General features: G+C 68.0%; 200 protein-coding genes, 3 tRNA genes, 2 rRNA genes and 5 pseudogenes (1 of these 210 cut by a window edge). 93 read left to right on the forward strand and 117 right to left on the reverse strand.

Going from position 1 to position 230,686, the window contains the following annotated elements:
* From RHCRD62_RS20955 to rocD, 4 genes are all read left to right on the forward strand, one after another.
* A 23S ribosomal RNA gene (locus RHCRD62_RS20955) occupies positions 1–1,242 on the forward strand; the annotation flags it as partial.
* Positions 1,243–1,362: 120 nt separating this feature from the next.
* Positions 1,363–1,479 (forward strand): 5S ribosomal RNA (gene rrf, locus RHCRD62_RS20960).
* Positions 1,480–2,190: 711 nt separating this feature from the next.
* Positions 2,191–2,988: a dimethylargininase gene (gene ddaH, locus RHCRD62_RS20965; RefSeq protein ID WP_172671110.1), complete on the forward strand. Its 798-nt coding sequence runs from the start codon at positions 2,191–2,193 to the stop codon at positions 2,986–2,988.
* The gene (rocD, locus tag RHCRD62_RS20970; protein ID WP_172671111.1) at positions 2,985–4,202 is read left to right on the forward strand and encodes an ornithine--oxo-acid transaminase; all 1,218 of its coding nucleotides are present in this window, start codon (positions 2,985–2,987) and stop codon (positions 4,200–4,202) included. Before ddaH ends, rocD begins: the two co-directional genes overlap by 4 nt.
* Positions 4,203–4,262: 60 nt before the next feature.
* On the opposite strand, the gene acs is transcribed toward rocD, so the two are convergent.
* The 5 genes from acs to RHCRD62_RS20995 form a co-directional block, all read right to left on the reverse strand.
* Positions 4,263–6,197 (reverse strand): acetate--CoA ligase, encoded by a 1,935-nt coding sequence (gene acs, locus RHCRD62_RS20975; RefSeq protein WP_050066708.1) that lies wholly within the window; start codon positions 6,195–6,197, stop codon positions 4,263–4,265.
* Between the two features lie 96 nt (positions 6,198–6,293).
* Entirely contained in the window at positions 6,294–7,829 is a 1,536-nt protein-coding gene (locus RHCRD62_RS20980) for a glutamine synthetase family protein (RefSeq protein WP_050066709.1), read from the reverse strand.
* A 10-nt stretch (positions 7,830–7,839) separates the two neighbouring features.
* Positions 7,840–9,177, reverse strand: coding sequence for an amidase (locus tag RHCRD62_RS20985; RefSeq protein ID WP_172671112.1), 1,338 nt, complete (start codon positions 9,175–9,177; stop codon positions 7,840–7,842).
* Positions 9,178–9,311: 134 nt separating this feature from the next.
* Complete coding sequence (locus RHCRD62_RS20990) at positions 9,312–9,965, reverse strand: AmiS/UreI family transporter (RefSeq protein WP_050066711.1); 654 nt, start codon at positions 9,963–9,965, stop codon at positions 9,312–9,314.
* Positions 9,966–10,001: 36 nt separating this feature from the next.
* Positions 10,002–10,757 (reverse strand): type 1 glutamine amidotransferase, encoded by a 756-nt coding sequence (locus RHCRD62_RS20995; protein WP_050066712.1) that lies wholly within the window; start codon positions 10,755–10,757, stop codon positions 10,002–10,004.
* A gap of 125 nt (positions 10,758–10,882) precedes the next feature.
* Between RHCRD62_RS20995 and RHCRD62_RS26755 the strand changes: the two are divergent.
* A pseudogene (locus tag RHCRD62_RS26755) lies at positions 10,883–12,229 on the forward strand (PLP-dependent aminotransferase family protein); the annotation flags it as partial.
* A 38-nt stretch (positions 12,230–12,267) separates the two neighbouring features.
* Here the strand turns inward: RHCRD62_RS26755 and RHCRD62_RS26515 are convergent.
* The 4 genes from RHCRD62_RS26515 to RHCRD62_RS21015 form a co-directional block, all read right to left on the reverse strand.
* The gene (locus tag RHCRD62_RS26515; protein ID WP_050066713.1) at positions 12,268–13,323 is read right to left on the reverse strand and encodes a hypothetical protein; all 1,056 of its coding nucleotides are present in this window, start codon (positions 13,321–13,323) and stop codon (positions 12,268–12,270) included.
* A gap of 263 nt (positions 13,324–13,586) precedes the next feature.
* Entirely contained in the window at positions 13,587–15,065 is a 1,479-nt protein-coding gene (locus RHCRD62_RS21005; RefSeq protein WP_050066714.1) for an amidase, read from the reverse strand.
* Between the two features lie 220 nt (positions 15,066–15,285).
* The gene (locus RHCRD62_RS21010; RefSeq protein ID WP_172671114.1) at positions 15,286–16,281 is read right to left on the reverse strand and encodes a helix-turn-helix transcriptional regulator; all 996 of its coding nucleotides are present in this window, start codon (positions 16,279–16,281) and stop codon (positions 15,286–15,288) included.
* A 106-nt stretch (positions 16,282–16,387) separates the two neighbouring features.
* Positions 16,388–17,770, reverse strand: coding sequence for an aminotransferase-like domain-containing protein (locus RHCRD62_RS21015; RefSeq protein ID WP_050066716.1), 1,383 nt, complete (start codon positions 17,768–17,770; stop codon positions 16,388–16,390).
* 81 nt (positions 17,771–17,851) lie between these two features.
* On the opposite strand from RHCRD62_RS21015, the gene RHCRD62_RS21020 reads away from it, so the two are divergent.
* On the forward strand, positions 17,852–19,111 hold the full coding sequence (locus RHCRD62_RS21020; protein WP_253277424.1) for a benzoate/H(+) symporter BenE family transporter: 1,260 nt from the start codon (positions 17,852–17,854) through the stop codon (positions 19,109–19,111).
* A 218-nt stretch (positions 19,112–19,329) separates the two neighbouring features.
* On the opposite strand, the gene RHCRD62_RS21025 is transcribed toward RHCRD62_RS21020, so the two are convergent.
* The 6 genes from RHCRD62_RS21025 to rpsF form a co-directional block, all read right to left on the reverse strand.
* Positions 19,330–19,770 (reverse strand): DUF7832 domain-containing protein, encoded by a 441-nt coding sequence (locus RHCRD62_RS21025; RefSeq protein ID WP_050066717.1) that lies wholly within the window; start codon positions 19,768–19,770, stop codon positions 19,330–19,332.
* A 486-nt stretch (positions 19,771–20,256) separates the two neighbouring features.
* Positions 20,257–22,503: a replicative DNA helicase gene (gene dnaB, locus RHCRD62_RS21030; RefSeq protein ID WP_050066718.1), complete on the reverse strand. Its 2,247-nt coding sequence runs from the start codon at positions 22,501–22,503 to the stop codon at positions 20,257–20,259.
* A gap of 544 nt (positions 22,504–23,047) precedes the next feature.
* Positions 23,048–23,503, reverse strand: a complete 456-nt coding sequence (gene rplI, locus RHCRD62_RS21035; protein WP_050066719.1) for a 50S ribosomal protein L9 — start codon at positions 23,501–23,503, stop codon at positions 23,048–23,050.
* 17 nt (positions 23,504–23,520) lie between these two features.
* Positions 23,521–23,763: a 30S ribosomal protein S18 gene (gene rpsR / locus RHCRD62_RS21040; RefSeq protein ID WP_050066720.1), complete on the reverse strand. Its 243-nt coding sequence runs from the start codon at positions 23,761–23,763 to the stop codon at positions 23,521–23,523.
* A gap of 71 nt (positions 23,764–23,834) precedes the next feature.
* Complete coding sequence (locus tag RHCRD62_RS21045; protein WP_050066721.1) at positions 23,835–24,353, reverse strand: single-stranded DNA-binding protein; 519 nt, start codon at positions 24,351–24,353, stop codon at positions 23,835–23,837.
* A gap of 83 nt (positions 24,354–24,436) precedes the next feature.
* Positions 24,437–24,724, reverse strand: a complete 288-nt coding sequence (gene rpsF / locus RHCRD62_RS21050; protein ID WP_050066722.1) for a 30S ribosomal protein S6 — start codon at positions 24,722–24,724, stop codon at positions 24,437–24,439.
* A gap of 171 nt (positions 24,725–24,895) precedes the next feature.
* On the opposite strand from rpsF, the gene RHCRD62_RS21055 reads away from it, so the two are divergent.
* Positions 24,896–26,266, forward strand: coding sequence for a glycosyltransferase 87 family protein (locus RHCRD62_RS21055; protein WP_050066723.1), 1,371 nt, complete (start codon positions 24,896–24,898; stop codon positions 26,264–26,266).
* Positions 26,267–26,273: 7 nt separating this feature from the next.
* On the opposite strand, the gene RHCRD62_RS21060 is transcribed toward RHCRD62_RS21055, so the two are convergent.
* The 4 genes from RHCRD62_RS21060 to RHCRD62_RS21075 form a co-directional block, all read right to left on the reverse strand.
* The gene (locus RHCRD62_RS21060) at positions 26,274–26,858 is read right to left on the reverse strand and encodes an AMIN-like domain-containing (lipo)protein (protein ID WP_157051020.1); all 585 of its coding nucleotides are present in this window, start codon (positions 26,856–26,858) and stop codon (positions 26,274–26,276) included.
* A 52-nt stretch (positions 26,859–26,910) separates the two neighbouring features.
* Complete coding sequence (locus RHCRD62_RS21065; protein WP_050066725.1) at positions 26,911–28,524, reverse strand: glycosyltransferase family 87 protein; 1,614 nt, start codon at positions 28,522–28,524, stop codon at positions 26,911–26,913.
* Between the two features lie 21 nt (positions 28,525–28,545).
* Complete coding sequence (locus RHCRD62_RS21070; protein WP_050066726.1) at positions 28,546–30,720, reverse strand: transglycosylase domain-containing protein; 2,175 nt, start codon at positions 30,718–30,720, stop codon at positions 28,546–28,548.
* Positions 30,721–31,330: 610 nt separating this feature from the next.
* Positions 31,331–31,756, reverse strand: coding sequence for a DUF5318 domain-containing protein (locus tag RHCRD62_RS21075; RefSeq protein ID WP_172671115.1), 426 nt, complete (start codon positions 31,754–31,756; stop codon positions 31,331–31,333).
* A 151-nt stretch (positions 31,757–31,907) separates the two neighbouring features.
* Here RHCRD62_RS21075 and RHCRD62_RS21080 point away from each other — a divergent pair, with 151 nt between their 5' ends.
* The 5 genes from RHCRD62_RS21080 (at position 31,908) to RHCRD62_RS21100 (ending at position 36,279) form a co-directional block, all read left to right on the forward strand.
* Entirely contained in the window at positions 31,908–32,747 is an 840-nt protein-coding gene (locus tag RHCRD62_RS21080) for a DUF1707 SHOCT-like domain-containing protein (protein ID WP_050066727.1), read from the forward strand.
* Positions 32,748–32,757: 10 nt separating this feature from the next.
* Positions 32,758–33,609: a DUF1707 SHOCT-like domain-containing protein gene (locus tag RHCRD62_RS21085; RefSeq protein WP_050066728.1), complete on the forward strand. Its 852-nt coding sequence runs from the start codon at positions 32,758–32,760 to the stop codon at positions 33,607–33,609.
* 10 nt (positions 33,610–33,619) lie between these two features.
* Positions 33,620–34,432, forward strand: a complete 813-nt coding sequence (locus RHCRD62_RS21090) for a DUF1707 SHOCT-like domain-containing protein (protein WP_050066729.1) — start codon at positions 33,620–33,622, stop codon at positions 34,430–34,432.
* 199 nt (positions 34,433–34,631) lie between these two features.
* Entirely contained in the window at positions 34,632–35,192 is a 561-nt protein-coding gene (locus RHCRD62_RS21095) for a PadR family transcriptional regulator (protein WP_050066730.1), read from the forward strand.
* Positions 35,185–36,279: an inositol-3-phosphate synthase gene (locus RHCRD62_RS21100; protein ID WP_050066731.1), complete on the forward strand. Its 1,095-nt coding sequence runs from the start codon at positions 35,185–35,187 to the stop codon at positions 36,277–36,279. The genes RHCRD62_RS21095 and RHCRD62_RS21100 overlap by 8 nt, the downstream gene beginning before the upstream one ends.
* Before the next feature lie 105 nt (positions 36,280–36,384).
* Here RHCRD62_RS21100 and RHCRD62_RS21105 read toward each other — a convergent pair whose 3' ends face one another.
* Positions 36,385–37,140 carry an SDR family oxidoreductase gene (locus RHCRD62_RS21105; RefSeq protein ID WP_050066732.1) on the reverse strand — a complete coding sequence of 252 codons (756 nt, stop codon included), beginning with the start codon at positions 37,138–37,140 and terminating at the stop codon, positions 36,385–36,387.
* A 119-nt stretch (positions 37,141–37,259) separates the two neighbouring features.
* Between RHCRD62_RS21105 and RHCRD62_RS21110 the strand changes: the two genes are divergently transcribed.
* Entirely contained in the window at positions 37,260–38,207 is a 948-nt protein-coding gene (locus tag RHCRD62_RS21110; RefSeq protein ID WP_157051021.1) for a DUF1254 domain-containing protein, read from the forward strand.
* Between the two features lie 16 nt (positions 38,208–38,223).
* On the opposite strand, the gene RHCRD62_RS21115 is transcribed toward RHCRD62_RS21110, so the two are convergent.
* Complete coding sequence (locus RHCRD62_RS21115; protein WP_253277437.1) at positions 38,224–40,305, reverse strand: transglycosylase domain-containing protein; 2,082 nt, start codon at positions 40,303–40,305, stop codon at positions 38,224–38,226.
* Between the two features lie 310 nt (positions 40,306–40,615).
* Between RHCRD62_RS21115 and RHCRD62_RS21120 the strand changes: the two genes are divergently transcribed.
* Positions 40,616–42,514 (forward strand): alkyl/aryl-sulfatase, encoded by a 1,899-nt coding sequence (locus RHCRD62_RS21120; RefSeq protein ID WP_050066734.1) that lies wholly within the window; start codon positions 40,616–40,618, stop codon positions 42,512–42,514.
* Positions 42,515–42,517: 3 nt separating this feature from the next.
* Here the strand turns inward: RHCRD62_RS21120 and RHCRD62_RS21125 are convergent, their stop codons facing one another.
* The 5 genes from RHCRD62_RS21125 to RHCRD62_RS21145 all read right to left on the reverse strand — a co-directional run bounded on the left by RHCRD62_RS21125 (position 42,518) and on the right by RHCRD62_RS21145 (position 47,430).
* Positions 42,518–42,721, reverse strand: a complete 204-nt coding sequence (locus tag RHCRD62_RS21125) for a hypothetical protein (RefSeq protein WP_050066735.1) — start codon at positions 42,719–42,721, stop codon at positions 42,518–42,520.
* 13 nt (positions 42,722–42,734) lie between these two features.
* Positions 42,735–43,745, reverse strand: a complete 1,011-nt coding sequence (locus tag RHCRD62_RS21130) for a carbohydrate ABC transporter permease (protein WP_253277425.1) — start codon at positions 43,743–43,745, stop codon at positions 42,735–42,737.
* The gene (locus RHCRD62_RS21135) at positions 43,742–44,806 is read right to left on the reverse strand and encodes a carbohydrate ABC transporter permease (RefSeq protein ID WP_084734423.1); all 1,065 of its coding nucleotides are present in this window, start codon (positions 44,804–44,806) and stop codon (positions 43,742–43,744) included. Before RHCRD62_RS21135 ends, RHCRD62_RS21130 begins: the two co-directional genes overlap by 4 nt.
* A gap of 109 nt (positions 44,807–44,915) precedes the next feature.
* Positions 44,916–46,199 (reverse strand): ABC transporter substrate-binding protein, encoded by a 1,284-nt coding sequence (locus RHCRD62_RS21140; RefSeq protein ID WP_050066736.1) that lies wholly within the window; start codon positions 46,197–46,199, stop codon positions 44,916–44,918.
* A 142-nt stretch (positions 46,200–46,341) separates the two neighbouring features.
* Complete coding sequence (locus RHCRD62_RS21145) at positions 46,342–47,430, reverse strand: ABC transporter ATP-binding protein (RefSeq protein ID WP_050066737.1); 1,089 nt, start codon at positions 47,428–47,430, stop codon at positions 46,342–46,344.
* A gap of 220 nt (positions 47,431–47,650) precedes the next feature.
* Between RHCRD62_RS21145 and RHCRD62_RS21150 the strand changes: the two genes are divergently transcribed.
* On the forward strand, positions 47,651–48,352 hold the full coding sequence (locus tag RHCRD62_RS21150) for a hemerythrin domain-containing protein (RefSeq protein WP_084734424.1): 702 nt from the start codon (positions 47,651–47,653) through the stop codon (positions 48,350–48,352).
* Here the strand turns inward: RHCRD62_RS21150 and RHCRD62_RS21155 are convergent, their stop codons facing one another.
* A complete protein-coding gene (locus tag RHCRD62_RS21155) occupies positions 48,353–49,195 on the reverse strand; it encodes an NADPH-dependent oxidoreductase (RefSeq protein ID WP_050066960.1) in 843 nt (280 codons plus the stop codon).
* Between the two features lie 166 nt (positions 49,196–49,361).
* Here RHCRD62_RS21155 and RHCRD62_RS21160 point away from each other — a divergent pair, with 166 nt between their 5' ends.
* From RHCRD62_RS21160 to RHCRD62_RS21175, 4 genes are all read left to right on the forward strand, one after another.
* Positions 49,362–50,156, forward strand: coding sequence for an LLM class F420-dependent oxidoreductase (locus RHCRD62_RS21160; RefSeq protein WP_050066738.1), 795 nt, complete (start codon positions 49,362–49,364; stop codon positions 50,154–50,156).
* Between the two features lie 191 nt (positions 50,157–50,347).
* The gene (locus RHCRD62_RS21165) at positions 50,348–50,614 is read left to right on the forward strand and encodes a YgaP family membrane protein (RefSeq protein WP_050066961.1); all 267 of its coding nucleotides are present in this window, start codon (positions 50,348–50,350) and stop codon (positions 50,612–50,614) included.
* 75 nt (positions 50,615–50,689) lie between these two features.
* Complete coding sequence (locus tag RHCRD62_RS21170) at positions 50,690–52,492, forward strand: ABC transporter substrate-binding protein/permease (protein ID WP_050066739.1); 1,803 nt, start codon at positions 50,690–50,692, stop codon at positions 52,490–52,492.
* Between the two features lie 107 nt (positions 52,493–52,599).
* The gene (locus RHCRD62_RS21175) at positions 52,600–53,298 is read left to right on the forward strand and encodes an amino acid ABC transporter ATP-binding protein (protein WP_050066962.1); all 699 of its coding nucleotides are present in this window, start codon (positions 52,600–52,602) and stop codon (positions 53,296–53,298) included.
* On the opposite strand, the gene RHCRD62_RS21180 is transcribed toward RHCRD62_RS21175, so the two are convergent.
* A complete protein-coding gene (locus tag RHCRD62_RS21180) occupies positions 53,299–54,069 on the reverse strand; it encodes a crotonase/enoyl-CoA hydratase family protein (protein WP_050066963.1) in 771 nt (256 codons plus the stop codon).
* Between the two features lie 193 nt (positions 54,070–54,262).
* On the opposite strand from RHCRD62_RS21180, the gene RHCRD62_RS21185 reads away from it, so the two are divergent.
* From RHCRD62_RS21185 to RHCRD62_RS21195, 3 genes are all read left to right on the forward strand, one after another.
* Positions 54,263–56,344 (forward strand): PhoX family protein, encoded by a 2,082-nt coding sequence (locus tag RHCRD62_RS21185; RefSeq protein ID WP_050066740.1) that lies wholly within the window; start codon positions 54,263–54,265, stop codon positions 56,342–56,344.
* Between the two features lie 144 nt (positions 56,345–56,488).
* Positions 56,489–57,631, forward strand: coding sequence for a TIGR03364 family FAD-dependent oxidoreductase (locus RHCRD62_RS21190; protein WP_050066741.1), 1,143 nt, complete (start codon positions 56,489–56,491; stop codon positions 57,629–57,631).
* A gap of 61 nt (positions 57,632–57,692) precedes the next feature.
* A complete protein-coding gene (locus tag RHCRD62_RS21195; RefSeq protein WP_050066742.1) occupies positions 57,693–58,406 on the forward strand; it encodes a GntR family transcriptional regulator in 714 nt (237 codons plus the stop codon).
* A 14-nt stretch (positions 58,407–58,420) separates the two neighbouring features.
* Here RHCRD62_RS21195 and RHCRD62_RS21200 read toward each other — a convergent pair whose 3' ends face one another.
* From RHCRD62_RS21200 to RHCRD62_RS21235, 8 genes are all read right to left on the reverse strand, one after another.
* Positions 58,421–59,158, reverse strand: coding sequence for a glycoside hydrolase family 25 protein (locus tag RHCRD62_RS21200; protein ID WP_050066743.1), 738 nt, complete (start codon positions 59,156–59,158; stop codon positions 58,421–58,423).
* Positions 59,159–59,264: 106 nt separating this feature from the next.
* Positions 59,265–60,602 (reverse strand): glucosylglycerate hydrolase, encoded by a 1,338-nt coding sequence (locus RHCRD62_RS21205; RefSeq protein ID WP_050066744.1) that lies wholly within the window; start codon positions 60,600–60,602, stop codon positions 59,265–59,267.
* A 61-nt stretch (positions 60,603–60,663) separates the two neighbouring features.
* Positions 60,664–60,954, reverse strand: coding sequence for a hypothetical protein (locus tag RHCRD62_RS21210; RefSeq protein ID WP_084734433.1), 291 nt, complete (start codon positions 60,952–60,954; stop codon positions 60,664–60,666).
* Between the two features lie 233 nt (positions 60,955–61,187).
* Positions 61,188–62,222, reverse strand: a complete 1,035-nt coding sequence (locus tag RHCRD62_RS21215) for a zinc-binding dehydrogenase (RefSeq protein ID WP_050066746.1) — start codon at positions 62,220–62,222, stop codon at positions 61,188–61,190.
* Entirely contained in the window at positions 62,198–63,721 is a 1,524-nt protein-coding gene (gene phnE, locus RHCRD62_RS21220) for a phosphonate ABC transporter, permease protein PhnE (RefSeq protein ID WP_157051031.1), read from the reverse strand. Before phnE ends, RHCRD62_RS21215 begins: the two co-directional genes overlap by 25 nt.
* Before the next feature lie 71 nt (positions 63,722–63,792).
* Complete coding sequence (phnC, locus tag RHCRD62_RS21225; protein WP_050066748.1) at positions 63,793–64,608, reverse strand: phosphonate ABC transporter ATP-binding protein; 816 nt, start codon at positions 64,606–64,608, stop codon at positions 63,793–63,795.
* A 3-nt stretch (positions 64,609–64,611) separates the two neighbouring features.
* Positions 64,612–65,580: a phosphate/phosphite/phosphonate ABC transporter substrate-binding protein gene (locus RHCRD62_RS21230; RefSeq protein ID WP_157051032.1), complete on the reverse strand. Its 969-nt coding sequence runs from the start codon at positions 65,578–65,580 to the stop codon at positions 64,612–64,614.
* Positions 65,581–65,617: 37 nt separating this feature from the next.
* Positions 65,618–66,301, reverse strand: a complete 684-nt coding sequence (locus RHCRD62_RS21235) for a phosphonatase-like hydrolase (protein ID WP_172671116.1) — start codon at positions 66,299–66,301, stop codon at positions 65,618–65,620.
* 151 nt (positions 66,302–66,452) lie between these two features.
* On the opposite strand from RHCRD62_RS21235, the gene RHCRD62_RS21240 reads away from it, so the two are divergent.
* Together RHCRD62_RS21240 and RHCRD62_RS21245 are read left to right on the forward strand one after the other, a co-directional pair.
* Positions 66,453–67,163, forward strand: a complete 711-nt coding sequence (locus tag RHCRD62_RS21240) for a GntR family transcriptional regulator (RefSeq protein WP_050066751.1) — start codon at positions 66,453–66,455, stop codon at positions 67,161–67,163.
* Positions 67,164–67,182: 19 nt separating this feature from the next.
* Positions 67,183–67,860 (forward strand): SDR family oxidoreductase, encoded by a 678-nt coding sequence (locus RHCRD62_RS21245; RefSeq protein ID WP_050066752.1) that lies wholly within the window; start codon positions 67,183–67,185, stop codon positions 67,858–67,860.
* A 9-nt stretch (positions 67,861–67,869) separates the two neighbouring features.
* Here the strand turns inward: RHCRD62_RS21245 and RHCRD62_RS21250 are convergent, their stop codons facing one another.
* The 9 genes from RHCRD62_RS21250 to RHCRD62_RS21290 all read right to left on the reverse strand — a co-directional run bounded on the left by RHCRD62_RS21250 (position 67,870) and on the right by RHCRD62_RS21290 (position 75,634).
* On the reverse strand, positions 67,870–69,048 hold the full coding sequence (locus tag RHCRD62_RS21250; protein WP_050066753.1) for an NADH:flavin oxidoreductase: 1,179 nt from the start codon (positions 69,046–69,048) through the stop codon (positions 67,870–67,872).
* Between the two features lie 192 nt (positions 69,049–69,240).
* The gene (locus RHCRD62_RS21255; RefSeq protein WP_050066754.1) at positions 69,241–70,077 is read right to left on the reverse strand and encodes a hypothetical protein; all 837 of its coding nucleotides are present in this window, start codon (positions 70,075–70,077) and stop codon (positions 69,241–69,243) included.
* A 35-nt stretch (positions 70,078–70,112) separates the two neighbouring features.
* Positions 70,113–70,418 carry a cupredoxin domain-containing protein gene (locus RHCRD62_RS21260; protein ID WP_253277438.1) on the reverse strand — a complete coding sequence of 102 codons (306 nt, stop codon included), beginning with the start codon at positions 70,416–70,418 and terminating at the stop codon, positions 70,113–70,115.
* Positions 70,419–70,459: 41 nt separating this feature from the next.
* Positions 70,460–70,801 (reverse strand): cupredoxin domain-containing protein, encoded by a 342-nt coding sequence (locus tag RHCRD62_RS21265; protein ID WP_050066755.1) that lies wholly within the window; start codon positions 70,799–70,801, stop codon positions 70,460–70,462.
* A 12-nt stretch (positions 70,802–70,813) separates the two neighbouring features.
* Positions 70,814–72,388, reverse strand: coding sequence for a multicopper oxidase family protein (locus RHCRD62_RS21270; protein WP_050066756.1), 1,575 nt, complete (start codon positions 72,386–72,388; stop codon positions 70,814–70,816).
* A complete protein-coding gene (locus tag RHCRD62_RS21275) occupies positions 72,385–73,683 on the reverse strand; it encodes a hypothetical protein (protein WP_050066757.1) in 1,299 nt (432 codons plus the stop codon). The genes RHCRD62_RS21270 and RHCRD62_RS21275 overlap by 4 nt, the downstream gene beginning before the upstream one ends.
* A gap of 11 nt (positions 73,684–73,694) precedes the next feature.
* Complete coding sequence (locus RHCRD62_RS21280; protein WP_050066758.1) at positions 73,695–74,360, reverse strand: methylamine dehydrogenase light chain; 666 nt, start codon at positions 74,358–74,360, stop codon at positions 73,695–73,697.
* Positions 74,361–74,399: 39 nt separating this feature from the next.
* A complete protein-coding gene (locus RHCRD62_RS21285) occupies positions 74,400–74,999 on the reverse strand; it encodes a redoxin domain-containing protein (protein WP_050066759.1) in 600 nt (199 codons plus the stop codon).
* Entirely contained in the window at positions 74,996–75,634 is a 639-nt protein-coding gene (locus tag RHCRD62_RS21290) for a MauE/DoxX family redox-associated membrane protein (RefSeq protein ID WP_050066760.1), read from the reverse strand. The genes RHCRD62_RS21285 and RHCRD62_RS21290 overlap by 4 nt, the downstream gene beginning before the upstream one ends.
* 397 nt (positions 75,635–76,031) lie before the next feature.
* Here RHCRD62_RS21290 and RHCRD62_RS21295 point away from each other — a divergent pair, with 397 nt between their 5' ends.
* Positions 76,032–77,579, forward strand: coding sequence for an APC family permease (locus RHCRD62_RS21295; protein ID WP_172671118.1), 1,548 nt, complete (start codon positions 76,032–76,034; stop codon positions 77,577–77,579).
* Positions 77,576–78,334, forward strand: coding sequence for an IclR family transcriptional regulator (locus RHCRD62_RS21300; protein ID WP_050066761.1), 759 nt, complete (start codon positions 77,576–77,578; stop codon positions 78,332–78,334). Before RHCRD62_RS21295 ends, RHCRD62_RS21300 begins: the two co-directional genes overlap by 4 nt.
* Before the next feature lie 63 nt (positions 78,335–78,397).
* On the opposite strand, the gene RHCRD62_RS21305 is transcribed toward RHCRD62_RS21300, so the two are convergent.
* From RHCRD62_RS21305 to RHCRD62_RS21315, 3 genes are all read right to left on the reverse strand, one after another.
* The gene (locus RHCRD62_RS21305) at positions 78,398–78,916 is read right to left on the reverse strand and encodes a flavin reductase family protein (protein ID WP_050066762.1); all 519 of its coding nucleotides are present in this window, start codon (positions 78,914–78,916) and stop codon (positions 78,398–78,400) included.
* Positions 78,917–79,024: 108 nt separating this feature from the next.
* On the reverse strand, positions 79,025–79,294 hold the full coding sequence (locus RHCRD62_RS21310) for a DUF4235 domain-containing protein (protein ID WP_050066763.1): 270 nt from the start codon (positions 79,292–79,294) through the stop codon (positions 79,025–79,027).
* 68 nt (positions 79,295–79,362) lie between these two features.
* Complete coding sequence (locus tag RHCRD62_RS21315) at positions 79,363–80,841, reverse strand: FAD-dependent oxidoreductase (RefSeq protein ID WP_050066764.1); 1,479 nt, start codon at positions 80,839–80,841, stop codon at positions 79,363–79,365.
* A gap of 178 nt (positions 80,842–81,019) precedes the next feature.
* On the opposite strand from RHCRD62_RS21315, the gene RHCRD62_RS21320 reads away from it, so the two are divergent.
* Positions 81,020–81,604 carry a hotdog family protein gene (locus RHCRD62_RS21320; RefSeq protein ID WP_050066765.1) on the forward strand — a complete coding sequence of 195 codons (585 nt, stop codon included), beginning with the start codon at positions 81,020–81,022 and terminating at the stop codon, positions 81,602–81,604.
* 81 nt (positions 81,605–81,685) lie between these two features.
* Here RHCRD62_RS21320 and RHCRD62_RS21325 read toward each other — a convergent pair whose 3' ends face one another.
* Complete coding sequence (locus RHCRD62_RS21325; protein WP_050066766.1) at positions 81,686–82,060, reverse strand: nuclear transport factor 2 family protein; 375 nt, start codon at positions 82,058–82,060, stop codon at positions 81,686–81,688.
* Positions 82,061–82,231: 171 nt separating this feature from the next.
* On the opposite strand from RHCRD62_RS21325, the gene RHCRD62_RS21330 reads away from it, so the two are divergent.
* Positions 82,232–82,564 carry a lipase family protein gene (locus tag RHCRD62_RS21330; RefSeq protein ID WP_050066767.1) on the forward strand — a complete coding sequence of 111 codons (333 nt, stop codon included), beginning with the start codon at positions 82,232–82,234 and terminating at the stop codon, positions 82,562–82,564.
* A 63-nt stretch (positions 82,565–82,627) separates the two neighbouring features.
* Here RHCRD62_RS21330 and leuS read toward each other — a convergent pair whose 3' ends face one another.
* Positions 82,628–85,480, reverse strand: a complete 2,853-nt coding sequence (gene leuS, locus RHCRD62_RS21335) for a leucine--tRNA ligase (protein ID WP_050066768.1) — start codon at positions 85,478–85,480, stop codon at positions 82,628–82,630.
* Between the two features lie 140 nt (positions 85,481–85,620).
* On the opposite strand from leuS, the gene RHCRD62_RS21340 reads away from it, so the two are divergent.
* The gene (locus RHCRD62_RS21340) at positions 85,621–86,127 is read left to right on the forward strand and encodes an SdpI family protein (protein WP_050066769.1); all 507 of its coding nucleotides are present in this window, start codon (positions 85,621–85,623) and stop codon (positions 86,125–86,127) included.
* A 10-nt stretch (positions 86,128–86,137) separates the two neighbouring features.
* On the opposite strand, the gene RHCRD62_RS21345 is transcribed toward RHCRD62_RS21340, so the two are convergent.
* Entirely contained in the window at positions 86,138–87,367 is a 1,230-nt protein-coding gene (locus tag RHCRD62_RS21345) for a wax ester/triacylglycerol synthase domain-containing protein (RefSeq protein ID WP_050066770.1), read from the reverse strand.
* Between the two features lie 129 nt (positions 87,368–87,496).
* On the opposite strand from RHCRD62_RS21345, the gene RHCRD62_RS21350 reads away from it, so the two are divergent.
* From RHCRD62_RS21350 to RHCRD62_RS21360, 3 genes are all read left to right on the forward strand, one after another.
* Positions 87,497–88,456, forward strand: a complete 960-nt coding sequence (locus tag RHCRD62_RS21350; RefSeq protein ID WP_050066771.1) for a DUF1648 domain-containing protein — start codon at positions 87,497–87,499, stop codon at positions 88,454–88,456.
* Between the two features lie 407 nt (positions 88,457–88,863).
* Entirely contained in the window at positions 88,864–90,294 is a 1,431-nt protein-coding gene (locus RHCRD62_RS21355; protein WP_050066772.1) for an aldehyde dehydrogenase family protein, read from the forward strand.
* Between the two features lie 39 nt (positions 90,295–90,333).
* Positions 90,334–91,449: an NDMA-dependent alcohol dehydrogenase gene (locus tag RHCRD62_RS21360; protein ID WP_050066773.1), complete on the forward strand. Its 1,116-nt coding sequence runs from the start codon at positions 90,334–90,336 to the stop codon at positions 91,447–91,449.
* A 1,863-nt stretch (positions 91,450–93,312) separates the two neighbouring features.
* Here the strand turns inward: RHCRD62_RS21360 and RHCRD62_RS21375 are convergent.
* Positions 93,313–94,182, reverse strand: coding sequence for a LysR family transcriptional regulator (locus RHCRD62_RS21375; RefSeq protein ID WP_172671119.1), 870 nt, complete (start codon positions 94,180–94,182; stop codon positions 93,313–93,315).
* A gap of 75 nt (positions 94,183–94,257) precedes the next feature.
* On the opposite strand from RHCRD62_RS21375, the gene RHCRD62_RS21380 reads away from it, so the two are divergent.
* Positions 94,258–95,253, forward strand: a complete 996-nt coding sequence (locus tag RHCRD62_RS21380) for a bile acid:sodium symporter family protein (RefSeq protein ID WP_050066776.1) — start codon at positions 94,258–94,260, stop codon at positions 95,251–95,253.
* Between the two features lie 16 nt (positions 95,254–95,269).
* On the opposite strand, the gene RHCRD62_RS21385 is transcribed toward RHCRD62_RS21380, so the two are convergent.
* The 8 genes and pseudogenes from RHCRD62_RS21385 to RHCRD62_RS21420 form a co-directional block, all read right to left on the reverse strand.
* Positions 95,270–96,289, reverse strand: coding sequence for a 3-oxoacyl-ACP synthase III family protein (locus tag RHCRD62_RS21385; RefSeq protein ID WP_050066777.1), 1,020 nt, complete (start codon positions 96,287–96,289; stop codon positions 95,270–95,272).
* Positions 96,290–96,302: 13 nt separating this feature from the next.
* Positions 96,303–96,959 carry a hypothetical protein gene (locus RHCRD62_RS21390; protein WP_050066778.1) on the reverse strand — a complete coding sequence of 219 codons (657 nt, stop codon included), beginning with the start codon at positions 96,957–96,959 and terminating at the stop codon, positions 96,303–96,305.
* Positions 96,956–98,656 (reverse strand): thiamine pyrophosphate-binding protein, encoded by a 1,701-nt coding sequence (locus tag RHCRD62_RS21395; protein ID WP_050066779.1) that lies wholly within the window; start codon positions 98,654–98,656, stop codon positions 96,956–96,958. The genes RHCRD62_RS21390 and RHCRD62_RS21395 overlap by 4 nt, the downstream gene beginning before the upstream one ends.
* Before the next feature lie 76 nt (positions 98,657–98,732).
* Entirely contained in the window at positions 98,733–99,470 is a 738-nt protein-coding gene (locus RHCRD62_RS25960) for an anti-sigma factor family protein (RefSeq protein ID WP_050066780.1), read from the reverse strand.
* Positions 99,467–99,973 carry a sigma-70 family RNA polymerase sigma factor gene (locus RHCRD62_RS21405; protein ID WP_050066781.1) on the reverse strand — a complete coding sequence of 169 codons (507 nt, stop codon included), beginning with the start codon at positions 99,971–99,973 and terminating at the stop codon, positions 99,467–99,469. The genes RHCRD62_RS25960 and RHCRD62_RS21405 overlap by 4 nt, the downstream gene beginning before the upstream one ends.
* Positions 99,974–100,716: 743 nt before the next feature.
* Positions 100,717–100,851 (reverse strand): annotated as a pseudogene (locus tag RHCRD62_RS25965) (RNA polymerase subunit sigma); the annotation flags it as partial.
* 57 nt (positions 100,852–100,908) lie between these two features.
* Positions 100,909–101,514 carry a YqgE/AlgH family protein gene (locus RHCRD62_RS21415; RefSeq protein ID WP_050066783.1) on the reverse strand — a complete coding sequence of 202 codons (606 nt, stop codon included), beginning with the start codon at positions 101,512–101,514 and terminating at the stop codon, positions 100,909–100,911.
* 40 nt (positions 101,515–101,554) lie between these two features.
* The gene (locus tag RHCRD62_RS21420) at positions 101,555–102,247 is read right to left on the reverse strand and encodes a TetR/AcrR family transcriptional regulator (protein WP_050066784.1); all 693 of its coding nucleotides are present in this window, start codon (positions 102,245–102,247) and stop codon (positions 101,555–101,557) included.
* 128 nt (positions 102,248–102,375) lie between these two features.
* Between RHCRD62_RS21420 and RHCRD62_RS21425 the strand changes: the two genes are divergently transcribed.
* On the forward strand, positions 102,376–103,344 hold the full coding sequence (locus RHCRD62_RS21425; protein ID WP_050066785.1) for an NAD-dependent epimerase/dehydratase family protein: 969 nt from the start codon (positions 102,376–102,378) through the stop codon (positions 103,342–103,344).
* Positions 103,331–104,641 carry an MFS transporter gene (locus tag RHCRD62_RS21430; RefSeq protein ID WP_084734425.1) on the forward strand — a complete coding sequence of 437 codons (1,311 nt, stop codon included), beginning with the start codon at positions 103,331–103,333 and terminating at the stop codon, positions 104,639–104,641. The genes RHCRD62_RS21425 and RHCRD62_RS21430 overlap by 14 nt, the downstream gene beginning before the upstream one ends.
* Before the next feature lie 27 nt (positions 104,642–104,668).
* On the opposite strand, the gene RHCRD62_RS21435 is transcribed toward RHCRD62_RS21430, so the two are convergent.
* The gene (locus tag RHCRD62_RS21435) at positions 104,669–105,208 is read right to left on the reverse strand and encodes a hypothetical protein (RefSeq protein ID WP_050066786.1); all 540 of its coding nucleotides are present in this window, start codon (positions 105,206–105,208) and stop codon (positions 104,669–104,671) included.
* 150 nt (positions 105,209–105,358) lie between these two features.
* Here RHCRD62_RS21435 and RHCRD62_RS21440 point away from each other — a divergent pair, with 150 nt between their 5' ends.
* Positions 105,359–106,882, forward strand: a complete 1,524-nt coding sequence (locus RHCRD62_RS21440; RefSeq protein ID WP_050066787.1) for a glycoside hydrolase family 183 protein — start codon at positions 105,359–105,361, stop codon at positions 106,880–106,882.
* A 38-nt stretch (positions 106,883–106,920) separates the two neighbouring features.
* Here the strand turns inward: RHCRD62_RS21440 and RHCRD62_RS21445 are convergent, their stop codons facing one another.
* Complete coding sequence (locus tag RHCRD62_RS21445; protein WP_050066788.1) at positions 106,921–108,384, reverse strand: CCA tRNA nucleotidyltransferase; 1,464 nt, start codon at positions 108,382–108,384, stop codon at positions 106,921–106,923.
* 103 nt (positions 108,385–108,487) lie between these two features.
* Here RHCRD62_RS21445 and RHCRD62_RS21450 point away from each other — a divergent pair, with 103 nt between their 5' ends.
* From RHCRD62_RS21450 to RHCRD62_RS21470, 5 genes are all read left to right on the forward strand, one after another.
* Complete coding sequence (locus RHCRD62_RS21450; protein WP_249353538.1) at positions 108,488–109,081, forward strand: NUDIX hydrolase; 594 nt, start codon at positions 108,488–108,490, stop codon at positions 109,079–109,081.
* Positions 109,078–111,432 (forward strand): hypothetical protein, encoded by a 2,355-nt coding sequence (locus RHCRD62_RS21455; protein ID WP_050066790.1) that lies wholly within the window; start codon positions 109,078–109,080, stop codon positions 111,430–111,432. The genes RHCRD62_RS21450 and RHCRD62_RS21455 overlap by 4 nt, the downstream gene beginning before the upstream one ends.
* Before the next feature lie 356 nt (positions 111,433–111,788).
* Positions 111,789–115,526, forward strand: a complete 3,738-nt coding sequence (gene murJ, locus RHCRD62_RS21460; protein ID WP_050066791.1) for a murein biosynthesis integral membrane protein MurJ — start codon at positions 111,789–111,791, stop codon at positions 115,524–115,526.
* A 60-nt stretch (positions 115,527–115,586) separates the two neighbouring features.
* Positions 115,587–116,183 carry an RNA polymerase sigma factor SigM gene (gene sigM, locus RHCRD62_RS21465; protein WP_050066792.1) on the forward strand — a complete coding sequence of 199 codons (597 nt, stop codon included), beginning with the start codon at positions 115,587–115,589 and terminating at the stop codon, positions 116,181–116,183.
* Positions 116,184–116,253: 70 nt separating this feature from the next.
* Positions 116,254–116,964 (forward strand): hypothetical protein, encoded by a 711-nt coding sequence (locus RHCRD62_RS21470; protein WP_050066793.1) that lies wholly within the window; start codon positions 116,254–116,256, stop codon positions 116,962–116,964.
* 35 nt (positions 116,965–116,999) lie between these two features.
* Here RHCRD62_RS21470 and RHCRD62_RS21475 read toward each other — a convergent pair whose 3' ends face one another.
* A complete protein-coding gene (locus tag RHCRD62_RS21475) occupies positions 117,000–117,584 on the reverse strand; it encodes a TetR/AcrR family transcriptional regulator (protein ID WP_050066794.1) in 585 nt (194 codons plus the stop codon).
* A 351-nt stretch (positions 117,585–117,935) separates the two neighbouring features.
* Here RHCRD62_RS21475 and RHCRD62_RS21480 point away from each other — a divergent pair, with 351 nt between their 5' ends.
* The 4 genes from RHCRD62_RS21480 to RHCRD62_RS21495 all read left to right on the forward strand — a co-directional run bounded on the left by RHCRD62_RS21480 (position 117,936) and on the right by RHCRD62_RS21495 (position 121,205).
* Positions 117,936–118,514 (forward strand): TetR/AcrR family transcriptional regulator, encoded by a 579-nt coding sequence (locus RHCRD62_RS21480; protein WP_367379655.1) that lies wholly within the window; start codon positions 117,936–117,938, stop codon positions 118,512–118,514.
* Positions 118,515–118,556: 42 nt separating this feature from the next.
* Entirely contained in the window at positions 118,557–119,546 is a 990-nt protein-coding gene (gene trxB / locus RHCRD62_RS21485) for a thioredoxin-disulfide reductase (protein WP_050066795.1), read from the forward strand.
* A 35-nt stretch (positions 119,547–119,581) separates the two neighbouring features.
* Positions 119,582–119,905: a thioredoxin gene (gene trxA / locus RHCRD62_RS21490; RefSeq protein ID WP_050066796.1), complete on the forward strand. Its 324-nt coding sequence runs from the start codon at positions 119,582–119,584 to the stop codon at positions 119,903–119,905.
* 100 nt (positions 119,906–120,005) lie between these two features.
* Entirely contained in the window at positions 120,006–121,205 is a 1,200-nt protein-coding gene (locus RHCRD62_RS21495; RefSeq protein WP_050066797.1) for an N-acetylmuramoyl-L-alanine amidase, read from the forward strand.
* Between the two features lie 7 nt (positions 121,206–121,212).
* On the opposite strand, the gene RHCRD62_RS21500 is transcribed toward RHCRD62_RS21495, so the two are convergent.
* The 9 genes from RHCRD62_RS21500 to rpmH form a co-directional block, all read right to left on the reverse strand.
* The gene (locus tag RHCRD62_RS21500; RefSeq protein ID WP_050066969.1) at positions 121,213–121,890 is read right to left on the reverse strand and encodes a hypothetical protein; all 678 of its coding nucleotides are present in this window, start codon (positions 121,888–121,890) and stop codon (positions 121,213–121,215) included.
* A 195-nt stretch (positions 121,891–122,085) separates the two neighbouring features.
* The gene (locus RHCRD62_RS21505; protein ID WP_050066798.1) at positions 122,086–123,210 is read right to left on the reverse strand and encodes a ParB/RepB/Spo0J family partition protein; all 1,125 of its coding nucleotides are present in this window, start codon (positions 123,208–123,210) and stop codon (positions 122,086–122,088) included.
* Complete coding sequence (locus RHCRD62_RS21510) at positions 123,210–124,214, reverse strand: ParA family protein (protein ID WP_050066970.1); 1,005 nt, start codon at positions 124,212–124,214, stop codon at positions 123,210–123,212. Before RHCRD62_RS21510 ends, RHCRD62_RS21505 begins: the two co-directional genes overlap by 1 nt.
* 47 nt (positions 124,215–124,261) lie before the next feature.
* The gene (rsmG, locus tag RHCRD62_RS21515; RefSeq protein WP_050066971.1) at positions 124,262–124,933 is read right to left on the reverse strand and encodes a 16S rRNA (guanine(527)-N(7))-methyltransferase RsmG; all 672 of its coding nucleotides are present in this window, start codon (positions 124,931–124,933) and stop codon (positions 124,262–124,264) included.
* Positions 124,934–128,100: 3,167 nt separating this feature from the next.
* Positions 128,101–128,652 carry a Jag family protein gene (locus RHCRD62_RS21525; RefSeq protein ID WP_050066800.1) on the reverse strand — a complete coding sequence of 184 codons (552 nt, stop codon included), beginning with the start codon at positions 128,650–128,652 and terminating at the stop codon, positions 128,101–128,103.
* A gap of 60 nt (positions 128,653–128,712) precedes the next feature.
* Positions 128,713–129,780, reverse strand: coding sequence for a membrane protein insertase YidC (yidC, locus tag RHCRD62_RS21530; RefSeq protein WP_050066801.1), 1,068 nt, complete (start codon positions 129,778–129,780; stop codon positions 128,713–128,715).
* 4 nt (positions 129,781–129,784) lie between these two features.
* Positions 129,785–130,138 carry a membrane protein insertion efficiency factor YidD gene (gene yidD / locus RHCRD62_RS21535; RefSeq protein WP_050066802.1) on the reverse strand — a complete coding sequence of 118 codons (354 nt, stop codon included), beginning with the start codon at positions 130,136–130,138 and terminating at the stop codon, positions 129,785–129,787.
* Positions 130,135–130,509 carry a ribonuclease P protein component gene (rnpA, locus tag RHCRD62_RS21540; protein ID WP_050066803.1) on the reverse strand — a complete coding sequence of 125 codons (375 nt, stop codon included), beginning with the start codon at positions 130,507–130,509 and terminating at the stop codon, positions 130,135–130,137. Before rnpA ends, yidD begins: the two co-directional genes overlap by 4 nt.
* Positions 130,510–130,530: 21 nt before the next feature.
* Positions 130,531–130,674 carry a 50S ribosomal protein L34 gene (gene rpmH / locus RHCRD62_RS25620; protein ID WP_084734434.1) on the reverse strand — a complete coding sequence of 48 codons (144 nt, stop codon included), beginning with the start codon at positions 130,672–130,674 and terminating at the stop codon, positions 130,531–130,533.
* Positions 130,675–131,209: 535 nt separating this feature from the next.
* Here rpmH and dnaA point away from each other — a divergent pair.
* From dnaA to RHCRD62_RS21635, 20 genes and pseudogenes are all read left to right on the forward strand, one after another.
* Positions 131,210–132,805: a chromosomal replication initiator protein DnaA gene (gene dnaA / locus RHCRD62_RS21545; protein ID WP_050066804.1), complete on the forward strand. Its 1,596-nt coding sequence runs from the start codon at positions 131,210–131,212 to the stop codon at positions 132,803–132,805.
* A gap of 555 nt (positions 132,806–133,360) precedes the next feature.
* The gene (dnaN, locus tag RHCRD62_RS21550; protein WP_050066805.1) at positions 133,361–134,545 is read left to right on the forward strand and encodes a DNA polymerase III subunit beta; all 1,185 of its coding nucleotides are present in this window, start codon (positions 133,361–133,363) and stop codon (positions 134,543–134,545) included.
* 40 nt (positions 134,546–134,585) lie between these two features.
* A pseudogene (gnd, locus tag RHCRD62_RS21555) lies at positions 134,586–135,488 on the forward strand (phosphogluconate dehydrogenase (NAD(+)-dependent, decarboxylating)); the annotation flags it as partial.
* 1 nt (position 135,489) lies between these two features.
* Positions 135,490–136,680 (forward strand): DNA replication/repair protein RecF, encoded by a 1,191-nt coding sequence (gene recF, locus RHCRD62_RS21560; RefSeq protein ID WP_050066807.1) that lies wholly within the window; start codon positions 135,490–135,492, stop codon positions 136,678–136,680.
* A gap of 81 nt (positions 136,681–136,761) precedes the next feature.
* Entirely contained in the window at positions 136,762–137,310 is a 549-nt protein-coding gene (locus RHCRD62_RS21565) for a DUF721 family protein (RefSeq protein WP_050066808.1), read from the forward strand.
* A gap of 113 nt (positions 137,311–137,423) precedes the next feature.
* Positions 137,424–138,332, forward strand: coding sequence for a metal-dependent hydrolase (locus tag RHCRD62_RS21570; protein ID WP_050066809.1), 909 nt, complete (start codon positions 137,424–137,426; stop codon positions 138,330–138,332).
* A 17-nt stretch (positions 138,333–138,349) separates the two neighbouring features.
* Positions 138,350–139,438: a PDR/VanB family oxidoreductase gene (locus RHCRD62_RS21575; protein ID WP_050066810.1), complete on the forward strand. Its 1,089-nt coding sequence runs from the start codon at positions 138,350–138,352 to the stop codon at positions 139,436–139,438.
* A gap of 27 nt (positions 139,439–139,465) precedes the next feature.
* Positions 139,466–140,407 carry an alpha/beta fold hydrolase gene (locus tag RHCRD62_RS21580; RefSeq protein ID WP_050066811.1) on the forward strand — a complete coding sequence of 314 codons (942 nt, stop codon included), beginning with the start codon at positions 139,466–139,468 and terminating at the stop codon, positions 140,405–140,407.
* Positions 140,408–140,630: 223 nt separating this feature from the next.
* Positions 140,631–142,640 (forward strand): DNA topoisomerase (ATP-hydrolyzing) subunit B, encoded by a 2,010-nt coding sequence (gene gyrB, locus RHCRD62_RS21585; RefSeq protein ID WP_050066972.1) that lies wholly within the window; start codon positions 140,631–140,633, stop codon positions 142,638–142,640.
* A 331-nt stretch (positions 142,641–142,971) separates the two neighbouring features.
* Positions 142,972–145,818: a sensor histidine kinase gene (locus tag RHCRD62_RS21590; protein WP_050066812.1), complete on the forward strand. Its 2,847-nt coding sequence runs from the start codon at positions 142,972–142,974 to the stop codon at positions 145,816–145,818.
* Positions 145,815–146,228 carry a roadblock/LC7 domain-containing protein gene (locus tag RHCRD62_RS21595; protein ID WP_050066813.1) on the forward strand — a complete coding sequence of 138 codons (414 nt, stop codon included), beginning with the start codon at positions 145,815–145,817 and terminating at the stop codon, positions 146,226–146,228. Before RHCRD62_RS21590 ends, RHCRD62_RS21595 begins: the two co-directional genes overlap by 4 nt.
* Before the next feature lie 10 nt (positions 146,229–146,238).
* Positions 146,239–146,613, forward strand: a complete 375-nt coding sequence (locus RHCRD62_RS21600; protein WP_050066814.1) for a DUF742 domain-containing protein — start codon at positions 146,239–146,241, stop codon at positions 146,611–146,613.
* Positions 146,614–146,632: 19 nt separating this feature from the next.
* Positions 146,633–147,184: a GTP-binding protein gene (locus RHCRD62_RS21605; RefSeq protein WP_050066815.1), complete on the forward strand. Its 552-nt coding sequence runs from the start codon at positions 146,633–146,635 to the stop codon at positions 147,182–147,184.
* A gap of 50 nt (positions 147,185–147,234) precedes the next feature.
* Complete coding sequence (locus RHCRD62_RS21610; protein WP_050066816.1) at positions 147,235–148,044, forward strand: MHYT domain-containing protein; 810 nt, start codon at positions 147,235–147,237, stop codon at positions 148,042–148,044.
* Positions 148,045–148,238: 194 nt separating this feature from the next.
* Positions 148,239–150,752 carry a DNA gyrase subunit A gene (gene gyrA, locus RHCRD62_RS21615; RefSeq protein WP_050066817.1) on the forward strand — a complete coding sequence of 838 codons (2,514 nt, stop codon included), beginning with the start codon at positions 148,239–148,241 and terminating at the stop codon, positions 150,750–150,752.
* The gene (locus RHCRD62_RS21620) at positions 150,753–152,252 is read left to right on the forward strand and encodes a DUF3566 domain-containing protein (protein WP_084734427.1); all 1,500 of its coding nucleotides are present in this window, start codon (positions 150,753–150,755) and stop codon (positions 152,250–152,252) included.
* 118 nt (positions 152,253–152,370) lie between these two features.
* A tRNA-Ile gene (locus tag RHCRD62_RS21625) sits at positions 152,371–152,444 on the forward strand.
* A gap of 27 nt (positions 152,445–152,471) precedes the next feature.
* Positions 152,472–152,582 carry a DLW-39 family protein gene (locus RHCRD62_RS26205; RefSeq protein ID WP_216596658.1) on the forward strand — a complete coding sequence of 37 codons (111 nt, stop codon included), beginning with the start codon at positions 152,472–152,474 and terminating at the stop codon, positions 152,580–152,582.
* A 7-nt stretch (positions 152,583–152,589) separates the two neighbouring features.
* Positions 152,590–152,662 (forward strand) — tRNA-Ala (locus RHCRD62_RS21630).
* A gap of 217 nt (positions 152,663–152,879) precedes the next feature.
* On the forward strand, positions 152,880–154,154 hold the full coding sequence (locus RHCRD62_RS21635; protein WP_172671120.1) for a lipase family protein: 1,275 nt from the start codon (positions 152,880–152,882) through the stop codon (positions 154,152–154,154).
* A gap of 57 nt (positions 154,155–154,211) precedes the next feature.
* Here RHCRD62_RS21635 and RHCRD62_RS21640 read toward each other — a convergent pair whose 3' ends face one another.
* Entirely contained in the window at positions 154,212–154,667 is a 456-nt protein-coding gene (locus RHCRD62_RS21640) for a hypothetical protein (protein WP_050066818.1), read from the reverse strand.
* 82 nt (positions 154,668–154,749) lie between these two features.
* On the opposite strand from RHCRD62_RS21640, the gene RHCRD62_RS21645 reads away from it, so the two are divergent.
* Entirely contained in the window at positions 154,750–155,277 is a 528-nt protein-coding gene (locus RHCRD62_RS21645; RefSeq protein ID WP_050066819.1) for a peptidylprolyl isomerase, read from the forward strand.
* A gap of 16 nt (positions 155,278–155,293) precedes the next feature.
* Positions 155,294–156,250 (forward strand): rhomboid family intramembrane serine protease, encoded by a 957-nt coding sequence (locus tag RHCRD62_RS21650; protein WP_050066820.1) that lies wholly within the window; start codon positions 155,294–155,296, stop codon positions 156,248–156,250.
* Between the two features lie 3 nt (positions 156,251–156,253).
* On the opposite strand, the gene RHCRD62_RS21655 is transcribed toward RHCRD62_RS21650, so the two are convergent.
* Both RHCRD62_RS21655 and crgA read right to left on the reverse strand, forming a co-directional pair.
* Complete coding sequence (locus RHCRD62_RS21655) at positions 156,254–156,703, reverse strand: PH domain-containing protein (RefSeq protein WP_050066821.1); 450 nt, start codon at positions 156,701–156,703, stop codon at positions 156,254–156,256.
* A 92-nt stretch (positions 156,704–156,795) separates the two neighbouring features.
* On the reverse strand, positions 156,796–157,059 hold the full coding sequence (gene crgA / locus RHCRD62_RS21660) for a cell division protein CrgA (RefSeq protein ID WP_050066822.1): 264 nt from the start codon (positions 157,057–157,059) through the stop codon (positions 156,796–156,798).
* A gap of 192 nt (positions 157,060–157,251) precedes the next feature.
* Between crgA and RHCRD62_RS21665 the strand changes: the two genes are divergently transcribed.
* Both RHCRD62_RS21665 and RHCRD62_RS21670 read left to right on the forward strand, forming a co-directional pair.
* Positions 157,252–157,986 (forward strand): DUF881 domain-containing protein, encoded by a 735-nt coding sequence (locus RHCRD62_RS21665; protein WP_050066823.1) that lies wholly within the window; start codon positions 157,252–157,254, stop codon positions 157,984–157,986.
* A gap of 24 nt (positions 157,987–158,010) precedes the next feature.
* On the forward strand, positions 158,011–158,670 hold the full coding sequence (locus RHCRD62_RS21670; RefSeq protein WP_050066824.1) for an aminodeoxychorismate/anthranilate synthase component II: 660 nt from the start codon (positions 158,011–158,013) through the stop codon (positions 158,668–158,670).
* Positions 158,671–158,780: 110 nt separating this feature from the next.
* On the opposite strand, the gene pknB is transcribed toward RHCRD62_RS21670, so the two are convergent.
* The 7 genes from pknB to RHCRD62_RS21705 all read right to left on the reverse strand — a co-directional run bounded on the left by pknB (position 158,781) and on the right by RHCRD62_RS21705 (position 168,410).
* Positions 158,781–160,709, reverse strand: a complete 1,929-nt coding sequence (gene pknB, locus RHCRD62_RS21675; RefSeq protein ID WP_050066825.1) for a Stk1 family PASTA domain-containing Ser/Thr kinase — start codon at positions 160,707–160,709, stop codon at positions 158,781–158,783.
* Positions 160,706–162,040, reverse strand: a complete 1,335-nt coding sequence (locus tag RHCRD62_RS21680) for a serine/threonine-protein kinase (RefSeq protein WP_050066826.1) — start codon at positions 162,038–162,040, stop codon at positions 160,706–160,708. The genes pknB and RHCRD62_RS21680 overlap by 4 nt, the downstream gene beginning before the upstream one ends.
* On the reverse strand, positions 162,037–163,533 hold the full coding sequence (locus RHCRD62_RS21685; RefSeq protein ID WP_050066827.1) for a peptidoglycan D,D-transpeptidase FtsI family protein: 1,497 nt from the start codon (positions 163,531–163,533) through the stop codon (positions 162,037–162,039). The genes RHCRD62_RS21680 and RHCRD62_RS21685 overlap by 4 nt, the downstream gene beginning before the upstream one ends.
* Positions 163,530–164,984, reverse strand: a complete 1,455-nt coding sequence (locus tag RHCRD62_RS21690) for an FtsW/RodA/SpoVE family cell cycle protein (RefSeq protein ID WP_050066828.1) — start codon at positions 164,982–164,984, stop codon at positions 163,530–163,532. Before RHCRD62_RS21690 ends, RHCRD62_RS21685 begins: the two co-directional genes overlap by 4 nt.
* Entirely contained in the window at positions 164,984–166,444 is a 1,461-nt protein-coding gene (locus RHCRD62_RS21695; protein WP_050066829.1) for a PP2C family serine/threonine-protein phosphatase, read from the reverse strand. The genes RHCRD62_RS21690 and RHCRD62_RS21695 overlap by 1 nt, the downstream gene beginning before the upstream one ends.
* Positions 166,441–166,905: an FHA domain-containing protein FhaB/FipA gene (locus RHCRD62_RS21700; RefSeq protein ID WP_050066830.1), complete on the reverse strand. Its 465-nt coding sequence runs from the start codon at positions 166,903–166,905 to the stop codon at positions 166,441–166,443. The genes RHCRD62_RS21695 and RHCRD62_RS21700 overlap by 4 nt, the downstream gene beginning before the upstream one ends.
* Positions 166,906–167,072: 167 nt before the next feature.
* The gene (locus RHCRD62_RS21705; RefSeq protein WP_050066974.1) at positions 167,073–168,410 is read right to left on the reverse strand and encodes an FHA domain-containing protein; all 1,338 of its coding nucleotides are present in this window, start codon (positions 168,408–168,410) and stop codon (positions 167,073–167,075) included.
* A gap of 161 nt (positions 168,411–168,571) precedes the next feature.
* Here RHCRD62_RS21705 and RHCRD62_RS21710 point away from each other — a divergent pair.
* A tRNA-Leu gene (locus RHCRD62_RS21710) sits at positions 168,572–168,654 on the forward strand.
* A 117-nt stretch (positions 168,655–168,771) separates the two neighbouring features.
* On the opposite strand, the gene RHCRD62_RS21715 is transcribed toward RHCRD62_RS21710, so the two are convergent.
* From RHCRD62_RS21715 to RHCRD62_RS21740, 6 genes are all read right to left on the reverse strand, one after another.
* Positions 168,772–169,701 carry a MerR family transcriptional regulator gene (locus tag RHCRD62_RS21715; RefSeq protein ID WP_050066831.1) on the reverse strand — a complete coding sequence of 310 codons (930 nt, stop codon included), beginning with the start codon at positions 169,699–169,701 and terminating at the stop codon, positions 168,772–168,774.
* Between the two features lie 168 nt (positions 169,702–169,869).
* The gene (locus RHCRD62_RS21720; RefSeq protein WP_050066832.1) at positions 169,870–170,556 is read right to left on the reverse strand and encodes an SRPBCC family protein; all 687 of its coding nucleotides are present in this window, start codon (positions 170,554–170,556) and stop codon (positions 169,870–169,872) included.
* 137 nt (positions 170,557–170,693) lie between these two features.
* Positions 170,694–171,323 (reverse strand): TetR/AcrR family transcriptional regulator, encoded by a 630-nt coding sequence (locus tag RHCRD62_RS21725; RefSeq protein ID WP_050066833.1) that lies wholly within the window; start codon positions 171,321–171,323, stop codon positions 170,694–170,696.
* Positions 171,324–171,354: 31 nt separating this feature from the next.
* A complete protein-coding gene (locus RHCRD62_RS21730) occupies positions 171,355–172,467 on the reverse strand; it encodes an agmatine deiminase family protein (RefSeq protein ID WP_050066834.1) in 1,113 nt (370 codons plus the stop codon).
* 143 nt (positions 172,468–172,610) lie between these two features.
* Positions 172,611–173,282 carry a DNA alkylation repair protein gene (locus RHCRD62_RS21735; protein WP_050066835.1) on the reverse strand — a complete coding sequence of 224 codons (672 nt, stop codon included), beginning with the start codon at positions 173,280–173,282 and terminating at the stop codon, positions 172,611–172,613.
* 83 nt (positions 173,283–173,365) lie between these two features.
* Positions 173,366–173,980 carry a DUF2510 domain-containing protein gene (locus tag RHCRD62_RS21740; protein WP_157051022.1) on the reverse strand — a complete coding sequence of 205 codons (615 nt, stop codon included), beginning with the start codon at positions 173,978–173,980 and terminating at the stop codon, positions 173,366–173,368.
* 389 nt (positions 173,981–174,369) lie between these two features.
* On the opposite strand from RHCRD62_RS21740, the gene RHCRD62_RS21745 reads away from it, so the two are divergent.
* On the forward strand, positions 174,370–174,918 hold the full coding sequence (locus RHCRD62_RS21745; RefSeq protein WP_050066837.1) for a dihydrofolate reductase family protein: 549 nt from the start codon (positions 174,370–174,372) through the stop codon (positions 174,916–174,918).
* A gap of 36 nt (positions 174,919–174,954) precedes the next feature.
* On the opposite strand, the gene RHCRD62_RS21750 is transcribed toward RHCRD62_RS21745, so the two are convergent.
* Entirely contained in the window at positions 174,955–175,947 is a 993-nt protein-coding gene (locus RHCRD62_RS21750; RefSeq protein ID WP_050066838.1) for an FAD-dependent monooxygenase, read from the reverse strand.
* A gap of 76 nt (positions 175,948–176,023) precedes the next feature.
* On the opposite strand from RHCRD62_RS21750, the gene RHCRD62_RS21755 reads away from it, so the two are divergent.
* The 5 genes from RHCRD62_RS21755 to RHCRD62_RS21775 all read left to right on the forward strand — a co-directional run bounded on the left by RHCRD62_RS21755 (position 176,024) and on the right by RHCRD62_RS21775 (position 186,762).
* Positions 176,024–176,611, forward strand: a complete 588-nt coding sequence (locus tag RHCRD62_RS21755) for a TetR/AcrR family transcriptional regulator (RefSeq protein ID WP_050066839.1) — start codon at positions 176,024–176,026, stop codon at positions 176,609–176,611.
* A 282-nt stretch (positions 176,612–176,893) separates the two neighbouring features.
* On the forward strand, positions 176,894–181,489 hold the full coding sequence (gene gltB, locus RHCRD62_RS21760; RefSeq protein WP_050066840.1) for a glutamate synthase large subunit: 4,596 nt from the start codon (positions 176,894–176,896) through the stop codon (positions 181,487–181,489).
* Complete coding sequence (locus tag RHCRD62_RS21765) at positions 181,482–182,936, forward strand: glutamate synthase subunit beta (RefSeq protein WP_050066841.1); 1,455 nt, start codon at positions 181,482–181,484, stop codon at positions 182,934–182,936. Before gltB ends, RHCRD62_RS21765 begins: the two co-directional genes overlap by 8 nt.
* A 253-nt stretch (positions 182,937–183,189) precedes the next feature.
* Complete coding sequence (locus RHCRD62_RS21770) at positions 183,190–184,971, forward strand: Ig-like domain-containing protein (RefSeq protein WP_253277426.1); 1,782 nt, start codon at positions 183,190–183,192, stop codon at positions 184,969–184,971.
* A gap of 81 nt (positions 184,972–185,052) precedes the next feature.
* Positions 185,053–186,762, forward strand: a complete 1,710-nt coding sequence (locus tag RHCRD62_RS21775) for an Ig-like domain-containing protein (protein WP_050066843.1) — start codon at positions 185,053–185,055, stop codon at positions 186,760–186,762.
* A gap of 203 nt (positions 186,763–186,965) precedes the next feature.
* Here RHCRD62_RS21775 and RHCRD62_RS21780 read toward each other — a convergent pair whose 3' ends face one another.
* Complete coding sequence (locus tag RHCRD62_RS21780; RefSeq protein ID WP_050066975.1) at positions 186,966–187,148, reverse strand: hypothetical protein; 183 nt, start codon at positions 187,146–187,148, stop codon at positions 186,966–186,968.
* Positions 187,149–187,360: 212 nt separating this feature from the next.
* On the opposite strand from RHCRD62_RS21780, the gene RHCRD62_RS21785 reads away from it, so the two are divergent.
* The 3 genes from RHCRD62_RS21785 to RHCRD62_RS21795 all read left to right on the forward strand — a co-directional run bounded on the left by RHCRD62_RS21785 (position 187,361) and on the right by RHCRD62_RS21795 (position 189,600).
* Positions 187,361–188,254 carry a cutinase family protein gene (locus RHCRD62_RS21785; RefSeq protein WP_253277427.1) on the forward strand — a complete coding sequence of 298 codons (894 nt, stop codon included), beginning with the start codon at positions 187,361–187,363 and terminating at the stop codon, positions 188,252–188,254.
* Positions 188,255–188,568: 314 nt separating this feature from the next.
* Positions 188,569–188,934 (forward strand): hypothetical protein, encoded by a 366-nt coding sequence (locus RHCRD62_RS21790; protein WP_253277428.1) that lies wholly within the window; start codon positions 188,569–188,571, stop codon positions 188,932–188,934.
* Positions 188,935–188,976: 42 nt separating this feature from the next.
* A complete protein-coding gene (locus RHCRD62_RS21795) occupies positions 188,977–189,600 on the forward strand; it encodes a DUF4304 domain-containing protein (protein ID WP_050066845.1) in 624 nt (207 codons plus the stop codon).
* Between the two features lie 89 nt (positions 189,601–189,689).
* Here RHCRD62_RS21795 and RHCRD62_RS21800 read toward each other — a convergent pair whose 3' ends face one another.
* Positions 189,690–190,676: a bile acid:sodium symporter family protein gene (locus tag RHCRD62_RS21800; protein WP_050066977.1), complete on the reverse strand. Its 987-nt coding sequence runs from the start codon at positions 190,674–190,676 to the stop codon at positions 189,690–189,692.
* A gap of 93 nt (positions 190,677–190,769) precedes the next feature.
* On the opposite strand from RHCRD62_RS21800, the gene RHCRD62_RS21805 reads away from it, so the two are divergent.
* On the forward strand, positions 190,770–191,636 hold the full coding sequence (locus tag RHCRD62_RS21805; protein WP_050066978.1) for a LysR family transcriptional regulator: 867 nt from the start codon (positions 190,770–190,772) through the stop codon (positions 191,634–191,636).
* 63 nt (positions 191,637–191,699) lie between these two features.
* Here the strand turns inward: RHCRD62_RS21805 and RHCRD62_RS21810 are convergent, their stop codons facing one another.
* The 4 genes from RHCRD62_RS21810 to RHCRD62_RS21820 all read right to left on the reverse strand — a co-directional run bounded on the left by RHCRD62_RS21810 (position 191,700) and on the right by RHCRD62_RS21820 (position 193,908).
* Positions 191,700–192,224, reverse strand: a complete 525-nt coding sequence (locus RHCRD62_RS21810; protein ID WP_050066846.1) for a DUF5994 family protein — start codon at positions 192,222–192,224, stop codon at positions 191,700–191,702.
* A 95-nt stretch (positions 192,225–192,319) separates the two neighbouring features.
* Positions 192,320–193,279, reverse strand: coding sequence for a phosphatidylinositol mannoside acyltransferase (locus RHCRD62_RS21815; protein ID WP_084734429.1), 960 nt, complete (start codon positions 193,277–193,279; stop codon positions 192,320–192,322).
* Between the two features lie 15 nt (positions 193,280–193,294).
* Positions 193,295–193,438: a hypothetical protein gene (locus RHCRD62_RS25970; protein ID WP_157051023.1), complete on the reverse strand. Its 144-nt coding sequence runs from the start codon at positions 193,436–193,438 to the stop codon at positions 193,295–193,297.
* Complete coding sequence (locus RHCRD62_RS21820) at positions 193,435–193,908, reverse strand: DUF5994 family protein (protein WP_253277429.1); 474 nt, start codon at positions 193,906–193,908, stop codon at positions 193,435–193,437. Before RHCRD62_RS21820 ends, RHCRD62_RS25970 begins: the two co-directional genes overlap by 4 nt.
* A gap of 377 nt (positions 193,909–194,285) precedes the next feature.
* Here RHCRD62_RS21820 and RHCRD62_RS26760 point away from each other — a divergent pair.
* Positions 194,286–194,342, forward strand: a pseudogene (locus RHCRD62_RS26760) (three-helix bundle dimerization domain-containing protein); the annotation flags it as partial.
* Positions 194,343–194,374: 32 nt separating this feature from the next.
* Here the strand turns inward: RHCRD62_RS26760 and RHCRD62_RS21830 are convergent.
* Positions 194,375–195,592, reverse strand: a complete 1,218-nt coding sequence (locus tag RHCRD62_RS21830; RefSeq protein WP_050066848.1) for an oxygenase MpaB family protein — start codon at positions 195,590–195,592, stop codon at positions 194,375–194,377.
* A gap of 78 nt (positions 195,593–195,670) precedes the next feature.
* Here RHCRD62_RS21830 and RHCRD62_RS21835 point away from each other — a divergent pair, with 78 nt between their 5' ends.
* The gene (locus RHCRD62_RS21835) at positions 195,671–196,300 is read left to right on the forward strand and encodes a TetR/AcrR family transcriptional regulator (protein ID WP_050066849.1); all 630 of its coding nucleotides are present in this window, start codon (positions 195,671–195,673) and stop codon (positions 196,298–196,300) included.
* 12 nt (positions 196,301–196,312) lie between these two features.
* On the opposite strand, the gene RHCRD62_RS21840 is transcribed toward RHCRD62_RS21835, so the two are convergent.
* Genes RHCRD62_RS21840 through lysX form a run of 4 tightly spaced genes read right to left on the reverse strand, consistent with a single transcriptional unit; the run spans position 196,313 to position 201,868 of the window.
* Entirely contained in the window at positions 196,313–196,918 is a 606-nt protein-coding gene (locus tag RHCRD62_RS21840) for a histidine phosphatase family protein (RefSeq protein WP_050066850.1), read from the reverse strand.
* A gap of 29 nt (positions 196,919–196,947) precedes the next feature.
* A complete protein-coding gene (locus RHCRD62_RS21845) occupies positions 196,948–197,823 on the reverse strand; it encodes an alpha/beta fold hydrolase (RefSeq protein ID WP_253277430.1) in 876 nt (291 codons plus the stop codon).
* Positions 197,820–198,518 (reverse strand): DUF998 domain-containing protein, encoded by a 699-nt coding sequence (locus RHCRD62_RS21850; protein ID WP_253277431.1) that lies wholly within the window; start codon positions 198,516–198,518, stop codon positions 197,820–197,822. The genes RHCRD62_RS21845 and RHCRD62_RS21850 overlap by 4 nt, the downstream gene beginning before the upstream one ends.
* On the reverse strand, positions 198,515–201,868 hold the full coding sequence (gene lysX / locus RHCRD62_RS21855) for a bifunctional lysylphosphatidylglycerol synthetase/lysine--tRNA ligase LysX (RefSeq protein ID WP_050066852.1): 3,354 nt from the start codon (positions 201,866–201,868) through the stop codon (positions 198,515–198,517). The genes RHCRD62_RS21850 and lysX overlap by 4 nt, the downstream gene beginning before the upstream one ends.
* Positions 201,869–201,916: 48 nt before the next feature.
* On the opposite strand from lysX, the gene RHCRD62_RS21860 reads away from it, so the two are divergent.
* The 3 genes and pseudogenes from RHCRD62_RS21860 to RHCRD62_RS21870 form a co-directional block, all read left to right on the forward strand.
* Positions 201,917–202,138 (forward strand): RNA-binding S4 domain-containing protein, encoded by a 222-nt coding sequence (locus tag RHCRD62_RS21860; RefSeq protein ID WP_050066981.1) that lies wholly within the window; start codon positions 201,917–201,919, stop codon positions 202,136–202,138.
* A gap of 178 nt (positions 202,139–202,316) precedes the next feature.
* Entirely contained in the window at positions 202,317–203,747 is a 1,431-nt protein-coding gene (locus tag RHCRD62_RS21865) for an alkaline phosphatase PhoX (protein ID WP_050066853.1), read from the forward strand.
* 335 nt (positions 203,748–204,082) lie between these two features.
* Positions 204,083–204,412, forward strand: a pseudogene (locus RHCRD62_RS21870) (L,D-transpeptidase); the annotation flags it as partial.
* Positions 204,413–204,482: 70 nt separating this feature from the next.
* On the opposite strand, the gene rraA reads toward RHCRD62_RS21870, so the two are convergent.
* Both rraA and RHCRD62_RS21880 read right to left on the reverse strand, forming a co-directional pair.
* Positions 204,483–204,962 carry a ribonuclease E activity regulator RraA gene (gene rraA / locus RHCRD62_RS21875; RefSeq protein WP_050066854.1) on the reverse strand — a complete coding sequence of 160 codons (480 nt, stop codon included), beginning with the start codon at positions 204,960–204,962 and terminating at the stop codon, positions 204,483–204,485.
* A gap of 44 nt (positions 204,963–205,006) precedes the next feature.
* Positions 205,007–205,411: a DUF5313 family protein gene (locus tag RHCRD62_RS21880; protein ID WP_050066855.1), complete on the reverse strand. Its 405-nt coding sequence runs from the start codon at positions 205,409–205,411 to the stop codon at positions 205,007–205,009.
* Positions 205,412–205,848: 437 nt separating this feature from the next.
* Between RHCRD62_RS21880 and RHCRD62_RS21885 the strand changes: the two genes are divergently transcribed.
* The gene (locus RHCRD62_RS21885) at positions 205,849–207,021 is read left to right on the forward strand and encodes a hypothetical protein (protein WP_050066856.1); all 1,173 of its coding nucleotides are present in this window, start codon (positions 205,849–205,851) and stop codon (positions 207,019–207,021) included.
* A 57-nt stretch (positions 207,022–207,078) separates the two neighbouring features.
* A complete protein-coding gene (locus tag RHCRD62_RS21890) occupies positions 207,079–207,759 on the forward strand; it encodes a DUF8176 domain-containing protein (protein ID WP_050066857.1) in 681 nt (226 codons plus the stop codon).
* Positions 207,760–207,766: 7 nt separating this feature from the next.
* On the opposite strand, the gene RHCRD62_RS21895 is transcribed toward RHCRD62_RS21890, so the two are convergent.
* The 3 genes from RHCRD62_RS21895 to ahpC form a co-directional block, all read right to left on the reverse strand.
* On the reverse strand, positions 207,767–209,248 hold the full coding sequence (locus tag RHCRD62_RS21895; protein WP_050066858.1) for an adenylate/guanylate cyclase domain-containing protein: 1,482 nt from the start codon (positions 209,246–209,248) through the stop codon (positions 207,767–207,769).
* A gap of 58 nt (positions 209,249–209,306) precedes the next feature.
* Complete coding sequence (gene ahpF, locus RHCRD62_RS21900) at positions 209,307–210,902, reverse strand: alkyl hydroperoxide reductase subunit F (RefSeq protein ID WP_050066859.1); 1,596 nt, start codon at positions 210,900–210,902, stop codon at positions 209,307–209,309.
* A gap of 144 nt (positions 210,903–211,046) precedes the next feature.
* Entirely contained in the window at positions 211,047–211,610 is a 564-nt protein-coding gene (gene ahpC / locus RHCRD62_RS21905) for an alkyl hydroperoxide reductase subunit C (protein ID WP_050066860.1), read from the reverse strand.
* A 338-nt stretch (positions 211,611–211,948) separates the two neighbouring features.
* Here ahpC and RHCRD62_RS21910 point away from each other — a divergent pair, with 338 nt between their 5' ends.
* Positions 211,949–213,502 carry a succinic semialdehyde dehydrogenase gene (locus RHCRD62_RS21910; RefSeq protein WP_050066861.1) on the forward strand — a complete coding sequence of 518 codons (1,554 nt, stop codon included), beginning with the start codon at positions 211,949–211,951 and terminating at the stop codon, positions 213,500–213,502.
* Positions 213,503–213,523: 21 nt separating this feature from the next.
* Entirely contained in the window at positions 213,524–213,970 is a 447-nt protein-coding gene (locus RHCRD62_RS21915; RefSeq protein WP_050066862.1) for an SRPBCC family protein, read from the forward strand.
* Here the strand turns inward: RHCRD62_RS21915 and RHCRD62_RS21920 are convergent.
* Together RHCRD62_RS21920 and RHCRD62_RS21925 are read right to left on the reverse strand one after the other, a co-directional pair.
* Entirely contained in the window at positions 213,967–216,267 is a 2,301-nt protein-coding gene (locus RHCRD62_RS21920; protein ID WP_050066863.1) for an FdhF/YdeP family oxidoreductase, read from the reverse strand. The genes RHCRD62_RS21915 and RHCRD62_RS21920 overlap by 4 nt on opposite strands.
* A 195-nt stretch (positions 216,268–216,462) precedes the next feature.
* Positions 216,463–217,293, reverse strand: a complete 831-nt coding sequence (locus tag RHCRD62_RS21925; protein WP_050066864.1) for an oxidoreductase — start codon at positions 217,291–217,293, stop codon at positions 216,463–216,465.
* A 181-nt stretch (positions 217,294–217,474) separates the two neighbouring features.
* On the opposite strand from RHCRD62_RS21925, the gene RHCRD62_RS21930 reads away from it, so the two are divergent.
* On the forward strand, positions 217,475–219,121 hold the full coding sequence (locus RHCRD62_RS21930; protein ID WP_050066865.1) for an MFS transporter: 1,647 nt from the start codon (positions 217,475–217,477) through the stop codon (positions 219,119–219,121).
* Between the two features lie 7 nt (positions 219,122–219,128).
* Here the strand turns inward: RHCRD62_RS21930 and RHCRD62_RS21935 are convergent, their stop codons facing one another.
* From RHCRD62_RS21935 to RHCRD62_RS21955, 5 genes are all read right to left on the reverse strand, one after another.
* Entirely contained in the window at positions 219,129–220,028 is a 900-nt protein-coding gene (locus RHCRD62_RS21935) for a CopD family protein (protein WP_050066982.1), read from the reverse strand.
* A gap of 74 nt (positions 220,029–220,102) precedes the next feature.
* Entirely contained in the window at positions 220,103–220,603 is a 501-nt protein-coding gene (locus tag RHCRD62_RS21940) for a copper resistance CopC family protein (protein ID WP_050066983.1), read from the reverse strand.
* Between the two features lie 8 nt (positions 220,604–220,611).
* Positions 220,612–221,271 (reverse strand): YcnI family copper-binding membrane protein, encoded by a 660-nt coding sequence (locus tag RHCRD62_RS21945; protein WP_050066866.1) that lies wholly within the window; start codon positions 221,269–221,271, stop codon positions 220,612–220,614.
* A gap of 34 nt (positions 221,272–221,305) precedes the next feature.
* Positions 221,306–221,902, reverse strand: coding sequence for a hypothetical protein (locus RHCRD62_RS21950; protein ID WP_157051024.1), 597 nt, complete (start codon positions 221,900–221,902; stop codon positions 221,306–221,308).
* 16 nt (positions 221,903–221,918) lie between these two features.
* Positions 221,919–222,536: a DUF6474 family protein gene (locus RHCRD62_RS21955; RefSeq protein WP_050066867.1), complete on the reverse strand. Its 618-nt coding sequence runs from the start codon at positions 222,534–222,536 to the stop codon at positions 221,919–221,921.
* Positions 222,537–222,707: 171 nt separating this feature from the next.
* Here RHCRD62_RS21955 and RHCRD62_RS21960 point away from each other — a divergent pair, with 171 nt between their 5' ends.
* Entirely contained in the window at positions 222,708–224,309 is a 1,602-nt protein-coding gene (locus tag RHCRD62_RS21960; protein WP_050066985.1) for a TM0106 family RecB-like putative nuclease, read from the forward strand.
* Positions 224,310–224,385: 76 nt separating this feature from the next.
* Here the strand turns inward: RHCRD62_RS21960 and RHCRD62_RS21965 are convergent, their stop codons facing one another.
* Positions 224,386–225,153, reverse strand: coding sequence for an SDR family NAD(P)-dependent oxidoreductase (locus tag RHCRD62_RS21965; RefSeq protein ID WP_050066868.1), 768 nt, complete (start codon positions 225,151–225,153; stop codon positions 224,386–224,388).
* 1,389 nt (positions 225,154–226,542) lie between these two features.
* Between RHCRD62_RS21965 and RHCRD62_RS21975 the strand changes: the two genes are divergently transcribed.
* A complete protein-coding gene (locus tag RHCRD62_RS21975) occupies positions 226,543–226,863 on the forward strand; it encodes a hypothetical protein (protein ID WP_157051025.1) in 321 nt (106 codons plus the stop codon).
* A gap of 30 nt (positions 226,864–226,893) precedes the next feature.
* Here the strand turns inward: RHCRD62_RS21975 and RHCRD62_RS21980 are convergent, their stop codons facing one another.
* Complete coding sequence (locus RHCRD62_RS21980; protein ID WP_050066871.1) at positions 226,894–227,247, reverse strand: TraR/DksA family transcriptional regulator; 354 nt, start codon at positions 227,245–227,247, stop codon at positions 226,894–226,896.
* A gap of 90 nt (positions 227,248–227,337) precedes the next feature.
* Here RHCRD62_RS21980 and RHCRD62_RS21985 point away from each other — a divergent pair, with 90 nt between their 5' ends.
* Positions 227,338–227,919: a TIGR03086 family metal-binding protein gene (locus RHCRD62_RS21985; protein WP_050066872.1), complete on the forward strand. Its 582-nt coding sequence runs from the start codon at positions 227,338–227,340 to the stop codon at positions 227,917–227,919.
* 47 nt (positions 227,920–227,966) lie between these two features.
* On the opposite strand, the gene RHCRD62_RS21990 is transcribed toward RHCRD62_RS21985, so the two are convergent.
* From RHCRD62_RS21990 to RHCRD62_RS22000, 3 genes are all read right to left on the reverse strand, one after another.
* Positions 227,967–229,286, reverse strand: coding sequence for a lipase family protein (locus RHCRD62_RS21990; RefSeq protein ID WP_050066986.1), 1,320 nt, complete (start codon positions 229,284–229,286; stop codon positions 227,967–227,969).
* A 121-nt stretch (positions 229,287–229,407) separates the two neighbouring features.
* The gene (locus RHCRD62_RS21995; RefSeq protein ID WP_050066873.1) at positions 229,408–230,028 is read right to left on the reverse strand and encodes a response regulator; all 621 of its coding nucleotides are present in this window, start codon (positions 230,026–230,028) and stop codon (positions 229,408–229,410) included.
* A protein-coding gene (locus RHCRD62_RS22000) for a sensor histidine kinase (RefSeq protein ID WP_050066874.1) crosses the window boundary here: on the reverse strand, positions 230,025–230,686 show its 3' portion. 484 nt of this gene lie beyond the right edge of the window; only the last 662 of its 1,146 coding nucleotides appear in the window; its start codon lies off the right edge, out of view — the gene reads right to left on this strand; it ends in the stop codon at positions 230,025–230,027. The genes RHCRD62_RS21995 and RHCRD62_RS22000 overlap by 4 nt, the downstream gene beginning before the upstream one ends.

The following is a 230,686-nucleotide window of genomic DNA, read 5'->3' on the forward strand; positions in this document are numbered from 1 at the left end:
GGTTAAGGAACTCGGCAAAATGCCCCCGTAACTTCGGGAGAAGGGGGACCTCTGCTGGTGACGAGGCTTGCCCTCTGAGCTGGTGGGGGTCGCAGAGACCAGTGAGAAGCGACTGTTTACTAAAAACACAGGTCCGTGCGAAGTCGTAAGACGATGTATACGGACTGACGCCTGCCCGGTGCTGGAAGGTTAAGAGGACCGGTTAGCCAGTAATGGCGAAGCTGAGAATTTAAGCCCCAGTAAACGGCGGTGGTAACTATAACCATCCTAAGGTAGCGAAATTCCTTGTCGGGTAAGTTCCGACCTGCACGAATGGCGTAACGACTTCTCAGCTGTCTCAACCATAGACTCGGCGAAATTGCATTACGAGTAAAGATGCTCGTTACGCGCGGCAGGACGAAAAGACCCCGGGACCTTCACTATAGCTTGGTATTGGTGTTCGGTTCGGTTTGTGTAGGATAGGTGGGAGACTGTGAAGCGGGCACGCCAGTGTTCGTGGAGTCGTTGTTGAAATACCACTCTGATCGTATTGGACATCTAACCTCGGACCATGATCTGGTTCAGGGACAGTGCCTGGTGGGTAGTTTAACTGGGGCGGTTGCCTCCCAAAATGTAACGGAGGCGCCCAAAGGTTCCCTCAGCCTGGTTGGCAATCAGGTGTTGAGTGCAAGTGCACAAGGGAGCTTGACTGTGAGACTGACAGGTCGAGCAGGGACGAAAGTCGGGACTAGTGATCCGGCACCGGCATGTGGAAGCGGTGTCGCTCAACGGATAAAAGGTACCCCGGGGATAACAGGCTGATCTTCCCCAAGAGTCCATATCGACGGGATGGTTTGGCACCTCGATGTCGGCTCGTCGCATCCTGGGGCTGGAGTAGGTCCCAAGGGTTGGGCTGTTCGCCCATTAAAGCGGCACGCGAGCTGGGTTTAGAACGTCGTGAGACAGTTCGGTCTCTATCCGCCGCGCGCGTTAGAAACTTGAGGAAGGCTGTCCCTAGTACGAGAGGACCGGGACGGACGAACCTCTGGTGTGCCAGTTGTCCTGCCAAGGGCACTGCTGGTTAGCTACGTTCGGAAGGGATAACCGCTGAAAGCATCTAAGCGGGAAGCCTGTTCCAAGATGAGGTTTCTCACCCCCTTGAGGGGGTAAGGCCCCCGGCAGACTACCGGGTTGATAGGCCAGAACTGGAAGTGCAGTAATGCATGTAGGTGACTGGTACTAATAGGCCGAGGACTTACCACAAAGAAGCTACGCGTCCACTGTGCGGTATCTGAAACAACACACGTTGTTCAGAGCCGGAAATTATCGATCCTGATTGTTGGGGTTGTGTGTTTCTGGTTCCGTGTGACAGTTTCACAGAGTTACGGCGGCCATAGCGGAGGGGAAACGCCCGGTCCCATTCCGAACCCGGAAGCTAAGCCCTCCAGCGCCGATGGTACTGCACTCGACAGGGTGTGGGAGAGTAGGACACCGCCGTACATAACATCCCGGGGACCCCGGAACCAGAGTTTTCTGGTTCCGGGGTTTTCGGCGTTTCNGGCCCTGTTCACCCTGATCCGCGCACGCGACAACCCCTGCGCACGGGTTTCGATGCGTCCACACCGGCATCGCCCGCAGAACGGCGGTGCGGACACCCGAAAACGGGTGCGTACCCGCGTGCCGGCGCGGGTGACACCACCGGACGCACCGGGAGAGGTGGCCTCCGACCATATGCGCGAACTGCCCTGCGCAGGGGTGGTGAGGTGTTCGCAGGGGTGTTCGGCGTGCAACACCGGTGCGCATCGACGAAAAGGGGTGCGAACACCCGCGCCGCGGCGGTCCCGCACCCGCCACGGCAGCACTGCGATCGCGGCTCGACTGGCCTCCGCGCACCGTCGACGCATCACCGATGCGCACCGGTTCTGCCGCGCCCGCAGGGGGATTGCGCGCACAACGCCGTGTGCGGCCGCGAAAGCCGGGTGCTGGCCGGCCGTCGGCGCCCACCACCCATTGCGAAGTGCCCAGCACCCCCACATCCGGGCTCGGACGCGTGCCCAACCCATGTGCGACGCGGACGGGTTATCGGTGGCGGGGCGGGGGCAGTGCGCGGATACTGACCTCACTGCCCGCACGAGGGGGTACGAGATGACGATGACGTCGCGGTTCCGCACTGTGGAGACGGAGCCGGCGCGATCCAGGCGTGAGTACCTGATGTGCGCACCCACATACTTCGATGTCGTGTACGCCATCAACGACTGGATGGATCCGACGGTCCCGGTGGATCGGGCCTTGGCGCAAAGGCAGTGGCAGTCCCTCGTCGACACCTACCGCGAGCTCGGACATGTCGTTCACCTGATCGACCCGGCACCCGGACTGCCCGACATGGTGTTCGTCGCGGACAGCGGTCTGGTCGTCGACGGGGTTGCGCTTGGTGCCCGGTACCGCACGATGGAGCGTGGACCCGAGGCCGACCACGTCCTCCGATGGTTCGAGGACAACGGATTCCGGCGCCCCCTTCGGCCGAAGTACGTCAATGAAGGAGGTGGGGATCTCCTTCTCGTGGGGGAGACGATCCTCGCCGGCACCGGATTCCGCACCGACGAACGTGCGCACACGGAAGCGGAGATACACCTGGGCAGGCGCGCCGTCACCTTGCGGCTGATCGACCCGCGCTACTACCACCTCAACACCGCTCTCGGCGTGCTCGACGACAGCACGATCGCGTATCTGCCCGAGGCCTTCGACCAGCGCAGCGCGACTCTGTTGCGGTCGATGTTCCCCGACGCCATTGTCGCGACGGAGGACGACACACGATCTCTCGGCTTGAACCTCGTCAGCGACGGCCACCATGTGGTCCTGAGTGCGCAGGCAACCGGGCTGGCAGATCGACTGCGTGATCGCGGATACGCCCCCGTTCCGGTGGACATGTCCGAGTTCGCCAAGTCCGGCGGCGGGATCAGGTGTTGCACACTGGATTTGAACGGTTGGAGTCACGGGGTTCGGTCGTGACGCGTCCGGTCGGCGATCCGACAGCGGCCGAGCTGGCTCGCGCCGACGAGCACGGTGCGCACAACTATCACCCGCTTCCCGTCGTCCTCGAGTCCGCGGACGGAGCCTGGGCGAGGGGCGTCGACGGCGTCGAGTACTTGGACATGCTCGCCGGATACTCGGCCCTGAACTTCGGGCACCGGCATCCCCGACTTGTTGCGGCTGCGCAGCGTCAGCTGGAGCGGCTCACGCTCACCAGCCGGGCGTTCCAGCATTCTGTGTTCGCGGACTTCTGTGACGCCGTTGCAGGACTCTGCCGGAAGGACGCTGTCCTGCCGATGAACACTGGTGCCGAGGCTGTGGAGACGGCGCTGAAGCTGGCTCGGAAGTGGGGCTACGACGTCAAGGGTGTGGCCCCCGATCGCGCCGAGATCATCACGTTCGCCGGCAATTTCCACGGTCGTACCATCGCCATCGTCGGGTTTTCCACCGACGATGACGCCCGTGTGGGTTTCGGGCCGTTCCCTCCGGGTTTCCTGACCGTGCCGTACGGCGACATCGGCGCACTCGCCGCAGCGATCACACCCAACACGGTTGCGGTGCTGGTGGAACCGATCCAGGGTGAGGCCGGAGTTCGGGTGCCGCCGGACGGCTTCCTGTCCGAGGTCCGCTCTCTCTGTGACGATCGCGGGATCCTCCTGGTTGCCGACGAGATCCAGAGTGGTCTAGGGAGAACCGGCGAGACGTTCGCATGCGACCACGAGAATGTCGTCCCCGATGTCTACGTGTTGGGGAAGGCACTGGGAGGCGGGATCGTTCCGGTGTCGGCGGTGGTCGCGGACTGGCCGGTGATGGGGGTTGTCGGACCGGGGCAGCATGGGAGCACCTTCGGCGGGAATCCACTCGCGTGCGCGGTGGCGACCGAGGTGGTCAGGATGGTCGAGACAGGCGAGTTCCAAAGTCGCAGCAGGGAACTGGGATCGCACCTGCACGGCCTGCTGGCGCAGTTGCCCGGTGTGAACCAGGTGCGCGGCCGCGGACTGTGGGCCGGTGTCGACCTGCCTCCGGATGGCCCGTCGGCGAGAACGATCTGTGAGCGGCTGCTGACTCGACGCGTCCTGGCGAAGGATGCCCACGAAGGGACGATCAGGCTCGCGCCGCCACTGGTCATCGAGCGCGACGAGATCACCTGGGCAGTAGAACAATTGGCCGACAGCCTGCAGATGCCCGACTAGGGGAAGCCCCTCGATCCGGCCGGATCGAGGGGCTTCCCGAGGTTCCGTGCGCCGTGCCCGCTACTTACCGCGAATGGCGTCGAAGACCTTGGGGTCGACGAGGGTGGAGGTGTCTCCGAGGTCGCGTCCTTCGGCGATGTCGCGCAGGAGGCGTCGCATGATCTTGCCGGAACGGGTCTTCGGCAGTTCGGGAACGACGGTGATCTGCCGGGGCTTCGCGATCGGCGAGATCTCGGTGGAGACCTGCGCCCGCAGTTCCGCGATCAGAGTGTCACCGGTGTTCTCCGCGCCTTCACGGAGGATGACGAACGCGACGATCCCCTGACCGGTGGTCTCGTCCGCGGCACCGACGACGGCAGCTTCCGCGACCGAATGGTGTCCGACCAGAGCTGATTCGACCTCGGAGGTGGAGATGCGGTGCCCGGACACGTTCATGACGTCGTCGACGCGGCCCAACACCCACAGGGCGCCGTCCTCGTCGTACTTGGCGCCGTCGCCGGCGAAGTACCAGCCTTCCTCGGCGTACCGGGACCAGTAGGTGTCGCGGTAGCGGTCCATGTCGCCCCAGATGCCGCGCAGCATCGACGGCCACGGCTCGCCGAGNACGAGGTAGCCGTTGCCGCCCGCGCCGAGGGGCTTTGCTTCGTCGTCGACGATCTTCGCGGAGATTCCCGGCAGCGGTGCCATCGCCGAGCCCGGCTTGGTGGCCGTGATACCGGGGAGGGGCGAGATCATGATCGCGCCGGTCTCGGTCTGCCACCAGGTGTCGACGATGGGGGCGGTGCCGGAGCCGATGACGTCACGGAACCAGCGCCACGCCTCGGGGTTGATCGGCTCACCCACGGACCCGAGGAGACGGATGCTCGAGAGATCGTGGGCGTCGGGGATCTCGCGTCCCCACTTCATGAACGTTCGGACCAGCGTCGGGGCGGTGTAGTAGATGCTGACGCCGTACTTTTCGATGATCTCGAAGTGACGGTGCTCGTTCGGGGAGTTCGGTGTTCCCTCGTAGACGACCTGGGTGACGCCGTTCGAGAGGGGCCCATAGACGATGTAGGAGTGTCCGGTGACCCAGCCGATGTCGGCGGTGCACCAGTAGACGTCCTTGCCTGCCTTGTGGTCGAAGACGTTGTGGTGGGTGTACGAGGCCTGGGTGAGGTAGCCGCCGGAGGTGTGGATGATGCCCTTCGGCTTTCCGGTGGTGCCGGAGGTGTAGAGGATGAACAGTGGGTGCTCGGCGTCGAACGGCTGAGCAGTGTGCTGGTCGGATGCCTTCTCGACGGTCTCGTGCCACCACAGGTCCCGGCCGGTGACGGTGTCGACGTCGATACCGGTTCGCTTGACCACGAGCACGTGCTCGACGGATTCTGCTCCGTCGACGGCCTCGTCCACAGCAGGCTTGAGCGGTGCCGCCTGCCCGCGACGCCACTGCCCGTCCACCGTCACGACGAGCTTCGCCTGCGCGTCGTCGATGCGGGAGCGGAGCGCGGTCGCGGAGAACCCGGCGAAGACCACCGAGTGCGTCAGGCCGAGGCGGGCGCAGGCGAGCATCGTGACGATGGCCTCGGGGATCATCGGCATGTAGATCGCGACCCGGTCGCCTGCGACGAGGCCCAGTTCGGTGAACGCGTTCGCGGCCTTCGAGACCTCGGCGAGGAGGTCGTTGTAGGTCAGCGACCGGGAGTCGCCGGGCTCGCCCTCGAAGTGAATGGCGACGCGGTCACCGTTGCCTGCCTCGACGTGCCGGTCGACGCAGTTGTAGGCGACGTTCAGCGACCCGCCGACGAACCATTTCGCGACCGGGGCGTCGGACCAGTCGAGTACCTGCGTCCACGGGGTGGCCCAGTCCAGGCGCTTGGCCTGGGTGTCCCAGAACGCGAGGCGGTCCGCATCGGCAGCTGCCTGCAACTCCGGCCCCGCATTCGCCTGCGCGGCGAACTCCGCGCTCGGTGTGAACGCATCCCCGACCTGTCGGGAATTACTCAACTCAGACATGGAATCCTTCCAACGACGAATCCAACCATCCAGCAATGAGCCTCGAAGAAGGCTCGGGAACGCCCCGCCGCCGCGAGAGCGGCGGGGTCCACTCGATCAGTAGCTGCGGAAGTACTCCCGCTGCTCCCAATCCGTCACCGAATTCTGATCCTCACGAATTCCTTTCTCCTCCAGGAACTGGACATACCGGCGCCACTCGTTCCGCTTGAGTCCCAAGTAGAAATCCACGAACGCGTCGCCTGCGCTCCGTCGGAACAGCTCGCTGGCATCGAGGGCATCTGCCGCCTGCGCCAGGCTCGACGGGAGACGAGGCAGGTCCTCTTCGTGTGGATTATCGGTCAGCGGTCCGGGGTCGATCTTGTTGTCCACGCCGTCCAGGCCGGCGATCAGCTGCGACGCCATGTACAGATAGGGATTGGCTGCGGGTTCTCCGAGGCGGTTCTCGAAGTGGGTTGCGGGGTCACCTGGGCCCCCCAGCACCCGTAGATAGGTTCCGCGGTTGTCGGCGGACCACGTCGCTCTGTCGGGTGAGAGCGAAAAGCGATCACTGAATCTCTTGTAGCCGTTCACCGTCGGTGCCGCGAAGATGGCTGTAGCTGCGGCGTGGCGAACCAGACCGCCGGCGAAGTGTGTTGCGAACTCGGAAACGAACTCGCCCTCCCCTTGGGCCACGAAGACGTTCTCGCCGACGCTCTTGTCGAAGAGTGACTGATGTAGGTGCCACCCGCTCGCATCGAATCCGCTGAGCGCGGGAGCACACATGAATGTGGCGTGGTAGCCGGCACGTGCGCAGAGCTGCTTGACCGTGGTCCGGAAGAGGAGCATTGCGTCCGCGGCCTCGAGCGCCGGCATCGGGTCGAACGTGAACTCCATCTGGCCGGGCCCGGACTCGTGCTCTGTCGTGCGCAGTGGGATTCCGAACGACAACAGAGTGGATCGAATCTCCCGAATCAGGCCCTCCACTTCATCGATCAGATTCTCGCTGTTGAACTGATAGCCGAGGTTCACCGGCGCGACCACCGGCGCGGCGCCTGGGGATCCGAAACCACCGACGGACTCGAGATCGTTCTTCACGTCGACCAGGCGGGTCAGATACCACTCGACCTCTAGACCCACGACGTATTGCAGGTCTCGCGCCTCGACCTCAGCCAGCATCCGCTTCAGCAGTTGTCGGGACGAGAACGGCACCGGACGCCCCGACTTGAAGTACTCGTCACCGATGATCCATCCCACCTTGTCCGCCCAGGGCAGGACACGGAACGTCTCCGGATCCGGAACCAGCACGAAGCTGCCGGCACCCGTCATCTCGTCGTCATTGAGTCCACCACCGCGCTCGAACGGATTGAACACCAGGTCGAGGCCGGTGTCGAAGATGAAAGGACCTGGACTGCAGTCGATCCCGTTCCTCAGGACCGATGCGAACGAGGAAGCCGTCACTGCCTTGCTTCGCGACAGGCCATGCGGATCGCAGAAGGACATGCGGATCACCTCCAGCCCGTCGTCCTCGATCTGCGCAAGAATCTCGGCCGCCTTGGCCTTCTGCAGAGGTGTCCACAGATTGTGCATCTCGATGAACCCCGAACGGCCGGTGCTCAGATTCTTCAGTGTCGCGGTACTGATGTTTTCGGACATGTGAGCTCCTTCAGTAGGTCGAGTGATTGATGAGCCGTGGATAGGCGGGCTTCCATGGCCGGTTGGCCTCGTAGTCGGCGGCGATACCGAGGACGCGGCGGTCGTCGCCGAACCGCCCCACGAACTGGATCCCGATCGGAAGTCCCCGAGGATCGAGAGCAGCAGGCATGCTGACTGCGGGTTGGCCCGTCAGATTGAAGGGATATGTGTAGGGCGTCCACGAGAGCCCCTCGGAGACCTTCCCGTCGATGAGTACGGCCTCACCCTGATCTGACGGGAACGCGGTGATCGGTGTCGTCGGGGTCAGAAGGACGTCCACGTCACGGGTCGCCGTCCGCACAGCCATCGTGTAGTCGTGGCGGAGATCGTGTGCTCGCGCGAGCTGACCGGCACCGAGTTGCCGTCCCCTCCGGATCAAGCTCGCGTAGCCCGGGTCAAGAAGGTGCACAACCTCATCGAAGTTGTCCCAGTGACTCGCGGCCTCGTGACCGGCCCAGATGGTGTCGAGAATCTGGTAGGGATCCGGAAGATCGATATCGAGTTCGACAGTCTCGTAGCCGATCTCACGTAACAGTGTCACTGCGTCGTGGAGTGCGCTCTCCACGGAGGCCTCCGGCTTCACCCTTCCGAGCGAACTCGTGAAGCCTACTCGCAGCGAACGGATACCGGTCAGCATCGGAAGATCGATCCGATCTCCGAAGTTGCTCAGACGATCTCGAGAATCCGGGCCGCTCATGACGGCCACCGATCGAGCAGCATCCTCGACGTTACGGGTGAGAACCCCGATGTGGGAAAGGCCATCGGAGGAATGCGGCCAGTACGGGATACGTCCGAGTGTCGGCTTGAAGCCGACAACTCCGCAGAAGGCTGCCGGTATCCGCACGCTGCCGGCGCCGTCCGTCCCAACGGCGACAGGTCCGAAACCCATCGCTGCGGCGACACCGGCCCCGCCGCTCGAGCCACCGGCGGAGCGCTCGCGCGCCCACGGGTTGAGGGACGGTCCGATCAGTTGGTTTGCAGCATCGCCCTTCCAGCCACCTTCGCTGGTATTGGTCTTCCCCACGATCACTGCTCCCGCATCCCGCAGTCGCGCTACGGACGGAGAATCTTCGTATGGTACGAAGTCTTTCGTGACAAGAGATCCGCGTGTCGTCCGGAGACCGCGAGTGCGAATCAGATCCTTCACTGTGACTGGAATACCCAACAGAGGCTTTTCCGGACTCGGACCTCGTCGTTCGAGCGCTCGGGTCGCCGCTTCCGCCTGTGCCCGGGATCCGTCTTCGTCCAGGGTGATGAAAGTGTTCAACGACTCGAAAGTCTTGGCGCGGCGAAGGATGTCGTCGATCACCTCGGACGGTGTGTATTCCCCCGTCCGGTAGGCAGTCTGTAGTTCGGAGATCGAATGGTAGCCCGGCTCTACTCGCGGTACGGTCATATCCTTCTCGATTCGGGTTGTGGCTCGGTGTGCTCGCGGTTTGCACTTCACCGATGCAGTTCTAGATCTCCTGTGTTGCTGATCAATTCACGATCCAGATGTGTCACCCTCGCTCGTGCAACGAGTACCAGGAAGAGGGCGACGACGACGACCTGAACGGCGACGACGACCGCTGCATTCACTTCCTCCCAGGTCCCTGTGAGCTGCATGGCACCCGGGATCGTCGTTGTCGTGAACGCCTGCAGCACAGCCAGCCAGCCAGTTGGACGCTGTAGCCACTCCTGCCCCAACGCGAGAACGAAGAAGAAGGCCGAGAACAAGACCACCCAGGACAGCCAGATGAATCCGAACTTGACGTCCGAGAATCGGACGAAATTGACCGCGGCCAGGAACGTGGAGACCAAGGCCGCCCACCCGCAGTACCAACCGAGCCCATCTCCGGGGAGACTCCCGAAGTTGTTGAAGGCCACGTAGAGGTAGGTGAAGGCGAACAGCAGGAAGCCCGTGGCTCCCAGAACGATATCGAGCTGCCCGGTTCCCGAATCCAGACTCGAAAGCACCGCAGACAACACGGTGATCACCAGAGCCGAGCCGATGAACACGTTGACGGGCGCGGTGGCCTTCGGGCCGACGACACCCAGGAGGCCAAGGCCGTTCAGCAGAAGAACGGACCCCACGAACATGAGAGACAAGCTGGACATGACTTCTCCTGATCATTCCCTGACGGATGCATCGATTTACCGATCAACGAAATTGTCGAGCCAAGAACTGAATATCGCCCTGGCAATGTTCATGTTTCCGTCGATGTTCTGCCGCAACTCTTCCAATATCTCTCTCGCGGCACCCTGTCCGTGAATGGACTCCAATGCCTCCTTGTATTCCGGAATTTCACCCCACTCTGCCGCAAGCGACGCCGTGACCTCGACATGGAACTGGACCCCATACGCTGGACCCCGTGAAATCACCTGGTTCTCGTACAGCTCCGATTCGCAGAGCCGCGAGAATCCGTCGGGAAGAACGAAGGAATCCGCATGCCACTGAAACACTGGAAATGAGGATGGCAGCTGGGAAAATACCGGGTCTTGCTCGGCTGCCGCGGTCAGAGAAACCGTATTCATACCTACCTCGGGCACCTCGCCGGTGTAGATCTCTGATCCAAACGAGGCCGCAAGCAGCTGTGCTCCCAGGCAGACGCCCCAGTACGGCGTTCCAGCACTAACGGCTTCCTCGATGAACTTCCGCTCGTCGAGGAGCCAGGGGAATTCTCGATCGTCGACCGCGCCCATCGGTCCGCCCATTACGATGATCGCGTCGTACAACAGCCAGTCGGGCAGCGCATCGCCACGATCCAACTCGATTCGATCGATTCCGATGCCACGTTCGACGAGTACGTCTTCGAAAGCTGCCGGCGGTTCACATTCGACGTGCTGAATTACGAGTACCTTGCGGACAGGATTCGCGTTGGGGTCGGCGGTGGAGTTCTTTTTCGACATATACGCCTCTCACATTTCGATGGTTGCAGCAGCGGCTTCTGCAGACGATGATGTAGCTGTGATGCCGAGCACACAAGAGGCCACCCATGCGAGATTGGACTTGTTTCTTGTCGACCACGAACAGAATGATCATCTGGCACTTGCTCCGAACCGAAGGCGTTCCCGGACCCCGCTATCGGAGCATCGCGCAGTGTTTCGAGGCGCTGATCTCGGCTGGACACATCCGGGTCGGTGAAAAGCTGCCGGGCGAGAGAGAGATCGCCGACGCCCTCGCTGTAAGCAGAACGACGGTGGTGCAGGCCTACAAGCACCTCAAGGAATCGGGCTGGGCCGAGAGCACCACGGGGAAGGGGACCTTCGCTCGCCGACCGGTGAAAGAACGCGCGACCCGGATGATGGATTGGGTTGAAACCCCGGAGAGCGACCCACTCACTGGTTCGGCGGTGCACTCGCGAGTTGTCGATTTCGTCAGTCCGACGCCGCCGGCGCCGATCGAGCTCCACGAGGCCGTCACATCCAGTGCTGCCGAGGTGATCCGGCTCGCCGACAGCGCGGTGCACTATCTGCACGGTCTCCCCGATCTGCGGCAATGGATCGCCGAGTGGTACACCGACAGAGGACTGCCCACCCGATCGAACGAGGTAGTGGTGACGTCGGGCGCACAACAGGCACTCGCACTGGTGTGCCGGCTCTTCATGCGTCCGAGAGGATCTGTCATCCTCGAAAGTCCCACGTATCTGGGGGCATTGGACCAGATGCGATCGCGTTCAGCACACATCGTCTCGGTCCGATCCGGTGCCGACGGTTTCGATCCCGACCAACTCTCGGAATCGATGCGAAGTCATCGCCCGGATCTGATCTATACGATGTCGACCTGTCATTCCGTGACCGGAACCGCGATGACCGAGGAACAACGGCAACACGTCGTCGACCTCGCAGCCGCATCCTCCACCGTGATCGTCGACGACGATGTCTACGCAGGTCTGTTGCGGAGCGGCACTCGACAGGTGCCACTGGCCGCCACGAGTCCGGATGCACCGATCATCACTATCGGTGGCGTCGGAAAGCTCTTGTGGGACGGGCTCAGGGTCGGCTGGCTGCGCGCACCTGCCCCCCTCGCCGAGCGTCTCGCTCGCGTCAAGGGTGTCGAAGACTTGGGTACATCGCTGATCGCCCAGGTAGTTTCACTCGAACTTCTGCACCACCACACGGAGATCGCGGCGCGCCGCAGGCTCGAAGCGGCAGAAGGTCTGAAACTCGCGCAGTCACTTCTCCGCACCAATCTTCCCGACTGGACGTGGCACCATCCAGCGGAGGGGTGGTCTCTGTGGATTGGAGTGCCCTGCGGATCGGCAACACAGTTCGCCATCGAGGCCCGCCGGAATGACGTACTGATCGCCGCCGGGTCGACCTTCGCCGCGGACGGCAGTGGCGATGACCATCTCCGTCTGGTGTTCTACAAGTCCGCGGCCGATATCGAGGCGGGAGTGCNNCGACGCGGCGCCGAACATCAGAGGATGCACGTCAGCGACCAGTACACGACGAGAGTCGTCACAGCCATCGAGGTCACGTTCGCGATGAACGGGTGGAACAACGGAGGAAGCGGCTTTGCGAGCAACCGGGCGACGGGAGCCCCGAGCACGGCGCCGATAGCTGCGCCCAGGATGAGGGCAGGCCAGCTACCGTCGAAGGCGACCACGGCGGTCGGTGCACTCGAGACCACGGGAACGTAGGTCGCGGTCCACCCCCCACCTCGGTACCACTGCCGCCACAGCACCACCCCGATGGCGGACGCGAGTACCTGGGCGAACAGTATCCGGGGCAACAGTTCGAGACCGTAGCCCGCGAAGCTCGGATCGATGAGGAACCCGACACACGCGCCGACGATCATCAGGCCGCCGGCCCATTCGCTGCCGATGAACTGCGCCTCAGAGAAGTCGGCGATCACGCGGCGAATCGTCCACGCAGCTTCGCCGTGACCAACGGTCGATCGGACCGCCGCGTGCGGTGGCGGCGGATCTTCGGTCACCCTCATCCAAGGCAGGACACGGCACACTGCGCACGCGATCAGACCCCCGACAGCCATCGCCGAGACGATGCCGACGACATTCGGGATCCCTGTTGGGACACAGAGGTTCGCGATGAAGAGCATCGCGAGAGGCGGTACGGTCACGACTCCGAGAACGGCAGCGGTGACCAAGATCGCCCAGCCGCGCCCGTAGAGCAACACGACGGCCGCGGGGACCGAGGCCACGACGACGAACGTCGGCTGCCACTTCCCGTCCGCGAGCAGGCTGCGGAAGATCAGATTCGTGGTCGACAAGGACAGAACCACCGATCCGATCATCCAGGGAAAGCGCGCCCCGAACCCGTACGAGACGGGTGTGCCTGCGAACCGGGACGACGACCGCCACAGGAGAAACGCGACGAACGCGCCCGCGAGCAGGCCGACCGACGCGAGTGGACTCTTGTACGACAGCGGCTCGGTGAAGTCTCCGAGCACCCAGGTCCACCACGCCGTCCATGACGTCGAGACGTCGGAGGTCCACTGCTCATAGCTCTGCATCGACGCCGAGCGTGTGGAAGTGACAGATTCGAGTAACAGTGCGACACCCAATGCGGTTACACAGACAATCGATGCGCCGAGAACTGTTCCGACAGAAGCATACTGACGTGGTCTCGCGAGGGAACGTTCGATAGAGGACTTGGTCGTCGACATGCTGACCTTTCCAGGGCCGATGGAGCACAGAATCGCGACCGAAGGGTCGCGTCGGTGAACTGACCTACACGGAGGGGAAGGAAGCAGGAATCCCTCCCCCTCCGGCCCGGTCAGATCGGCCGTGCGGCAGGAATGCGGTAGTGGTCGCTCCAGGGACGTGCACGCTCGAACGCGGCGATCGCAGCCATGACACCTGCATCGTCGTGCCTGCGCCCCATGACGAGCATGCCCACCGGTAGCCCGTTCGAGAGGCCGGCTGGTACGGATGCACTGGGGTTTCCCGTGAAGTTGGTGAAATAGGTCATGCACCAACCGATCAGCGGATCCACTGCCTCGCCGTTGATCTCTCTGGGGCCCTGAGTTTCTCCGTCGTCGCTGTTCAGGACGGGCATGCACGCCAGCGTCGGAGCAACGATGTAGTCGTATTCCGTGAAGACCTCAACGAATCGGTCGTAGACGCCGGTCCTCATGCGCTGATCCCGGATGAGATCGTCCGCGCCGAGAGTGGGAACCAGATCGACCCAGTGCATCATCGCCTCCGGCAGCTCGTGCGGAGTTTCCGATCGCAGATCGACGCCGTCCTCGGCGAGAGATACCAACGTCTCGTGAACTCCGAACGCGGTTACCCGCGACCACATGTCGCTCAGTTCGCGCTGCGAGACGGTGAAGCCGAAGTCGACGGGTTCGACAACTGCACCGAGATCCTCGAACACCCGCACCGCGTCGTCGACGACGTCCCGAACCTGTTTCTCCACCGGGAAGATCCCGTAGTCCGCGGTGTATCCTATGCGCTTGCCCTTCACTCCTCGCGTGAGCGCACCCATGAAGTCGACGGTTTCGTCGAGGGCGATCGGGTCTCGTGGATCGAAGCCATGCAGTGCAGTCATGGCGAGCGCGGAGTCTTCGACGGTGCGGGTGATCGGCCCTTCGTAGAGGAAGCAAGAGGTTCCGAAGGCGTTCGGCCGGGCGACGAAAGGCAGGCGGCCAGCCGACGGCTGAAATCCGACCACACCGCTCCACGCGGAGGGGATGCGGATCGATCCACCACCGTCGGTTGCGCCTGCGAGCGCGACCATTCCGTCCGCTACCGCTGCCGAACTTCCGCCGGACGAGCCGCCGGGATTCCGGGTCGGATCGAACGGGTTCCGGGTGGGCCCCACGGTTGCGTTGTCCGTGGTGCCGCGAAATCCGAAGGCGGGACTGTTGGTCTGCCCGACAACGATGCTGCCGGCGGCCTCGACACGTGCAGGGAACATGCTCCAGGTGTCGGAGATGTTGCGATGCAAGGCCGACAGGCCCCCGAGTGTCGCGGGCCAGCCCGGCTTGAATCCGAACAGATCCTTCATGAGGCTGGGCACACCCGCCAGCACCCCGACGTCTTCACCCCGGGCGATCCGCCCTTCCAACTGCCGAGCACAGGCACGGGCATCGTCATATCCCTTGTACGTCACGGCATTCAGACTCGGGTTGCGTCGTTCGATCCGTTCGATCGCCGCCTCGGTGGTCTCCACTGGTGAGAGGTCTCTGGCCCGCACTGCTCGAGCGGTCTCCGCCGCGGAAAGGGTGTCGAGTTCGGAAGATGTCGTCATCGGTGTCTCCTCACGCCGCGAACGCGACGGTTCGCGTAGGGCTGACTCGCGCAGCGGAAGCCACGACGAGGCGGGCGGAGGCGAGTCGCCGATTCATGCCGGCGTTCCACGTTTTTCCTCCGCCTCGGACCACGTCGAGGGGTGTGCGAACGGCTCCGCCGACGGCCTCGAGTGGCCCGATGCGGAAAATGTAATCTGCGTCACGTAGGCGACGCTTCGGTCAAATTACGTATCTTTCGTCAACGCCGAGCAGCCCTTCACGATCAGCGAGGAGTGCGGCAGCCGTCCTGGTCGGGACGGCGAGCTTGGCAAGGATGTGTTCGACGTGCGTGGTGACCGTTCGCACGCTCGTCGACAGTGCCTGTGCGATAACGGCGTTCGATGCGCCGGTAGCCAACGCGGCGAGAACATCCAGCTCGCGTCGGGTCAGACCGTATGGAAGTGGTTCCCGCCGCCAAGTCACCACTGCCCGACATGTCGAACCGCTGAAGGGAAACAACTCGACCGTCAGTGGGTGCGGCCGCGATCGTCGACCACGACGATCGCCGTCAGGATCGCACCAGCGAAAACGCGCCGGGCGGTCCGCCCTCGACAGAGCCTCGGTTATCGAGTCCAGCAAAGCCGGAGCGGGCAAACCCTCGGGGGTCAGCGGCACCCACCCGTGGTCCCGGTCGAGTGCCGCGGCCGGTAGCTGCGGCGAGTGCAACGAGACGAACTGCCGTGCCGGCGCGAGGCGATCCACGAGCGGAGCCATCCCGGCCCCGACGATTCCCAGAATGTCGCGCACGTCGTCTGCGGGCGGCGTAGCCACTTCCAGGTTGAGCAGCAGCATCCCCAAGTACGCACCGTCGATTGCACGCAACAGCATCGTGGCGCCTTCTCGGAACCCGTGTGCCTCGACGGTTTCGACGTAGAACGCCGATTCGCGCCGGTCGAACGGGCAGTCCTTCCAGAAGACCGGTTCCTCGCGCTGTTCCAGCACACTCCAGACACGATCGGTCTGATAGTGCGGCCCGTTCAGTGCAGCGCGCATCTCCGCCGTGTACCCCCGGCTGGCGACGGTGCGATGCGCCGACGTCTTCGGGTTCCAGACAGCGATCTGCGCGGCATCGTAGGCGACAATCTCTGCCAACTCACCGAGCACTGCATCGGCACGCTCATCGATCGGCGACGTGTCGGCGACGATCGCCGAGATCCGTCGCGCCGAGCCCACCATCGACAACCTGGACATTGCTCCATCATAGGGAGTTGTCGAGCAGGCGGGAGGTGCTCTCGCCGAGGGTAATTGACGCGACTGTTCGGTTTGCGACGAGTAGGGTTCGTTACCCTTCCACGAGCCGCGCGACCCGGCGGATACCTTCGGTGATCTGGGGGACCGAGGCGGCGGCATACGAAAGGCGTACGTAGGCCGCCGGCGGCTCGTCGAAGTAGAAATGGCCGCCGTCTCCGATCAACACGCCGGCGTCCTGCGCTGCAGCAGTCAGTGCCGCTGTATCGGTGCCCTCCGGCAGCTTGGCCCACAGATGGATGCTGCCCTGCGGGACATACGGCACTCGCACTCCGGGAAGCGTGGCGGCGATCTCACCCAGCATCACATCTCGCCGTTCCGCCAGGTGCGACCGGAGCCTCTTGAGATGCCGCGGCCATGCATTCGAGGTGAGCAGACTCAGCGCGACCTCCTGCACCAACGGAGGCACACACATGTCGTCCGCGATGCGCGCCGTCCGGAGTCGTTCGCCTGCGGGTCCTCGCGCCGCGATCGCAGCTACACGCAGCCCCGGCGCAGCCGACTTGCTCAGGGTGGCGATCGAGACCACATAGCCGTCCGGATCCTGGGTGAACAGCGGCAAGGGCGCGCGACCGTCGATACTCAGATGCCGAGCCCAGTCGTCTTCGACGATGAATGCACCGTGGCGGGCGGCGAGCTTGAGCACCTCTTCGCGACGAGAAGCGCTCAACACGGCACCGGTCGGATTCGCGTAGCAGGGTTGGAGATAGATCACTCTCGCGCGGGTGCGTTCCAGAGCGTCGGCGAGCTTGTCGGGCCGGATGCCGTCGGCGTCCGCGGGGACGACGACGAGCTCGAGACCGGCTGCCTGTGCGGCGATCATCGCACCCGGATAGGTGGGACTCTCGGCAATCACGGTCGCCCCGGGGTCGGCAAGGGTGCGCAACGCATAGACGAGCGCCTGCTGTCCCCCGGGCACGATCAGCACGTCGCTCGGGTCGGCGTGGAACTCCTCGGAGAAGACACGGCGCAGGTCCGGCAAGCCGAACGGGGGCGCCATCGTCCACGCCCGCGGGCTTCGCGCGGCGCGAGCACCCAGGGACCTGAGATCTTCGAGAGGCTGCAACTCAGGGGCCAGATAGCCCCACGACAGCTGGATGTCGTCGGCAGTTCCATAGGCTCCCAGACGGGATGTTCGGCGCGCATCGACCCGTGCGCGGCCGAGCGATTGCGACTGCCACGAGTAGTCGGGTTCCGGAAGCCGGTCTCGCCCGACGATGAACGTCCCTCGGCCCGGCTCCGCCTTGACCACCCCGAGCGCTTGCAGCTGCGCGATCGCGTGGGAAACCGTCGCAGCACTGGCCTGGAACTCACTCGAGAGCCGGCGAACCGGGGGCAGTTTCTCACCGACACGCATCGAGGCCGCCCGATCGCGCAGGATCGCGGCCACCTCCGCAGCTCTGTTATCGTTATTCATGAATGTATTGGATAACGTTACTCATCCACTGTCAATCGCGTTACCGCGGACTGCGGTCGACACTCCACGGGAGCTCGCCGCATGAGTGTGCTGCGCTCGGTGCTCAAGGACGTTTCCGCGACGGCTCTCGTCGCCGGAGTGATCTCGGCACTGGTGAACTATTCGGGCCCCTTCCTCATCGTGCTCGAGGCAACTCGCGCAGCCGGATTGAACGAAGCGCAGACCGCCTCATGGGTGTGGGCCGTGTCCATCGGCAACGGCGTGTGCAGCATCGCGCTGAGCCTTTTCACGCGAATGCCGATCATCGTGGCTTGGTCGACGCCGGGCGCCGCGCTCCTGATCGCATCGTTGGGCGGGTTCAGGTTCTCCGACGCGGTCGGCGCCTTCCTGATCGCGTCGATCGCTGCCGCCGTGGTCGGATACACAGGTTGGTTCGGATGGCTGCTCGATCGCGTGCCCGCGCCGGTGTTGCAGGCGCTACTGGCCGGCATCCTGCTCCCCTTTGTCATCTCGGCCGGTGCCGCATTCGAAGCGGCTCCGCTGCTGGCCGGGAGCGTGATCGTCACCTACTTCATCGGCAAGCGGTACTTCGACCGGTACGCCGTACTGGCGGCCCTTATCGTCGGGGTGACGACCGCAGCCTTCACCGGTTCCTTCAAGACGATGAGCGTCGGGCTGACGATCACCGGCCCAGTCCTCACGACGCCGACCTTCAATGTCACCGCGCTCGTCAGCATTGGGCTTCCTCTGTTCATCGTGACAATGGCCTCACAGAATGCACCCGGGCTCGCGTTGCTGCGCTCCGAGGGCTACGCACCCAACGATCGACTCCTTGTCGGGTCCATCTCCACGGTCTCCGCGCTGCTGGCCCCGGCCGGCAACCACGGCATCAACATCGCGGCCATCACCGCGGCTATCGCCGTCGGCCCGGAGTCGCATCACGACCGGAATCGTCGTTATGTCGCAGGGCTTTCCGCGGGGGTCGCGTACCTGCTCGTTGGCGTCTTCGGCGGCTTCCTCGTCGCGGGTTTCCAGTCCATCCCGTCCGAGACCATCACGACGCTCGCTGCGGTGGCACTGCTCGCCTCGACGCTCACCGCGTTGAAGGGAGCGACGGGCGGCGACGCCCGAACCGGGGTCTCGGCGCTCACCACGCTCGCGATCACGATGTCAGGCATCGTCCTCGTCAGCGTGGGGAGCGCATTCTGGGGGCTGCTCGCGGGTGGTGCCGTGTACGCGATCTTGGGCCTGCCCGCGGTGAAGCGTCGCCCCACTCGCGCGACGAGCGTCGAGAGCCCCTCTCCAGACTCGGACGCGCTTGCCGAGGAGACGGTCCGCTGAGATCGTGACGGATCACTCGGTCGAGGCCGCCCTCATCGGCCTCGTATTCCTCATGCATTGACACAAAGCGCTGCAGGACACGCCCCGCTACTTTGACGGATCTCAGGAGAGTCGGCGAAGCCCGTCAATATCGGTGAACCGCCGGATCGCGGTCGGACACGCGACCGGCGGTCGCGCCGGAGCGCGAGCTGTATCCGGTCCCGATGCTGCTTGACCTGCTAGGCGATGTAGCGGGGCCGCCCGGCGTCCGCCCAAGCCTGGAAGCGGGCGTCGATCCGCTCCGCGATCACGGCGTATGTCTCCCAGCTGTCCTCGACCCGGTAAATGTCCGACGCGGTGGTGTCGAACGCATCGAGGTAGTCGTCGATGTATCGAGAGTCGTCGTTCTCGCCGGCGTAGTACGCGACGGCGAAGGCGTTGCCGTCGGCGGTGAGATCGTCGCTGACGAACTTCTCGTCGAGCACCTTCATCAGAAAGGCGCCGGGCGTCGCCTCGTGTGACTTGAGCGGTTCGAGTTCATCCTCGACGTCCTCCCCGGCGAAGCCGCTCAGCAGGCACCACGCTACGAACATGCCGATGTGAGTGCCACCGGCAGCGTTCGGCAGATCGTCGGGAAAGTTGCCGCCGTAATGCCAGTCGGCGTCGTCGTATTTCGTCATGGATTCGCTTCTTTCGGTTCGGCCCGCGTTTTGCTGTGCCCCACGAACCACATGGTCTCCGCAACTTCTCGGGGGGGGTGTTGCGGAGACCATCCGTGCCCCCTGGAGCGGGGACCGTTCCAGGGGGCACGTCGACTACGGCCGGGTCAGCAACCGTATTGCTCTCCGGGATCCAACCCGCGCTCAAATGGGTGCTCGCGCGGGAGATGCCCAGGAGGCAACATACGCGATGGCCTGGTTCGACATCGCTCCATCGATCGGATAAAGACCTTCGACCGACAGGGGCGCGTCGGCGTGCTCAGTTGACTTACGCTTTCTACGCGTTCGTGTCTGGACACTGCAGGGATCCGGCAGTACTCCTTGCCCGGCATCGGACGCCAGTCGACCGTCGACATCACAGGTAGAGCCCAGGATCGCGTCGAACCGCGCTGGTCAAACTAGCGTCGCGTTTCGCTAATCTTCGCTGCAAGTCGACACCGGCGGCGACTACCCCCGCGCCATGTCCACAAATCGTGAGTAATGCAGCTGGTGCGCAACGGTAATCGTGGCCGTGGGACCCCCTCGGTGCTTGCCGAGGATGATGTCGGCCTCGCCACCTCGCGGGTCGTCGCGCTCGAATGCGTCGGGGCGGTGCAGCAGCATGACCATGTCGGCGTCCTGCTCGAGTGAGCCGGACTCACGGAGGTCGGAGACCTGGGGGCGCTTGTCGGTTCGCTGCTCCGGGCCACGGTTCAGCTGACAGATGGCGACGACGGGGACTTCGAGTTCCTTCGCAAGAAGCTTGAGGCTACGCGAGAATTCGGAGACTTCCTGCTGACGGGATTCGACCTTCTTGCCGGACGTCATCAGCTGCAGGTAGTCGAGGACGACGAGTTTGATGTCGTGTTTCTGCTTGAGCCGCCGCGCTTTTGCACGGATCTCCATCATCGTGAGGTTGGGCGAGTCGTCGATGTACAGCGGCGCCTCGCTGATCTCGCTCATGCGCCGCGCCAGGCGGGTCCAGTCGTCGTCGGTCATCTTGCCGGACCGCATGTCCGACAGTTTGATCTTCGCCTCGGCGGACAGGAGTCGCATGACGATTTCCGTCTTGCTCATCTCCAGGGAGAACAGGACGCTGGCCATGCCGTGCTTGATGGAGCACGACCGCATGAAGTCCATGCCGATCGTCGAGTTGTGCGTCGGGACCATCGTGCGGCCCGCGAGGTACAGGTGGTCGGCGTTGTCGACCTCGACGCACCGCACGGGGACACTGTCGATGCGGCGCACCGCAACGATGCGCCGCACACCGACTCGGCCGGGATGGTTGCCGCGAAATTCCTTGTGCAGCATTGCCTTCCGATGTCCACCGAAAACGTCGTCCTCGGTCGCGAACGTGACCGCGGTTCCGTCGACCCGGAACTCGTAGCCGAGCCCGGCGAGCAGGTCGGCGAGACCGGGCACGAATTCCGCTCCCGGAGCGTTGATCCCGATCGAGCCGTCCTCCGCGACGGTCGCGACGGTGTCGAGGACACCGGCGAGCAGCATGCGGCGCTGCGACTGCGACGCGCGCAGGTAGCGGGCGGGGATCCGCCGCGTACCGGCGTCACACACGGCGGCGAGGTCGGCGTCACCTTCGGCTTCGATCCGCATGACCACTTCGGGGTCGGCCGCCGAGGCGGCGACGGTGCCGTCGCCGAGCCACGCCCCGAGCGTGTACGGCGGGACGGGCAGCGACTCCGCGGGCAGATCGAGCGGCCGGGCGTTGACGACGACGTGTCCGGCGTCGAGGGTGGCAGCGATGTCGCCGGTGATCCGGACTGCGGTGGCGCCGTCGACCTCCGTCTCCCACTGGTGCTGCTCGTCGGCGACGAGGACGGTGCCGTCCGAGAACTCGACCTCGTAGCAGGGCCGGTCGGTCATCACCTCGGTCGCCGCGACGACGGTGGTGGGCCTGCCGTGCGCGTCGACGAGAAGGTCACCGACGGCGACCTCGCCCATCGTGGTCCAGCCGGTCGGGGTGGGCAGGGGAGTGTCCAGCGCGAGCGCCTTGCCGACACCGGGGCGGGCCGCGACGATGATCATCTGACCCGGGTGCAGGCCGTTGGTGACCTCGTCGAGCTCACTGAAGCCGGTGGGAACACCCAGGGAGATGCCACCGCGGCTGGCGATGGAGTCGATCTCGTCCATCGTGGGCTGCAGCAGTTCCTCGAGAATGACGAAGTCCTCGACGGCGCGACGCTTCTCGGTGACCTCGTACACCTCGGCCTGCGCGCGGTCCACGACCTCGGCGACGTCCTGGCCGTCGGCGCCTGCGTAGCCGAACTGGACGATGCGGGTGCCCGCCTCGACGAGGCGGCGCAGGATCGACTTCTCCGCGACGATCTCGGCGTAGTAGCCGGCGTTGGCTGCGGTGGGGACCGTCTGGGTCAGCGTCACCAGGTAGGGGGCACCACCGATGCGTCGCAGTTCGCCCTTGCGGTCCAGTTCGGCGGCGACGGTGACCGGGTCGGCGGGCTCACCGCGCGAGTACAGGTCGAGGATCGCGTCGTAGACGCTCTGATGGGCGGGACGGTAAAAGTCGCCGGGACGCAGCTTCTCGAGCACGTCCGCGATGGCGTCCTTGCTCAGCAGCATGCCGCCGAGCACGGACTGCTCCGCGGTCATGTCCTGTGGGGGCTGACGTCCGAAGTCCTCACGGGGCGGCTCGTCCGGCTCCGGGTAGTCCGAGTGTCCGCGATCGTCAACAACCGCCACGCGATAACCGTCCCTTCCGGAGTACGTGCCCGCCGCGCAGAACGCGACCGGACACCGTACAAGATTGATACGCCTGCCCACCGACACGATCCCGCGGCTGCCCCGATCGGCCGGCTCGCGGGGCGCTTCGTGAACACGCCCGCGACGACGTTATGCACCGTCGCGGTTCGGATCAACATCGGGTTGTGCACACACCTGTGGATGAATTGTGGAATTGCCTGAACGACACTGTTCACCAGTTGTGGACAACCTGGGGACAACGAACATCACACATCCCAAACATCCAGGTGAGGACCTGTTTATCCGTTCACACACATGTGGATTGAAAGTCGTTCGGCGTGTCACATCTCTTGACAAGCCGGGCGTGTTGCGCATACCACTCGATTTCACAAGGTGATGTGGCACACAGTGACAGATCCCAGGATCCTTTGGGCTGCTTAGGTATCCGTCACAACGTTCTGACGTGCACCGTTTCGCGTGAAACACAAAAAACGGGGCCCCGCAGACCAGGTCTGCGGGGCCCCGTCGGTGAACGGGCGTCGGACTAGCCGGCAACCACGTTCAGGTGGAACTTGGCGGTCACATCCGGGTGCAGGTTGACCAGCACCAGGTGCTTGCCGACAGCCTTGATGTGAGCCTTCGGCAGCTCGATCGAGCGCTTGTCGACCACGGGGCCACCCGCAGCCTTGATGGCACCGGCAACGTCGGCGGCCGTGACCGAACCGAACAGCTTGCCCGAGTCGCCCGCGGTCTTCACCGACAGCGAGATGCCCTCGACGCCCTCGATAGCGGCCTTGAGCTCCTTGGCGTGGTCCAGGCCGCGCACAGCGCGCGCTTCCTGGGCACGACGGATGCCGTCGACCTGCTTCTGTGCGCCACGGGTGGCAACGATGGCCAGACCGCGGGGCAGCAGGTAGTTGCGGCCGTAGCCGTCCTTGACCTCCACGGTGTCGCCGGGCGCACCGAGGTTGTCCACGTCAGCAGTGAGGATCAGCTTCATGTCTTCCCTCCCTTTCCTTAGCGAGCCGTAGAGACGTAAGGAAGCAGGGCGACCTCACGCGAGTTCTTCACGGCAACCGCAACGTCCCGCTGGTGCTGGACGCAGTTGCCGGTGACACGGCGCGCGCGGATCTTGCCGCGGTCGCTGACGTACTTACGCAGCAGCGTCGTGTCCTTGTAGTTGATCTGCACGTTCTTTTCCTTGCAGAAGGTGCAGACCTTCTTCTTCATCACCTTGTCGCGCAACGGCGGCTTCGGCATTGTCCTTCTCCGTACTTCTCAATGTTTCTCGCGTTCGATCCGCGACAGGGACCTTCAGTCCCCGGCCGGGATCAGAACGGCGGTTCGTCGTTTCCACCGCCACCGAAGGATCCGGACGCCTGCGGGGCATTGCCCCACGGATCGTCGGCCGGACCGGAAGACGCCGGGCGTCCACCGCCCGAGCCACCCGAGGAACCGAACCCGCCGCCGCCACCGCCGCCACCACGGTTGGCCTTGTTGACCTTGGCCGTGGCGTAACGGAGCGAGGGGCCGATCTCGTCGACCTCGAGCTCCACAACGGTGCGCTTCTCGCCCTCACGGGTTTCGTAGGACCGCTGCTTGAGCCGGCCCTGCACGATCACCCGCGAGCCACGAGTCAGCGACTCGGCGACGTTCTCCGCTGCCTCACGCCAGATGTTGCAGCGGAGGAACAGCGCTTCGCCGTCCTTCCACTCGTTGCTCTGGCGGTCGAACGTGCGGGGCGTGGACGCGACCGTGAAGTTCGCGACCGCGGCACCCGCGGGGGTGAAGCGGAGTTCGGGATCGGCCGTCAGGTTTCCTACGACGGTGATCACGGTGTCGCCTGCCATGCGGTTCCTCCTGCAGTGTGTGGAATCCAGATTGCCCCGAGCCTAGGGCGTCACTCGGACACTCGCGGCTCGACGCAGACAGGTCACTTGTTGTGGCGCAGAACCTTGGTGCGGAGCACCGATTCGTTCAGGCCGAGCTGGCGATCCAGCTCGTTGACCGTGTCCGGGGTCGCCTTCAGGTCGATGACCGCGTAGATGCCTTCGCTGTGCTTGGCGATCTCGTAGGCGAGACGACGCTTGCCCCAGATGTCGACGTTGTCGACGGAGCCGCCGTCCTGGCGGACAACATTGAGGAACGTATCCAGCGACGGGGCGACGGTGCGCTCGTCCAGGCTGGGGTCGAGAATGACCATCAGTTCGTAATGACGCATAAGACCTCATCACCTCCTATGGACTGTGTAACGGTCACGGACGTTCCGTGACAGGAGGGTCGTTGCGTCAGCAACCTTTGCAGGGTACACGAGGCGCCGCTGACCTGCGAAATCGCCCCCGCACCCCACGGGCGTCCAACTTCGGGCGTCGGTGCCCATAGGGTGGTTCGCATGCGGACACCGACCCGGGCGAACCTGTGGACGCCCCTCGTGGTGACGCTGGTGTGCGGTCTGACGCTGGCGCTCGGCTACCTGAACAAGGCTCGGTGCTCGGGAGTCCCCTACGACTCGCAGGGCCGCAGCCTCGTGTTCGACCGTCTCAAGGACTCCTCCGTCTGCTACTCCGACATCCAGTTCCTCTGGCTCGGACGCAGCATCAACGACCACGTCTTCCCGTACCTGAGCGGCGGGATCACCGGCGACGGCGGGCTGACGGGCGGCACCGTCGAGTACCCGGTGCTGAGTGGACTGCTGATGTGGCTCGGCGCGATCGGCGCGCACACCGACGCCGAATTCCTGCTCCAGTCCGCGCTGATCCTGGCCCCGTTCGCGCTGGCGACGGCGTGGATGCTCGGCCGCATGTCCGGATGGGCCGCCCTGCTGTGGTCGGCGGGCCCACCGCTCGTGCTCTACGCCTTCCACAACTGGGAACTTCCCGTCGTCGCCGCGGCCACCGCAGGCATCTTCGTCGTCGTCGCGTTCGACCGCGTGCCGCTCCGGACGCGGGGCGTGATCGCCGCGGTCCTGCTCGCAGTCGGCTTCTGTCTCAAGATCTACCCGGGCATCTTCGTCCTGCCCCTGGTCGCGTTCGTGCTCACCGGAGGAGTGGGCGGACGCGAACTGCCCGCGTCCGTGCCTGGCCGGTACGACGTGAAGGGTGCGCTCGCGGTCGCGGGTGCCGCGGTCGCGACGACGGTGGCGATCAACCTGCCGTTCGCGATTCTCGGGTGGGACGGGTGGCTGGCGTCGTTCGCCTTCCAGTCCGACCGTCAGGCCGACGTCACCACGAACTCCGTGTGGTTCTGGGGAATTCGGCCTCTGTTCGACTCGGTCGAGGGCACCGACAGCGACTACGCCCGGTTCGTGTCCCTCGCGTCACCGCTCCTCGTCCTCGCGTCGTTCGCGCTGGCACTGTGGTTCGGCTGGCGCCGCTACCGGCGTGACGGCACGTACGCGTGGGTCGCGGTGAGCGGGGCGATGCTGTGCGGATTCCTGTTGCTGCACAAGGTGCATTCACCGCAGTACACGCTGTGGCTCATTCCGTTCCTAGTCCTGCTGCGCGTGCCGTGGACGCTCGTCGCCGGCTACCTGCTGGCGGACCTGGCGATGGGTATCGGCGTGTTCCGTTACTTCGCCGCCCTCAGTGCGGGGGAAGACGCGTCCACCGAGGAACTCGCCGTCCAGTTCGGCGTGTGGGGACGCGCGGTTCTCCTGGTGGTGTTCTACGTCCTGTTCCTCCGTGCGGACCTACGCCGCCGACGGGACACCGAGGACGACGCACCAGAGACTCCCGCCGTTCCGGTGGGGACGAGCCCCGTCTGACCACCGGTCAGCGGTCACCGATCGACACGACCAACTGCATGCCGCCGTCGACCGCGCGCTCATCGACCTCGACGGCACCGGCGTCGGCGCGCAGCCCGATGAACGACTGCACGATCGAGTCGATCGCCGGCAGCTCGACGACCTCCACGACGCGGCCGAGGTCCGGGTCGACGTGCTGCCGGGGTTGCTCGCCGGGGCCCGTCACCCCACTGAGATCGACCTGCACGATCGACTCCCCGGCGACCGGTGCGATCGTGGCGCCGCCGTACGGAACCACTTCGGACACGACCCGCAGGGACCACCCGACGGCTCCGTCGCCCTGAACGGTGAAGGCGATCTCGTCGCGTCCACCCGCGGCCGCCAGATCGACGGCGGTCAGCACGGGCAACGGCGGCGGCGAGTACGCCGACGCGTCACCCGGGATCAGCGCCTGTGTCGGCGGGGCCGCTGGTGTGCCGACGACGAGGGTGCCGGACTGCGGCAGGCCCACACAGCATCCGCTCGACACCGCGGGGCCGGTGTTGGTTCCCGATCCACAGGCCGAGAGGACCGCCACCGCGGCGAGGCAGCCGGCGAGCTTCATACGCGTCACGGTCGAAATCTATCCGTCGAACCCGGGCGGCGCGGCCGGAAACGCCGATCCGTCAGCCGATCCGCACCGGACCGGCCGTCGACCACGCCTGCGGTGACGGCACGGGACGCAACCATCGGGGCAGCCACCGTGGCGGGTCGTCGGGCGCACCGTCGAGGACGCCGCCGACGGGATCGTCGACGCCTGCGCCGCGCACCAGATCCTCGGCGGGGCGGTAGATCTGCCGAATCACCATGACGCACAGCACGATCACCGCGAGGTCGCGGACCACGACCGTTCCGGTGAACCACTGCTCGGGCAGTCCCTTGTTCGACACCCCGAGGTAGTAGAACATCCGCGGCACCCACACGATCGCGTCGATCGTCATCCACGCCAACAGGATTCGACGATGGGGGAGTGCCAGTACCGCGAGCGGCACCAGCCACAGCGAGTACTGCGGACTCCACACCTTGTTCGTCAGCAGGAACCCGGCGACCAGCAGGAAACACAGTTGCGCCACCCGCGGCCGGCGCGGCGCCGTCAATCCGATCCACCCGATGCCGACGCATACCGCGACGAACAGCAGCAGCGACACCGCGTTCAGCGTCGTCGGGCTCTCGCCGCGCGCGAGCGGACCGTCGAATCCCGCCCACCCCGTGAAGGACGAGACCACGTTGTACAGCGAATCCGGATCGGCACCCCGTTCCGAGTTGAGCCGGAAGAACTCCCACCACCCGGACGGGTACAGCAGCGCGATCGGAAGATTCACCACCAGCCACGCCGCACCCGCGCCGACGGTCGCCCGCCACCAGTCCCGGACGCGACCCGCGCGCAGGCACAGGACGAGGAGCGGACCGAGGAGCAGCAGCGGGTACATCTTCACGGCCCCACCGAGCCCGAGCAGAACACCCGCGAGAACCGGTTTCCGGCGCGCCCACGCGAGCAACCCAGTTCCCGCGAAAGCCGTTGCCAGCGGATCGAAATTGGTGAACGCGTGCACCACGACGAGAGGGGACACCGCGACAAGCGTCGCGTCCCACACCCGCCTGCCCGCCAGCAGCACCGTCGACCACACCGTCACCAGCCAGGCGATCGCCAAGCCGAACGCGACGACGTTGAAGTACAGCACCACCTGCAGCGCACCGGGCAGCCACGGCGCCGCATGCCACGCCTTCGCGACCGTCATGGACGCGTACTGGTAGAGCCCGGCGAGCACCGGATACTCCATGTAGCGGGTCTGGACGGAACCGTCGGATGCCGGTTCTTCCCAGGACTTCTTGTACGGGAACGCGCCCTGGTCCAGGCGTTCCGCACCGTACAGCGGCACCGTGTCCGAGTAGCAGAGCGCCGTGTACTGACGGCTGCCGCTCCAATCCAGGCCGAGTGCACCGTCCGGCCCGTTCGGAGCCTGCTGGATGCAGGGCGCCTTCGCCGTCCATCCCAGAGCCAGGAAGATCACCGCGAGCAGCAGGATCACCCGCAGCGGTGTCCAGAAGGGCTGCCGCCCGATCACCGCCCGCTTGCCCACCGGACCGCCGAGCACCGTCGACACCTGTGCGCCGAGGGCGTCGGTGCGGCTCGGCAGGTCCCGATCGGCGCTGCGCAGGTCGTCGGCCAGCGGGGCCGGTGACACGATGGTCACCGGACCCGTGGAATCCGCTGCGCTGTCCCCTGAGTCGTCGGCCACGGGGGCGACGTTACCGACCGCCTACCGTCCCTGTCCCCGGGGCACGAGTTGCCCGTAGTCCTGTGTATCGGACTCCTCCTCGTCCCCGACGGTCGGCTGACCGGCAGCGGGTCCGTCCGCTGTGGTCCCCCGGCCCGTCGTCGGGGCAGGCGCCAACCCGGGGATCGGGATCGTGATGCCGGGCAGGACCTCGACCGGAGTCGTCGTCACCACCACCGGCGGCAGCGTCAACTTCGGCGACGGCGGAGTCGTGGTCGGCGGCGGTGTGTAGGGCGCCGTGTAGGCCGGCACACCGGCCTGGCCACCGATCGCCTCGGGCTTCGGGAACGTCTCGTTGTCGGTGCCCTCGAGCGCACCGTCCATCGTGTCCTTCCAGATGTCCGACGGCAGACCCGATCCGTACATCAGTCCGCCCCACGCATTCGTCAGCGGCAGACCCTGTTCGGTACCCACCCAGACCGCGGTCGACAGCGACGGCGTGTAGCCGACCATCCAGGCGTCCTTGTTCTGCCCCGTGTCGCCGAGCTGCGCCGTACCGGTCTTCGCGGCCGACGCGCGGCCCCCTGCGAGGCCGTGACTCTTCGAGTACGCGGCGATCGGCTGCATCGCCGCGGTCACGTTGTCCGCCACCGCGGGCTTGAGCCGAACCTCGCCCGTCGACGCCTCACCGCGATCGAGCAGGACGGTGCCGTCCGAGGTGACGACCTTCTGGATGAAGTGCGGTGCGCGGTAGACGCCGGACGCGGCGAGCGTCGCGTACGACGACGCCATGTCGATGACGCGCGACTGGTACTGGCCCAGCACGATTCCGTTCTCCGACTTGCCGTTCGGCTCCTGGAGGCTGGTGCCCTCGACGGTCGGGATCTGCTCGGGGATGCCTGCCTTGTGCGCGATCTCCGCGATCTTCTCCGGGCCGTCCTCGATGGACAGCATCTGCCGGTAGAAGCTGGTGTTCAGCGACCGCTTGAGCGCCTCGGCGATGGTGCAGTTGCCGCAGGACTCGCCTTCGACGTTCGTGATGGTGACGCCGCCGAGGGTGAGCGGGCCGCTGTCGTACATCTTCGACAGCGGGATCCCCTCGTTCAGCGCCGACGCGAGGCCGAACACCTTGAACGACGAACCGGTCTGCAGGGCGGCCTGCGCGAAGTCGTAGCCCGCGCCCTGCTCGCCGCCGTAGTACGCCTTGACGCCACCGGTACGCGGGTCGATCGAGACGACGGCCGTACGGGTCTCCGGGTTCTCGCCCTCCATGTTGGTGGCGACCGCGTCCAGCGCGGCCTGCTGCGCCTGGTTGTCGATGGTGGTGGTGATCTGCAGGCCCTCGGTGTTGAGCACCTGCTCGTTGATGCCGTTGGCCTCGAGCTCCTTGACGACCTGCCTGCGGATGAGGCTCGCCGGACCGCTGCCGACGGCACCGGTGTCGGCCTCCTCCTGCGGCACCACGTACGGGTAGACCATCCCCGCGCGCTGACCCGAGTCGAGCGTCTTGGCACCGACCATGCCGTCGAGGACGTAGCCCCAGCGGGTTTCGGCTCCGGTCGGGTTCGTGGACGGGTCGAGGCCGTACGGCTGCTGGATCGTCGCGGCGAGGACGGCGCCTTCCTCGACGGTCAGCTCGCCGACCGGCTTGTCGAAGTACGCCTCCGAGGCAGCCGCGATACCGAACACGCCACGACCGAACGGGATGGTGTTCAGGTAGGCGGCGAGGATGTCGTCCTTCGACCACTGGCGGGCCATCTTCGCGGAGATGACCAGCTCCTTCATCTTTCGGGTGAGGGAGCGCTCCGAGCCGACGAGTGCGTTCTTCACGTACTGCTGGGTGATCGTCGAGCCACCACCCGCGCTCTCCCGGCCGAGCACGTTGTCCCGGGCCGCGCGAGCGAATCCGGACACCGAGAAGCCCGGGTTCGAGTAGAAGTCGCGGTCCTCCGCGGCGAGCACCGCATTGCGGACGTGCTCGGGGATCTCGTCGATCGACACGTCGGTGCGGTTGCCCTCCGGCGGCACGATGGTGCTGATCACGGTGCTGCTGTCGCTGGCATAGATCGTCGCGACCTGATTGGTCTTGATGTCACCAGGACGCGGCACGTCCTGCCCGATGTACGCGACCATGAAAACCAGCATGGGCACGACCAGGCCGAGCGCGACGAGGCTGTAGGCGGTTCGGCGGATGATCTTCCAGCGCTTCGACTTCATCTTCTTCGGGGGTGTCGGGGGTTGCCCGCCGGTGCCACCGGACCCACCGGAACGACCGGTCGGCGGGGGACCTGCGGGAGGACGGCCGCCGCCACCGCCCGCTTGCGTGGGACGCGACGTGGCGGCGGCGCCGGCGGAGGCGGCGCGGGTCTGAGCCGACGCGGACTGCCTGGTCCGATCCGGCTGGCTGGGCGGGGTCGGGCGAGGAGGAAGCGGTGCGCCGGGACGCTGCCCGGACTGCGGCGGGTACGGCTGTCGCGGCGCATCCTGCTGCGGGCGCGGCGCCCCCTGCTGCGGGCGCGGCTGACCCGGGTACGGCTGCGGGGGACGGCCACCGGGGCCGGCGGCGGGATACCGCGGCGGCTGGCCCTGCCCGGGTCGTCCGGGCTGAGCGGGACCGGGCCTGCCGTAACCGGGCGGCTGATTCGGCTGCGAGTACCCCGGAGGGCGCCCACCCGGGTGCGGGCCGGGACGAGGCTCTCCGGTGGGTCGACCACCCTGCGGATCGTTGTAGGGGGAACTCACGTGGGGTATCTCCAGTACTTGCGTGGACACGACTGTGTCACTCGGTATCGGCCGGTTCGGCCTCGGTCAAGGTCGTCGGCGCGATTCACTCACTCGCCGTGCGCCTGGTGTGGGCGCGGGTCGTTCGCGTACGTGCCGGTTTCGGTGTCGGTACCGACCCGAGAACGTACGACTGCACGAGGTGGTTCCAGTTGCAGGTACGGCACACCTCGACGACGTGGACGGAGAACTCCTCCTGCGTCGCCTCGAGGCGGACCAGTTCCTCGGCGGTCCTGGCCGATCCGGACACCGGGCCCAACTTGTCGCCGAAGACCCACGACACCAGCGTGAGCTGCTCTTTTCGACAAATCGGGCACGCGACGTCCGACGGGGTCCCGTGGAACTTCGCGGCGCGCAGCAGATAGGGAGTGGCATCGCACACCTCGGTCACCCCGGTCCGGCCGGAGTACACCTCGGCCAGCAGGGATCGCCGCTGGAGGGCGTAGTCCACCACCTGCCGCTGCAATCGCACGTTGACCAGAGTACGTGGGAGACCCTTGCCGGTCTCGGGTCGTGCTGCAGATTCCAGCCGCCGCTCCTGGACAAACAGGAAGAATCGCCCAGCTGGACGCGGGTGACGATCCACACACGGCACGGTGTCGCGCCACCCCTATGATTCCCGGGTGTCACCGCTGCGCGATTCGACCCGAGCCAGGGACCTCGACCGCACCAACGCCCGCTGGCTTCTCGACGCCGCGTACGCGGAGGGACAGCTCGGAGCGGGCGAGTACCACGACCGGATCGCGCAGGCTGCGTCCGCCGCGACCCTCCGGGACCTCCGGGACCTCACGTCGGACCTGCAACTGCCCGCCTCGGTCGTCTCCAGCCACCCGGTCGGCCGCCGGTCCATCCGAGGTCGACTCGTCGCCGGGGCGGCGATCGTGGGTGTCGTCCTCGTCACCGTTGTCGTCGCCGTGGCCGTCGGCCGGGGCGGATCGGGCGCCGACGCCCAGAACCCGCCTGCCGCCGTCCCGCCTGCCGCCGGCGTCGTCGACCCCGGCGACGACCTCTCACCGCCGGACCTCACGACGCCGATCGACACCTTCACCGCAGCGGGTGTCGACGCCGTCGTGGACCGCTACCGGTTCCAGTTCGGCGACACCGTCGCCACCTCGCTCGCGCTGTACCCCGACGCGGTGCGGGTGACCCGCGCCGCCGCGGGCGCACCGGGTCGTTCCGACATCTACGAACTGACCGGCTCGTTCGTGCACGCGGGCACCGAGGCGTCGCCGCCGAAAGCCGCCCCGGTCGACCTGTCGCTGATCGACTCAGCAGCAGTCGCACGACTGATCGCCGAGGCCCCGGCCCGGATCGGCGAACCGGACGGCCGCGTCGAGCACGTCTACGTGGCCGGCTCCAGCAGGCCGACCGTCACCGTCTACGTGCACGACGACGCCCGCGGGCTCGGCTACGTCGTCGCAGGCATCGACGGCAGCGGCGCCCAGGCGATTCGGGCGAATTAGTATTCCGCCCGTGGCCCGCCCGTACCCGCCGTCGACCCGCGCGACCGACACCGACCGCTCCGCCGTGCTCGTACTCCTCGACGCGGCCTTCACCGACGGACAACTCGATGCGGCCGAGCACGACCTGCGGGCAGGCCTGCTCGCGGACGCCAGAACCCTCGGCGACCTGGCCGCCCTGGTCGAGGATCTGCAGGACGCGACCCCGCCCCAGCCCACCACCTCGATCCCGGAGAGTTCGGCGCCCGCGGACCCCGCGGCCCGCGCCCGCCGATTTCTCGTCGGAACCCTGGTTGCCTCCGCTGCGGCCGCGATCGCCGCGTTCTGGTTCGTCGGCCGCGAGGAGGCACCCGTGGTGGCTGCTCCGGTCGCCGCGACTGTCGATGATGTGACGGCGCTGCCGGCTCGCGTCGTCGCGACGCCCGACCTTCGGACGGCCGAGGGATTCGCGCAGTTCGTCGAGGACTATCGCGCCAAGTTCGGCGACACCGTCGTCGACGACGTCACGATCTACGACAACTCCGCGATGATCACCCGCGCGATGCCGCAGCAACCGAACCGGGAGATCGAGTACGCCTACCGATACGGGTTCGCACCGGCGTACGACCCGACAACGCGAAGCCTGGACACTCCGACCGTGGACCTCGCCGCCGTAGACCAGCCCGCGCTCGCGAGGCTGCTCGCGGAGGCACCGTCGATGCTCAACGTTCCGGGCGGGGAGATATCGCACATCTCTGTCGATCCCGCCGACCGGCACGGGCCGGCGTCGCTCCGTGTCTTCATGTCCAACGAATTCAGCGAGTCCGGACATCTCGAGGCGTCTCTCGCCGGTGAGGTGCTGCGCACCTGGCCGTACGGACAGTAAGGAGACCCCGATGGCCACGACCCCCGTGAAGCTTCGTGCGCGCGACACCGATCGCGTCGAAACGTGCAGCCTGCTGGACACGGCACACGCAGAGGGACAGTTGACCGACGCCGAGCACGCGACTCGCACCGATCGGGCGATGAAGGCCGTCACCTTCGAGCAGTTGGGCAAGCTGGTCGACGACCTGCAGATCCCGTCGCTGTACGCCCGGTCGGCGGTGGTTCGCCCGGACCGCCGCCCTCGAGACAAACAGCCCGGCGTCGCTCGGCGATGGGCAAGCGCTGCCGGAATCGTGGTGGTCGCGGCCGGGATCGGTGCCCTCGCCGGATCGTGCTCGGACGGCAGCGTCGGAGGCTCGGCGTCCCCGTCGATCCCCACCCTCACGACGGGTGAGGGGATCGCACACTTCATCGACGACTACCGTGCGACGTTCGGCGACACCGTCGCCGACGAGGTCCTGCTGTTCCCTGAGCAAGGGTCGATCGACCGGAAGTCGGACAGCGACCCCACCCGGTACGTCGGCTACACCTACGACGGCGAGTTCGATTCGTTCGACAGCGATTCCGCCCGACCGAGGGACACCCGCACCCTCGACCTCGGCGCGGTGGATGTGCCTGTGATCGCACAGCTCGTGTCGGGTGCCCCGCAGTCGGTGCGAGTCCCCGACGGCACGGTGTCGCAGGTCCGGTTCGAGTATGGGACGAACGACCGGATCGCCGAACCCGTGGTGACGATCTACGTGCAGGACGAGTACGACAGGTCGGCGTTCATGACCACCACCTTCGACGGCGACATTCTCGGGGTGTACTTCCCCTCAGACTGAGCTTCGCGGCGCTCACTCGCACCGGAGAAGCACCAGGTCAAGCTATTTTCTGCGACGCGCTCCTCAACGGATATCCCGAGGACGACTGACTTCTGCGCCACATTCTCGTTTGCTACCCGTGCGCTCGTATATATCGGCGCGATATAGTTAGTGGTCGCATCATGCGGTTAGGTTCGGACGATCGAGGAGGGTGGACAGGATGCTCGAGCTCGCGGTTCTCGGGCTGCTCCTCGAGTCGCCCATGCACGGATACGAGCTGCGTAAGCGGCTGACCGGCCTCCTCGGCGCGTTCCGCGCCTTCTCCTACGGATCGCTCTACCCGACGCTGCGCCGAATGCAGGCCGACGGGTTGATCGCGGAGGACGCCTGCCCGGACGGGACCCTGAAGCGCCGCGCCCGCCGCGTTTACCAGCTGACCGACAAGGGCAGGCAGCGGTTCACCGAACTGGTGGCCGACACCGGACCGCAGAACTACACCGACGACGGCTTCGGGGTGCATCTCGCCTTCTTCAGCCGCACCCCCGCAGAGGCGAGGATGCGAATCCTCGAGGGGCGACGCCGTCAGGTCGAGGAGCGCCGGGAAGGGCTCCGCGACGCGATCGGGCGGGCCAGTGGCTCGCTGGACCGCTACACCCGCCAGCTCCACCAACTCGGACTCGAGTCGAGTGAGCGTGAAGTGCGGTGGCTCAACGAGCTGATCGCCGCCGAGCAAACACCAACAGCGTTACCCAAGAAAGAAGGAGAACCCGACCATGGGTGAGAACAGCACCGCGGTGCGCGTGGCCATTGTGGGCGTGGGGAACTGTGCCTCGTCCTTGGTCCAGGGCGTCCAGTACTACCAGGATGCGGACGAGAACGCGTCCGTTCCCGGCCTGATGCACGTCAAGTTCGGGCAGTACCACGTCCGCGACGTGAAGTTCGTCGCCGCGTTCGACGTCGACGCCAAGAAGGTCGGGTTCGACCTCTCCGAGGCCATCAACGCCAGCGAGAACAACACGATCAAGATCGCCGACGTGCCGCCGCTCGACGTCCCCGTCCTGCGTGGCCCGACCCTCGACGGCATCGGCAAGTACTACGCGCAGACCATCGAGGTCTCCGACGCCGAGCCCGTCGACGTCGTCAAGGCGCTCAAGGACGCTCAGGTCGACGTCCTCGTCTCCTACCTGCCGGTGGGCTCCGAAGAGGCCGACAAGTTCTACGCGCAGTGCGCCATCGACGCGAACGTCGCATTCGTCAACGCCCTGCCCGTCTTCATCGCCTCCGACCCGGAGTGGGCCGCGAAGTTCAAGGACGCGGGCGTCCCGATCGTCGGCGACGACATCAAGTCGCAGGTCGGCGCCACCATCACGCACCGCGTGATGGCGAAGCTGTTCGAGGACCGCGGCGTCGTGCTGGACCGCACGTACCAGCTCAACGTCGGCGGCAACATGGACTTCAAGAACATGCTCGAGCGTGAGCGCCTGGAGTCGAAGAAGGTCTCGAAGACCCAGGCCGTGACCTCGAACCTCACCGGTTCGCTCGCGGGCAAGGTCCACGACCGCAACGTCCACATCGGTCCCTCGGACTACGTGGAGTGGCTCGACGACCGCAAGTGGGCGTACGTCCGCCTCGAGGGTCGTGCGTTCGGTGACGCCCCGCTGAACCTGGAGTACAAGCTCGAGGTCTGGGACTCGCCGAACTCCGCCGGCATCATCATCGACGCCGTCCGCGCCGCGAAGATCGCCAAAGACCGCGGCATCGGTGGACCGGTCTACCCGGCTTCCGCCTACCTGATGAAGTCCCCGCCGATCCAGATGGCGGACGACAAGGCACGTGCCGACCTCGAGGCCTTCATCATCGAGGCGTAGCCACGCCGACGCGCGACGACGGGCGGACTCCGCCCCGAAGGTCAGCCGAACGGGCGGTTCCCGGGCAGGTCACTCGACCGATGCTCCGGGAACCGCCCGTTCGCGTCACGTCATCTTCGCGACGACGGACAGCGGCAGCACCTTCATCGCCAGCGACACCGGCAGCCACGGCCATGCGGGCACGTACGCCTTGGCGGGTTCCTTCTCGATCGCCTTCACCAGTGCGCGGCACCCTGTTTCGGTGTCGACGATGAGCGGCACCTTCTTCACGTTCTCGTTGATCTCCGACCGGATGAAGCCGGGGAAGACGGTGCTGACGTCGATGCCGGTCTTCGCCAGGTCCGCGCGCATCCCCTCGCCGAGCGACGCGACCGCGGCCTTCGATGCCGCGTAGGTGGTCATGTTCCGTGGCATGCCGCGCACCGCACTCACCGACGAAATCAGCACCAGGTGACCGGTGTCGCGCGGCCGGAACAGTTCCAACGCCGCCTCGGACTGCGCGAGGGCGCCGAGGAAGTTGGTGTTCGCGGTCTGCGCGTTGGCGCGGAAGTAGCCGGTACCGAGGGGCTGGCCCTTCCCGAGACCCGCGTTGACGATCACCCGGTCGAGTCCGCCGAGTTCGTCATCGAGCTCGCGAAAGACCGTGAACACCTCGTCGTGGCGGTCGACGTCCAACGTCCGGATCGCAACGGTGACACCGGGATTCGCGGCGAGCAATTCGTCGCGCAGCTCCTCCAGCCGCTCGGTCCGACGGGCCGCGAGCGCGAGGTTGCGCCCGCGAGCGGCGAACTCCCGCGCCATGCCACGGCCGAGACCGGAGCTGGCCCCGGTGATGAGGATGTTCTTGCGGAGTCTGTCCATGTTGGAAGCGTATCGGCAGGCGTCACGCCGACACACCGGTCATGACCTGCGCCGCTGCGGCTCGCCGCTCGCCTAGCGTCGAGGTGGTTCATTCCCGAAAACGACAAGGACGGATCACCGTGACCCAGCATGTCAACGTCGACAACTTCGTCCGGGCCGAAACGGACCGCATGTTCGCGGACCTGCAGCGTGATGCCGGCGGTGTCAACGCCTTCTCGCACAACCGCGAGCCCGCGTCGATCGACCACCAGACGGTAATCCGACTGAACCGGGACACCCTCTACAGCTTCGCCGTCGTCGATCTCGCCGCGGGTGCGACCATGACGATCCCCGATCACGGCGACCGGTACCTGTCCGCGATGGTCGTCAATCAGGACCACTACGTGGGCGAACTCTTCCACGACGCGGGCACGTACGAACTGCGGGCAGCCGACTTCGGGACGCGGCACGTGGTCGTCGCGGTACGCATCCTCGTCGACCCCGCCCTGGACGGCGATCTCGAGGCCGTGGCAGGCATCCAGGACGGGCTGGGCATCGAGGCGGGCTCCGCGGAACCGTTCGTCGCACCGGACTACGACGTCGCGAGCCTGGACGCCACCCGCGCCGCGCTGTTGACGCTGGCGGCGGGCCTGACCGGGTTCGACCGCACGTTCGGCCGCCCCGACCAGGTGGATCCCATTCGCCACCTCATCGGCACGGCCGCCGGATGGGGTGGCCTCCCGACGGACGAGGCGTCCTACATCGGAGTGAACCCGGGGCTGCCACCCGGTCGCCACGAACTGACGCTCCGTGACGTTCCCGTCGACGGCTTCTGGTCGGTCTCCGTCTACAACAAGGACGGCTATTTCGAGAAGAACGCGGGAAATGCGTACAGCGTCAACAACATCACCGCAGAACCGAACTCGGACGGGTCGGTGACGGTGCGCTTGGGCGACTTCCCCGACGGCACACCGAACGCGATTCCCGTCACCGACGGCTGGAACTATCTGGTGCGCCTGTACCGCCCGCGGGCGGCGGTGAAGAACGGCAGCTGGCAACTGCCGGCGTTGGAACCGTCGGCGCGGTGACGCGACCCCGGCGTCGTCACCCGGGAATCGGGATGACGACGCCGGGCAGGATCTCGATGTTCCGGGGCAGGGGAGCGACGGGGATCTCCGGCGGAACGATCACCGGCGGCGCGACAGCCGGGGGAGGTGCGTCGGGTGCGGGCTGCGGTGCCATGTGCGGCGCTATGGCGGGGGTGCCTGCTGATCGCACCGACGTGGGTGAGGTCGCACCGGAGTTGGCGGGTACGCCTGCCTGACCGCCCACCGGTTTCGGCCAGGGGAACGACTCCCAGTCGGTGTCCTCGAGTGCGCCGTCCATCGTCGCCTTCCAGATGTCCGACGGCAGCCCGGAACCGTAGATCGATCCACCCCACTGGGTGACGATGGACTGCGCCTGCTCGGTGCCGACCCACACCGCCGTCGACAGCGACGGCGTGTAGCCGACCATCCACGCATCCTTGTTCAACCCCGTGTCGCCGAGCTGGGCGGTACCCGTCTTCGACGCCGAAGGCCTGCCGCCCGCGAGGGCGTGACCGTTGGAGTACGAGGCGATCGGCAGCATGGCCTGGGTGACGTTGTCCGCGACCGGTGCGGGAAGGCGCTGTTCGCCGGGATCGGGAGCGCGGTCGAGCAGCACACGGCCGTCGGCGGTGACGACCCGCTGCACGAAGTGCGGCGCCCGGTAGACACCCGACGCCGCCAACGTCGCGTAAGCCGATGCCATGTCGATCACCCGAGTCTGGTACTGGCCCAACACGATTCCATTCTCCGGTGGACCTCCGTTCTCGCTGAGCGTCGGACCGTCGACTGCGGGGATCTGCATCGGGATACCTGCGGCGTGCGCGGCGTCCGCGACGCTCTGCGCCCCGCCGTCGAGGGACAGCGTCAACCGGTAGAAGCTGGTGTTCAGCGACCGCTTCAACGCCTCCGCGACAGTGCAGGTGCCGCACGACTCGCCGCCGACGTTGCCGATGGTCACGTTGCCGACCGTGAGCGGTGCCGAGTCGAAGGTGGTCTGTAGGCCCCGGCCCTCCTCGAGGAGCGCCGCGAGCGCGAACACCTTGAATGCCGAGCCGGTCTGCAGCGGGGCCTGTGCGAAGTCGAATCCGGCTCCGTCGGCGCCGCCGTAATAGGCCCGCACCGCACCGGTTCTCGGGTCGATCGACACCACCGCCGTGCGCAACTCGGGCGGTTCCCCGTCGAGTGTCTCCGTGACCGCGTCGATCGCTGCCGCCTGCGCCACCGGATCGATGGTCGTGGTGATGAGCAACCCCTCGGTGTTCAACTCCTGCCCGCTGACCCCCGACGCCGCCAACTCGGCGAGGACCTGCGCCCGGATCAACCCTTCGGGACCACGTGCGGCGCCCGCCTCGTCGAGCTGCGACAGCGGGACGGTGGGTGGAAACTCCTGTGCCGCACGATCCTCCGCGGACAGCACGCCCATCTCGACCATGCCGTCGAGGACGTACTCCCACCGTTCCTGGGCCGAGTCGACGTTCGTCTCGGGATCGAGCGATGACGGAGTGCGGATCACCGCCGCCAGCACCGCCCCCTCCGACACCGACAGTTCGCCGACCGGCTTGCCGAAGAACGCCTTCGACGCCGCCGCGATCCCGTACGCGCCGCGTCCGAAGTAGATGGTGTTCAGATACGCAGCGAGGATGTCGTCCTTCGACCACTCACGCGCCATCTTCGACGAGATGACCAGCTCACGCATCTTCCGCATGACGTTGCGATCCGCCCCGACGAGGGTGTTCTTCACATACTGCTGGGTGATCGTCGATCCGCCGCCCGCACTTTCGCGGCCGAGGACGTTGTCACGAGCGGCGCGGGCGAAGCCGCTGACCGAGAACCCGGGATTGGTGTAGAAATTGCGGTCCTCGGCCGAGAGCACCGCCATCCGCACATGTTCGGGAACCTCGTCGATCGCGACGTCGGTCCGGTTGCCCTCGGGTGGAACAACTTTCGTGATGGGGGAGCCGTCGGCCGCGACGATGGTCGCGACCTGGTTGGTCCGCATGTCCGACGGCCGCGGCACCACCGCCCTCATGTACGACACCGCGAACACGGTGGCGGGGACGAGCAGCAGGAGCACCACTGTTGCGAGCGCCGCCCACAGGAGGCGGCGCCGGCGTCTTCGGCGCGGCGGGGCGGAACCCGACGCCTCGCCGTCGTCGGAACGGTGCTTCTCGTCAGGCTCCGGCGGCGTCGGGCCAGTCACATGCACTCTCCTGAAGTCTCAGGGGTCGGCACAGCAAGACGGGCGGACGAGCCCGTCCTCCTCGCATCGTGGCATCGACCGGCGCCGACGTCCATCACCGGCGACACGCCAGCGTGTCCCGGTGCAGTTCACCTTCGCAGGGTGAGGCGGGAGGGGACACGTTCACGGACGGTGGAGTGATACTCGCAACCTGTGCCAGGAGGCCGACATGTGCCAGTCCCCGAAGGATGCCAGCCCGGCAACGGCGGCAGCCAACCGTGCCGCGGTCGACAAGTACGACATGACGGACCGGCAGGACTTCACGGATTCTCGGCACGGCCTCATCGCCGAACTCCCCGGCAACGTCACGGGGCCGGACGGCTCGGTCATCTTCGACCCGACCGATTTCGACTACATCGGTGACGACGTTCCGGCCCCTGATTCGGTCGAGCCGAGCCTGTGGCGGCAGTCCCAGGTGATCCGGCACGGCGGACTCTACGAGGTGACGAAGGGCCTCTACCAGGTCCGCAACAACGACATCGCGAACCTCACCGTCGTCGAAGGCGACGACGGGCTGATCGTGATCGACTGCATGGCGGGTGTGGAATCGGCACGACAGGGCATGGACCTGATCCGCGAACACATCAGCGACAAGCCCGTCGCGGCGGTGATCTACACCCACACGCACATCGACCACTACGGCGGCGTCAAGGGCGTCGTCGACGCCGAGGACGTGGCGTCCGGCAAGGTGCCGATCATCGCGCCGGGCCACCAGTTCGACAAGTACGCGATCGGCGAGAACGTGGTCGCGGGCAATGCGATGGCCCGCCGCGCCGCGTACGCGTTCGGGGGTCTGCTCGAACCCGGCCCCACCGGCTTCGTGACCTGCGGCATCGGCATCGCGAGCACGAAGGGACCCGAGGTTTCCTACATCTCCCCGACCGACCTCGTCACGGAGACAGGGGTTCGCCGCGAGATCGCGGGTATCGAGTTCGAGTTCCTCTACGCCCCCGACACCGAGGCACCGGAGGAGATGCACATCTGGATCCCGCAGCTGTCCGCGCTGACCTGCGCGGAGAATGCGAACCACTCGCTGCACAACATCCAGACCCTGCGCGGCGCCCGGACCCGAGACGCCCGCAACTTCGCCCGGTACCTCGACGAGACCCTGGAACGATGGGGCGACGCGGCCGAGGTGCACTACGGGCCGCACACCTGGCCGGTGTGGGGAAACGCGAACGTCGCCGGCTTCATCGAATCGCAGCGCGACACCTACAAGTACATCCACGATCAGGCGCTGCGCCTCGCAAACAAGGGCTACACGCCGCTCGAGGCCGCGGAGGTCATCGAGCTGCCCGACGAGCTCGGTCGCAACTGGGCCAACCGCGGCTACCACGGCACCCTGCATCACGACGTCCGTGCGGTCTACACCAAGGAACTGGGCATGTGGGACGGCGACCCGGTGTCGCTGCACCCCCACCCGCCGGTCGAGTCCGCGAAGCGGTTCGTCGAGTTCGCGGGTGCCGACAACATCCTCGCCGAGGGCAGGCGCGCCGTGGAGGCCGCCGACTACCGGTGGGCCGTCGAGATCCTGCACAAGTTGGTCTTCGCGCAGCCGGACAACACCGCGGCGCGTCAGTTGCAGGCGGACGCGTACGAGCAGATGGGCTACCAGGCCGAGGGACCGCAGTGGCGCGGAATCTTCCTCAGCGCCGCACTGGAACTGCGCGACGGCATCAAGCCGATGCCGTTCACCACGGCCAGCAAGGACACCATCCTCGGCATGCCGATCGACATCCTCTTCGACTTCGTCGCCGTGCACGTCGACGGACCGAAGGCCGCCGACGTGGACGTGCGCATCGACTTCGACTTCACCGACCGCGGCGAGACGTGGACCATGTGGATCCGGCGCGGCACGCTCAATGCCCGCCGCGGTGCGTCGGGCAAGACGCAACTGACGGTGTCGGGAACGAAGGCGGCACTGACCGGTGTGCTGCTGCAGCCGGGCAGCGCGGGCAGGCTGGCGGAGGCCGGCGCCATCAACCTCGACGGCGACGCGCACGCGCTCGCGACGTTGGGCTCGGTCCTGGACGAGTTCGATCCGGCTTTCCCCATCGTCACCCCGTGAGGGTCAGCGTGCTCGGCGCCAGCTCCGGATCGCGGCGCCGAGCGCGACGACCAGTCCGAGCAGCACCAGCGACGGCGTGGCCCCCTGGTCGCCACCGACGATGCCGACGACCGCCGCGATCAGCGCCATCAGCGTGAAGAAGCCGAGGATGCCGATCAGCATCTCCAGCTGCTGACGCTTGCGCGCCCGCCGTCTGCCGTCGTTCATGCGGAGAAACCGCTCACGACTTGACGCCGCCCGCGGTCAGACCGGACACGATCCGGCGCTGGAAGATCAGCACCATGATCACCAGCGGGACCGTGACGAGGGTGCCCGCCGCCATGATCGCCGCATACGGCTGGCTGAACGCGTCGGGGCCCTCGAACCGGGCGATCGCCACGGTCACCGGTTCGGTGCGCTCGTTGGACAGCAGGCTCGCGAGGAGGAATTCGTTCCAGGTCGCGATGAACGCGAGGATCGCCGTCGTGAACAGTGCCGGCGCCGCCAGCGGCAGCAGCACCATGCGGAACGCCTGCCCGCGCGTCGCGCCGTCGATCCTCGCCGCCTCCTCCAGTTCCCACGGCAGGTCCGTCAGGAACGAGGTGAGGGTGTAGACCGTCAGCGGCAGGACGAACGAGATGTTCGGGATGATGAGCGCCTGGTACTGCCCGATCCAGCCGAGGTCGCTGAACAGCTGGAACAGCGGCGTCACAAGCGCCACGGTCGGGAACATCGACGCGCCGAGGATGACACCGACGACGAGGTACTTCCCACGGAACTCGATGCGCGCCAAGGCATAGGAGGTGAACACGCCCAACGCCAACGCGACGGCGGTGGTGACGGCACCGATGATCATGCTGTTGCCGATGGCGCCGAGGAAGTCGTTACCCGTCTCGGTGGACAGCGCGTCGCGGAAGTTGTCCAGCGTCAGGTGCGTGGGCCACGGCGTCGTGCTGAACGTGTAGGCGCTGTCGCGGAATGCGGTGACCACCATCCAGTAGAACGGGGCCAGGCCCCACACGAGAATGGCGATCACGCCGATGTAGTTGCGGATCGCAGGTCCGACCGGCTGCTTGCGACGCTGCAGGGGAGCGGGTTCCGGCTCCGGCTCCTCCGGTTCCTCGAACGCCGGGATGGCGGGGATGAGGATCGTCTCCATCGAATCGTTCGGGGTCTCGCTCGTGAACCGCTCGTACGGTGCGGAGCCGCCCTCGGGGGCACTGCCCTCGGGAACGCTGTGCCGTCCCATCACCGATCACCGCCCTTGCGCTGCTCGTCCTGGGTGCGAACCGCGTTCGCCCCCAGGAACTTCACCATCACGTACGCAACCGCGAAGATCCCCAGGAAGATCAGCGTCGACAACGCCGACGCGCTCTGCAGGTTGTTCTGCCGGATGTCGGCGACCGTCAGGATGGCCACCGTCGAGATCGGGGTGGACCCGGACGGCCCGCCGAGGATCACCGGGAGGTCGTAGATCCGGAGCACGTCGAGGGTCCGGAACAGGACCGCGACCATCAGCGCGGGCTTCACCAGCGGCAGCGTGATGGATTTGAACCGCTGCCACGCGGACGCGCCGTCGACGCGGGCAGCCTCGTAGACGTCCTGCGGGATCATCTGCAGTCCGGCGAGGATGAGCAGTGCCATGAACGGCGTCGTCTTCCAGACGTCCGCGATGATGACGGCGAACCGGGACGCCCACGGGTCGGTCATCCACGCGATGTCGGTGCCGAGGAGGCTGTTCGCGATGCCGTTCTCGGCGAAGATGAAGTACCAGAGCTTCGCGGTGACGGCCGTCGGGATCGCCCACGGGATGAGCACGCTGGCCCGCAGCAGGGATCGACCGACGAAGCTGCGACCCATGATCGTCGCCATCCACAGGCCGAGCAGTGTGGAGAAGCCGACGATCGTGACGGTGAACAGCAGCGTCACGCCGACCGCGGGCCAGAAATCGGCACCGAGGGTGCCGGGCGGGCAGGAGCCGCGGCCTGTGCCACAGTTCCCGGTCAGCCACAGCAGGTAGTTGTCGAAACCGGCGAAGCCGCCCGACACGAAGCGGCCGGTGACCTCGTCGACACCCGGATTGCGCTGGAACGACAGGATCACGGCCTTGATGACCGGATAGACGATCACGACCGCGAGAACGATCATCGTCGGCGCGATCAGGTACACCGGACGCCAGTCGAAACGCCGTTTCGGCGATGGCGCGGAGGGTGGAGCAGGGGGTGGGGCGGGCGCGGCGACGCCGTGACCGATGTGGATCACTTCGGTCACGGCGTCGTTGTCGTGCGCAGCCGGCTCGGGGGAGTCGGTCATCGAACTACCTGATTTCCTCTTCTCGATGTGGACCCACCGAACCGGCGCAGCCACCCGGCGTGAACGGAGCGTTCAGGCCTCGGGGACCTGAACGCTCCGTTCACGCGAACTACTTGGCCGCGTTGGTGATGGCGGCCGACATGTCATCGGCGGCCTGCTGCACGCTCACCGAACCGTTGAGCGCGGCGGTCGCGTTGTCCTGGATCGCCTTGGAGATCGCGCTGTAGTACGGGGTCACCGGACGCGGCACCGCGTTCTCGAGCGCCGCCTTCAGCGCGGGCAGGTACGGGTACTTGGCGACCAGAGCCGCGTCGTCGTACACCGATGCGAGGACCGGCGGGAACGAAGCGTCCGCGAAGGACATCTGGTTCTCCGGGTTCTGGATGAACTCGACGAAGTCCTTGGCCGTGGCCTTGCTCTTCGAGAACACGTTGATGCCGTTGTTGTAGCCGCCCAGGGTGGACGCGCCTGCGCCTGCCGGGCCGACGATCGGAGCGACCGCGACCTTGCCCTTGACCGCGGAGCCGTCCTTCTCCGCGTTGGTGTACATGTACGGCCAGTTGTAGGCGTACGCGGACTCACCGCCGACGAACGCGAGGTTCGTCTCTTCCTCGGTGAACGAGGTGGAACGCTTGGCGATGGTGCCGCCGTTGTAGGCGTCGACCAGTGCCTGCAGGCCTGCGACCGACTGCGGCGACGTGACCTCGGGGGTCTTGCCGTCCTCGGCGACGACCGCGCCGCCCCACGAGTTGATGAACTGCGTGGTGTTGACGGTCAGGCCCTCGTACTGCTTGAGCTGCGTGATCAGGCAGTCGGTGGTCTTCGTGACGGCCGCGGCGCAGCTGTCGGTCAACGCCTTCCAGTCCGCGGGGGCCGCGGGAACCAGGTCGGTGCGGTAGTACAGCAGCTGCGCGTTCGTGTTCTGCGGGGCAGCGAACAGGGTGCCGCGGTAGGTCGCGCTGTCGACCGTCGCGGGCAGCAGGTTGGCGGTGTCGATGGCGAGGGCGCCGTCGAGGGGCTGCAGCCAACCGTTCGCCGCGAACTCCGCGGTCCAGGTGACGTCGAGGGCCATCACGTCGTAGTCGGCGTTGCCCGCCTGCAGCGACTGGACCAGCTGGTTGCGCTGGTCGTCGGCCTCACCGGGCAGTTCCTTGAGGGAGACCTGCTCGTCGGGGTTCGCGGCGTTCCACGATGCGATGACCGGCTGGAGCTTGTCGACGTCGTTCTTGCCCATCGCGAACGTGATCGGGCCACGGCCGTCGACGTTCTGGCTGACGGCTTCGTCGACGCTGCCGCCGCTGCTGCTGTCGTCACTGGAACATCCGGCGAGCGCGAGCAGCACCGCGGCGGATGCCGCCACGGCGATCCGCGAGCGCGTGTTGAAAGAACGCATGGTCCACCTTTCGAAAGGACGAATCTTCGGGCCACGGACACCGACTCCCCGGGCCGAGGCATTGTCGTCGCCTACTGTGGCACGCCCGCAGGATGATTTCGCCTATTACCCCCGCACTGGATCGGTCACGCCACCGCGACCGTCACCCCAGACGGCGGCCGTCGGACGCCGAGAAGAGGTGCACCTCGTTGGGGTCGACGTGCAGCCGGACGCGGTCGCCCTTGCGCGGCGGGCGACGCCAGTCGGCGCGAGCGACGATCTCCTGACCGTGGTCGGACACCGAGGCCCACCCGTAGATGTAGGCATCCGAACCGAGTTCCTCGACGACGTCGACCTCCATCTCGACGCCGTCACCGGCCGCATTCGCGCCGACGAGTTCAAGATGCTCGGGTCGGACGCCGACGACGACCTCGGAGTCGTGCACCAATCCGAGGGTGCTGCGCGGGACCGGGATCACCACCGTGCCGAACCGCACTCCGCCGTCCACGACGGGGAGGGTGAACAGGTTCATCGACGGCGACCCCATGAATCCGGCCACGAAGACGTTCGCGGGGCGACTGTAGAGCTCCCGCGGGGATGCGCACTGCTGCAGCACCCCGTCCTTGAGGACCGCGACCCGGTCACCCATCGTCATCGCCTCGACCTGGTCGTGGGTGACGTAGACGGTGGTGGTGCCGAGCCTGCGCTGCAGCTGCGCGATCTGCGTGCGCGTCTGCACGCGAAGCTTGGCGTCGAGGTTCGACAGCGGCTCGTCCATCAGGAACACCTGCGGCTGCCGGACGATGGCGCGACCCATCGCGACGCGCTGCCGCTGACCACCCGACAGCGCCTTGGGCTTGCGTTCCAGGTACTGCGTCAGGTCCAGCATCTTCGCCGCTTCCTCGACGCGGCGCCGGATCTCGTCCTTCGGGGTCTTCGCGAGCTTGAGTGCGAAGCCCATGTTCTCCGCGACCGACATGTGCGGATACAGCGCGTAGTTCTGGAACACCATCGCGATGTCGCGGTCCTTCGGCTCGGCCGAGGTGACGTCGCGGTCGCCGATCAGGACACGGCCCGAGTGGACCTCCTCGAGGCCGGCGAGCATGCGCAGCGACGTGGACTTGCCGCACCCCGACGGGCCGACCAGCACCAGGAACTCGCCGTCGGCGATGTCGAGACGCAAGCGGTCGACGGCGGGCGTGTCCGAGCCGGGGAACAGGCAGGTGGTCGAGTCGTAGGTGACTGTCGCCATGGGTGTTCGTCGATCCCTTCACCGGCTGCGCCGGACGCTCTGGTCACTCCGCAGGCTCCGCGCCTGCGCGCGATGTGTCCGCGCGACAGTATGGCAGGCCCCGCCGGGCGGGCACCGGTGTCTGCGCCCTGGCCCTTCTGTTCGGGACTGCGGCGGCAGAGAATGGAAGGCGGCCCGTTCGGACCGTGACAGCCCAGCCGACGACCCTGGAGGCACAGTCATGAAACCCGCCGACGACGCGCCCGCCGACACCCGAGTGATGGGCATCATCCATTCCGCGCTCCGCCGCGACCTGTTGCGGCTCCACCTCGTGCTCGCGGCGGGGCCGGTGCCGGACGACCACCGTGTCGAGCTCGCCGACCACGTGCTCTGGCTGATGGAGCTCCTGCACCACCACCACGAGTCCGAGGACTCCGCCCTGTATCCGCAGGTGCTGGACCACAACCCCGACTCGGCACCGATGGTCGCGCGGATGAACGAGGACCACCACCGCATCGAACCCGCCATCACGGCGTTCCAGGAGGCCGCACACGCGTTCCGCGACGGGACACCCGGCTCCCAGGAGCAGTTGGCCTCGGCGCTGGACGGCCTCTCGGAGGTGCTGCTGCCACACCTCGAGCGCGAGGAACGCGAGATGATGCCGATCGTCTCGGCCAGCATCACCGAGGCGGAGTGGACCGCGTGGGACGAGCAGTACAACATCAAACCGCTGTCGCTGCCCGAACTCGGCCGCGAAGGCGTCTGGATTCTGGACGGACTCGACGACGCGTCGAGCGACTACGTCGTGCACCTGGTGCCCGCGATTCCCCGTTTCCTGATCCTGCACGTCCTCGGCCCGCACAACCGTCATCACTTCGCCGACCTGTGGAAGGGGACCGACGCCGAAAACATTCCTTCGCAATCGCTTTCGAGTGGAGCCTGATCAGCGCAGGTGGAATCCGCGGTTCCGCAGCGCCTCACCGATCCGTTCGCGGCCGTTGAGCCCGCCGACGGTGCCGAACCGGACGAGCACACGCTCGATCCAGCTGTGCGCGAGTCCTTCTCCCTCGTAGAACGCCCGGATCGTCTGCTCGTACTCGTCGACGGCAGGAAGCTGGGTGTCCTCCCGGTACCTGTCGTGATGGACGACGGCCTGCTGCGACAGACGCGGTTTGACGCGGGACGCATCCGACTCGTCCGGGTGCCCGACAGCCAGCCCGAACGCCGCGACCACCCGATCCGGCAGATGCAATTCGGCAGCCAGATCCTCGGGATGATTGCGGGCGCCTCCGACGAACACCGTTCCCAGGCCGAGTGATTCGGCGGCCAGCGACGCATTCTGCGCGGCGAGGGACACGTCGACGAACCCGACGAGTGCGGATTCCACGTAGTCGGCACCCTCGAGGCCGTGCTCGTGGCGGTCCGCGAGCTGCGCGAGTCGCGCGAAGTCCACGAGCCACACCAGGAACACCGGGGCCCGGCGGATGAACTCCTGGTCGCCGGACAGCGTCGCGAGCCGGTCCTTGAGGTCGGGGTCGCGAACCACGACGACACTCCACGTCTGCAGGTTCGACGACGTCGGCGCCGACTGTGCTGCCGCGACGATCGCCTCGACGGCGGCGTCGGACACCGGGTCGGGCCGGAACGACCGAACCGAGCGATGCGCCAATTGCTGCCGGATCACTCCGGTGACCTCGCGTGACGAGCCGTGTTCCGTCCCGTAGCGGTTCGCGAACAGGGCCGCGTCGGTGTCGCGCGCGGAGGTCGGGTCCAAGGCAGCGGTCATCGCGTTCTCCCGGGGTGAGGTGTCGGTGTGAGCGGAACTATCCCGTCGTCGCCGGTGGGCGTCGACGGTTGCACTCATCGCGACGCGAACCTCCACGGCTGTTCCCTACCCGGTCCGTGCGGCACAGTGGAGAGAGCGCACGTCACTGCCACCTCAGGAGGTATGTATGACCCGCCCCGTTCGCATCGGCGTTCAACTCCAGCCCCAGCATGCTCCCGAGTACACCCTGATCCGCGACGCCGTCCTGCGTGCCGAGGACCTGGGCGTGGACATTGCCTTCACCTGGGATCACTTCTATCCGCTGCGCGGCGACGCGGACGGCGCCCACTTCGAGTGCTGGACGATGCTCGGCGCGTGGGCGGAGCAGACGGAGCGGGTGGAGATCGGTGCGCTCGTCACCGGCGGCGGCTACCGCAATCCCGATCTGCTGGCGGACATGGCCCGCACCGTCGACCACATCAGTGGCGGCCGCCTGATTCTCGGTATCGGCGGCGGCTGGTTCGAGAAGGACTACACGGAGTACGGCTACGAGTTCGGTACCGCGGGCAGCAGGCTGACACTGCTGGGCGAGAACCTGGCCCGGATCCGCGAACGCCTGGGGAAGCTGAACCCGCCTCCGCACCGCCACATCCCGATCCTGATCGGTGGCAGTGGTGAGAAGAAGACGTTGCGCCTGGTCGCGGAGTATGCGGACGTCTGGCACAGCTTCGCCGATCTCGGCGCCCTCGCCCACAAGTCCGACGTCCTCGCCGGACACTGCGCCGACGTCGGCCGCGACCCGCACCGCATCGAACGATCCGTCGCGTGGCCGGGCACCGACTCCGCGCAGGCATTCGTCGATGCGGGCGTGACGCTGTTCACCGTCGGTACGAGTGGGCCGGCCTACGACCTGTCGACGCTGGCCGACGCGATCCGCTGGCGGGACGAGCACTACGCGCAGCCGCTCGCCGGACTCGCCTGATCCAAACCGCGCCGCGGGTTCGCCACCGACCTGGATGTCCGAACGGTGTGACGGTTCGCACCCCCGCGGCAGATACCCCCTGGGGTATGGTGGGTACCAGTTCCGTCGCACCGAGGTGCACCACGCCTCCCGTCCCTGCCCCGGACGGCTCCTCGGTCGCCGACCATCCGATCCGCACCGAGGACATTCACGTGACCCACTCCCACCCCCGCCAGAACTGGACCGTCGAACGCGTTGTGCCACTGATGGGCGGCGTCATGATCCTGCTCAGCGTCGCGCTCGCGGTCGGTCTCTCACCGTGGTGGCTGGTCCTCACCGGGTTCGTCGGCGCGAACCTCGTCTTCTATTCCGCGGTCGGATGGTGCCCGGCCAGCCTGCTCATGGAGCGCGCCGGCCTGCCGCGCGCGAGCTGCCGCGTCCGGAACCGCCCGGATGAAGGGAACCCGCGCCCGGCCTGACAAGGCCTGGGTTCCCCGACTCGGACGAGGAGTGGCATTCGGCGGCCGCCCGCCCGCCCGGTTACGCTTCCGTTCATGACCCGGTCACGATCGGTCAAGGTGTGGGTCGTTGCGGTGCTGGCGCTCCTACTGGCGTGCACCGCGACTGCCTGCGGCAACGACTCCTCCGATACCAGCGCATCCACGGACCTGTGCTCGCCTCCCGGCCTCGGCAGCGCCGCGGCGGCGCCGACGAACCTGGACGCGGCGGCCGCAGCCGCAGGCGAGGACCGCTACACCACAGCGACCACGACACCGGTTGACCGGATCGACGTGAACTCGCTCGGACTGATCGTTCCCGGGACGCTCAGTGTCGGCACCCTCTCCGACGCGCCGCCCAGCATCTGCGTCAACTCGGCAGGCACCTTCACCGGATTCGACAACGAACTGCTCAAGGCGATCGCGGACAAGCTGGGGCTCGAAATCCAGTTCTCCGGCACCGAATTCGCCGGGCTGCTCTCACAGGTCGCGAACCGCCGGTTCGACGTCGGGTCGTCGTCGATCACCACCACCGACGACCGACGCAAGACCGTCGGCTTCACCAACGGCTACGACTTCGGCTACTTCTCGCTGGTCGTCCCCAACGGCGGTCCGGTGCAGGCGTTCTCGGATCTGAACGCCGGGGTTCGGATCGGTGTGGTGCAGGGGACCGTGCAGGACGACTACGTCGTCAACACCCTCGGCCTCGACCCGGTGAAGTTCCCGGACTACAACACCGCGTACGCGAACCTGAAGTCCGGCCAGATCGACGCGTGGGTTGCGCCGTCACAGCAGGCGGAGGGCGCGATCAAGCCGGGCGACGGCACCTCGATCGTGCAGAACACGTTCAGCCTCAACAACTTCGTGGGTTGGGCGGTGAACAAGGACAACCGAGCCCTGATCGATGCGCTGAACTCCGGCCTGGACGCCGTCATCGCGGACGGCACGTGGTCCGAGCTGTACACGCAGTGGGTGCCCCGCGAGCTGCCGCCGGGATGGAAGCCGGGTAGCAAGGCAGCGCCCGAACCGCAGCTGCCCGACTTCGCCGCCCTCGCCGCCGAGCAGGGCACTGCGGAACAAGGCGAGGCGACGGCACCGAAATCGACTCTGGCGCAACTCGGTGACACCTTCTTCAACTGGGAGCTCTACCGCAAGGCGATTCCCGACCTGCTCAAGACCGGCCTGCCCAACACCGTCATCCTGGCGCTGACGTCCGGGGTCATCGGCACCGTCCTCGGCATGCTGCTCGCCATCGCCGGTATCTCCCGCACCCGGTGGCTGCGCTGGCCCGCGCGCGTCTATACGGACGTCTTCCGCGGCCTGCCCGCCGTCGTCATCATCCTCATCGTCGGGCTCGGTGTCGGGCCGGTGGTCAGCGGCCTCACCGGCAACAACCCGTACTGGCTCGGTGCCGCCGCCCTGTCGCTGCTCGCCGCCGCCTACATCGGCGAGATCTTCCGGTCCGGCATCCAGAGCGTCGAGCCCGGCCAGATGGAAGCGGCCCGCGCGATCGGCTTCGGATACCGCCGGGCGATGACACTGGTGGTGATCCCGCAGGGCGTGCGCCGCGTGCTGCCCGCGCTGATGAACCAGTTCATCTCGCTCATCAAGGATTCGTCGCTGATCTACTTCCTCGGGTTGCTCGCCACGCAACGCGAACTGTTCGCCGTCGGCCGCGACCTGAACGCGCAGACCGGCAACCTGTCCCCGCTCGTCGCGGCAGGCCTGTTCTACCTGGTGCTCACGATCCCGCTGACGCACCTGGTGAATTACATCGACAAGCGCCTGCGAACCGGGAGGGCCGACACCTCCGGCACTCTCGACGACCTCGAGCAGGCCATCGTCGTGGAGAGGGGATAGAGCCCGTGACCGAGTCGCCGAACCCCGAATCCCCAAACCCCGAATCCCCGAGGGCCGAGTCCCCGAACGCCGAGGCCGCCCCCTCCGGTTCGCTCACCGGCACCGACCTGCACCTGGCGTTCGGACGCAACAAGATCCTGCGTGGCGTCGACATCCATGTGGCCGCGGGCACCACCACGTCCGTCATCGGCCCGTCTGGGTCGGGCAAGTCGACGCTGCTGCGTGTCCTCAACCGACTGCACGAACCCGATGCCGGCGACATCCTGCTCGACGGACGCTCCGTGCTGGGGGACAACCCGGACGAGTTGCGGCAGCGGATCGGCATGGTGTTCCAGCAGTTCAACCTGTTCCCACACCGGACGGTCGCCGACAACGTCGCGCTGGGGCCCCGCAAGCTTCGGGGACTGTCGAAGGACGCCGCCCGCGAACTCGCGCTGGAGTATCTCGACCAGGTCGGGCTGCGGGCGAAGGCGGACTCGCGGCCCGCGAACCTGTCGGGCGGTCAGCAGCAGCGCGTCGCGATCGCCCGCGCTCTCGCCATGAAGCCCGAGATCATGTTCTTCGACGAGGCCACCTCGGCGCTCGACCCGGAACTGGTCAAGGGCGTGCTCGCGTTGATGGCGGACCTTGCGTCCGGCGGCATGTCGATGATCGTCGTCACCCACGAAATGGGTTTCGCACGAAGCGTTTCCGACACCGTTCTGTTCATGGACGGCGGTGTGGTCGTGGAGACGGGTAAGCCCGAGGCCCTGTTCGACGATCCACAGACCGACCGCCTGCAGTCGTTCCTGTCCCAGGTGCTGTAGCTACACGCCGTGGCGTCCCGCTCCACCGGTGAAGCGGGACGCGCCGTCGACACCCTCGGCGAAGACGATCGGAACCCCGTCCGCCCCTTCCCGTCGAAGCGCTTCCACGAGGGGAAGATCCAGTGCCCGGTAGGTGGAGGTCCGGTCCGCGAGCATGCAGGCCTGGGGAAACGCGGCGATCTGGCGTGCCAACTCCTGCGCGGCCTCGAGCGCCTGGCCGTCGGGAACCACCCGGTTCGCCAGTCCCATCGACAGCGCCTCCGCCGCGTCGACGGCCCGTCCGGTGAGGATCATGTCCAGGGCGCGGCCCTGCCCGACGACGCGCGGCAGTCGCACGGTGCCACCGTCGATCAGCGGGACGCCCCAGCGTCGGCAGAAGACCCCGAACGTCGCGGACTCCTCCGCGACCCGCAGGTCGGCGAGCAGCGCGAGTTCGAGACCCCCGGCGACCGCGTGGCCGCTGACCGCCGCGATGAGCGGCTTGCTCAGCACCATCCGCGTCGGCCCCATCGGCCCGCCACCGCCGCCGTCCGGGTCGAGGTCGTTTACTCGCGCCGGATCACCGACCGCGGACAGGTCGGCTCCCGCACAGAACGTTCCGCCCGCACCCCACAGCACCGCGACGCGCTGGGTGTCGTCCGCTTCGAACGCCGCGAACGCGGCGCGCAGCTCACGCGCGGTCGGTCCGTCGACGGCGTTGCGGCGTTCCGGTCGGTCGATCGTGATCGTGGTGATTCCATCGCTGGACTCGGAACGGACGGATCCGGGCATGGTCGCCTCCTCGGCGAGAGCAATCAGAGTGTGCCCCACCGTATAGCCCGATGCCCGGCGAACGGGCAGCGCTCGCCGAGGGTGCCCGACAGCGCGGGCAATTCGCTGGTCTGCCGTTCACCTGAGCGTTGCCGGGTGCACGCCTGAGCCCCCTACAGTCGCGCGAGTTGTCCATTTCGACCAGGAGTTCCACGTGAAACTCAAGCCCCTTGCCCTGTTCGTCACGCACGACGGATCGTCGTCCCGCGCGTCGGTCACGTGCCGCTACAAGTGTGGTGACGCGTGTTCCCACGACGTGCCGAACACATCCGAAGGCGCGTACTTCGGTGACATCGTGCGGGCGGCCGTGTCGCGGCGCGGGGCGCTGAAGGCAGGCGCGACGACCGTTCTCGCCGTCGGCGCGGGCGGACTGCTCGCAGCATGCGGGACCGACACCGCCGTGGCACAGTCGGGCTCGGTCGACACCGGATCGCTGAGCGGCGGCAGCACCGCACCGGGCACGGGCTTCACCCCCGTCGCCCCGAACACCCAGGACGCCGTCGTCGTCCCTGACGGGTACGAGCATGCAATCGTGATCCGTTGGGGTGACCCGATTCTGCCCGGCGCACCCGCCTTCGACTTCGACAACCAGACGGCGGCGGCGCAGGCACTGCAGTTCGGCTTCAACAACGACTTCGCCGGGCTCCTGCCTGTCGACGGTGAACTGGGTGCCTACCTGCTGGTCGTGAACCACGAGTACAGCACCGAGCCGTTCATGTTCCGCGGCTACGACGGCGAGAATCCCACCGAGGAGCAGGTCCGGATCGGGCTCGCCGCGCACGGCATATCCGTTGTCAAGGTTCGTGGAGAGGCCGGGACCGGTCGTCTCACACCGGAATTCGGTCCGCAGAACCGCCGCATCACGGCGAGCACCGAGTTCGTCGTCACCGGTCCCGCCGCGGGCTCCGACCTGCTCAAGACCTCCGCCGACCCGACCGGCACCCGCGTCCTCGGCACCCTGAACAACTGCGCGGGCGGTCTCACCCCGTGGGGCACGGTGCTCTCCGGCGAGGAGAACTTCAACCAGTACTTCGCGAACGCCGAGCAGGTCACCGACCCGACCGTCGCGGCCCGCCTCAAGCGGTACGGCCTCGCCGGCGCCGCGAGCGAGCGCAAGTGGGAACGTTTCGAACCTCGCTTCGACCTCGCTCAGAACCCCAACGAGGCCAACCGATTCGGCTACGTCGTCGAGATCAACCCGTGGGATCCGGCATCCACGCCCGTCAAGCATTCCGCGCTCGGCCGGTTCAAGCACGAGGCCGCGACCATCCACGTCACCGGTGACGGCACCGTCGTTGCGTACAGCGGCGACGACGAACGCTTCGACTACATGTACAAGTTCGTCTCCGCCAGGAAGATGATGCCCGGACGCGGGCAGGCCAGCATGCGCCACAACCTGACGCTGCTCGACGCGGGCACCCTGTACGTCGCGAAGCTGACCGGCGACGAACCGGATCGGGTGGACGGTTCCGGAACCCTGCCGCCGAGCGGACGGTTCGCGGGCAAGGGGGAGTGGATTCCGCTGCTGCGCACCGGCGAGGACGGTCGAGGCGAGTCGCTCGTCGACGGCATGTCCGCCGAGGAGGTCGCGGTGTTCACCCGGCTCGCGGGCGACAAGGTCGGGGCCACCAAGATGGACCGTCCCGAGGACTTCGAGCCGAACCCGAAGACCGGCAAGGTGTACGTCGCGCTGACCAACAACACGCAGCGCGGCACCGACGGCAAGGCGCCTGCCGACGAGCCGAACCCTCGCAACAACAACAAAAACGGGCACGTCCTGGAGATCGAGGACGATCACGCGGGCACCGCCTTCGTGTGGAACATCCTGCTGGTCTGTGGCGACCCGACCTCCGCCGACACCTATTTCGGCGGCTTCGACAAGACGCAGGTCAGCCCCATCTCGTGCCCCGACAATCTGGCGTTCGACCCGCACGGCAACCTGTGGATCTCCACCGACGGCAATGCGCTGAAGTCGAACGACGGCCTGTTCTCCGTCGTCCTCGAGGGCGAGCGGCGCGGCGAGACGAAGCAGTTCCTCACCGTCCCGAAGGGCGCCGAGACCTGCGGACCGATCGTCGACGACCGGCGCGTCGTGGTCTGCGTGCAGCATCCCGGTGAGGTGGATGGGGCCGGCGCCGACGCCCCCGCGTCGCACTGGCCGGACGGAGGCACGTCGCAGCCGCGTCCGTCCGTCGTCGCCGCGTGGCGGTCCGGCGGCGGATTTATCGGATCCTGACACGCTAGGCGGTGCGCTACCGGACGTCGGGTCGTCCGGTAGCGCACCACTTCGTGGGACGGGCGGGTTCTTCCTGACGGAAGTTGTATATACTTCTTTAAAGAAGTATTGACATCTGCCTGCGTGACGGGAAGGTCCGACCACATGAGCACAGCCACACTCGAGTTCGACGTCGTCGTCGTCGGCGCGGGCATCGTCGGCCTCGCCCACGCGTACCACGCCCACAAGCGGGGATTGTCGGTCGCAGTGGTCGAGCACACCGACCGGGTGGCGGGTGCATCGGTCCGGAACTTCGGTCACGCGTGCATCAGTGCACAGTCCGGTGAGGCGCTCCGGTACGCCCGGGCCGGGCGCGCGGACTGGCTCACGCTTTCCGTCGAGGCAGGATTCTGGTCGGCCGAGACCGGGACCGTTGCGCTCGCCCGCCACGACGACGAGCTCGCCGTGATGGAGGAGTTCGCGGCCCTGCGCGGACCGAGCACCGCACGGATGCTCACCCGGTCCGAGGTGCTCACGCGGGTTCCCGCCGATCCGGGCGGCGTCCTCGGCGGAATGGTCCTGCCGGCCGACCTGCAGGTCGATCCCCGGACCGCGGCACCGAACATCGCCCGCTGGCTCGAATCGGTTGGCGTGAAGTTCTTCTGGCGTACCGCGGCAACGTCGTTCGAGCCCGGCCTGGTGCGGACGTCACGAGGTGGGATCCGTGCCGGCACCACATTCGTCACCGTCAACCACGACATCGATCGCCTGTTCCCGGATCTCGGCGAGGACATCGAGTTGCAGCGATGCGCGCTGCACATGGTGAAAGCGGCTGTCCCACTGAGATTTCCACTCACGACCCCGCTCTTCACCGGCTGGTCCCTGCTGCGCTACAGCGGGTTCGAGACGATGCCGTCGACACCGACGGTCGCGGCCCGCCTGCACGCCGAGTTTCCCGACGAGACCACGCTCGATCTGCACCAGATGTACACCCCGCAACCCGACGGCACCCTTCTCATCGGCGACACGCACATCCGGGAGGTGACCCCCTCGGCGTTCCAGTCCGAGAAGGGCTTCGAGGTGCTGCTGGACCACACTCGGGAACTCTTCGGCGTCCGCACCGTCGACGTCGTGGAACGCTGGCAGGGCGTGTACAGCACCGCACCGGGACGCGAATTCCTCCGCGCCGAACCGCTGCCACGCACCCACGTCGTCACGGTCACCACCGGCATCGGCATGACCACCGGCCTCGGCCTGGCCGCGGCCGGTGTCGCAGCGGCGTTCGACACCGCGGCGGTCGGGGTGTGACGCGATCAGGACAGGTGGACACGGTGACGGAACAGACCGGTGCAGTAGGGCGGAGGCGGGAATGACCCCCCGACATCAGGAGATCTACGAGAACCTGCGCGCCCAGATCGACGACGGTACCTACCGACCCGGCGACGAACTGCCCCCCGAGACCGCGTTGATGGAGCGATGGAAGGTCAGCCGTGGACCGATCCGGCAGGCGCTGAACAACCTTCGCGCGGAGGGCCTGATCCACACGACCCGGGGGCGACCCGCCCGCGTGCGTCGTCAACCCCAGCCGACGCAGACGCTCGCCTCGTTCACCCCGTTCTCACAGTGGGCCATCACATCGGGTCGCCGGCCCAGCAACCACACCCTCAGCGTCGGCCGCGTCCGGGCCGGCGCCGAGACCGCCGACGCACTGCACCTCGACGAAGACGCGTTCGTCGTCGAGGTGGTGCGCCTGCGCTGCCTCGACGGAACCCCCGCGCTGCTCGAGCGCAGCCGGTTCACCGTGGGCGTCGGCCAGAGCCTGTTCGAGTTCGACGCCGACGAGGGATCCATCACCGACCACCTCGTCGACCGGGGAGTCCGGTTCGCAACGATGCGACACGTACTCGACGCCATCCCGGCGGACGGAGTCGACGCCGAGGCGTTGCAGATCCCGCAGGGCACACCCCTGCTGCGGGAGCGACGAACCAGCTACGACGTGGAGGGCCATCCGTTCGAGTACTCGGACGACCGCTACCACCAGGTCACCTTCTCGATCACGAACGCGATGACCGATCAGGGCTGACGCTCCGCGCGACGCTACGACCCGAACGGATTGCCGAACACGTGGATGTCGCCGAGTCCACCGCCGTAATAGTTCAGGTCGATCGCCGCATTGACGCCGGGAATGCGGCCGGAGTCGGTGTACTGCCAGAACGTCCAGTGCCGCCAGCCGCCCGGCAGCGGTCCGGGGGCGGCGCCGCCGTTGTAGTCGGCGATCCACAGCGGGTAGTTCGAGAACTCGGTGGTGTTTGCCATGGCGGTACGCCAGAAGTTCGGATACGTGTAGATGATCGGCTGCCTGCCGGTGAGTGCCTGCACCGAGTTCAGGTAGCGGCGGGTCCAGTCGATCAGCGCAGCAGGCGGAAGGCCGCCGGAATGCTCGATGTCGAGAACCGGCGGCAGGCCTCCGGCGATGACCGGGGCCGCCGTCGAGGCGAAGAACGCGGCCTGTGCCTCGGGGGACTGGGTGGGGTCCGCATAGTGGTAGGCGCCGCGGGCGATGCCTGCCGCGCGCATGCCGATCCCGTCCTGCACGAAGTACGGGTTGACGTAGTTGAGGCTTTCGGTGGCCTTGACGATGGCGAACTCGTGACCCGACGCACGCACCGCGAACCAGTCGATGCTCGCGCCGCCGGGGTGCTGCCAGGAAGCGGCGTCAGGCCCGTTGATCTGGGCCCCCGCGGCTCCCGGCGCCGCGAAGGCGAGCGCCCCGGCCAACAACAGCGGGGCGAGGCGGATGACATTTCGGATACGACCGCGGCGCGTCGACGTCATCGCCCGAGACTAAACCGACACGTGGTAACGACGCAGCAATTCCGCGGCGATCGTTACCAGCTGTTCGGCGCGGCGTCATGATCACTCGAGCGCGCGTCGCAACTGTTCAGCCCAGCCAGTCCAGCACCGCCGCCGCCGTCCACGACTGCTGCATGCTGCCGAGCGGCTCGCCCGTGAACGGCTCGTAGTACTCGGCGAAGCTGCCGTCACTGGCCTGCCGCAACCCCTCGCTACGCAGGTGCCGGGACCGTTCGGCCCACCCACGTCGCGCGAAGACCCAGGAGAACAACCACGTCATCACCGGCCACACCGGACCACGCCAGTACTCGCGGGACCGGAAGTCGCGCGACACCGGGGAGGTCGACGGCGGCACGCCGTACCGCAGATCCGGGTGGCCGCAGAACCGCGGGCCCTCGAAGGTTCGCAGCAGCGTCCTCTCGACGTCGCGGGGCAGCCCGCCGCACAGCAGCGGCGCGAACATCGCGATCGTGTCCGTCCCGATCCAGCGTCCCGTCCGCAGATCGAAGTCGCGGGCGGCGCCGGAGCGCGGATGGGTCGACGCGACGACCCCCGCGCGGAAACGCTCCGCCCACTGGTGCAACTCGCGCACATCGGCCTTCGGCGCGGAGTGCTCCTCGCCGATCGTCGCGAGGACGTCGCAGGCGAGCGAGAAGATCGCGCTGACGAACACGTCCTCGACCGCGAAGCTCATCGCCGAGACCAGTTCCGTGTCGTCGTAGCGGACCTGCTTCATCTCCTCGAGCAGCCACAGGTAGCGGTCGTACTCGGCGTTGGTCGGTCGTTGCGTCAGGTCCGCGACGACGAACGTGTCCTCCCTCGTGTAGGCCGGGACCGCCCCGGGAATCACGTTGGCGTAGGCGGTGTCCCAGCGCGGCGAGTTGTCCATACCGGACTCCCAGCCGTGGTAGACCGTGAGCCGACCGGCCTGCGCGGGGTCGCGGGCGTGCGCGAGCCACCGATGCCAGCGCATCAGGTCGGGCCAGCGGCGGTCGAGAAACTCCTCGGCGACGGCTCGGGTCGTGCGACCGTGCCGGCGGGAGTGGTCGAGGATGCGCTGCACCGCGATGGCGTGCACGGGCGGCTGGGTGATGCCGGAGGTCTGCGGTGCGACGGGAGCGGCCGCGGCGAGGCCTGTGCACGCCCACCGATCCGGCCCCGGGAAGTAGCCGTCGACTCCGTTGGCGAAGACGATGTGCGGGATCATTCCGTTGGTCCACTGCGCGGACAGGAGGGTGTCGAGTTCGACGACGGCGCGCTCGACGCTCAGCGGCGCCAGTCCGACCGAGACGAACGCCGCATCCCAGCTCCACATGTGTGGATACAGACGGGGCGCCGCGCTCGTCATCGTGCCCAGATCGTTACCCCGCAGGAGGTAGGCGGCTCGCGCCGCGAGCTGGGTCGGGGTGAAACCGGGGTCGGACATGCCCACAATTGTGCGACCCGGCCGACCCTTCCGCCTGCCGGGACCGTTTGTCGCTCGTCACTCAGCCGGTGGGACGCGACACCTCGTCGGAGCTGCGGAACACCAGACGTCCGTCGTCCAGCTTGATCGCCCAGCGCTTCGCCAGCGCCCAGCTTCGACCGTAGTCGGCGGCGTCCTCGGCGAGGTTGCCGCCGAAGTCGTCGACGATCACGCCCGGGGCCTGCGTCGACTTCCCGCCTTCAGTCACCGGATCGGCGCTGGTCACCACGGCGTCTCCGACGGCGAGAGGCGGTTTTCCCGCCGCACCGCCCGATGCGGCGGCAGGCTCCTTCTTTTCCTTGCCAGATCCCATGTTCGCGACTTCCTTCCCGATCGCCCGTTCCGGCAGCACTCGTCGGACCGGGGAGGACCACGGCACCACACGGCACCAAGTCTCGTAACCAGAATGTAGCTGACGTTGTACCGAACATGCTGAACAGAGACCTGGGGGTCATCGTTTGCGCAGTTCAGGGTACTCCGATCTGCGACACAGGTCGGGAGATGACGTGGGCGCGTCGGCCCGAGCGAACCGATCGCGTCGTGGAGTCAGGGTGCGACGGACGAGCGGAGCACCCCCGCCGACGGGGCAGTCAGGACGTGGCGGATGTCCTCCAACTCGACCGGCGCCGCCACCAGATCGGCCCACGGGAACACCTCGCGGGTGCGATCGAGGAAGTCGACCGCGGCCGTGAGGTGCCGGGGCTCGTAGTTGTGGACTCCGATGATCGTCAGGTGCCTGCGGACCACGGACTCGGGGTCGAGGGCGAGCGGGGGCCCGGGCGTCACCGACCCTGCCAGCACCAGCACGCCCCCGACATCGAGCCGCGCCAGGGCCCGCGTGATCGCCTCGGCGGACCCCGAGTAGTCGAGAACCACGTCCACCGTTCCGTCGGTGTCGGCGACGCCACCGAACCGGTGCGCCACCTCGACCCGAGTCGCGTCGAGGTCGGTGATGCGGACCCTGGCACCGGCCTCGGCGCAGGCCGCGGCGGCGGTGACCCCGAGCATCCCCGCACCGCAGATCAGGACCCGCTTGCGCAGCAGCGGTCCGGCCGACTCGATCGTCGCCATCACCGTTGCCGTCGCGCAGGCTGCGGGTGCTGCGACCGCATCCGGCATCCGGTCGGCGACCCGCGCCACGGCGGTCCCTGCGGGGAGCACGATGTACTCGGCGTAGGAGCCCGACAGTGCCCAGTCGCCGCTGAAGGCTTCGTGCCCGACCTTGCGGACCTCCTCGCACTTCGCGGTGCGGTCCGCGCGGCAGCGCACGCAGCGGCCGCAGGCGACGGTGACAGACCACACGATCCGGTCACCGACCTCGGCGGCGGCCACGACGCCGCCATCCGAGGTGGGAGGGCCGACGGCCTCGACCACCCCGACCGCCTCGTGCCCGAGCACGGACGGGCAGTCAGCGGTCCGTCGACCCGTCACGGTGTGCAGGTCGCTGCCGCAGATCGTCGCGAGCCGGACGCGCACCAGGAGCTCGCCCGCACCGAGGGCGGGTACCGGCACGTCACGGACCTCGATGCCGTCTCCGGTCCAGACGGCGGTGCGGCTCAGACGAGTTGTGAGCGAATCCATCCGGACAACCTCTCGATGGAATAGACGATGACGAAGATGACGACGACGATCGCGCCCGCGACGTCGAAGTTGAGCGTGCGAATCGATTCGAAGAGCAGGAACCCGACGCCGCCGGCACCGACGATGCCGAGGACCGTCGACGTCCTGACGTTGACGTCGAAGAGGTAGAGCGTCGACCCGACCATCGAGGGCATCGCCTGCGGCAGGACCGCCGCGAACAGCGTCTTCCACCAGCCGCCTCCGACCGCGCGCACCGCCTCGATCGGGCCCGGGTCGATCTCCTCGATCGCATCGGCCACCAGCTTGGCGAGGAAGCCGACCGATCCGATGGCGAGCGCGCAGGTTCCCGCGACGGGTCCGAGTCCCAGTGCCGCGACGAACACCACCGCGAGGATGAGCTCGGGCACGGCCCGGACCAGCAGGATCCAGCCGCGAGCCAACCAGTACAGCACCGGATGGGGGGTCACGTTCCGCGCAGCGAGGATCGCGACGGGAATCGACAGCACCGCACCGATCGCGGTGGACACCACACCGATCGCGACGGTCTGCCAGGCGGCGGTGAACAGGTCGCTGCCCAGCGCGTCGAAGTCCGGCGGGACCATCCGGCCGAAGATCTCCAGCGACGGCCCGACCCAGGTGAACAGTGACCACGGGTTGATCTCGAGCACCCACAGCGCCGCGACCGTGCCGGAGGCGATCAGGGCGCTGAAAGCGATGCGCCCGAGTCGATCCCGACGCGGATTCGACTGCGCAGGCGCGAGGAGCATCCGCCGGATCACGATGGCGACCACCTCCATCGCCGCGATCATCACGAGGATGATGCCGACGATGCCGAGCGCGCGGGGATAGATCAGGCCGCGCAGCGCGTCCTGCAGCGCGAAGCCGATGCCCCCGGCGCCCACGAAGCCGAGCACCACCGACATCCTGAGATTGATGTCGATGCGATAGACGAAGGTACCGATCCATGACGGGACAACCTGCGGCACAACGGCATTGACCATCTCGCGAAGGTAGCCGGCGCCGGTCGCCCGGACCGCCTCCCGCGGCCCGGCATCGGTCTGTTCGATGGCGTCGGCGAACAGCTTTCCCAGCATGCCGATCGAATGCAGGGCGAGGGCCAGAATGCCGGGGAGCACCCCGATTCCGAGTGCGCGGACGAAGAGCACCGCGAACAACAGGTCGGGCATCGCGCGGCAGAACGTGATGAAACCTCGGGCCACGGCGTGGACGACGGGGTGGGGTGTCGTGTTGCGAGCGGCGAGGAACGCCAGTGGAATCGACGCCGCCGCCGCGAGCACGGTGCCGAGGACGGCCATGAGCAGCGTCTCGAGTGCCAGTACCCCGATCCGGCCGGGGTCCGAAACCCGTGGGGGCAGCATCCGTTCGATCAGGTTGCCGACCGCGTCGAGACCGCTCAGCAGGGTGCCGGGTGCGAACTCGATCGACCACGCCGACACCAGCGTCGCCACGAGGGCGGCGAGGGTGAGGGCGGGCAGCATCGCGCGCCGCGGCGGGCGCGGCCCGCGCGTCCCGGCGGTGTCGCCGCCGGGACGGTCGGTGAGGAGGGTGCTCACAGCGACCTCGCTGACGCCTCTGCCACATTCGGGTCGACACGCCGGTAGATGTCCATGACCTCGTCTCGGGAGATCCCGACGGCCGGCCTGTCCATCACCTTGACGCCGCCGCGCAGCCCGACCAGGCGGTGCGCCCAGCCGAGCGCCAGGTCGACCTGGTGCAGGGTGCACACCACGGTGAGCTTCTCCTCGATACACACCCGGAACAGCAGGTCCATCACGACGCCTGCGTTCTCCGGGTCGAGCGACGCGACCGGCTCGTCCGCGAGGACGATGCTCGGTCGCTGCATCAGCGTGCGCGCGATCGAGACCCGCTGCTGCTGTCCGCCGGACAGCGTGTCCGCACGCCGCTCGGCGAACTCGGCCAGTCCCACCCGGTCGAGGTGTTCCATCGCCTCCCTGCGCATGCTCTTCGGATACGTCAGCGCTCCGTACCGCGGCACCGTCAGCCGGCCGAGCGCACCGACGAGCACGTTCTCGAGGCAGCTGAGCCGGCCCACGAGATTGAAGTGCTGGAACACGAACCCGACGTCCTTGCGCAGCGCGCGCAGCTGACGCGCGGACGCACCGTCGACGCGGACACCGTTCACGACGATCCCCCCGGAGGTGACCGGATTCAGACCGTTGACGCACCGCAGCAGCGTCGACTTACCCGAGCCCGACAGTCCGAGCAGCACGACCAGTTCGCTGCGGTGGATGTCGAGGGACACCCCGTCGAGTGCCACGGTGGACCCGAACGTCTTGGTCACCTTCCGGATCGAGGCGACCACGTCGTCACCGGCGACGGCGTGGGTGGGACCGGTCTCGTCCATTGGTCAGCCCTGGCACTTCTCGGAGCCGGTGACGTCACACACGTGGCGGACGCCGTCGTAGTCGGAGTCGGATGCCGCCACGACGCCCCAGGCACGTTCGTCGGTGATGCGGCAGGCGTCACCGGAGCAGAAGCCGGCGGCCTCGAGGCTCGGGGCGTTGAGCTTCTCCTCGAACGCCGTCTTGAGCTTCGCGATGTTGTCGGCACCGAGATCGTTGTTGGCCGCGAAGACGGAGCCGGCGATCATCTCGGACTTCCACACCGTCTTCAGTTCGCCGGGCTTCAGTTCGCCCTTCTCGATCATGGTCTTGTCGACCATGGTGTCGAACGCGAACCCGGCGTCGCAGTCGCCGGCGGCGATGGCGAGGGCGGACGCGTCGTGGCCACCGGCGTAGATCGGGGACATCGCGGCGGAGATGTCCGCCTCGGAGCCGGACTTGACGACACCCGCCTCGATCAGGCCTGCGCTCGGGTAGAGGAACCCGGAGGTCGAGCCCGGGTCGACGAAGCAGACCTTCTTGCCCGCGAAGTCCGTGAGGGCGTTGACGCCGGCGTTGTCCGACTTGGCGAGACCGTACGACTGGTAGCCGGGGGCGGCGCCCTCGCTCTTGACGACGGCGCCGAGCGGCGTCATCTCGGCGCCGTTGATGCCGGCAACGACGTAGGCGAACGGGCCGAAGAACGCGAGGTCGACGTTGCCCGCGATGATGCCCTCGACGACGCCCGCGTAGTCGGACGCCTGCACGAACTCGACCTTCGAGCCCGTCTCCTGCTCGAGCAGTTTGATGACCGGGTCGTAGCTCGCCTTCAGGTCGGTGGAGTTCTCGGCCGGGATCGCGGCGAGGGTGATGGTCTCGGGGAAGCCCTGCCCGGTCGTCGCGGAGGCCGACGCGGAGTCGGACCCCGAGCAGGCGGAGGCCGCGAGGGCCAGTCCGGCGATGCCGGCGACGACAGCGGTTGTCTTGCGGCGCATACGGAGGTTCATGGGTTGGTTCCTTCGTGTGGTGGTGTCAGGCCGGGAGGATCAACTGCGGGAACTCGGCGACGGAGCCGACGACGTGGGTGGCGCCCGCGGCGCGGAGGCTCTCCTCGTCGTGGGCGCCGGTGAGGGTGCCGGCGACGATGGAGGCACCGGCGCGGAGACCGGAGACGATGTCACTGGAGGTGTCTCCGAGGACCGCCACGTCCCGGACGTCGGCGACGCCGGTGCGCATCAGGGCGGTGAGGATCATGTCGGGAAAGGGACGCCCGCGCCCGGCATCGGCGGGGCAGAGGGTGATGTCGGCGAGGTCCTCCCACCCGAGCGTGGCGAGGATCTTCTTCTGGGTGCCGCGGCTGAAACCGGTGGTGAGAGCAACCTTCACACCGGCTGATCGCAGAACGGTGATCGCCTCGGCGGCGCCGGGGATGGGGGAGATGCCGCCGTCGGCGAGTGCCTCGTAGGCCGCCTCGAAGGCGAGGTTGGCCTGCTCGGCACGTTCCTGGGTGCCGAAGAGAGCGAGGAACACCTCGATCTTCGACTGGCCCATGGTGTCGAGCACGTAGGTGCGGGCATGGTCGCGTTCGGGGCCCTCTGCCTCGAGACCGACCGCTGTCGCCGCCTCGTCGAAGGCGCGGAGGACGAGCCCGTCGTCGGAAACGGTGGTGCCTGCCATGTCGAGTACTGCCAGGGCTGTTCGTGTCACTGGGTTCATCCTTCGGATCGGGAACTGTTGCGGGGGGCCGCAGTTCGGCTCCGGTCAGTACCCTGAAGGTTGGTATAGACCAAGGAGCGGACGCGGCTTGAACGCGAAGTGAACAGCAGCGGGCATCTTGGTATAGACCAACGGCTGATAGGCTGCGGCGATGACCGCCGCCGAACCGCGAGTGCTCAAACATCAGGTCGTTCGCGCGCAGATCGAGAAGCTGCTGCTCGGACTCGACATCGGCGACCCGGTCCCCGCCGAGCGCGATCTCGCCGAACGCTTCGACGTGGCACGCGAGACTGTCCGGCAGTCACTTCGGGAGCTTCTCGTCGCCGGTCGGATCGAGCGGCGCGGACGCACGACCGTCGTCGGCAGACCCAAGGTCGTGCAGCCACTGATGATCGGCTCGTACACCGAGGACGCCCTCGCGCAGGGCCGCACGGCGGGCCGTATCCCGGTCGGCTGGACCGACCTGAAGGCGGACGAGGAACTCGCCGCGGAACTTCAGATCCCGGTCGGTGCGCCCGTCCTCGAAATCGAACGCGTCCTCACCACCGACGACACCCGCGTCGGCCTCGAGACCACGCGACTGCCCGCGTACCGCTACCCCGGGCTGATCACCGACTTCGACCACCGGTCGTCGCTGTACGCCGCGATTCGGGCCCGGGGCATCGAGTTCGCGCGGACCACCGAGGTCATCGAGACCACCCTGCCGGACGCCCGGGAGGCGGCTCTGCTCACCGTCGACGCACGCACCCCGATGTTCCTGCTCAACCGCGTCTCCTACGACCAGAACGACATCCCGATCGAGAAGCGCCGCTCGCTCTACCGAGGGGACCGGATGACGTTCACCGCGACCCTCACCGGATAGCACCGCCTAAGGTCGGATCATGCGCCCGACAGCACTGATCACCGGGGCGGGACGCGGCCTCGGCGCCGCCATCGCCCGTGAACTCGCCCCCACCCACGACCTCCTGCTCGGTGGCCGGACACCGGACTCCCTCGACGCGGTCCTCGGCGAACTCGCCGGTGCGCGCGGCTGGCCCGTCGATCTCACCGACCACGACGCGCTCGCGGACGCGGTCGCCCACATCGACCGGCTCGACGTCCTCGTGCACAACGCAGGAGTCGCCGAGATCGGTACGGTCGAAAGCACCCCGATCTCGGCCTGGCGGCACATGTACGAGGCCAACGTCCTCGCCGTGGTCGAACTGACCCGACTGCTGCTGCCAACCCTGCGGGAATCGAAAGCTCATGTGGTACTCATCAATTCGGGTGCCGGACTGCGCGCGAACCCCGGTTGGGGTGCGTACGCGGCGAGCAAGTTCGCGCTCCGCGCCTTCGGAGACACCCTCCGCGCCGAGGAACCATCGCTGCGCGTCACCTCGATCCACCCGGGACGCATCGACACCGACATGCAGCGCGCCATCGTCGCCACCGAAGGCGACGACTACGACGCCGACCGCTTCCTCACCCCCGAAACGGTGGCGTGGGCCGTCCGGAACGCCGTCGTGACGCCCCGCGACGCCCACCCCACCGAGATCGTGTTGCGGCCGAATCCGCGCTGACCGAGCGCCTTACACGCCGCGGTCCACCAGGACGCAGCGCGCACGCGTGAAGATCGTCGGCATGCACTTGTTGCAGTGGATGCACAGAGACCGAGTCCGCTCGTCCTCCGTGATCCGGTTGATCAGATCCGGTTCCCGCAGCAGGGCACGCGCCATCGCAACGAAGTCGAAACCCTCGGCCATCGCGGTGTCCATGCCGGCCTTGTCGGTGACACCGCCGAGCAGTACGAGCGGCATGTCCACGGCGGCTCGGATCTGGCGGGCCGATTCGAGCATGAACAGCGGCTCGTACGGGTACGTGCGAATGAACTGCTTGCCGATCATTTTCACGCCCATCCGGACGAGCGGCTGGTCCATCGCCTTCGCGAACTCGTGCACCGGCGCGTCGCCGCGGAAGAGGTACATCGGGTTGAGCAGCGAACTGCCCATCGTCAACTCCAGTGCGTCGAGGCTGCCGTCGGCCTCCAACCACTGTGCGACCTGGATCGCCTCGTCCACCCAGAAGCCGCCCGGGACGCCGTCGTCGATGTTCAGCTTCGCGAGGATCGCGATCCGGTCGCCGACCGCGTCCCGAACCGCGCGCGCCGTCTCCAACACGATGCGGGCCCGATTCTCCAGCGATCCGCCGTAGGAATCGGTGCGGTGGTTCGTCTTTCGGCTGAGAAACGAGCTGGCGAAGTAGTTGTGGCCGAAGTGGATCTCGACCGCGTCGCACCCGCTTTCGATAGCGAACCGGGCAGCGTCGGCATGCGCGGCGGTGATGCGGCGGATGTCGTCGAGGGTCGCCGACTTCGTGACCTTCATGCTCATCGGGTTGAACGACGTCGACGGCGCGAGCGCGGGCAACCCGTTGGACTTCGCGTTGGCGACCGGCCCTGCGTGACCGATCTGCGCGGACACCGCCGCCCCTTCGGCGTGCATCGCGTCGGTGAGCCGCCGCAGGCCCGGCACCACCTCGGGTCGCATCCACAACTGCCCGTACTCGGTACGCCCCTCCGGCGCGACCGCGCAGTACGCGACCGTCGTCATCCCGACACCACCGGCGGCGACCTCGCGATGGAAGTCGATGAGGTCGTCGGTGACCAGGGCGTTCGGTGTCCGCCCCTCGAACGTCGCCGACTTGATGATGCGGTTGCGCAGGGTGAGGGGGCCCAGCTTGGCGGGCGCCAACACGTCGGGGTGGGTCACGGCAGATCCTCCGGTCTCGGGTGCACCGAGCCTAGGACAATTTCGTTACCAGTGGAACCGTAATTGTGTATTTCCTGGGCGGAGCGGCTGCCGCCGTAGTTCCTGAATGGCCCATCCATTCACTCAGAGTGAATGGATGGGCCATTCAGGAACACCCAGGGGTCCGATCAGCGGGACGAACTCCGCAGCCGATCAGACGAGGGCGGCGGCGGCGAAGGCGGCGAGAGCGACGAGCGCGGCGCCGGTCACAGACTGCACCCGGCGATCCACGACGCACATCACCGACAGGAAGCCGGGCATCGAGCCGCCGCGACGGGTGTGGACGATCGCCGCGAGGCTCGGCATGCACCGCCCGAGCGAGACCACGGTGAACATGGCCGCGCCGAGTGCGGGGGAGCCGGCCGCAAGGACGCCGAGCACCAGCAGGTAGTACGCGCTGGACCGGATGAAGATCAGGAAGCCCGGGCCGATGATGGCGCCGAACAGCAGCGACACCTTCCACGGTTCCATCGTCCTGCGCAGGTGCCGCGGCAACTGCCTGCGCCGCATCGGCGCGGGCATCGTCATCACGCCCAGCTCGTGCAGGCCGTACGCCAGCGCGAACAGTGCCCACCCGAAGAGCATCCAGGTCACCGACAGATGAGCGGACACCAGCGAGCCGAGGGCACCGAGCGCCGCGCCGGTGACGGCGCCGGTGGCCACCGAGCCGAGCGCGTGCCAGGCGAGCCGGCGCACCGGCGTCGACGTGCCCTTGCGGCCGGGTTGCTTCGGTGCCGCGACCACGCCGGCGACGGACATGCCGCACGTCGACCAGTTCGCGGCAAGGGACGTCACCAGGCCCGCACCGACCACGGCGGCGGTCAGTGCCGTCGACGTCGACGGATTCGCCAGGGTGGCGACACCTGCGCCGACCGCGGCCGCCCCGGCGATCATCCCGACGCGGGCGGGTACCGCAACCGCGTCGCCGAGGGCGGGTCGGATGTCGGGCAGATCGGTCTCGATCGGTCCGTGATTGAGGACGGTTGTCATCGTTTACCTCCAAAGTCGTTGCTGAACTCGAGTTCTCACTCGACCGTGACGGTGCCCGTCATGTACCGGTGCACCGAGCAGGTGTAGACGTAGGTTCCCGCGCGGTCGAAGGTGTGCCGAAAGGTGCCGACACCAGCTATCCCACTGTCGAATTCGCCCTCCACTCCCAGCCTGGGCTCCGCTGCCACGTGATGCAGGACGCCGCCGTCGTCGAACCTCCACTCGACGGTCCCGCCGACGGGAACGGTGACGTCCGCCGGACCGAACTGCACATTGCTGATCTCGATCACCGCGTCCGGCGGGCCCTCCCCTGAGCAGCCTGCGAGGAGGACGGCGGCGATGCCCGGAAGCGCGAACCTCCTTCCGATTCCGTTGCGGCGCACTATTGCACGATCACCATGCCGACCATCATCGGGTGCGGCGTGCAGTGGTAGGTGTAGGTTCCGGGGTCGCCGAAGGTGTACTCGTAGGTGCCTTCGGTGAGCAGCTCGCTCTGCAGGACACCCTCGAGCGCACCGTCGCCGGAGACGTCGTGCGGCAGGCCGTTGTCGTCGAACCGCCACTGCACCGTCTGCCCGGCTTCGATCGTCACGGAGGCCGGCGTGTACGACATGTTCTTCACGTCGATCACCACCGCAGGCTCGGCCGACGCGTCCGCGGAACCGCACGCGGTCAGGCTCGTCACGGTCGCCAGTGCGGCGAGGAGGGGAAGCAGTTTCTTCATCGGGGGGTCCTCTCAACGGATGTACCGCAGGTTCGCGGTCATCCCGGCTTCGAAGTGATAGGCGTTGTGGCAGTGGAACATCCATTCGCCAGGATTGTCGGCGTCGAACTCGATCGCGAGTTCGGTACCGGGGAGGACGTTGACGGTGTCCCGGCGCAGGCCGCCGTAGTCGGGGACGGCGAAGGTGTGGCCGTGGGTGTGCATGGGATGCCACATCGTGGTGGTGTTCGCCATGGTGATGCGGATCCGTTCGCCCTGCCGCATCACCAGCTTCCCGGCGTCCGGGCCGGCCATGCCCCAGACGTACCGGTCGCCTGCCTGGATCAGTTCGACGCGGTAGTCCCGGTCCGGAGTCCGTGTGTCGAGGCGAACTCCGTCGGCGGGACGCAGCGCGCTCTCGGCGAGAAGCCGTCCCGACAGTTCCGGAATTGCACCCCCGGCAACCGGATGGGCCAACGGCGCGGCATCCGTGGACCGGAGGACGGTGGACGCGTACCCGTCACGTCCCTCGACCTTCGCCACCACCGGCCACGCCCCCGACTTCAGGGTCACGAGCACGTCGTAACGCTGCGCCATCCCGACGACGAGGGTGTCGGTGGTGGTCGGCACGACGTCGAACCCGTCCACCGCGATCACGGTCAACTCGTGACCCGCGACCGCGAACCGGTACGGGGTCTCGGCTGCCGCGTTGATGATCCGCAGCCGGACCCGCGCACCCGGTGCCGCGGTCACCACCTCCGGGTCGTTCGGCGGTCGCCCGTTGACCAGGTGCAGCGGGTACCCGATGTGCTGGGTCATGCCACCGAGCGGATCCGACGCCCCGTGCCCGCCCGCGACGAGCGACTGCGCGACGCCGATCGAGTCGGCGGAGTGCACGACCGGGGCGCCACCACCGCCGTGACCGGCGTGCCCACCGGAGATCGCCGGGTTCAATGCCATCAGAACGGCGTCCGGTGTGGTGCCCAGCCCGTCGAGCCAGTCGTCGAGCACCAGCACGGCGTCGACGTCCGCCCCGGAGGTGTCGTCCGGGTCCTCCACCACCAGCGCACCGAACAGACCACGGTCGGCCTGCAGTCCGCTGTGCGAGTGGTACCAATGGGTTCCGGGGTCGGGAACGACGAACTCGTAGTCGAACCCGGTCCCGGGACCGATCGGCGCCTGGGTCGCCGGGGCAGCGCCGTCCATGTCGTTGCGGATCCGGATGCCGTGCCAGTGCAGCGTCGTGTCCGCGGGCAGGTCGTTGCGGACGGCCACCTGCAGTCGGTCCCGGGCGGTGACCCGCAGTTCGGGGGCCACCGCCTTCCCGCCGTAGGACCAGGTGTCGACGAGCCGCCCACCGAGGTCGACGGTGGCGACACCGGCGGTCAACGCGAACGGCGCGACGCGCCCGTTCCACCCCCGGGCCGCCTCCGCCGCCGCGATCTCGGGATCGGTCGGTGCGATGTAGTCGGGCGGCGACGTGGAGTCCGTCGCCTCGACGAATCCACATGCCGTGGTACCCGTTCCCAGCACCCCGAGGCCGAGGGCCCCGAGGGACCCCAGCCGCAGGAACCCGCGACGGTCGAGGACGGGCCCACGGCGCGTCATTCCAGCACCTGCGGAGTGAGCAGGGTTCCGACGTCCTCGACGGTGCCCGTGACCTCTGCCGAGCTGACCTTGTCACCGGTGGCGGCGGCGATACCGACGATCGTCTTCTTGGTCTCGCCGTCCACCTCCGGGCCGTCCCCGAGCACGTACAGCGTCGCACCGTCGACCGACCATGCCATGCTGTCGATCCCGGTCAGTCCGAGATACGGCAGGTCCAGCGTCTTGACCGGAGCGAAGGTCGCCGCGTCGCGCAGTTCGATCTTCACGACGTCGCCGCCGCGGGCCGAGTCCGGGTGGATCGCCGAATCCGTGTACTCGACGGCGAGGCGACCACCGGTGTTGTCGATGGCGTTCTCCCCGAACCGGCCTCCCTCCTGGCCTGCATTGCCGATCGGTGCCACGGCCCCGGTGGGCAGACCATTCGAGAAGTCGAAGACGTAGACGTCGCCGTTCTCTCCGACGAGCAGTGCCTTCTTCGCATCGGCGGCCCACGTGACCTTGCGGGTGCTGACGAAGTCCTCGGGAAGCACCTTCGACCGCTTGGTCTCCGAGGGGACGCCGGAGTCGTCGATGGAGATCTGGATCAGCTCACGTGTCTCCTCGCAGATGCTGTACAGCTCGTGGCCGTCGAGCCAGGTGAACGGCCCGCAGCCGATGATCTGCACCGCACCGCTCTCCTTCTTCGCCTCCAGGTCCACGACCCGGACGCCGTAGAGCCCGTCGTCCCAGGTGACGAAATACTTGCCGTCGGAGGTGACGGCATTCGATCCGGGGCGCGAATGCACGCGGGCGTAGTCGGGCAGCGGTGCCTCCGACGGTTCGAGGAGATTGCCCGAGTAGGTGCTCACGATGAAGCTCGCCGCACCGCGCGACCCGCGGGGTCGCCACACCTCGGCGGCGAGAACGGCTGGATCGCTCGATGTCTCGCCGACGAACCCGTGGATGACCGGATCCCAGATGCCCGGTCCCACGACGAATCTGCTTCCGGCGACCCCGGTCACCGGGTCGATCGCGTTGACACCCAATTCGAGCTTGCCGAACCCGCCCGCAACGGCGAGCAGATCTGTCGACTTGATCGGGGTGATCTCACCGACGTGCACCGGCTCCGGAATGGTGGCGCCGATCTCCTGGTCGTCGTGACCGAGCGAGATGCCCTCACCGGGCGCGGTGAACGGCACGGTCGGATAGGTGACCTCGCCGGCAGCGGCGTCGTCGTCGGCGGAGCTGCACCCGGCGAGCCCCAGGGTGGCCGCCAGCGGCAGCACAACCGCTGCCGACCGGGAAAGACGCGTCATGTGTGTGCTTTTCATGCTCCAGCACCGACCTTCGGGCGCTCGGCCGGACGGGTCTGGCAGTCCTCGCCGATGATGGGCGCCATCGTGCAGGTGTAGGCCTGCGACTCGTCGGAGACGCACCAGATGATCTCCTGGTCGTAGCTTCCCGACACCGGGTTGTACATGACCGCCTGCATGTCCGGTTCGCCGCAGAACGCGTTCGAACACGACGGGGCCCCGCAGCAGTCGTAATAGGCGATGAGATAGGTCTTTCCGGTGTCCGGGTTGGTACAGCAGCCCACCCAGAATTCGGCACCGGGCTTGGAGCCGGGCGCGCAGGTCGTCACGCCGCCGCCGTTGCAGGTGGCACACGAGGTGCCGTCCATGTTGCACCAGCGCCAGTACTCACACTCGGCGGGATCCTTCCCGTCGTACACCGGTACCAGCGGCTCCGGTGCCTCGGGGGCGGGGGGTGCCTCCTGGGCCATCGCGGTGCGGGTCACCGGAAGCGATCCGATCAGCGCGACCCCCGACACCCCCATCGTCCACCGACCCACCCTGCTCAACATCGAGCGTCGCGAAACCCGTTCGGACAGTTTGCGTCCCGTGCGGCTGGTGAACGATCCGCCCCGACCCGCCATCCACGCGGCCTGCTCGCGAACGGTGTCCTCGTCGACCGGATACCTGTTCTCGGTCATGTCATGGTGTTCCACGGACGTGTCTCCTTCTCTCGGAACTCAAGCCGACTTCGCCTGCGCATGCAGGTGCTGGAGGGACGGGGTGCCGGACTCGAGGGCGTTGAGCAGACTCTCGACCTGGGCCATGTGGTTGCACAGGCCCTTGCCGGCAATCTTCCCGTGCTCGTCGAGGATCACCCCGTACGGTGTGGTGCCGACCTGGTAGGCGATGCCGACGTCGCGGGCGTCGACGTAGCTCAACTCGGCTCCGATGTTGCTGCCCGCCAGAAACTCCCGGTGCTCCTCCGGGGTTCCGTCGGAGATGATCACGACGTCGAGGTCGGACTCGGCACGTGCCATCGATCGCAGTCCGGGGAGCAGGCTCTTGCAGGTACTGCAGCTCGGCGCGGTGAACATCAGCAGCTGCGGCTTGTCGCGGTGACCGCCGACCCGCACGGAGCGTCCGAGGTGGTCCTCGAGTCCCGCGAACGACGGGCCCGCCTGCGCGACCTTCGGACCGGTGTCCATCATCCGGGCACCCAGCGGACCGAGCCGCACCTGGACGCGTCCGATCTCCCGCGCCAGGGCCAACGTCATCAGGAACAGCAGCGCCACCGCCACCGCCAACACGACGACGCCCACCACCAGAAATGTTGTCATCGAACCAGTCCCGTCTGTCGTGGAAGTTGTTGAAGGTCGATCACTGCGGTGTCGTACCGCGACACCGTGTTCGAGGCCCGCAGGTTCATCGACGCGGCCGTGAGATAGTCGTCGACCGGCCTGCGCCCCAGGTGGACGACGGCGCGGATCTGTGCCACCGCCACCGCCGCCAGCAGGATCAGCAGACCCGCTGCGACGCCGACCAACCTCGCGACCGGTGCCACCTCCGGTGTCGGTACGAGCGCCAGCGCTGCCGCGACCGTCATGAACGCTCCTGCGCGGACCGCATGGAACCAGCCGATGCGCGGCACCTCGTGTCCGGCGCTGAACGCGAAGCAACCGCAGTCGAGGTCGCGGCGTCCCCGCGCCAGGTTGACGGTGAGCCCCGTCACGAATCCGGCGAACAGCACGGTTGCCGCCGCCGCGGACCATCGGCCACCCACTCCGGCGATCAGCAACACTCCGATCGCGACCTCGACGTACGGCAAGGTCACCGCCACGAGACGTTCCAGCGATGCCGGCAGCAGCCGGTATCCCTTGACCACCATCAACAGTCCGTCACGGTCACCGAGTTTCGGGACGCCCGCGAGCAGAAGCGTTCCGCCGAGAATCGATGCCACCACCACCCAGAACATTGATCACGTCCTCTCTCTCGTCGTGACAATGGTGGTGGGCGAATGCGGCGGTTTCGCTGCGCGCGAGCAACATCCGTACGCATCACGAGTGGAAATAGACCACGGATCGTTCCGTTCGCATCCGCACTGGTGGAGACCTGAATCCCGGAGCCGACGCCACCCACGAGCGGCGGTGTCAGGGGCGCTCGGCGGTGCACCGACCACATCGATTTCCACTTGGGGAAACACCATCGAAACCGTGGCAACACCCGTGAAACCGCCGACGCCCGGGCGCCGCCCTCGCCGACATGAGCCCGCGTCCCTTCGGGAAACTCGCCGGAAACACGAACCTTCTAGCCTTCCGAAGGACGACCGACCGAATGATGGCCGGCCCGGTGATCGAGAACGAGGTACCGATGTGGCAGCCAACAGATCTGGTGGAAGGTGGTCGCGAAACGGTGGTGCACTCGGCGCCGCGATCGCGCGGGCACGCACCACACCGCCTCCGACACAACAGGTCTTCTCACCGTTGGGAGCACTGGGGCGGCGTCAGCTCTCACAGGTCGACCTGATCGGACAATCCCTCTCGACGATCGCGCCTGCGACCGGGATGATCTACATTGCCGCCTGGATGATTTCGGCACGGCCGGGTCTGGTCGGCCTCGCCGCAATCGTCGGGATCACGGCCGTCGTCGTCGCCGTCGCCTTCTGTGTCACCCAGTTCACCCGCAGACTCGCCGCAGCCGGTTCGCTCTACAGCTTCGCGTTCCACGGGCTTCCGCGACGAGCAACGCTGACGGTGGGGGCTGCCTTGCTGCTCGGCTACCTCGGTATCTCCATCTCGGTGCTGGCGAACTCGGCGGTCTCGCTGCTCGGAATCGCTGCCGCGCTCGATGTTCCGCTGTCGGGGAGCGGACCGATGATGGTGACAGCAGCAATGGTCGCGGGTCTCGTCGCGGTGATCGCGGTTCGCGGCGTCCGGTTCGCGACCCGAGCGATCCTCGTCGTCGAGGTCTGTTCACTGGCCCTGATCTGCATCCTGATGCTCGCGGGACCCGACGCGGCCGGTCACCCGACCACACCGCCATCACCGGGCACCCTTCCCGTTCTCGCCCTCATCGTCGTCCTCAGCATGGCCGGATTCGAGAGCGCCGCCTTCTTCGGACCGGAGGCCAGACGCCCGCTCACCACCGTGTCCCGCGCGGTCCTCGTCACGCCCGTGGTCTGCGGGTCGGTGTTCGTCTTCGCGGCATGGGCCGCGCTGACCGGGCGCGCCGACGCGGTCGTCGCCGCCTACTTCGACGGCACCGCCTCCGGAGTGAGTCTGGCCATGGTGTTGGCCGTGAAGGTCGGGGTCACCTGCTCGTGGCTCGCCTGCACCCTCGGTTGTGCGCAGGCCGGATCTCGGTTGCTGCTGGCGATGGGCGTGGAAGGAACCGCGCCGAGGTCGCTCTCCCGTGTGCATCCGCGACTGCGCACCCCGTACGTCGCCGTCGCCTCCTTCCTTGTCGCGGGCATTGCCGGTGCGTGGGCGTACCTGCGGTTCTTCGTGCAGGATTCGACCGCCTTCGACGGGTTCGTCGAGGTCGCGCTCGTCATCGCCTACACGCTCCTCGCCGTCTCGTGTCTGCGGTTCCTGCGCCGGATCGGGGAGGACTCCCCGTCCACGACGGCGATGTCGGTGGGCATGGCGGCGGCGGGGGCGAGCCTGCTCGGCTACCTCGTCGTCGACGGCGTCGCGCAGGGGCAGTGGGTGCTGCCGGTCGCCGTGCTGCTGATCGGCGCATCGGGGACCGCGTGGGCCGCAGCGCTCGCACGTCTTCGCCCGCACTCCCTCACAACCATGGGCGCCTTCGACAGCGTCGAGACCGCGGACCTGCTTCCCGGCTCCGGGACGTTGATCCTCGACGACGACGGGCGCCCCCAGCTGGTGTCCGCCCATGCCGGCCCGGGGCCACGGGAATGACCTCACACGTGGATGCGGAATCTCCCGCCGGGTTCACCGGGCAGCAACCACGGGCGGTGCGCAAGGCACTCGGCATGCTCGAGGCGGTGGCCCAACTCGGACCCGGAACGACAGCGAAGGAAATCGCGCGATTCGCCGGCGTCGCGCCGACCACGGCGTACCGCATGCTCAACCTGCTCGTCGCAGAAGGCTTCCTCGTGCGCGTCCCCGACCTGTCCGGCTTCGCGCTCGGGCGTCGCACCGCCGAACTGTCCAGGGCCGCGGCGGCGACCGACACGTCCGCGTCGCTGCACGAGACCGTCGAAACCCTGCGGAGCCACACCCGATTCGGGTTGCACGTCGCGTCGTTCACCGGTGGCCGGCTGCGTTTCGTCGACCAGGATCCCGACCACGAGATCGTCGGAATCGCGCTGCTGGCCAAGAACCTTCATGCCAACGCACTGGGCAAGCTGATGCTCGCCCACCATCCCGCGCTCGGCGCCGGGCTCGAACTCCGACGCCTCACCGACTACACCGTCTGCGACCCGGACGCTCTCCGCGCCGAACTGACGCGGTCGCACCGCGACGGCCACACCTTCGAGAACCAGGAGTGCCGCCTCGGGCGATCCGCGCTGGCGGTACCGGTACGCAACCATGCGGCCGAGGTCGTCGGCGGGCTCTGCCTGCAGGGCTCGCCGCTCCGCGTGTCCGGCAGTGATCCCGAACTACTCGGATTCCTGCACGACGGCTCCCGGCAGCTCACCGGGCTGCTGTAGACCTGCGCCGTGCGGCGCAGGTCTACAGCGAGCGTCGGTGCGCGGCGAAGTCACCCGCGAACGTCAGTGAGCGGCGAAATCACCGAAGCCGCCCTTGAAGAAGAGCAGGGGCTGGCGTTCGATGTCGGCGGTGAGGTCGGTGATGCGGGCGATGACGATGGTGTGGTCGCCTGCGTCGTGTTCGACTTCGAGGGTCGCGTCGATGCGCGCGAGGGTGCCGTCGAGGGCGGGCGCACCGTTGGGGGCGGGTGACCAGGAGACGCCGGCGAACTTGTCGGCGCCGCTGCGGGCGAAGCCGGACGCGATCGCCTTCTGGTCGTGCGCGAGGACGTTGATGCAGAGGTGGCGGGCTTCACGCAGCAGCGGCCAGCTGGTCGACGTCTTGGTCGGGCAGAACGAGACGAACGGCGGCTCGAGGGAGAGCGAGACGACGGACTGGCACGTGAACCCGAGGGGGCGTTCCCCGTCGTGCGCGGTGATGACGGCGACGCCGGTGCAGAAGTGCCCCATCACCTGGCGCAGGGTCGCGGCATCGGGGCCAGACAGCTCTACGTGATCGGCGAGTGTGGGTTCCGCGCTCATGGGTGTCTCCTCCTGACGAATCTGACCTCGACAGGATGCGTGACCTGTCTGCGCTGCGCCAGGGAATGTCCCGGCCAGTGGTCTCGACGATACTGGCCCGAGGTCGCGTCAGGCCGGACTCTCGTGCATCACCGACTGGTAGCCCCTGGCTCCTGCGCGTTCGACCGCCGCTTTGACGAGGCCGAACACCGCGCCCTGGATCACCGCGGCAGCCAGAACCGCCCATACCGATCGAGACAGATCGTTCGCGTCGGGTACCGATTCGTCGTCGCCGACGCGCCTCCAGACCTCCTTGAACACGAGGCCGGCGAGGATGCCGCCGAGCACGCTCGTGGCGAGCGAGACGGGCGTGTAGATCGCTTTCGATTTCACACTCATCGTTTGTCCTCCACTCCTTGTCGAGGTGCCCGTACCCGAACGCCACGAGCGTGAAACATGGCACCGGGTCAGGCCTTGGCCGCTGCCTGTCCCGCGCGCCGCCCGAAGAAGCTGCCGTCGCCGAGTGATGCCCCGCTCGCGTAGCCGCCCGCGCAGACCCCGGACGTGCACCGCCCCGCTGCGAACAGGCCGGGGACCGGGTCGCCGGAGACGTGGAGCACCTCCGAGTCGACGGAGGTGCGGAGGCCGCCGAGGGTGAATCCGCCGGTCATGCCGCGCAGGTCGATCGCCGCGACCGGGGAGCCGATCGGGCGCAGCCACTGCGCCTTCTTCCCGAACAGCGGGTCCTCGCCGCGTTCGGCGTTCCGGTTGTACACCTCGACCGTCGACTGGAGCGTCCCCGTCGCCAATCCCATCTCGGCTTCGAGTTCCTCGACGGTCTCGGCCACCCACTTGGGCTTTCCACGAAGCTGCGGCGTCGCCGTCGGGCGCGACAGGCCCTCCTCGTATGCGGCTTCGTCGATGATCAGGAATGCCTGGTTCTCGTTCTCGTACAGCGTTGCCTGCCCGACGCGTCCGGGGTAGGTGTCCTCGTTGATGTACCGCTGCCCCCGGCCGTTGACCAGGATTCCCCGGGCGAACAGCTGCGGGTCGCAGAAGAACGCGACCTCCGCGGCGTCCATGTGCGCGAGGTCCGCGCCGAGCGCCTGCGCCATCCGGATCGCACGGCCGTCGTGTTCCTCGATGGAGGCCGCGGGCCTGCCCTTGAGCTTCGGGGCGTACGACTCGAGCATCGTGTCGTTGTACGCGAAGCTGCCCGTCGCGAGGACCACGCCCCTGCGGGCGCGCACCGTCACGTCCTTGCCGTACTGCTTCGCGACGACTCCGACGACGCGACCCTGCTCGTCGGTCACCAGCGTCCGCACCCGCATGTCGTACTCGGAGCGCACACCGAGCGCTGCGGCGGTGTCGGTGAGGGGCTTCATCAGCATGTAGCCGCCACCCTTCTCCGAGCTGGCGTGCTTGTCCTGCATCTGCGGGACGTGGCCGCGGGGTGCGGGCGGAATCGTTTCGTGGAACGGCGCCGCGTTTTCGCCGCCCGAGTACTGAAGACCCTGGTCGCCGGGCGGCTCCCAGCCCGGTTCGCCCCAGAACTCCGGCTTGAACGGCACACCACACTCGTCGGCCAGCCAGTGGTAGTGAGCGACGCTTCCCTCGCAGTACGCGGCGATCTTCGCCTCGTCGACGCCCGGCCCGAGGGCCGCCGTCATGAACGCCTTCATGTTGTCGACGGTGTCCTCGAACCCGCACGCCCGCTGCAGCGGCGTTCCCCCGCCCAGGTAGATGAAGCCACCCGCCATCGCGGCCGCACCGCCCCATCCGCCGGTGCGTTCGAGAACGAGGACGTCGGCACCGGCCTGGGCCGCCGCCACGGCCGCCGATGCCCCGGCAACCCCGAACCCGGCGACGACGACGTCGGCTTCGAAATCCCAGTGTTCGATCCCGGCCTCCGGGACCGGTCGCACGTCGTCCGAATCTATCGTCATGGCAATGCCTTTCGGTTCGTTCAGAATACGCCGGGTGTGGCCTCTCTGATCTACCCGTGCACCGAACGCCATCGATCCCGCCGTCCCATCCTTCGGGAGTCGAGCCTCCGGTTCCCGATCAGCGGGAACGGGGCGGAAACACTGCCTCCTCGCCACCTAGCGTCGACTCAGGGAATCGATGGGAGGCACCGACATGGACACGATGCTGCAGGCAAGTGGACAATTCACCGTCGACGGCGAGCGCATCCGCGCGTTCGCGGACGCGACCGGGTGCACCCACCAGGCGTATCGCGAGGACAATGCCGTCGTCCCGCCGACCTACCTCTGCGGGGTCGACGCCCTCACCGGTGTCCATGACGTCCCGACCGAACGCGACTGCAGGTTCTTCGGCAGGCCGCCACGCGCAGGGGATCAGCTGACCGTCACGGTCCGCGACGGCGCGCACGACCGTCTCACCGAGTACCGCGACAGCGACGGCCGGCTCGTTGCCGACGCATGGACCCAGGGCGGCGGCGCGGACGTGGCCATCGTCGGCCTTCTCGCCGATCACGCCACCGGCTGGCTCGGGGCAGAATCGTTGCGCCGCTTCCGAACCCGGCAACTCGACTTCGACTCCGGACACGAACCGCTGTCGTGCACAGGAGAGGTCGTGCAGGAGTACACCGCGGATGGGGAAGCGCGCGTCGACGTCGTGCTCACGGCCGTCGGGGAGAGCGGACGCGTCGCGGGCCGCGCCTGGGCCACCTTCGCTCGCGCCGCCTGACCCCTGCCTCAGGTTCCCTGATGTCACATCGGGTCACTTCACGACCCCGACTGTGACATCAGGGAACCAGCGGGGGAGGGGTCAGCGGGTGACCATGTCCTCCTGGCCCCAGATCGCCTTCATGCTGGTGATCTTGGCGTCGTCGTCGAAGGTCATGACGTCGATGACGGAGATGTCGATCTTCTGCTCACCGAGGTGGGTGGTGAGGGTGAAATTGAACGCGGCGGTGTCCGCGGCGATGCGCACGATGCCGAGCTCGGCGGTCTGCTCGAGCGGCTCGATGATGCCGTAGAACTCACGCAGCGATTCTTCGGTGGTGCGGGGCGGCGTGCCGACCGGATCCTCCACCGTGGCGCCCGGCGCGTACAGCGCGAGCACGTCGTCGACGGTGCCGCCCGCGACCGACTTCACGTAGGACTCGATGGTGTTCTGGATGCTCTCGCGTGACGGCGCCATGCCGGTGTCCCTTCCTCGATTACTAGAACTCGTTCTACCCGCGAGGGTACAGGTGACCGCATCGTTCCCGAGGCTCAATCGACACCGATTTGTGCTCCGACGTGCACAAATGACAAAGCCGAACGGTAGCTCGGAGTCTCGTCACTGAAGGATGCGTGCGGGAACAAACTCATGGTCCTCGGCCTCTTCCAGGTCCCCGCCGAGGCGCTCGCGAACGTCAAGCAGGCCCTGGGCACCCCGGTCGCGCATTCCGTCTACACCAAGATGCGGATGGCGGACCGCAAGTCGGCCACCCCGCTGTACCTGTACAACGGCGGCCAGGACTTCTGGGTTCCGGCGCTGGGCACCCGGAACCTGTACGACGAGCAGTGCGGCTACGGCGCGCCCGCCGTGTACCGGCAGGTTCCCGGTGAGCACTTCGCCGCCGAGCTGACCGGCGTCGGCGATGCCTTCGACTGGGTCGACGCCCGGCTGCGTGGAGAGCCCGCCCCCAGCGAGTGCTGAAACTCTCGGAAAATCCTGCGGCCCCGGCGATCACACGATCACCGGGGCCGCAGGGCGTTCAACTCACTTGACGATGTTGACCATCTTGCCGGGCACGACGATCACCTTGCGGGGCGCATTGCCCTCGAGGAACGCGACGATCTTCTCGTCGGCGAGGGCCGCGGCCTCGATGACATCCGGCTTCGCATCCGCCGCGACGGTGACGCGGCTGCGGACCTTTCCGTTGACCTGGATCGGGTACTCGACCGAATCCTCGACGAGCCACTTCTCGTCCGCAGTCGGGAACGGGCCGTGCGCGAGCGACGTCTCGTGCCCGAGCCGCGACCACAGTTCCTCGGCGACGTGCGGAGCGACCGGAGCGAGCATCAGCACCAGCGGCTCGACGGCGGCACGCGGCGCCCCGTTCGGGTACGCCTTGGTGAGGTGGTTGGTCAGCTCGATCAGCTTCGCGACGGCCGTGTTGTCGCGCAGCGCCGTGTAGTCGGCGTTGACGCCGTCGATCGCCTTGTTCAGCGCCCGCAGCGTCTCTTCGGTCGGCTCGGCGTCGGTGACACGGACGGCGCCGGTCTCCTCGTCGACGGCGACGCGCCACGCACGCTGCAGGAAGCGCTGCGCACCGACGACGTCCTTCGTCGCCCACGGCCGCGAGGTGTCCAGCGGACCCATCGACATCTCGTACACGCGCAGCGTGTCGGCGCCGTACTCCTCGCAGATCTCGTCCGGCGCAACGGCATTCTTCAGGGACTTGCCCATCTTGCCGTACTCGCGGTTGACCTCGGCGCCCTCGTAGAAGAACTTTCCATCCTTCTCGACGACGTCCGCGGCGGGCACGTACACACCGCGGCTGTCGGTGTATGCGTACGCCTGGATGTAGCCCTGGTTGTAGAGGCGCCGGTACGGCTCCGAGGAGCTGACGTGCCCGAGGTCGAAGAGCACCTTGTGCCAGAACCGGGAGTACAGCAGGTGCAGCACCGCGTGCTCGACGCCGCCGACGTACAGGTCGAGGCCACCGGGATCGTTCGGGCCGTGCAGCTCCGGACGCGGACCCATCCAGTACTGCTCGTTCTCCTTGGCGCAGAACGTGTCCTGGTTGGTGGGGTCGATGTAGCGCAGCTGGTACCAGGAGCTACCCGCCCACTGCGGCATCACGTTGGTGTCGCGGTGGTAGTTCTTCAGGCCGTCGCCGAGGTCGAGCTCGACGTTCACCCAGTCGGACGCCTTCGCCAGCGGGGGCGAGGGCTCGGAGTTGGCGTCGTCCGGATCGAAGGAGACGGGTGCATAGTCCTCGACCTCCGGGAGTTCCACCGGCAGAGCGGATTCCGGGAGTGCGTGCGCGAGACCCTGATCGTCGTAGACGACCGGGAACGGCTCGCCCCAGTACCGCTGACGCGCGAACAGCCAGTCGCGCAGCTTGTACTGGATGGTGCCGATGCCGCGGCCGTCGGCCTCGAGGTGCGCGATGACGGACTTCTTCGCCTCGTCCACCGGAAGCCCGTCGAGGAAGCCACTGTTCACCAGCGGACCGTCGCCGGTGTACGCGGCCTCGGTGACGTCGCCGCCGGAGATGACCTCGAGGATCGGCAGCCCGAGTTCGGTGGCGAACTCCCAGTCGCGGTGATCGTGACCGGGCACGGCCATCACGGCGCCCGTGCCGTAGCCGGTGAGCACGTAGTCTGCGATGAACACCGGAACCTTGTGTCCGTTCACCGGGTTGACGGCATAGGAGCCGAGGAAGACGCCGGTCTTCTCCTTGCTCTCCTGCCGTTCGAGGTCGGACTTCGCGGCGATCGCGGCGCGGTACGCGGCGACGGCGTCGACCGGGTTCGAGGCTCCGCCGGTCCAGCGTGCATCGACGTCGGCCGGGTACGCGTCGGCGACGAGCTGGTCGACCAGCTCGTGCTCGGGCGCGAGCGCGACGTAGGTGGCGCCGAAGAGGGTGTCCGCGCGGGTCGTGAAGACCTCGATGTCGTGCTCGGCGGCGGAACCCTCACGGTGTGCCGCGAACTTGACCCGCGCGCCGTGGCTGCGCCCGATCCAGTTGCGCTGCATGGACTTGACCTTCTCCGGCCAGTCCAGGTACTCGAGGTCGTCGGTGAGGCGGTCGGAGTACGCGGTGATCCGCATCATCCACTGCCGCAGGTGCTTCCGGAACACGGGGAAGTTCCCGCGCTCGGAGCGCCCGTCCGCGGTGACCTCCTCGTTGGCCAGCACGGTACCCAGACCGGGGCACCAGTTGACCATCGAATCCGACTGGTAGACAAGGCGGTACGAGTCGATCTCGGCGTGCTTCTCGGCGTCCGACAGATCCGACCAGGCGCGGCCGTCGGCGGGAGTGCGCACACCCGAGACGAACTCGGCCTCCAGCTCGGACACCGGCCGGGCCCTGTTTGCCTCGGTGTCGTACCAGGCGTTGTAGATCTGCAGGAAGATCCACTGCGTCCAGTGGTAGAAGTCGACGTCGGTGGTCGCGACGCTGCGGCGCTCGTCGTGACCCAGACCCAGCCGGCGCAGCTGGCGCTTCATGTTCGCGATGTTCGCCTCGGTGGTGGTGCGCGGGTGTGTACCCGTCTGCACCGCGTACTGCTCGGCGGGCAGGCCGAACGCGTCGTAGCCGAGGGTGTGCAGCACGTTGTGGCCGTGCATCCGGTGGAACCGGGCGAAGACGTCGGTGGCGATGTAGCCGAGGGGGTGCCCGACGTGCAGGCCCGCACCCGACGGGTACGGGAACATGTCCTGCACGAACAGCTTGTCGGCGGGCAGCGCGCCGGCGAGGTCGCCGACCGGGTTGGGCGCGTTGAAGGTGCCCCGCTCTCGCCACAGGTCCTGCCACCGGGCCTCGATTCGGCCCGCGAGGTCCGCGGTGTAACGGTGCTGGGGGGTCGCGTCGCCGCCTTGCTGCTGCACTGACTCGGTCACTTGTTCGCTGTCTTCTCTGCGCTGGGGGGCTTCGGGTAGACGGTCACCCGCACCCGCATTTCGGGCAGGGTTTCCCGACACCAGCCTAGAGTGTCACCCTCCGGGAGCCGCCGAACGGCCCCCGCCGTACCCTGGTAGCCGTGTTCATCGTTGCAAGTGTGCTGCTCGTCGTCGCCGTGGTCGTCGGAGGTGTCGCGGCCGCCGCGATGACCGGACGGCTTCCGCGCAACCGCTGGGCCGGTGTCCGCACACCCGACACCCTCGCGTCCGAGGAGACGTTCCGCCTCGCCAACCGCATCGCGGCCCCGACCCTCGCGGTGGCGGCGTTGCTGCTGGTCATCGGCGCTTTCGGTGCGCTCGCACTCGGTACCGTCGCCGGACTCGCCGTCGCCGGACTCGCCGTCCTGACGGCGCTCGTCGCCGCCGGATTCGGCGGCACCGCCGGAGCCCGCGCGGCCGCCGCGGCCGCGCCCGCCGGATGCGGTGACGCCTGCGGTTGCGGCAGCGCACCCGATACCTCGGATGTCGACACCGCAACCACGTCGGCCTGCGCCTCCGAGTCCCCCGCGGACGCGGCAGCCGCCGCGGACTGCGGCACGGATTCCTGCGGTTCGTGCTCCCTCAAGGGTGCCTGCCTGCCGCACTGAGGCACGAGCGTCATTCGGCGACCGAGTGCAATGACCTGCCGACGGCTGCCGCGATCCGCGACGCGGGCGGCAGATTCCCGGCGTCACACTCGACGCCGACCCACAGCCGACCTGCATAGGACGCGGCGGTGAAGCCGACGCGTACGTTCCCCGCGAGAGGGCCGAGAGGCCACATCTCCGCCAGCGGCGCACCGTCGAGTGTCAGGGGATGCCGCGGACCCCGGACGTTCGACGCCACCGTTGCGATGACCCGCTGATGACGGGTGAAGACGTTGAACAGCGGCGGCGACGGCACGCCCGCCGTACCCGAGGCGCGGGCAAGTGGCTTCGACTCCGACGTCCGCCGCGCGACGATCCTCAGAGCCACCTCCGGTTCCGTGAGCGGCACACCGACGAGCATCACCCCGACGGCATTGTGCGCGGTGCCACGGGTGGCGACCCGCACCGGGACCGAGACCGTCAACTCGTCCGGCACCTGCTCGCCCGCCTCCGTGACCACCGCGCGCAGCCCCTGCCCGACCGCAACGAGATAGGCATCGTTGACCGTTGCGCCGAGCGTGAGTGCGCCTGCCTCCAACCGGTCCAGGTCCACGCTGGTCGAGGCGACATCGCGGGTACGGCCGACCGGTCCGAGCAGCGCCCGTGACCGCACCGGTCGCCGGAGGAACATCGTCAGGACATGACGGGCCCGCGCACCGAACGACGGCCGGTCGGCCTCCATGTAGGCCTCCCCGATCTCCGGCACCGGATCGACTTCCCCGCCGTCATCGAACAACCGCTCGAGCAGAGCGCTCGCTCGCGCACCGTCGACCACCGCATGGTGGAGGCGCACCACGATTCCGCACCGCCCCGGGCGGGCCCCGGGGACGAGGGTGATGTGCCACAGCGGACGATCATGGGGAAGCGGCTCCATGACCAATCGCGCGCACAGCGCTTCGAAACCGCCGTCGCCGTGCGCCGACTCGACGGTGATGTGCTCCGACACGTCGACCGGCACGCGCACCCACCACCACCGGCCGCCCCGGCGCTGCGGACGCTGCTGCAGGTCGGGCTCCCGTGCCACCCGCGGCACCAGGAACTCCGTCACTCGCTCCGCATCAGGGTGGCCGTCCGCGTCGACGACACCGCCCGGGCCCAGCAGCCCGGCGAGGGTCACCACATACGGCTGCCCGGTGACGTTGATGCCGAGAATCGCCGTGTCCACTGGGGAGATGGGAACGTCGGGCACCGGATCGGCCATCTTCGGGCTCCTTCGCGCCGAGGTCAACGCTTGTCGGCACTGTAGCCCCGGGGCCGGTCGCCGTGCTCGACGAGCCGTGGCCCCGGTACCACGCCGCGGGCCTCGGATCGCCTGGTTGAATCGGCGGCCATGAGCGAAGCGAGAACGTTCGATCCGGCAGGCGTCGCATTCGGCGTACTCGTTCCCGTCGCCGCCGCCGTGACGGTTCTCGTCACCGCGCAGGCATGGAAGTCGCGTCTGCCCTCCGAGATCGCCACCCACTTCAGCGGGGGGACCGCCGACGGCTTCACCGCCACATCGTCCGCGTCCTGGACGTTCGTGCTGGTCATCGTCCTCGTCGGCGGCGGCTGCAGCGCGGTCGCCGCGCTGGGCCAGGCGTTGCTGATGATGCGGCGGACCATGCTGATCGTCGGTTCCGCCGTCACCGGGCTGATGTTCGCCCTGTGGCTTGCGTTGATGTCCGCGAACCTCGACATCGCCGACCCCGCCGACGCCGACCTGTCGACGACGTCCATCGCGGTCGGAATCCTCGTCGGCGGCGCGGTCGGGCTGCTCGGGGCGTCGCTGCTGCGTGACCACCGAGACCGCCGACCCGCGACCGAGCGTCCCGACGCCCGCCTGCCTCGCGGACCCGTCGACGTCCCGATCGTCGCGTCCGTCGGGCTCGGCACCGGCACCACCGCGGTCCTGATCGGCATCGGGGCGCTCGTCACCGTCGGCCTGTGCCGCCTCGCCGGATCGTGGTGGATGCTCGCGGTGTTCCTCCCCGTCTGCCTGCTGGTGGTCGGGCTGCTGCGCTTCCGCGTCGTGGTCGACGAGGCCGGACTGCGGGTCTTCAACATGGGGATGTGCGCGGTCGGCTACGGCGTCGACGAACTCGAGGGCGCAAAGGTCACCGAGATCGCACCGTTCCGCGACTTCGGCGGCTGGGGGCTTCGGGTCAAAGGCCGCGGCAACTACGGCGTCGTCACCGAGACCGGACCGGCACTCGTGTTCACCGCCGCGAACGGGCAGCGGCTGACCGTCACCACCGACCGGGCGGAGGAGATGGCCGGCGCCCTCAACTCGCTCGCGGACCGGCGGCTCTAGCGATACCGATACCGATACCGGCTGACCGGTTATTGATCACAAAGCGCGGCGCGGTGACCCCGCCCCGAGTAGCGTCAGTCACGCGGAGACGCGGGAAGGGTCTTCGCTGGGGTGGCCGGACCGGCATCAGTCCGTTCGGGCCGGAACCTCGCTGCTCGGACGGGCACGGTATCGGTTGATGGTGCGCCGGGGGTCGGTACCGTCCTCGCCCGGCCAGCAGTCGAGACGTGACGGGCCTCCCGTCACGAGAGGGGGTCCTTGCGCGTGATCGCCACCCGCGGTCACGCGCAAGGGCGCCGTCGCGGACACGGATGTCGCCGACGGGATCTGCCTGATCGCGGGAACACCGGTCCCACTCACCGGGACCGGACCCGACCTGACCTGGCACACGTCCTAGCGTCCGGGCAATGGAACGCAACAGCGCTGCGCAAGAACAGATCTCGGCGATTCTCGACCGTCAGCACCGGGCCCACACCGCGGCCGGACCCACAACTGCGGAGCAACGCCGGGCGCGTATCCAGCGGGTGATCGACCTGCTCGTCGCCCGCGCCGACGACATCGCCAAGGCCCTCGATGCCGACTTCGGCGGCCGCCCCGAGGGGTACTCGCTGATGAACGACGTCGTCGGCTCGATCACCGCGCTGAAGTACTCCCGCGACAACCTCGAGACGTGGATGGCGCCCGACGAGCGGCCCGTCTTCGCGCCCTACGATCAGCTCGGCGCGACGGCGCGGGTGCTGCACCAGCCGAAGGGTTCGGTCGGCATCATCGGCACCTGGAACGCTCCCGTGTACACGCTGTTGAGCCCGCTGGCCGGGGTGCTCGCCGCCGGCAACCGCGCAGTCCTCAAGCCGTCCGAGTTGGTGCCGCGCACCGCCGGCGTGCTCGCGGACGCGGTGGCCGCCCTGCTCGACCCTGACGAGGTCGCCGTCGTCACCGGCGGCCCCGACGTCGCCGACGCGCTGACGTCGCAGCCGTTCGACCACCTCGTCTTCACCGGCAGCAGCGCGGTCGGCAAGCTGGTGATGGCCAACGCCGCAACGAATCTGGTGCCCGTCACACTCGAGCTCGGCGGCAAGTCCCCGACCATCATCGGCGCAAGCGCCGACCTCGCCGACGCCGCGCACCGCATCGCGGTAGGCAAGGCCACCAACGGCGGCCAGATCTGCGTCAGCCCGGACACCGTGTACGTGCCCGGCGACCGGCTCGACGACTTCACCGCCGCACTGCGCGAGGCGTACACCGCGCTGCTGCCGACGATCGAGGACAATGCCGACGCCGTCGCGATCGTCAACGACCGGCACGTCGCCCGGGTCGACGGCTACGTCGCCGACGCGGTCGAGCGCGGCGCCTGTGTCGAGTCCGCACCGGACGTTCCGATGCCCGCCACCGGCCGCCGCCGCCCGCTGCGCATGGTGATCGAGCCGCCCGCCGACGCCGTCATACGGCAGGAGGAGATCTTCGGACCCGCCGTCGTGCTGCTCGGCTACGACGCGATCGACGAGGTGATCGACGCGATCAACGCGGGACCGAAGCCGTTGGCACTGTACTACTTCGGCACCGATGTCACCGAGCAGGAGGCCGTCGTCGACCGCACCCTGTCCGGCGGCGTGACGATCAACGAGGTGATGATGCACCCCGGCCTGCAGGACGCCCCGTTCGGCGGTGTCGGCGGGTCCGGCATGGGCCACTACAACGGTCGCGAGGGTTTCCTCGAGTTCAGCCACGCCCGCGCCGTCTACGAGTCCGCGGGCCCGGACCTGCGCGGCGACTGGGGCATGATGCCGCCGTACACCGAGCAGTTCCGCGCCATGATGGCCGCCCAGGTCACCCCGTAGACACCGTTCGCCACAACACTTTTCAGAAAGGATTCACCCGTGAAGACACGCGGTGCCGTCATCCGCAGCACGCCCGGCCGATTCGAGGTCGTGGAGCTGGACCTGGACGCGCCCCGGCGCGGCGAGATCACCGTCCAGATGGTCGCCTCGGGCCTGTGCCACTCCGACGACCACGTCGCCAAGGGCGACCACGCCGTCGGGGTCTATCCGATCTGCGGTGGCCACGAAGGCGCTGGGATCGTCGTCGAGGTCGGTCCGGAGACGACCGGTTTCACCGAGGGCGACCACGTCATCTTCTCGTTCGTTGCCGGCTGCGGGAGGTGCCGCTGGTGCGCGAAGGGCATGCAGAACCTCTGCGACCGTGGCGCGGCCATCATGACCGGCAGCCGCCCGGACGATCCAACGAGCTTCCGCCTGAGCCTCGACGGTGCCCCGGTCGCCCAGACCTGCGGGCTGTCTACGTTCAGCGAATACACCACCGTCAGTACCGATTCTGCCGTCAAGGTAGACAAGGACCTGCCCCTCGAGACGCTGTGCCTGCTCGGTTGCGGTGTCGGCACCGGCTGGGGCGCCGCGGTGAACTCCGCGCAGGTCTACCCCGGCCAGACGGTGATCGTGATGGGTGTGGGCGGCATCGGCATCAACGCCGTGCAGGGCGCCGCGCATGCCGGCGCGGCGCACATCCTCGCGGTCGACCCGATCGAGTTCAAGCGGGACAGCGCGCTGAAGTTCGGTGCCACCCAGGCGTTCTCGACGATGGAAGAGGCCACCGAGGTGGCCCGCTCGCTGACCAACGGTCAGGGCGCCGACGCGGCCATCGTCACCGTCGGCGTGACCACCGGCGACCACATCGCGCAGGCGTTCTCGGCCATCCGCAAGGCCGGCGTCTGCGTGGTCACCGGCCTCGGGAAGATGACCGACGTCGGCATCCCGATCAGCCCGATGGAGCTGACGCTGTACCAGAAGCGCCTGCAGGGCTCACTGTTCGGCGCCTCCGCCCCGAGCGCCGACATCCCGTGGCTGGTAGACCTGTACACCGCCGGCAAGCTCGAACTCGACGGCCTCGTCACCACCACCTACACCCTCGACGAGGTGGCGCAGGGCTTCGACGACATGCACGCGGGTCGAAACCTGCGCGGGGTGATCGTCTTCTGATCCCGCGCGTGCGGACGCTCCACCACCGTCGGGCCGAACAGGGCCCGGCGGTGCTTTCGGGCGTCCACCCGGGGTGTATCTCCCACTCCCGCATCGGGATCGGGAGACACGTCCTAACTCAGGGTAGCCAGCTCGGTGGGGAGGATGCGGAAGTCGAAGAAACAGCCAGGACGGTCCACCCCTTCCCAGACCCCTTCGCAGGACTCGCTGCTGCCCACAGCAGCGCTGCCCGACTGAACGGGGCCCGCAGCGCTGCCCAGTGGGAAAGAAGGGCTGTAACGACCTCCTCGAACAGGTCGCCGGCGTAGGGGTTGGGCTCCGCGGCCGACGCCGTGGCCCCACCGAGAGCCAGGCCGCCGCCGAGCACAGCCGTCGCAACCAGGACGGACGCGCTGCGGCGCGCCAGATTTCGAGATATGCAAGTTCCGTCGTTCGAAAGTGTGAGGACCGGGCGCCCACACCCGACGCGGCGCCCCCCGACCGAGCCAGACTAGGGCGAATCAGCTAGTCCTGCAGCCGAATCAGATTCGAGCTTCCGCACTTCACAGCGTTGAACACGACAGGCGGCAGGACCCCCACCGCGCGGTGGTCCTGCCGCCGTCGGGCCCGCTCACTTGGGTGATTCGGACCTGAGGAGGTGTGTCTCCCACTCCCACTCCCGCAACAGGGATTGGGAGAAGTGCCCTAACTCAGGGAAGCAAGCTCGGTGGGGAGGTAGCGGTAGGAGAATATGCAGCCAGGGCTGTCTACCCCCATTTCTACCCAGCTCTGGCAGGGTTCGCTGCTGCCCACAGCGGCGCTGCCAGACCCGGGCTCAGAGCTGCCCAATGGGGCAAGAATGGGGGGAAGAATGACGTCGGCGATGAATTGGCCGAATTCTGCGACGGAACTGCCGAAGACGGGGTCGGTCTCCTGGGCCGACGCCGTGCCCCCACCGAGTGCCAGGCCACCGCCGAGCACAGCCGCCGTGACCAGGACGGACGCGCCACGGCGCGCCAGATTTCGAGACATGCAACTTCCTTCGTTCGAATGTGTGGGACCGGGGCGCCCCCGCCCGACGCGGCGCCCCCCGACCGAGCCAGACTAGGGCGAATCAGCCAGTCCTGCATACGAATCGGACCCGAGTTTCCGCAGTTCACGGCGTTAAACACGACCGGCGGCAGGACCCCCTGCCGCGCTGCGGTCCTGCCGCCGTCGGTCCCGCTCACTTGCGTGATTCGGCCCTAGGGCGTTTCTCCCACTCCCACAACAGGGATCGCGAGAGGTGCCCCAACTGGAAATGCCGGGAAGGGACTTCAGCCAGTCGCGCACTACGACTCAAAGACCTCGTCGGGGAGGACGCGGATAGGACCAAGACAGCCAGGACCCATCGCCCCTTCGTACCCTTCGTACCACCCGTTGCAGCCGCTGCCCTCGCCCATGGCACCACTGCCCGAGTCAGCGCTGCCCACAGCAGCGCTGCCCGACTGAATGGGGCCCTCAGCGCTGCCCAGTTGGGCAACCAGTGGGGTAAGAATGAAATCAACGATCCAATTGTCGGAGTCGGGGTAGGGCTCCGCGGCCGACGCCGTGCCCCCACCGAGGGCCAGGCCACCGCCGAGCACAGCCGCCGCGACCAGGACGGACGCGCCGCGGCGCGCCAGATTTCGAGACATGCGACTTCCTTCGTTCGAATGTGGGACCGGGGCGCCCATACCCGGCACGGCGCCTCCAACCGAGCCAGACTAGGGCGAATCGGCCAGTCCTGCGGCCGAATCGGATTCCAATTTTTGCAGGTCACAGCGTTAAACACGACCGGAGGCAGGATCCCCACCGCGCTGCGGCCCTGCCGCAGTGGGTCCCGCTCGCTTGGGTGATTCGGACCTAGCTGCGGCGCAGGCGGCGTTCGCTGGCGACGATAAGCGCCGTCAGCGCGGCCTCCGGCCCGGTCGCGGGCCGGGGGCGGCGCATCACCACGAAGTCGGCGTCGCCGGGGTCGGGCAGGGCGTGGCCGGGAAGCGGCACCAGGCCGTCCGGCAGCATCGACTCGGCGTGCACGATGTACCCGAGACCAGCCAGCACCGCCGCGCGCAGGCCGAGCAGGCTGTCCGTCACGCACGTCGTCCGCCACACGAGCCCCGCCCGCTCCATCGCCTCCATCGCCGCCCGCCGGGTGATGCTCGGCGGGGGATAGGTCACCAGCGGCACCGGACCCGCGGCGGGATCGACGACCTCACTCTCGGGAGATCCCGCCCACACGAGGCGGTCGCGCCACACCAGCTCCCCGTGCCGTTCCCCGGGCCGGCGCATCCCGAACGCGAGGTCGAGTTCACCGGCCGCGACCTTCGCCCCCAATGTCTCGCTGAGCCCGACCGTCAGCTCCAGGTCGATCCGCGGGTGACTGCGCCGGAACTCCAACAGCACCTCGGGCAGTTCGGCGGCGACGAGGTCGTCGGAGACCCCGAACCGCAGCAGCCCGGACAGGTCGGGTTCCGCGAAATACGCCTCTGCCTGCTGTGACACGTCGAGGATGGTGCGCGCGAAGCCGAGCATCGCGGCACCGTCGGCGGTCAGTTCGACGTTGCGGGTGTCGCGGCGCAGCAGTTCCCGGCCGACGGACTTCTCGAGTCGCGCCACGTGCCCGCTGACAGTGGACTGACTCAGGCCGAGCCGCGCCGCGGCGGCGGTGAACCCGCCTTCGCGATCGACGGCGACGAGGGAACGGAGCAACACCGGATCCAGCATCCCCGACATTTATCACGTCTCTCGATGCGAATAATTGGTCTCATCGACTTTTCCGATACGCGGTGGTCGCCCTACCGTGGTCGGGTGAGGTTTCTGAGCAGGTTCCACGTCGACGGGTTCATCCTGTCGATCATCGTGGTCGCGGTACTCGCCAGCATCTTCCCGGCCTCCGGCGCCGGCGCGACCGCGCTCGAATGGGCCACGAAGATCGCCATCGCCTTCCTGTTCCTGCTCTACGGCGCCCGCCTGCACCCCCGCGAGGCACTCGAGGGCCTGCGGCACTGGCGACTGCACTCGGTGGTGTTCGCCGCGACGTTCATGCTCTTTCCGCTGATCGGCCTGGCGCTGCGGATCCTGGTGCCGTCGGTGCTCACCGAGGAGCTGTACACCGGCGTGCTGTACCTGTGCCTGGTGCCGTCGACCGTGCAGTCGTCGATCGCGTTCACTTCCATCGCCCGCGGCAACGTCGCCGGGGCGATCGTCAGCGCGTCGATGTCCAACCTGCTCGGCGTGTTCGTCACGCCGCTACTGGTGATCCTGCTGATGAACACCACCGGCGAGGCGCACGTCGACGCGTCGTCGATCGTCGACATCGTCGTGCAGCTGCTGATCCCGTTCCTCCTCGGACAACTGATCCGACCGCGGGTCGCGGGATTCCTGCAGAAGTACGCCGAGCCGACCAAACTCGTCGACCGCGGCTCGATCCTGCTCGTCGTCTACGCCGCGTTCAGCGCCGGCATGGTCGAGCACGCGTGGGACGGGCTGTCCGCCTGGAATGTCGTCGCGCTGGTCGCGGTGTGCTGCCTGATCCTCGCGGTCGTGATGACGGCCACCGCGTACGCGGGCAAGGCCCTCGGGTTCTCGCTGCCCGACCGGATCGTCATCCTGTTCTGCGGGTCGAAGAAGAGCCTCGCCACCGGCCTGCCGATGGCGGCTGTGCTGTTCGCGGGCCAGCCGATCGGGCTGATCGTGTTGCCGCTGATGATCTTCCACCAGATTCAGCTGATCGTCTGCGCGGCGCTCGCACAGCGGTACGCGAAGCGCACCGACCCCGACCTGGAGGTCGCGACGGCGGCCTGACCCGGTGTGGGTTGGGTCAGACCGGGGCGGCGCCCCAGCGGACGGCGGCGGCACCGGCGAAGTCGCCCGCGTGCGCGAAGGCCGACATCACCACCAGCGCACCATTCGGGATGCGGCCCGCGCGGTTCTCGGTGTCGAGAGTGACGGGGATGCCCGCGCCGAACAGGTTGCCGCACTCGTCGAAGGTGTCCGGATGCCGCTCGGGCGGAAGCTGCATCGCCTCCCGCCAGTTCCGCAGGAACAGCCGGTTCGGCTGATTGGTGACGAACACGTCCACCTCGTCCGGCGCGACCCCGACCTGACGGCACACGTCGTGCGCGACCTCCGGCACCATCCGGTTTCCGCGGGCGTACACGCGGGCGATCTTGTTCTGGTTGAACGCAATCCGGAACTGACCCGGACCGGGTTCCCAGTACTTGCGCGGCGGGTCGACGTCCGCGTCGGCGGGCGACGGCGCGAACTCGCCCTGTGACCGGCACGCCGTCGCGAGGACCGGCGCCCGATCGTCGACGACGAGCAGCCCGGCGCCACAACCGTCGCCGGGGATCGCGGCCTGCGGCTGCGAGCGGACCTCGGTCTGCGTGAACACCTGACCGGCCGCGTTCTGCACCGCGACGATCAGCGCCGACCGCGCACCGTCCTGCTGGAGCAGCTGACGTGCCAGCTTGATCATGTACGGGAACGCCGCGCACCCACTGTTGTGCACGTCCAGCACCCATTCCGGGTTCGCGCCGAGCCGATACGCCAGCTCTCCGGCGCATCCCTGCAACGGCAGGTCGGGCAGCTGAGTGTGCGTGAGGATCGCGTCAACGCCGCGCACCGCGTCCTCCCCGGACCGCGCTACCAGCGGCGCGACGGCGCGCATCGCCATGTCGATGGCGCTCTCCCCGTCCGCGACGTGGTGCCGGTGCGCGGGTGGCCGGAACATCGGGCTGTTCGCGAGCCGGCTCGGCGCCGCGAACTGGGCGAAATAGTCTGCGTTGACACGATTCTCGGGAAGGTACGAGGCGACGTCCACCAGACTGACGGTCTTCACGGCATGCCTCCTCTCACAGCCCGGCGGGCGTCAACGGCAGACCGTGCGCATGCCGGTACTCGCAGATCTGCGTCAGATTGTCCAGCTCGAGCCGGTGACCGGGGTAGAAGACGTCCCAGTAGTCACCCACCCACGCGTCACGACCGGGAAGCGCCTTCTCCGGGAACGGGTTACGGTCGTAGAACGGGTGGTGACAGTTGGTCCACAGCACCACCGAACCCGGTTTGTCGAGCACCACCTGCGCGTCGACCACCCGCATCAGGTAGATCATCCACAGGTGCTCACCCTGGTCCCACGCGCAGTGGTAGTCGACGGTCATCGCGTCCGGGCAGGCGCGGGTTCGGGTGTAGATGTCGGTGTCGCCGTTGCCAAGGAGGTCCTTGCCGAGCCACAGGCCGTCATCGCCGACAGGAGCGAAGCCGCGCAGACTGAACGTCCACTCCTCCAGACTCCGGGTGTGCGCGAGGTAGTCGTACACCTGCCGGGCCGGCGCCGCGACGAAACCTTGCAGGGTGCAGTAGTCGCCGTAGATCTGGTCGTGCGGGTACACCGAGTGGACCATCTCGGCAATCATCGGGTGCGCCTCCTCCGCGGGGGTGTTCTCGATGCGGTGCACCGCGGGCAACGCGTCCGGCGGGATGTCGCTCAGGGCGGCAAGGGGTTCGGTCACGGGGTTCCTCCGGAGTCGTGGGTGTCGGACCGGTCGGCCTCTGCGGGCGGCAGGAACGGCAGGAACGGCGGGATCTCGTCGGGGTCGCAGAGCACCTCGATGAACACGGGCCCCGGCACCTCCGCGACGGCGGACAGCGCCGCGTCGAGGTCGGCGACGGTTCCCGCGAGGTACGCCGGTACGGCCGGGAACATCGCTGCGACGCCCGCGGACAGGTGCGAACTCTCGAACCTGTTGAAGCTGTATCGATCCGAGTACAGCAACCGCTCGCGGGTGACGCACATGCCGTGCGCGTTGTTGTTGAAGACGACGAACGTCACGGGCAGCGCATGCTGCACCGCGGTGTGCATTTCCATGCCGTGCATGAAGAACGCACCGTCGCCCGCGATCACCACGGTGCGGCGGCCCCGCACGAAGGCCGACCCGATACCCGCACCGAACGCGTAGCCCATTCCGCCCATACCGAGCGCGACGACGAACCGGCCGCCGCGTCGCACCGGCAGGTGGTGCACGATCGCCGCACCGGTGTTGCCCGCATCGACGAACACGTCCACCCCGTCCGGCAGGTGCCGGTCGAGGACGGCGGCCGCGTCCCGGTATCGAAGGCCCGGTCCGTGGGAGGGTGGCACCGCGACGGCCGCCGGCCGGTGGACGTCGCGGTTCGAGGACGCGGCGGGCACCGGCGCGAACGCGTCGACGAGGGCGCGCAGCGCTGCCCGCAGGTCACCGGTGCCCGTGTGGGTGGACGGCAGATGCGGAGGCGCGTGGCCGAGGGAAAGCACTGCCACCCGCCGTAGCAGCTCGTCCGGACCGATGCGGGCGAGCACCGGCATCCGCGTTCCGACGAGCAGACACAGCTCCGAACACCGCACGGCGTCAACGAGTTCCGGGTGTCCCATGACGCCGGCGACGCCGCAATAGCCTCGGGTGCCCGGGTCCACGACGTCCTTGGCGTCGGGTGCCACCCCGACCGACGCGTCCAGCACCCGGACCAGGTCGGCGAGTTCGTCGCGCGCATCCGCGCGGGCCACCTCGTCCCCGGCGAGGACGACGATCTTGCCGCGACGCCGCGCCCGATCGAGTGCCGCGGCGAGTGCCCCGATGTCCGGTGCGTCCACGGCGGCGGTGGGTGCGATGGAGCCGGGCGACCACGGGTCAGCCGCGGCCTGCTGAACGTCCTTCGGCAGCAGCAGCACCGCGGGCCCGCCTGCAATCGCCGCCGACACCGCGCGGCTCAGATGCCCGTCCAGGTCCTCGGAGCGCTCGACCCGCGCGCAGTACCGCGACACCTGGGCGAACAGCGTGACCGCGTCGATGGTGCCGGACAGGCCGCTCGAGTCCTGGAAGGCGCCGCGACCCTCCAGCGTTGTCGGCGGCTGCCCGACGAGCGCGAGCACGGGTACCCGAGAGGCCGATGCCTCCCCGAGGCCGGCGACCAGGTTCAGCGCACCGCCACCGGACGTGGCCGCGACGACGCCGAGGCCGCCGGTGCTGCGGGCCGCACCGTCCGCCATCGTCGCCGCCGCGAACTCATGTTTGGCGACTATCCCGGCGATCGGGGCCGCGGTGAGGGCCAGCGCGTCGTAGACGTCCTCGATGTTCGCGCCGTCGACACCGAACACGTACCGGACCCCACGGTCCGCGAGTGCGTCGACGAGGCGGTCCACCACCCTCACCGCGGCTGCGCCCACCGTCATCGACCCACCTCCCTTGCCGCCCGACCCAGTGCCTCACCGTGAACACGAGAGGAGGTGTCGAACGGTTCACCGACGGTCAGAAAGCTCTGGTCAGCAGGACCTGATCCGTGTCCACCGAACGGATGTCGATGCGGTCGATCCACAGCATCGGGACGCTCGTCGTCGCCGACGGGGTCACCGTCTGCCCGGCCGCGGCCGACCACGTCGCGAGGCTGGTCGTGACACCCGACCGATCGGTCAGCAGCAGTTCGTACTCGGACCTGTCGGTTCCGTAGCCCCCATCGGAGGGCTCCTCGTAGGTACAGACCACGTCGATCCGGGTGCCCCACTGCTGCGCGCTGACCGACACCTCCGCGGTCAGCGGGCTGGGCACCACCGCCGCCATCGGCTGCGCGCCCGCCGGCGCCGACGGGCCCTGCGGTGCACCCGGATACGGACCGGTCGGCGAGGTCGGCAGCACCGACACCGCCACCACCACCGCGACCGCCGCCGCGGCCAGACCCACCCCGACTCCCCCCACCCGTCCCCACCGGCGTGGCGGCCGGGTCCGTTCGAGCAGCTTCGGCAACAGGTCGCGTGGAGGCTCACCCGCCACGTCCGAGTGCAGGCCGCGCGGAGCACGATCCAACTCCAGCGCGGTCGCCGCAGGCACCCGGCCCAGCAGCGCGGGAACGCCCGCGACCTCGGCAACCGCCATCGAGCAGTGGTCACAGTCGTCGAGGTGCCGCTCGTAGGCTCGGCGGTCGTCGGCGTCCAGGGCCCCGAGCACGTAGGCGGCGTCCCAGTGCGCGAACGGGTCCAGATCGGTGGTCACGGTGTCACCCCCATCTCCTGCAAGGTCAGGCGCAACGTCCGCAACGCGTAGTGCAGCCGCGACTTCACGGTTCCGTCCGGGATGTCGAGGGCTTCCGCGATCTGCCGCGTCGACATCCCCTGGTAGTAGGCCCGCACCAGCACCGCGCGATGGTCCGGGGTCAACTGCGTCAACGCGTCCGCGATCAACCACGAGTCCAGCGCCGCGTCGGTCGTGTCGGGACTCGCCTGCTCCGGTGGCACGTCGGTACCGAACTCGCGGCGGGACCGCGCGCTCCGGAACTCGTCGACGATCAGGTTGCGCGCGACGGTGAACAACCATGCCCGCGCCGAACGCTCCCGCTGATCGAGGATCTGCGGACGCCTCCAGGCCCGCAGCAGGGTCTCCTGGACCACGTCCTCCGCCTGCACCCGATCACCGGTCAGTCGCATCGCGTACCGCCACAGGGCCGCAGCGTGCTCCGCATAGAGCACACGCATCAGCTCGGCCTGATCCTGCGGCATCCAGCACCTCCGCCATGTACACGGTAACGGGGGCGGGTTCGGTTCAGCAGGCAACGATTCGGATACCGGGCGACCGATCAGAAGGTGGCGGTCAGCACCACCTGATCGGTGTCGACCGAGCGAATGTCGACCCGCTCCACCCACAGCATCGGTAGATCGGTCGAACCCGACGGCGTTACCGACTCGCCCGCCGCGGCCGTCCAGGTCGCGACGGTGCTCGGGGCTCCGGTGTGATCGGTGAGAACCAGTGCGTACGTGGAACGTTCGTTGCCGACACCGCCACCCGGAGGTGCCGGGCGGTGTGCGACCACGTCGATCCTCGTGCCCCGCTCCTGCCCGATCACCGACACCTCGGCCGTCATCGGGTAGGGGACCGCCGGTTGCATCGGCTGATCCGTCACGGGCGCCGACGGCCCCAACGGCATGCTCGACGACGGCCCGGCGGACGGCGCGGGGATGAGGGTGATCGCGTAGCCGACCGCCGCCACCACGGCGGTCGCGGCGACGGCGAAGATGGCGGTGCGGATGTGACGGCTGCGGGTGTGGGTTCGGTCCAGGAGCCTGGGCAGCAGGTCCGGAGGTGGATCACCCGCGGCGGCGTCGTCGAGGAGGGGAACGACGGCGGTCTCCTCCTCACCGTCCTCATCGTGGTCGACGCGAACTCCCGCGAGATCCCGGGCCGTCGCCTGCAGGGATGCCCGGACCGCGGAATCGCCGCGGGCCAGCATCCGCGGCCGTTCCACCGCGCGTAGCAGCGTCCCCTCGACCACGGCTTCCGCCTGCACGCGGTCGCCCGTCAGTCGCATCGCGTATCGCCACAACTCGGCGGCGTGCCCCGCGTACAGAACGCGCATGCGTTCCGATGGAACCTGTGGCATCCCGACACCTCCAAGTGTCCAACGTATCGGCACCCGACCGGATCGGCGGGAGGCCCGTCAGTTGCGGTCGACGTCCAGCGGATGTGTGGCGAGCAGGGACAGTGGCAGCGGTTGGCGACGGAGCACCTGAGCCCACAGGTCGGAGCGCGGCGAGCCGATCACGTCCGACGGCAACGCCGACAGCACGATCCAGTCGTCGCGCTGCAACTCGCCGTCGAGCTGCCCCAATGTCCAACCCGAGTAGCCCGCGAACACCCGGACCCCCTCGAGATGCGGTCCCACCTGCTCGGGGTCGCTGTCGAGGTCGACCATCACCACCCGGCCGTCCACGCGGCGCAGGCCGGGAACGCCGTCGATGCGGGCACCGGTCTTCACCGTCGCCAGGCACAGCGCGGAATCGAGCTTGACGGGACCGCCGATGTAGAGGGCCTGCGGGCGCGCACACAGGGGCGCCCACTGCGGTAGCACGGTGTGAACCGCGGTCTCGCTCGCGCGGTTCAGCACGACCCCGAGGCTGCCTCCGTCGTTGTGCTCGATGACGTAGACGACGGTGCGCCGGAACGACGGATCCGTCATGCCGGTGGCCGAGACCAGCAGACTGCCCGGCCGCACCGCACGTTCCGTCGAGGCCGTCCGGTCGTCGGGTTCGTCAGCGGATTCCACCGGACAATCATTGCACCGAGGTAGCCGGAACGTGCCCTTGCTACAACCCGAACGTCGCGGCGAGGACGGTGAGGTGATGGTCGAAGAGTGCTCGCGGGTCGGTGAACGTGTCGACGCCGTACTGGCCGAACACCTCGAAGCCGACGGCTCCGAACAGTGACGCCCAGATCAGGACACCGCGCGTCAGCACCTCGTCGGGGAGCGTGACGTCCAGCTCGCTCCGGATGCGGGCGGCGTCGTGGTGGAGCCCGGCCGGGACGGGTTCGCCGGACGTCACGCGCAGGCGTCCCGCTCGGTACGCCGTCTCGGCGATTCCGACGAGAGCGACGACGACGCGGGTGCCCGGCCCCGTCGTCCGCTCCGCGGGCGCGTGATAGCCGGGCACCGGGCTCCCGAACAGCAGCGTGTAACCCGCGGGTTCCCGGAGGGCCCAGTCGCGGACTGCGTGCCCGAGCGCGCGAAACCGGCCGACGTCGTCGTCGGGCTCGACGGCGGCCACGGCCGCGTCGACGGCGTCGCCGAGTTCGGTGAAGCACTCGACGACGAGCAGCGTGAGCAGGTCATCGCGGCTGGCGACGTACCGGTACACCGCCGACGACACGACACCGAGGTCGCGCGCGACGGCCCGCAGTGACAGTGCGGCGGCGCCGTCCCGTTCCAGGTGGGCGCGACCGATGCGAGTGATGTCGGCGAGCGTCTGTTCACGGGCGCGTTGGCGGGGGGTTCCGGTCACTCGCCCAGCGTGACGCCATTCGTGAGCACTGTCAACTTTAGAGAGCAGTGCTCTTGACATTGTGGCCGCGACGGTTCATTCTCAAAACGAGAGCAGTGCTCTCCAAACGTCGAATCGAGGAGAACCCCATGTCGAAGCACTACGTCGTCACCGGCGCCGGACCCGTCGGATGGACCGTCGCCACCCAACTCGCCGAACGCGGCGACCGCGTCCGCGTCCTCACCCGATCGGGCTCCGGACCCGAGCACCCCGCGATCGAACGTCACCGCGTCGACGTGTCGGTGCCCGGCGCCATCGACTCCCACCTGGACGGCGCCGCGGCACTGTTCCACTGCACCCACGGCTCGGCATACGCGGCCGACGCGTGGCGCCGCGAACTCCCCGCCACCGAGGCCGCCGTGCTCGAGTCCGCCGGTCGCGCAGGCGCCGTCGTCGTGTTCCCGGAAAGCCTCTACTCCTACGGCCCCGTCGACGGGCCGATCACCGAACAGACCCCGCGCGGCGCCACCACCGGCAAACTCGGCGTCCGAACCGAACTGCTGCGCGCTCGCGAACGCTCCACGACGCCCACCGTCAGCGTCGCCGCGTCCGACTTCTTCGGACCGCACGTACTCACCGCCCACGGCGGCGAACGCATGGTCGCGACCCTCCTCGCCGGCCGCCGGGTCCGGGTGATGGGCGCGCTCGACGTCCCGCATTCGTTCACCTACGTCCCCGACCTCGCCGCCGCCATGATCGCCGCCGCCGACAGGCCGGACGTGTGGAACACCGTGCTGCACGCCCCCACCGGAACTGCCCCGACCCAACGACAGCTCGTGCAGGCATTCGCGGACGCCGCGGGCATCGCCGACCCGAAGGTCGGGGTCCTGCCCAGCTGGGCGCTGCGCACGCTCGGACGCGTCCACGGTCCGACCCGCGAACTGGCCGAGATGCTGTACCAGTTCGAGCGCCCGTTCGTGCTCGACTCCTCCCGAAGCGAAACGCTTCTCGAGCTCGCTCCGACTCCTCTGCCCGAGGCCGCAGCCGCGACCGTCGCCTGGTGGCGGGACCGGCGCACCGCCGAGTCCGCGGTAGGGTCCGGCGGTGGGCAGCACTGACGAGCCGGACCACTCCGGCCGGGTACTCGACCGGTTGCGGGCGACGATCCGCGCGACGCCCGGGCTCGGACGCCTCGTCGCCGTCCGCTTCGCCAGCCAGTTCGGCGACGGCATGTTCCAGGCCGCGCTCGGGGGAGCCCTCCTCTTCAATCCCGAACGGCACACCGACCCCCTCGCCATCGCCGCCGGATTCGCGGTGCTGCTGCTGCCCTACTCGGTGATCGGACCCTTCGCCGGCGCCCTCCTCGACCGCTGGGACCGCCGCGTTGTCCTGATGTGGGCGAACCTGCTGCGCGGCACCCTGATACTCGCGGCAGCCGCCTGCCTCGTCGTCGGCGCACCGAATGCCCCCGTCCTGATACTCGCCCTCAGCGCCGTAGGGGTGAGCCGGTTCGTCCTCGCAGGCGTGTCGGCGTCGCTTCCGCACGTCGTACGCGAATCCTGGCTGGTGTCAACCAATTCCGTGCTCGCGACGGTCGGGTCAGCCGTCTCCGCAGCGGGAGCAGGCACCGCCGTCACCCTGATCGCCGTCCTCGGTACCAGCGACCGCAGCTCCGGAATCGTGGTCGCGATCGCCGCCGTCGCATCTGCCGTCGGAGCAATCGCCGCAGCCGGGTTCGCGCCCCACCGCCTCGGGCCGGGCACCCGAACCGACACCGCCCCCATCGGAACGGCCGCCGTTCGCGCCGTCGCTGCCGGACTCCGGACCGGAGCGACCGCCGTGTGGCAGGCACCCGGCGTCACCACCGCGATGATCGGAATCGGTGTGCACCGCATCGTCTTCGGCATCGACACCCTCATCATGGTGCTGTTGCTCCGCGACCCCCACGCAGGGGACGGCCTGCCCGGAGGCCTCGCCGGATTCGGCGTCGCCGTCGGCGCGACAGCGGCGGGGATGCTGCTCGCCGCCGTCGCGACACCGTTGCTGATCCCACGCCTCGGCCGCACCCGCACCGTCGTCCTCGGGCTCACCGTCGCCCTGCTCGTCCAGGCCACCTTCATCGCGGCACTCACCCAGGGCTCCCTGCTCGTCGGCGCCTTCCTGCTCGGACTCGCTGGCCAAACCGTGAAACTCACCGGCGATGCCGCCATGCAGATCGACATCGACGACGCCCGACGCGGGCAGGTGTTCGCCCTGCAGGACACCGTCTTCAACCTCGCATTCCTCGCCGCGCTCGTCGGGGCCGCCACCGTCGTCGCCCCCGACGGCAACAGTCCCGCCCTGGCCTACGTCGGCGCCGCCGCCTATGCGCTCGGCCTCGTCGCGGTCGCGGCGAACACCCGACGCGCACAATGATCTCCGACTGTTCGATCTCTCCGACGCTCAGTCGACGACCGAGTCCGCCACCGCGTCCAGCGCGCCGTCACCATCGGTGTCGACCAACCGCACATCCATCGACCCGTTCGCATCACTGTCGACGAGCAGATCCGTGACGGAGCCCCTCGGAACCACCACCACGTCCGCCGCCCCGTCGCCGTCCAGGTCGACCGTGGTGTCGTCGGCGCTGCCGTCGCCCGCGAAGTCCACCGTCGCCGAACCGCTCGGCTCGGGCGAGGCAGGCACCGCGACATCGGGAGCGACCGACTGCGACGCACGCGGGTCGGTGACCTCGACCGCCCACGTACCGAGACCATCCGGATCGGCGAAGTAGCGCGCTACCGGGGAGTCGGCATCGAGAACGGACAGTTCGGCGTGTCCGTCCCCGTCGCGGTCCCACAGCGCGTCGTCGCACCAGCCGTCGCCGTCGAAGTCGAGTGCGACGGCGTCCAGGGACCCCGGCGCGCCGAGGTCGAGATCGGCGGGCGAAACCCACCCGGACGGGTCGCCCGCCCCGGTTCCGAAGACGTACTCCACCAGGTCCATACGGGTTTGGACGCGCGCCGAGTGCGACCGGTTCCCGCTGTGCGGCCGTCGGTCGAACGGGCGACGTGCCGGGGAAGGTGCGCCTCCCGCTGCTAGATTTCGTTCACCGGCCGTGCGTTGGCCGTCCGTTCGCGAAGGGGGAGGAGCCGCATGCACCGCCGGATCGGCGCACCACTGTTCGCCCTCGTACTCGCGGTGTCGGCGCCACTCGCGATCCCCCCGGCGACGTCAGCGGCGCCGAGCGCGCCCGTCAATGCCTGTGGCGAAACCGGATTCGACCCGTCCTCCGCAGCGGGCGGCAGTCCTGCGCTTCCGGGGAACGTCGACATCCGATATCCGTGGCCGCAGATCGTCACGGTGCCCATGACCGACCCCGTCCAGGATCAGACCCGGGTGCCACAGGATCCGCTGCCCACCGACCCCTGCGCGGACCCCTGCCCCGACCTCACCGACTCCGCGCCCGAGCCGGCCGACGAGGACCCGGGATCGTCCGGCTCCGCATCGTCGGGGTCCTCCTCGTCGGACTCGTCCTCGTCCGGCTCCGACGGTTCGTCGGTGCCGCGGTTCTCGATCACGCCCGACATCGAACCCATCCCGATTCCGATTCCCGGCCCGAAACCCGATGTTCCGCCCGCACCGGACCCGGTGTCGCCGCCGGTGGAGGTCGCCCCGCAGTCGCAGGCGCCGCAGCCTCCGGACGTCGGATCCACGAGGCTCGTCGCGCAACTGACCGGACACGGATCGATCAACCGGACCGACAAGCGCTGGCAGGTCGACGGCACCGACCTCGGCATCACCTGGGAGTCGAAGCCCGGCGAGGTCGCGATCGCCTTCGGTGACACCTTCGGCGCCGACTGGGAACCTCCCGGCGCCAACGGAACGGACTGGCGCTCGAACGTGCTGGGGCACAGCACCGATCGCGACCTGTCGGACGGCCTCACCATCGACTCCATGGTCCAGGACAGCCGGTGTCACGCCGCCGAGGTCCTCAGCAGCCGCAAGATCAAGAACTGGGAAACGACGACCATCCCCACATCCGGATTCGCGCTCGGCGGCCGGCAGTACATGAGCTACATGTCCGTGCGGCGGTGGAGCATCATCCCCGGGCTCTGGTACACGAACTACGGTGGCATCGCCCACTCCGACGACGACGGGCAGACGTGGACGAAGGATCCGCATGCCCGATGGGACAACCTGTTCGGCCTCAACAATTTTCAGGTGGCCGCCATGGTCCCCGCCGGCGACCACGTCTACATGTTCGGCACCCCCAACGGGCGTCTCGGCACCGTCGCCGTCGCCCGCGTCCCCCAGGACCAGGTGCTCAACAAGAGCGCCTACCAGTACTGGGTGGACGGCGAGTGGAGCCCGGTGGGGGAGAAGTGGCCGACACCGATCCTCCACGACACCGCAGCCGAACTGTCCGTCCGCTACGACGCCACCCGCGGACTGTGGCAGATGAGTTACCTCGACACCGTTGCGGGCGCGATCGTGCTGCGGGAGGCGACCAGCCCGCAGGGCGAGTGGACGAAGGGCGTTCCCGTCGTCCACTCGAGCGACTACCCCGCGATGTACGGCGGCTTCATCCACCCCTGGTCCACCGAGAACGACCTGTACTTCACCATGTCCGAATGGGACAGCTACAACGTGTATCTCATGCACACGACGCTGCGCTGACGCGCCTGTGCGTGACCGTCAGCCCGGGTGGGTGACAGTCACCCGCGGGCGGCGCCGCCGCTTTCTCCCCACCAACGCAGCAACTCCGCCTCCGCCTCTTCACGGGGGAGGGGGCCACGATCGAGGCGCAGTTCCTTCAGGAACGTCCACGCCCGACCGACATCCGGTCCGGCGGCGATCCCGAGCAGCTCCATGATCGCGTTGCCGTCGAGGTCGGGACGCACCCGCGCCAGATCTTCCTGCTCCGCGATCCGCGCGATCCTCGACTCCAGATCGTCGTAGGTGGCGCGCAGCTTGGCAGCCCGGCGCTTGTTGCGGGTCGTGCAGTCGGCCCGCACCAACTTGTGCAGCCGCGGCAGCAGATCGTCGGCATCCGTGACGTACCGACGCACCGCCGAATCCGTCCACGCCCCATCGCCGTACCCGTGAAACCTCAAGTGCAGGAATACGAGTCGGGACACGTCCTCGATCATCTGCTTCGAGTACTTCAAGGCCCGCATCCGCTTGCGGACCAGTTTCGCTCCCACCACCTCGTGGTGATGGAAGCTCACGCCGCCGCCGGCCTCGTTGCGTTTGGTGTCGGGTTTGCCGATGTCGTGCAGGAGCGCCGCCCAGCGCAGCACCAGGTCCGGATCGCCCTCCTCCAGATCGACCGCCTGCTTGAGCACCGTCAGCGAATGCTCGTAGACGTCCTTGTGCTGGTGATGCTCGTCGATTTCCAACCGCATCGCGGGAATCTCCGGCAGCACCCGCTCCGCGAGACCCGTCTCGCACATGACGTCGACACCCTCGCCCGGGTACTCACCGAGGATCAGCTTGTCCAACTCGGCGTGCACACGTTCCGCGGTGATCCGGTCGATCTGGTCCGCCATCTCCACGATCGCCTCGTGCACCCGCGGCGCGAGCGTGAAACCGAGCTGGGACACGAACCGCGCCGCGCGGAGCATGCGCAGCGGATCGTCGTTGAACGAGATCTCGGGCGCCGCCGGGGTGTCGAGCACGCCCGCGAGCAACGCGTCCATCCCGCCGAGCGGATCGACGAACTCCTGTTCACCGTCCGCACCGATCCGGACCGCCATCGCGTTGACGGTGAAATCCCGGCGAACCAGATCCTCCCGCAGGCTGGTGCCGTACTGCACCTCGGGATTGCGGGTCACGCCGTCGTACGCATCCGTGCGGAACGTCGTGATCTCGATCTGCTGCTCGTCCTTAGCGGCGCTGATCGTCCCGAACGCGATCCCGGTGTCCCACTGGTTGTCGGCCCAGCCCTTGAGCAACGCCTGCACCTGCTCGGGGCGCGCGTCGGTGGTGAAGTCGAGGTCGGTACCGAGCCGCCCGAGCACCGCGTCGCGGACACTGCCGCCGACGAGGTACAACTCGTGTCCGGCTGCAGCGAACCGCGCACCCAGTGGGGTCAGCACATCCGAGAGGCCACGCAGGGTCACGGACGCGGACGCGAGCAACCGCGCGCGACGGTCCTCGTCGGGAGTAGGGGAAACCACGACTGTGCAGCTTACCGACTTGGGCGGGGGCCTCATCGCGCGCCGAGCGGCCACCGGTGTGGGATTCGACGGCCGCCGCACAGAGACAACTAGTATCGATTGGGTGTCTCCAGCCGAACGCGCCAACCGCAGCCGCCGCAACCCGCGGCGTCGTGGTGGGCACGGCGAACGCACGAACCAGCGCATGCGCACGGTGCGGGAGACGTCCGCGGGCGGCCTCGTCGTCGACGGACTGGACGGCCCCCGAGAACTTCAGTGCGCGGCACTGATCGGACGCACCGACCGACGCGGACGGCTGCTGTGGTCGCTACCCAAAGGGCACATCGAACAGGGCGAAACCGCCGAACAGACAGCGATCCGTGAGGTCGCAGAGGAGACCGGCATCCGTGGTTCCGTCCTGGCATCCCTCGGCAGCATCGACTACTGGTTCGTCACCGAGGGCAGGCGCATCCACAAGACGGTCCACCACTACCTGCTGCGGTTCCAGGGCGGCGAACTGTCCGACGAGGACGTCGAGGTGACCGAGGTCGCCTGGGTGCCGCTCGCCGAACTCGCGTCACGCCTCGCCTACGCCGACGAACGACGCCTCGCCGAGGTCGCGGGGGAACTCCTCGACCGTATCGCTGCAGGCCAGGAGGTCGGAGACGCGGGCAGCGCCAACCCGGACAACCACAGCGGGGCCCGAGAGAACGGATGATCACGATCCGTCGCCTGGCCGCGACCGCCCTGACCGCACTGGCCCTGGCCGCACCTCTCACACAGCCGACCCTCGCGGGTGCCGCACCCACCGGGACACCGGGCGCCGCGCTGCCCACCCAACGCGGCGGCCAGTCCCAGCAATTCGTCGACCTGTCCATCGACAAGGTCACCCCGACGACCGTCACGACGTCCAGCTCGCCGACCGTGACGGTCTCCGGCACCGTCACGAACATCGGCGACCGCCCCGTCAGCGACATCCAGATCCGGCTGCAGCGGGCGCCCGCCGTCAGCACACCCGACGAACTGCGCACCGTCCTCACCGACGGCCAGGACCAGTTCGACGTCGTCGGCCCGTTCTCCGAGATCCACGACGAACTCACGGTCGGGGAATCGTCCCGATTCAGTGTCGCGCTGCCCCTGCGTTCCACCGAGGCCGCGTCACTCGACATCGACGAACCCGGTGTGTACCCGCTGCTGGTGAATGTCAACGGCACCCCCGAGTACGGCGGCGCGGCCCGACTGGACGATGCCAGCTTCCTGCTGCCGGTCCTCGGTGTGCCCGCCGACCCGACCGATCCCGGTACCGGCGCCGCGCCCCCGTCGACCACCGATCCGGTGGCGATCACGCTGATGTGGCCGCTCGCGGATCGCCCGCAGCTCGCGTCGGGGATCCCCGGATCGGTCGACGAGAAGGTCCGGCTCGTCGACGACGACCTCGCCACCTCGTTGGCGCCGGGCGGACGGCTCGAACAGCTCGTCGCGGCGGCCGAGTTCGCCACCGACGCCGACCTGGACCGCGGCCGCTCCCTGGCCGGATCCATGTGTCTGGCCGTCGACCCCGATCTCCTGGTCACCGTCGCGAACATGACCCGCGGCTATCTCGTCGTCGACGACCCCTCCGACCCGACCGGACCGGCCCACGACGGAACCGGTCAGGCCGCCGCGACCGAGTGGCTCGAACGCCTGCGAGTGCTGGCTACCGACCTGTGCGTCACCGCGGTTCCCTTCGCGCAGACCGATCTGACGGCACTGCACCGAGTCGGGGACGCGACGCTGACGGCGCGTGCACTCGGTACCCCCGCCGACATCGTCGACGCCGTGCTGGGTGTGACCTCCCTCCGCGGCCTGACCTGGCCCGACTCCGGGGTTCTCGAGCCCGCCGCGGCGGCGTCGCTCACCGGGCTCGGACCGACCGCCCTGCTCGCGGAGAACACCGTGACCGACCCGGGGACCGCGGTACGGGTTCCGATCGACGGCGGCAACAACGGCGGACCGCTGTACGCGACGCTGTTCGACAGCTCGGCCGCGACCGCACTCGCCGCAGTCGGGGGGACCCCGCAGACCCCGACGTTCACACCCGACGCCGCCCGCTACGACCTGGCGGGGGACTCCCGCACGGCCCGCTTGCAGGACGCACTCGGCGCGATGGTGTGGGAGTCGTTGACGCCGCGCAGCACCGCCTCACGGTTGGCAGATGCCGGCCCGCGGTCCGTGCTGCTGGTACCTCCGCAGGACTGGTCCGCCGACGGCGGGGAGGCTGCCGCGATCCTCTCGACCGCGTCGACGATGCTCGGATCCGGTCTGGCGACACCGGAGTCGCTGCCGGACCTCATGGGCCGGCCTACCGCACCCACACCGGTGCAACTGACCTACCCCGACCAGGCGGTCACGGACGGCGCTCCCACCACCGTCGTCGACCGTGTCGCAGCGACCGCGCCCGAGGTGGACGCACTGACCGAGACGCTCGTGCTCGACCCGCAGTCGTCGCTGACACCCGACGGGTACACCGCGCCGCTCGAGGAGGACCTGCTGCGGGCGATGTCCACCTCCGACCGTCGCGTCGTCGGTCGGACCACGGCGACCGCGGCAGCCGAACAGCGGGTCACCGAGGTCCGGAGCGCGCTCGACCGCGTGTACGAGTCCGTGACGGTTCTCGCGCCCGGCGGGGCATACACCCTGGCGTCGGAGCAGAGCCCCCTGCTGTTCGTCGCCCGCAACGACCTCCCCATCGGGATCACCGTCCGGTTGCGCCTGTCCGCGCCGCCCGGGATGACGATCACCGACATCGGGGAACAACAGTTGCCGCCACGCGGCAGCCGTTCGCTCCAGGTCCCCGCGAAAGTCACGGAAACCGGCAAGATGGTCGTCGACGTCGCTCTGACCACGACGAACGGTCGTGAACTGGGCGACCCGACCTCGGTTTCGGTGCGATCGAACTCGTACGGCAAGCTGCTGGCGATCATTACCGCCTGTGCAGGCGCACTACTGTTGCTGCTGGCCGGGCGGCGACTGTGGCACCGGTTCCGGGGTCAACCGGACCCAGCGGACGAAGGGCACGAAGACCGATGACGGGCAGCACGCGAGGGCCGGGCGACGGCCCGCAGCCGCCCGATCGCACCGACGCCGCGCCCTGGGAGCGCAACCCGCGGGATCCGCGGCAAGGGCCCCCGATGCCACCGCGTCAGGGTCAGGCACCACCTCCGCAGCAGGGGCAGAGGCAGCCGGCTCCGCAGGTACGCCGGAACCCGCCCACCCGTCCCGCACCCCGGCCCGGTCCGCCCCAGCCCCCATATCCGCCGCAGCGACTGCAACGGCCGTATCCGCCGCAGCCCACAGGCCCCCAGGCTCAGCCCCGCCCGTACCCACCCAGGCCGATCGGACAACGCCCGGCACCGCAGCCGCCCGTCGAGAACAATCCGCACGCGATGCCGCAGCGCGTCGCGGCGGCGCCGCAACGGGTGGAGCCCGCGCCACAGCCGCGGGCGAATCCGTCGACGGCACCCCAGTCGACCGTCACCGACAGTGCATCCGACGGCGCAGCCGACAAGGACAACTCGAACTCCCGACTGATCGCGTCGACCGGATCCATCGCCATCGCGACCCTGGTCAGCCGCATCACCGGCTTCCTCAAGCAGGTGCTGCTGCTCACCGCACTCGGCGCCGCAGCGGCAAGCTCGTTCAGCGTCGCCAGCACGATGCCGAACATGATCTCCGAGCTGGTCCTCGGCGCGGTTCTGACCGCGATCGTGGTGCCGGTCCTCGTCCGGGCCGAGAAGGAGGACGACGATCACGGTGAGGCGTTCGTCCGGCGCCTGTTCACCCTGTCCGTCGCCACCCTCGGCACCGTGTCGGTCGCCGCGGTGCTCGCGGCGCCCCTGCTGACGCGGCTGTTCCTGCCGGAGAACGGCCTGGTCGACGACCGGTTGGCCACCAACTTCGCGTACCTGCTGCTGCCCGCGATCCTGTTCTACGGCATGTCCGCGCTGCTCACCGCCGTGCTCAACACCCGGCAGGTGTTCAAACCCGGAGCCTGGGCGCCCGTCCTCAACAACGTCACCGTGCTCGTCGTCCTCGGCGTGTACTGGCTGCTGCCCGGCGGCGACGAGGTCACCACCACCCGACTGCTGGTCCTCGGACTCGGCTTCACTCTCGGCGTCGTCGTGCAGGTCGTGACTCTGCTGCCCGCGATCCGCCGCCAGGGCGTCAACCTGCGACCGCTGTGGGGCGTGGACGACCGGCTGAAGATGTTCGCCGGGATGGGCATCGCGATCGTCCTGTACGTGCTGATCAGCCAGATCGGATTCGCGATCGGCACCCGGGTCGCGGCGGACGCGGACGCCGCGGGACCGGTCATCTACCAGCAGGCGTGGTTGTTGTTGCAGTTGCCGTACGGCATCCTCGGCGTCACGGTGCTCACCGCGATCATGCCGCGGCTGAGCCGCAACGCCGCCGACGAGGACACCCCCGCCGTCGTCGACGACCTGTCCGTCGCGACCCGGCTGACGATGGTCTCGCTGGTCCCGGTCGTCGCCTTCCTCACATTTGCCGGACCGCAGGTCGGGCAGGCGCTGTTCGGATACGGCAACTTCGGCAGCGCCGACGCCGAGCGCCTCGGTCACGCCGTCAGCTGGTCCGCGTTCACGCTGATCCCGTACGCGCTGGTGCTGATCCACCTGCGCGTCTTCTACGCGCGCGAACAGGCGTGGACCCCGACCTGGATCATCCTCGGAATCACGAGCGTCAAGATCGGGCTCTCGCTGCTCGCACCGGTCGTCGCGTCCGACGATCAGCAGGTCGTGAGCCTGCTCGGTGTCGCGAACGGACTCGGCTTCACCGCCGGCGCCGTGATCGGCGCGGTGCTGCTCCGTCGCAGCCTCGGATCGCTGCGGATGGCGAACGTCGGCAAGACCGTTGCGCTGGTGCTCGTGGCGTCGCTGGCGGGCGGTGTCGTGATGATGGCCGCCGAACGATTCCTCGGCCTGGGGGCACTCGGCGACAAATTCGGTGGGCCGGGCGCCTTCGTGCAGGTCGGGATCTGTGCCGTCATCATGCTCGGCGTGACGTTCGCGTTGCTGCGATTCGCCGGAGTGCCCGAGGTCGTGGCCGGAACCGTCACCGTCACCCGGCTCGTCAAACGAGTCCTCGGCAGGACCCCGGTCGAGCCGAATCCGGTCCCTGCCGACACCGTCTCGATCTACGAAGCGGAAACGGAATTGCTACCGGTCATCGGGCGTCCTCCGGTACAGCGCAGCGGCAACGATCAACTCCCGTACCCTGGTGCCCGACGCGCCGGGGCGCCGACCACTGACAATTCCAGCGAGCTGCACGAAGGAGCGAGGGTGAGCGACGAAGACGTTGCCGGCGGCCAGACCGGTAGTTCCACCGTGGAGGCAGCCGCACCCACACCCGACACGTCCCCCGGCACCCCCGCAGCCGACAACGCCGCACCCGCCGAGTCCGCTCGCGCCAGCGCATCCGGCCGGCCGGCCGAGAAGCGGGTCCGGCCCGAACGCGACCTCACCGTCGACACCGGTGTCATCCCGATCGGTTCGCCGCAGCTGCCGCCCCTGCGGGTCGGCGGCGACAGCAGTGCACGGCGCACCAGCCCTCGCGGCCCGCAACTCATGGCGGGCGCATCTGTCGCGGGTGGCCGGTACCGACTGCTCGCGCCGCACGGCGGTGCGCGCGGCCTGAAGTTCTGGCAGGCACACGACACGAAACTCGACCGTGAGGTCGCGCTGACCTTCGTCGACGCGGAGCAGCGTGCCGGCCTCGACAACGCGGACGACACCGGTCCTCAGGCCGTGCTCTCCCGCACCCTGCGCCTGGGTCGGATCAACTCTCCGGGCCTGGCCCGGGTGCTCGACGTCGTCCGCGGCAGTTCCGGTGGCATCGTCGTCGCCGAGTGGACGCCCGGCCGCTCGCTGCGCGAGATGTCCGAGACCGTCCCGTCGCCGGTCGGTGCGGCCAGGGCGATCCGTGCGCTCGCGTCCGCAGCCGAGGCCGCGCATCGCACCGGCGGTGCACTGTCCATCGACCATCCCGACCGCGTCCGCATCTCGGTCGACGGCCATGCCGTCCTCGCGTTCCCCGCGACCCTCGCCGACGCCGACGCTCCGTCGGACGTTCGGGGGCTCGGCGCAATGCTGTACGCGCTGATCACGGCGCGCTGGCCACTCGGCGAGCCCGCGCCCGCACCGGGTTCGGCCGCACCCGCCACCTCCGACTCCCGGCCCGCGACCGTCGGCGGGATGCGCCCGGCGGACCTGGACGACGCGGGGAACCCGGTGGAGCCGCGTTCGCTGCGACCGGAGGTGCCGTTCGAGATCTCCGCGGTCGCTGTCCGCGCGCTCGAGCGCGAGGGCGGTATCCGGACTGCCGCGACCGTGCAGCACGTCCTCGACCAGGCCTCGGTCGTCGACCAGAAGACGGACATGATGCCGGCACTGCGGCTCGGTCAGCGACCACCCGGCACGACCGGTCACGCCCTCCCCGACGAGGAGGAAGCGGCGAAGTCGCACAGCAACCGAATGGTGATCGCACTCGCGACACTGGGTGTGCTGACCGTCATCGTCCTCGCACTCGCGGGATGGTGGTTGGCGAACCTGTTCGCGGGCAACAGCTCCGACGAGCCGCTCAACGAGCAGAACATCGGTCTGACGACAGCGGCGTCCGAGCCGTCGGCGGAGTCCGCACCCGCGCCGACAGCAGCTGCCGCGGCACCCGTCGTGGTGACGCCGTCGCAGGCGACCGTCTTCTCCCCGCAGGGATCGGCCGACAACCCGACCCAGGCGGGTCTCGCGATCGACGGCAACCCGGCAACGGAGTGGACCACCGACGCCTACTTCGACCAGTTCCCGAGCTTCAAGAACGGTGTCGGCCTGCTCGTCTCGCTCGACGATCCGGCGAAGCTGAGCGAGGTCAACATCACCTCCCCGAGCGTGGGGACGGTCGTCGAGGTTCGGTCCGCACCGAGCGACCGGCCAACGCTCGACCAGACGCAGGTGATCGGACGCGGAACGCTCAAGAGTGGCGACACCACCATTCCCGTCACGATGGACGGCAGTACCAGCCGCGTCCTGGTGTGGATCACCAAGCTCGGAACCGACACCAGCGGAAACCAGACCGCGATCAAGGAAATCGAGTTCACCGCTGCCCGCTGAGCGGTCGAGTACGTAACGCTTGGGAGTGACTGGAGACCCCCTGGTCGGTTAGCATCGCGCGTGCGAATCAACAGGGGGATCGCCGTGGCTGGAATGTCGGATGCCCAGCTATTGGCGGCGCACGCGGCTGGGGACCCGCGGGCATTTGCAGAGCTGTTGTCCCGACACCAGGACCACTTGTGGCAGACCGCGCGGCGGACCAGCTACACCGTGCAGGACGCGGAGGATGCGTTGCAGGAAGCACTCCTCTCCGCCCACCGCACGGCGGCAACGTTCCGCGAGGACGCCGCGGTCCGCAGCTGGCTCCACAGGATCGTGGTGAACGCCTGTCTCGACCGGATGCGGCGGAACCGGGCCCGCCCGACCGTGCCGCTCCTGGACGACGACGGACCCGAACCCGCCGACACCAGGGACGTCATGTCCGAGCGGGAGACCTCGTTGACCGTCGAGGAAGCTCTCTTGATTCTTCCGCCGGAACAGCGTGCGGCGGTCGTCGCCGTCGATCTCGAGGGCTACTCGGTGGCGGAGGCGTCGGTCCTGCTCGGAGTTCCGGAGGGTACCGTGAAAAGCCGCTGCTCGCGGGCGCGCAGCAAACTTGCCCACCACCTGAAATATCTGCAACCCGAGCGGAACGGAATCCTACCGAGGGGCGTCTAATCCTGTGACGCACGATGTGAACCCGATCCCAGCACCAGGTCCACACGTCAACCATCGCAGAGGAGGTGTCATGGTCCCCGAGGGAACGGACGCACCCCACTCGAGGTTCGACGGCGATCTCCTCTCCGATCTGCACGGTGACGTCCTGCCCCCGGATGAGGCGGCGCGACTGCGGGCCGCGGTCGCAGACGATCACGAGGCCCAGCAGGTTCTGGCGGCGCTCGATCGTGTCCGCGACGATCTCGCCGCGCTGCGCACCGATCCTGCTCCCGCTCCCGCCGCGCCGGAGCAGGTGATGGCGCGCATTCGGGCGACACTCGAATCGGCCCCCGTTCCCGTCACGAACCTGGCCGATCGACGTCGGCGGCGGGCGATCGGATATGCGGCGGCGGCCGCTGTCCTCGCTGTCCTGGGCGGCCTGACGTTCGCGGTGGTCCGCGGTGGTGATTCCGGTCAGGCCCCCGACAACTCGGTTCTCGCGCAGCCCACTGCCGCCGTCGATCTCGGCGAGAAGCTTCGCCCCGCCGCTGCGCTCGGCGTCCTGGGGCACTCCGACCCGGGCGTGTTCTCCGATCCTGGCCGACGCGCAGAGTGTTTGCGCGCCAACGGAATCGACGTCACAGCACCGGTACTGGGTTCGACGACGGTCACCCTGCACGACACCGCAGGGGTGCTGCTGCTGCTCCCCGGCCCTCAGCCGCCGCAGGTGACGGCACTGGTCGTCGGAAATTCCTGCAGTGCAACAGATCCCGCAACCCTTGCCCGGACGGACATCGGTTAGAGCGCGCCTCACGGAGTCGCTCCGAGGGCCCCGCTCTAGCGCTCGCCGACCCCCGCGCCGGGCAGCAGGATCGCCAGGATCGCCTCACGCATCTCGTCGGTGTCCTCGGACGGTGCGATCAGGGAGAGGAACATCGCTGCACCGGCACCGAGCGCGAGCAGAGCGCGCGCGGTGTCGGTGTCGGTGTCGGTGTCGGTGCCCGTGCCCTCCGTCCGGGCGGGCAACAGCTCGGCGGCAGGCCCCGCGAAGTTGCGCCACAGTGCGGTGCGCAACTCGTCGTGGTCTCGGAGGGTGGCGAGCAGGCCCGGCACCGCGGCCCGAACCTCCGGCTGCCGGAACAACTCGGAGCTACCCGTCACCACCCAGCGGATCCAGCCTTCGCGATCCGCACCATCGAACGGCGTCAGATCTGGCGTGACCCCGAGCACAGCGTCGAGAACAAGGTGCGCCTTCGACTCCCACCGCCGGCCGATCGCCGCCCGGCTCACCCCCGCGCGGGTCGCGACGGTGCGGACACTGAGCTGATCGAATCCGACCTCCAACAACAGCTCTCGCGTGGCGGCGAGCACGGCGGAGTCGATGCGGGGGTCGCGGGGCCGACCCGAGGAGGTGATGTTCATCGCCCGTGATTGTCGACCACGAAGGGCGCCCCGGCCACCTCTTGGCGATTTCGGCACGCTGCGGGACCGGCGCGAGGGTGAGCCGGAACGTTCCCTCCCGCTGAGGGCCTGAGCGTTCCGTGCACGCTCCCGCTTCAGTGCGAGCATTCGTGCAGTGTGGTGCGAGAATCGCGTTCGGCGGTGCGTCGCCCCCGATGGGACGATGCACACCGGGCGCGGCCGCCGCTCCCGACTACCATGTCCTCGACCACCGCGCCCGCGGCGGAGACCGCGATCGCCCGACCGGGGTCCGCGTGCCCGGGCCTTTTGCACCGAAGGGGGACGGCGTTGCCGCGGATCACCGCACCGACTGTGGCCGAGCACCGAGCCGCCCAGAAGCGGGCCCTGCTCGACGCCGCCCGCGAGGTGTTGGCGGAAGGCACGCCCGAGCTTCCCGGTTTCGCGGAGGTCGCGGCGCGGGCAGGCCTGGCCCGCTCCAGCATGTACCAGTACTTCAGCTCGCGCCGGGACCTCCTCGACGCGCTGATCGAGGATTCGTATCCGCGCTGGTCGGGACGCGTCGAACGGGAGATGCGCGCCGCGGGGTCGGCAGACCTCCGGGTGCTGGCCTACGTGCGCGCCAACCTCGACCTCGTCGCCGAGGGCGAGCACGCGATCGCGTCGGCGATCTCGTCCATCGCCCCGAACGAACACGTCGGAGCGAGGGTCCATGCCCAGCTGTCGGCACCCTTGGTCGAGGCGCTCGCGGAGCTCGGCGTGCCGGATGCGGCGGCGACCGCCGACCTCGTGAACTCCGTCGTCCACGCCGCCACACGTCAGATCGAGGCCGGTGAGGATGCGGACGTGGCCAGGACCCGGGCCGTCGCTCTTATCGAGCCGTACGTGATGTTCGTCGCCCATCGGGCCGAGCCAGGGAACAGCACCGCTTAGTCTGGTGTTGAGCCAGTCGACGTCCACTACCGGGAAGGCCCCATGACTACTCCGACCTCCGTTCGCGACCTGATCATCGTCGGCTCCGGACCTGCCGGCTACACGGCCGCGGTCTACGCCTCGCGTGCGGAGCTCGAGCCGCTGCTGTTCGAGGGCACCCAGTTCGGTGGCGCACTGATGACGACCACCGAGGTCGAGAACTTCCCCGGCTTCCGCGGCGGCATCATGGGCCCGGACCTCATGGACGAGATGCGCGAGCAGGCCAAGCGCTTCGGTGCCGACATCCGCACCGAGGACGTCGACGAACTGGACGTCACCGGTCCGGTGAAGAAGGTCGTCGCGAACGGCGAGACCTACTACGCGCACGCCGTCATCCTCGCGATGGGCGCTGCCGCCCGCTACCTCGGCATTCCGGGGGAGGAGACCCTGCTGGGCCGCGGCGTGTCCGCCTGCGCCACCTGCGACGGTTTCTTCTTCAAGGACCAGGACATCGTCGTCGTCGGCGGCGGCGACTCCGCAATGGAGGAGGCCACCTTCCTCACCCGCTTCGCGAAGTCGGTCACCCTGGTGCACCGCCGCGAGGAATTCCGCGCCTCCCGGATCATGCTCGAGCGCGCCAAGGCGAACGAGAAGATCCGCTTCGTGACGAACGCCGAGCCGGTCGAGGTGCTCGGCGAGAACAGCGTCACCGGCCTGGTGCTCCGCGACACCGTCACTGGCGAGCAGTCGACGCTGCCCGTGACCGGCATGTTCGTCGCGATCGGTCACGATCCGCGCAGCGAACTGGTCAAGGGTCAGGTCGACGTCGACGATGCCGGTTACGTGCTGGTGCAGTCGCCGAGCACGCACACCTCAGTCGAGGGTGTGTTCGCCGCGGGCGACCTCGTCGACCACACCTACCGGCAGGCGATCACCGCAGCGGGAACGGGCGCCTCGTCGGCGATCGACGCCGAGCGCTGGCTCGCCGAGCGCGGTGACATCAGCGCCAACACCCTGGACGCGGCCGGCGAACCGGTCGCCGCGCAGGCCTGATCGACCGTTCGTCCGCTCACACACGAGGAGAACCCATGGCCAACACCATCACCATCACCGACGACTCGTTCAAGCAGGACGTGCTGGACTCCGACAAGCCCGTCCTCGTCGACTTCTGGGCAACCTGGTGCGGGCCGTGCAAGATGGTCGCTCCGGTCCTCGAGGAGATCGCGGGTGAGCACGCCGACAAGTTGACCGTCGCCAAGCTCGACATCGACGCCAACCCCTCGGCCGCCCGCGACTTCCAGGTCATGTCGATCCCGACGATGATCCTGTTCCAGGGCGGAAAGCCGGTGAAGCAGATCGTCGGCGCCAAGGGCAAGGCCGCCCTGCTCAAGGACCTCTCCGACGTTCTGTAATCGCCGCCACGGTCCTCGGGATTGCCGATTCGCCGGGGGCTTCTGAGAGAATCACCCCCGAAGGTGTTGGCGACACAGGCACGAGAAAGGGCTCCATCGAATGCATCGACTCCGTCACGGCGACCACGGTCACGCCGTTACCGAGATTCGGAGCACCCTTTCCAACCTGGGCTATCTCCTCGACGGCGTCACCACTGCGCACCGTGAGCCCGTGAACGGTGCGCAGTGGGCTGCTCCCGACACTGTGTTCGACCACCATCTGGACAGCGCCGTCCGTGCATTCCAGCAGCAACGTGGCCTCCTCGTCGACGGGGTCGTCGGCGCCGCCACGTACCGCGCGCTGCGTGAGGCGTCGTACCGCCTCGGGGCCCGCACCCTCGCGTACCAGCTGTCCGCTCCCCAGTTCGGCGACGACGTCGCGGCACTGCAGACGAAGCTGCAGGATCTCGGCTTCTACTCGAGCCGCGTCGACGGGTATTTCGGTCCGAAGACGCACGAGGGGCTGTCGTCGTTCCAGCGGGAGATCGGCATCGCGTCGGACGGCATCTGCGGCCCCCAGACGCTGCGGTCGCTCGAACTGCTCGGGACCCGCGTCACCGGTGGTTCGCCGCACGCGATCACCGAGGAGGAGTCGGTTCGCCGCTCGGGACCGCAGCTGAGCGGCAAGCGCATCGTGATCGACCCTGATCTCGGCGGCGACGAGACCGGCGTCGTGGTCCCGACGCCGCACGGTCCGATCACCGAGGCCCAGATCCTGTGGGACATCGCCAACAGACTCGAAGGCCGGATGGCGGCGACCGGGATGGAGACGTTCCTGTCGCACCCGCCGAACAGCAATCCGTCGACCGCACAGCGGGCCGAGACGTCCAACTCCTTCGACGCGGACCTCATGATCTCGCTGCGGTGCGCAAGCAGCACGAGTCCGCAGGCGAACGGTGTCGCCACGTTCCACTTCGGCAACTCGCACGGCGCGACGTCCCGGATCGGACAGGTACTCGCAAGCTTCATCCAGCGCGAAATCGTTGCTCGCGCACCACTTCAGAACTGCCGGACCCACGGTCGATCATGGGATCTGTTGCGGCTCACCACCATGCCGACAGTACAGATCGACATCGGTTATCTCACAAACGATTCCGACGTCAAGACGCTCATCAATCCGCGCAATCGCGACACGATCGCGGAAGCGATCCTGGTTGCGGTCAAGCGTCTGTACCTGCTCGGGCAGGACGATCAGCCGACGGGCACATACACTTTCAAGGAACTGCTCGCCGAGGAACTCGCCAAGGCCGACCGCGCCTGAACAGGTGCTAGATCACGCCGACGGCGGAGCGGTGCGTGCTCTCCGGCACCGTCACCGCGGCCGCCATGAGCAGTCGCTCCAGCGCCGACTCGACGTCGGCCTTCCAGCCGAGGTCCCGGTCGAGTTCGAGTCGAAGTCGGGGGAACCGCGGGTGCGCCGCGACCACCTCGAAGCCCATGTCCTCGAGGAACGACGAATCGATCATGCATTCCGACGGGCTGCAGACGTGTGAGCTCCCTGCGGTCCTACCCTCGTCCGGACCCCGGACGATGCCGAACGCCTCGATGGCACGCGCGCCACGGCGCACCAGATCGCCCACAACGGCCTGAATGAGGCTGGGGCCCACTCCGTCCAGCTCCGCAACCGGTTCGAGCCGCATCGTGGTCAGCAGGACCGCGTCCGGGCTGACAGGGGAGGTCGGGAAGAGCTTGGCACGCGGCACGTTGCCAGGAGGGGAGTAGAGCGCGCAGCCGGCGGGGCGCCCGTCAAGCGTCGCGATCTGCCCGCACGAACCCCACTCCAGCATGACCATCGACAGCCATGCTTCCTTCTCGAACTCGGGGTCCGCGTACACGCGTGAGTCGCGCAGGGCGTCCGGGTCCATTTCCCAGAAGACGCAACGCCGGGCGTGCCGGGGGAGCTGATCGAAGCCGTCGAGTGTGAGGGGGCTGATGCGCATCGACACCCTGACTCTCGCCTCCACGACACCGCGCACGGACGACGGGCGTCCGCACATTCAACCGTTCTCCAGGTAAAGAATAGGCGATCGGGTTCTGCACGACCTGTGGTGGCCGTGCAGAACCCGAATCATCTTGTGCTCTCGACGGACTTCACGCACCGATGCCCGACGTCACAGTGACGAAAAAGCCACCACCCCGCGTTAGGCGCCGGGCGACTCCATCATCTCGACAATTCGCTGCAGATCGTCCACCGAACCGAACTCGACGACGATCTTGCCCTTCCGCTTGCCGAGGCTCACGGTGACGCGGGTGTCGAAGGCGCCGGAGAGGCGATCGGCGACATCCTGGAGACCGGGCATCTGAATGGGCTTGCGCTTGGTCGGAGGAGTCGGGAGATCACCACCGTCACGGTTGGCGAGCGTCACCGCCTCCTCGGTCGCACGAACCGACATCCCCTCGGCCACGATCCGGGCCGCGAGAACCTCCTGCGCGTCCGCGCCTGCCTCGAGCGACAGCAATGCGCGCGCATGCCCCGCCGAGAGCACGCCGGCCGCAACGCGACGCTGAACCGGAATCGGCAGCTTGAGCAGTCGGATCATGTTCGTGACCACCGGGCGGGACCGCCCGATCCGCGACGCCAACTCCTCATGGGTGACGTTGAACTCCTCCAGCAGCTGCTGATACGCGGCCGCCTCCTCCAGCGGGTTGAGCTGGACCCGATGAATGTTCTCGAGAAGTGCGTCTCGCAGCATGTCGCCGTCGTTCGTCTCCCGCACGATCGCCGGAATGCTCGCGAGGCCCGCTTCCTGGGATGCCCGCCAGCGACGCTCACCCATCACCAACTGATAGCTGTCCGGCCCGAGTGCACGAACGACGATCGGCTGCATCAATCCGAACTCGCGGATCGAGTGCACCAGCTCCGCAAGCGCCTCATCGTCGAAGACCGACCGCGGCTGCTTCGGATTCGGTTGAATCTGCGCCGCCGGGATCTCCCGGTAGGACGCACCGACCGGTGCCAGGTCCTCGGTCGTCGCATCGGCAGGCGCGGGCTTGTCAGCGGACTTCTTCGCCGCAGTCTGCTCGCGCTTGGCGTCCGCCGTCGCTGCCGGCTTTGCGGCGACGTCATCCGATCCGGTGGGGGAGGGGAGGGGCTCGCCGTTGCTCTCCGGCTCCACTTCCGTCGCGGGCGCAGGCTTCGTCGGTGCAACGACGTTGCCGATGATGACGTCGGCCGCCGCGCTGCCGAGCCGGGGTCCGGCGTCAGGGCCGGTCGGAATCAGTGCCGCGAGGCCACGTCCGAGGCCGCCCTTGCTTCTCTGTGCCACTAGTTCTCCTGCGCTTTGATCGATGCGGTACGGGCAGCGAGCTCACGGCCGGCGTCCAGATAGCTCATGGCGCCACGTGATCCGGGATCGTAGTCGAGAACCGTCATTCCGTATCCCGGAGCCTCGGAGACCTTCACGCTGCGGGGAATCACAGCCTTCAGGACTGCCTCGCCGAAGTGTCCGCGGACCTCCTCCGCCACCTGGTCGGCGAGCTTCGTCCGCCCGTCGTACATGGTCAGCAGGACGGTCGAGACGTGCAGTGCCGGATTCAGATGGGATTTGACCAACTCGATGTTGCGCAGGAGCTGACCGACACCCTCCAGCGCGTAGTACTCGCACTGGATCGGGATCAGGACCTCGTTCGCGGCAACCAGCGCATTGACGGTCAGCAGGCCGAGTGACGGGGGGCAGTCGATGAGCACGAAATCCACGTCGAGCTCGTTGAGAAAGGACTCGGAGAGGGCGTTCTTGAGTCGGTTCTCGCGGGCAACCATCGACACCAGTTCGATCTCCGCACCTGCGAGGTCGATCGTGGCCGGGATGCAGAAGAGCTTCTCGCTGTGCGGGCTCTGCTGCAGCGCTTCCTTGGGGGTCACCTCACCGATGAGCAGCTCGTAGCTCGACGGAACCCCGGAGTGGTGCGGGACCCCGAGTGCGGTACTGGCATTGCCCTGCGGATCCAGGTCGACGACAAGGACCGTCAAGCCCTGAACCGCCAATGCCGACGCCAAATTGACTGCCGTCGTGGTCTTTCCGACGCCACCCTTCTGGTTGGCGATCGTCAGCATCCGACGACGATCCGGCTTCGGGAGTGACACACTGCCCGGGTGCAGCACCTGGCTCGCGCGCTGCGCCGCCGCACCGATCGGGGTGTCCTCGAGGGAGATCCCGTCGTACGGACCGGACGGCTCGGCGCCCTGCCCGTTCGGTGACACGTGGTCGGTGGATCGCGATGAGTTGTGGTCCGTTTCACGTGAAACGGTAGCTTCGGGTCCACCCGACATGTAGTGCTCCTTCACTGAACCGACTCGATCACCGTTCGACCACGCTGTCATCGCCGCTGAGATCTCTTCGGAATGCGTTCCGCCCGAACAACAGTGGTCGGCGTCGGGAGAATCCCGACGCCGCACTCGACGACCTCAAGCTTGCCAGCCCCGAGCTTGGTTAGGGAAGCGCGATCGCGCTCGATCTCCTCGGCTGCGCTGGATCCCTTCATCGCCAACATTCGACCGTGCGTGTGTACGAGCGGCAGCGACCATCGGGCCAGCTTCTCCAACGGTGCGACGGCTCGTGACGTGACGACGTCCGCGCCACCCGCCTCCTGGATGACACCGGCCTGTTCGGCGCGGCCGCGCACCACGCGAACATCGAGGCCCACGGATTCGATGAACTCGGCCAGATAGACGGACCGACGCAACAGCGGTTCGACGAGGGTGATCTTCAAATCCGGGCGGGCAATGGCGAGCGGGATGCCCGGCAACCCGGCACCACTTCCGACGTCGACGACCGACTCGCCCTCGCCGATCAGTTCGCCGATGACGGCACAGTTCAGGAGATGGCGCTCCCAGAGTCGCGGCACTTCGCGGGGGCCGATCAAGCCACGCTCCACCCCGTCCGTTGCGAGGGAGTCGTGGTACTTGAGGGCAAGGTGAAGGCGGTCCCCGAACACGCGCTGAGCGGCGTCGGGGAGGGCTTCGGACTCGATGGGTTCCACGTGAAACATCTTCCCGCGCACGCGTGACATTCCACAAACCAACAGGCCGTATTCCGGTACCCGACATGAGAACTTCACGCAACCGGCCCCGCACGATCGTTCTCGCGGGCCGATGCCGTCCCGCCGACCGCGCCGGCAGTGGGGGAGGGGAGTGATTGGGAGGCCAACCACTCTCGAACTCTGATCGCCCCACGGCTGTTTCACGTGAATCATGGACCTCCCGTCCGGCTAGGCGTCGACGACTACCGGTGCACCCGTCAGGCGTCGATCGTGCCGGATCATCCGCCGCGAACACGGGTTGGCCGTTTCGATCAGTCCGAATGATCGGTCCCCATAGATCGCCATTCGGTTCAAGTGAATCGTCACCGCGCACGAGGTCATCGAGCGACGTTGAATCGACGCGGCAACACGGCGGGTGGTCAGGGCGCGTCGCGAGGATCCCGGATGCACGAGAGGTCCCATCGTTCGGCGACGGTCAGTCTCCCCGCGCAGGAGCGCGCGGAGCGACCACCCGGCAGGAGCGGAGCCCGCGGAGCGACCACCCGGCAGGAGCGGAGCCCACGGAGCGAATCCGGCGTGCGGGAAGACACATCGAGTCACACCGACAGCTGGCACCGGTCCAGTGACGCCCAGGACGCACCATTCCGTTCGTCCGCGAGTTCGGCAGCCACTCGAGGACGTCGACAGGGACGCCATGTGATCCGAGGGCTAGGTCCAGCGCGGTGGGGGAGGGGAGTGGTCCGCCATACCGAGCCTGCATTCGATGTTCCACGTGAATCAACGCAACCTCGACAATCCACCGGGCGAGCCACACCGCCTGCCCCACGGACCTCGTTTACGCACCGCCGCCCGTCTCGTGAGGGAACCGCCTCGTGGGGGAGGGGAGTGGTTCGCCTGCAGTAGGTCGATTGGGATCCGTTGTTTCACGTGAATCCGAACCCGTTGCACACCCCGGGTCGTGAGGATCACGCGAATCCCGCCAGCCCGCTCCGTCGAGGGATTCGACAGCGTCTCTCGGGAGGTCGTCGTCGTGCGCCCGTCGACACCGGGAGGGAGTGGCAATCGACCGGGGTGTCTCCGATGTCACTCGCGTCCACGGGGCGGGCGTCGTCATTGGGGGATCGCATCTGCGACGCATCGCGACCGGTCCGGCGCCACCTTCTGCAACCGCAATTCTCAATGTCCACGACGCACCTGCCGATGTGATCGCGAGAGCTGCGGGGACTCCCGGAGGAGAGGAAGGCGTAGAGCGAATCTCGTCGTCGATGTTTCACGTGGAGCGGCGTGACTACGACGTGCGCCATCCGAGCGACCGACACCGTGACGCGAGGGCACTTCAACACATAGGGGTCACGCTGTCTTGGTGCAACGAGGCGCGCATCGTTGCGCATTCGAGTGCTTTGAACTCGACCGCCCCTCGGTACTCGACTTGCAGCGGCAGACCCTTGTTTCACGTGAACCAGGATGTTCGGGCCAGGCAACACTGGGTGACCGACCAAGAACGATGGCGTCTCCTCCGCGCACCTTCACTGCCTTCCTGGGGGCGACCACGGAGGCACACAGCAGGGCAATAGAGGATCGGGAGGCTCCGTCGACACGGTGGGCTCGTCTGCGGAACGGGCATGTGTGCGCTGCAATCACACCCGCTGTCCGCGGGCCACTTCCGCGTCGCCGACAACCGACGGACATCGACGCCACCTCGTCGACAGGAGCGACCCACCCGGTTGTGCACACCGGGTGGCCGATCACCGCCAGGGCCGAAGCAGTCGGACGGGTTCGTCGGTTCCGGTGGACTCCCGCACCGCCTGGGTGCACTCCACCGCGTCACCACTCGCGGGACGCCACAGAGCGTGGCCAGCTTCCCTCAAGTGCGCCCACGAGCCTCGGAAGCTGCATCCGATCGAGATCACGAACCACGCTCTGATGAACTCCGGGCACGCCCAGACCGCTCTCGTACGCGAGAAGGGATCTGAGGTACACCCGGGGCGAAGGTGAGTCTCCGCGCGCGCCGCACATTCCGCCGAGTTCGACGGACCTCAGATTCACGTGAAACATCGCAGGGATTGTGGGGCGGTGCTGAACGGCAGGATCGGCGCCTGCCCACCCCGTGACGATGCGTCGCCCCGCGCGGTAGCGGTGGGGGAGGGGAGGGGCTCGGTGTCAAACATCCGTCACGACACTCGAAGGGACGTTCCCGGGCGGCTGCCGCAACAGCGCCGGCCGTGCGCATGGCGAGTGGACAATGCCCGAAGACTCACCGTGATGCCACCACGGACACGCGTTTGTGGCGCAGCTCCGGCCGACCATCGCGTGGACTCCGCCGGCATTGCGGTGGGGGAGGGTTCCCTTGGACGATCGCACGGAGTCGTCGGCGCTGGCGGGGCAGCAGTCACTCGCAACCCGGTGGGCGAAGAACCACTCCAAACGAGACGACTCGGGGACCCGATCTCGGTCGGCGTGGGTACGGGTTCGACGCGTTTCGGCACTGCGCGGACGTGGATCGATCGACCCGCGGTGGAGCGATGGAGCCGTCGCCACGGGCAACCGTGTACTTCGACTCCTCTTGCGTTGCCTGAGACTTCCACCCTCACGAATTCCTGTCACAGTGACGAAATAAGCCAGGGTGGTTGGATGTGATTTCCCGGAGAACCGGCGGATTCATCCCGTGCAACGAGGTTCTGTCGACTCGGATCTCCAAATCCATTGCACCGCAGCATGATTGGACACTCGGAGGTCGGGCTCGGAGGAACCGACGACCGTCGCCGCCTCGGCGGAGTCCGAACGACTCCGGAGAGCCACCCCGTGACAGAAATGGGTGGGGCACCCCCCGCGCGGCCGCGGGACAGACCAGTCGCCGTCGCCGTCCGGCCCCGATGCATCGCATTCTCGTCCGCACACACATCACGACGTTGGGTCGGCAGCCGATGATCCCGCCGAGCGAACCGGTCCTGGGCTCGGATCCACGATCGCCGTCTCGCACACCCGTGGACAAGTTCGGTTCGACGGGCACAGCCGCCATCGACAGCACCGGTGTCGCCTGATGTAAAGACGGCGTTGCAGTCGATCGGGTCCGGATTCACGTGAAACATTCGGCACACATCGCGAGGCTGCCGAGTCCCCGGAACGACGAAGGCTCCCGACCTCACGGCCGGGAGCCTTCTCGTTGCTGGGGGGAATCAGCCCTTGAGTACGACGACGCGACGCGACGGCTCCGCGCCCTCGCTCTCGCTCATGACACCATCCACGGACGCGATCGCGTCGTGAACGATCTTGCGCTCGAACGGGGTCATCGGGGAGAGTGACTCCGGCTCACCCGACTCCAGAACGCGCTTCGCGGCGGCGAGGCCGATCTCGGTGAGTTCGGCGCGTCGGCCGGCGCGCCAACCGGCGATGTCGAGCATCAGCCGGCTGCGCTCGCCGGTGGACTGCTGCACCGCCAGTCGGGTCAGTTCCTGCAGGGCGTCCAGAACCTCACCCTTACGGCCGACCAGCTTGCTGAGGTCGTCGCCGCCGTCGATGCTCACGATCGCGCGGTCGCCCTCGACGTCCAGGTCGATGTCGCCGTCGAAGTCGAGCACATCGAGCAACTGCTCGAGGTAGTCACCCGCGATCTCGCCTTCCTCGACGAGCACGTCCTCCTCGTCCAGTTCCTCCACAGGTGCATCGACTGTCACGTCCGCCACGACCTCGTCCACTCCGTCCCGCGCGGTTCCCGGATCATTCGCCATCGTCGTTCTCTTCTCTGTAATGGGGGAGCGCAGAAGCGCTCGGAAGTCGTCGGTCCCGCATCACCGTTTGCGCTTGGTGTTCTTTCCGCGATTGGCCTGGGGCTTGGCACCGGGCTTCGGCTTTGCTCCTGGCGCGGCACTCTTCGACGTCTCGGTCACGTCGACCTCGTCGGACGCGGTACTCGAATCGGCAGCCTTCGCCTGGGCAGCTCCCTTGGCCTTCTTGCCCGCGATCGGCTTGGCACCCGGCTTCGGTGCATTCTCGGCGCGACGCTCGAGGGCCTTGGCCTTCTTCTCTTCTTCCTCCGCATCGATGCGGCGGAAGACGAGGTGCTGCTGCGCGTAGGTCCAGATGTTGTTCGACACCCAGTACAGGAGGATCGCGATCATCAGGAACGGGCCACCGACGAGCACACCGAGCGGGAACACCCACAGGGACAGCTTGTTCATGATCGCGGCCTGCGGGTTCGCGGCGGCGGCCTCGCTCTGCCGGGCCACCGAGGCACGCGAGTTGAAGTGGGTGGCGACCGACGCGATGATCATCAGCGGGACCGCGACGACGGCGATGGTCCAGATCGTCGGGATCGGCTCGCCGTAGGCCGCGAGCTGAGCAGGTGGCGTCGTCATCGCCGCGGCGATCGGGGCACCGAACAGGCGAGCGTCGAGGAACGACTGGACGTCGGCAGCCGAGAACGCGTAGTTCGCGGTGTTCGCGTTCTCCTCCACGGACATCCCGAGCTGTCCGAAGCCCTCACCGGTGCGGTTGAACGACCGCAGGACGTGGAACAGGCCGATGAACACGGGCGCCTGCAGCAGGACGGGGAGGCAGCCCATCAGCGGGTTGAAGCCGTGCTCCTTCTGGAGCTTCTGCATCTCCAACGCCATCCGCTGGCGGTCGTTCGCGTACTTCTTCTGCAGCGCCTTGATCTGCGGCTGCAACTCCTGCATCTGCCGAGTCGTACGCACCTGCTTGACGAACGGCACGTACAGGATCGCGCGCAGTGTGAACACCAGGAACATCACCGACAGCGCCCATGCGAAGCCGTTGTCCGCCCCGAGGAAGGAGCCGAACACCTTGTGCCAGACCCATAGGATCCATGACACCGGGTAGTAGATGAAGTCGAGCACGGCTCTAGGTACTCCTCTTGTCGCCCACACTCAGCAGTTCGTGGGATTGCTGGTCCGTATCCCTGACACCGTCGTCGCGATGCCGGGACCGGCGCGCGGGCACGGGGTCCCAGCCTCCAGGATGCCAGGGTCCGCATTTGAGCAGTCGAACGACCGTCAACAACGACCCGACGAGCGCTCCGCGCTCACGAAGTGCGTCGACAGCGTACTCACTGCAGGTCGGCGTGAACCGGCAGGTCGGCATTCGTGTCGGGGACACGTAGGTGCGGTACAGCTCGATGCAGAAGATCAACGCGCGCGCAGGCGCTCGACGAACGACCGTGAGTCGATCCCTGTTCGCCGAACTGCCGCGCGTCATCCGGATCTACCCACCGAGAGGAGATCGAGCTTACGCAGTCCCGACCGCAATTGCCGATCGAGTTCCGCGGACGTGGCCGTCGCGGAACCCGGCAGTGCACGAATCACCACGTAGGACCCCTCCGACACCTCGTCGACCAGGCTCGCACAGATATGACGAAGCCGGCGTGCGACTCGATGTCGAATCACCGCCGGCCCGACAGCCTTGCTCACAACCAAACCGAAACGCGGACCCGGATCGCCAACCAGCGACTCCGCCTTGGCGTCGGCCAATGCATGGACTACGACGTCTTGACGAGCCGCACGCTTACCGCGACGGACCGTGGACGCGAAGTCCGCTCGCCGCCGTAACCGGTGCGGCTCAGGCAGCACCCGGGGTCCTGCGCCGTGCGATCAGGCGGAGAGGGAAGCGCGGCCCTTTTGGCGACGCGCAGAGATGATGGAGCGGCCCGCACGGGTCCGCATCCGGAGACGGAAGCCGTGAACGCGCGCGCGGCGGCGATTGTTCGGCTGGAACGTCCGCTTGCCCTTGGCCACGGTCGACACTCCTCGTAAATCGTCGGCGCCATTCGGCGCCAGTATTGTGTAGCTGAAATTCGGGTGGTCACCGACGATGGCGGCACACAGACCCGCACGCTCTCGATGGAGCACCCCGCGGTCAGCACGAATCCGCCACCTCGAATAGGTGACCATACGAGACTACGCAGCGCGAGCGGTCAGGTCAAACCGCGACGTGGTGCGACACGCCACGTCCCCAGGATGCTTGCCCGTGACCCCATCCTGTGTATCAACCTCGTCACACCTCGCGGTGCTCGGAACCACACACACCTGGTCGACGAGCCGAGGAATGACGCGTCTGCCCAGGTGAGAGGTCCGCGGCGGGCTCACCAGTGGGGTCTGCCGCGCGAATCCGCACCGCCGACCCTTTATCCACACTTGTGGATAATTGTGTGGAAACACAGATCAGGTGGCATATTCGAAGCCTTGTGCGGGGAAGTTGTCCCCAGGGTGGAGAGCCCACGATCGTCGAACGCCGCGGGCCGCCCGCAGCACGGATTCGGGAGGGCCGACGTTGAACGAGGAGCCGAACACCCTGGCACGAGTCTGGGTGGATGTCCTCGCCGAACTGACTGCGGACAAGTCGGGGCAGCCACTCACCAAGGCGCAGAAGGCCATGCTCGCGCTGGTTCGGCCGTTGACCTTGGCGCAGGGGTTTGCGCTGCTGTCGGTTCCGTCCTCGTTCGTCCAGGAAGCGATCGAGCGCGACCTTCGGGAACCGATCCTCCAGACACTGAACCGGCACATCGACGAAGGGGTCGAGGGTCTCGGTGTCCGCATCGCACCTCCGACCAGCGAGGCTCAGGCCTCCGTCGTCACAGCGCCGATTCCGGTGGTGCCGGAACCCGAACCCCTCACTCCTCTCCGTCAGAGTGGTGAATCGGAGGCTGCGAACACGGGCACGGTCAGCGTCGAGGCCTTCCGCCGCCGCAGGCCAGGTATCGGGGACGCAGATCTCTTCGAGCCGGATCCGAGTGAGCACGACGAGATCGACGAGGACGGGGAGGCGATCGCCAGCGTCAACGAGTCGTGGCCGTCCTACTTCACCAAACCGCCCACGACACCTCCCGCCGCATCCGACGGAAACAGTCTCAACGCCAAGTACACCTTCGACACCTTCGTCATCGGAGCGTCGAACAGGTTTGCGCACGCCGCCGCTGTCGCATGCGCCGAGGCGCCGGCCCGGGCCTACAACCCGCTGTTCGTGTGGGGCTCGTCCGGTCTCGGCAAGACTCACCTCCTGCACGCGGCGGGCCACTACTCGCGGAGACTGTTTCCCGGTATTCGTGTCCGGTACGTCTCCACCGAAGAATTCACGAACGACTTCATCAACAGCCTCCGCGACGACCGGAAGGTCGCGTTCAAGCGCCGGTACCGCGAAACCGATGTCCTCCTCGTCGACGACATCCAGTTCATCGAGGGCAAGGAAGGCATCCAGGAGGAGTTCTTCTACACCTTCGAGGCACTCCACAACGCGAACAAGCAGATCGTCATCACGTCCGACCGGCCTCCCAAGCAGTTGGCGACGCTGGAGGAGCGTCTGCGAACCCGCTTCGAATGGGGTCTGATCACCGACGTCCAACCGCCCGAACTCGAGACGCGGATCGCGATCCTGAGCAAGAAGGCGCGGATGGACCGCCTCGACGTCCCCCACGACGTCCTCGAACTGATCGCGAGCCGGCTCGACCGCAACATCCGTGAGCTCGAGGGCGCGTTGATCCGTGTGACGGCCTTCGCGTCACTGAACCGTCAGGCGCTCGATCTCAGTCTGGCCGAGGTCGTGCTGCGTGACCTGATGCCCGACGCGACGCCCCTCGAGATCGACGCCGCCACCATCATCGCGGCGACCTCGGACTACTTCGGTATGGCCATCGAGGACCTGTGCGGCCCCGGCAAGACCCGGCCGTTGGCACAAGCCCGCCAGATCGCGATGTACCTGTGCCGTGAGCTGACCGACCTCTCACTGCCCAAGATCGGCAACACGTTCGGTCGCGACCACACGACCGTCATGTATGCGGACAAGAAGATCCGCAAGGAAATGACGGAACGGCGCAAGGTGTACGACCAAGTGCAGGAACTCACAGCGCGCATCAAACAGCGAGCCCGCTGACCCGTTAGTCCACAGCCGTTCCGGCGGATCGTCACCCACGTGACGGTCCGCCGGTTTCGTATGCCCAGGACGTCACGCGGTTGTGCACATCTTCCACAGACCTCCACAGGCAATGTGGATGTTTTTGGGGACCAGCGGACACCTCCGTTCCCCATGTGTGTGGAAAACCGGGGTACATCGGGGGATCAACTGTGGACAGAGAGTGGATGAACATGAACAACTCTGTGGGCTTCCACAGGCACCCACAATTCATCCCCGTTCCATCCCCACGGATTCCCCATGCCCGCATGCACGCAGACCTGCGCGGACAGGGTGCTGTGCACAGAATTCACAGGACCTACTACTACTGCTTGTTTCTCTAGGGAGATCTTCCTTTGAAAACAGGTGCTGTGGAATCGTCGCGTTCACAAGGCGTGCGGGACCGTTCGCGCCACGCTCGGACATGAGTGCCTCCAGCTTTCAAACTCGTCCTCGAGGGCTTACGGTGGGCTTCTGTCGCTGTCCGCACCAAGGCAGCGGCGACGCGATGTGCCTACTGAGAGGATCAGCCCAGCGATGGAGCTCGGGAGCATGAAGTTTCGGGTCGCCCGGGAAGATTTCGCGGATTCCGTCGCATGGGTGGCTCGTAGTCTCCCGTCTCGGCCTCCGGTCCCCGTTCTCGGCGGAGTTCTCATCGCAGCCGACGAGCAGGGCCTGACGATCTCCGGATTCGACTACGAGGTTTCTGCACAGGTCCGGATCTCGGCCGAGGTCTCCGATCCCGGTACGGCACTCGTCTCCGGCAAGCTGCTGGCCGACATCACCCGTTCCCTGCCTGCGAAGCCTGTGGATCTGACCGTGGACGGGACGCGGGTTCTCATCACCTGCGGAAGCGCCAAGTTCTCCCTGCCGACGATGCCGGTCGAGGACTACCCACAGCTACCCGAACTTCCTCAGCAGACGGGTTCGCTGCCTGTCGACGTCTTCTCCGAAGCGATCAGCCAGGTCGCGGTGGCCGCGGGCAAGGACGACACGCTTCCCATGCTGACCGGCATCCGCGTCGAGATCGAGGGCTCGAACGTCGTGTTGGCGGCAACGGACCGCTTCCGTCTCGCGGTCCGTCAGATCGAGTGGACGCCCGCGAATCCCGACACGAGCGCGGCCGTGCTCATTCCTGCGAAGACGCTGTCCGAATCCGCGAAAACCCTTGGGGGAGGCTCGGCTTCGCCGGTCGAATTGGCATTCGGTGCGGGCTCGTCGGTCGGATCCGAGGGGCTCCTCGGCATCGTCGGTGAGGGTCGACGGACCACGACGCGTCTGCTGGACGCCGAGTTCCCGAAGTTCCGGCAGCTCCTGCCCGCCGAGCACACCGCGGTCGCGACCGTCGAGGTCGCGCCCCTGGTCGATGCCATCAAGCGTGTCGCGCTCGTCGCCGAGCGCGGTGCCCAGGTCCGCATGCAGTTCTCCGAGGACGGTCTGCTCCTCGCCGCGGGCGGCGACGACGCGGGCCGCGCCGAGGAAGCTCTCGAAGCGCAGTTCCAGGGCGAGGCACTGACCATCGCGTTCAACCCGACGTACCTCACCGAAGGACTGACGTCTCTCCACAGCGACCGGGTGACGTTCGGATTCACCACGCCGAGCCGCCCCGCGGTGATGCGTCCGGCGGCCGAGGAGGAGCCCACTCCCGGTGAGAGCGGCACCTTCGCCGCACCCGACAGCGACTACACCTACCTCCTGATGCCGGTCCGTCTGCCCGGCTGACACCCGCGCCCCGCACGTCCTCGAACCGAAGGGAACCGCCGCGATGCAACTGGGACTGGTCGGCCTCGGGAAGATGGGCTTCAACATGCGCGAACGGTTGCGCATCGCGGGACACGAGGTGACCGGCTACGACCCGCGTCCGGAGGTCACGGACGTGGCGTCGTTGTCCGACCTGGCTGCGGCACTTCCGTCCCCCCGCGTCGTCTGGGTCATGGTTCCGTCCGGCGCCGTCACCCGTCAGACGATCACGGAACTGGCTGACGTCCTGGGGGCGGGCGACCTGGTGATCGACGGTGGGAACTCGCGCTTCACCGAGGACGGTCCACACGCTGAACTGTTGTCCGACAAGGGAATCGGATTCCTGGACTGCGGTGTGTCCGGTGGCGTGTGGGGTCTGGAGAACGGCTACGGGTTGATGGTCGGCGGCGCGGAGTCCGATGTCGCGCGGGCCATGCCGATCTTCGACGCCCTCCGTCCCGAGGGGGAACGGGCCGACGGTTTCGTCCACGCCGGACCGGTCGGCGCAGGCCACTACGCGAAGATGATCCACAACGGCATCGAGTACGGCCTGATGCACGCCTATGCCGAGGGCTACGAACTCCTCGCTGCCGAAGACCTGGTCACCGATGTGCACGGCGTCCTGCGCGCGTGGACGAAGGGCACGGTCGTTCGCTCGTGGCTGCTGGACCTGCTCGTCAAGGCGCTGGCCGAGGATCCCGACTTCGCAGAGATCTCCGGTTATACACAGGACTCCGGTGAAGGGCGGTGGACTGTGGAGGAAGCCATCAATCACGCCGTCCCCGCACCCGTGATCTCGGCGGCGCTGTTCGCACGGTTCGCGTCGCGGCAGTCCGACTCGCCTGCGATGAAAGCCGTTTCCGCACTGAGGAATCAGTTCGGAGGCCATGCAGTGCAACGAATTTCGGAATCCGGGCAGCCGTAGGGTGTTCGTCCGAAAGTTCACGCTGCGTGATTTCCGATCCTGGGACGCCGTCACCATCGAACCCGGTCCGGGAATCACCCTGTTCCTCGGCCCGAACGGCCACGGCAAGACGAACCTCCTCGAAGCGCTCGGCTACCTGGCGACGCTGTCCTCACACCGGGTCTCCAGTGACGGCCCCCTGATCCGCGCCGGTGCCCCGACCGCGCAGGTCGGTGCCGTCGTCGTCAACCACGGCCGCGAACTGTCCATCGACGTCGAGATCAACGACGGCAAGACCAACCGGGCACGGATGAACACCTCACCGGTGCGGCGTCCGCGCGAAATACTCGGCGTCCTGCGCGGTGTGCTGTTCGCGCCGGAAGACCTGTCACTCGTCCGCGGCGACCCAGGGGAGCGCCGTCGGTTCCTCGACGAACTGCTCAGCACCCGGATCCCCAGGATGGCGGCCGTCCGCGCCGACTACGACAAGGTGCTGCGTCAGAGGTCCGCACTGCTCAAGACGGCCGGGGGCGCGCTGCGTCGCGGTTCCCGTTCCGAAGACGGTGCGAGTGCGCTGGCGACGCTCGACGTCTGGGACGGCCACCTCGCGATCCACGGTGCCGAACTACTCGCGGCGCGGATGCGGCTGGTCGCCGAACTCGGACCCCACGTCGCGGAGTCGTATGCGCGCATCGCTCCGGAGTCGCGGCCGGCGTCCATCGCGTACCGGTCCAGTCTCGGTGCTTCCATGCCTGTGGAACTGACCGATCCCGATCACCAGTGGGTGCGCGAGGACGTCGAGCTCCTCGAGGCGAGCTTCCTGAACGAACTCTCCCAAGCCAGGTCCCGGGAGATCGACCGCGGCGTCTGCCTCGTCGGCCCGCACCGTGACGACCTGGAGCTCTGGCTCGGTGACCAGCCGGCCAAGGGATTCGCCAGCCACGGCGAATCGTGGTCGTTCGCGCTGTCGCTGCGCCTCGCGGCGTTCGAGCTGTTGCGGTCGGACGGAACGGACCCGGTCCTCATGCTCGACGACGTGTTCGCCGAACTGGACCGGAAACGGCGTCGTGCCCTCGCTACAGTCGCCGCCGATGCCGAGCAGGTGCTCATCACCGCGGCGGTCGCCGAGGACATACCCGAGGAACTGCACGCGACGAGGTTCGCCGTCGAGGCCGTCGACAGGCCCGACGGCCGCACGTCCACTCTCCGCTGACCCGTTGACCCGGCGGGTCAGGTGCGGGAGGAAGTGCTCGGGAGGGATGGCTGGGATGATCGAGTGCGGAAGGGAGCGGTGATGACCGACGAACCGGAGTCCCCGGGCGGTGGAGAACCCGAACTGCGGGGCATCGACCTGGCCCGCCGTGCACTCGAGGAGGCGCGGGCGGCGGCGAAGGCCAGTGGCAAGTCCGTCGGCCAGGGCAGGTCCTCGCCGAAACCCAAGTTGCGGGCTGCGGGCCGACGGAGCTGGTCCGGTGCCCGCCCCGACGGCCGCGACCCGCAACCGTTCGGTGCGCTGGCGAATGCGGTCGCGAAGAGCCGTGGCTGGTCGTCGAGGGTGTCGGAGGGCACGGTGTTCGGCCGGTGGCCGCAGGTGGTCGGGGAAGACATCTCGGCCCATGCGGAACCGGTGTCGTTGAAGGACGGCGTGCTGAGCGTGTCCGCGGAGTCGACGGCGTGGGCCACCCAGCTGCGGCTGATGCAGTCCCAGCTTCTCGCGAAGATCGCGGCGGCCGTCGGCGACGGCGTCGTCACCAGCCTGCGGATCACCGGCCCCACCGCGCCGAGTTGGCGCAAGGGCGACCGGCACGTCAAGGGCCGAGGTCCGCGGGACACCTACGGCTGAGTCGTTCACGGCGAAGATCTCGAGTTGTCTATTACCCAGTGTTACAGTTACTCCACGTGTTGTGAGTGAGCTGTGTCACGGGCGACGCCCTGCGTCGCCGGAAGGGAACGACAATGGGCGCCGAAACCCTCGACCGAGCTGTTCGCGACGAGCCGGAACACCTCCTGCTGCAGGCGCGCGACGTGCAGTTCGACTGGTCCGACCTGCCGATGCACTGGGTCGACGGCGATCCGTTCACCACCCACGTGTTCAACGTGATGCACATCCTGCTTCCGGCGGGGGAGGACTGGTTCGTCGAGACGTTCAAGGAGGCGCTGCCCCTGATCGACGACGAGGCGCTGCGCGCGGACGTCGCGGGCTTCATCGGCCAGGAGGCGATGCATTCGTCCGCACATTCCGGGGTCCTCGTGCACCTCAAGGCGAAAGGTCTCGACCCGACCCCGTACACCGACCAGATGAACTGGGTCTTCACGACACTGCTCGGACCGCGTCCGTTCACGGCGGGCCGCCGGGAGAACTACCTGGTGGAGCGCCTCGCCCTGATCGCGGCGATCGAACACGTCACCGCGTTCCTCGGCGACTGGGTCCTCAACGCCCGCGCTCTCGATTCGGCCGGAGTGCATCCGACGATGCTCGACCTGCTGCGCTGGCACGGGTCGGAGGAGGTCGAGCACCGGTCGGTCGCCTACGACGTCCTGCGCTACTTCGACAAGCGGGAGTCGCGTCGGCTGCGCACCCAACTCGTCGCTACCCCCGCGTTGGTGTACCTGTGGATTCGGGGTACGCGATTTCTGATGGCGAACGACCCCGAGTTGGCGCATCTCGCGCCGCACCGACGCCGGCCGCACGTCACCGACTTCCGCGCTGCAGGTAGGCGCGGGGTGCTGCCGACGACGACGGACCTGGTGCGGCGGATGAGCCGGTACTTCCGCCGCGACTATCACCCCTCGCAGGAGGGATCGACGTCGCAGGCCGTCGCCTACCTCGCGTCCTCGCCCGCGGCCCGCGCGGCGGTTCGATGACCGTGGAACGAAATACGATGGTGCCGAACGAGGTTCATCAGATCACCCCATCGGATCTGCGGGGCCGTCGGCGTCCCGACCGGGCCATGGGCCTGCTCCGGATGTTCGCCGACCGGTATCTCGACCTGATCGCCCGACACGCCTACGACCCGACGCATGCCGGACACAACCCGGATTCCGCGATGACCCTCGTGGTCACCGATCGTCGTGTCGTGGCCACCGACCAGAACGTCGTCGCCCTCACGTTCGCCGCGCCCGACGGCCACGCCCTTCCCCGGTGGCAGCCGGGATGTCACGTCGATTTCCATCTGCCGTCCGGGCGCCGTAGGCAGTACTCCCTGTGCGGGGATCCGGGCGACGCGTCGCACTACACCGTTGCGGTGCGGGCGATCCCGGACGGCGGTGGTGGATCGCTCGAGATGCACCAGCTCGAACCGGGAACCCAGGTCACGGTTCTCGGTCCGCGCAACGGGTTTCCGTTCGTCGGCGCAGGCAGCGCGCTGTTCATCGCGGGGGGAATCGGAATCACTCCCGTCATCGCGATGGTGCGCCGCGCCCGGGAACTCGGAATGGACTGGCAATTGGTCTATTCCGGGCGTTCCAGGACGACGATGCCGTTCCTCGACGAGATCGAGGAATGGGACCGCGACCGGGTGGTCGTCCGAACCGACGAGGAGGACGGACTCCCGACCCCCGCCGACCTGCTCGGCCGCGCAGTCCCGGGAGGCGCCGTGTACTGCTGTGGCCCCGCCCCGATGCTCGAGTCCGTCCGAACGCACGTCGCCGCCACCGGTGCCGCCGCCCTGCATCTCGAAAGATTCGGTGCTCCACCGGTTCTCGACGGTGAGCCGTTCGAGGTGGAGCTGGCCCGCAGTGGCGAGGTGTTCGCCGTGGGCGCGGACGAGACGATCCTCGAGGTCGTGCGACGCCGTCGGCCGGGGATCGGCTATTCCTGCATGCAGGGGTTCTGCGGCACCTGCAAGGTGGGTGTCGTCGATGGCACTCCCGACCACCGCGACACGCGACTGTCCCCCGACGAGCGGCGTGACGACATGCTGATCTGCGTGTCCCGCAGCATCGGCGACCGCCTGGTTCTCGACCTCTGACCGTCTCTGAGGAGATGACGAATGACAATGAACACCAACAGCTCTCGCGGCCCTGCCCGCGCGACCGCGGTTCGTAACGGAGCGGTCGACCTCGCCGTTTTCGAACAGGGCAACCCGGACGGTCCGACCGTCGTGCTCGTGCACGGCTGGCCGGACACCCACCGGCTGTGGGATCACGTGGTCCCGCTGCTCGCGGACCGGTTCCGGGTGATCAGCTACGACACCCGCGGGGCCGGACGGTCCTCGGTGCCGACGTCGGTGTCGGACTACCGACTCGAGCTGCTCGCGACGGATCTACTCGCCGTCGTCGACGCGGTGAGCCCCGACGAAGCCGTCCACGTGCTCGCGCACGACTGGGGGTCGCTCGAGGCGTGGGAGGCGGTCTGCTCGCCGGGTGCGGTCGGCCGCATCGCGTCGTTCACGTCGACCTCGGGCTGGTGCTTCGACCACCTGGGGCACTGGATGCGCCGCACCCTGCGCAACCCGACTCCGTCCGGGGTCGGGAAGGTGCTCGCGCAGTTCGCCGCCTCGTTCTACGCGGTGCTGTTCCATGTGCCGGTGGTGCCCGAGTTCGTCACGGGGAAGGTGATCGCACCGCGCTGGCCGCGGTTCCTCGCATTGTTCGATCGGATGGATCCGGCGTTGGCGCTGCCGTCCGCGACGATCGCCCGCGACGCCGCGAACGGGATCAAGCGGTATCGCGCCAACACGCTCGACCGGCTGGGGCGGCCACGGCTGCGCCGAACCGACGTTCCGGTCCAGCTGCTCGTGAACACCAGGGACAAGGCCGTGTTGCCGTTCGGTTTCGAGGAAACCGCGCACTGGGCCGCTGACCTGCGGCGCACCGAGGTCCCGTCCGGGCACTGGTCGCCGCTCTCGCACGCACCCGACGTCGCGCGGCACACCGCGGACTTCGTGGTCGACGTCATCTCGCGCTCGGCCGCCGACGGGCCCGCTGCCGCCGTGTGAGGTTCCCGACGGGTCGCGGGACACGCCGTGGTCGCTGAAACTGCGCCTACGGGCTGCTCAGGGGTGTCGTAGATGCCCTTGCGTCCGGGCCTACCAGTAGAATGACTCGGTACCTCGCGGTCGCGTTTCGCCGACCGCGATCGCCATGCCGGTGCGCGCATCACGCCGGCGCGACCGTCGTGCGATGGACCGTCGTGTGAACGAGAAGGAGAGCACACCTCCCGTGGCTGCCCAGAAGTCAGACAAGAGCACCGGCAACAAGGACTACGGTGCCTCCTCGATCACCGTCCTCGAAGGTCTCGAGGCGGTCCGGAAACGTCCCGGCATGTACATCGGCTCCACCGGTGAACGCGGTCTGCACCACCTCATCTGGGAGGTCGTCGACAACTCGGTCGACGAGGCGATGGCGGGGCACGCGACGCGCGTCGACGTGACACTGCTCGCCGACGGCGGTATCGAGGTCATCGACGACGGCCGTGGCATCCCGACCGGCATGCACGCCTCCGGTGTCCCCACCGTCGAGGTCGTCATGACGCAGCTCCACGCAGGCGGCAAGTTCGACTCGGACGCGTACGCGGTTTCGGGCGGTCTGCACGGCGTCGGCATCTCCGTCGTGAACGCGTTGTCGACGAAGGTCGAGGTCGAGATCGACAACGACGGCCACCACTGGTACCAGACCTACACCAATGCGAAGCCGGGTGAGCTGGTCAAGGGCGACGCGACGACCCGCACCGGGACGACGGTCCGATTCTGGGCGGACCCGGACATCTTCGAGACCACCACGTACAACGCGGAAACGGTGGCGCGGCGCCTGCAGGAGATGGCCTTCCTCAACAAGGGGCTGACCATCACACTGACCGACCAGCGGATCAGCGACGAGGAGGTGGCCGCAGACGAGGAGTACGACTCCGAGGCCACGAAGGCGCCCGAGCAGGAGACCGTCCGCACGCGCACCTACCACTACCCGGGTGGCCTGGAGGACTACGTGCGGCACATCAACCGCACGAAGCAGGCCATCCACAACTCGGTCGTCGGGTTCACCGCGAAGGGCACGGGCCACGAGCTCGAGGTCGCGATGCAGTGGAACTCCGGGTACTCGGAGTCCGTGCACACCTTCGCCAACACGATCAACACCCATGAGGGCGGCACCCACGAAGAGGGCTTCCGTGCCGCGCTGACCGCGACGGTCAACAAGTACGCGCTGGACAAGAAGCTGCTCAAGGACAAGGACCCGAAGCTCAGCGGTGACGATATTCGTGAGGGTCTCGCCGCGATCATCTCGGTGAAGGTCGGAGAACCGCAGTTCGAGGGCCAGACGAAGACGAAGCTCGGTAACACCGAGGTCAAGTCGTTCGTGCAGAAGGCGTGCAACGAGCATCTCGCGCACTGGTTCGAGTCGAACCCGGCCGACGCGAAGACCATCGTCAATAAGGCCGTGTCCTCGGCGCAGGCCCGGCTCGCGGCGCGCAAGGCCCGTGAACTGGTCCGACGCAAGAGCGCGACCGACATCGGAGGCCTGCCCGGCAAGCTCGCCGACTGCCGTTCCAACGATCCGAGCAAGTGCGAGATCTACATCGTGGAGGGCGACTCCGCAGGCGGTTCCGCGAAGTCCGGCCGCGACTCGATGTACCAGGCGATCCTGCCGCTGCGCGGCAAGATCATCAACGTCGAGAAGGCACGCATCGACCGCGTCCTCAAGAACACCGAGGTCCAGTCGATCATCACCGCGTTCGGCACCGGCATCCACGACGAGTTCGACATCGCGAAGCTGCGGTACCACAAGATCGTGCTCATGGCCGACGCCGACGTCGACGGCCAGCACATCTCGACACTGCTGATGACGCTGCTGTTCCGTTTCATGCGGCCTCTCGTCGAGCACGGCCACGTGTACCTGGCCATGCCGCCGCTGTACAAGCTGAAGTGGCAGCGCAGCGATCCGGAGTTCGCGTACTCGGACCGTGAGCGGGACGGATTGCTCGAAGCCGGCCTCGCGGCAGGAAAGAAGATCAACAAGGACGACGGCATCCAGCGCTACAAGGGTCTCGGCGAGATGAACGCGAAGGAGCTGTGGGAGACCACGATGGATCCTTCCGTGCGTGTCCTTCGCCAGGTGACCCTGGACGACGCGGCGGCGGCGGACGAGCTGTTCAGCGTCCTCATGGGTGAGGACGTGGAGGCGCGTCGCAGCTTCATCACGCGCAATGCGAAGGATGTCCGTTTCCTGGACGTGTGACGGACGGATCCGGAGCCGCACCCGAGTGTGATATGAATCACTCGAAGGTGCGGCTCCGGCCGTCTCCGCTGTCGCGATTCGGGACGGAAAGTGACAATTGTGACGTGTGGTGCACAACACGATCGCGGTGGTCGCATCTCGGATTCAAGTTTGATAACGACACGGTAACCAATTGGGTACATTCCACGTACTGTCGTGAGCGAACAGGCTTTACACTCCGATATCGCCCAGCAGTCTGTTTTTCGGCGCCCGTACGAACACTCGATATGGGGGAGGACGGTGCAGGTCGGCGACCAGCACCGGACCTGGGTGGAAAGTGAGCGTTGGAGAGATGAACACAGAATCGACGCCTGTCCGCAGGCTGTGGAACCTCGAGGGCTGGGGACTGCGGTGGAAGGTCTCCGCGGTTCTCGCGATCCCACTGACAGTCGCCATGGTGCTCGGTGGGCTGCGAGTCCAGGACGAGCTCAGTCGTGCCATGCACTTCAGCTCCGCCGCCGACCAGGTCGTGGACGTCCCCGACATCGTCACCCTGGGAACGCGTTTCGGTCTCGCCTCGGCAGGCTACTCGGTGAACACGATGCTGCCCGAGGACCTCGACGCCGTCGACCAGTCGATCGAGACGGTCAGGGGCGCCGCCGCCAATCCCGAGCTGTCCCCCGAGGTGGCCGAACAGCTCAACGCAGCAGTTCAAGAGATCGCAGAGATCCAGACGGCGATGCGCGCCGGTGCGCCCATCCCCGACCTGCCCGCTCGCACGTCCGCGATTCGTGTCGACCTGGCCAAGATCGTCGACGAGATCGTCGCGCCGATCGACGATCCCGAGGTCGTCGCCGCCCACACCCGCCTCGTCGATGCGTGGTCCGCTCAGCGGCGACTCGCCGACCAGGTCACGGGCGCCATCGCGCTGCTCAAGGACCCGAAGGCCCCGCTCACCGACCTGATCTCCGCTACCGGCGCCGAGCTCGCGATGATCGATTCGCTCGCGACGTCCTACCCGGACGCCGAAGCCAAGACGAACGCGCTGCGGGACGGTGTCCATTCCCGACTCCGGATGATCGACGCCGCGATCGGCGGCCCGCTGCCCCTGCTCGAACTCCGTGCCTCGCTCGTCGACAGCGTCGACATCTACGGATCGCTCATCGACGAGGCGTCCAGTGCCATCTCGTCCACCGTCATCGACAGGGCCGAGGAGACGCGTTCGGCCGCGCTGCGTGACGCGACGATCGTCCTCGTGACGCTGCTCGCCGCCCTCGTCCTCGCCCTCCTCGTCTCCCGGTCGCTGGTCGGACCCATCCGGCGCCTGCGATTCGGTGCACTCCAGGTCGCGAGGAAGGACCTGCCCGACGCCATCGACCGGGTCATGGCGGGCGACGCCGACGCCGTGAAGAACTTCGATCCACTGCCGGTCGACACGACGGAAGAGATCGGCCAGCTCGCTCGCGCCGTGGACGACATCCACGGCCAGGCACTCAAGCTGGCAGGCGAACAGGCCGGACTGCGCATGCAGATCGGGGACATGTTCGAGACCCTGGCCCGGCGCTCCAAGTCGCTCGTCGACCAGCAGCTCGGACTCATCGAGAGCCTCGAGTTCGAGGAGAAGGACCCCAAGCGACTCGAGAGCCTGTTCCGTCTCGATCACCTCGCCGCACGTATGCGCCGCAACGGCGACAACCTGCTCATTCTCTCGGGAACCCAGACGCGCCGGACCCAGTCGGCGCCGGTGCAGCTCGGCGACGTGGTCCGCGCCGCGATGTCCGAGGTCGAGGAGTACCAGCGGGTCCAGGTCGGAAGCACGCCGAGCGGCGCCCTCTCCGGCGGAGTCGCGACAGACATCGTGCACCTGCTGGCCGAACTGCTCGACAACTCGTTGCGTGCGTCCCCGCCGGACACCCGGGTGCGGATCACGTTCGCACGGGCGGTCGACGGCGGCGTCCTCCTCGAGGTCACCGATCAGGGCATCGGTATCCCCGCCGCCGACCTGGCGGTCATCAACGAACGACTCGCATCCGGCGGCCAGGTCGGCCCCGAAACCGCACGCCACATGGGCCTGTTCGTGGCGAGTCGCCTTTCCGCGCGCCACGGATTGACGGTTCGGCTGCGGTCGTCGTTGGTCGAGGGCCGACCGCTGGGTATCACCGCAAGCGTGCACGTCCCGGCAAACCTCCTGATGTCGCCGGTCGAGATGGAAGCCACCGGGCCGCAGGTCAGGTTGGACACCGGGGGACTGCCCCAGGTAACCGTCGTCCAGTCCGGGGAGATGCCGCAGCTCGTCGCCGAACCGACGACGTCCGTGATGAAGCGCCTGCGGCCGCCCACCCCGGTCCCGACGCCCCCCGAACAGGCTGGTTCGCAGGCAGAACCAGGTACGTCGGAGCGTGTGCCGTCCGATCCTGTGCCGTCCGCGACGCCCGTCGACCCGACTCCGGCTGCACCCGTTGCACCACCGGTTTCGGCGCTCGTGGCGCCCTCGATTCCGTCCGAGTCGTCCTCGTCCGTGCAGCCTCCGGCGACAGCAGAATCCCGGTCGGGCGAACCGGAGACGAACGGGCAGAGCTTCACACTGAGCGGCCTGCCGCAACGAGTTCCCGGCGCCGCGTCGGGTCTTCCTCAGCGCACGCCCGGTGCCAGCGGCGCCCCGCGGCCCGCCTCGGCTCCGCAGGTCGCGGTGGAGAAGGCGCCGCCGCAGGAACCGATCGGCGCGCGCCCCGATCCGCTGAACCCGGACGACCCGAACGAGTCGCAGGGAACCAGGCACCGCTACCGCAGCAACCCGGTCAAGACCGCGTCGTTCTTCCAGAACCGGCCGTCCGCCCCTCCGACGCAGGACGTCACCGCGACGGGGACGCCGATCTTCTCCGGCATGGTCTCGGACTGGCTGACCGACCCGACTCAACCGGGCGGGTCGAGCAGCGACTGGAACACCGCCGCGGACGCCGGCTGGCAGGCCGCGGAACAGGCTTCCGTTGCCCCGGTCGAACGGCACACGCAGTCGGGTCTCCCGCAGCGGATGCCGGGACGACGGCTCGTTCCGGGCAGTGTCGACAACGCCGAACCGCGTGCGCGACTGCGTGACCCGGAGTCGGTTCGCGACAATCTCAGCCGACATCAGATGGGTATTCGGGCGGGCCGTGCCGCGGGCCGTACCGAAGGCAACAGCAATGAAGGAGATCGATGAGCAGCGATCATGTGTCCGAGGGCCATCCGCTGGACTGGCTCGTCTCGAACTTCGCCCGGGACACCCCGGGCGTGTCGCACGCCGTCCTCGTCTCCGCGGACGGCCTGCTCATGGCGGGTAGCGCACACCTGCCGACCGATCGTGCCGAGCAGCTCGCTGCCGTCACCTCCGGTCTCGCGAGCCTGTCTGCAGGCGTGTCGAACCTGTTCGACGGTGGCGGCGTCCTGCAGTCGGTCGTCGAGATGCAGCACGGCTACCTGCTGCTGATGAGCGTCGGCGACGGTTCGCACCTCGCCGCGCTGACGTCGACCAACTGCGACATCGGGCAGATCGGATACGAGATGGCCCTCCTGGTCGACCGGGTCGGCGCTTCGGTCCAGGCCGTCCCGCGCACGTCGATCGGTACCTGACGGAGACACGATGGACGAGTTCTACGACGCCCCCGGCGTGGCCGGACCGAGTCTGGTCCGGCCGTATTCGCTGACCTCGGGACGAACCAAGCCCAAGGTCGAGCTGGCCATCGAGGCGTTGATCCAGACGTTGCCCGACCCGGACAACAGGGCTTTCGAACTCGGTGATGTCGATTCGGCGATTGTGGCACTGTGTTCGCAATCACCCTCTGTTGCAGAGATCGCCGCCAGGGTCGGCGTTCCGATCGGAGTCGCCCGCGTACTGGTGGGTGACCTCGTCGAGGCCGGGCACGTCCGGATCATGGCAACACTTCAGGACGACTCGAGCGACAAGGAACGTCGCGACCTGATCGAAAGGGTCCTCGGTGGACTTCGCAAGATCTGACACCCGGCGCAACAGCCAGGTGACTTCAACGAAAATCGTCGTGGCCGGCGGATTCGGAGTCGGCAAGACGACCCTCGTCGGGACTGTCTCCGAAATCGTTCCGTTGCGGACGGAGGCGCTGGTCACCAACGCCTCCGCCGGCGTCGACAACATCAGCGCCACGCCGCAGAAGGCGACGACGACGGTGGCCATGGACTTCGGCAGGATCAGCCTCGCCGACGACCTGGTGCTGTACCTGTTCGGGACGCCCGGCCAGAACCGATTCTGGTTCATGTGGGACGACCTGATCCGGGGAGCCATCGGCGCGATCGTCCTGATCGACACGCGCAGGCTCGACGAGTCCTTCGCCGCCGTCGACTTCTTCGAGGCCAGGAACCTGCCGTTCCTGGTGGCGATCAACGAGTTCGACGACGCTCCGCGCTACCACCCCGAGGACATCCGGCAGGCGTTGGCGATCCCCGCCGATGTGCCGATCCTGTCGATCGACGCCCGGCAGCGCGAGTCGGCGAAGAGCGCGCTCGTCGCGGTCACCGAGTACGCGCTGCGCCGCCTCGGTCAGACGGTCGCCTGACCTAGCGGTCCAGGCCCGAGTCCCCATCACCGAAAGGCGACGATCCGCACATGTCGGACCAAGTGCACAACCTGTCGATGGGGATCTGGGTGATCTTCCTCGCCGTCGCCATCGCCGCGACGGGAACCTATGTCGGGATTGCCTGTGCCCGCCGCGCCGCCTATTCCGCCACCCGGCCCCGGGTGTGGATGGTGTTGGCTGCGTTGGCAATCGGCGGGGTCGCGTTCTGGCTCCCGACCATCATCGCGCTGGCCGGTTTCTCCGTCGACGGCAGCGTGATCCGCTTCGACCGGATCGGTGCGGTGACATCGCTGCTGATCTGTGACGCGGCCAGTTTCGCGGGTCTGCTCCTGAGCAGGCGGCGGACCTCCGCCGACGGGCAGGCCAGCAGCGACACCAGAATCGTCACGAACATGGTGGCCGCGGTCGTCATGGGACTCGGCCTGACGGTGGGCTTCTACGTCGCGATGCGGTCGATCGAGGTCCAGGGCCGCACGTACATGGACGGCGCGCTGATCGCGGTCGCGGCGGTGATCGCGGTACTCGGCTCGCTCGGCGTGGTGTGGTTGTCCCAGGCCGACGTCAGGCGCGTCACCCTCGTCGGTGGTTCGATCGGGGTTGCGTTGGCCCCCGTGCTGATGCACGCGGCGATGATGGCGTCGCTGCGCGTCCGGATCGACGACTCTGCGCCGATCCCACCGGGAGCCGAGATCTTCGTCATCCTGTTCGCCGCCTTTGTGCTGAGCATGCTGATCCTCGTGGTGCCGATCACGGCTCTGCTCATGGCCCCGGACCGCGTGACCGCGGAACTCGAGGCGCAGGCACGCGCTTGGACGCAGCGGGAAGTCGAGCGAAGATGACGCGTGGCACCCTTCGATCGGTTCCACGCCGCCGAGGCTGCCGCTTCTAGCTGACCAGCACCTATAGACTTGTGTGGTTGTGCGACGCGGGACGTCGGGAGCTCGGCCTTCCGAAGTCACCGTCGCCCCGGGTCCGTGGGCTCTGTCCGCGGCCGTCGCACCCGGCACACCGATGCTGAGAAGAAGAGGAGCCGATGACTGACACCACGTTGCCGCCGGACGAACCGGGGCACGACCGCGTAGAGCCTGTGGACATTCAGCAGGAGATGCAGTCCAGCTACATCGACTACGCGATGAGCGTGATCGTCGGCCGCGCCCTGCCGGACGTGCGTGACGGTCTCAAGCCCGTTCACCGGCGCGTGCTCTACGCGATGTACGACAACGGCTACCGCCCGGACCGCGGCTACGTGAAGTCCGCGCGACCGGTCGCCGACACCATGGGCAACTACCACCCGCACGGCGACTCGTCGATCTACGACACCCTCGTGCGTATGGCGCAGCCGTGGTCGCTGCGGTACCCGCTGGTCGACGGCCAGGGCAACTTCGGTTCCCGAGGCAACGACGGCGCCGCCGCCATGCGATACACCGAGTGCCGCCTGACGCCGCTGGCGATGGAGATGCTGCGGGAGATCGACCACGACACGGTCGACTTCGCGCCCAACTACGACGGCAAGACGCAGGAGCCGACGGTTCTGCCGAGCCGCATTCCGGCCCTGCTGATCAACGGCTCGAACGGCATCGCCGTCGGTATGGCCACCAACATCCCGCCGCACAACCTCGGTGAGGTTGCGGAGGCCATCTACTGGGTGCTCGAGAACCACGAGGCCGACGACGAGGCCACCCTCGAAGCCGTCATGGAGCGCGTCAAGGGCCCCGACTTCCCGACCGCGGGCCTGATCGTCGGCGGCCAGGGCATCCAGGACGCCTACCGGACCGGCCGCGGCTCGGTGCGGATGCGTGGCGTCGTGGAGATCGAGGAGAACGCCAAGGGGCAGACCACGATCGTCATCACGGAGCTGCCCTACCAGGTCAACACCGACAACTTCGTCAACGCGATCGCCGAGCAGGTCAAGGACGCGAAGATCGCCGGGATCTCCGACATCCACGACGAGTCCTCGGATCGCGCAGGCTTGCGCATCGTCGTCACGGTCCGCCGCGACGCCGTGGCGAAGGTCGTGCTGAACAACCTCTACAAGCACACGCAGCTGCAGACGACGTTCGGCTGCAACATGCTGTCCATCGTCGACGGTGTGCCGCGCACCCTGCGCATCGACCAGATGATCCGCCTCTACGTGACCCATCAGCTCGAGGTCATCGTCCGGCGGACCCGCTACCTGCTGCGCAAGGCCGAGGAACGCGCCCACATCCTGCGCGGCCTCGTCAAGGCCCTCGACGCCCTCGACGAGGTCATCGCGCTGATCCGCGCCTCGCAGACCGTCGACGTCGCGCGTGCGGGCCTGATGAACCTGCTCACCGTCGACGAGATCCAGGCCGACGCGATCCTGGCGATGCAGCTGCGTCGCCTCGCCGCCCTCGAACGGCAGAAGATCGTCGACGAGCTCGCCGAGATCGAGCTCGAGATCGCCGACTACCAGGACATTCTCGCGAAGCCGGAGCGTCAGCGCGCCATCGTCCGCGACGAGCTCAAGGAGATCGTCGACAAGTACGGCGACGACCGCCGCACCCGGATCATCGCCGCCGACGGTGACGTCGCCGACGAGGACCTGATCGCCCGCGAGGACGTGGTCGTCACGATCACCGAAACCGGATACGCCAAGCGGACGAAGACCGACCTGTACCGCTCGCAGAAGCGCGGCGGCAAGGGCGTCAAGGGTGCCGAGCTGAAGCAGGACGACCTGGTCCGGCACTTCTTCGTCACCTCGACGCACGACTGGCTGCTGTTCTTCACGACCAAGGGACGCGTCTACCGCGCGAAGGCCTACGAGCTGCCCGAGACCGGTCGGACCGCCCGCGGGCAGCACGTCGCGAACCTGCTGGCGTTCCAGCCGGACGAGCGGATCCAGGGCGTCATCCGCCTGCAGTCGTACGAGGACGCGCCCTACCTGGTGCTCGCGACCCGCAACGGCCTGGTCAAGAAGTCGAAGCTCTCCGATTTCGACTCCAACCGGTCGGGCGGCATCGTCGCGATCAACCTGCGTGGCGAGGACGAACTGGTCGGCGCTGTGCTGTGCTCCGCGGACGACGACCTGCTGCTCGTGTCCGAGCAGGGGCAGTCCATCCGGTTCTCCGCCACCGACGAGGCGCTGCGGCCGATGGGGCGCGCAACGTCCGGTGTCCAGGGCATGCGCTTCAACGGCGAGGACGCGCTGCTGTCGCTGAATGTCGTCAGGGAGGGCACGTACCTGCTGGTCGCGACGTCCGGCGGTTACTCCAAGCGGACCGCGATGGAGGACTACCCGGTGCAGGGTCGCGGCGGCAAGGGAGTGCTGACGATCCAGTACGACCCCAAGCGTGGCACCCTGGTCGGAGCGCTCATCGCCGACGACGACGACGAGTTGTACGCCATCACCTCCGGTGGAGGCGTGATCCGTACGGCAGCCAAGCAAGTCCGCAAGGCAGGCCGGCAGACCAAGGGCGTGCGGTTGATGAATCTCGGGGAAGGCGACACCCTGCTCGCGATCGCGCGCAACGCCGACGAACCCGAAGAGTCGGACACCGCCGCGACTGACGCAGCGAAGGAGTCGTAAGTGAGCACTCCCCACCAGCCGGGTAGTGACCGGCCGATCCCGGTGGGTTCTACCGAGCCGAACACTGGCCCGAACAACGGGTCGAGTGGCGTGGCGAACGGGTCGGCCAACGGAAAGTCGGCCGACCCTGCGAAGAACGCCGATCCGGTGAAGAACCCGGGGGAGAAGCCGGGATCGAACGGGTCGGCCACCGCAGCGGTGGGCGGGGACTCCAAGTCGGCACCTGCCGATGCGCCGAAGTCGGGCGTGCCGGGATCGCAGGCGGGTGGGCCCGCGCCCCAGGGTGGTTCCGCGGAACGGGGTGCTTCGCCGGTACAGGGTGGTTCCCCGACTCAGTCGGGAGCCGCGGGGCCGCAGGCGTCCGGACGTTCCGGTGCCGTCAGCGCCGGACCCACCCGGACCGGTGCGCAGACGCCGCCGTGGCAGCGTGGGCCGCAGGGTGCGGGCACTCCGCCCGCCCCCGCATCCCGACCGGCCGGACCGCAGCAGCCGCCCGCCGGAACGCCGTCACCCGCGGGGGCACAGGCTCCCCGTCCGGCAGCGGCGCCCCAGGCGAAGCCCGCAGCGCAGCAGGGAACACCGTCCTCGTCGGGCGCGCCGAAGTCGCAGAGCCCGTCCGAGCCGGTTCCCTCGCCTGCCACGAAGCCGGTGCCGGCGGCAGGGGCGCAGAAGCCGGCTGCGCAGGCCGCGCCGCAGAACGGTGCACCGCAGAAGGCCGCGCCGCAGAACGGTGCACCGCAGGCAGGCGTTCAGAAGCCTGCCGCTCCGGCTTCACCGCAGAAGGCTGCACCGCAGAACGGTGCACCGCAGAAGGCTGCACCGCAGGCAGGCGCTCAGAAGCCTGCTGCGCAGTCGGCGCCACAGAAGGCAGCACCGCAGGCTGCGCCGCAGAGTCCGCCGCCGGCGGCGCGTGCGGCCCAGGGTCGCCCGGCAGGCGACCAAGCGCGGAAGCAGGCCGCTCAGGCGAAGGCCGGCGTCATCGACGGGCCGACCAGGCACATCGACCGCACCGACCTGGCCAAGGACCTGCCCGACCTGTCCGAGGTCCGGCATCCGACGCCGGTCCCAGTGACTGAGGCGGAGCCTGCGAAGGCAACGGGTAAGCGTCCGTCGGTGGTCGTCGCGGCATCGACGCCGGTCGGGGACCCACTGCGTGCCTCGGTGCAGATCCGCAAGGTCGACCCCTGGTCCACCCTCAAGGTCGCGCTGGTGCTGTCGGTCGCGATGTTCTTCGTGTGGATGTTCGCGATCGGGTTCCTGTACGTCGTGCTGGACGGCATGGGCGTGTGGGATCGACTGAACAATGCGTTCACCGACATCGTGTCGGAGACGTCGGAGTCCGGTCTTGTGACCGCGGGGCAGGTGTTCGGGTACTCGGCCCTCATCGGCGGTATCAACATCATCCTGTTCACCGCACTCGCCACCGTGGGTGCGTTCATCTACAACCTCTGCACCGATCTCGTCGGCGGTGTCGAGGTGACGTTGGCTGATCGTGACTGACCGGTTCTGCGGCGCCTGACCTGGTCTTTCGCTGCCTCACCGGCCCGATTTTGGTGGCTGCGGGTCGGTGAGGTAGTGTCATGCCTCGGTTCGAGAGAGTGTTTCCCGAGCCGGACACGGGCCTATAGCTCAGGCGGTTAGAGCGCTTCGCTGATAACGAAGAGGTCGGAGGTTCAAGTCCTCCTAGGCCCACTCCCCGTGTCGACGAAGGATTCGCGGATGAAGATTCTGTTTGTGGCCTTGACCGCTGTGGCAGTGATCTTCGGAATCGTCAAGCTGCGAGCGCAGCGTGACAGCGAAGATGTCTGGCACGAGGTCACCAGCCGCTGACGCGGACGGGGCCTTAGCTCAGTTGGTAGAGCGCTGCCTTTGCAAGGCAGATGTCAGGAGTTCGAATCTCCTAGGCTCCACAAGGAAGTGCATACGAGCTCGACGAACACCCTCACCGATTCCGGTGGGGGTGTTTTGTGTTGGTGCCTGTGGAATTGTGGACAACTCTGTGTGCCGACGGAGCAGGGTTCGTTTGCAGTGTCATATCCGGCAGTCCCGGTGACGCCCGACACCGTGCTAGCCTGCCGAAACAATATGTTACTGACGGTAACATCTAACTTCTCGGGGGTTCTCGACGTGGTGAACAGCAAAGGGGTGCAGTGCGCCCTCGCCGCCGTACTGGCGATGGGTGCGGTGACGGGGTCCGCCCAGGCGAGCGCGGCACCGGCCGACTTCTACTCGACGCCGTCGGAACTGCCTGCGGCGGCCGGCCAACTGATCCGCAGCGAGCCGGCATCGATGCTCCTGAGGGTTCCGACGGCCACCGGCGGACTGCCTGCCGACTCGACGCGCATCATGTACCGCACGGCCGACTCAAACGGTGAACCGATCGCGGTCACCGGCACGTACTTCGATCCACAGGCACCGTGGACCGGAGCGGGGGAGCGGCCGCTGGTCAGCGTCGCGATCGGAACCCACGGTCAGGGCGACCAGTGCGCGCCGTCCAAGTTGTTCGGGCAGGTCGTGAACGTCGACAGTCACCTCGCGCCGATGGTCGAATACGAATCGATCGCGGTGAACAACCTGCTGCTGCGCGGCGTCGCGGTCGTGGTCACGGACTATGAGGGACTCGGAACCGAAGGCGTCCACACCTACGTCAACCGCGAATCGGAGGCGCACGCCGTCCTGGACGCGGTGCGCGCGGCGCAGGCGCTGCCGGGGACCTCCATCGCGCCGGACGGTCCCGTCGGATTCTGGGGTTACTCCCAGGGCGGTGGTGCGGCCGCGGCCGCGGCCGAGTTGGCACCGCAGTACGCGCCGGAACTGGACGTCAAGGGGACGTACGCGGGAGCGCCGCCAGCGGATCTGTTCGCGACTCTCGAGGAAATCGACGGCTCGTCGCTGACGGGTGCGATCGGCTACGCCATCAACAGTCTGGTCGAGGCGTACCCGGAGCTGCGCCCGTCGCTCGACGTCGAGATCAACGACCGCGGCCGGGACATGTTGGCGCGGGTCGCCGACCAGTGCGTCGCGGAGACCGCCGCGGCATTCGGATTCCAGCAGACATCGAGCTTCACCCGCAGCGGTGAACCGCTGTCGGTGGTGCTGGACCGATTGCCGGTGGCGAGGGAACTGCTGGACCGGCAGCGGATCGGACGCCTCACGCCGTCCGCGCCGGCGCTGGTGCAGTCCGGGATCCAGGACGACATCGTGCCGTTCGGGCAGGCTGCCCAGCTGGCGACGGACTGGTGTGCAGCCGGGGCAACCGTCCAGTTCACCGAGAACGCTGCGCCGGCCATGGGCCGGGGCCTCGGGGTGAACCATGTCGCGCCGATGCTGCTCGGACTTCCCGAGGCGACGCAATTCATGCTGGATCGCTTCAACGGGGTACCCACCGCGGGCAACTGCTGACCCTGACACAACAGAACGGGCCCGACATCCGTCGGGCCCGTTCCACGTGAAACCGATCTACGGTGTCGGCTCTCCTGCTTCGGGGGCATCGAAGTCGCGAAGGCTGGGCGGCTGCGCGGCGACCGGTGCGGGTTCGGGCCTGCGCAGTCGCCACACCGCGACCCCTGCGGCGACCGCTGCCCCGAGCGCTCCGACAACGAGAACCCTGCGCAGCGCGCGACCGCGTCGTGCCGGCTCCGCGGCGGAGGCCACGATCACGTCCTCGTCGACGAGGGCGACCACGGGCAGCGCCTTCGACCGCGTCAGTCCGGACTTCGCCAGCGCGTACCCCTGGCCGGCGAGGTAGGCGCCGAGTGCGCCGACGGTCTTCGCCGCGCTGCCGGTGCCCTTCGCGACGCCGAGGGCGGACGCCCGAGCGAGTCGCAGTGCTGTCGATTGAGCCGTGGGGCTGGAGGATTCGGTATCGCGGTCGACCGGTTCCGGAGTCGGGGTCTGCTTCGTCGCGCACGTCATCTGTCCACTCTCGCACATGTTCCCAGGACACTTCGTGCGTGCGCGTGGCGCCGTGGCGCCGCGTGAATGGCACCATGGAGGGGTGAGCACACCGAATCAGACCGCAACCGCAACGCTGCACACCAACCGTGGCGACATCAAGATCGCCCTGTTCGGCAACCACGCGCCGAAGACGGTCGCCAACTTCGTCGGCCTGGCCGACGGGTCCGCCGACTACAGCACCGAGAACGCCAAGGGCGAGAAGTCCGGCCCGTTCTACGACGGCGCCATCTTCCACCGCGTCATCGACGGCTTCATGATCCAGGGCGGCGACCCGACCGGTACCGGCCGCGGCGGCCCGGGCTACAAGTTCGCCGACGAGTTCCACCCCGAGCTGCAGTTCGACCGCGCCTACCTGCTGGCCATGGCGAACGCAGGCCCGGGCACGAACGGCTCGCAGTTCTTCATCACCACGGGCAAGACCCCGCACCTGAACCGTCGCCACACCATCTTCGGTGAGGTCGTCGACGCGGAGTCGAAGAAGGTCGTCGACGCCATCTCGTCCACCCCGGTCGACCGCTCCGACCGACCGGTCGAGCCGGTCGTGATCAACAGCATCACCATCTCCTGATCCACCGAGGAACCAGATGACGAACCCCGGTTGGGGCGGTGGGCCCGGCGAGGGCATCCCACCCCAACCGCGGTGCGTGCGGCACCCGGACCGCCCCACCGGGCTGTCCTGCACGCGCTGCGGACGCCCCGCCTGCCCCGAATGCCTCCGTCCGGCCTCGGTCGGTCAGCACTGCGTGGACTGCGTCGCCGAGGACAACAGGCGAACCGCACAGGTGCGCACGGTTGCGGGTGCTCCGGTCCGGTCCGGGCTCCCGACACCGGTCGTGACGTATGTGCTGATGGCGATCAACGTCGTCGTCTTCCTGGTGACGGCGCTGCAGGCGCAGTCGGTGATGGACAACGGCCGCGGGTTCGTGAACCCGTTCACCGGTGCGGCGGTCTTCGATTCGGAACTCTTCGGCCGGTGGGTGCTGTCGCCGCTGGACGTCGCGAACGGTGACTGGATGCGGATCCTGGGCAGCGGCTTCCTGCACTTCGGGTTGCTGCACCTGGCGGTCAACATGTTCGCGCTGTACATCCTCGGGCGCGACACCGAGCTGGTGTTCGGGCGTTCGCGATACCTGTGTGTCTATCTGATCTCGCTGCTCGGCGGGTCGGCGTCCGTGATGGCCTTCGAGAACGGCGGCTTCACCGCGGGTGCTTCCGGTGCGATCTTCGGCATCATGGGAGCTCAGGCCGTCATTCTTCTCAAGCTTCGCCGCAGTCCGGCCCCCGTGGTCGGCGTGATCGCGATCAACGTGATCATCAGCGTCACGGTGCCCGGCATCTCGATCTTCGGACACCTGGGCGGGCTGGTCGCGGGCGCTGCTGCTGCGGCAGCACTTCTCTACGCGCCGCAGTGGCTCGGCGCGGGGCAGGACCGGGAGAAGGCAATTCGGATCGGCTGGATCGGGCTTGCCGTTGTCGCGCTCGTCACCGTCGGCCTCATCGGGCTTCGTGCCGCGCAGTTGCGCAGCGAGTTCGGCCTCTGACGTTCACCTCGGGGGTGGGACGAGGCCGCGGGAGTTCAACGCCTCGAACACCGTCGAGGGATCGGTGCCGAGATCCCAACGACCGAACACGATCAGCTTGTCGTCGTCGGATCCCGGAGGCCGCACGTCGATCTCCAACATCGGGACGCGACGGCCGAGTCGCGGGTAGCGCACGATGCGCACCCGGCTCAGGTCGCCGCGGTGCACGTCGAGCGTGCCGCCGAGTCGCTGGAGGACGATCCCGCTGTTGTCGTCGCGGATCGCGAGGCGGGGCCGCTGCCGCAGGCCCAGTGCGGTGACGACGAGGAGCCCGAGCGCGGCCAGTCCGATGAGGAACCGGCCTGCGGGGTCAGCGGCCAGCGTCACCGCGGCGACCGCCATCGCGACACCGCCGATGCCGGTCGCCGCGAGCGCCGCGGTGGGTGTCGACCAACTCGTGTGCGGGTTGTGCACAGATACTCCCGTAGTTATCCACAGAGGTTATCCACATGGGGATTAATGACAGGTGTGTAATTGACACCCGCGAGGGTCGACGAAACCCGAGGTCAGCGCCACCGCATCGTCATGATCAGACCGGCAACCATGAAGCCGAACCCGATGAGGAAGTTGTAGGCGCCGAGGTTGTTGATGAAATCGATCTGGTCGCCCGCGAGGTAGTACACGACGAGCCACGCGAGGCCGATCAGCATCAGGCCGAGCATCACCGACACATAGATCGGGCTCGACGGCCCGGCCTTGATCTTCACCGGCGTGCGGTTCGCAGGGGCGATGTTGTAGTCCGTCTTCTTCCGGACCTTCGACTTCGGCATGACGTCCTCGGGTGATGTGATCAGGGCGGCAGGCCCTGTGGATGAACGGTGTACGCGCGGCGGTCGGCGTCGTCGTCGACGCCTGCCAGGTACATTCGAGCCTACGGTAGCGGGGAACACGCCAACGCAGGCGCGATCCGGTCGGGTCCGTCCCCGGTGCCGCTCACACCCGATCGTGCCGGGAGGCGACACATGACCGAACCCGTCCGCCGGTCGCGGTTCTGGCTCGTGTGCGTACCGATCGTCTGCCTCGTCGCGGGGCTGCTGTTCGCGACCGCCCGGGAAGTCTCCGCGGGGGACGAGTTGCGGCGCGGCGACACCACCAGGCTGTCCGACCTCGTCAGGGCTGCGCAGTCCGACCTCGACGGCGTCACCGCCGAACACGACGGTCTCGCCACGCGGGTCGAGGAGTTGCAGGACACCGCGGGGTACTCCGACAGCGACGTCGCGGCGGTGCTCGACCAGGTGCGCGCCCTCGAGGGGGAAGCGGGGCGATCCGAGGTCATCGGACCCGGCGTCACCGTCACGATGACGGACGCGTCCCGCGATTCGGACGGCAACTACCCGGCCGGTGCCCGTCCCGACGACCTGGTCGTGCATCAGCAGGACGTGCAGTCCGTGCTCAACGCGCTGTGGGCGGGCGGTGCGACCGCGGTCGGAATGCAGGATCAGCGCATCGTCAGTACGTCCGCACCGCGCTGCATCGGCAACACCCTCCTCCTGCACGGGCGCACCTACAGTCCGCCGTACGTGATGACGGCACTCGGTGACCCGGCCCGGCTCACCGCGGCACTCGACGCCGAACCCGGCGTCCGCCTGTTCAAGCAGTACGCGGTCCGCTACGGCCTCGGATACACGCAGTCGACGTCGGATTCGCTGACGGTGCCCGCGTTCGACGGTCAGATGCGCACCAAGTTCGCCCGCTGACGCGGTGCCGCTTATCCTGGCGCCATGCGCATCCTCGTCGTCGACAACTACGACAGCTTCGTCTTCAACCTGGTCCAGTACCTCGGACAGCTGGGCACGACGGCGACGGTGTGGCGCAACGACGATCCGCGTCTCGACGACCGTGCCGCCGTCGCGGCGGAGTTCGACGGCATCCTGCTGAGCCCCGGCCCCGGCACCCCGCAGCGTGCGGGCGCCAGCATGGACCTGGTCAAGGCGTGTGCGGACGCGTCGACGCCGCTGCTCGGCGTGTGCCTCGGACATCAGTCGATCGGCGCCATGTTCGGTGCGACCGTCGACCGCGCGCCCGAGTTGCTGCACGGCAAGACCAGCCAGGTCACCCATGACGGCACTGGAGTCCTCGCGGGCCTGCCGAGTCCTTTCACTGCGACCCGCTACCACTCCCTCACGGTGCTGCCGGAGACGATGCCGGACGAGCTGATCCCGACCGCGCACACCGACACCGGAATCGTGATGGCGTTGCGTCATCGCGACCTGCCGATCCACGGCGTCCAGTTCCATCCGGAGTCGGTGCTCACGCAGGGCGGCCACCGGATGCTCGCGAACTGGCTCGAAGTGTGCGGTGAGCGGCCCTCGGAGGCCCTGGTCGCGTCGCTCGAGTCGGAGGTCGCCCGGGCCCTGGGCGACGCCCTGACCGCGTCCTGACGCTCCGCCCGCCGCTCATTGCAGGCGGAACTGTTCTTCCCTTTGTTCCTGAATGGCCCATTCATTCGGTCTGACCGAATGAATGGGCCATTCAGGAAGATGGAGCAGGGTCAGCGGCCGCCCGACGGAATCCCGAGCTGACCGATGCCGACCGTGACGGTCGACGTCTTCGACACTTCGGATCCCGGGGGCTGCGCCTGCGTGACGATCTTGCCGACCTGATCGGTTTCCAGCGTGGGCTCGGGGCGCTGCACCAGCTGGCTGGACGAGCCCGTCCACCCTTCCTTCCGCAGCGTGGTGAGTGCCTGCGAGACGGTCTGACCGCTGAGGTCGGGCATCTCGATCATGTTGCCGTTGGACACCTTCAGCCGGACGGTGCTGCCGCGTGCGGCGGTGTCGCCACCGGTCGGATCGGTGGCGACGACCTGCCCGCGGGGTCGACCGGAGTCGATGTTCTCGACCTCGACCTTGAATCCGGCACCCTCGACGTTCGGCTGTGCGACTTCGAGGGTCTGTCCGACGACGTTCGGGATGCGGACCTGTTCGGGTCCGGTACCGAGGGTGATCTGGACGGTGCTGTCGAGTTCGAGCTTGGCGCCGGCCGCGGGTTCCTGCGCGGTCACCTTGTCGAGCTGGTCCGTCGTGGACGGTGCGCGGTCGATCGCGGGGTCGAGGGCGAGCCCGACGGAGCTGAGGGCCTGCGCGGCCTGCGCCTGCGTCAGCCCGGCGAGTCTCGGCACGTCCACCTGCTCGGGGCCGCTGGAGATGTCGAGCGTGACGACGGTGCCTTCGTCGGCGCGCGCCCCAGCGACGGGGATCGACGAGACGACGTTGCCCTCGCCGACGACCTTGCTGGGCTTCTGCTGCGTCTGGACGCGGAACCCGAGGTTCTGCAGTTCGGACTGCGCTTCCTGAGCCGACTGGTTGGTGACGTCGGGGACGGTGACCTGCTCAACCTTTGATCCGGGCCCGAGGGACCACAGGAAGGCGCCGATGATGCCGATGATCGCGATCGCGGCGATGCCGGCCAGCACCATCTTGAGGGTCCGGTTGCCCTGTGACGGCGGTGTGGGAGCGGCGGGCTCGGATGCCGCGGTGCCCGCTGCGGCTGCGGCGGCGTAGCGCCCGGAGCTGTTGTCGACCGCGCCGATGATGGTGGTGCGGTCCTCTTCGTTCATGACCATCGGAGCGGACGGCCGCTGGCCGCCGAGGACGCGGACCAGGTCGCTGCGCATGTCGGCGGCGCTCTGGTACCGGTTGGCCGGGTTCTTGCTCATCGCCTTGAGGATCACCGAGTCCAGCTCGCGCGGGATGTCGGGGTTCACCGACGACGGCAGCGCGGGGTCCTCGCGGACGTGCTGGTAGGCGACCGCGACCGGCGAGTCGCCCTTGAACGGCGGTTCGCCGGTGAGGAGTTCGAACAGCACGCAGCCGAGTGAGTACACGTCGGAGCGGGCGTCGACCTGTTCGCCACGGGCCTGCTCGGGCGACAGGTACTGGGCGGTGCCGATGACGGCAGCGGTCTGCGTCATCGGGCTGGAGCTGTCGGAGATCGCGCGGGCGATACCGAAGTCCATCACCTTCACCGAGCCCGCACGGTTGATCATGATGTTCGCGGGCTTGATGTCGCGGTGCACGATGCCGTTGCGGTGGCTGAAGTCGAGCGCGGCGCAGACGTCGGCGATGACCTCCATGGTGCGGCGCGGCGCCATCGGGCCCTCGCCGCGCACGATGTCGCGGAGGGTGACGCCGTCGACGTACTCCATGACGATGTACGGCAGCGGTCCGGCGTCGGTTTCGGCTTCACCGGTGTCGTAGACGGCGACGATCGCCGGGTGGTTCAGTGCGGCCGCGTTCTGCGCTTCGCGGCGGAACCGCAGGTAGAACGTGGGGTCGCGGGCAAGGTCGGCACGCAGCACCTTGATCGCGACGTCGCGGCTGAGCCGCAGGTCGCGCGCCAGGTGTACCTCGGACATGCCACCGAAGCCGAGAATCTCGCCCAGCTCGTAGCGGGAGGAGAGTTTGCGCGGTGTCGTCATGGCTGTCCTTGGGTGGCCGAGGTCGTGGTCTCGCTCAGCGTTGTGGTGACGGTGGTCGTGGTGGTGGGCGGTTCGGTGGTGGTGGTCGTCGTCCGCTCCGTGGTGGTGGTGGGCGGCTCGGTGGTGGTGGTCGTCGGCTCCTCGGTCGTCGGCTCCGGAGTCCATTCCGTCGTCGTCGGCTCTTCGGTCGTCGTCGTCGGACGTGCCGTCGTCGGAGCGGGTGTCGTGACCGCGGGGCGACTCGTCGTCAACGGTGCAGGAGAGGACGGAGCGTCTCCGCCGCCGAACAGCAGCATCCATCCGCCGACGAGCAGGCCGAGGCCGATCAGTCCGCCCGCTACCCACGCGAGCACCTTCTGGTTGTGGGTGAGGCCGCCCGGCTCGGGCGCGACCGCAGCGGCGGCCGCGGTGGTGGGCTGCCTGCCGATCACCTGGGTGGCGGCGGTGGGAGGTGCGACGGCGACGGTCGGGGCGCCGCTGCCGGGCATCGGCGGCCGGCCACCGGATCGCACGACCGTGACGGCGTCCGCGAACTCGCCGCCGCTGTGATAGCGGGCGGCGGGGTCCTTCGCCATCGTGATCTCGATCAGTTCACGAACGTTCGGCGGCAGGTCCGCCGGCAGCGGCGCGGGAATCTCCTGGACGTGCTTCATCGCGACGGTCAGCGCGCCGTCCCCGGAGAACGGGCGGTGTCCCGCCAGCACCTCGTAGCCGACGACGCCGAGCGCGTACACGTCGCTGGCGGGGGTCGCGTCCTGGCCGAGGGCCTGCTCGGGGGCGATGTACTGGGCGGTGCCCATCACCATCCCGGTGCGGGTGACGGGCGACGCCTCGACGGCCTTGGCGATGCCGAAGTCGGTGATCTTCACCTGGCCCGTCGGGGTGATGAGGATGTTGCCCGGCTTGACGTCGCGGTGCACCACTCCGCTCGCATGCGCGGCCTGCAGTGCGCGGCCGGTCTGTTCGAGCATGTCGAGGGCGTGCGGCAGCGACAGGCGTCCGACACGGGAGAGCACCGCGTTCAGCGGTTCGCCGTTGACGAGTTCCATGACGAGGTAGGCGGTGTCCTGCCCGGTCGTGTCGCGGGTCTCGCCGTAGTCGTAGATGCCTGCGATGCCGGGATGGTTCAGCTGCGCCGTGGTGCGTGCCTCGGTGCGGAACCGCGCGAGGAACTCGGGGTCGGAGGAGAACTCCGCCTTGAGGACCTTCACGGCGACGCGGCGATGCAAGCGGTTGTCGGTCGCTTCCCAGACCTGGCCCATGCCGCCGGTGGCGATCAGGCGCATCAGTCGATAACGGTCGGCGATGAGTGCGCCGTTCTGGAGACTCATCGTTCGCCTTCCCGCTGCAGCGCAGCACCGATCACGGCCCGACCGATCGGGGCGGCCACCGAGCCACCGGTCGCGGCGAGCGCGCGGTCGCCGCCGTCCTCGACGATCACGGCGATCGCGACCTGCGGGTTCTGCGCCGGTGCGAACCCGATGTACCAGGCGTGCGGGGGCGTGTTGCGCGGGTCGGTGCCGTGTTCGGCGGTACCGGTCTTCGAGGCGATCTGGACGCCGGGGATCTTGTTGCCTCCGCCGGTGTTGTTCTCGGAGCCGATCATCAGCTCGGTGAGTGTGGACGCAACTTGTGGGGACACAGCCTGCCCAAGGGATTCGGGGGCGGTGGTCGCCAGGTTCGACAGGTCGGGGCTCTGCAGTTGTGCGACGAGGTGGGGTTGCATGCGGACCCCACCGTTCGCGATGGTCGCGGCGACGACGGCATTCTGCAGCGGCGTGAGCGCGACGTCGCGCTGACCGATGCTGGACTGGCCGAGTGCCGCATTGTCGGGGATGGTGCCGACGGTGCTGTCCGCCACGGGGATCGGGATGCCGGGCGTGTCCGGGCCGATGCCGAACGCGCCGGCGGTGTCCTTGAGTGCGTCGGCTCCGGCGCGGATGCCGAGTTCGACGAACGCGGTGTTGCAGGACCGCGCGAACGCTTCCCGCAGGGAGGCGGTCGGGCCACCGCCGCAGTTGGTGCCGTTGTAGTTCTCGAGCGTCGTCGTCGTTCCGGGCAGCGTGATGGTCGGGGCCGCGGTCAGTTGTTCCTCCGGATTTGCGCCGTTGGCGAGGGCGGCGGCGGTCACGACCACCTTGAAGGTCGAGCCGGGCGGATAGGTCTGGGAGACGGCCCGGTTGAGCAGGGGCTTGTCGGGGTCGGCGTTGAGCGTTTCCCACGCCTCGGTGCTGACCTGGCCGTCGTGGCTGGCGAGCAGGTTCGGGTCGTAGCTGGGTGTGCTTGCCATCGCAAGGATCTCACCGGTGCTGGGCTGGATCGCGACGACGGCACCCGTGTAGCCCTTCGCGGTCAGCTGGTCGTAGGCAACCTGCTGGACGACGGGATCGATGGTGCTGACAACGTTGCCGCCACGCGGATCTCGTCCCGAGACGAGGTCGAAGAAGCGGCGCGAGAACAGCCGGTTGTCGGAGCCGTTGAGGACGGCGTCCTCACTGCGCTCGAGGCCGGTGTTGCCGTAGAGCATCGAGTAGAAGCCGGTGACGGGCGCGTTCGCGAACGGGCTGGATGGTGCGGCAGTGTTCGGCGGGTACGTGCGCAGGTACTTGTACCGGTCGTCGGTGGGGACGGACGCCGCCAACACCTGTCCGCCCGCGGAGATCTGTCCGCGCTGGCGGGAGTACTCGTCGAGCAGCACCCGTGAGTTCCGGGGGTCGGTGCGCAGGTCGTCGGCCTTGATGACCTGGACGTAGGTGGCGTTGGCGAGGAGCGCGACGACCATCACCATGACGGCCATCGCGACGCGGCGCAGGGGAGTGTTCATGTGCGCCTCAACATTTCCGTCGGTGCATCCGCGATCGGTGCGGGTCCCTTCTTCTTCGGCTCGGGAGGGGTGCGGGCGGAGTCGGAGATCTTCATCAGCAGCGCCAGCAGCAGGTAGTTGGCGAGCAGTGACGATCCGCCGTAGGACATGAACGGGGTGGTCAGACCCGTCAGCGGGATCAGCTTGGTGACGCCGCCGACGACGACGAACAGCTGGATGGCGATCGTGAACGACAGGCCCGCGGCGAGCAGCTTGCCGAAGCTGTCGCGGACCGCCAGTGCGGTTCGCAGTCCGCGAATGATGAGGATCAGGAACAGCATCAGAACGGCGGCGAGGCCGATCAGGCCGAGTTCCTCACCGATCGTCGCGACGATGAAGTCGGTCTTCGCGAACGGAACCTGGGAGGGGCGACCACTGCCGAGTCCGGTGCCCGCGACGCCGCCGGTGGCGAGCCCGAACAGGGACTGGGAGATCTGGTAGCCGGTGTTGTTGTAGTCGCCGAGCGGGTCGATCCACGTCTGCACGCGCACGCGGACGTGCCCGAACATCTGGTAGGCCAACACGAATCCGAGGGCGAGCAGGGCGCCGCCGATGACGAGCCACCCCACGCGTTCCGTCGCGACGTACAGCATCACCAGGACGGTGCCGAAGAGCAGCAGCGAGGTGCCGAGGTCCTTCTCGAGGACGAGGACACCGATAGAGACGATCCAGGCGACGAGGATCGGTCCGAGGTCGCGGGCGCGCGGCAGGTCGAGGCCGAAGACGTGCTTGCCCGCGGTGGTGAACAGTTCGCGTTTCGACACCAGGACGGATGCGAAGAAGATGATCAGCAGGATCTTCGCGAACTCACCGGGCTGAATGCTGAAGAACGGCAGCTTGATCCAGATCTTCGCGCCGTTCACCTCGGACATCGAGGCCGGCAGCACCGCCGGGATCGCGAGCAGCACGAGGCCGGCGAGGCCGAGGGTGTAGCTGTAGCGGGCGAGCAGGCGGTAGTCGCGCAGCAGCATCAGGACGGCGATGAACCCGGCGATCGCGAGCGCCGTCCACAGCACCTGCTGGGTGGCGTCGGGGGAGGGGGCTTCGCGTCCGTAGTAGGCCGCGGTGGCCGCGTCGGCAAGGTCGAGGCGGTGGATGAGCACCAGCCCGAGCCCGTTGAGCAGCGCGACGATCGGCAGCAGCAGCGGATCGGCGTGGGGGGCCCAGCGGCGTACGGCGGCGTGCGCGGTGAGGAACAGTGCCGCGTACGCGATTCCGTACTTCGCGAGATCCCACGTGATCGTCTGTTCCTGGCTCGCCTCGACCAGCACCAGCGACAGGGTGGTGATGGCGATGGCGGCACAGATGAGCAGCAGTTCGGCGGTCCTGCGGGTGGACTGCTCGGGCGCGGGGGCAAACCCTCCGGGCGGGCTCGGGAACGAGGCCCCGGAAGGCGCAGAGGACACGGACATCAGCTGCCGGTCCTGCAGTTCTGCCCCGGGATCTGCGGCGGGGTCGTTTCGGTCGGGGCCGCTTCCGGGGTCGGTGCGGGAGCGGGTGCGGGTGCAGGGGCGGGCGCGGGTTCCGGAGCGGGTGCGGGGGCGGGTTCCGGAGTCGGCGTCACCGCAGGTGCGGGCGGCGCAGGCGCAGGCGTGGGCGTCGGGGTGGTCGTCTCGACCGGGGTGCACACCGGCAGCAGGTCGCCGTCGGCCAGGCGCTGCATCTGGCTCTTGGCGTCCTCGAGGGACCCGGACGGCAGCCCGGCCCGAACCTGTTCCCGCGCGGACGGTTGCAGGGCGTCGACGGTCAGCACCGTGCACGTGGTGTTGCCGGAGGGCACGAGCGTCAGGTCACCGTCGTCGGTGACACAGCCGACGAGGTTCGCTTCCTGCAGCGAGTAGCCGAGGACCGATCCGGGGACGCCGCGCATCACAGCGACGCGACCGTCGTCGGCGCCGACGTAGTAGTTGTTGCGGACCACCATGCGACCGACCACGAGCCCGACGGCGATGACGGCGATCAGGCCGAGCGCCACCAGAATCCAGCGCAGTCGCTTCCGCTTCTTCGGCTGTGGCTCGTCGGCAACCTGGATGCGGCGGGGTGTTGCCCGCGGGGGACGCATCGCGGCGGCCCTGCCCGCGGCCGTGTCGGGCGGCGGGGTGTCCTCGTCCTCGTCGGATGCGGCTCCGCCGACGATGGGGCGACTGGGGCCGTAGTCGAGGTCGATGACATCCGCGACGACGACCGTCACGTTGTCCGGTCCGCCGCTGCGCAGCGCCAGCTCGATGAGACGGTCCGCGGATTCGGCCGGGGTGCCGTTGCTGAGGACGTCGGCGATCGTCTCGTCGCTCACGACGTCGGACAATCCGTCGGAGCACAGCAGGTAGCGGTCGCCTGCACGTGACTCACGGACGGTGAGGGTCGGCTCGATCTCGTTGCCCGTCAACGCCCTCATGATCAGCGAACGTTGCGGATGCGTGTGAGCCTGCTCAGCGGTGATACGTCCCTCGTCGACGAGGGACTGCACGAAGGTGTCGTCGCGGGTGATCTGGGTGAGGACGGCGTCGCGCAGCAGGTAGGCGCGCGAGTCGCCGATGTGGGCGAGTCCGAGTTTGCTGCCCGCGAACAGGATCGCCGTCAGAGTCGTGCCCATGCCGTCGAGTTCGGGCTCCTCCTCGACCTGTTCGGCGATGGCGGCGTTGCCGTGACGCGTGGCGGCGGCGAGCTTGCCGAGCAGGTCGTCGCCGGGCTCGTCGTCGTCGAGATGCGCGAGAGCCGCGATCATCAACTGCGACGCCACTTCACCGGCTGCGTGGCCGCCCATGCCGTCGGCTAGGGCCAGCAGACGCGCACCGGCGTAGACGGAGTCCTCGTTGTTGGACCGCACGAGGCCGCGGTCGCTACGCGCTGCGTAGCGCAGGACGAGGGTCACGGGCGGAGCTCGATCACGGTCTTGCCGACCCGAACAGGGGTGCCGAGCGGAACCCGGACGGCGGTGGTGACTCGCGCCCGATCCAGGTAGGTGCCGTTCGTCGACCCGAGATCCTCGACGTACCAGTCGGTTCCGCGGGGCGAGATGCGCGCGTGCCGGGTGGACGCGTAGTCGTCGGTGAGGACCAGCGTCGAGTCGTCGGCCCTGCCGATGAGGACGGGCTGGGCACCGAGCGTGATGCGGGTTCCCGCGAGGGCACCCTGCGTCACGATGAGGTTCTTCGCGACCTTCGGCTTTCCGAACGACGGCAGCACCGACGAGGTGCGGCTGTAGCGCGGCGGCACCCGCACTCCTGCAGCGGCGTACACGTCGTTGCGGAGGGTGCGCAGCACCGCCCACACGAACAACCACAGGAGCAGCAGGAAGCCGGCCCTGGTCAATTGCAGGATGAGTCCCTGCACTGCGGTCCACCTCCTCCTGGCGCGCGGCACTGTGCCGACGGCGACGTACGGCGATACGGTTGGGTCGATCGCACAAACCACAATACGGAATGTGCTGGGGCTTCGACCGCTGCAGTGCGACCTTGCGGCCCGCACTTGCTCAGCTGATCGCAGACGACGGGTCGCGGCTAGACGATGCGCACCAGGATTTCGGAGTGGCCGGCACGGATCACGTCACCGTCGGCGAGCTGCCAGTCCTGCACGGGGGCGCCGTTGACGGTGGTGCCGTTGGTCGATCCGAGGTCGGAGAGCATGGCGACCTGGCCGTCCCAACGGATCTCGATGTGCCGACGGGAAACGCCGGTGTCGGGGAGCCGGAACTGGGCTTCCTGGCCGCGGCCGATCACGTTGCGTCCCTCGCGGAGCTGGAAGTTACGGCCGCTGCCGTCCTCGAGCTGCAGGGTCGCGGTGAAGGTGCGGTTCGCGTCGAAGCTGGGGTACTCGTTGCCGTAGCTCTGCCCGTAGGGCTGCTGCTGCTGCTGTCCGTACGCCTGCTGCTGGTCGTAGCCGTAGTCCGCGTTCGCCGGGTACTGGTTGCCGTAGTCGGCCTGCCCATAGTCGGCCTGCTGGTAGTCGGACTGCTGGTAATCGGCGCGTGAGTAGTCCTGGCCGCCGCCGTACGGGTTGGCCGGGTAGTCGGGGTTCGGCGGGTACGGGTTGGCGTAGTCGGCCTGCTGGTAGTCGCCGCGCGAGTAGTCCTGGCCGCCGCCGTACGGGTTGGCCGTGTTGGCCGGGTAGTCGGGGTTCGGCGGGTACGGGTTGGCGTAGTCGGCCTGCTGGTAGTCGGACGCAGGCGGGTACGGGCTGGCGTACTCGGCGCCGTTCGCGCGGCCACCGTTCTGGGCGTAGCCGTTGCGGGGCTGGTCGTAGCCGCCGCCTGCCGCCGAATACGACGGGTACGACTTGCCGTTCTGGGCGCCGACCGGGGGACGGTCCTGCGAGAACCGACCCTCGTCCGCGGGCTCACGCGAGGGATCGAAACCTGGGTTCTGAGTCATCTGGCCGGCTCCTGGGTTCATGGGTGCGGAGGGTCGTGCGTTCGCGGGCGGTAACGGTACTCGCTGACCCTGGCGCGGGTTCGGCGTTGAGCCCACATCCGGATCCACCGCCCCGCGGGCCCGGAACTGGCCTGTGTGCAGTGTGGACGACGGCTCGAACCGAACGGAGATCGGCCCGTATGTTTGCCATCCCTGATCGCGGATGAAGTCCTCAAGGTGTCGGGAGAACGCCTTGACTGTCAAGTCCTTGTCCGAGGACAACTCGTCGTGATCCGACTCGTTGATCGTGATGACGTACGAGTTCGGGGCGAGCATGTGCCCGCCCTCCAGCTGCTGCAGTCCCTCGAGGGCCTGCTGCTGCAAGGCGGACTCGACCTCCTGGGGAACGACGCCTCCGCCGAAGACCCGGGCGAGCCCGTCTCCGACGACACCTTGGAGCTTGCGCTCGAAGCGTTGGACGATGCCCACACCGACCTCCTCTCGATCCATCGCGTGTCGCGGTGTTTTCACACCGCCCCGTCATGGTATCCGGGGCGCGCGACACTCTGCGGGCATGTGACGATCACCGCAGGTCAGTAAGGCGAATCGTGTTTTGCGCGGGGTGCATGCTAGTGTTTCCAGCGTCGCTCGGGCGAGTGGCGGAATGGCAGACGCGCTGGCTTCAGGTGCCAGTGTCCTTCGGGACGTGGGGGTTCAAGTCCCCCTTCGCCCACAATGAGCAGTTCCACGAACTGCACAGAACGAGGTCACGAACTCGAATGAGTCGTGACCTCGTTCTCGTTTCACCGGGACCTGTGCTCGGCGCACCGCACCCGGTGGATGTACTTGGTCACTGTTGCGCGGCCACCGCCCGCTCGAGCCAGTTGAACACGGGCGACAGCGTCTCGGGCGCGGACCAGCCGTTGACCACGGCGAGGAGTTCGAGGTACCTCTCGCGGCGGGGGTCTGCCACCAGAGCGACCCAATCGAGCAACCTTCGCCGCGCCTGGGGGCCGACAGGCAGGTCCACGACTCGAGCGAAAGTCGCAACGACCTCATCGACCACGGAAGCGGCCTCCGGTGAGACCGGATCGATGCTCGCGGTCAGCGCCGGGCCGACCAGGTCGCAGATCACGGCGGCGGTGTCGCGGTGCACGCCGGCCCCGTGGTGCGCGCGATCGGCGGCGAAATGATCGGTCACGCCCGTCATCACTTTCCGGAACTCGTTGTCCTGCATCAGCTCGGCCAGCTCCAGCCACGCCGTGATCTGCTCCGGTTCCGGCTCGTCCGGCAGCTCGGGAGTCAGCGTGCGCATGATTCCGTGGACGGCCGCATCGCTTACCGCCCCTCCGAACACCCCGTCGAGAAAGGTGTTGATCAGTTCACGCCGTTCTCTCTCCGCCATCGTCGCGAGGGCCGGTACCGTGGCCATCGCCTCGGGGGTGGATCCTCGTTCGGTGACCGCCTGCAGGAGTGCGCGTCGTATCCGGAGCACGCGGATCTGAACCGCCAGTGCGTCGGCATGCTGTGCGGCGACGTCGGGCAGCGTGGCCTCCCGATCCACGACCTTCCGGATCGTTTCCAGATCCAAGCCCAGGTCGCGAAGGGTACGGACGAACGTGAGTCGGGCCGCGGAGTCGGCACGATAGCGACGGTGCCCTGCCGCACTGCGGCCGGCGGGCGGAACGATTCCCCTGTCTGCGTAGTACCGAATCGTCTTGACCGCCAGCCCGGTGCGTCGCGCGAGATCACCGATGGACAGCCAGGTGTCGTCTTCCATATCCCCACCCTGGTATCTCCTCCGACAGGAGATGCAAGCGGACTCGGCCGCCCAGCGCTGGAAATCCTGGTGTCCACACACCTTCTGCGGCGTGCGCACGGCTGTTCGACGAACGAAACCCCTGTGCACGCTCCGAGAAGAGTGCGCACAGGGGTTTCGTGAAGACGACTAGAGCGTGCCGTTCTCGATGTCGCGCTTCATGGCCTGCTGGTTCTCGATGTGCGACGAGACGCCGTTCTGCACGGTGAAGTCGATCAGCACGGACGGCGCGGAGAAGGTCAGGTGCTCTGTGACGGTGGTCACGCCGCCAGTTTCGGTGAAGGTGATCTTCTGGTGGGTGATGATGCCGGGCGCATCCCAGGTGTCGGTGGTGTACCAGCGTTCGGCGGCGTACGTCCGTTGCTGCCCGACGGTGCGACCCGGAATCGATGCCGAGCCGGCCGGGATGTCCTCGAGGGCGATGAACTCCCTGACGTCGGCGTCTCCGTCGGTGTAGCTGCGGCGGTCGAGGATGCCCTTCAGGAACGGGTGGCGTCCGAGGCTGTTGTCGAAGTTCGAGTACGCCGGGAACACGCGATCGATGGGTGCGTCGATGGTGATCGGCAAGGTGACCTCCTGGGTCACCAGTAGGGCACCCGCCACGCTCTTCTCGGCCTGGTACAGCGCCCACGAGGCCTCCCATTCCAGGTCCACCTCGGAGGAGGAGGACGAGGAGGAGGAATCCGAACTCGATTGGGCGCCGGCCACTCCTACATTCCCGACCGCGAGACCGGCAGCAAGCACGACGGCCGCGAGAATCGCAGGTGTCGACTTCCCGGCCCGCCGGCCACTGCGCTGCTCAGGACGATCGACCATTCGTGCTACCTCCGCATCGGAATTGTTGCCGTCGTTTCGGCAACCCGGCGGATGATACGTCGCCGGTGAGGTGGATCGAACCCCGAACGGATCGTTAGCGGCTGAACATATTTCGACGTGACGGGGAGTGGAGCGCCCTACGTCTCGCTCGGCGAGGGCGCCGAGCGGACGACCTGCTCGCGTTGCTGCCGGGAATCCGCCGTGCCGAGTTCCACATCGATTGCGCCGCCGAGCAGTTCGCGTGCCCGTTCGAGGGTCGTCGAGCCGCTGAGCCAGCGCTCGCTGAGCCCTTCGACGAGTGCGGTGAGGCGTTCGCCCGCGTCGGCGGGGTCGATCGCGGGATTGGCCAGCCCCGCGGCCTGGGCCTGCCGGATGAGGGTCTCGGCGTCGTGGCCCCAGGCCGCGGTGGTGGTGCGCAGGGTGTCACGCAGGTCCTCGGCGAACACCGCGCTCGCGCGTAGTTCCCCCCACGCGACGCTGTTCTCCCGGATGGTGGGTGCGTCCTGCATTTCGAGGAGCAGCATCCGTTCGAGTTGCGTGCGGGGGTTGTCGGCGTCGAACGCGCCATCGGTGTAGCGCTCGGCCCGGCTGTTGACGTGGTCGAGGGCGCTGCGCAGGATGCCCGCGCGGTCTTGGAAGTGGTAGTAGATCAGGGCGGTCGACACACCGGCCTCGGCGGCGAGTTTCTCCACGCGAAGCCCACGCACGCCGTCCTGTGCGATCACGCGGACCGCTGCTTCCATGATCTGCTTTCGACGGTCGGCCACGGCGCCACATCCTACGGTCGGTCGGTGGCCCTCAGGCCGCGGGTTCCTGCTGAGTCGTGCAGTGGATACCGCCTCCGCCTGCGGCGATGCCGTCGATGTTGATCTGAACCACGCGGCGGTCGGGGAAGAGTCGCTCCAACTCCGCCCTGGCGGCGCCGTCGGTGTCGGGGTCGCCGAACTCGGGGGCGATGACGGCGCCGTTGCAGACGTAGAAGTTGATGTAGCCGGCGGCGAAGTCGTCGGACTCGAACTCGGGTCGGACGGTGCCCGGCGCGTCGAGCACCGCGACCTCGAGCGTCCGACCCTGCGCGTCGGTCGCCGACTTGAGGATGTCGAGGTGCCGGATCGTGACGTCGTGGTCGAACGATTCGGGGTCCGGGTCGTATCCGGCGACGACGACGCCGGGCCCCGCGAACCGCGCGTAGAAGTCGGTGTGACCGTCGGTGATGTCCTTGCCCTTGATGCCGGGCAGCCAGATGATCTTGTCGAGCCCGAGCAGCGGCATCAGCTCGGCTTCGACGTCCGCCTTCGACCAGCCGGGGTTGCGGTTGTCGTTGAGGACGCAGCTCTCGGTGATGATCGCGGTGCCCTCGCCGTCGACCTCGATGCCGCCGCCTTCGAGTACGAGGTCGGTACCGAGTGTCTCGACTCCGGCCTGCGCGGTGACGATGCCCGCGACGCCCGCGTCCCGGTCGAAGTCCTGCTTCTCGCCCCAGCCGTTGAAATTGAAGTCGACCCCGGCCTTCGTCCCGTTGCCCTCGACGAACACCGGTCCGGTGTCCCGCATCCACAGGTCGTCGAGCGGTGCCGCGACCAGTTCGACGGACGGGCCGACGAGTCCGCGCGCCAGGTCCATCTCCTCGGGGCGCACCAGCATCGTGACGGGCTCGAACTGCGCAATGGTCTGCGCGATCGTCGCCAGGTTCCGCTGGACCTCGGGCAGCAGTTCGGCGCCCCAGATCTCCTCGCTCGCACCGAACGCCATCCACGTCCGGGCGTGCGGTTCGCCCTCGTCGGGCATCCGCCACTCGCGGGTGTCGGCGTCGTCGGCGACGTCCGAGGAGGAGCCGCCGTCCGAGCAGCCGATCGCGAACAAGCCGCCTGCTGCGGCGAGGCTCGACTGCAGGAACTGTCGTCTGAGCATGGAGTCGGTGTCCTGTTCTCCCCTCGATTCGATCTGGTGATCGGGCGGGGGTTCGTCGCAAACCTAATCCTGACTGAATTTTCAGTCAAGGTTGAAGGTGGGACGGACCCGGTGCTCAGGCAGCAGGTCGGGCGAGTCGGCGGTCAGCCGACGCTCTGCCTGCGCACCATCTCGGTGATCCAGATCGGCGCGTACGGCGAGGTGCAGTTCGGGGGCGTCGGGTAGTCCTTGAGCACTTCCAGGCGCTCTCCGATGTCGAGGGCGCGCCCGCGGAACTCCGGGTGTGAAATACCGATCTGCGCGAGGCAGTGGTTCATCGCCCACTGCAGGCGGGCGGGGGCGTCCTTCATCTCGGCTTCGATGACGTCGAGCAACCCGTCGAGGTCGAGGCCGTCGGGCTTCTTCGCGACGCGGTCGGTGGTCAGCGCCCAGCCGGCGCTCGCGACCACCGGATCGGGGTCCCCGAGCCACGTCTGACGCAGTTCCTCGGCGTGCGGGTTCTTCTTCACCACGTACCCGACGAGCCAGTCGTGCACCTTGGGTGTCCGAGATTCGCGCAGCATGGTGTCGAGTTCGTCGCGGTCGAACGTCTTCGGTCGGCAGATCAGGAGCGCGAGCAGGCGCGCCGACGTGACGTCCGTCGCCCACAACTCGACGGCAAGGTCCTGCTGGGTCTTCAACCGCTTCGCGACGGCCCGCAGCTTCGTCAGATTCACGCCGTGGTCGTCGCCGTGCCGCTCGTTCACCGCGCGGATCTTCGGGTCCTCCAGCTCGGCCAGTTCGACCAGCAGCTCAGGCACCGTCGTCTCAACCATCGCAGTCCTCCTGATGTCGCGTCCACGCCAGCCTAGGAAGCGGGACCGACTGCGGGAACCCTGCGCTGAGCGGGGCACGGATGTCAGAAGGTGTCGTTGATCGTGATCCGGTCGTACGACGCCGGGTACTTGTCTCCGCCGAAGCAGTTGAGCGTGGTGGTCTGCCCGACCGGGATCTGTTCGGTCGTGCAGTCCACGAGGGCCATCACCTCGCTGCCGTTCATGAACTTGATCTCGACGATTGCACCGTCCGTGTCGCTGCGGCCGTTCGTCACCTTGAGTCCTTCGACCTGTGCGTAGCCGAGCGAGTCCTGCGTGACAGACCAGCCGGGCGCGTACTGGAATCCCGACACGTCGAAGGATTCGCCCTCGACGATCGTGAGGGGATTGTCGGGACCGCCGGGTGCGGCGTCCTCGGCCTGGTGCGTCTCGATCGCTTCGTTCACCTCGTTGGCTGTGATGCCGACAACGGCAAAGCAACCACCGATGATCAGTACGAACACGGCGACCAGGGCGAGCAGGACGTTGCGCAACGTGTGCGACTTCTTCGGCGGCGGGACTGCAGCCGCAGGTGGGGAGGCGGCGCCCTGGGTTCGATCGGTCCACTGGGTGCCGTCCCACCATCGCATGACACCGGACTGGTCGGGGTAGTAGCCCGGACCGGGAGGGCCGCCGCCGGGGCTGGAGGTGTCGGACATGGTGGAGTCCTTCCCGCTCGTGGCGCGTTCGCTGCTCTTCGACCGTAGGCACGCCCTGGCTGTGTCGGCGTCGAAACCTGTCTCGGCGCGGTCCCGGGTCGGTGACGGCACGGCCACGATCGGTTTCGGGGGCAATGGCACCCGGGTGGGTGGTGTGAGCGCGTGCAGCTGCTTGTGAGTGATGCCCACCACAAAACCTGGCGTCACGATCCGGTCACGCTATGGTTACGGCAGCACTGACCGCAGCTGACTCGATTCGCTGCGGTCAGTAGTCATTTACGGGCCATTTCGGCCGATCCTTCCGCATCCCGCGTCATCGACCGATGAGTCGAGGGCCGCCCGCCGGTCACCATTGAGGGAGTCATGTCCTCGAGGTGAAGGAGCGGGCAGTGCGAACCCTGGTGATCACGCAGAACATCACTGTCGACGGCGCAATCGAGATGCTGGGAAACTGGTTCGACCCCGCCGGTCAGGACGACGAGATGCTGGAGTCGACGCGGTTGCACGCCGACCGTGGCGACGCGCTCGTTCTGGGGCGGCGGACGTTCGAGGACTTCCGTGGCTACTGGCCTCGACTGGCCGACGACCCCACCGGTATCGCGGCGGAGTTGAACGGCGTCCACAAGTACGTCGTGAGTTCGACAATGACGGACCCGCGCTGGCAGAACTCGACGATCCTCGCCGGGGACTGGCTCGATCAGGTCCGACGATTGAAGGACGGGCCGGGCGGCGAGATCGGCGTCACGGGCAGTATTCGGCTGTGCCACAGCCTGATCGAGGCGGGCCTGGTCGACGAGTACCGGCTGTTCGTCCACCCGGTGGTCCAGGGTGGCGGCCGGCGCCTCTTCCCGGACGGGTACGAGATCCCGCGGCTCGACCGGGTGGCGTCCCGGCCGTTCGGCAACGGTGTCACGCTCCTGCAGTACGCGGCGCGATGAGGCGCGTGGACGCCGTCCGCGCGGGTCGGAAGGCAGTCACCTCAGCACGTACAGCGCCGCATCCCTGACCCGTCGGCCCCGACCCGTCGTCGCGACCCGGGCCATCGCCGCCGAACCGCGCACCAGCAACCGCGTCCGCCGCCGCCGCGCCCGGTCGTAGCGCCGGAGGGCCTCCTCGACGTCGGAGCTCCCCGTCAGTGCGCGTCCGAGGGCGACGCCGTCGACGATGGCCTCGCACGCGCCGCGTCCCAGATTCGGCGCCATCGCGTGCGCGGCGTCACCGATGAGCGCGACGTTGCCGCGCACGTACGACGGCAGCGCGGGGGAGTGGTAGAGGTCGTGGTGCAGCAGCGACTCACTGTCGATGCGATCGAGTACCTCGCGAACCGCCGGATGCCATCCTCCGAACCTGGTGCGCAGGAAAGTGATTCCGTCGTCGTCGGCGCCGGGTTCGACGCGGACGGCGGCGAAGAAGTTGGTCAGTCCGCCGTCGCGCGGGGTGATGCCGAACAGGGCGCCCGCGTCCCACGTCTCGGTCGTGGTCGACGTATCGCCGGGTACCCAGCCGCGCCAGGCGGCCATGCCGAGCGGACGGGCCCGGTATCGAGGCCCGAACATCTGGTCCCGAATGAGACTGCCGATCCCGTCGGCCGCGATGACGACGTCGCAGTCGGTCGGGATCGAGTCGACCGTGCAGTCGAATTCCACGGGGACGTCCGAGGCCAGCGCGTTCAGCAGCGCCGGCCGCGACACCAGGATTGCGTCGCCGGGGATGCGGAGTCGGGCGATGGTGGATCCGTCGGGCCGCAGGATCGCGCCGGAGGACTGGGGGACGCCGACGCTGCGGATTCGATCGCCGACCCCGATGGCGTCGAGGGCCCGCAATGCGGGTGGCCACATGCCGAGTGCGGTTCCTCTGGCGGGAAGGGTGTCAGCTCGCTCGAGTACTCGGACCTGCCATCCGTGCCGGATCAGGTGGCCCGCGGCGGTGAGGCCACCGATGCCGCCGCCGACGATCGTTGCGCGCATGACCTCAATTTACTACGGATGTAGTACTGCCCACTACTGACGTAGTGGACGTCACTACCGCTGTAGTGTTGCCGGAATGGCAGGTAACCGGGAACGCGCCCTCGATGCCGCCCTCGACCTGCTCGGCACCAGAGGGTTGCGGGGTCTGACGCACCGCGGCGTCGACACCGCCGCCGGCCTACCGCAGGGCTCGACGTCGAATTGGTTCCGCACCCGAAACGCCCTGGTCGATGCAGTTCTGGCGCATCTCGTCGAGCGTGATCGCCGTGACTGGGACGACACGGGATCGCGGCGCTTCCCGGCGACGCTGACGGAACTGGCCGACGGACTCGCGGGGTACGTCCTGCTCGCGACCGGTGCGCATCGCACGCGGACCGTCGCCCGGTTCGTCCTGTTCACCGCCGCTGCCACCGACCCGTCGCTGGTCGCGCCCATTTCCCGGGGTCGCGCCGACCTGCTGGAGTGGGGGACAATGATGCTGGCCATGCTCGGATCCCCCGATCCGGGCGCCCATGGACGAATCCTCACGGACTATCTCGACGGCGTGATCCTCCACGAGGTGACCACGCCCTCACTGCCCGGCCAGGCGAGCGCGCTCGACCCGCGACCCGGAATTGTTACGTTGCTCGCCGCCTTCTTCGGAGCCGATTCGGGTCGCATCTGATTGGCCGGTCAGCGTGTTCGCCCAGCTCAGGCAGTGAAAAGGATTACCTTAGTTGGCGCGAAGTGGGGGCTGTGAATTATCGTTTTCGGAACATGCTGGACACACAAGAGTCCAGGGGCCACTCGGTCAGCCAGTCGTGACGGGATCACATCCCGAAAAATCGACTGAAGCGATCGCCGGGTGGGCGCGCCGATCCGACGCTGTGTCGGCGCTTGGTTTGCCACGTGATGGCCATCAGCGTTGCTGGTCGTCTGTGCATTTTCACGCACACGAAGGCTAGGTATGAAGCAATTTCCAGGCCACCGGTCTCACGGACCCCAGGGCCTCTATGACCCCTCGAACGAGCACGACGCGTGTGGTGTCGCGTTCGTCGTCGACATGCACGGGCGTCGCAGCCGCGACATCGTCGAGAAGGCCATCACCGCGCTGGTGAACCTCGAGCACCGCGGTGCCGCGGGCGCCGAGCCGAACAGCGGTGACGGCGCAGGCATCCTGCTGCAGGTGCCGGACGCGTTCCTGCGCGCCGTCGTGGACTTCGAGCTCCCCGCCGCGGGTGCTTACGCGACCGGTATCGGCTTCCTCCCGCAGGGCGCCGAGGCCGCGGACGAGGCCGCCGCGGGTGTCGAGCGGATCGCCAAGGAAGAGGGCATGACCGTCCTCGGATGGCGTGAGGTTCCCACCGACGGGTCGTCGCTCGGTGCGATGGCACGCGATGCGATGCCGACCTTCCGCCAGGTGTTCCTGGCAGGCGCAGGCCTGACCGACATGGCGCTCGAGCGTGCCGCGTACGTCGTGCGCAAGCGCGTCGAGCACGAGCTCGGCGACGGTGGCGCCGGCGAGGACGGCCCGGGCCGCGAATCGGTGTACTTCCCCAGCCTGTCCGGGCAGACGTTCGTCTACAAGGGCATGCTGACCACCCCGCAGCTCAAGAGCTTCTACCTGGACCTGCAGGACGAGCGCGTCGAGTCGTCGCTCGGCCTCGTCCACTCGCGCTTCTCCACCAACACGTTCCCCTCGTGGCCGCTGGCGCACCCGTTCCGCCGCGTCGCCCACAACGGCGAGATCAACACGGTCACGGGCAACGAGAACTGGATGCGGGCCCGCGAGGCACTCATCGAGTCCGACGTGTTCGGCGAGGACAAGCTCGACAAGATCTTCCCGGTCTGCACCCCGGGCGCATCCGACACCGCGCGTTTCGACGAGGTGCTCGAGATGCTGCACCTCGGTGGCCGCAGCCTGCCGCACGCCGTGCTGATGATGATCCCCGAGGCGTGGGAGCGTCACGAGTCGATGGATCCGGCTCGCCGCGCGTTCTACGAGTACCACTCCGCGCTGATGGAGCCGTGGGACGGACCCGCGTCGGTGTGCTTCACCGACGGCACCGTCGTCGGCGCAGTGCTGGACCGCAACGGTCTGCGCCCGAGCCGCATCTGGGTCACCGAGGACGGCCTCGTCGTCATGGCGTCCGAGGTCGGAGTCCTCGACATCGACCCGGAGAAGGTGGTCTCCAAGACCCGCCTGCAGCCGGGCCGCATGTTCCTCGTGGACACCGCGCAGGGCCGCATCGTCTCCGACGACGAGATCAAGGCCGAGCTGGCGGCGGCGCAGCCGTACCAGGAGTGGCTCGACGCCGGGATGGTCCGGGTGGAGGATCTGCCCGAGCGCGAGGTTCTGCACATGAACCACGAGCGTGTGCTCATCCGCCAGCAGGTGTTCGGGTACACCACCGAGGAGCTGAGCATCCTCCTCACCCCGATGGCCAAGACCGGTGGTGAGGCGCTCGGCTCGATGGGCACCGACACCCCGATCGCGGTGCTGTCCTCGCGGTCGCGACTGCTGTTCGACTACTTCCAACAGCTGTTCGCTCAGGTCACCAACCCGCCGCTGGACGCGATCCGCGAAGAGGTCGTCACCAGCATCGGCGGCAGCCTCGGCCCCGAGGGCGACCTGCTCAACCCGGGTCCGGACTCCTGCAAGCTCCTGAGCCTGCCGTCGCCGATCCTGCACAACGACGATCTCGCGAAGCTGGTCCACGTCAACGACGACGGCGAGTACCCGGGCTTCCGCTCGGTGGTCATCCCCGGCCTGTACCGGGTCGCGGCAGGCGGAGACGGTCTGCGCGCCGCGCTCGACAGCATCCGCTTCCAGGTCTCGGAGGCTATCGCCGGTGGTGCCCGCATCATCGTGCTCACCGACCGCAACTCCAACGAGACGTTCGCCCCGATTCCGTCGCTGCTGCTGACGTCGGCCGTGCACCACCACCTGGTGCGTGAACGCTCCCGGACCAAGGTCGGTCTGATCGTGGAGGCCGGTGACGCCCGCGAGGTGCACCACATGGCCACCCTGATCGGCTTCGGCGCCGCTGCGGTCAACCCGTACATGGCCTTCGAGTCCATCGAGGACATGATCGAGAGCGGCCAGCTCACCGACATCACCTACGACAAGGGTGTCGCGAACTACATCAAGGCCGCAGGCAAGGGCGTGCTCAAGGTGATGTCCAAGATGGGCATCTCCACGCTCGCCTCGTACACCGGCGCGCAGCTGTTCCAGGTCATCGGCCTGTCGCAGGAACTCATCGACGAGTACTTCACCGGTCTGCGCTCGCAGCTCGGCGGTATCGGTCTCGACGAGATCGCCGCCGAGGTGAAGGTCCGCCACGAGGCGGCCTACCTCCCCCGCAAGGAGGAGCGCGCGCACCGCGAGCTCGAGGTCGGCGGCGAGTACCAGTGGCGTCGTGAGGGCGAGTACCACCTGTTCAACCCGGACACCGTGTTCAAGCTCCAGCACGCCACCCGCACCGGCCAGTACTCCATCTTCAAGGAGTACACGAAGATGGTCGACGACCAGTCCGAGCGGCTGGCGTCACTCCGCGGCCTGTTCAAGTTCAAGTCCGGTGTGCGCGAGCCGATTTCGATCGACGAGGTCGAGTCGGCCAGCGAGATCGTCAAGCGGTTCTCGACCGGTGCGATGAGCTACGGCTCCATCTCGGCCGAGGCCCACGAGACGCTCGCCATCGCGATGAACCGCCTTGGCGCACGGTCGAACTCGGGTGAGGGCGGCGAGAACCCGCGTCGCTACGAGGTCGAGGAGAACGGTGACTGGCGCCGGTCCGCGATCAAGCAGGTCGCGTCCGGACGTTTCGGCGTCACCTCGCACTACCTGACCAACTGCACCGACATCCAGATCAAGATGGCGCAGGGTGCCAAGCCCGGTGAGGGCGGACAGCTTCCGCCGCACAAGGTGTACCCGTGGGTCGCCGAGGTTCGTGGTTCGACGCCCGGCGTCGGCCTGATTTCGCCGCCGCCGCACCACGACATCTACTCGATCGAGGATCTCGCGCAGCTGATCCACGACCTGAAGAACGCCAACCCGGCGGCCCGCATTCACGTGAAGCTGGTCTCCGAGGTCGGTGTCGGCACCGTCGCCGCGGGTGTGTCCAAGGCACACGCCGATGTGGTGCTCATCTCCGGTCACGACGGTGGCACCGGCGCCACCCCGCTGACCTCCGTCAAGCACGCGGGCGCACCGTGGGAGCTCGGCCTCGCCGAGACCCAGCAGACGCTCCTGCTCAACGGACTCCGCGACCGCATCGTCGTGCAGGTCGACGGCCAGCTCAAGACCGGCCGCGACGTCATGATCGCGACCCTGCTCGGTGGCGAGGAGTTCGGTTTCGCGACCGCGCCGCTCGTCGTCTCCGGCTGCATCATGATGCGCGTCTGCCACCTCGACACCTGCCCTGTTGGTGTCGCGACGCAGAACCCGCTGCTGCGCAGCCGCTTCACCGGCAAGCCGGAGTTCGTGGAGAACTTCTTCATGTTCATCGCCGAGGAGGTGCGTGAGCTCCTCGCCGAGCTCGGATTCCGCACCATCAACGAGGCGGTCGGCCAGGTCGAGATGCTCGACACGACTGCGGCGCAGGAGGTGTGGAAGGCGGCCAAGCTGGACCTGTCGCCGATCCTCGAGGCGCCCGAGACGGTGTTCCCGGATCAGGACCTGTACTGCACCGGAACCCAGGACCACGCGCTCGACAAGGCGCTGGACCAGGAGCTCATCGCGCAGGCACGCGACGCGGTCGACACCGGCACCCCGGTGAAGATCGAGTCGAAGATCACCAACGTCAACCGCACGGTCGGCACGATGCTCGGCCACGAGCTGACCAAGGTGCACGGTGGTGCGGGCCTGCCCGACGACACCATCGACATCACCTTCGCCGGCTCGGCGGGCAACAGCTTCGGTGCGTTCGTGCCGAAGGGCATGACGCTGCGGCTGTTCGGTGACGCCAACGACTTCGTCGGCAAGGGACTGTCCGGTGGTCGCATCGTGGTGCGTCCGTCGTTGCAGGCGCCTGCCGGCTTCGTCGCCGAGGACAACATCATCGCCGGCAACGTGCTGCTGTTCGGTGCCACGGGCGGCGAGGCGTACTTCCGCGGCGTCGTGGGCGAGCGTTTCGCGGTCCGCAACTCGGGTGCCACCACGGTGGTCGAGGGTGTTGGCGACCACGGGTGCGAGTACATGACGGGTGGCCACGTGGTCATCCTCGGCAAGACGGGTCGCAACTTCGGTGCGGGCATGTCGGGCGGTACCGCGTTCGTCTACAACGCGGACCGCTCGTTCGAGGCGAACCTCAACACCGAACTGGTGGATCTCGAGGATCTCGAGAACGAGGACTTCGCCTGGCTGAAGGCCACCGTCGAGAAGCATCGCGACGAGACCGGGTCCGAGGTTGCCGCGCGCATCCTCGCCGACTGGTCGCAGCAGGTGAACCACTTCGCGAAGGTCATGCCGCGCGACTACAAGAAGGTGCTCGTGGCGATCGACACCGCGAAGAAGAACGGAACGAACGTGGACGAGGCGATCATGGAGGCAGCTCGTGGCTGATCCGAACGGCTTCCTCAAGCACACCTCCCGCGAGACCCCGGTCCGGCGGCCGGTGCCGCTGCGCCTGATGGACTGGAAGGAGGTGTACGAGGACTTCGACTCGAACACCCTCCGCACCCAGGCCAGCCGGTGCATGGACTGTGGTATCCCCTTCTGCCACAACGGTTGCCCGCTGGGGAACCTGATTCCCGAGTGGAACGACCTGATCTACAAGGATCGGTGGCGCGAGGCGTTCGACCGCCTGCACGCGACGAACAACTTCCCCGAGTTCACCGGTCGGCTGTGCCCCGCTCCGTGTGAGGCGTCCTGCGTCCTCGGCATCAACCAGGACCCGGTCACCATCAAGCAGGTCGAGGTCGAGATCATCGATCGCGCCTTCGACGAGGGCTGGGTCAAGCCGATCCGCACCTCGAGCCTGACCGGCAAGAAGGTTGCCGTCGTCGGCTCCGGTCCGGCCGGGCTCGCTGCCGCGCAGCAGCTGACCCGCGCCGGTCACACGGTGACGGTGTTCGAGCGCGCCGACCGCATCGGCGGTCTGCTGCGTTACGGCATCCCCGAATTCAAGATGGAGAAGCGGCACATCGACCGCCGTCTGGTGCAGATGGAGTCCGAGGGCACCGTCTTCCGCACCGGCGTCAACGTCGGTGTCGACATCACCGCCGAGGAGCTCAAGGACCAGTTCGACGCGGTCGTGCTCGCGGGCGGCGCCACCGAGGCGCGCGACCTGCCGGTTCCCGGTCGCGAGCTGGACGGCATCCACCAGGCGATGGAGTTCCTTCCGATCGCCAACCGGGTGCAGCTCGGCGATCTCGATGCACCGACGATCACAGCCGAGGGCAAGAAGGTCGTCATCATCGGCGGCGGCGACACCGGCGCCGACTGCCTCGGCACGTCGCTCCGTCAGGGCGCCGAGATCGTGCACCAGTTCGAGATCATGCCGCGTCCGCCGGAGGAGCGCGCGGAGTCGACCCCGTGGCCGACGTACCCGCTGATGTACCGGGTGTCCTCGGCGCACGAGGAGGGCGGCGAGCGGGTGTTCTCCGTGAACACCGAACAGTTCGTCGGCGAGAACGGCAAGGTGACCGCGCTCAAGGCTCACGAGGTCCAGATGGTGGACGGGCGTTTCCAGAAGGTGGAGGGCTCGGACTTCGAGCTCGAGACCGACCTGGTGCTGCTCGCCATGGGCTTCGTCGGACCGGAGAAGCCGGGTCTGCTCACCGACCTGGGCGTCGACCTCACCGACCGCGGCAACGTCGCCCGGTCGAACGAGTGGGCGACCAACGTCCCCGGCGTCTACGTCGCAGGCGACATGGGTCGTGGTCAGTCCCTGATCGTGTGGGCCATCGCCGAGGGTCGCTCGTGTGCGGCCGCCGTCGACGCCTACCTTGAGGGCGGGCAGACCTTCCTGCCGTCGCCGATCAAGCCGTCCGCCGCTCCTCAGCGGTAGGCACCGGGCGCCGGTCAGCGTCGCCCGGCTCCACACCAGCAACCCGCCGCCCCGGTTCAACCGGGGCGGCGGGTTCGTTTTTGTCGAGGTCGCGGCTCTCGGTCATTCAATTGAACGAATGTCCAGGCGAAATGGACGAATGTTCAGCAAACCCGCCCGTTACCGTTTCATGACCACTAACCTACCCGGCGAGATGTGACCGTAATCACGCATGAGGCCCGCCTCTCGAGGCCGGCCCGTCGAGGAGGTACCAGTGCGTCTTTCCCTTCCCCGTCGCCTCGCGACACCGATGATCGCGGCCGTAGCCGCAACCGGGCTGATGCTCGGGGTGACCCACGGTGTCGCCGCCGCGGACACGCCCCCGCCGGCGACCTCCGGTGACAAGACGGCCGACAACCTGCGCTGGAACCTCAGCCTGACCGCCGTGAACGGAAGCCCGGTCGACCCCACCCAGCCGGGCGTGAACGTCGTCCACCCGGGCGACACCGTCACGTACACCTCGAAGATCTGGAAGAGCGCCGGGATCGGGCGGTACATCACCGGAATGCGGCAGATCCCGCCCGCCGGGTTCGAGTACCTCTCGTACACGGCGAGCAAGGCATCGACCGTGACCTCGGCGGCCAACGGTGTCACGGCATACTGCACGGGCGGCGGATGCAATTCGGTGCCGATCCTGGGCAACAAGGGCTATCTCGACAACGTGAACCTCGACGTCACCTACAAGATCCCCGCGACACAGGCGTTCGGTGACTACAACGCCGGCTTCGTGTTCGACGTCTACGCGTTCGGCTCGCAGCAGGGCCAGAACCCGGCCGGGGCGTGGGTGCGCGTCGTCGACCCGGCCGTCGGCACCACCACCGACCTGCAGGCGCCCGCGACCGCGAAGACGGGCGAGGCCGTCACCCTGACCGCGAACGTCGGCCCGGCGAACTCGGTCGGCACCGTCCAGTTCAAGGACGGCGCCGCCGACATCGGTGCACCGGTTGCGGTGTCGGGTGGCGTCGCGACCCTCGCGCACACCTTCGACACGGTCGGCGCTCACGCGATCACCGCCGCGTTCACCGCGGGTGCCGGCTTCCACGACTCGGTCTCCGGTGTGAAGACCGTCGACGTCACCGCCGACACAACCACGACGCTGAACGCGCCCGCCACGGCAGTGGTCGGTGACGACGTCACCTTCACCGCCGACGTCACTCCGGCCGGCGCGACCGGTCAGGTGCAGTTCAAGGACGGCGGCGCCAACCTCGGCGCACCCGTCGACGTCGTGAACGGCCAGGCCACCCTGACCCGCAAGTTCGTCGAGGCCGGTTCGCACAGTGTCACCGCGGACTTCGTCGGTACGGGCGGCTACAACAACTCCGCGTCCGCGGCGGCCTCGCTGAGCATCACCGACGCCGACTTCGGGACCACCACAACGGTTCTCGAGCCCGTCACCGCCGTGGTCGGAACGCCGGTGAACCTGTCGGCGACCGTCTTCCCGATCCCGAGTGGCGGCACCGTCAACTTCCTGGTCGACGGCACCTCCGTCGGTACCGCGCCGGTCGGCACCGGTGACGGCGTCGCGGTCCTGCCGCACACCTTCACCTCCGCGGGCAGCGCGAACGTCGTGGCCGAGTTCTCCGGCATCGCCGGATTCACCGCGTCCACCTCGGCCGGATTCACCGTCACCGTGAGCAACCCGGACACCCGCGTCGCCACCACCACGGCCCTCGCGGTCACCGGTAACACCGCGGTCGGGCAGACGGTCACCCTCACCGCGACCGTCGACCCGGCGAACGCCGACGGCACCGTGCAGTTCAAGTCCGGTACCACCGAGATCGGCGGCCCTGTCGCCGTGGTGAACGGTGTCGCGACCCTCACCCACACGTTCGACGCGGAGGGCACCTTCGCGGTGACCGCCGGCTTCACCGGTGGCAGTGGGTTCAAGGACTCGGTCTCCGGTCCGACCGTCCTCACCGTGACCGCCGCGGGCACGCCCGGTGGCGGAACCGGCAGCGTCGACTTCGGTTCGCTGACCAGCATCTTCACGTCCTAGCCGGTTCGGCCGGGCCCGGGTGACGCGCCCCCGGGCCCGGCCGGACCACCAGAATCTTCACCTTCATCCGTAGGAGATCGCGTGCAGAAGAAGAGAATTCGCGGAATCGTCGCCCCGTTGGGGGTGACCGCGCTCGCCGGTGCCACCCTCCTCGGCGGAATCCCCGCTCAGGCCGCGCCTGTCACCACCACGTTCAACAACACCTGCCTGGCGACGCCGTCGGCGGTCGCAGGCCCGCAGAGTCAGACCCAGGAAGCCTCGATCGTCGTGGATGCCCCCGCGTCGGTCAACGCGGGCGAGGAGTACGACGTCGTCGTCACGGCTCCGCCGATCAGCGTCCCGAACTCGAACTCCGGCTCGTCGCTGCAGAGTGTGTCGCGAGTCAAGGTCGACATGGAGGTGCCGCAGAACGCGCAGATCCTCAGCACCGAGATCATTCCGGGGACCAGCTCCGGGCTCAGTGGCGTCGCACCGAACCTGTTGCGGGTCAACGAGAACGGTGCCGTCGATGCGAACGGCCCGATCCTGCGGCTGTCCGGCAACAACCAGGTCATCGGCAACAGCCCCACCTCGAGCAAGAACTCCCGGGGTGGCATCGTCGCTCTCGCGCAGTCCGGCGCGAACACCACCTTCCAGCTGCCGCAGGTGAAGGTCCGGCTCAAGGCGGGCCCCTCGGGCACGGTCGACGTCAAGCTCCGCTCCGCCGGCGACGCCGGGCTCTACGGCAACGACAAGAACTACCTGACGTTCCTCCCGGAGGCGTCGCTCATCATCACCGCGTGGGCGCCGACCCAGTGCAGCCCGCGGGACACGTCCACGGCACCGGTCAACTCCGGCGCGGGCCCGCTCGCCACCACCAGCATCGTCGAGGCCGACAAGCAGACCACCACCACCGTCGCCGCCCCTGGCGCGGTGAAGAACGGTGACGAGGTCACGCTGACCGCCAACGTGAACCCGGCCGCGAACGGCGGCACGGTCCAGTTCGCGATCAACGGATCGGACATCGGTGGCCCGGTCGCCGTCGCGAACGGCACCGCGAGCACCACCCACACCTTCGACACCGACGGCGACTTCACCGTCACCGCCGTCTACTCGGGCACCCAGGGCTTCGTGGGGTCGACCTCGGCGCCGAAGACGATCAACGTCAGCACCGACGACATCGTCACCAGCCTCGCGATGACGGCCCCGGACAGGGCGTACGTCGACCAGGACGTCAACCTGCACGCACAGGTGACCCCGGCTGTCCAGGGCGGCACCGTGGAGTTCACGATCAACGGCGGTGACAAGGTGACGGGCACGGTCGGCACCGACGGTGTCGCCGTCGCGCCGTACAGGTTCACCGGCACCGGCACCCACAGTGTGGTCGCGCGCTACTCGGGCACCGACGGTGTCGCCCCGTCCGTGGCGCCCGCCTTCCCGGTCAGCGTGACGAACGCACCGGCGGAGGCCGTTCAGACGACGACGACGCTGAACCCCGTCGGAACGATCGCAAAGGGCCAGCCCGTCACGCTCACGGCGACGGTGGATCCGGCGAACGCCAACGGCACCGTGCAGTTCATGCTGGGCAACGCGCCGCTCGGTGCGCCGGTTCCGGTGGTGAACGGTGTCGCGACGTTGCCGACGACCTTCGTGAGCGCGGGCACGTTCAGCGTGACGGCGAAGTTCGTCGGGTCGGCGGGATTCGTCGACTCGGATTCCGAGCCGCAGACGTTGACGGTCCCCGGCGATCCCGATTCGGGTTACGGCGGCAGCCTCGACGGCCTGCTCGGCGGATTCGGCTCGTCGCAGTAGGAGAGTGAGTGCGCAGGTCACCCGGGCCAGTGGGCCCGGGTGACCTGCGTCGTCAGTGCATGTCTCCCGATCTCCGTTTCGGCGCCGATACAACCCCGGTATCGGCTACTCCTCCACGCAAGAGCGGAGCCCACGGCGCGACTCCTGGGCCGTCCAGGACGAGCATGTCGCCAGGCGTATCCGAGAAGGATCGAAAGTGCGCCCTACACACCCGCGGTGAGGGCGACCGTCAACGGAACCGCGGTCAGGAAGACCACGGCCGTGACGAACAGCGCGATCACCAGGGACCGGTTCCACTGTCCTCGGGCACCGCTCGCAGCGGTGACGAACAGGACGAACCCGATGCAGACGGATCCGATTGTGAGCAGTACGGAAGAGTCGATCATGGTCCGATTCTCTCCTGCCGCCGACGCGTCGGTGTCGGTCGTTCGTGTGCTTTGCTCCACGAGCCGTGCCGTGACCCGGCCAATCGAGGTAACGTTCCGTCACCATTCGTGCATCTTTTCGAAACTTCCCGATGTCACCATCTCCTCGTTGGTCGCGTCGGTCGTAGACCCTGGAAGGGGATAGGGCGTTGAGGAGCCTGAGGAAGTTCGTTGTGTCTGCGTCGGCAGCACTGGGGGTCACGGCAGGACTGCTGTCGGTGGGCGCGCCGGCTCAGGCGGCACCCGGTGGGTGCCCGAACCTGTACGTCGTTGCGGTCCCCGGTACCTGGGAGACGGGTACGGCAGCCACGAACCCGGGCGCACCGGGCATGCTCGCAGGCGTCACCGACGGCCTGCGCGGCGCCGACATCCGCACCGATTACGTGTACTACGCGGCAACCGCCTTCCCCTGGGAGGGCGAGGTGTACGGCGCGTCGAAGCAGCAGGCGGTGAACTACTCCCGCGGGCTGCTCGAGGCGATGCAGGCCAGTTGCCCGGCCACGCGCTTCGCGATCATCGGCTACAGCCAGGGAGCGGATGCGGCAGGCGACCTCGCGAGTGAGATCGGGACCGGCCGCAGCACGATCCGGCCGGAAAAGGTCGCGGCCGTCGGACTGCTGTCCGACCCGCAGCGCTCACCGACCGACGCCCTGATCGGTCCGATGGTCCCGGGCGGCGGTGCGGCAGGCCCGCGCGCCGGTGGCTTCGGATGGATCAGCGACCGGACCGTCACGTTCTGCGCTCCCGGCGACCTGTACTGCTCCACCGAGAACGACGACTACGTCACCCGGGTGGCCGGCTTCGCCGCGACGAACTCCGATCCGGGTTCGTCGGACTCGCCCGACATCGCCACCGAGGGTGGTGCGCTCCTCCGGGACCTGGTCGGTGCGGGCGGAATCCCCACGCTGCAGAACCAGTTGACGGAGCAGGCGAATCTGCAGCGCGCCGGCGACCTCGCCGTGTTCTACGGGTCGGGTGCTCACCAGAACTACCAGGGCTACGTCGTGGACGCCGCGGGCAATACCCCGACGACCTGGCTGGCGAACTGGTTGCGTGACAAGGCCTGACGCCCGACTGCCAACGGCTCGAATTGCACACTGCGTACCGCGGCGCCTCCACCATCGGTTGGAGGCGCCGCGGTGCATGTGCGCTGCCCCGGCCGACGGCCGAGCATCCGCACTTCGAAAGTCTCCCGACGAAAATCACCCTTGACGCGCTGTCCGGCCCGATGCTGCGGTGGCCGTGCGGAGTTCCCCGTCGATTCGGCGTCGCTGCAGGCCCTGCCTCCTCGATCGGAGGGCGACCTTCGCGCCGACAGGTGGGTCACAATGGTCCGGTGTTCGGTTTCCGCGGTCCCACCGACGTCCGAAGTGCGCGTTCGTTGTACGAGCCGAGAGACCTGTTGCGTGCCTACGAGGATCATGCGACTCGGGAGGTTCGACCCGACTCCGGTGACGTTCTGATCCGGATACCGCTTCGCGACGGGACCGACCTGGAGGTCACGATCGTCGGCGCGCGGCCGGAGTGGACCGAGTCGCGCGTCCGTGCTCTGTGCACATCGCTCACCGATGTCGACCGACGGATGCGCCGTGTCCTCGGGGACGCGTTCGTCATCGGGTGGATCGAACTCGACGCCGCGGATCACGGCACCATCGACTACTGGGAGGTCGGGGTCAACAGTGAGTACGCCGTCGACATCGTGTGGACCGGTGACGGCTGGGCCGTCGACCGGCAGGCGGGCCGGTGACACACCGGTTCGCGTCACCGGGCGCTGGTAGGTTGACCGGCTGTGAATGACTCGGATTCCGTCGGTTTCGTCGGTGTCGAACGTGACCACGTGCGGCCGTTGCTGAAGCGACTGGGTTTCCGGAAGCGTGCCCTCGTGTTCACCAGGGATCGTGGCGGTCTCACGGACGTCGTGTCGCTTCAACGCTCATCGGGGAATTCCGGTGGACACGTGCGGTTCTACGTGAACTGCGGCATCTACTCCGCGGAGTTCGCGACCGCGATCGGTCACACCGCCTCGGCGCGGCCGCGCGAGGTCGACTGCCAGTTCCGCTGCCGTCTGGAGAAGCTCGTGCCCGGCATGCCGCCCTGGTTCGAGATCACCGACGACGAGGCCGCCGCCACTGTCGGCGCCGAGGTGTCGGCCGGGTTGGAGGCGGGCGCGGGGGCCCTCGGGCTCGTCACGACGACCGATCAGGTGGCGGACCGCATCAGCGGAGGCGTGGCGACCGAGGCGTTCCGCTACCGCATCGCGACGGGCGACTGGGACTCCGCCCGGAGGCTCTACGGATCCATCCGGTCGGAGTTCGGCGCCGAGGAGCGCTGGCCTCGGATCGATGCCGTTCTCCGACGCCACATTCCGGAGGCCGAACTCGATTCGATCCTGTCCCCGGTTCCACCCGCGTGACCCGGCGTGGTGGTGGACTGTCGTTCGGGTTCATCCACAGCTGTGGAAGAACCTGCTCAGCGCTGTCTCTGATGACGGCGACGGCGCGACTACGCCGGGACGGCGGCGGGTAGACGCCTGGCGAGCCGTGCCGCGATGGCCGCACAGGTCAACAGTTGGATCTGGTGGAAGAGCATGAGCGGCAACACGATCAGCCCGATGGGCTGACCGGGGAACAGGACCGTTGCCATCGGGAGTCCGGTGGCGAGGGACTTCGTCGAGCCGCAGAACAGGATGGCGGTGCGATCCTCGTAGGAGAAGCCGAGGCGGCGGGATCCGTACCAGGCCAGTGTGAGCACGATCGCGAGGAGGGCGACGCAGACCCCGACGAGTGCGGCCAGACGCCCGGGGGACAGCATCGACCAGATGTCCTCGTTCATGCCGCGGCTGAAGGCAACGTAGACGACGAGCAGGATGGAGCCGCGGTCGACGAGCTTGAGTGGTTTGCCGTGCTCCTTGACCCATCCGCCGATCCAGCGGCGGAGGAACTGTCCGGCGAGGAACGGCACGAGCAGCATGAGGACGATGTCGAGCACCGCCGACCCGCTGAAGGTCACGCCCTGGGTGGACATCGTGAGTGCCACGAGAATCGGCGTGACGATGATGCCGATCATGCTCGACGCGCTGGACGAGACGACTGCGCCGGGGATGTTGCCGCGTGCCACAGACACCAGGGCGATCGCCGACTGGACGGTCGACGGCAGCAGGCACAGGTACAGCACGCCGAGGTACAGCGGTTCACTCAGCACCGATGGCACGAGGACCTTCGCCGCGAGCCCGAGCAGGGGGAACACGACGAACGTGGTGGCCAGGATCGTCAGGTGCAGACGCCAGTGCCGGAGCCCGTCGATCGCCTCCTGTGTGGACAACCGAGCCCCGTACAGGAAGAACAGGAGCCCGATCGCGATCTTCGCGGCCCACGCCACTGTGTCCAGCGCGACCCCGTCCGCCGGCACGATCGCGGCGAACGCGACCGTGAGGAGGATTGCGACGAGGAACGGGTCGAGCCGCCCCAGCAGCGGGATCTTCGAGAACATCGTTCGACGGTAGAGGCCGGCCATGTCATTCGCGAACTTGATCGCTGTGATTTCAGCGATCACGAACTGTGATCGGCGTGGTTGGATGGAGTGGTGTTCGAGCCGGTACAACTGCGTAGCTTCCTCGCCGTCGAGCAGGAAGGGGGCTTCTCCGCCGCTGCGCGCAGGCTCGGTGTGCGGCAGTCGACGGTCAGTCAGCACGTCGCCAAACTCGAACTCGCCGCGGGCAGGCAACTGTTCCTTCGTGACACCCACGGCGTGGAGCTGACTGCGGACGGGTCGGCGATGGTCGGTTTCGCCCAGGACATCCTCGACCGGCACGACGCCGCCGAACAGTACTTCGCGGGCTCGCCGGTCAGCGGCAGGCTCCGGTTCGGCGCTTCGGAGGATCTGGTGCTCAACGAGCTGCCGGAGATCCTCGGCGAGTTCCGGCGCAGTCACCCGCGGGTCGACCTCGAGTTGACCGTCGGCCTGAGCGAGGACCTGCATCGGGGTCTCGCCGACAACTCCCTCGACCTGATGTTCGGCAAGCGGCGGCCGGGGGAGCGGCACGGCGAACTCATCTTCCGTGACCGCCTGGCCTTTCACGCCGCGCCGGGCTTCGTGCTGGACGCCGACGGTCCGATCCCGCTCGTCACCTATCCGCCGCCGTCGCTGACGAGGGAAGCGGCGCTGGACGTCCTGCGCCGCAGCGGCCGCGGTGCCCGCGTCGCGTGCACCACCGACAGCCTCAACGGCCTGCGCGCCGCGGCACTCGCGGGACTAGGCGTCGTCCTGCACGCCGAGAGCCTCCCTCCGCCGGGGCTCGACCCGGTCCGCGGTCAGGGTCTCCCCGACGCCGGGGACATCGAGTTCGTCCTCGTTTCCCGGCGCACCGTGCTGAGCGAGCCGGAATCGGCTTTGCGTGCCGTTATCTTCGACAACGCGAACCGGCTGCGGGCCCGCAGCCGGAGGCGGTGAAGTGCAGGACGGTCAGCCCTCTGCCGTGGGAGTGCAGACTTTCGGCTCGAGTTGTGTTGCGCGTCAACGGCTGCCGCCACCGCCGTCGGACTCCCACCGCTGCTGTGCTGCGGCACCTTCTGCTCGTGCGGCGACCCCGAGTGCTCCTGCCGTCAGGAGATCAGCGGTCGATGTCCGAGAGCCGGTCCTTGCGGCAGCCGTGAGGATGTCGTTCGCAGAATCCGGGTCCGTCCGAGGCGGCACGACCAGCAACACGATCTTCGTTCTGTGGGGACCGGCGACGTAGATCGTGTCGACCGGCTGGAAGGGGTAGCCGTCGAGGCGGACGGCGCTCCCTGCAACGAAGATGCGGGTGGGTGCCGGCGCCCACTCGTCCACGTTGTAGAGCACACGCTGGACAGGGCCGAGTCTCATGGACAGAACTTCGAGCAGGCCTGGGAGTTCACGCGTCAAGGTTCGGGTCCGGGGCCACCACGCTCCGTCGACTGCCCCCGAAGAGGGTGCCTTCGACTTGAGCCGCAGGCGCGGAGTGTGGCCGGGCCGTGCGCGCGGCGGGGTGAAGTAGGGTCGGGCGTGATGCAGCGTCATGATCGACGCTCCTGACTCGGCCGCGAAGGGCCGACTATTCGAATCGGTGACGACGCGACTCGATCCGCGCACGAAGTGCCTCCGATACACCCAGTCTATCCCTTGGGCAGGGTGGGGTGTGTCCAGCCGGCGCCCCGCGGCGCCCCGATGTTTCGTGGGAGTGCCTGGTTCGCGGGGTGAGCGGCCGTGAAGTCGGTCGGCCACAACGGTTGCAGCATGTGCCAGTCGGCGGGGTGTGCGCCGATCCCGGCCGCGAATCGGTCGGCCAACGCCTGTGTCGTGCCGAGCAGTCCGCGGGTGGCGTCGATCGGCGGGTCGACGTGGAAGCCCCAGCCGTCGGGTGTGAACCAGCAATGCACCGGCAGTAGTGGTGCGCCGGTGTCGATCGCCAGTCTGGCCGGACCGGCCGGGATGCGGGTCGGTTCTCCGAAGAAGGTGACCGGCACCCCCGTGCCCGACAGGTCGCGTTCGGCGAGCAGCCCGACGACTCTTCCCTGCCGCAGCCTTGACGCCAGTTGTTCGAACGGCGGTGTCGCAGAGCCGGTGAGAGGGATGATCTCGAATCCCAGACCCTCGCGGAACCGGACGAAGCGCCGGAACAGCGACTCGGGCCTGAGCCGTTCGGCGATCACGATGGGTGGGCCCACCCGTTGCGCCAGCCAGCACCCCGCAAGATCCCAGTTCCCGCTGTGCGTCAACGCGAGTACCACGCCCTTGCCGTGCGCGACCGCCTCGTGAACGTGGTTGAGGCCGGTGGCCGAGGATTCGACCTGCTCGGCGAGCTGCACCGGATCCATCGACGGCAGCCGGAAGGCTTCGCACCAGTAGCGCGCATAGGAACGCAGACTCGCATGCACGAGGCTGTCGGGCACCCGGGAGGGTGGTGCGTCAACCACCCGAGCCAGATTGCGTCGCAGCTGATCCGGGCCGCCGTTGCGCGCCGCACGATCGGCCGCGATGTCGAAGAGGCGTCCGGCCCACCGTTGCGGCAGGGTGCGCACAAGCCGCCACGCCGCCGCGTACCCGAGATCCCACGCTCGTTCCTTCGGGTGCACGATCGTTCCTGCCGCTTACCCGTCGCCGTGCTGGTGGTCGGCGGGGATCCCGCTGAACACCGGACGACTCACCCGCTCGTCGTCCTCGATCGAGATGGCGGTGGCGGTGACCTCGTCGTCGAGGTGGCTGAACAGCCCCGTCGGCCGGCCTTCGTTCACAGTTCGGCTCCCTTGTGATCCGTCGAATGGGCGGTGTCGATGACCTGTCGCATGAGGTCGTATCCGCGATCGGCGACTGTCCCCGAGGCGATGACGACGAGGGCCAGCATGCTTCCGCTCTCGCCGTACACGAACATGACGTCTGTTGGTTGACCGGGGATCGGACCGGTCACGACTATGCCGTCCGAGTCGTCGATGAGTCGTTGACCCCTGCTGATCGTGTTCCAGTCGAAGGCGATGCGAGTCACATGCCCGAGCCGATCCGTCAGAGCCGTGACCAGAGAGTGCAATTCGGTTGTGGTGTTGGTGGTCCAGGGCCACCAGACACCGTCCACGTCGGCGTTGTGCTCCGAACGAGGCTTGAGCAGGACACGCGTCGTGCGGGTAGTGGGGCTGAACGGCTGACGGTTGTCAGGAGTCGGTGTGTGTCGTCCCATGTCGTAGTGCGACGGGAGTGAGAACGGCGTCATGTTGACGCTCCTCTGGGTGGCCGCGAATCGGCCATCTGTTTCCAACCGGCGCAGACCGGAGAAAGTCAATTCCAGCTCATGGTGCGACCGATGACTCCAGTCTACAGTCCTCACGCAACTCGTCGCCCAGGCCGACGTCTCCTGCATGCGCGGTCGAGTCGATGTGGGTTTGTAGTTTGCACGACAGGTGATCCCGTAGTCGTGGGATGGATGGAATGCGTTGACTCCAGGTTCACTCGGCGCTGCTCGACTGTCCGGCATGGTGGACAAAGGTGAGGCAGCCGCACTGGGCGAGGTTCTCGAATCGCTCAAGAGCGATTACCCCGGTCTCGCAGGCGACGAGGTCGACGCCATGATCGCTCGCGCCAGGGACGTTCGCAGGCAGGCCAATCCGCGACTTCGTGCCCCTGCTCGTCGAACGCCGCATCAGGTCGCAACTCGCCGCGAGCTGGACCCGGGGTCCGCGTCACGCGGCGTGGTGGGTGATCCCAGCCGCCGCGTGCCCGATGGTGGCGTCGCCGTCGATCATGGTGCGCATGAACTTTCGCTGCTGCGCCATGCCGCGCACCGCCGCGCGGTCCCGGCCACCGTCACGGAGGGTGGCGATGGAGCGGACCGCGTTGACGGGGAAGCGGATCACTGGATACCAGGGGAGGACGAACCTCGGCAGTCCGAGGGTGCGCATCGCGCCCGGTCCGAGGAAGGCGCTGGTGATCGACAGGTGCTGGGAGCGCGCGATCCGGCGGCGCAGCGTGGGGAACGCGCCGTAGTTCCAGGACAGCGGGTCGTCGATCATCGGGATCGAGAGTTGTTGCGTTGTTTCGTCGGGCGTCGACAGCGCGTACGACGTGTGGAGCAGCACGCGGACGGAGTCGCGGAAGCTGGTGGGGAGGAACTCGTCGCGCACGCCCATGAGCCGGCCGACGTACCGGGTCAGGTGCGCGACGGCGTCGTATTCGGTGGGCCGGTGGACGGTTCCCATCGCGATCGCGCCGACGCTCGGTGCGATGAGGGCGCCGACGAGGGTGGCGGCCATGTCGGTCTGGTTGATCGGCAGCCCCCAGGCGTCGGAGTCCCAGTCGGGCAGTGCCGTGACGTGCCGCCGAACCATGGCATGGATCATCCGGACCCGGACGGTGGATCGGTAGCCCACTCCGCCCGGGGCGAGGCCGTTCTCGGTGATGACGTCGAGCGCCCACTGTGACGTTTCGGCGAAGCGGGCGTTCGAGCCCTTCTCGAGTGCGCCGGTGCGCAGCAGGGTCTGGTTGAAGCCGGAGAACATGTAGCCGCCGAGCAGTGCGACGTCGCGGGCGATGTACAACCCGTCTGCGCCGCCGCTGCGCATCACCTTCGCGCCGACGTCGAGCGCGTCCCGATCCACCCAGTCCGGGACCGTCTCGACCTCGGTGAAGAACTCGCGCAGCGGTTCGGGGGCGTCCGCAACGGAGTCGATGCCGCCCGCGAGCGCCTGCTCGAAGAGGGGGCGGCTGGCGCTCATGCCCGCTGTGTACATCCACTCGACCAGTCGGTCGGCGAGTTCGTCACCGACCGTGAGGCAGTCGCCGAGGCGTCGGAACTGCGCGGGGTCCGGCTTGCGCAGGCCCAGTGCCAGGCCGAAGGCCCGGATGCCGACCGGCACGGTGCAGGGGCCGTCCGGGTGGCGGGCGGGGAGTGCAGACGTCATCGGGTGGGCCCTTCGATCGACACCAATTTTGGACAACACGCGTTCTCCAAAAAATAGGGTGGCGGTAGAGTGCTGTCAATGGCACGTGCAGATGTGGTGCGGGACTACGGCGGGGTCAGCGCGGACGACCGCCGCGCGCAGCGTCGCCGCAAACTCCTCGACGCGGGGCGTCAGGCCTGGGGCGAAACGGGACTCGGCGACGTCACCGTCCGCGGGGTGTGCAGCGCGTCCGGCCTGCAGCCCCGCTACTTCTACGAGCAGTTCGCCAACCGCGACGCGTTGATCGTGGCCGTCGCGGACGAGGTCCGAGCGGAACTGTTCGCCACGCTCGTCGAATCCAGCCGCACGACGGACGGCGGACTCGAGGACAAGCTGCGCGCAGCACTGACGGCGTTCCTGTGCGCCATCGACGCCGACCCGAACGTGCACCGCATCATGCGCACCGATCTCGCCGGAGTACCCGGGCTCGAACGCCGCCGGGTCGAGAGTCTGAACATGGTCGCCGACCTGATCCTGCTGTACGGCAACGGAATTCCTGGCTTCGGAGCACCCGAAGGTGTCGATCCGCGACGATACGCACGCTTCGTCGCCGGCGGCGTCAACCACCTCATCGACAACTGGCTCGAAACGCAGGACGAGTCGCCCGAGGAGCTCGCCGAGTTGTGCACAAGGCTGTGCATGACCTTCGCCGACGCCGTGAATCCCTGAGCGGACGCCGGATCAGCGGTGTCGCGTCAGCAGGTCCCGCACGTGGCCGGTCTCATTGACGGAAGCCGGACGTGCCTTCCCGTTGCGGGAGAAGAGAATCCGTGACACCGAGGCGTACTCGATGGGGAAGGTCAGCGGACGCTCCAGGCCGAGCAGGTGCTGCAGGTAGATGTTGATGACGCCGCCGTGTGCGAAGACGGCGACGGTGTCCTCGTGGTCGGAGTCGGCGACGACGCGACCCATGGCGTCCAGGACACGCGCCCGGAACACGTCGGCGTCGACGAACTCGGGGAGGTGGCCGGCGAGGATGCGCGCGTAGGCCTCGGGCGCCGCGGTCTTCGCCTCGTGGATGGGGATGTAGTGGGCGAGTTCGCTGTCGTACTCGGCGAGGTCCTTGTCCACGTCGACGACGAGTCCGCGGGCCTCGGCGAGCGGGGCCGCGGTCTGGCGGGCGCGCAACTGCGGGCTGCTGACGATCCGCGCCATCGGATACGGGGCGAGGGCATCCGGCAGTCGTGCGGCCTGGGCGTGGCCCTCGGCGGTGAGCGCCGGGTCGGCCGGCGCGTCATCGGTGAAGAGACGTTCGGGCAGCGCGTGGCGGATCAGGAGCAGTTGCACCCAGTCACCATGACAGACGGCTCCGGCGTCTATCGGCGCGGGTCGGAACCGGCAACCGTCCGAATCAGGTCCGCGAGCCGATCGGGCTGATCGACCATCGCCACATGGTGAGCCGGACGGAGCACCTCGAACCGCGCTCGGAGCGTCGATGCCAGTCGTCGTTGACTGCGTAGCCACAGGGCGCCCCACGGTGTCGGGCGTCCGGTGTGCGCGGCGACCACCAGCACCGCCGCCGACAACGTAGTACGCGTGCGCAGCGCGACCACCTCACGCGCCACATCCGGGAAGACCGCGTTCTCCACCAGCGCCGCTTCCAGATAGGACGGCGACCGCCAGATCCGTCGCACCCAGACGACCCTCGCATCGCCCGCATCCGCCGAGTGGTCGAGCAGACGCCACACAGGTACGGCCAGCCGGCGCTGCAGGCCGGTCGCGGTGACCGCCGCCGCCACGGTCCCTGCCGCAGCGAGGCGCCACCGCCGGGGAATCAGCCCCATGCTGCCGCCGCTCACGCTCGCGTCGAGCAGCATCACTGCCGCGGTCCGATCCGGGTGCAGGCGCGCGAACGCCTCGACGTAGAACCCCGCCAGCGAGTGCCCGACGACGATCGCCGGACCGGACAGGTCGACGGCGTCGAGGACGGCGGCGATGCGATCGGCTTCGCCATGCGCGGTCGGGGGCATCCCGGAGGGCGCGCTGAGCCCGAAGCCGGGCCGGTCGAACCGCACCACCGTCCGGTCCCGCGCCAGGACGGCCGCGAGCGCATCCCAGTCGAACCAGTTGCCCGCCAGTCCGCCGCACAGCACGACCGGCACCTCACCGGCACCCGACCGGATCGCGCATTCGGTCAGCACCACGTGCAGGTCGTGGCCGTCGACGCGAATCATCCGACCCGGAGTCGTCACGTCGACCTGCGCTGCCAGGCGGCGACCAGTGCGAGGTACGCGATCCATCCCGACACCGCGAGCAGTTGCAGACGCTGGGCGTAGCCGAGCAGCCAGAAGTCGTCACCGCGACCGTCGGCGTCCACGGCCCACAGCGTCCACACGGTCCCGACGACGTATGTCGCGACGATCCCGACCACCGACCAGCGCAGCCATCGCGGCCAGCCGTAGCGGTACGCGGCGACGAGGAACGCCAGCACGGACACGGCCGCAGCCGTCGCCGCGGAGGCGCTGGTGGTCTCGTGCAGCAGACGGGCGTCGTCGTAGACGCCCGCGTCCTCCAGTGCCGCGCACCGCGCGCCGGCGTGGGCCGCGCAGTGCAGGGGCATCCGTGAATCCGCCATGGTGGCGACGGCGAACACGCCCAGTGCTGCCCAGCCGATGGTCGTCAGGAGGCGACGTCTCAGTGTCAACGCGAGGATCGCCGCGACGAGCAGGACCGCTCCGGTGACGAGATCGGCTGTGCGAAAAAGGAATCCGTACGGCTGATCGAGTGCGGCCAGTTCGCTGGTGTAGGCGCGCGCCGGGTCCAGGCCGGTCGGCAGGACGAGTTCGAGCAGCCACGACGTGTACGTGACGGCGCCGATCGCGAGGAGTGCGACGAGGACGCCCGCTCTTCGGCGCGAAGAGCGTGTGGGCGCCGCGTCGGTGATCACTGCTTCGGCTTGGCCAGTGGGAAGGCGAGGGTTTCGCGGATGCTGCCGCCCGTGATGAGCATGACGATGCGGTCCACACCCATCCCGAGGCCACCGGTCGGCGGCATGGCGTGTTCGAGTGCCTGCAGGAAGTCCTCGTCGAGTTCCATTGCCTCCTCGTCACCGCCCGCGGCGAGCAACGACTGCTCGGTGAGTCGCTGCCGCTGGTCGATCGGATCGGTGAGTTCGCTGTAGGCGGTGCCCAATTCGATGCCCCACGCGACGAGATCCCACTTCGCCGCGACCCCCTCGATCGTCGGGTGCTTGCCGGTCAGCGGCGACATCGACGTCGGGAAGTTCGTGTAGAAGGTGGGGAACTCCGTGTGGTCCTCGACGAGGTGCTCGTACATCTCCTGCGCGACGGCGCCGGTGTCCCAGTCCGGCTGATACGGGATCTCGTGCGCGTCGCACAGGCTGTGCAGCTCGGAAAGTGGTGTGTCCGGACCGATGTCGACGCCGATCTTCTCCGACACTGCACCGTGCATCGTCTTCACCGGCCACTCACCGGAGATGTCCACCTCGACCATCTCGCCGTCCCGGCCGGGCCGCAGGATGATCTCGCGACCGTGCGCGGCGATCGCCGCCGCCTGGATCAGTTCCCGGCACAGCACCATCATCCGCTCGTAGTCGCTGTGCGCCTCGTACGCCTCGAGGATCGTGAACTCGGGGTTGTGCTTGAAGTCGACGCCCTCGTTGCGGAACACGCGGCCGATCTCGAACACCCTCTCCATCCCCGCGACGCACAACCGTTTCAGGTACAGCTCCGGCGCGATCCGCAGGTACAGGTCCAGGTGGTAGGCGTTGATGTGGGTGACGAACGGGGCCGCGTTCGCGCCGCCGTGCACCTGCTGCAGGATCGGCGTCTCCACCTCGAGGAACGCCCGCGACGTCAGAGTGTCCCGCAACGACCGCACGATCGCCGTCCGCGCCACCAGCAGCTCACGCGCGGCCGGGTTGATCGCGAGGTCCACATAGCGTTGCCGCACCCGGGTTTCCGGGTCGGACAGGCCCTTCCACTTGTCGGGAAGCGGGTGCAGGCACTTGCCGTTCATCCGCCAGTCCGCCGCCAGCAGCGACAGCTCGCCCTTGCGACTGCGTCCGATCCGCCCGCTCACCTCGATGAGGTCCCCGAGGTCGAAGTCGGCGGTGAACTCGTCGAGGCGGTCGCCGACGATGTCGCGGTCGAACAGCACCTGGAGGTCGCCGGACCAGTCGCGGACCACCGCGAACGCGACGCCGCCGTAGGCGCGGATCCGCAGCACACGTCCCGCGATCCGCACCTGCGTCCCTTCGGGTGACGCGCCCGCTGCTTCGACGGTGTGCGTCGGCGGGTATGCCACCGGGTACGCGTCGACGCCCTCGTCGGCGAGGCGGGCGAGTTTGTCCATCCGCACCCGGACCTGCTCCGGCCTGCGTGGCCCGGGAGGCACCACCTCGGTCGGGGGGACGAGCGGTGCGACGCCGTCGGGGGCGCTGCCGTCGGCGTGCAGTCCCTCTGTGATCGACATGGGCACCGATTCGTGTACGCCGGTGTGGGCCGCGGCGTCACCACGCCGGAAGCTCGGCAGCGTCAGGAAGCCCTCTGCGATCGCGGACGCGACGCCGACCTTCGGCAGGACCCGTCGATCGGCGAAGCACAGGTACCGCGGCGCCCAGTCCGGCTTGTACTTCACGTTCGACCGGTACAGCGCCTCCAACTGCCACCACTTCGACGCGAACACCAGCAGCGATCGCCACATCCGCAGTACCGGGCCTGCGCCGATGCGTGCGCCCTCCTCGAACACGGACCGGAACACCGCGAAGTTCAGCGAGATCCGGTTGATGCCGAACCGTTCGCCCTGGGTGGCGAGCTCGGTGACCATGAGTTCCACGGTCCCGTTCGGTGACTGCGGGTTGCGGCGCATCAGATCCAGCGACACCCCGTTCGCGCCCCACGGGACCAGCGACAGGATGCCGAAGACGTCACCCGGGGTTCCGCCGTCCCCCTCCGGTCCGAGGGCTTCGACGAGCAGGCAGTCGCCGTCGGCCGGATCGCCGAGCCGTCCCAGCGCCATCGAGAAGCCGCGTTCGGTCTCGGTGTCGCGCCAGGCGTCGGCCAGAGCGACCACCCGCGCCATGTCCTCCGGCGGGACGTCGCGGTGCCGCCGGATCCGCACCGTCACCCCCTGCTTGTGGACACGGTTCACGGCCTGCCGCACCTGCCTCATGTCGCGTCCGGCGAGGTCGAAATCGCGGGTGTGCAGGATCGCCTCGTCACCGAGCTGCAGCACCACCAGCCCGGCGCGGTCGTAGGCGGTGGCTCCCGCTTCGCTCGCGCCCATGACGGCGGGCGTCCACCCGTATTTCGCGGCGAGGTCGAGCCAGGCGTCGATGGCGTGCGGCCACGCCTCCTCGTCGCCGATCGGATCGCCGCTGGCCAGGCATACTCCGACCTCGACGCGGTAGGTGACGGCCGCCTTCCCCGACGGCGCGAAGACGACAGCCTTGTCGCGGCGGGTCGCGAAATAGCCGAGCGAGTCGTCGCCGCCGGACCGAGCCAGCAGGCCCCGAAGCGCGGACTCGTCGTGGCCCGTCAACGCGTTGGACGAGCGCTGCGATCGGAACAGCACCACGACGGCCGCGAGCAGCGCGAGCGCACCGAACAGGCCGAGCAGGGTGTTGACGAATCCGTGCGGACGGCCGCTGAACTGCTCGTTGTCGACGGCGGCGAGGGCCGTCACCCGGTTCAGCGCCCACAGGAACCGCTCGTCCTGCGGCAGGGATCCTGGGAAGAGTTCCACCAGGCCCCACCCGACGAGTGTGCCGAGTGCCAGCCCGGCGACCAGGACGCCGAGCGCCTTCCAGACGGCTCCGCGGCGCACCCGGGTGTAGAACTGCGGCCGGGCCGCGACGAGGAGCGCGATCACCGCGACGTGCACCGCGCACGCGACGGCCGCATTGGCGTCGCGGTCGGCGATGGCGACGGCGAGATTCGCCAACCCGATCAGGGCCAGGTAGACCGTCAGCAACCACCACGCGATCCGTTTGCGGCTGGCGAGAGCCGCGGCGAGCAGGCCGAGCACGAGTGCCCACGCGAAGCTCGTGTCGGGCGCGTCGAAGTAGTAGTCGTCGATGTACACGCGGACCGGGCGGACCAGGTACCGGATCACCGGCGACAGGCTCCACAGGAACACCAGCACGGCGAAGACGCCGATGATCAGGCCCGCGATGTGCGGTACCTGCGACAGGCGTGAGGCGGCCGGGCGACGTAACGCACGTGAGGGACCCGGCTTCGACGGAGCTGACACTTCACCTGTGACGGTCGGCGGCATGAACCCAGTGTGAAGGCTCCCCGAGTCCAGTGCGGGATGATGGAGGGCATGTCCGCCCCCGAAGACGTCCCCATTCGTGACGAAGTCATCCGCCTCGGCCAGTTCCTCAAGCTCGCCAACCTCATCGAATCAGGCGCCGAAGGCAAAGAGGTGATCGCCGACGGCCACGTCACCGTCAACGGCGACGTCGAAGTGCGGCGCGGTCGGCAGCTCCGCGAAGGCGATGTCGTGGAGATCGGTGGAATGCGGGCCCGCGTCGCGCGCGAGTAGGGAGCCTACGGGCCGGATACCGGAAAAGCCTTGGTGTGCAGGATATTTGCTGGACCGTTGGTCGATGCAAGTGTTCTCACACGGTTCACGGACAGGTCATCGAGCGGTCACGTGCACTCGGGGGAGGCTGCCTAACCTCCGTGCGGTCCTTCCCTCAGCCCACGGAGGTATCTGCACTGTGACCACATCATCGTTCAACCGACGCGCGTTCATCGGTCGAACCGCCCTCGCCGGTATCGGAGTCGCACTCGCGGGGAGCGTCGACACCGTGTTCCGTCCCGCGGTCGCTGCAGCTCAGCCGGGACTGGGGCTCGGGTACGGCCCGCTCGTCCCGGACCCCGCCGGAATCCTCGCGCTGCCTGTCGGATTCTCCTACTCCATCATCGCCAAGTCGGGTGAAACCCTCCTCGACGACGGCTCCCCGGTGCCGAGTGACCCCGACGCCAACGGTGTGTTCGCCCGCGGCGCCACCACCGTCATCGTCACCAACCACGAGGTCGGCAGCGACGAACCGTTCGGTGTCCCGGTGGTAGACGGCATCACCTACGACCCGGGTGCCCGCGGCGGCACCACGACCACCACGGTCGGCCCGAACGGTGCACGTCAGGGCCAGTACGTGAGCGTCGCGGGCACCGTCAACAACTGCGCGGGCGGCATCACGCCGTGGGGCACGTGGCTCACCTGCGAGGAGACGGAGGCGAAGGCGGGCTCGAAGGGCTTCACCCTCGACCACGGCTACGTCTTCGAGGTCGACCCCGCGAGCCAGGCCGCGAACGTCGGCAAGAGCGGGATCCCGCTGAAGTTCCTGGGCCGCTACGCCCACGAAGCCGTCGCCGTCGATCCCGCGACCAGCGCCATCTATCTCACCGAGGACGCCTCAGGCCCGAACGGCCTGTTCTACCGGTGGACGCCGCCGCAGGGGTTCGTCGGTGGCCCGGGTGCGCTGCACGCGCTGGCGAAGTCTCCGGGCGGTGACACCGCGGGCAGCCTGCAGGCCATGAAGTGCTTCGCCGACGGCGTTCACGTGCCGGACCTGTCGCAGGCCACCGTGCCGGGCGTCCGCTACACGGTGGAGTGGGTCGACGTCCCCGACCGCGACGCCAAGTCGACGCCGGTGCGCAAGCAGTTCACGAACGAGCAGGTCACCCGCAGCCGCAAGCTCGAAGGCCAGTGGTGGGGCCACGGCGGCGCGTACTTCGTCGCCAGCTACGCGCGCACCAGCGACGGCAGCGTCGCCGAGCACGACGGCCAGGTGTGGTTCTACGACCCCGCCACGAAGACCGTCGAGTTGAAGACTCTGTTCGGCGTCAATCCGGACCCGGCCGTCGACACGGGCAACTACGACGGTCCCGACAACATCACGGTGTCGCCGCACGGCGGTGTGATCCTCGCCGAGGACGGCGAGGGCGTCAGCCACCTCATCGGTGTCGGCGAGGAGGGCGATCCGTTCGTGATCGCTCGAAACGACCTGAACGACAGCGAGTTCGCCGGCCCCGCGTTCAGCGCCGACGGCAGGACGTTGTTCGCGAACATCCAGACGCCGGGCATCGTCGTCGCCATCCGCGGCCCCTGGCGTCGTGCCACGGGCGGCTCGTCCTTCGGTTCCTGACCCCACACGGGCCGAGTGCACCTGCCTGAGCCCCACGCGGGTGATGCGACGGGTGGGTGCACTCTCGGTCGGGGGGGAAGGGTTGGGGGGCGGCCGAATGTGCACTGTTGTACGGCGTCTTGCGGTGTCACACTGGAGTGATCGGTCACGTCAGTTCGAAGGGCGGTGTGGCCATGAGAACTTCACATCGAGTGCGGTCCACGTGGATGCGTCTGGTGGTGGCAGCGGCGGCGGTTCTGTTGTTGCAGTGGGTATTCGCCGTACCGTCCGCGTCGGCTCAGCTGACGTCCGCGGTCGGCGACGTCACTGCCCACACGTTCACGGTCGACGCGGCAGGTGAGGTTCGCGTCATGCCCGCGTCGATGGGCAAACCGGGGTACGAGACGCCGCTGGGCACTTTCGAAGTGCTCGAGAAGTTCCGGTATCTGGTGATGGATTCGTCCACCTACGGTGTGCCGATCGACGCGCCCGAGGGGTATCGCATCGAGACCGAGTATGCGGTGCGCCTCACGTGGGGCGGGATCTTCGTGCACGCGGCGCCGTGGTCGGTGGAGTCGCAGGGGTACGAGAACGTCAGCCACGGTTGCATCAACCTGAGTACCGAGAACGCGCGGTGGTTCTACGACAACGTGCAGGTCGGAGACCTGGTCACGATCGTCGGCTGACGAGTGGGCACCTACCGCTGCGGTGTCGCGAGTGACGGCGACGGTAGGTGCACGCTCGGCGGTGCGGGGGTCAGTCCTCCGCGCGGACCACGACGCCGTCGTGGTCGCTGTAGACCATCTCGCCGGGGTTGAACGTCACGCCGCCGAAGGTGACGGGGACGTTCTTCTCACCCGAACCGGTCTGGGTGCTCTTGCGGGGGTTGGTACCGAGGGCCTTGATGCCGATCTCGAGGGTGCGGAGGATCGCGGAGTCGCGGACCGCGCCGTTGACGATGACGCCTGCCCAGCCGTTGTCGACACCGCGGCCGCCGATGATGTCGCCGACGAGGGCGGTGTGGACGCTCGCGTCGCCGTCGACGACGAGGACGCCACCGTTGCCGGGCTCACTCAGCGTCTGCTTGACGAGCAGGTTGTCCTGGAAGCACTTGATGGTGGTGATGCGGCCGGAAAACACTGCACGCCCGCCGAACTGGAGGAACTGCGTGTCGCAGCTACGGATGTCGGGGCCGATCTCGTCGGCCAGATCGGCGGTGGCGACCTGCTCGGTCATGGGATGTCCCTTCGTTGGCGAATCATCCACAGCCTAGTTCCTTGTTACCGGCCGGTACCGGACTGTTCGCCGCGCCCGTGACGCGACTCGTAGTCGTCCCTCGTCCGGGCGGCGCGCCGCTGGGCGCGCTCGTTGAGCAGATCGGCGTCGAGGCCGTGCGCGAGCAGGCGATGCCTGCGGTAGATGTTCATCAGCGCCACAGCGAAATACAGCACCGGCAGCAGCAGCAGCGCCATCATCGCCAGCGGAATCCAACGCTCGCCGGGCACGAGCAGATAGAACGCGACGAAGATCGGAATCAGCGGCAGTGTGAAACGCACGACGTATCGAACCGACGATCCGGGGCCGACGAGGTCGTTGCGGACCCACTCCTGTATGGAGTCGGGCAGGGTGCGGCCGAACAGGTAGCCGAGGTACTGCGTGGCGCTGGGTTTGTGCTGGTCGGACATCAATCAAGGATAGTTCCGGCACCCCTGGACGTGTCGTGCGGGGCGCACACCCATTCGGTGTGATGGAGATCACGACTCGAGTTGGGGGCAGTATTTGAACTGGGGAAACAGTGGTGAAAACGGAGATCTCACGCAGACCGAACGGTCTGTCCGGCGGGTCGTTCGGCTTGTCGGCCACTGATGGCCGCACCTAGTATTCCCCAGCAAGCACTCCCAGCAGGGAGTCATCCGAGCCGTACCCGAAGGGGGCCCGGATGAAGCGAAACTGTGTGGTCGCGCGTTCGCCGCGCGTCCGCCGTCCCGGGGGGGGAAACAGTGAACGGCGCCGTCATATCGTCATGGCCACGCATCGGCAGTGCGCCTCCCGTTCCACGCCATCGCTCCGCACGACTTTCGCGAGCGGAGATCGCAGCACCGGATCACCGGAGGGGATTGTCATGAACGCTGTTTCGAAGGGGCGGCATCGCCGTCGTGCCGAGCGAGTCACGGTCGCAGGCGCGGTGCCGGTGGCGTTGGCGATCGTGTGCGCCGGCGTCGCGAATTCGGCGCCCGCGCAGCAGCCGGGTGTCACCGTCGAGGACGCCCCCGATCTGCAGCCCGGTGTGCCCGTCGTCGAATCTGCTCCCGCTCCCGCACCCGAACCGGTGGAGGAGCCGAAGGAGTACTGGGTGGCGCCTCCAGTCGAATACGACAACGTCCCCACCCGTACCGCTCCGACGACGTACTACGAGAACGACGCACCGATCGCACCCGCAGCCGTGTCTCAGCTGCACCTGCCGGTCGCGGTGGAGCCCGTCGCCCCGATCGAGGCACCCGAGGAGCGCCTCCGTATCGGCGATTACGTTGCGGACCAGCCGAACTGGATGTCGGACACCGTTCTCGAGCGGACCAACAACTCCGCGGCTGTGTACGAGGCGCAGGTGAACACCTTCTGGAGGTCGACTGGCGTCGAGGCGTCCCGCGCCGACCGCATCGGTGCCGCCACCATCGGAGGTGCCGCACTCGGCGGACTCGGAACAGCTGCCGCAGTGGGGATTCCGGCCGCCGCTGTCGGTGGCGTGGTCGGTGGATACCTCGGCGGGAACTTCGGTGTCGGACTGGCGCCCGCGGCGGGAGTCCTCCTGCCGGGCGTCGGGCACGTCGGTGCGCCTGTCATCGCGACCGCGGGTGGTGCCGCGATCGGTGCTGCGGCGGCCGGAATTCCGACCGCACTCGTCGCGGGCGCTGTCGGCGCGGGTGTCGGTGCTGCACACGGCATGGCGTTCGGTGCGGGCGACACGCTGTCCGAGCCGATCGAGATGCAGCTGAGCCAGGCTCCGACCGTCGACGAGGCCGCCGTCACGGCGTCGACGCGCGGCGTACTCGAGCAGATCGAGACCATCCCGGGTGGACAGCAGGTCGCGGGCGCGGTCCGTGCTGCCGCCTTCTGGGTTCCCCCGCAGATCGCGGCGGCCGGCGAGCAGGCGCGCGCCGCCGTTGTCGCGCTGCCGGGCGGCGCGGAGTTCGTCGCGGGGCTCGACGCGTCCGGTGCGGACGCCGCGGACATCTTCGAGCCGCAGGTCCAGCAGTCCGGTGCGGCGAGCGGTGCGGTCCAGGCAGGACTGGTCTGAGGGGTGCTCTAAACTCCGCTCGCGCAGGCGATTGCGCGTCGTGGGAGGTCGAAGGGTATGGACCGGTCGGAGCTGTCTCCGGAGGAGTTCGACAGGTGGGTGGCCACGGAAGCGAGTGGCACCGACGTGGAAGAACCGGAGTGGCTGAAGGCCGGTCCGGCGTCCCCTCCGGTCCGGACTCCCGTGGCGCGCACAGCGAATTCGGATGCCCCGACGCCGCCCACGCGTCGTCGGCGGCGGGGAGGCGTCATCGCCGTGGTTGCGGCACTGGTGGTCGCGGGAGCACTCGCGGCGGCGGGTCTCGCCCTGAATTCGTCTGATCCCGAACCGGATTCGGTCGCCGCCGAACCGGTCGCACCCGCCGTCGGGGACACCACCTGGTGTGAGGGTCTCGGCGCGGGTGATCCGGCGACGACCGAGTCCGAGGACCCCGGCGCGGCAGCAATCGCGGGCTTCGAGCGGGCCTACTACGTCCTTCGGGACGGTCGGCGGGCACGGGAGCACGTCGCCCCGGACGGCCGGGTAGGCACCGCGGAGCAACTCGACGAGGGCATTCGGCAGATCCCCGTCGGCACGAATCACTGCGTGCTGGTCCGGAAGGCCACCGAGGGGGCGTACTCGGTGGACGTGTTCGAACGTCGCCCGGACGGCACCGTCGAGCACTACCCCCAGACGGTGATGACCGTGACCACACCGGACGGCACGCGGATCACCGCGATCAAGAGTCGCGAAGGATAGTCGTTCGTCAGGCCTTGTTCGACGGTTGCCTGGCGTACGCCATCCGGACGGCGGCCCGGAGGATCTGGGGTGTCCGGCGTGCGGCGGTGAGGACCGCACGGTCGACGGCGGTCAGACGGGGCCTGTGGCGAGGGACGACCGTTCGCGTGGTGTCGGCCAGGGTGAACAGGGCCCATCGCCCGGGCACGCCCTTGAGGACGTGGGAGCCGCGCGAGGTGTACCGGAGACCGGATCCGGCGGTCAGATCACGGACGGCGCGCGAGACCAGGACTTCGCCGGGACCGGCGAGGGCGCCGATGCGTGCCCCGACGTGCACGGTCATGCCGGTGAGGTCGGGTCCGCTGCGTTCGAGGGGCCCGGTGTGCACGCCGGTGCGCACCGCGAGTCCGAGGCGCCTCCCGTCCCGGCAGATGGTGTCGGCGCAACGGACAGCGTCGGAGGCGCCGTCGAACACGCTGAACGTTCCATCGCCCGAGACGTTCACGAGGCGCCCGCCGTGCCGTTCGACCGCGTCCCGGACGGCCCGTTCGTGAGCGGACAGCAGGTCCCGGTAGTCGTGGTCGCCCAATGCCGCCAGTGTCGTCGTGGAGTCGACGACGTCGGTGAACAGGACGCAGCCGAGGAACCGGTCGACGTCGCCGATCGTGGCGGCGTGGTTGTCGATCTGCTCCACCTGCTCGAGCACCGGTAACCATGCCTCGGCGAGCGAGGCACCAGGCGACGCCTCGGGCAGGACGTACATCGTCGCGTTCGGGATGGCGGCGGTGATGCGCTCGCAGACGGACTGCGGTCGAGGTGATCCGCCTGGATGCAGGACTCGGGTGGGGCACTGGATCGAGTCGAGTGCGTCCCAGCAGTTCATGCGCAGCAGCCACTCGAGGTGCGCACGGGCGGTCGTGGGAGTAGCAGTGGATCGTTCGAGCAGGCCCATCAGCCGCCGGTTCAGGGGCGAATCGGCCGACGGATCCCACATCTCCAGGGTCCGTCCGGATCCCCAGTGGGCATAGACGTCGCGCCATCCCGCGACGTAGGCCACGGGGTCGTGTCCCTCCCAGCCGGGTGGGGTGCCGCCGTCCGGCTGAACCAGCCCTTCGACGATCGGCTGGTTCAGGACGAGGGCGTCGACCCGTTCCGGGTGTCGCGCGGCGACGAGAACGAGCGGTCCGCAGGTGCTGCCGGTTCCGGACAGTGTCGCGGTGGATATTCCGGCGTCGTCCATGACGGCGAGCACGTCGTCGGCCTGTTCGTCGATGTCCGGGACGTGGTCGACGGGGTCGGACAGGCCGAAACCGCGTCGCAGCATGTTGACGGAACGTCCCCGGTCGGCGGTTCGCTCGAACAGGTAGTGCAGGTGGGGGTCGGTCCACATCAGGTCCGGATGCAGGCCGATCTCGAAGTACCACACGACCTCGGGTTGGCCGTCGCCCAGCACCTGATAGGCCAGCGCGTTCCCGTCGCGTTGGACGTACCGCGTGGTAGGCGGGTCCATGAACCCAGGCTAGTCCCGGCGCTCCGTGATGTGGAGCGCCGGGACCAGACGGTGGGTGTCAGACGGTGGCAGGCTCCGCGACAGGCGCGGCATCGGTGACGCTGGTCCGGATGAGGTGGTCGAACGCGCCGAGGGCAGCGGTCGCACCGGCACCGGAGGCGACGATGATCTGCTTGTACGGTGCGGTGGTGCAGTCGCCTGCGGCGAACACACCGGGAGCGGACGTCCGGCCGTGAGCGTCGACGACGATCTCGCCTCGAAGGGTGAGATCGACTGTGCCGGACAACCATTCGGTGTTTGGCAGCAGTCCGATCTGGACGAACACGCCGTCGAGGTCGAGGGTGTGCGACTGGTCGGTGGTGCGGTCGGTGTAGGTGAGTCCGGTGACCTTGCTGCCGTCGCCGAGTACCTCGGTCGACAGGGTGCTGAGCAGGATGTCGACGTTCGGCAGGCTGCGGAGCTTGCGCTGCAGGACGTCGTCGGCGCGCAGCTGCGAGTCGAATTCGACGAGCGTGACGTGCGAGACGATGCCCGCGAGGTCGATGGCCGCTTCCACACCGGAGTTGCCGCCGCCGATCACCGCGACCCGCTTGCCCTTGAACAGGGGGCCGTCGCAGTGCGGGCAGTAGGTGACGCCCTTGTTGCGGTACTCGTTCTCGCCGGGAACGTTCATCGCGCGCCAGCGTGCACCGGTGGACAGGATCACGGTCTTCGAGAGCAGGCGGGCGCCGCTGGCGAGCTCGACCTCGACCAGTCCGCCCTCGACCTCGGCGGGCGTCAGCTTCGCGGCGTTCTGGGTGTTCATGATGTCGACGTCGTACTGGCGCACGTGGTTCTCGAGTTCGGCGGCGAACTTGGGGCCCTCGGTGTAGGGGACCGACGCGAAGTTCTCGATGCCCATGGTGTCGAGCACCTGGCCGCCGAAGCGCTCGGACACGACTCCGGTGCGAATTCCCTTGCGAGCAGCGTAGATTGCTGCGGTTGCGCCTGCGGGTCCGCCGCCGACGACGAGCACGTCGAAGGGATCCTTCTCGGAGATCGCGGCGGCCGTGCGATCCGCGGCGCCGGTGTCGAGCTTGCCGACGATCTGTTCGAGGGTCATGCGGCCGGAGCCGAAGGGCTCGCCGTTGAGGAACACCGTCGGGACCGCCATGACCTGGCGGTTGTCGACCTCGTCCTGGAAGAGGGAGCCCTCGATCGCGATGTGCTTGACGCGAGGATTGAGCACGGCCATGACGTTCAGGGCCTGCACGACGTCGGGGCAGTTCTGGCAGGACAGGGAGAAGTAGGTCTCGAAGTAGAAGTCACCTTCGAGATCGCGCACCTGGGCGAGCAGGTCCGCGGCTTCCTTCGACGGGTGCCCGCCGACCTGCAGCAGGGCGAGCACGAGGGAGGTGAACTCGTGGCCGAGGGGGATGCCGGCGAACTGGACCTCGACGTCGGTGCCGACGCGACGGATCGCGAAGGACGGCCGACGGGGGTCGTCTCCGGTGCGCGAGTGGGTGACCTGGTCGGACAGGCCCGCGATCTGGTCGAGGAGTCCGGCGAGTTCGGTGGACTTCGCGCTGTCGTCGAGGGAGGACACCAGCTCGATCGGCTGGGTCACCTTCTCGAGCAGCGACTTCAGTTGGGTGGCGAGACCGGCTTCGAGCATGAGGATCAACTCCGTGTGATGAGAGGCGACGGGGGAGGGGCAGTGACTCAGCTCGAGCCGAGTGCAGGGTGCGCAGCGGTGGACCACCCGGCGGCACGGGACGCCGTTGTCCCGCGCCACCGGTGTGGTCGAACGTGCGGCGAATCAGATCTTGCCGACGAGCTCCAGCGACGGGGCGAGGGTCTCTTCGCCCTCTTCCCACTTCGCGGGGCAGACCTCGCCCGGGTGCGAGCGGACGTACTGGGCGGCCTTGACCTTGCGGAGCAGCTCGGCGGCGTTGCGGCCGATGCCCTCGGCGGTGACCTCGGTGAACTGGACGACGCCGTCGGGGTCGACGAGGAAGGTGCCGCGGTCGGCGAGGCCCTGGTCTTCGCGGAGGACCTCGAAGTCGGTGCTGATCTGCAGGGTCGGGTCGCCGATCATGGCGTACTCGATCTTGCCGATGGTCTCGGACGAGCCGTGCCACGCCTTGTGCGTGAAGTGGGTGTCGGTGGAGACGGAGAAGACCTCGACACCGAGACGCTGCAGCTCCGCGTAGTGATCGGCGAGGTCACCGAGCTCCGTGGGGCAGACGAAGGTGAAGTCTGCGGGGTAGAAGAAGAAGATCGCCCACTTGCCCTTGATGTCCTCGTCGGTGACGGTGACGAAGGCACCGTTCTTGAACGCCTCTGCGGAGAACGGCTTGATCTTCTTGTTGATCAGCGACATAAAGAGCCTCACTCGATTCGGGGTGTCGTTGTTGTCTGAATCGAAGCTAACGACGACTGATTGATTGTGCCAATCGATGGAATTTAGAAGTTCGATAGCGGAGAGCTATAAGCGCTAGTCGCTAATTGGAATCATGCCAATTTTGAGTTGCGGTGTGACCAACGACATAGGCTCGCGGTGCCTAGCCGGCGGGTGCGACTCGACGCGAGTGATGCCGCCGCCACACCCGTCGAGCGGAACGACGGCGGGTGCATGCTCGAACGGTCTGTGGCGAGTGCCACGTGCGGGGTAGGTTGTTGTCTGTAACCGCGAAATCTACTAACCAGTAGGGGTACGAAATGCCTGCTCCGTCCGCTGCGACCTTCGACCGGCTCCGGCAGCTCGTCGCGATCCCCGACGCCGCGAGCCGTCCGACCCGGCCCGTCGTCGAGGCCTTCACCGGCCGCGAACTGACGACGATCCCCGTCGGCACCGCGCAGGACGCGATCGACGCCATCGCCCGCGCGCGGGTCGCGCAGCGCGAGTGGGAGGCGCGCACCCCTGCGGAGCGCGCCGAGGTCTTCCACCGGTACCGCGACCTGGTGCTGTCCAACCGCGACGCACTGCTCGACATGGCTCAGGCCGAGACCGGCAAGGCCCGGGTGTCCGCACTCGAAGAGGTCCTCGACATCGCGCTGACCTCTCGCTTCTACGCCAAGCTCGCGCCGAAGGCGCTGCGGTCGACGCGCGTCCAGGGCATGCTCCCCGGCCTCACCAAGACCGTCGTCCACCACCACGCGAAGGGTGTCGTCGGCGTCATCTCGCCGTGGAACTACCCGATGACGCTCGCCGTCTCCGACGCCATCGCCGCGCTGCTCGCGGGCAACGCCGTCGTCATCAAGCCCGACAGCCAGACCCCGTACTGTGCGCTCGCCTGCGTGGACCTGCTGTACCGGGCAGGGCTGCCGAAGGACCTGTTCGCCGTCGTCCCCGGACCCGGCTCGGTCGTCGGCACCGCGATCGTCGAGAACGCCGATTACCTGATGTTCACCGGTTCCACCGCCACCGGGCAGCTGCTCGCCGAGCAGGCGGGCCGCCGGTTGATCGGGTTCTCCGCCGAACTCGGCGGCAAGAACCCGATGATCGTGACGAAGGGCGCGAACCTGCGCGAGGTCACCGACGCCGCGGTGCGCGCCTGCTTCTCGAACTCGGGTCAGCTGTGCATCTCCATCGAGCGGATCTACGTCGAGCAGCCGGTCGCGGCCGAGTTCACCCGCATGTTCGGCGACCGGGTGAAGAAGATGAGCCTCGCCCCGGGCTACGAGTTCGGCGTCGAGATGGGCTCGCTGGTTTCCGAGGCCCAGGTCAAGACGGTGGCCGGGCACGTCGAGGACGCGGTCGCGAAGGGCGCGACCGTCGTCGCGGGCGGCAAGGCGCGCCCCGACCTCGGCCCGTTGTTCCACGAGCCGACCGTGCTGACCGGCGTCACCGACGACATGGAGTGCGCGCGCAACGAGACGTTCGGTCCGCTGGTGTCGATCTACCCCGTCGCCAACGTCGAGGAGGCCATCGCGAAGGCCAACGACACCGACTACGGCCTCAACGCCAGCGTGTGGGCGGGCACCAAGGCGGAAGGCGAGGCCATCGCGGCGCGTGTGCGCGCGGGCACCGTCAACGTCGACGAGGGTTACGCGCCTGCCTGGGGCAGCACCGCGGCCCCGATGGGCGGAATGGGTGTTTCGGGCGTCGGACGACGGCACGGCGTCGACGGCCTGCTCAAGTACACGGAGTCGCAGACCGTCGCCACCACCAGGGTGCTCAATCTCGGTGGCCCACGCGGACTTCCGCCGAAGGTGTGGTCGAAGGTCCTCGCCCCCTTCATCGCGGTGATGAAATACCTGCCCGGACGGTGAATCCGTGAGACCGTGGTGACCATGGACCTCGCGACCATCGACGTCGACGCACCGCCCTCACGGGTGTGGGATCTGGTCACCGACATCGCCGGCTACCACCGGTTCAGCCCCGAGAACACGGGCGGGCGCTGGACCGGTGGTGAGCCGGTGACGGTCGGCGCCACCTTCACCGGCAGCAACCGCCACCGGCTCATCCGGTGGACCACGCACTGCACGGTCGTCGACGTCGTTCCCGGACGCCGGTTCTCGTTCGAATCCGACGAGCCGAAGGCCCGCTGGACCTACGAGGTCGAGCCCACCGCCACCGGCAGCCGCATCACCGAAACCCGCGAAATCTACGGCACCCCCGTCTTGTACGTGCGCCTGGTCCAGCGGTCCCACCTCATCGGCAGCAACCGGGACGGCCTGATGCAGCAGGGCATGCGCGACACCCTCGCCGCCATGAAGGCCGAGTTGGAGAAGCGCTAACCTGCCCGTTCCACCGTGACCTTGATGTTCTTCATCAACGGCTGATCGCTCTGGACGCTGTAGTCGCCGATCGCGCACAGCACGTTCATCTCCGGCATGTAGCCGGCGCTGCTGCCGCGGGGTACGTCGTAGGCGATTGCGGTGTAGCCGCGGAGCGTTCGAGTGCTGCCGTCGCGGGCGTGACTGGTGATGTCGACGAGATCGAAGGTCCCGATACCGCGCTCGCGCATGTCGTCTGCGTTCATGAAGATCAGCGTCCGCAGGTTCTTCACACCGCGGTAGCGGTCGTTGTCGGAGTAGATCGTGGTGTTCCACTGATCGTGCGACCGCATTGTGCCCAATGTGAGGATGCCGCCGGTCGGTACGACGTCGGGCAGTGGCGCAGAGGAGAATTCGGCCCTACCGGTCGGAGTGTCGAAGATCAGTTCGCGTGCCGGTTGCTTGATCCGGAAGCCCAACGGAAGCCGGACGCGCCGGTTGAAGTCCTCGAATCCGTCGAGGGCTCGGGCCATCGTGTCGCGGATGCGGTCGTAGTCGGCGACGTAGTCCTCCCACGGTGTGACGCTGTCGGGCAGCGCCGCCCGAGCCATGCCCGCGACGATCGCCGGTTCCGACAGCAGGTGCGGTGACGCCGGCCTCTTCATGCCGACCGACAGGTGCACCATGCTCATCGAATCCTCCACCGACGTCGACTGCAGTCCGCGCCGCTGCTCGTCCTTCTCGGTGCGCCCGAGGCACGGCAGGATCAGGGCGTCGCGCCCGTGGACGAGGTGGCTGCGGTTGAGCTTCGTGCTCACCTGAACCGTCAACGCGCAGTTGCGTAATGCCTCGAACGTGTACGGGGTGTCCGGCGCGGCGAGCGCGAAATTGCCGCCCATGGCGACGAACACCGTCACGTCACCGCGGTGCATCGCCTCGATCGCCCGGACGGTGTCCAGGCCCTGCTCACGAGGCGGGTCGATGCCGCAGGCGTCGGCGAGCCGGTCGAGGAACGCGTCGGACGGCCGATGGTCGATGCCGCAGGTGCGATTGCCCTGCACGTTGCTGTGCCCGCGGATCGGGCACGGCCCCGCACCCTCGCGGCCCAGGTTTCCGCGTAGCAGAAGCAGATTGACGATCTCGCGGATGGTGTCGACGCCGTGGTCGTGCTGGGTGACTCCGAGGCACCAGCTGATGATGCTGCGATCCGCGCGGCGGTAGACGTCGGCGGCGCGGCGGATGTCGCCGCGAGTCACACCCGACTGGTGCTCGATCTCGTCCCAGGGCGTCGCCTCGCACAGGGCGCGGTAGTCGTCGAAGCCGTGGGTGTGCCGTTCGATGAACTCGATGTCGAGCGCTTTCGGGTCGGGGCTGTCGAACACGGCCTTCGCGATCCCCCGGATCAGAGCCATGTCGCCGCCGATGCGCGGTTGCAGGTTCATCGTCCCCGTCGGGGTCGCGTGGAACGTCGCCATCGCGGCGAACTCGTGCGGGATGATCGCCTTGCGTGAGGCCGCCTCGACCAACGGGTTGACGTGCACGATCTGCGCGCCCCGCTTGTACGCCTCGACCAGCGCCGTCAGCATCCGCGGCGCGTTCGACGCCGCGTTCACGCCCATCACGAACAGTGCGTCCGTCGTCTCCCAGTCCTTGAGGTCCACCGTCCCCTTGCCGGTGCCGAGGGACGCCGTCATGGCGCGTCCGCTGGCCTCGTGACACATGTTCGAGCAGTCGGGCAGGTTGTTGGTGCCCAGCTCGCGGGCCATCAGCTGGTACAGGAACGTGGCCTCGTTGCCGAGCCGGCCGGACGTGTAGAACGCCGCGCGGTTCGGATCGTCGAGCTCGCGCAACGTCCGCCCGACCAGCTCGAACGCGTCGGCCCAGCTGATCGGCACGTACCGATCGGCCGCGGCGTCGTAGCGCATGGGCGCGGTGAGGCGACCCTGCTCCTCCAGCGCGTGGTCCGACCACCCCGACAGTTCGGTGACGGTGTGCGCGGCGAAGAACTCCGCACCGACCCGCTTGTGTGTCATCTCCCAGGTGACGTGCTTGATGCCGTTCTCGCAGATGTCGAGGTGCAGGCCTTTGAGGTCGTCCGGCCAGGCGCAGCCGGGACAGTCGAAGCCACCGTCCTCGTGGTTCATCTTCATGATCGCGCGCGGGCCGTCGACCAGCGCACCCTGCTTGGCCAGGAACTTTCCCACGCTCAGCCCGGCGCCCCAGCCCGCCGCCGGACGGTCGTAGGGCGAGAACGAGGGCGGGCCGTCCGGCTCGTTGCCTGCCGGTGCGGGTTTCCTGTTCGCCGGTTCGACACTCATGTCGGATCGCTCCTGCCGTGACGAGAGATCGTGCGGGCTGGTGGTCGCGCTGAGATTGGGGGCAAGTCTATTGCGGGAACGACTGCCGAACCAGGAACAGCGCCGCCGTGGACGACGCCGACCGCAAGTCCACGCCAGCCCCAGATGCCGAGCGAGGCGTGAGTTCTGCTGCGCACCGGGGTGATCCGGTAGCCGTCAGCTGCGTGCGCCGATGGCGCGGGTGACGAGTGCGTCGAACACGCGGTCCGGCAGCAGCCACTTCGCGAAGATGAGGGGCCGGGCGCCGAAACCGACGGCGTAGCGGGTTCGCGGCCGCCGAGCGGCGACGGCCTTCACGATCGCGTCGGCAACAACCTGCGGCGGCGAGTTGCGCCTGCGGTTCGCCGCCGAGCTCAGTGCGGTGGCCACCGACGTGGCGAAGGCGGCGTAGGCACCGCTGCCGGAGACCTCGCGGAGGTGGTCGGCCGCGATACCGCCCCATTCGGTCGCGATACCGCCCGGTTCGATGACGACGACGTCGATGCCGTGCGACGCGGTTTCGAGGCGCAGGCAGTCGCTCAGCCCTTCCATGGCGAACTTGGTGGCGTGATACCACCCGCCCATCGGGGTGTGGATCTTGCCGCCCATGGAACTGATGTTGACGATGGTGCCGCTGCGCCGGCTCCGCATGTGCGGCAGCACCAGCTGCGTCAGGCGGGCGGCACCGAACACGTTGACCTCGAACTGGCGGCGCGCCTCGTCCAGCGGGACGTCCTCGATCGCGCCGTACGAGCCGTAGCCGGCGTTGTTGACCAGCACGTCGATGCGGCCGGTCTCCGTGATGATCCTCTCGACGCCGGCACTCACCGACTCGTCGTCGGTGACGTCCATGCCCAGCGGCCGGATGCCGTCGGCGGCCAGTGCCTGCAGGCGGTCGGTGCGGCGAGCGGCGGCGTAGACGATGTGGCCACGGGCGGCCAGTGCGCGAGCGGTGGCCTCGCCGATGCCGGACGACGCTCCGGTAACGAGGGCTGTCCTGTCGGTCATGTCGGACTCCAAGCTGTGGGGTGCAACGGTCCACCAACCAGCATGCCCCTGATCCGTTTCCATCCAACGATTGATTTCCGCTCGTGTCCGGCGTGTGTGAGTGCGACACCTGCGCCATCGGTGGTGGGATCGGCGAACGGGGCGGCGACACCGCCCCGACTCGATGCACGGAGGGCGACGCATGACATCGGACACGAACGCCGAACCGCGGGCCACTCGGCGGGACTGGATCGGGCTCGGGGTGCTGGCCGCAGGCCTGTCGATGATCGTCGTGGACGGCACGATCGTCGGAGTCGCGCTGCCGGTCATCATCGACGACCTCGACATGGACCTGACGGATGCGCAGTGGGTCAACAGCATCTACTCGGTGGTGTTCGCGGCGCTGCTGCTCACGGCCGGACGCCTCGGTGACCGGCTCGGCCGGCGCACCATGTTCATCTTCGGGGTGCTGGTGTTTCTGCTGGGCAGTGTGCTGGCCGCCCTCGCGGGCAGTGCCACCGCGCTGATCGCTGCACGTCTCGTGCAGGGCATCGGCGGTGCTTTCGTGTTGCCGACGACGCTGTCGAGCGTCAACGCGACCTTCCGCGGCAAGGACCGCGTCGTGGCGTTTGCGGTGTGGGGCGCGGTGATCTCCGGGATGGCGGCAGTCGGTCCGCTGCTCGGCGGCTGGCTGACCACCTACTTCACCTGGCCGTGGATCTTCGTCGTGAACATTCCGATCGGTGTCGCGGTGCTGATCGGTGCGCTCCTCGCGGTCCGGAACACCAAGGCGACCATCACCGTCCCCGGCCTGGATGTCGACGGATTGTTGCTCAGCGCAATCGGATTCGGCGGCGTCATCTTCGCGCTCATCGAGGGGCAGAGCCTCGGCTGGTGGACGCCGATCGCCGAGTTCACCATCTTCGGGTTCACGTGGCCGGCGGACGCGCCGGTGTCGGTGGTGCCGGTCGCCGGTGCGATCGGCGTGGTCGCTCTGGTGCTGTTCGTGGTGTGGGAGCGGCACCGGGCCGTCGGCAGCCACCGGTCCGCGATTCTCGACCTCACCCTGTTCAAGGTGCCCACGTTCACGTTGGGGAACATCACCGCCCTGGCCGTCGCGATCGGCGAGTTCGGCCTGCTGCTCGTGCTGCCCCTGTTCCTCGTCAACGCCCTCGGCCTCACCACGATGGGCGCGGGCCTCGTCCTTGCCGCGATGGCGCTCGGCGCGTTCGGGTCCGGTGCCGCGGCCCGGCACCTCGCGGCCGCGCTCGGCGCGACTCGGGTGGTGATCCTCGGGTTGGCGCTCGAGGTGGTCGGAGTCGCAGTGGTCGCGGTGTTCGTGTCGTCGACGGTGTCCCCGTGGCTGCTCGCCGTGCTGCTCGCGGTCTACGGTGCCGGACTCGGACTGGCGTCCGCGCAGCTGACGGGCACCGTCCTGGCGGACATCCCGACGGAGAAGTCCGGTGAGGGCTCGGCCACCCAGAGCACGGTCCGCCAGCTCGGCTCGGCGCTCGGCTCGGCCATCCTCGGTGCGGTGCTGTCGGTGTCGCTGGCACACACCCTCGCCAACCAGCTCGAACCGGTGCAGGGCGTGCCGCCGCAGGCGCAGGAACAGCTGGTCACGGCGACCCGTGATTCCGCGGGCGGCACCATCAGCGGCCTGCGGGAGCAGGGCGACACCGGCACCCTCGGTCCGGCGGGCCCCGAGGTGACCACCGCCCTGTCCGAGGGGTTCGGTGACGCCACCCGCATCTCGCTGTTCGCGGCGGCGGGCTTCCTCGCGCTCGGGCTCGTCAGTGCGACCGCCCTGCACCTGCGGGCACGGCGGGACGAGGACGTCGTCGTGTGAGCGGCGTTCAGCCCGTCGTCGCGAGCGCGGCGGCGAGGCCGAACACCACGGCGAGTGCGGCGACCTCGATGCTCGCGTTGCGGAGCGAGACGTCCTCAGGGGTGCGGTGCGCGGCGGCGGCGGGCACCCAGCGGGTTCGCCACCACCATCCGAGCGCGACGAGGGCAAGCAGCCCAATCGTTTTCGCCAGGATGATGCGCCCGTAGCCGGTACTCACGAGTGCGTCGACGTCGCCGAGCTTGACCGCGGCGTCCACCACACCAGTGACGGTCACCGCGACGACACATTTCCATGCCAGGTCCGAGTAGCGGGGGAGGATCGCCGCCCAGGCGCCCCGTCCGCGCAGCAGCAGGGACATCGCGAGCAGTGGCCCGATCCATGCCGCCGCCGCGAGTACGTGGACGGCGACGAGCGCCGGGCCGAGGGTCTGCGCGGACATGTGTCCGGTGACGGGTCGCGCCAGCAGTGCGAGCGCGGCCACCGCGGCGAACGGCGTCAGCGGCCACTGGGCTTCACGCCGGAACGCGATCGCTGCCGCCACCGCGAGCCCGACCGTGGCGACGACGGCTGCGGCGCCGAGCTGCCCGACGTTGATCTCCGACACGAAGTGCCTGAACGCGTCCGGGGTGAGGCGGCCTGCAGCGACTTCGGCGGTCTCGGCGGCGGCGGCGACGAGCAGCACGGCCTCGGCCACCGCCCACGCCCCGGCGGTGATCGCCAGTGGCCGCCACAACCGGGCCGCCGGGACCGTGGGCCTGCGGTCGTCGCGTTGGAGCAGGGCGAGGACGCACATGCCGAGGAACGTCGACCCCAGCAGGTCGGACAGCACGCGGATCGCCGCGGCCGGGTCCGGCCCGGCGGGGTGCGCCAGCGCCCATGCCAGCGCGACCCCGAGCAGCCCGGCCAGGCACGCGAGCGCGCTCGTGCGCGAGTTCGGGAGCCGGGGCTGCCGAACTCGCGCACGGGAGGCGCCGCCGCCTGTCACCGCTTGCGGAGCGCGAACGCCAACCCGCCGCCGAACAGGACGACAGCGGCCACGATGAACGGCCACATCGGGACACCGCCGGACTCGTTACCCGACTCGGACGACGGGTTCACCGCCGTGCCAGGCGTGCCGTTGCCCGCTTCGGTGAGGGTGAAGGTGCTGGTCCCGGTCACGGGGTGGCCGTCGGCAGAGGTGACGCGGTACGCGATGGTGTACTCGCCGACCGGTCCGAGTTCGCCGACCGCGACGCTCGCGTTCGGACCGGAGATCGTGGGCTCACCCTTCGACCACAGGTTCCCGTCCGGACCGACGACGGTCAGCGACGCGAAACTCTCCTGCAGCGGCTCGTTGAACGTGACGGTGACCCGCTCGGGTCCGCTGGCGATCGACGTACCCGTCTCGGGGTCGACCGCGACGACGGCGGAGTGTGCGCCCGCGACCCCGACACCGAGCATCGCGGCCAGCGCCGTCAGGAGCGTGACGGCGAGGATCCGCATCCGCGCGGTCACGAGCGGCGTCCTCGGACGGTGGCGCCGATGCCGAGCGCGGCACCGAGTGCGCCGAGGGCCAGGCCGATGCCGCCCAGCCAGCGGGCGGTGGTGTCGGTCGCGTCGACCTCGGTGGCCTCGGATTCGGTGGTCGAGGTGGCGCCGTGCGCGTGACCCTCGTCGGCGGCGGCCGTGAGCGTCAGGGTCGGGGCGGGGTGCTCCGGCTCGGCGCCGTTCTCGGAGGCCTGATCCCAGGCGACGACCTTGCCGTCGCTGTAGGTCTGCACCGTCGCGAACGACACGGACTCCTCGGCGGGCAGGGGGCCCGCGGAGAGCAGGAACTGCTGGAACTGGCCCGGGCCGACGGAGACGCCGGGGTCGGCGGTCCACGTCACGGAGGTGGCCGCACCGCTCGCGGGATCCTTGACGACCTGTGCCGTCCAGCCGGGAAGCGGTTCGGTGCGAGCCGATTTCAGGTTCGGCAACGCGACCTCGACCTTGGTGGTGCCCGCGGTGTCCGACTCGGTGGGCACCCGGAAGGTCAGCACGGTGTAGCCACCCTGGGCTGCGCCGGGCGCGTTGACGGAGACGTGCGCGGACGCGACTCCGGTGCCGCAGACCAGGAGCGCCGCGGTGGCACCGACCACGAGGGTCGTGCGGGAGGAACGGATCTTCATTTGTCGTCTTTCTCGAAAAGTGTTGGGGGACGGGCTAGGCGAAGGCCCGGGCCGGGGGTCCCCGTCTCGAGACGACATGGTCGAGGAGGAGGTGACGCAGCGAATCGGGTGAAGCTGGTGTCGGCTGTCCGGGTCGGATTCGGGGTACGGCGGCAGCGTGGCGTAGCACCACCCGCAGGACGCGGGTGATCGACCCGTGCAGCTTCTCGGCGGCGAGGATCAGCGCCGCGCACAACGCGGTCGCGGCGGCGTGCGCGGCCAGCATCACGGCGGCGGACGCGCCCCCCTGGGCATGCTGGTGCGCGACCGCACTCGACAGGGCGAGGTGGCCGAGCAGTTGGCCGCTCCCGAGGGCCGCGACGAGGGAAGCTCGCGTGCCCCCGGCAGTGGCTGCGAGGGCGCCCGCGCCGATGCTGCACAGCACCAGCAGCGTCAGCGCCGCCGCCGTCGGAAGTCCGCCGCCCGCCAGCCCGTGTCCCGCGACGGCGAGAGCAGCCGTCAACGCGCCGACGGCGCCGCCCCGCAGACGGGCGGCCCCTCCGCCGTGCAGACGGGCGGCCCCGCCGCCGTGCAGACGTGCGGCCCCGCCGTCGTGCAGGGTGGCGGCGCCGGACGGGCGGTGCGGGGTCACGGGAACGACGGTGCGATCAGTGCACGCCGAGCTTCGCGAGCAGATCGGCCTCGACGCCGTCGAGTTCGGTCGCGATCGCGAGGTGCGCGGACTTGCGTCGCTGCGTCGGCATCAGCTCGGCGGCGTGGACGGCGGTGTCGAGCTCGGCGAGCCTGCCCCGGACCGCCGCGGTGAACTTCGCGGTGTCGGCGTCGGGTTGCCGCTTGGCGATCTCGTCGGCGGTCCGCTCCGCGCCCGCGATCCGCGCACTGAGACGTGCGCCGTGCCCGGTGTAGGCGCCGAGTTCCTCGGGGGCGACCCCGAGCCGGTGTGCGCGCTGCTGGTCGAGCTGGGTGCGGGCGAGCACCGTGCCGCGGTAGACGAGCGGTAACAGCACCGGCGTCAGCAGCCGAGCGATTCCGAGGTACCGCTTGACCTGGGATGCGGTGATGCCGGTCTTGGAGGCCGCCTTCTCCTGGGCCTTCAGGGTCGCGAGCTGGGCCTTCTCGACCTTCTTCGCGGACTTCGTCTCCGACCGCAGCTTCTTGCGGTCGTTGCGGGCACCGTGCTTGGCCTCGAGTTTCGCCTTGTGCTTGAGGGCCTTCGCCTCAGCGCGCCGGGTCGCGCGCGTCTTGCGTTTCCTGAACAAACCCATGCGGGTGGCCCCTCCATCTGGTGCTCGAGCGCCGGAACTCTGCCGGGTACAGGGTATCCGTGTGGCGGCGGCGTTCGGCCGCTCGGGGCGAGCCGCATGCACGGGTTGTCGGACCCGCGGACCATAATCTCTTTCATCGTGAATTCTTCGCAAGGCCCACGGGAGCCGGTTCTGCCCGCCGCCACCCCGAACGGGCGGCGGTCGGTACTCGTCGACCCGAGGGCACTGACGGGCTGCCGGCATCGCGTCCACCTCGACACGATGTACCCGCAGGCCGTCGCGAACGTCCCCGAGGACGTCGGCGTCCAGCAGCGGCGCGAGGCTGCCCGTGCGTTCCGCGAATCGATGCGCGAGCGACTGATGGACGGTGCGGGCTCCGCACTGTCCTGGATCATCATCGACCCCACCACTCGGGCGTCGCAGCGGGCCACCGCCACCCTGCAGGCGTGCGCGGACGGAGTCGACCGCATCTGGGGTGCGGTGCTGCCCGACGAGCACGACACCGGCCGCCGAGGCCGTTCGGAACTGTTGATCCGCGACCGTGAACGCGGCGGCTACATCCCGGTCATCGTCGTCAATCACAAGGTCACCGACCCGGGCTCCGGAGCGGTCACCTCCGGCCTCGACACGTGGGCGCCCGCGGTCGACGAGACACGCAAGGTTCGAGCCCAGCTCCGCGACCAGTTCCGGCTCGCGCAGATCCATCGCATGCTCGAGCGACACGGTCACGCCAGTCCGTCGAACCAGGGCGGTGCGATCGGCTACGGCGGCGAGTGCATCCTCGTGCACGACCTCGGCGCGGTGATGGAGCAATACGATGCGCGGTTCGCTGACCGGGTGGCGGTGGCACGGGGCGAGGTCGCGACAGTGCCGTCGCAGGTGGGGGAGTGCCGGTCCTGCCCGTGGTGGCCGGACTGCAAGGCGGCACTGACGGAGGCCAGGGACGTCAGCCTCGTCGCGACGGGGTCTCGGGCCGAGGTGCTTCGGGGTGCGGGGGTGCACACCATCGACGCGCTCGCCGGGTGGGAGGGGCCGGCCCCGGAGGACTGGCAGGGCAACGGTTTCGCCGACACGGTGATCGTGGCGCGCGCGTGGCTGACGGGTGTGCCCCTGGTGCGCCGCACCGAGGAGGTGACGGTCACCCGCGCCGACGTCGAGGTGGACGTCGACATGGAGAGCTACCAGGAGCACGGCGCGTACCTGTGGGGCACGCTCCTGACCGAATCGGGCGTGACGCAGCCGTATCGGCCGTTCGTGACGTGGGATCCGCTGCCCACCGTCGACGAGGCCCGCTCGTTCGCCGAGTTCTGGGGCTGGCTGACGGCCACCCTCGAGAGCACGCTCGCTCAGGGGAAAACCTTTGCGGCCTACTGCTATTCGCGTGCGGCAGAGGACAAGTGGCTGCTGGATTCGGCGACCCGATTCGCGGGCCTGCCCGGCATTCCGACGGTGTCGCAGGTGCGCACGTTCATCGACGGCCCGCACTGGGTGGACGTCTATCAGGCGGTCAGTGACCAGTTCATCTGCCCGAACGGTAAGGGGCTCAAGAAGATCGCTCCGGTCGCCGGGTTCGCGTGGCGGGACGCCGAGGCGAGCGGCGAGGCGTCGATGAGCTGGTACCGCGAGGCCGTCGGCTACGACGGGGAGCCGGACCTCTCTCAGCGTGAACGCCTGTTCGTCTACAACGAGGACGACGTGCGCGCGACGAAGGTGTTGCGGGAGTGGATGACCGACCGTGCGGAGGCCGAGATTCCGCACATGTCGGAGCTGTAGCGGCTGTTCGTCGGAGCGAACGACGAAGGGCCCCAGGGTTCGACCCGAGGCCCTCGTCGACGAGTGCGGAAGCGGACTACCGCGGGGTCATGCGCAGCGCGCCGTCCATGCGGATGGTCTCGCCGTTGAGGTAGTCGTGCTCGACGATCATCTGCGCGAGCTGCGCGTACTCGGCGGGCTGGCCGAGGCGCGACGGGAAGGGGACCCCGGCTTCGAGGCCCTTGCGGTACTCGTCGGTGACGCCGGCGAGCATCGGGGTGTCGATGATGCCGGGGGCAATGGTGTTGACGCGGATGCCGTACTGCGCGAGGTCGCGAGCGGCGGGGACCGTCATGCCGTGCACGCCGCCCTTCGACGCCGAGTACGCGATCTGCCCGACCTGACCCTCGAACGCGGCGACCGAGGCGGTGTTGATGACGACGCCGCGCTGGCCGGAGTCGTCCACGGCCTCGGTCTTGGCGATGGCGTCCGCCGCCAGACGCATCACGTTGAACGTGCCGAGCAGGTTGACGGTGATGACGGTGCGGAACAGTTCGAGGTCGTGCGGGCCGTTCTTCGACAGGATTCGGCCCGCCCAGCCGACGCCGGCGCAGTTGACGACGGTGCGCAGCGGCAGACCCGACGCGACGATCTGATCGACGGCGGCCTGCACCTCGTCGCCGCTGGTGACGTCGGTGGGGATGAGGGTGACGCCGGCCGGGACGCTGTCGCCCGCGCGCTCGATGGACTGCGCGAGGTCCAGTCCGAAGACGGTGGCGCCCGCGTCGGCGAAGCGCTTCGCGGTGGCGGCGCCGAGGCCGGAGGCTGCTCCCGTGACCAGTGCTGCGGTTCCCTGGATGTCCACTGTTTCGCTCCCTTGCGCCAGATGCTTGGTCGTCCTAGTACTTGGTTGAACGATAGCGCAGGACATGTCAGCCGGGTTGAGGGCGGATCACCGGCCGGGACGAATCGGGTGCCCGATCCGGTCCGGTGAAGGTATTGCGTACAACGCTTGACCTGCGGTTATGTGTTCTTTGGTTTTTTTTTGGGGGGGGGGGGTGGGGTTCCTGTCCCTATGCTGGCGCTCGGCCGGGGGGGGGGGCGTTCGAGCGGTGTGGCCGCCCTGTCATCACTTGTCGAACGAAGGAGTTCTGTATTTCTCGAAGCTGGGTGCGTCGCGGCGCGTCTGTTCTGGTTGGTGCGGCTCTGCTCGGTGGGGGTCTTGCCTTCGGTGGGGGGACGGCGTTGGCGCAGGTGGGGCCCGATCCGATTGTGGTGCCGTTGTCGGGGTGGAGCGGCTCCCTTGCAGAGCAGGGTGCGGGCAGCGTGGTCGGGGCTGGGTTGGCGGGCGGCTCGATCGAACCCGCTGACGTTTACCCCTACGGCTGGTCCTGCCGTCTGAATGCCTGTCCGGGGCTGGGTAACGCGAACAGTGTGGAGGTTCTGCTCAACCTCATTCAGGGCACCGATCCGAGTCGTGCCTGGGAGTTGTTCAACGACACCCCGGATTAACATCCTCGATTGGGAAGATTTCTGGCAGTTCCAGGCTGGTCCTACCGAGCTCATTGTTACCCTGCTGTCGCCGTTCTCCTGAGCGGCGGGTGATCGGGGAGGCTGAGGGTTGGCCTGCGGGGCGCGATCGTCGTATTCGCGACGCTCGCGCCCCGATTTCCCGTGTGGTTCCAGGATCATTCGTGACTTCTCGGCGGTGGTCCTACCCTCGATGGGGGTGCGGCGTCTGCCGCAACACCGCTGGTGGCGGGGGGTCGGTACCGCAGCCTCGGCACACCCGATCAGATCGGCGGCAGCTCAATCGGATTCCCTCCAGGCGTGGCCTCGGGTCTGGCGATCTTCGCCGGGAGCTGGACCGGCCACCCGCGGCATTTGACTACAGTGCAGCGCATGTAACCCGTTGAGCTCTAAGAGAACCCGCGCCTCAATGGGGTTCGTCAGCGTCGCGGAAAGTCACTTCGCGCGGACACCCGGGTGCGAATCGATGCCGGGTGGTTTGTGATCCTCCCCTGACTGATCGCGGGCGAGGGTGCGAACCGCGGTCGGGCCGCAACGAGGTTGGGGTTCAACGCCGTGGCCTGCGAAAGTTATTCAGGGAAAAGGCCTTTCGGAACATGACCGGCTGTTACGGTGTGGGCGGGGCTGGGTTTGCCGTGACATGGGGCGCGATGCGCGACCCAGCGTTCCGTGATGATCGGTCGCCCGCACTTGGGGGTTTCGAGCAACTGATGGAAGGAATGCAATGACAGGAAGAGTGATTCGCGGTGGTGCGACGGTGCTGGCGGCAGCGGCGATCGTCGCGGGCGGGGTGGCCGTGGGTTCCGGGACGGCTTCGGCGGAGGGGTTCGTGTCGTCGGTGACGGACAACTCGACGGCGGCGTCGGAGTTCACGCCCGAACAGTGGGTCGACCTGGGGGTGGACATGGCTGCATTCCCGCTGTTGCTGGGGTTGGATGCCGCAGGTTCAGTCGATCCCCAATACACCTGCCACACGCCGTCATGGGGCGAACCGTGCCCGCCTCCTACCGTAATCGAGCAGCTGCTCGGAACGGTCGGCTCGTAGCCGAGATGGAGGATGCGGCGGCCGTGGCGGTCACGCGCAGTCAATGCACCGCCGGGCCGCGGGAAGTGCGTCCAGGCGTTCGTTGCTGATCGGACGTCCGCACTTCTCGCACACCCCGTAGGTGCCTGCGTCGAGTCGTTGCTCGGCGGCATCCAGTTCGTCGAGGTCCCGTCGGGCCTCGGCGAGCAGGGACGCTGTCTGGGCGCGTTCGAAAGCGACCGTCGAGCCCTCGGGGTCGTGCTCGTCGTCGTCGGTGGTCAGGTGCGAGCCCTCGATGATCTCGTCGAGGCGCGCGGTGAGGAACTCGATGCGGTGCGTCGCGTCGGCGCGTTCGGCGGCAATCCGCTCACGCGGCAGGGCGACACCCGATTGCGGATGCGTCATACCTGGTTCAACGTGAAACCACGACGATCCGTTACCCGATGAGTTCAGCGTGTTCGGATGGTCGGTACTCGGTGAGACGAGGAGGCATCCATGACCATCGATCTTGCCCCGGCGGCAACCCAGGTGTCCCGGGTCGCTGCGGGAGTCCGCGACGACCATCTCGACCTTCCCACACCGTGTACGCAGTGGCCGGTGAGTGTGCTGCTCAGCCACCTCGTAGCGCTGAGCGAGGCGTTCACCGCCGCGGCGGAGAAGCGTCCCTTTCCCGGCGACGCCGCCACCATCCCGCCGCTGCCGTCCGGCTGGCGGACGCGGCTGGAGTCGAACCTCGACGCGCTCGTTGCGGCCTGGCGCGCCCCCGCCGCCTGGGAGGGGGAGGCGTCCGCCGGCGGCGTCACGATGCCCGCCGAGGTGATGGGTGTGGTCGCCCTCGACGAACTGGTGCTGCACGGCTGGGACCTCGCCGCCGCGACCGGGCAGCCGTTCGACGCCGACCCGGTCGACGTACAGGCGTGTCTCGGCTTCGCGGAGGCGATGTCGCAGCCGGGCGACGAGGTGAGCCGCGAAGGGTTGTACGGGCCGGTCGTCCCGGTTCCTGTGGGCGCGGACGAGTTCGCCCACCTACTCGGGTACGCGGGCCGTGATCCCGGCTGGGTCGCCGATCGTGAGTGATGTGTCCCGCGAATGGGGTACACATCACCCACGGGCGCGACGCGCACTTACGGTCGGGTCACCAGGTCGTTCCCCGGCGCGATCGCGCCGCAGTTGGTGGGGGCGGGAAGGTCGGCAAAGCGGTCGTTCAGCCATCCGAACGCCTCCACGGACCACGCCAGCATCGTCGGGACGTGGCTGAGCGCGTCGTACTGGGTGTACTTGATCTGCGAATTCCCGTCCGCGCAATACTTATTGGCGAGTGAACGCACATCCCCGGCGATCATGACACCGTCGCCCGGACCGACATTCGGCTTGTCCCCGGGCGTGCCCTCCAACGTGCCGCCCGCGCCCTGGCCGATGAACATCGGGATCGTCGGGGTGGGGGCCTCGCCGAGGTTGACCTTGCGAGCTGCGTCCATGAACGGCGCGACGCTGGCGGGATCCGCGTACTCCGGCTTGACCATCTGCTGCCACGTCAGCCCCGGGTACTGGAACAGCACATTGGCGATCGAGGCGTCCTGGATCTTGTCGAACAGGAGCTCTCCGTGGTCGTTGAGGTACTCGCTGAAGTCGATGTCGTAGGACCGCGCGACGCCCGCGATCGCCATCAGCGCGACCCCGGACCATCCGACGCTGCCGTTGATGTAGGTCAGATTGCGGGCAGGGTTGACGAGCACGCCGGCCTCGGCGGCGCCGACGAGCCTGTCGTTGACGTCGGGTGCGTACCCGGGCGCGAGTGCCGCCGCCCAGTTCGTCGCGATGGCGCCGCCGGAATAGCCGAACAGCCCGACGCGGGTGTCGGCGTCGAGTCCGGTCTCCGCGGAACGGGTCGCGGCGCGGATGGAGTCGAGCGTGTTCATGCCGTACTCGGGGCCGGCCGCGAAGTCCGCCTGCTGCCCCTCGGTGTCGGCGACGATGACCGAATACCCCTGGGCCAGCAGCGCTGCGAGGAACTGTGCCTCCGATGCGTTGATCGCGCCACCGAAGCTGACATCGCCCGCGATCGCACGCGACGGACTGTGCTCGGGGTTGAGGGAATCGTAGAAAGACTGGTAGGCAACGGCTTTGGTCGGATCGAATCCGGTCGGGGGCTTGAGCACCGACGTGACGTTGGTGGCCGGCCTGCCCTGTGCGTCGGTCGTCCGGTAGACGAGTTGCACGGCGGTGACGGGCATCGAGATGCCGACGACGTGGTACGGCATGGTTCGGGTCGCGACCACGGCTCCGGGGTCGAGTGCCGCGAGGGGGGTTTCGCCCGTGTAGCTGAAGAAGGGGTCGGTGGCTGCCTGGGCCGGCGGGACGAATCCCACGGCCACCGCCGTCGCCACCGACACCGCCGCGACCAACCGTGCTGCCCTTGCCGACCGCGTTCTCTGCGTCTGCACCTGTTCGACCTCCCCTGTGGGCGTGACGGGCGTCACGCCGGGTGGGAAGGTTACCCGCCGGTAGGTGGCTCCACAAGAGCAAACTGGACACGAAGTGGGTGAGTGTCAGGTTCAGGTTGCGTCAGCGGATCCCGTCCCGCCGCAGCGCGATCGACACTGCCGCGGCCCGGGAGTCGACGCCGAGCTTGGCGTAGATGTGCGCCAGATGGGTCTTCACCGTGGCCTCGCTGATGTGCAGTCGGCGTCCGAGCTCCCGGTTCGTCAGGCCCTCGGCCAACAGCGTCAGCAGTTCCGCCTCGCGGGCCGTCAACGCCTGATCGGGGCGACGCATCTTCTCGAGAACCCGCGCCGCGACCGGCGGCGACAGCACGCTCTGCCCCGCGACGGCCCCCCGGATCGCGGCGAACAGGTCACGCGGCGCGGAATCCTTGAGCAGGTAGCCGATCGCGCCTGCATCGAGCGAGCGCACCACGTCCGCATCGGTGTCGTAGGTGGTGAAGACCAGCACCGGCTGCTCGGGCCGGGCGGCGCGGATGCGGCGGATCGCCTCGACACCGTCGATACCCGCCCCCAGCGCCAGGTCCATCATCACCAGGTCGGGGGAGCGATCGACGGCGAGCGCGACTGCGTCCTCCCCGCTCTCGGCCTCACCGATCACCTCGATGTCGGGTTGCGAATCCAGTAGGGCACGCAGCCCGGCACGCACCACCACGTGGTCGTCGACGAGCAACACCGAAATCACAGCTGGCCCCCCTGCGTCGAACCGGTCGGGATCTGCACCGCGACAACGGTGCCCTCGCCGGGGGCGCTCTCGACCCCGAACGTACCGCCGAGTGCCTCGACCCGCTGACGCATCGCGCGCAGCCCGAATCCGTTGTCCTCGTTGACGTCGAACCCGACACCGTCGTCGAAGATGTCCAGTGCCACCGCGTCGGGTAGGTAGGTCAGGGTCACCCCGACGGTGTCCGCCTGCGCGTGCCTGCGGACGTTCGACACCGCGCTCTGCGTGATCCGCAGCAGCGCATGCCGGACGTCGGGCGGCAGCGGCACCGGATCGCCCACAACCTGGAATTGTGCGGACGGGATGTACCCCCGCGCCGCGGCCAAGAGTGCCGCATCGAGCGCCTCGAGATCGGGCGAGCCGAGGTAGTGCACCAGATCGCGTGTCTCGCCGAGGTTCTCTCGCAGCGACACCGTCGCGATTCGAACCTCGCTGCGGGCCTTCGAGTCCGGGCCGTCCCACAGTTCGTCGGCGGCCTCCAGGTGCAGGAGAGCGCTGGTGAGTCCCTGGGTGACGGTGTCGTGGATTTCGCGCGCGATCCGTTCCCGCTCCGCCAGTGCCCCCGCTTCCCGTTCCGTATCGGCCAGACGCGACTTCGCCTCGACCAGTTCGCCGAGCA

The organism is Rhodococcus sp. RD6.2 (genome assembly GCF_001040705.1).
Classification (GTDB): domain Bacteria; phylum Actinomycetota; class Actinomycetes; order Mycobacteriales; family Mycobacteriaceae; genus Rhodococcus_G.

Excerpts from the sequence above, each read along its gene's own strand:
- ddaH (WP_172671110.1), top strand. The coding sequence starts at position 2,191 with ATGTGCGCACCCACATACTTCGATGTCGTGTACGCCATCAACGACTGG.
- RHCRD62_RS20980 (WP_050066709.1), bottom strand. The coding sequence starts at position 7,829 with ATGTCCGAAAACATCAGTACCGCGACACTGAAGAATCTGAGCACCGGC.
- RHCRD62_RS20990 (WP_050066711.1), bottom strand. The coding sequence starts at position 9,965 with ATGTCCAGCTTGTCTCTCATGTTCGTGGGGTCCGTTCTTCTGCTGAAC.
- RHCRD62_RS20995 (WP_050066712.1), bottom strand. The coding sequence starts at position 10,757 with ATGTCGAAAAAGAACTCCACCGCCGACCCCAACGCGAATCCTGTCCGC.
- RHCRD62_RS26515 (WP_050066713.1), bottom strand. The coding sequence starts at position 13,323 with ATGCAGAGCTATGAGCAGTGGACCTCCGACGTCTCGACGTCATGGACG.
- RHCRD62_RS21005 (WP_050066714.1), bottom strand. The coding sequence starts at position 15,065 with ATGACGACATCTTCCGAACTCGACACCCTTTCCGCGGCGGAGACCGCT.
- RHCRD62_RS21010 (WP_172671114.1), bottom strand. The coding sequence starts at position 16,281 with ATGGTGGGCTCGGCGCGACGGATCTCGGCGATCGTCGCCGACACGTCG.
- RHCRD62_RS21015 (WP_050066716.1), bottom strand. The coding sequence starts at position 17,770 with ATGAATAACGATAACAGAGCTGCGGAGGTGGCCGCGATCCTGCGCGAT.
- RHCRD62_RS21020 (WP_253277424.1), top strand. The coding sequence starts at position 17,852 with ATGAGTGTGCTGCGCTCGGTGCTCAAGGACGTTTCCGCGACGGCTCTC.
- RHCRD62_RS21025 (WP_050066717.1), bottom strand. The coding sequence starts at position 19,770 with ATGACGAAATACGACGACGCCGACTGGCATTACGGCGGCAACTTTCCC.
- rplI (WP_050066719.1), bottom strand. The coding sequence starts at position 23,503 with ATGAAGCTGATCCTCACTGCTGACGTGGACAACCTCGGTGCGCCCGGC.
- rpsR (WP_050066720.1), bottom strand. The coding sequence starts at position 23,763 with ATGCCGAAGCCGCCGTTGCGCGACAAGGTGATGAAGAAGAAGGTCTGC.
- RHCRD62_RS21045 (WP_050066721.1), bottom strand. The coding sequence starts at position 24,353 with ATGGCAGGCGACACCGTGATCACCGTCGTAGGAAACCTGACGGCCGAT.
- rpsF (WP_050066722.1), bottom strand. The coding sequence starts at position 24,724 with ATGCGTCATTACGAACTGATGGTCATTCTCGACCCCAGCCTGGACGAG.
- RHCRD62_RS21055 (WP_050066723.1), top strand. The coding sequence starts at position 24,896 with ATGCGGACACCGACCCGGGCGAACCTGTGGACGCCCCTCGTGGTGACG.
- RHCRD62_RS21070 (WP_050066726.1), bottom strand. The coding sequence starts at position 30,720 with ATGAAGTCGAAGCGCTGGAAGATCATCCGCCGAACCGCCTACAGCCTC.
- RHCRD62_RS21090 (WP_050066729.1), top strand. The coding sequence starts at position 33,620 with ATGGCCACGACCCCCGTGAAGCTTCGTGCGCGCGACACCGATCGCGTC.
- RHCRD62_RS21095 (WP_050066730.1), top strand. The coding sequence starts at position 34,632 with ATGCTCGAGCTCGCGGTTCTCGGGCTGCTCCTCGAGTCGCCCATGCAC.
- RHCRD62_RS21100 (WP_050066731.1), top strand. The coding sequence starts at position 35,185 with ATGGGTGAGAACAGCACCGCGGTGCGCGTGGCCATTGTGGGCGTGGGG.
- RHCRD62_RS21105 (WP_050066732.1), bottom strand. The coding sequence starts at position 37,140 with ATGGACAGACTCCGCAAGAACATCCTCATCACCGGGGCCAGCTCCGGT.
- RHCRD62_RS21120 (WP_050066734.1), top strand. The coding sequence starts at position 40,616 with ATGTGCCAGTCCCCGAAGGATGCCAGCCCGGCAACGGCGGCAGCCAAC.
- RHCRD62_RS21125 (WP_050066735.1), bottom strand. The coding sequence starts at position 42,721 with ATGAACGACGGCAGACGGCGGGCGCGCAAGCGTCAGCAGCTGGAGATG.
- RHCRD62_RS21135 (WP_084734423.1), bottom strand. The coding sequence starts at position 44,806 with ATGACCGACTCCCCCGAGCCGGCTGCGCACGACAACGACGCCGTGACC.
- RHCRD62_RS21140 (WP_050066736.1), bottom strand. The coding sequence starts at position 46,199 with ATGCGTTCTTTCAACACGCGCTCGCGGATCGCCGTGGCGGCATCCGCC.
- RHCRD62_RS21145 (WP_050066737.1), bottom strand. The coding sequence starts at position 47,430 with ATGGCGACAGTCACCTACGACTCGACCACCTGCCTGTTCCCCGGCTCG.
- RHCRD62_RS21150 (WP_084734424.1), top strand. The coding sequence starts at position 47,651 with ATGAAACCCGCCGACGACGCGCCCGCCGACACCCGAGTGATGGGCATC.
- RHCRD62_RS21155 (WP_050066960.1), bottom strand. The coding sequence starts at position 49,195 with ATGACCGCTGCCTTGGACCCGACCTCCGCGCGCGACACCGACGCGGCC.
- RHCRD62_RS21160 (WP_050066738.1), top strand. The coding sequence starts at position 49,362 with ATGACCCGCCCCGTTCGCATCGGCGTTCAACTCCAGCCCCAGCATGCT.
- RHCRD62_RS21170 (WP_050066739.1), top strand. The coding sequence starts at position 50,690 with ATGACCCGGTCACGATCGGTCAAGGTGTGGGTCGTTGCGGTGCTGGCG.
- RHCRD62_RS21180 (WP_050066963.1), bottom strand. The coding sequence starts at position 54,069 with ATGCCCGGATCCGTCCGTTCCGAGTCCAGCGATGGAATCACCACGATC.
- RHCRD62_RS21190 (WP_050066741.1), top strand. The coding sequence starts at position 56,489 with ATGAGCACAGCCACACTCGAGTTCGACGTCGTCGTCGTCGGCGCGGGC.
- RHCRD62_RS21195 (WP_050066742.1), top strand. The coding sequence starts at position 57,693 with ATGACCCCCCGACATCAGGAGATCTACGAGAACCTGCGCGCCCAGATC.
- RHCRD62_RS21200 (WP_050066743.1), bottom strand. The coding sequence starts at position 59,158 with ATGACGTCGACGCGCCGCGGTCGTATCCGAAATGTCATCCGCCTCGCC.
- RHCRD62_RS21205 (WP_050066744.1), bottom strand. The coding sequence starts at position 60,602 with ATGTCCGACCCCGGTTTCACCCCGACCCAGCTCGCGGCGCGAGCCGCC.
- RHCRD62_RS21210 (WP_084734433.1), bottom strand. The coding sequence starts at position 60,954 with ATGGGATCTGGCAAGGAAAAGAAGGAGCCTGCCGCCGCATCGGGCGGT.
- RHCRD62_RS21215 (WP_050066746.1), bottom strand. The coding sequence starts at position 62,222 with ATGGATTCGCTCACAACTCGTCTGAGCCGCACCGCCGTCTGGACCGGA.
- phnE (WP_157051031.1), bottom strand. The coding sequence starts at position 63,721 with ATGCTGCCCGCCCTCACCCTCGCCGCCCTCGTGGCGACGCTGGTGTCG.
- phnC (WP_050066748.1), bottom strand. The coding sequence starts at position 64,608 with ATGGACGAGACCGGTCCCACCCACGCCGTCGCCGGTGACGACGTGGTC.
- RHCRD62_RS21230 (WP_157051032.1), bottom strand. The coding sequence starts at position 65,580 with ATGCGCCGCAAGACAACCGCTGTCGTCGCCGGCATCGCCGGACTGGCC.
- RHCRD62_RS21235 (WP_172671116.1), bottom strand. The coding sequence starts at position 66,301 with ATGAACCCAGTGACACGAACAGCCCTGGCAGTACTCGACATGGCAGGC.
- RHCRD62_RS21240 (WP_050066751.1), top strand. The coding sequence starts at position 66,453 with ATGACCGCCGCCGAACCGCGAGTGCTCAAACATCAGGTCGTTCGCGCG.
- RHCRD62_RS21245 (WP_050066752.1), top strand. The coding sequence starts at position 67,183 with ATGCGCCCGACAGCACTGATCACCGGGGCGGGACGCGGCCTCGGCGCC.
- RHCRD62_RS21255 (WP_050066754.1), bottom strand. The coding sequence starts at position 70,077 with ATGACAACCGTCCTCAATCACGGACCGATCGAGACCGATCTGCCCGAC.
- RHCRD62_RS21265 (WP_050066755.1), bottom strand. The coding sequence starts at position 70,801 with ATGAAGAAACTGCTTCCCCTCCTCGCCGCACTGGCGACCGTGACGAGC.
- RHCRD62_RS21270 (WP_050066756.1), bottom strand. The coding sequence starts at position 72,388 with ATGACGCGCCGTGGGCCCGTCCTCGACCGTCGCGGGTTCCTGCGGCTG.
- RHCRD62_RS21275 (WP_050066757.1), bottom strand. The coding sequence starts at position 73,683 with ATGACGCGTCTTTCCCGGTCGGCAGCGGTTGTGCTGCCGCTGGCGGCC.
- RHCRD62_RS21280 (WP_050066758.1), bottom strand. The coding sequence starts at position 74,360 with ATGACCGAGAACAGGTATCCGGTCGACGAGGACACCGTTCGCGAGCAG.
- RHCRD62_RS21285 (WP_050066759.1), bottom strand. The coding sequence starts at position 74,999 with ATGACAACATTTCTGGTGGTGGGCGTCGTCGTGTTGGCGGTGGCGGTG.
- RHCRD62_RS21290 (WP_050066760.1), bottom strand. The coding sequence starts at position 75,634 with ATGTTCTGGGTGGTGGTGGCATCGATTCTCGGCGGAACGCTTCTGCTC.
- RHCRD62_RS21300 (WP_050066761.1), top strand. The coding sequence starts at position 77,576 with ATGACCTCACACGTGGATGCGGAATCTCCCGCCGGGTTCACCGGGCAG.
- RHCRD62_RS21305 (WP_050066762.1), bottom strand. The coding sequence starts at position 78,916 with ATGAGCGCGGAACCCACACTCGCCGATCACGTAGAGCTGTCTGGCCCC.
- RHCRD62_RS21310 (WP_050066763.1), bottom strand. The coding sequence starts at position 79,294 with ATGAGTGTGAAATCGAAAGCGATCTACACGCCCGTCTCGCTCGCCACG.
- RHCRD62_RS21315 (WP_050066764.1), bottom strand. The coding sequence starts at position 80,841 with ATGACGATAGATTCGGACGACGTGCGACCGGTCCCGGAGGCCGGGATC.
- RHCRD62_RS21320 (WP_050066765.1), top strand. The coding sequence starts at position 81,020 with ATGGGAGGCACCGACATGGACACGATGCTGCAGGCAAGTGGACAATTC.
- RHCRD62_RS21325 (WP_050066766.1), bottom strand. The coding sequence starts at position 82,060 with ATGGCGCCGTCACGCGAGAGCATCCAGAACACCATCGAGTCCTACGTG.
- RHCRD62_RS21330 (WP_050066767.1), top strand. The coding sequence starts at position 82,232 with ATGGTCCTCGGCCTCTTCCAGGTCCCCGCCGAGGCGCTCGCGAACGTC.
- RHCRD62_RS21345 (WP_050066770.1), bottom strand. The coding sequence starts at position 87,367 with ATGGCCGATCCGGTGCCCGACGTTCCCATCTCCCCAGTGGACACGGCG.
- RHCRD62_RS21350 (WP_050066771.1), top strand. The coding sequence starts at position 87,497 with ATGAGCGAAGCGAGAACGTTCGATCCGGCAGGCGTCGCATTCGGCGTA.
- RHCRD62_RS21355 (WP_050066772.1), top strand. The coding sequence starts at position 88,864 with ATGGAACGCAACAGCGCTGCGCAAGAACAGATCTCGGCGATTCTCGAC.
- RHCRD62_RS21375 (WP_172671119.1), bottom strand. The coding sequence starts at position 94,182 with ATGTCGGGGATGCTGGATCCGGTGTTGCTCCGTTCCCTCGTCGCCGTC.
- RHCRD62_RS21395 (WP_050066779.1), bottom strand. The coding sequence starts at position 98,656 with ATGACGGTGGGCGCAGCCGCGGTGAGGGTGGTGGACCGCCTCGTCGAC.
- RHCRD62_RS21405 (WP_050066781.1), bottom strand. The coding sequence starts at position 99,973 with ATGCCGCAGGATCAGGCCGAGCTGATGCGTGTGCTCTATGCGGAGCAC.
- RHCRD62_RS21425 (WP_050066785.1), top strand. The coding sequence starts at position 102,376 with ATGTCGAAGCACTACGTCGTCACCGGCGCCGGACCCGTCGGATGGACC.
- RHCRD62_RS21435 (WP_050066786.1), bottom strand. The coding sequence starts at position 105,208 with ATGGACCTGGTGGAGTACGTCTTCGGAACCGGGGCGGGCGACCCGTCC.
- RHCRD62_RS21440 (WP_050066787.1), top strand. The coding sequence starts at position 105,359 with ATGCACCGCCGGATCGGCGCACCACTGTTCGCCCTCGTACTCGCGGTG.
- RHCRD62_RS21455 (WP_050066790.1), top strand. The coding sequence starts at position 109,078 with ATGATCACGATCCGTCGCCTGGCCGCGACCGCCCTGACCGCACTGGCC.
- murJ (WP_050066791.1), top strand. The coding sequence starts at position 111,789 with ATGCCGCAGCGCGTCGCGGCGGCGCCGCAACGGGTGGAGCCCGCGCCA.
- RHCRD62_RS21470 (WP_050066793.1), top strand. The coding sequence starts at position 116,254 with ATGGTCCCCGAGGGAACGGACGCACCCCACTCGAGGTTCGACGGCGAT.
- RHCRD62_RS21475 (WP_050066794.1), bottom strand. The coding sequence starts at position 117,584 with ATGAACATCACCTCCTCGGGTCGGCCCCGCGACCCCCGCATCGACTCC.
- trxB (WP_050066795.1), top strand. The coding sequence starts at position 118,557 with ATGACTACTCCGACCTCCGTTCGCGACCTGATCATCGTCGGCTCCGGA.
- trxA (WP_050066796.1), top strand. The coding sequence starts at position 119,582 with ATGGCCAACACCATCACCATCACCGACGACTCGTTCAAGCAGGACGTG.
- RHCRD62_RS21495 (WP_050066797.1), top strand. The coding sequence starts at position 120,006 with ATGCATCGACTCCGTCACGGCGACCACGGTCACGCCGTTACCGAGATT.
- RHCRD62_RS21510 (WP_050066970.1), bottom strand. The coding sequence starts at position 124,214 with ATGTCGGGTGGACCCGAAGCTACCGTTTCACGTGAAACGGACCACAAC.
- rsmG (WP_050066971.1), bottom strand. The coding sequence starts at position 124,933 with ATGTTTCACGTGGAACCCATCGAGTCCGAAGCCCTCCCCGACGCCGCT.
- RHCRD62_RS21525 (WP_050066800.1), bottom strand. The coding sequence starts at position 128,652 with ATGGCGAATGATCCGGGAACCGCGCGGGACGGAGTGGACGAGGTCGTG.
- yidD (WP_050066802.1), bottom strand. The coding sequence starts at position 130,138 with ATGACGCGCGGCAGTTCGGCGAACAGGGATCGACTCACGGTCGTTCGT.
- dnaN (WP_050066805.1), top strand. The coding sequence starts at position 133,361 with ATGGAGCTCGGGAGCATGAAGTTTCGGGTCGCCCGGGAAGATTTCGCG.
- RHCRD62_RS21565 (WP_050066808.1), top strand. The coding sequence starts at position 136,762 with ATGACCGACGAACCGGAGTCCCCGGGCGGTGGAGAACCCGAACTGCGG.
- RHCRD62_RS21570 (WP_050066809.1), top strand. The coding sequence starts at position 137,424 with ATGGGCGCCGAAACCCTCGACCGAGCTGTTCGCGACGAGCCGGAACAC.
- RHCRD62_RS21575 (WP_050066810.1), top strand. The coding sequence starts at position 138,350 with ATGGTGCCGAACGAGGTTCATCAGATCACCCCATCGGATCTGCGGGGC.
- RHCRD62_RS21580 (WP_050066811.1), top strand. The coding sequence starts at position 139,466 with ATGAACACCAACAGCTCTCGCGGCCCTGCCCGCGCGACCGCGGTTCGT.
- RHCRD62_RS21590 (WP_050066812.1), top strand. The coding sequence starts at position 142,972 with ATGAACACAGAATCGACGCCTGTCCGCAGGCTGTGGAACCTCGAGGGC.
- RHCRD62_RS21595 (WP_050066813.1), top strand. The coding sequence starts at position 145,815 with ATGAGCAGCGATCATGTGTCCGAGGGCCATCCGCTGGACTGGCTCGTC.
- RHCRD62_RS21600 (WP_050066814.1), top strand. The coding sequence starts at position 146,239 with ATGGACGAGTTCTACGACGCCCCCGGCGTGGCCGGACCGAGTCTGGTC.
- RHCRD62_RS21610 (WP_050066816.1), top strand. The coding sequence starts at position 147,235 with ATGTCGGACCAAGTGCACAACCTGTCGATGGGGATCTGGGTGATCTTC.
- gyrA (WP_050066817.1), top strand. The coding sequence starts at position 148,239 with ATGACTGACACCACGTTGCCGCCGGACGAACCGGGGCACGACCGCGTA.
- RHCRD62_RS26205 (WP_216596658.1), top strand. The coding sequence starts at position 152,472 with ATGAAGATTCTGTTTGTGGCCTTGACCGCTGTGGCAGTGATCTTCGGA.
- RHCRD62_RS21640 (WP_050066818.1), bottom strand. The coding sequence starts at position 154,667 with ATGACGTGCGCGACGAAGCAGACCCCGACTCCGGAACCGGTCGACCGC.
- RHCRD62_RS21650 (WP_050066820.1), top strand. The coding sequence starts at position 155,294 with ATGACGAACCCCGGTTGGGGCGGTGGGCCCGGCGAGGGCATCCCACCC.
- crgA (WP_050066822.1), bottom strand. The coding sequence starts at position 157,059 with ATGCCGAAGTCGAAGGTCCGGAAGAAGACGGACTACAACATCGCCCCT.
- RHCRD62_RS21665 (WP_050066823.1), top strand. The coding sequence starts at position 157,252 with ATGACCGAACCCGTCCGCCGGTCGCGGTTCTGGCTCGTGTGCGTACCG.
- RHCRD62_RS21670 (WP_050066824.1), top strand. The coding sequence starts at position 158,011 with ATGCGCATCCTCGTCGTCGACAACTACGACAGCTTCGTCTTCAACCTG.
- pknB (WP_050066825.1), bottom strand. The coding sequence starts at position 160,709 with ATGACGACACCGCGCAAACTCTCCTCCCGCTACGAGCTGGGCGAGATT.
- RHCRD62_RS21680 (WP_050066826.1), bottom strand. The coding sequence starts at position 162,040 with ATGAGTCTCCAGAACGGCGCACTCATCGCCGACCGTTATCGACTGATG.
- RHCRD62_RS21685 (WP_050066827.1), bottom strand. The coding sequence starts at position 163,533 with ATGAACACTCCCCTGCGCCGCGTCGCGATGGCCGTCATGGTGATGGTC.
- RHCRD62_RS21690 (WP_050066828.1), bottom strand. The coding sequence starts at position 164,984 with ATGTCCGTGTCCTCTGCGCCTTCCGGGGCCTCGTTCCCGAGCCCGCCC.
- RHCRD62_RS21715 (WP_050066831.1), bottom strand. The coding sequence starts at position 169,701 with ATGGAAGACGACACCTGGCTGTCCATCGGTGATCTCGCGCGACGCACC.
- RHCRD62_RS21720 (WP_050066832.1), bottom strand. The coding sequence starts at position 170,556 with ATGGTCGATCGTCCTGAGCAGCGCAGTGGCCGGCGGGCCGGGAAGTCG.
- RHCRD62_RS21730 (WP_050066834.1), bottom strand. The coding sequence starts at position 172,467 with ATGCTCAGACGACAGTTCCTGCAGTCGAGCCTCGCCGCAGCAGGCGGC.
- RHCRD62_RS21735 (WP_050066835.1), bottom strand. The coding sequence starts at position 173,282 with ATGGTTGAGACGACGGTGCCTGAGCTGCTGGTCGAACTGGCCGAGCTG.
- RHCRD62_RS21740 (WP_157051022.1), bottom strand. The coding sequence starts at position 173,980 with ATGTCCGACACCTCCAGCCCCGGCGGCGGCCCTCCCGGTCCGGGCTAC.
- RHCRD62_RS21750 (WP_050066838.1), bottom strand. The coding sequence starts at position 175,947 with ATGCGCGCAACGATCGTCGGCGGCGGCATCGGTGGCCTCACCGCCGCG.
- RHCRD62_RS21755 (WP_050066839.1), top strand. The coding sequence starts at position 176,024 with ATGGCAGGTAACCGGGAACGCGCCCTCGATGCCGCCCTCGACCTGCTC.
- gltB (WP_050066840.1), top strand. The coding sequence starts at position 176,894 with ATGAAGCAATTTCCAGGCCACCGGTCTCACGGACCCCAGGGCCTCTAT.
- RHCRD62_RS21780 (WP_050066975.1), bottom strand. The coding sequence starts at position 187,148 with ATGATCGACTCTTCCGTACTGCTCACAATCGGATCCGTCTGCATCGGG.
- RHCRD62_RS21800 (WP_050066977.1), bottom strand. The coding sequence starts at position 190,676 with ATGTTCTCGAAGATCCCGCTGCTGGGGCGGCTCGACCCGTTCCTCGTC.
- RHCRD62_RS21810 (WP_050066846.1), bottom strand. The coding sequence starts at position 192,224 with ATGACGCTGCATCACGCCCGACCCTACTTCACCCCGCCGCGCGCACGG.
- RHCRD62_RS21820 (WP_253277429.1), bottom strand. The coding sequence starts at position 193,908 with ATGACGCCGTTCTCACTCCCGTCGCACTACGACATGGGACGACACACA.
- RHCRD62_RS21830 (WP_050066848.1), bottom strand. The coding sequence starts at position 195,592 with ATGACGTCTGCACTCCCCGCCCGCCACCCGGACGGCCCCTGCACCGTG.
- RHCRD62_RS21835 (WP_050066849.1), top strand. The coding sequence starts at position 195,671 with ATGGCACGTGCAGATGTGGTGCGGGACTACGGCGGGGTCAGCGCGGAC.
- lysX (WP_050066852.1), bottom strand. The coding sequence starts at position 201,868 with ATGCCGCCGACCGTCACAGGTGAAGTGTCAGCTCCGTCGAAGCCGGGT.
- RHCRD62_RS21860 (WP_050066981.1), top strand. The coding sequence starts at position 201,917 with ATGTCCGCCCCCGAAGACGTCCCCATTCGTGACGAAGTCATCCGCCTC.
- rraA (WP_050066854.1), bottom strand. The coding sequence starts at position 204,962 with ATGACCGAGCAGGTCGCCACCGCCGATCTGGCCGACGAGATCGGCCCC.
- RHCRD62_RS21880 (WP_050066855.1), bottom strand. The coding sequence starts at position 205,411 with ATGTCCGACCAGCACAAACCCAGCGCCACGCAGTACCTCGGCTACCTG.
- RHCRD62_RS21885 (WP_050066856.1), top strand. The coding sequence starts at position 205,849 with ATGAACGCTGTTTCGAAGGGGCGGCATCGCCGTCGTGCCGAGCGAGTC.
- RHCRD62_RS21890 (WP_050066857.1), top strand. The coding sequence starts at position 207,079 with ATGGACCGGTCGGAGCTGTCTCCGGAGGAGTTCGACAGGTGGGTGGCC.
- RHCRD62_RS21895 (WP_050066858.1), bottom strand. The coding sequence starts at position 209,248 with ATGGACCCGCCTACCACGCGGTACGTCCAACGCGACGGGAACGCGCTG.
- ahpF (WP_050066859.1), bottom strand. The coding sequence starts at position 210,902 with ATGCTCGAAGCCGGTCTCGCCACCCAACTGAAGTCGCTGCTCGAGAAG.
- ahpC (WP_050066860.1), bottom strand. The coding sequence starts at position 211,610 with ATGTCGCTGATCAACAAGAAGATCAAGCCGTTCTCCGCAGAGGCGTTC.
- RHCRD62_RS21910 (WP_050066861.1), top strand. The coding sequence starts at position 211,949 with ATGCCTGCTCCGTCCGCTGCGACCTTCGACCGGCTCCGGCAGCTCGTC.
- RHCRD62_RS21915 (WP_050066862.1), top strand. The coding sequence starts at position 213,524 with ATGGACCTCGCGACCATCGACGTCGACGCACCGCCCTCACGGGTGTGG.
- RHCRD62_RS21920 (WP_050066863.1), bottom strand. The coding sequence starts at position 216,267 with ATGAGTGTCGAACCGGCGAACAGGAAACCCGCACCGGCAGGCAACGAG.
- RHCRD62_RS21925 (WP_050066864.1), bottom strand. The coding sequence starts at position 217,293 with ATGACCGACAGGACAGCCCTCGTTACCGGAGCGTCGTCCGGCATCGGC.
- RHCRD62_RS21930 (WP_050066865.1), top strand. The coding sequence starts at position 217,475 with ATGACATCGGACACGAACGCCGAACCGCGGGCCACTCGGCGGGACTGG.
- RHCRD62_RS21940 (WP_050066983.1), bottom strand. The coding sequence starts at position 220,603 with ATGCGGATCCTCGCCGTCACGCTCCTGACGGCGCTGGCCGCGATGCTC.
- RHCRD62_RS21945 (WP_050066866.1), bottom strand. The coding sequence starts at position 221,271 with ATGAAGATCCGTTCCTCCCGCACGACCCTCGTGGTCGGTGCCACCGCG.
- RHCRD62_RS21955 (WP_050066867.1), bottom strand. The coding sequence starts at position 222,536 with ATGGGTTTGTTCAGGAAACGCAAGACGCGCGCGACCCGGCGCGCTGAG.
- RHCRD62_RS21975 (WP_157051025.1), top strand. The coding sequence starts at position 226,543 with ATGACAGGAAGAGTGATTCGCGGTGGTGCGACGGTGCTGGCGGCAGCG.
- RHCRD62_RS21980 (WP_050066871.1), bottom strand. The coding sequence starts at position 227,247 with ATGACGCATCCGCAATCGGGTGTCGCCCTGCCGCGTGAGCGGATTGCC.
- RHCRD62_RS21985 (WP_050066872.1), top strand. The coding sequence starts at position 227,338 with ATGACCATCGATCTTGCCCCGGCGGCAACCCAGGTGTCCCGGGTCGCT.